This is a genomic window from Methylovorus sp. SPW-M1 (genome assembly GCF_053848825.1).
Window position 1 is genome coordinate 2700729 of record NZ_CM132626.1, and the last position, 226089, is coordinate 2926817.

Annotated in this window: 239 protein-coding genes, 6 tRNA genes and 4 riboswitches (2 of these 249 running past the window's edge); of the genes, 89 read left to right on the plus strand and 156 right to left on the minus strand. The window is 54.1% G+C overall.

Features of this window, described 5'->3' with window-relative positions; translation table 11 throughout:
* Window positions 1-755, minus strand: the 5' portion of a protein-coding gene (gene mgtE / locus ACWWD9_RS12690) for a magnesium transporter (protein WP_013441155.1). 682 nt of this gene lie to the left of the window's left edge; 755 of the gene's 1437 nt are visible here — the first part of the coding sequence; its start codon is at window positions 753-755; its stop codon lies beyond the left edge, outside the window.
* 94 nt (window positions 756-849) lie between these two features.
* On the opposite strand from mgtE, the gene ACWWD9_RS12695 reads away from it, so the two are divergent.
* Entirely contained in the window at window positions 850-1182 is a 333-nt protein-coding gene (locus ACWWD9_RS12695) for a glutaredoxin family protein (RefSeq protein ID WP_455867239.1), read from the plus strand.
* A 46-nt stretch (window positions 1183-1228) separates the two neighbouring features.
* Here ACWWD9_RS12695 and rplQ read toward each other — a convergent pair whose 3' ends face one another.
* The 53 genes from rplQ to ACWWD9_RS12960 form a co-directional block, all read right to left on the minus strand.
* Window positions 1229-1618 carry a 50S ribosomal protein L17 gene (gene rplQ / locus ACWWD9_RS12700; protein ID WP_015829266.1) on the minus strand — a complete coding sequence of 130 codons (390 nt, stop codon included), beginning with the start codon at window positions 1616-1618 and terminating at the stop codon, window positions 1229-1231.
* A gap of 24 nt (window positions 1619-1642) precedes the next feature.
* On the minus strand, window positions 1643-2626 hold the full coding sequence (locus ACWWD9_RS12705; protein WP_013441152.1) for a DNA-directed RNA polymerase subunit alpha: 984 nt from the start codon (window positions 2624-2626) through the stop codon (window positions 1643-1645).
* Between the two features lie 21 nt (window positions 2627-2647).
* Window positions 2648-3277, minus strand: coding sequence for a 30S ribosomal protein S4 (gene rpsD, locus ACWWD9_RS12710; protein ID WP_013441151.1), 630 nt, complete (start codon window positions 3275-3277; stop codon window positions 2648-2650).
* A gap of 29 nt (window positions 3278-3306) precedes the next feature.
* Window positions 3307-3696, minus strand: coding sequence for a 30S ribosomal protein S11 (gene rpsK / locus ACWWD9_RS12715; RefSeq protein ID WP_011478671.1), 390 nt, complete (start codon window positions 3694-3696; stop codon window positions 3307-3309).
* A gap of 13 nt (window positions 3697-3709) precedes the next feature.
* Window positions 3710-4072, minus strand: coding sequence for a 30S ribosomal protein S13 (gene rpsM / locus ACWWD9_RS12720; protein ID WP_015829265.1), 363 nt, complete (start codon window positions 4070-4072; stop codon window positions 3710-3712).
* 128 nt (window positions 4073-4200) lie between these two features.
* Window positions 4201-4314 carry a 50S ribosomal protein L36 gene (rpmJ, locus tag ACWWD9_RS12725; RefSeq protein ID WP_013147060.1) on the minus strand — a complete coding sequence of 38 codons (114 nt, stop codon included), beginning with the start codon at window positions 4312-4314 and terminating at the stop codon, window positions 4201-4203.
* A 22-nt stretch (window positions 4315-4336) separates the two neighbouring features.
* On the minus strand, window positions 4337-4555 hold the full coding sequence (gene infA, locus ACWWD9_RS12730; protein ID WP_011478668.1) for a translation initiation factor IF-1: 219 nt from the start codon (window positions 4553-4555) through the stop codon (window positions 4337-4339).
* Window positions 4556-4573: 18 nt separating this feature from the next.
* Window positions 4574-5896 (minus strand): preprotein translocase subunit SecY, encoded by a 1323-nt coding sequence (gene secY / locus ACWWD9_RS12735; protein ID WP_013441149.1) that lies wholly within the window; start codon window positions 5894-5896, stop codon window positions 4574-4576.
* A gap of 7 nt (window positions 5897-5903) precedes the next feature.
* Window positions 5904-6338 carry a 50S ribosomal protein L15 gene (rplO, locus tag ACWWD9_RS12740; RefSeq protein WP_013441148.1) on the minus strand — a complete coding sequence of 145 codons (435 nt, stop codon included), beginning with the start codon at window positions 6336-6338 and terminating at the stop codon, window positions 5904-5906.
* Window positions 6338-6535, minus strand: coding sequence for a 50S ribosomal protein L30 (gene rpmD, locus ACWWD9_RS12745; RefSeq protein ID WP_013441147.1), 198 nt, complete (start codon window positions 6533-6535; stop codon window positions 6338-6340). The genes rplO and rpmD overlap by 1 nt, the downstream gene beginning before the upstream one ends.
* Window positions 6536-6537: 2 nt before the next feature.
* Complete coding sequence (gene rpsE, locus ACWWD9_RS12750; RefSeq protein WP_013441146.1) at window positions 6538-7044, minus strand: 30S ribosomal protein S5; 507 nt, start codon at window positions 7042-7044, stop codon at window positions 6538-6540.
* 14 nt (window positions 7045-7058) lie between these two features.
* On the minus strand, window positions 7059-7412 hold the full coding sequence (rplR, locus tag ACWWD9_RS12755) for a 50S ribosomal protein L18 (RefSeq protein WP_013441145.1): 354 nt from the start codon (window positions 7410-7412) through the stop codon (window positions 7059-7061).
* Between the two features lie 10 nt (window positions 7413-7422).
* On the minus strand, window positions 7423-7956 hold the full coding sequence (gene rplF / locus ACWWD9_RS12760; RefSeq protein ID WP_013441144.1) for a 50S ribosomal protein L6: 534 nt from the start codon (window positions 7954-7956) through the stop codon (window positions 7423-7425).
* A gap of 10 nt (window positions 7957-7966) precedes the next feature.
* Window positions 7967-8362, minus strand: coding sequence for a 30S ribosomal protein S8 (gene rpsH / locus ACWWD9_RS12765; RefSeq protein WP_013441143.1), 396 nt, complete (start codon window positions 8360-8362; stop codon window positions 7967-7969).
* A gap of 15 nt (window positions 8363-8377) precedes the next feature.
* On the minus strand, window positions 8378-8683 hold the full coding sequence (gene rpsN, locus ACWWD9_RS12770) for a 30S ribosomal protein S14 (RefSeq protein WP_013441142.1): 306 nt from the start codon (window positions 8681-8683) through the stop codon (window positions 8378-8380).
* Window positions 8684-8691: 8 nt separating this feature from the next.
* Entirely contained in the window at window positions 8692-9231 is a 540-nt protein-coding gene (gene rplE, locus ACWWD9_RS12775) for a 50S ribosomal protein L5 (RefSeq protein WP_013441141.1), read from the minus strand.
* A 9-nt stretch (window positions 9232-9240) separates the two neighbouring features.
* Window positions 9241-9558 carry a 50S ribosomal protein L24 gene (rplX, locus tag ACWWD9_RS12780; RefSeq protein WP_013441140.1) on the minus strand — a complete coding sequence of 106 codons (318 nt, stop codon included), beginning with the start codon at window positions 9556-9558 and terminating at the stop codon, window positions 9241-9243.
* 10 nt (window positions 9559-9568) lie between these two features.
* On the minus strand, window positions 9569-9937 hold the full coding sequence (gene rplN / locus ACWWD9_RS12785) for a 50S ribosomal protein L14 (RefSeq protein ID WP_013441139.1): 369 nt from the start codon (window positions 9935-9937) through the stop codon (window positions 9569-9571).
* A gap of 149 nt (window positions 9938-10086) precedes the next feature.
* Window positions 10087-10362: a 30S ribosomal protein S17 gene (rpsQ, locus tag ACWWD9_RS12790; RefSeq protein ID WP_013441138.1), complete on the minus strand. Its 276-nt coding sequence runs from the start codon at window positions 10360-10362 to the stop codon at window positions 10087-10089.
* Between the two features lie 9 nt (window positions 10363-10371).
* The gene (gene rpmC, locus ACWWD9_RS12795; protein ID WP_013441137.1) at window positions 10372-10566 is read right to left on the minus strand and encodes a 50S ribosomal protein L29; all 195 of its coding nucleotides are present in this window, start codon (window positions 10564-10566) and stop codon (window positions 10372-10374) included.
* A gap of 2 nt (window positions 10567-10568) precedes the next feature.
* Entirely contained in the window at window positions 10569-10985 is a 417-nt protein-coding gene (rplP, locus tag ACWWD9_RS12800) for a 50S ribosomal protein L16 (RefSeq protein ID WP_013441136.1), read from the minus strand.
* Window positions 10969-11682, minus strand: coding sequence for a 30S ribosomal protein S3 (gene rpsC / locus ACWWD9_RS12805; protein WP_013441135.1), 714 nt, complete (start codon window positions 11680-11682; stop codon window positions 10969-10971). Before rpsC ends, rplP begins: the two co-directional genes overlap by 17 nt.
* Window positions 11683-11692: 10 nt before the next feature.
* Entirely contained in the window at window positions 11693-12022 is a 330-nt protein-coding gene (gene rplV / locus ACWWD9_RS12810) for a 50S ribosomal protein L22 (protein WP_015829262.1), read from the minus strand.
* A 9-nt stretch (window positions 12023-12031) separates the two neighbouring features.
* Complete coding sequence (gene rpsS, locus ACWWD9_RS12815) at window positions 12032-12307, minus strand: 30S ribosomal protein S19 (protein WP_013441133.1); 276 nt, start codon at window positions 12305-12307, stop codon at window positions 12032-12034.
* Window positions 12308-12312: 5 nt separating this feature from the next.
* Window positions 12313-13146, minus strand: coding sequence for a 50S ribosomal protein L2 (rplB, locus tag ACWWD9_RS12820; RefSeq protein WP_013441132.1), 834 nt, complete (start codon window positions 13144-13146; stop codon window positions 12313-12315).
* 8 nt (window positions 13147-13154) lie between these two features.
* Window positions 13155-13475 carry a 50S ribosomal protein L23 gene (rplW, locus tag ACWWD9_RS12825; RefSeq protein ID WP_015829261.1) on the minus strand — a complete coding sequence of 107 codons (321 nt, stop codon included), beginning with the start codon at window positions 13473-13475 and terminating at the stop codon, window positions 13155-13157.
* Window positions 13472-14098: a 50S ribosomal protein L4 gene (rplD, locus tag ACWWD9_RS12830; protein ID WP_455867240.1), complete on the minus strand. Its 627-nt coding sequence runs from the start codon at window positions 14096-14098 to the stop codon at window positions 13472-13474. The genes rplW and rplD overlap by 4 nt, the downstream gene beginning before the upstream one ends.
* A complete protein-coding gene (gene rplC, locus ACWWD9_RS12835) occupies window positions 14098-14742 on the minus strand; it encodes a 50S ribosomal protein L3 (protein WP_013441129.1) in 645 nt (214 codons plus the stop codon). Before rplC ends, rplD begins: the two co-directional genes overlap by 1 nt.
* A 111-nt stretch (window positions 14743-14853) precedes the next feature.
* Window positions 14854-15162, minus strand: a complete 309-nt coding sequence (gene rpsJ, locus ACWWD9_RS12840; RefSeq protein WP_013441128.1) for a 30S ribosomal protein S10 — start codon at window positions 15160-15162, stop codon at window positions 14854-14856.
* Between the two features lie 77 nt (window positions 15163-15239).
* Window positions 15240-16430, minus strand: a complete 1191-nt coding sequence (tuf, locus tag ACWWD9_RS12845; RefSeq protein ID WP_013441116.1) for an elongation factor Tu — start codon at window positions 16428-16430, stop codon at window positions 15240-15242.
* A 34-nt stretch (window positions 16431-16464) separates the two neighbouring features.
* Window positions 16465-18555, minus strand: coding sequence for an elongation factor G (gene fusA, locus ACWWD9_RS12850; protein ID WP_013441127.1), 2091 nt, complete (start codon window positions 18553-18555; stop codon window positions 16465-16467).
* 27 nt (window positions 18556-18582) lie between these two features.
* Window positions 18583-19053: a 30S ribosomal protein S7 gene (rpsG, locus tag ACWWD9_RS12855; RefSeq protein ID WP_013441126.1), complete on the minus strand. Its 471-nt coding sequence runs from the start codon at window positions 19051-19053 to the stop codon at window positions 18583-18585.
* Between the two features lie 39 nt (window positions 19054-19092).
* On the minus strand, window positions 19093-19470 hold the full coding sequence (gene rpsL, locus ACWWD9_RS12860; protein ID WP_015829259.1) for a 30S ribosomal protein S12: 378 nt from the start codon (window positions 19468-19470) through the stop codon (window positions 19093-19095).
* Window positions 19471-19579: 109 nt separating this feature from the next.
* Window positions 19580-23818, minus strand: a complete 4239-nt coding sequence (gene rpoC, locus ACWWD9_RS12865; RefSeq protein WP_455867241.1) for a DNA-directed RNA polymerase subunit beta' — start codon at window positions 23816-23818, stop codon at window positions 19580-19582.
* Between the two features lie 11 nt (window positions 23819-23829).
* Window positions 23830-28002, minus strand: a complete 4173-nt coding sequence (gene rpoB, locus ACWWD9_RS12870; protein WP_013441123.1) for a DNA-directed RNA polymerase subunit beta — start codon at window positions 28000-28002, stop codon at window positions 23830-23832.
* 125 nt (window positions 28003-28127) lie between these two features.
* Window positions 28128-28508, minus strand: coding sequence for a 50S ribosomal protein L7/L12 (gene rplL, locus ACWWD9_RS12875; protein WP_013441122.1), 381 nt, complete (start codon window positions 28506-28508; stop codon window positions 28128-28130).
* 29 nt (window positions 28509-28537) lie between these two features.
* Complete coding sequence (gene rplJ, locus ACWWD9_RS12880; protein WP_015829258.1) at window positions 28538-29062, minus strand: 50S ribosomal protein L10; 525 nt, start codon at window positions 29060-29062, stop codon at window positions 28538-28540.
* 258 nt (window positions 29063-29320) lie between these two features.
* Window positions 29321-30013 (minus strand): 50S ribosomal protein L1, encoded by a 693-nt coding sequence (rplA, locus tag ACWWD9_RS12885; protein WP_015829257.1) that lies wholly within the window; start codon window positions 30011-30013, stop codon window positions 29321-29323.
* Window positions 30014-30445, minus strand: coding sequence for a 50S ribosomal protein L11 (gene rplK / locus ACWWD9_RS12890; protein ID WP_013441119.1), 432 nt, complete (start codon window positions 30443-30445; stop codon window positions 30014-30016). It abuts the gene before it with no gap.
* Between the two features lie 127 nt (window positions 30446-30572).
* Window positions 30573-31109, minus strand: a complete 537-nt coding sequence (nusG, locus tag ACWWD9_RS12895; RefSeq protein WP_013441118.1) for a transcription termination/antitermination protein NusG — start codon at window positions 31107-31109, stop codon at window positions 30573-30575.
* Window position 31110: 1 nt separating this feature from the next.
* A complete protein-coding gene (gene secE, locus ACWWD9_RS12900) occupies window positions 31111-31476 on the minus strand; it encodes a preprotein translocase subunit SecE (RefSeq protein WP_255348597.1) in 366 nt (121 codons plus the stop codon).
* Between the two features lie 7 nt (window positions 31477-31483).
* Window positions 31484-31559 (minus strand) — tRNA-Trp (locus ACWWD9_RS12905).
* A gap of 68 nt (window positions 31560-31627) precedes the next feature.
* Complete coding sequence (gene tuf / locus ACWWD9_RS12910) at window positions 31628-32818, minus strand: elongation factor Tu (protein WP_013441116.1); 1191 nt, start codon at window positions 32816-32818, stop codon at window positions 31628-31630.
* 38 nt (window positions 32819-32856) lie between these two features.
* Window positions 32857-32931: transfer RNA gene (locus tag ACWWD9_RS12915), tRNA-Thr, on the minus strand.
* Window positions 32932-32955: 24 nt separating this feature from the next.
* A tRNA-Gly gene (locus tag ACWWD9_RS12920) sits at window positions 32956-33031 on the minus strand.
* A 40-nt stretch (window positions 33032-33071) separates the two neighbouring features.
* Window positions 33072-33156: transfer RNA gene (locus ACWWD9_RS12925), tRNA-Tyr, on the minus strand.
* Window positions 33157-33218: 62 nt separating this feature from the next.
* Window positions 33219-33294: transfer RNA gene (locus ACWWD9_RS12930), tRNA-Thr, on the minus strand.
* Between the two features lie 11 nt (window positions 33295-33305).
* The gene (locus ACWWD9_RS12935) at window positions 33306-33725 is read right to left on the minus strand and encodes a ClpXP protease specificity-enhancing factor (protein WP_013441115.1); all 420 of its coding nucleotides are present in this window, start codon (window positions 33723-33725) and stop codon (window positions 33306-33308) included.
* 4 nt (window positions 33726-33729) lie between these two features.
* Window positions 33730-34329 carry a glutathione S-transferase N-terminal domain-containing protein gene (locus tag ACWWD9_RS12940; RefSeq protein ID WP_013441114.1) on the minus strand — a complete coding sequence of 200 codons (600 nt, stop codon included), beginning with the start codon at window positions 34327-34329 and terminating at the stop codon, window positions 33730-33732.
* 68 nt (window positions 34330-34397) lie between these two features.
* Window positions 34398-35132: a cytochrome c1 gene (locus tag ACWWD9_RS12945; protein WP_455867242.1), complete on the minus strand. Its 735-nt coding sequence runs from the start codon at window positions 35130-35132 to the stop codon at window positions 34398-34400.
* On the minus strand, window positions 35132-36415 hold the full coding sequence (locus ACWWD9_RS12950) for a cytochrome b (protein ID WP_455867243.1): 1284 nt from the start codon (window positions 36413-36415) through the stop codon (window positions 35132-35134). Before ACWWD9_RS12950 ends, ACWWD9_RS12945 begins: the two co-directional genes overlap by 1 nt.
* Window positions 36416-36417: 2 nt before the next feature.
* A complete protein-coding gene (petA, locus tag ACWWD9_RS12955) occupies window positions 36418-37014 on the minus strand; it encodes a ubiquinol-cytochrome c reductase iron-sulfur subunit (protein WP_013441111.1) in 597 nt (198 codons plus the stop codon).
* A gap of 96 nt (window positions 37015-37110) precedes the next feature.
* Window positions 37111-37857 carry a Nif3-like dinuclear metal center hexameric protein gene (locus tag ACWWD9_RS12960; protein WP_455867244.1) on the minus strand — a complete coding sequence of 249 codons (747 nt, stop codon included), beginning with the start codon at window positions 37855-37857 and terminating at the stop codon, window positions 37111-37113.
* Between the two features lie 37 nt (window positions 37858-37894).
* On the opposite strand from ACWWD9_RS12960, the gene ACWWD9_RS12965 reads away from it, so the two are divergent.
* Window positions 37895-39049 carry a Do family serine endopeptidase gene (locus ACWWD9_RS12965; protein ID WP_455867245.1) on the plus strand — a complete coding sequence of 385 codons (1155 nt, stop codon included), beginning with the start codon at window positions 37895-37897 and terminating at the stop codon, window positions 39047-39049.
* Between the two features lie 33 nt (window positions 39050-39082).
* On the opposite strand, the gene ACWWD9_RS12970 is transcribed toward ACWWD9_RS12965, so the two are convergent.
* From ACWWD9_RS12970 to ACWWD9_RS13095, 26 genes are all read right to left on the minus strand, one after another.
* Window positions 39083-39205: a DUF3149 domain-containing protein gene (locus ACWWD9_RS12970; protein ID WP_013441107.1), complete on the minus strand. Its 123-nt coding sequence runs from the start codon at window positions 39203-39205 to the stop codon at window positions 39083-39085.
* A 145-nt stretch (window positions 39206-39350) separates the two neighbouring features.
* Window positions 39351-40079, minus strand: a complete 729-nt coding sequence (gene tatC / locus ACWWD9_RS12975) for a twin-arginine translocase subunit TatC (RefSeq protein WP_013441106.1) — start codon at window positions 40077-40079, stop codon at window positions 39351-39353.
* On the minus strand, window positions 40076-40432 hold the full coding sequence (gene tatB, locus ACWWD9_RS12980; RefSeq protein ID WP_455867246.1) for a Sec-independent protein translocase protein TatB: 357 nt from the start codon (window positions 40430-40432) through the stop codon (window positions 40076-40078). The genes tatC and tatB overlap by 4 nt, the downstream gene beginning before the upstream one ends.
* 15 nt (window positions 40433-40447) lie before the next feature.
* A complete protein-coding gene (tatA, locus tag ACWWD9_RS12985; protein WP_013441104.1) occupies window positions 40448-40666 on the minus strand; it encodes a Sec-independent protein translocase subunit TatA in 219 nt (72 codons plus the stop codon).
* Window positions 40667-40689: 23 nt separating this feature from the next.
* A complete protein-coding gene (locus tag ACWWD9_RS12990; RefSeq protein WP_455867247.1) occupies window positions 40690-41028 on the minus strand; it encodes a histidine triad nucleotide-binding protein in 339 nt (112 codons plus the stop codon).
* A 6-nt stretch (window positions 41029-41034) separates the two neighbouring features.
* Complete coding sequence (locus ACWWD9_RS12995; RefSeq protein WP_015829251.1) at window positions 41035-41352, minus strand: phosphoribosyl-ATP diphosphatase; 318 nt, start codon at window positions 41350-41352, stop codon at window positions 41035-41037.
* The gene (gene hisI / locus ACWWD9_RS13000) at window positions 41345-41737 is read right to left on the minus strand and encodes a phosphoribosyl-AMP cyclohydrolase (protein WP_013441101.1); all 393 of its coding nucleotides are present in this window, start codon (window positions 41735-41737) and stop codon (window positions 41345-41347) included. Before hisI ends, ACWWD9_RS12995 begins: the two co-directional genes overlap by 8 nt.
* Window positions 41734-42492, minus strand: a complete 759-nt coding sequence (hisF, locus tag ACWWD9_RS13005) for an imidazole glycerol phosphate synthase subunit HisF (RefSeq protein WP_013441100.1) — start codon at window positions 42490-42492, stop codon at window positions 41734-41736. The genes hisI and hisF overlap by 4 nt, the downstream gene beginning before the upstream one ends.
* Window positions 42489-43229: a 1-(5-phosphoribosyl)-5-[(5-phosphoribosylamino)methylideneamino]imidazole-4-carboxamide isomerase gene (gene hisA, locus ACWWD9_RS13010; protein ID WP_013441099.1), complete on the minus strand. Its 741-nt coding sequence runs from the start codon at window positions 43227-43229 to the stop codon at window positions 42489-42491. Before hisA ends, hisF begins: the two co-directional genes overlap by 4 nt.
* Before the next feature lie 20 nt (window positions 43230-43249).
* Complete coding sequence (hisH, locus tag ACWWD9_RS13015; RefSeq protein ID WP_455867248.1) at window positions 43250-43894, minus strand: imidazole glycerol phosphate synthase subunit HisH; 645 nt, start codon at window positions 43892-43894, stop codon at window positions 43250-43252.
* Window positions 43895-43938: 44 nt separating this feature from the next.
* On the minus strand, window positions 43939-44526 hold the full coding sequence (gene hisB / locus ACWWD9_RS13020; RefSeq protein ID WP_013441097.1) for an imidazoleglycerol-phosphate dehydratase HisB: 588 nt from the start codon (window positions 44524-44526) through the stop codon (window positions 43939-43941).
* A 98-nt stretch (window positions 44527-44624) separates the two neighbouring features.
* On the minus strand, window positions 44625-45290 hold the full coding sequence (gene hxlA, locus ACWWD9_RS13025) for a 3-hexulose-6-phosphate synthase (RefSeq protein ID WP_013441096.1): 666 nt from the start codon (window positions 45288-45290) through the stop codon (window positions 44625-44627).
* A 177-nt stretch (window positions 45291-45467) separates the two neighbouring features.
* Entirely contained in the window at window positions 45468-46535 is a 1068-nt protein-coding gene (hisC, locus tag ACWWD9_RS13030) for a histidinol-phosphate transaminase (RefSeq protein ID WP_455867249.1), read from the minus strand.
* Window positions 46532-47830, minus strand: coding sequence for a histidinol dehydrogenase (gene hisD / locus ACWWD9_RS13035; RefSeq protein WP_455867250.1), 1299 nt, complete (start codon window positions 47828-47830; stop codon window positions 46532-46534). The genes hisC and hisD overlap by 4 nt, the downstream gene beginning before the upstream one ends.
* A gap of 9 nt (window positions 47831-47839) precedes the next feature.
* Window positions 47840-48490: an ATP phosphoribosyltransferase gene (gene hisG / locus ACWWD9_RS13040; RefSeq protein ID WP_013441093.1), complete on the minus strand. Its 651-nt coding sequence runs from the start codon at window positions 48488-48490 to the stop codon at window positions 47840-47842.
* Between the two features lie 44 nt (window positions 48491-48534).
* A complete protein-coding gene (gene murA, locus ACWWD9_RS13045) occupies window positions 48535-49785 on the minus strand; it encodes a UDP-N-acetylglucosamine 1-carboxyvinyltransferase (protein WP_013441092.1) in 1251 nt (416 codons plus the stop codon).
* Window positions 49786-49827: 42 nt separating this feature from the next.
* Window positions 49828-50148, minus strand: coding sequence for a Grx4 family monothiol glutaredoxin (gene grxD, locus ACWWD9_RS13050; protein WP_013441091.1), 321 nt, complete (start codon window positions 50146-50148; stop codon window positions 49828-49830).
* An 18-nt stretch (window positions 50149-50166) separates the two neighbouring features.
* Window positions 50167-50415: a BolA family protein gene (locus tag ACWWD9_RS13055; protein WP_013441090.1), complete on the minus strand. Its 249-nt coding sequence runs from the start codon at window positions 50413-50415 to the stop codon at window positions 50167-50169.
* Between the two features lies 1 nt (window position 50416).
* Window positions 50417-51196 (minus strand): ABC transporter permease, encoded by a 780-nt coding sequence (locus ACWWD9_RS13060; protein WP_013441089.1) that lies wholly within the window; start codon window positions 51194-51196, stop codon window positions 50417-50419.
* A complete protein-coding gene (locus tag ACWWD9_RS13065) occupies window positions 51193-52104 on the minus strand; it encodes an ATP-binding cassette domain-containing protein (RefSeq protein ID WP_455867251.1) in 912 nt (303 codons plus the stop codon). Before ACWWD9_RS13065 ends, ACWWD9_RS13060 begins: the two co-directional genes overlap by 4 nt.
* 22 nt (window positions 52105-52126) lie before the next feature.
* The gene (locus tag ACWWD9_RS13070; RefSeq protein ID WP_013441087.1) at window positions 52127-52420 is read right to left on the minus strand and encodes an STAS domain-containing protein; all 294 of its coding nucleotides are present in this window, start codon (window positions 52418-52420) and stop codon (window positions 52127-52129) included.
* Between the two features lie 11 nt (window positions 52421-52431).
* Window positions 52432-53040, minus strand: a complete 609-nt coding sequence (locus ACWWD9_RS13075; RefSeq protein WP_013441086.1) for an MlaC/ttg2D family ABC transporter substrate-binding protein — start codon at window positions 53038-53040, stop codon at window positions 52432-52434.
* 2 nt (window positions 53041-53042) lie between these two features.
* The gene (gene mlaD / locus ACWWD9_RS13080) at window positions 53043-53522 is read right to left on the minus strand and encodes an outer membrane lipid asymmetry maintenance protein MlaD (RefSeq protein ID WP_015829244.1); all 480 of its coding nucleotides are present in this window, start codon (window positions 53520-53522) and stop codon (window positions 53043-53045) included.
* 77 nt (window positions 53523-53599) lie between these two features.
* Window positions 53600-54391, minus strand: coding sequence for a lipid asymmetry maintenance ABC transporter permease subunit MlaE (gene mlaE / locus ACWWD9_RS13085; RefSeq protein WP_159356325.1), 792 nt, complete (start codon window positions 54389-54391; stop codon window positions 53600-53602).
* Entirely contained in the window at window positions 54384-55190 is an 807-nt protein-coding gene (locus ACWWD9_RS13090) for an ABC transporter ATP-binding protein (protein WP_013441083.1), read from the minus strand. Before ACWWD9_RS13090 ends, mlaE begins: the two co-directional genes overlap by 8 nt.
* 111 nt (window positions 55191-55301) lie before the next feature.
* A complete protein-coding gene (locus ACWWD9_RS13095; protein WP_455867252.1) occupies window positions 55302-55946 on the minus strand; it encodes a prepilin-type N-terminal cleavage/methylation domain-containing protein in 645 nt (214 codons plus the stop codon).
* A 193-nt stretch (window positions 55947-56139) separates the two neighbouring features.
* Here ACWWD9_RS13095 and ACWWD9_RS13100 point away from each other — a divergent pair, with 193 nt between their 5' ends.
* Window positions 56140-57858 (plus strand): sensor histidine kinase, encoded by a 1719-nt coding sequence (locus tag ACWWD9_RS13100; protein ID WP_455867253.1) that lies wholly within the window; start codon window positions 56140-56142, stop codon window positions 57856-57858.
* A 9-nt stretch (window positions 57859-57867) separates the two neighbouring features.
* Here the strand turns inward: ACWWD9_RS13100 and ccsB are convergent, their stop codons facing one another.
* The 3 genes from ccsB to ACWWD9_RS13115 form a co-directional block, all read right to left on the minus strand.
* A complete protein-coding gene (ccsB, locus tag ACWWD9_RS13105; RefSeq protein ID WP_013441080.1) occupies window positions 57868-59013 on the minus strand; it encodes a c-type cytochrome biogenesis protein CcsB in 1146 nt (381 codons plus the stop codon).
* A 33-nt stretch (window positions 59014-59046) separates the two neighbouring features.
* Window positions 59047-60960 carry a cytochrome c biogenesis protein ResB gene (locus ACWWD9_RS13110; RefSeq protein ID WP_455868163.1) on the minus strand — a complete coding sequence of 638 codons (1914 nt, stop codon included), beginning with the start codon at window positions 60958-60960 and terminating at the stop codon, window positions 59047-59049.
* A gap of 182 nt (window positions 60961-61142) precedes the next feature.
* Window positions 61143-61751 (minus strand): c-type cytochrome, encoded by a 609-nt coding sequence (locus tag ACWWD9_RS13115; RefSeq protein ID WP_013441078.1) that lies wholly within the window; start codon window positions 61749-61751, stop codon window positions 61143-61145.
* A 124-nt stretch (window positions 61752-61875) separates the two neighbouring features.
* Between ACWWD9_RS13115 and yihA the strand changes: the two genes are divergently transcribed.
* A complete protein-coding gene (gene yihA / locus ACWWD9_RS13120; RefSeq protein ID WP_013441077.1) occupies window positions 61876-62514 on the plus strand; it encodes a ribosome biogenesis GTP-binding protein YihA/YsxC in 639 nt (212 codons plus the stop codon).
* Between the two features lie 4 nt (window positions 62515-62518).
* On the opposite strand, the gene trmB is transcribed toward yihA, so the two are convergent.
* Entirely contained in the window at window positions 62519-63235 is a 717-nt protein-coding gene (gene trmB, locus ACWWD9_RS13125; protein WP_455867254.1) for a tRNA (guanosine(46)-N7)-methyltransferase TrmB, read from the minus strand.
* Between the two features lie 74 nt (window positions 63236-63309).
* Window positions 63310-64467, minus strand: a complete 1158-nt coding sequence (locus ACWWD9_RS13130) for a class I SAM-dependent methyltransferase (protein WP_455867255.1) — start codon at window positions 64465-64467, stop codon at window positions 63310-63312.
* A 48-nt stretch (window positions 64468-64515) separates the two neighbouring features.
* Between ACWWD9_RS13130 and ACWWD9_RS13135 the strand changes: the two genes are divergently transcribed.
* The 3 genes from ACWWD9_RS13135 to topA all read left to right on the plus strand — a co-directional run bounded on the left by ACWWD9_RS13135 (window position 64516) and on the right by topA (window position 68972).
* On the plus strand, window positions 64516-65268 hold the full coding sequence (locus ACWWD9_RS13135; protein ID WP_013441074.1) for a pteridine reductase: 753 nt from the start codon (window positions 64516-64518) through the stop codon (window positions 65266-65268).
* Between the two features lie 40 nt (window positions 65269-65308).
* The gene (gene ttcA / locus ACWWD9_RS13140) at window positions 65309-66241 is read left to right on the plus strand and encodes a tRNA 2-thiocytidine(32) synthetase TtcA (RefSeq protein ID WP_041369889.1); all 933 of its coding nucleotides are present in this window, start codon (window positions 65309-65311) and stop codon (window positions 66239-66241) included.
* 154 nt (window positions 66242-66395) lie between these two features.
* The gene (topA, locus tag ACWWD9_RS13145) at window positions 66396-68972 is read left to right on the plus strand and encodes a type I DNA topoisomerase (protein ID WP_455867256.1); all 2577 of its coding nucleotides are present in this window, start codon (window positions 66396-66398) and stop codon (window positions 68970-68972) included.
* A gap of 232 nt (window positions 68973-69204) precedes the next feature.
* On the opposite strand, the gene pbpG is transcribed toward topA, so the two are convergent.
* On the minus strand, window positions 69205-70197 hold the full coding sequence (gene pbpG / locus ACWWD9_RS13150; protein WP_015829233.1) for a D-alanyl-D-alanine endopeptidase: 993 nt from the start codon (window positions 70195-70197) through the stop codon (window positions 69205-69207).
* 200 nt (window positions 70198-70397) lie between these two features.
* Between pbpG and gcvH the strand changes: the two genes are divergently transcribed.
* Window positions 70398-70781 carry a glycine cleavage system protein GcvH gene (gcvH, locus tag ACWWD9_RS13155; protein WP_455867257.1) on the plus strand — a complete coding sequence of 128 codons (384 nt, stop codon included), beginning with the start codon at window positions 70398-70400 and terminating at the stop codon, window positions 70779-70781.
* A 59-nt stretch (window positions 70782-70840) separates the two neighbouring features.
* Here gcvH and ACWWD9_RS13160 read toward each other — a convergent pair whose 3' ends face one another.
* From ACWWD9_RS13160 to ACWWD9_RS13170, 3 genes are read right to left on the minus strand one after another with little or no spacing between them, the layout of a single operon-like run.
* Entirely contained in the window at window positions 70841-71227 is a 387-nt protein-coding gene (locus ACWWD9_RS13160; protein WP_013441068.1) for a hypothetical protein, read from the minus strand.
* Complete coding sequence (locus ACWWD9_RS13165; RefSeq protein ID WP_455867258.1) at window positions 71227-71655, minus strand: DNA polymerase III subunit chi; 429 nt, start codon at window positions 71653-71655, stop codon at window positions 71227-71229. Before ACWWD9_RS13165 ends, ACWWD9_RS13160 begins: the two co-directional genes overlap by 1 nt.
* Window positions 71656-71660: 5 nt before the next feature.
* Complete coding sequence (locus tag ACWWD9_RS13170; protein WP_455867259.1) at window positions 71661-73166, minus strand: leucyl aminopeptidase; 1506 nt, start codon at window positions 73164-73166, stop codon at window positions 71661-71663.
* A gap of 93 nt (window positions 73167-73259) precedes the next feature.
* Here ACWWD9_RS13170 and lptF point away from each other — a divergent pair, with 93 nt between their 5' ends.
* Together lptF and lptG are read left to right on the plus strand one after the other, a co-directional pair.
* Entirely contained in the window at window positions 73260-74360 is a 1101-nt protein-coding gene (gene lptF, locus ACWWD9_RS13175) for an LPS export ABC transporter permease LptF (protein WP_015829230.1), read from the plus strand.
* A complete protein-coding gene (gene lptG / locus ACWWD9_RS13180; RefSeq protein ID WP_455867260.1) occupies window positions 74357-75427 on the plus strand; it encodes an LPS export ABC transporter permease LptG in 1071 nt (356 codons plus the stop codon). Before lptF ends, lptG begins: the two co-directional genes overlap by 4 nt.
* 5 nt (window positions 75428-75432) lie before the next feature.
* On the opposite strand, the gene ACWWD9_RS13185 is transcribed toward lptG, so the two are convergent.
* Genes ACWWD9_RS13185 through ACWWD9_RS13200 form a run of 4 tightly spaced genes read right to left on the minus strand, consistent with a single transcriptional unit; the run spans window position 75433 to window position 77281 of the window.
* Window positions 75433-75858, minus strand: coding sequence for an RDD family protein (locus ACWWD9_RS13185; protein WP_049821859.1), 426 nt, complete (start codon window positions 75856-75858; stop codon window positions 75433-75435).
* Between the two features lie 33 nt (window positions 75859-75891).
* Window positions 75892-76338, minus strand: a complete 447-nt coding sequence (locus ACWWD9_RS13190) for a DUF3106 domain-containing protein (RefSeq protein WP_013441062.1) — start codon at window positions 76336-76338, stop codon at window positions 75892-75894.
* Window positions 76314-76688 carry a DUF3619 family protein gene (locus ACWWD9_RS13195; RefSeq protein ID WP_455867261.1) on the minus strand — a complete coding sequence of 125 codons (375 nt, stop codon included), beginning with the start codon at window positions 76686-76688 and terminating at the stop codon, window positions 76314-76316. The genes ACWWD9_RS13190 and ACWWD9_RS13195 overlap by 25 nt, the downstream gene beginning before the upstream one ends.
* Window positions 76685-77281 (minus strand): RNA polymerase sigma factor, encoded by a 597-nt coding sequence (locus ACWWD9_RS13200; RefSeq protein ID WP_013441060.1) that lies wholly within the window; start codon window positions 77279-77281, stop codon window positions 76685-76687. Before ACWWD9_RS13200 ends, ACWWD9_RS13195 begins: the two co-directional genes overlap by 4 nt.
* A gap of 198 nt (window positions 77282-77479) precedes the next feature.
* Here ACWWD9_RS13200 and ACWWD9_RS13205 point away from each other — a divergent pair, with 198 nt between their 5' ends.
* Genes ACWWD9_RS13205 through ACWWD9_RS13215 form a run of 3 tightly spaced genes read left to right on the plus strand, consistent with a single transcriptional unit; the run spans window position 77480 to window position 80625 of the window.
* On the plus strand, window positions 77480-77722 hold the full coding sequence (locus ACWWD9_RS13205; RefSeq protein ID WP_013441059.1) for a PP0621 family protein: 243 nt from the start codon (window positions 77480-77482) through the stop codon (window positions 77720-77722).
* Window positions 77712-79301, plus strand: coding sequence for a two-component system sensor histidine kinase NtrB (locus ACWWD9_RS13210; protein ID WP_049821858.1), 1590 nt, complete (start codon window positions 77712-77714; stop codon window positions 79299-79301). The genes ACWWD9_RS13205 and ACWWD9_RS13210 overlap by 11 nt, the downstream gene beginning before the upstream one ends.
* A complete protein-coding gene (locus tag ACWWD9_RS13215; protein ID WP_041361924.1) occupies window positions 79294-80625 on the plus strand; it encodes a sigma-54-dependent transcriptional regulator in 1332 nt (443 codons plus the stop codon). The genes ACWWD9_RS13210 and ACWWD9_RS13215 overlap by 8 nt, the downstream gene beginning before the upstream one ends.
* Window positions 80626-80716: 91 nt before the next feature.
* Here the strand turns inward: ACWWD9_RS13215 and ACWWD9_RS13220 are convergent, their stop codons facing one another.
* A complete protein-coding gene (locus tag ACWWD9_RS13220; RefSeq protein ID WP_013441056.1) occupies window positions 80717-81718 on the minus strand; it encodes a sodium:calcium antiporter in 1002 nt (333 codons plus the stop codon).
* A gap of 95 nt (window positions 81719-81813) precedes the next feature.
* Here ACWWD9_RS13220 and ampD point away from each other — a divergent pair, with 95 nt between their 5' ends.
* Window positions 81814-82347 carry a 1,6-anhydro-N-acetylmuramyl-L-alanine amidase AmpD gene (ampD, locus tag ACWWD9_RS13225; RefSeq protein WP_455867262.1) on the plus strand — a complete coding sequence of 178 codons (534 nt, stop codon included), beginning with the start codon at window positions 81814-81816 and terminating at the stop codon, window positions 82345-82347.
* 25 nt (window positions 82348-82372) lie between these two features.
* Here ampD and ACWWD9_RS13230 read toward each other — a convergent pair whose 3' ends face one another.
* The 7 genes from ACWWD9_RS13230 to purM all read right to left on the minus strand — a co-directional run bounded on the left by ACWWD9_RS13230 (window position 82373) and on the right by purM (window position 89678).
* Window positions 82373-83302 (minus strand): DMT family transporter, encoded by a 930-nt coding sequence (locus tag ACWWD9_RS13230; RefSeq protein WP_455867263.1) that lies wholly within the window; start codon window positions 83300-83302, stop codon window positions 82373-82375.
* A 254-nt stretch (window positions 83303-83556) separates the two neighbouring features.
* Window positions 83557-84006, minus strand: coding sequence for an azurin (gene azu / locus ACWWD9_RS13235; RefSeq protein ID WP_455867264.1), 450 nt, complete (start codon window positions 84004-84006; stop codon window positions 83557-83559).
* Between the two features lie 193 nt (window positions 84007-84199).
* Window positions 84200-85429 (minus strand): dicarboxylate/amino acid:cation symporter, encoded by a 1230-nt coding sequence (locus ACWWD9_RS13240; RefSeq protein ID WP_455867265.1) that lies wholly within the window; start codon window positions 85427-85429, stop codon window positions 84200-84202.
* 143 nt (window positions 85430-85572) lie between these two features.
* Window positions 85573-86871 carry an RsmB/NOP family class I SAM-dependent RNA methyltransferase gene (locus ACWWD9_RS13245; protein WP_455867266.1) on the minus strand — a complete coding sequence of 433 codons (1299 nt, stop codon included), beginning with the start codon at window positions 86869-86871 and terminating at the stop codon, window positions 85573-85575.
* Window positions 86868-87902 carry a DUF3108 domain-containing protein gene (locus ACWWD9_RS13250; RefSeq protein WP_455867267.1) on the minus strand — a complete coding sequence of 345 codons (1035 nt, stop codon included), beginning with the start codon at window positions 87900-87902 and terminating at the stop codon, window positions 86868-86870. The genes ACWWD9_RS13245 and ACWWD9_RS13250 overlap by 4 nt, the downstream gene beginning before the upstream one ends.
* Complete coding sequence (locus tag ACWWD9_RS13255; RefSeq protein ID WP_455867268.1) at window positions 87892-88596, minus strand: DUF3108 domain-containing protein; 705 nt, start codon at window positions 88594-88596, stop codon at window positions 87892-87894. The genes ACWWD9_RS13250 and ACWWD9_RS13255 overlap by 11 nt, the downstream gene beginning before the upstream one ends.
* A 62-nt stretch (window positions 88597-88658) precedes the next feature.
* Window positions 88659-89678 (minus strand): phosphoribosylformylglycinamidine cyclo-ligase, encoded by a 1020-nt coding sequence (gene purM / locus ACWWD9_RS13260; RefSeq protein ID WP_041369886.1) that lies wholly within the window; start codon window positions 89676-89678, stop codon window positions 88659-88661.
* Between the two features lie 100 nt (window positions 89679-89778).
* Here purM and ACWWD9_RS13265 point away from each other — a divergent pair, with 100 nt between their 5' ends.
* The 3 genes from ACWWD9_RS13265 (at window position 89779) to ACWWD9_RS13275 (ending at window position 91958) form a co-directional block, all read left to right on the plus strand.
* A complete protein-coding gene (locus ACWWD9_RS13265) occupies window positions 89779-90858 on the plus strand; it encodes an AI-2E family transporter (protein WP_159356307.1) in 1080 nt (359 codons plus the stop codon).
* Between the two features lie 53 nt (window positions 90859-90911).
* Entirely contained in the window at window positions 90912-91526 is a 615-nt protein-coding gene (locus ACWWD9_RS13270; RefSeq protein WP_455867269.1) for an HdaA/DnaA family protein, read from the plus strand.
* Between the two features lie 150 nt (window positions 91527-91676).
* Window positions 91677-91958, plus strand: a complete 282-nt coding sequence (locus ACWWD9_RS13275) for a hypothetical protein (RefSeq protein ID WP_013441044.1) — start codon at window positions 91677-91679, stop codon at window positions 91956-91958.
* 140 nt (window positions 91959-92098) lie between these two features.
* Here the strand turns inward: ACWWD9_RS13275 and ahpF are convergent, their stop codons facing one another.
* Together ahpF and ahpC are read right to left on the minus strand one after the other, a co-directional pair.
* Window positions 92099-93643 carry an alkyl hydroperoxide reductase subunit F gene (gene ahpF / locus ACWWD9_RS13280; protein WP_015829214.1) on the minus strand — a complete coding sequence of 515 codons (1545 nt, stop codon included), beginning with the start codon at window positions 93641-93643 and terminating at the stop codon, window positions 92099-92101.
* A gap of 175 nt (window positions 93644-93818) precedes the next feature.
* The gene (gene ahpC / locus ACWWD9_RS13285; protein ID WP_013441042.1) at window positions 93819-94385 is read right to left on the minus strand and encodes an alkyl hydroperoxide reductase subunit C; all 567 of its coding nucleotides are present in this window, start codon (window positions 94383-94385) and stop codon (window positions 93819-93821) included.
* A 384-nt stretch (window positions 94386-94769) separates the two neighbouring features.
* Here ahpC and ACWWD9_RS13290 point away from each other — a divergent pair, with 384 nt between their 5' ends.
* Entirely contained in the window at window positions 94770-95519 is a 750-nt protein-coding gene (locus tag ACWWD9_RS13290) for a hypothetical protein (RefSeq protein WP_013441041.1), read from the plus strand.
* Between the two features lie 27 nt (window positions 95520-95546).
* Here ACWWD9_RS13290 and soxZ read toward each other — a convergent pair whose 3' ends face one another.
* From soxZ to ACWWD9_RS13305, 3 genes are read right to left on the minus strand one after another with little or no spacing between them, the layout of a single operon-like run.
* Window positions 95547-95864, minus strand: coding sequence for a thiosulfate oxidation carrier complex protein SoxZ (soxZ, locus tag ACWWD9_RS13295; RefSeq protein ID WP_015829212.1), 318 nt, complete (start codon window positions 95862-95864; stop codon window positions 95547-95549).
* An 8-nt stretch (window positions 95865-95872) separates the two neighbouring features.
* Window positions 95873-96316, minus strand: a complete 444-nt coding sequence (locus tag ACWWD9_RS13300; protein WP_455867270.1) for a thiosulfate oxidation carrier protein SoxY — start codon at window positions 96314-96316, stop codon at window positions 95873-95875.
* 16 nt (window positions 96317-96332) lie between these two features.
* Window positions 96333-97769 (minus strand): beta-barrel assembly-enhancing protease, encoded by a 1437-nt coding sequence (locus tag ACWWD9_RS13305; RefSeq protein ID WP_455867271.1) that lies wholly within the window; start codon window positions 97767-97769, stop codon window positions 96333-96335.
* 57 nt (window positions 97770-97826) lie between these two features.
* Between ACWWD9_RS13305 and moaC the strand changes: the two genes are divergently transcribed.
* Together moaC and ACWWD9_RS13315 are read left to right on the plus strand one after the other, a co-directional pair.
* A complete protein-coding gene (moaC, locus tag ACWWD9_RS13310; RefSeq protein ID WP_455867272.1) occupies window positions 97827-98312 on the plus strand; it encodes a cyclic pyranopterin monophosphate synthase MoaC in 486 nt (161 codons plus the stop codon).
* Between the two features lie 89 nt (window positions 98313-98401).
* Complete coding sequence (locus tag ACWWD9_RS13315) at window positions 98402-98893, plus strand: OmpH family outer membrane protein (RefSeq protein ID WP_013441036.1); 492 nt, start codon at window positions 98402-98404, stop codon at window positions 98891-98893.
* A gap of 30 nt (window positions 98894-98923) precedes the next feature.
* On the opposite strand, the gene thiO is transcribed toward ACWWD9_RS13315, so the two are convergent.
* Window positions 98924-100018, minus strand: coding sequence for a glycine oxidase ThiO (gene thiO, locus ACWWD9_RS13320; protein ID WP_455867273.1), 1095 nt, complete (start codon window positions 100016-100018; stop codon window positions 98924-98926).
* 39 nt (window positions 100019-100057) lie between these two features.
* Window positions 100058-102025, minus strand: a complete 1968-nt coding sequence (locus ACWWD9_RS13325) for a cation:proton antiporter (protein WP_041369883.1) — start codon at window positions 102023-102025, stop codon at window positions 100058-100060.
* Window positions 102026-102289: 264 nt separating this feature from the next.
* Here ACWWD9_RS13325 and ACWWD9_RS13330 point away from each other — a divergent pair, with 264 nt between their 5' ends.
* The 17 genes from ACWWD9_RS13330 to ACWWD9_RS13410 all read left to right on the plus strand — a co-directional run bounded on the left by ACWWD9_RS13330 (window position 102290) and on the right by ACWWD9_RS13410 (window position 116429).
* Complete coding sequence (locus ACWWD9_RS13330) at window positions 102290-103288, plus strand: KpsF/GutQ family sugar-phosphate isomerase (protein ID WP_455867274.1); 999 nt, start codon at window positions 102290-102292, stop codon at window positions 103286-103288.
* 1 nt (window position 103289) lies between these two features.
* Window positions 103290-103814 (plus strand): KdsC family phosphatase, encoded by a 525-nt coding sequence (locus ACWWD9_RS13335; protein ID WP_013441032.1) that lies wholly within the window; start codon window positions 103290-103292, stop codon window positions 103812-103814.
* A 9-nt stretch (window positions 103815-103823) separates the two neighbouring features.
* Window positions 103824-104579, plus strand: a complete 756-nt coding sequence (gene lptC, locus ACWWD9_RS13340) for an LPS export ABC transporter periplasmic protein LptC (protein WP_455867275.1) — start codon at window positions 103824-103826, stop codon at window positions 104577-104579.
* Entirely contained in the window at window positions 104560-105117 is a 558-nt protein-coding gene (lptA, locus tag ACWWD9_RS13345; RefSeq protein ID WP_013441030.1) for a lipopolysaccharide transport periplasmic protein LptA, read from the plus strand. Before lptC ends, lptA begins: the two co-directional genes overlap by 20 nt.
* Window positions 105118-105173: 56 nt before the next feature.
* Window positions 105174-105896: an LPS export ABC transporter ATP-binding protein gene (gene lptB / locus ACWWD9_RS13350; RefSeq protein ID WP_013441029.1), complete on the plus strand. Its 723-nt coding sequence runs from the start codon at window positions 105174-105176 to the stop codon at window positions 105894-105896.
* Window positions 105897-105920: 24 nt separating this feature from the next.
* Window positions 105921-107375, plus strand: a complete 1455-nt coding sequence (locus tag ACWWD9_RS13355) for an RNA polymerase factor sigma-54 (RefSeq protein ID WP_013441028.1) — start codon at window positions 105921-105923, stop codon at window positions 107373-107375.
* A gap of 27 nt (window positions 107376-107402) precedes the next feature.
* Window positions 107403-107732 (plus strand): ribosome hibernation-promoting factor, HPF/YfiA family, encoded by a 330-nt coding sequence (hpf, locus tag ACWWD9_RS13360; protein ID WP_013441027.1) that lies wholly within the window; start codon window positions 107403-107405, stop codon window positions 107730-107732.
* Window positions 107733-107814: 82 nt separating this feature from the next.
* Window positions 107815-108780 (plus strand): HPr(Ser) kinase/phosphatase, encoded by a 966-nt coding sequence (gene hprK, locus ACWWD9_RS13365; protein WP_013441026.1) that lies wholly within the window; start codon window positions 107815-107817, stop codon window positions 108778-108780.
* Window positions 108781-108797: 17 nt separating this feature from the next.
* The gene (gene rapZ / locus ACWWD9_RS13370; protein WP_041362502.1) at window positions 108798-109634 is read left to right on the plus strand and encodes an RNase adapter RapZ; all 837 of its coding nucleotides are present in this window, start codon (window positions 108798-108800) and stop codon (window positions 109632-109634) included.
* A gap of 50 nt (window positions 109635-109684) precedes the next feature.
* Window positions 109685-110092, plus strand: coding sequence for a PTS sugar transporter subunit IIA (locus tag ACWWD9_RS13375; protein WP_013441024.1), 408 nt, complete (start codon window positions 109685-109687; stop codon window positions 110090-110092).
* Window positions 110085-110354, plus strand: coding sequence for an HPr family phosphocarrier protein (locus tag ACWWD9_RS13380; RefSeq protein ID WP_013441023.1), 270 nt, complete (start codon window positions 110085-110087; stop codon window positions 110352-110354). Before ACWWD9_RS13375 ends, ACWWD9_RS13380 begins: the two co-directional genes overlap by 8 nt.
* Window positions 110355-110361: 7 nt before the next feature.
* The gene (gene ptsP / locus ACWWD9_RS13385) at window positions 110362-112116 is read left to right on the plus strand and encodes a phosphoenolpyruvate--protein phosphotransferase (protein ID WP_013441022.1); all 1755 of its coding nucleotides are present in this window, start codon (window positions 110362-110364) and stop codon (window positions 112114-112116) included.
* A gap of 13 nt (window positions 112117-112129) precedes the next feature.
* Window positions 112130-112486 carry a DUF4870 domain-containing protein gene (locus ACWWD9_RS13390; protein WP_013441021.1) on the plus strand — a complete coding sequence of 119 codons (357 nt, stop codon included), beginning with the start codon at window positions 112130-112132 and terminating at the stop codon, window positions 112484-112486.
* A 65-nt stretch (window positions 112487-112551) separates the two neighbouring features.
* A complete protein-coding gene (locus ACWWD9_RS13395; RefSeq protein ID WP_455867276.1) occupies window positions 112552-114609 on the plus strand; it encodes a M3 family metallopeptidase in 2058 nt (685 codons plus the stop codon).
* Between the two features lie 13 nt (window positions 114610-114622).
* Window positions 114623-115153 (plus strand): glutaredoxin family protein, encoded by a 531-nt coding sequence (locus tag ACWWD9_RS13400; protein WP_013441019.1) that lies wholly within the window; start codon window positions 114623-114625, stop codon window positions 115151-115153.
* Window positions 115154-115224: 71 nt separating this feature from the next.
* Window positions 115225-115992 carry an exodeoxyribonuclease III gene (gene xth / locus ACWWD9_RS13405; RefSeq protein ID WP_455867277.1) on the plus strand — a complete coding sequence of 256 codons (768 nt, stop codon included), beginning with the start codon at window positions 115225-115227 and terminating at the stop codon, window positions 115990-115992.
* 65 nt (window positions 115993-116057) lie between these two features.
* The gene (locus ACWWD9_RS13410; protein WP_455867278.1) at window positions 116058-116429 is read left to right on the plus strand and encodes a TfoX/Sxy family protein; all 372 of its coding nucleotides are present in this window, start codon (window positions 116058-116060) and stop codon (window positions 116427-116429) included.
* Window positions 116430-116456: 27 nt separating this feature from the next.
* Here ACWWD9_RS13410 and ACWWD9_RS13415 read toward each other — a convergent pair whose 3' ends face one another.
* The 7 genes from ACWWD9_RS13415 to def all read right to left on the minus strand — a co-directional run bounded on the left by ACWWD9_RS13415 (window position 116457) and on the right by def (window position 124173).
* Window positions 116457-117740 carry a sigma-54-dependent transcriptional regulator gene (locus ACWWD9_RS13415; protein WP_013441016.1) on the minus strand — a complete coding sequence of 428 codons (1284 nt, stop codon included), beginning with the start codon at window positions 117738-117740 and terminating at the stop codon, window positions 116457-116459.
* A gap of 5 nt (window positions 117741-117745) precedes the next feature.
* Window positions 117746-119872, minus strand: coding sequence for a sensor histidine kinase (locus ACWWD9_RS13420; protein ID WP_013441015.1), 2127 nt, complete (start codon window positions 119870-119872; stop codon window positions 117746-117748).
* Between the two features lie 15 nt (window positions 119873-119887).
* Complete coding sequence (locus ACWWD9_RS13425) at window positions 119888-120478, minus strand: DUF4390 domain-containing protein (protein WP_015829197.1); 591 nt, start codon at window positions 120476-120478, stop codon at window positions 119888-119890.
* The gene (rsmB, locus tag ACWWD9_RS13430; RefSeq protein WP_455867279.1) at window positions 120456-121739 is read right to left on the minus strand and encodes a 16S rRNA (cytosine(967)-C(5))-methyltransferase RsmB; all 1284 of its coding nucleotides are present in this window, start codon (window positions 121737-121739) and stop codon (window positions 120456-120458) included. Before rsmB ends, ACWWD9_RS13425 begins: the two co-directional genes overlap by 23 nt.
* Before the next feature lie 71 nt (window positions 121740-121810).
* Entirely contained in the window at window positions 121811-122653 is an 843-nt protein-coding gene (gene htpX / locus ACWWD9_RS13435) for a zinc metalloprotease HtpX (RefSeq protein ID WP_159356287.1), read from the minus strand.
* A 67-nt stretch (window positions 122654-122720) separates the two neighbouring features.
* Window positions 122721-123671 (minus strand): methionyl-tRNA formyltransferase, encoded by a 951-nt coding sequence (gene fmt / locus ACWWD9_RS13440; protein ID WP_015829195.1) that lies wholly within the window; start codon window positions 123669-123671, stop codon window positions 122721-122723.
* Window position 123672: 1 nt separating this feature from the next.
* Window positions 123673-124173, minus strand: a complete 501-nt coding sequence (gene def, locus ACWWD9_RS13445) for a peptide deformylase (protein WP_013441010.1) — start codon at window positions 124171-124173, stop codon at window positions 123673-123675.
* Window positions 124174-124259: 86 nt separating this feature from the next.
* On the opposite strand from def, the gene ACWWD9_RS13450 reads away from it, so the two are divergent.
* From ACWWD9_RS13450 to ACWWD9_RS13460, 3 genes are all read left to right on the plus strand, one after another.
* Window positions 124260-125411 carry a LysM peptidoglycan-binding domain-containing protein gene (locus ACWWD9_RS13450; protein ID WP_041361917.1) on the plus strand — a complete coding sequence of 384 codons (1152 nt, stop codon included), beginning with the start codon at window positions 124260-124262 and terminating at the stop codon, window positions 125409-125411.
* Window positions 125412-125417: 6 nt separating this feature from the next.
* Window positions 125418-126533 (plus strand): DNA-processing protein DprA, encoded by a 1116-nt coding sequence (dprA, locus tag ACWWD9_RS13455; protein ID WP_455867280.1) that lies wholly within the window; start codon window positions 125418-125420, stop codon window positions 126531-126533.
* Window positions 126534-126644: 111 nt separating this feature from the next.
* On the plus strand, window positions 126645-127103 hold the full coding sequence (locus ACWWD9_RS13460) for a DUF494 domain-containing protein (protein ID WP_013441007.1): 459 nt from the start codon (window positions 126645-126647) through the stop codon (window positions 127101-127103).
* A 31-nt stretch (window positions 127104-127134) separates the two neighbouring features.
* On the opposite strand, the gene metF is transcribed toward ACWWD9_RS13460, so the two are convergent.
* From metF to metK, 5 genes are all read right to left on the minus strand, one after another.
* Entirely contained in the window at window positions 127135-127980 is an 846-nt protein-coding gene (gene metF / locus ACWWD9_RS13465; protein ID WP_455867281.1) for a methylenetetrahydrofolate reductase [NAD(P)H], read from the minus strand.
* Between the two features lie 16 nt (window positions 127981-127996).
* Window positions 127997-128338 carry a phage holin family protein gene (locus ACWWD9_RS13470; protein ID WP_013441005.1) on the minus strand — a complete coding sequence of 114 codons (342 nt, stop codon included), beginning with the start codon at window positions 128336-128338 and terminating at the stop codon, window positions 127997-127999.
* Window positions 128339-128386: 48 nt separating this feature from the next.
* Entirely contained in the window at window positions 128387-129796 is a 1410-nt protein-coding gene (ahcY, locus tag ACWWD9_RS13475) for an adenosylhomocysteinase (RefSeq protein WP_455867282.1), read from the minus strand.
* An 89-nt stretch (window positions 129797-129885) separates the two neighbouring features.
* A riboswitch (S-adenosyl-L-homocysteine riboswitch) is annotated at window positions 129886-129969 on the minus strand.
* Window positions 129970-130004: 35 nt separating this feature from the next.
* Window positions 130005-131252 (minus strand): HD-GYP domain-containing protein, encoded by a 1248-nt coding sequence (locus ACWWD9_RS13480; RefSeq protein WP_015829191.1) that lies wholly within the window; start codon window positions 131250-131252, stop codon window positions 130005-130007.
* 61 nt (window positions 131253-131313) lie between these two features.
* On the minus strand, window positions 131314-132471 hold the full coding sequence (gene metK / locus ACWWD9_RS13485; protein WP_013441002.1) for a methionine adenosyltransferase: 1158 nt from the start codon (window positions 132469-132471) through the stop codon (window positions 131314-131316).
* Window positions 132472-132579: 108 nt separating this feature from the next.
* On the opposite strand from metK, the gene ACWWD9_RS13490 reads away from it, so the two are divergent.
* The 9 genes from ACWWD9_RS13490 to ppk1 all read left to right on the plus strand — a co-directional run bounded on the left by ACWWD9_RS13490 (window position 132580) and on the right by ppk1 (window position 141950).
* Window positions 132580-133443 (plus strand): lysophospholipid acyltransferase family protein, encoded by an 864-nt coding sequence (locus ACWWD9_RS13490; protein WP_013441001.1) that lies wholly within the window; start codon window positions 132580-132582, stop codon window positions 133441-133443.
* Window positions 133444-133515: 72 nt separating this feature from the next.
* Entirely contained in the window at window positions 133516-134346 is an 831-nt protein-coding gene (gene dapF, locus ACWWD9_RS13495; RefSeq protein ID WP_041361914.1) for a diaminopimelate epimerase, read from the plus strand.
* Between the two features lie 49 nt (window positions 134347-134395).
* A complete protein-coding gene (locus ACWWD9_RS13500; RefSeq protein ID WP_015829189.1) occupies window positions 134396-135073 on the plus strand; it encodes a DUF484 family protein in 678 nt (225 codons plus the stop codon).
* Window positions 135074-135092: 19 nt separating this feature from the next.
* Complete coding sequence (gene xerC, locus ACWWD9_RS13505; RefSeq protein ID WP_159356277.1) at window positions 135093-135971, plus strand: tyrosine recombinase XerC; 879 nt, start codon at window positions 135093-135095, stop codon at window positions 135969-135971.
* Window positions 135972-136209: 238 nt separating this feature from the next.
* Window positions 136210-136794, plus strand: coding sequence for a superoxide dismutase (locus ACWWD9_RS13510; protein ID WP_455867283.1), 585 nt, complete (start codon window positions 136210-136212; stop codon window positions 136792-136794).
* A 120-nt stretch (window positions 136795-136914) separates the two neighbouring features.
* Window positions 136915-137220, plus strand: coding sequence for a hypothetical protein (locus tag ACWWD9_RS13515; RefSeq protein WP_455867284.1), 306 nt, complete (start codon window positions 136915-136917; stop codon window positions 137218-137220).
* A 65-nt stretch (window positions 137221-137285) separates the two neighbouring features.
* Window positions 137286-139355: a TonB-dependent receptor gene (locus ACWWD9_RS13520; protein ID WP_455867285.1), complete on the plus strand. Its 2070-nt coding sequence runs from the start codon at window positions 137286-137288 to the stop codon at window positions 139353-139355.
* Between the two features lie 139 nt (window positions 139356-139494).
* Window positions 139495-139767 (plus strand): oxidative damage protection protein, encoded by a 273-nt coding sequence (locus ACWWD9_RS13525; RefSeq protein WP_015829185.1) that lies wholly within the window; start codon window positions 139495-139497, stop codon window positions 139765-139767.
* Window positions 139768-139865: 98 nt separating this feature from the next.
* On the plus strand, window positions 139866-141950 hold the full coding sequence (gene ppk1 / locus ACWWD9_RS13530) for a polyphosphate kinase 1 (protein WP_013440993.1): 2085 nt from the start codon (window positions 139866-139868) through the stop codon (window positions 141948-141950).
* Between the two features lie 149 nt (window positions 141951-142099).
* On the opposite strand, the gene ppx is transcribed toward ppk1, so the two are convergent.
* The 3 genes from ppx to rpiA all read right to left on the minus strand — a co-directional run bounded on the left by ppx (window position 142100) and on the right by rpiA (window position 145268).
* Window positions 142100-143590 (minus strand): exopolyphosphatase, encoded by a 1491-nt coding sequence (ppx, locus tag ACWWD9_RS13535; RefSeq protein WP_015829183.1) that lies wholly within the window; start codon window positions 143588-143590, stop codon window positions 142100-142102.
* 132 nt (window positions 143591-143722) lie between these two features.
* Window positions 143723-144430 carry a phosphate signaling complex protein PhoU gene (gene phoU / locus ACWWD9_RS13540; RefSeq protein WP_013440991.1) on the minus strand — a complete coding sequence of 236 codons (708 nt, stop codon included), beginning with the start codon at window positions 144428-144430 and terminating at the stop codon, window positions 143723-143725.
* Between the two features lie 181 nt (window positions 144431-144611).
* Window positions 144612-145268, minus strand: coding sequence for a ribose-5-phosphate isomerase RpiA (gene rpiA, locus ACWWD9_RS13545; protein ID WP_013440990.1), 657 nt, complete (start codon window positions 145266-145268; stop codon window positions 144612-144614).
* Window positions 145269-145336: 68 nt separating this feature from the next.
* Between rpiA and ilvA the strand changes: the two genes are divergently transcribed.
* Together ilvA and ACWWD9_RS13555 are read left to right on the plus strand one after the other, a co-directional pair.
* A complete protein-coding gene (ilvA, locus tag ACWWD9_RS13550; protein ID WP_455867286.1) occupies window positions 145337-146848 on the plus strand; it encodes a threonine ammonia-lyase, biosynthetic in 1512 nt (503 codons plus the stop codon).
* Window positions 146849-147085: 237 nt separating this feature from the next.
* On the plus strand, window positions 147086-148156 hold the full coding sequence (locus ACWWD9_RS13555; protein ID WP_455867287.1) for a cytochrome D1 domain-containing protein: 1071 nt from the start codon (window positions 147086-147088) through the stop codon (window positions 148154-148156).
* A gap of 92 nt (window positions 148157-148248) precedes the next feature.
* On the opposite strand, the gene ACWWD9_RS13560 is transcribed toward ACWWD9_RS13555, so the two are convergent.
* Complete coding sequence (locus tag ACWWD9_RS13560) at window positions 148249-148812, minus strand: pyridoxamine 5'-phosphate oxidase family protein (protein ID WP_455867288.1); 564 nt, start codon at window positions 148810-148812, stop codon at window positions 148249-148251.
* Window position 148813: 1 nt separating this feature from the next.
* Entirely contained in the window at window positions 148814-149275 is a 462-nt protein-coding gene (locus ACWWD9_RS13565) for an EVE domain-containing protein (RefSeq protein WP_015829179.1), read from the minus strand.
* 139 nt (window positions 149276-149414) lie between these two features.
* On the opposite strand from ACWWD9_RS13565, the gene ACWWD9_RS13570 reads away from it, so the two are divergent.
* Window positions 149415-149774 (plus strand): DUF2237 family protein, encoded by a 360-nt coding sequence (locus ACWWD9_RS13570; RefSeq protein ID WP_013440985.1) that lies wholly within the window; start codon window positions 149415-149417, stop codon window positions 149772-149774.
* Between the two features lie 292 nt (window positions 149775-150066).
* Here ACWWD9_RS13570 and ACWWD9_RS13575 read toward each other — a convergent pair whose 3' ends face one another.
* Both ACWWD9_RS13575 and ACWWD9_RS13580 read right to left on the minus strand, forming a co-directional pair.
* Window positions 150067-150372, minus strand: a complete 306-nt coding sequence (locus ACWWD9_RS13575) for a cell division protein ZapA (protein ID WP_013440984.1) — start codon at window positions 150370-150372, stop codon at window positions 150067-150069.
* Window positions 150369-150599, minus strand: coding sequence for a hypothetical protein (locus tag ACWWD9_RS13580; protein WP_013440983.1), 231 nt, complete (start codon window positions 150597-150599; stop codon window positions 150369-150371). The genes ACWWD9_RS13575 and ACWWD9_RS13580 overlap by 4 nt, the downstream gene beginning before the upstream one ends.
* A gap of 86 nt (window positions 150600-150685) precedes the next feature.
* Window positions 150686-150901: riboswitch (cobalamin riboswitch) on the plus strand.
* Window positions 150902-151051: 150 nt separating this feature from the next.
* Between ACWWD9_RS13580 and ACWWD9_RS13585 the strand changes: the two genes are divergently transcribed.
* The 10 genes from ACWWD9_RS13585 to bluB all read left to right on the plus strand — a co-directional run bounded on the left by ACWWD9_RS13585 (window position 151052) and on the right by bluB (window position 164557).
* Window positions 151052-152995: a TonB-dependent receptor gene (locus ACWWD9_RS13585; RefSeq protein ID WP_455867289.1), complete on the plus strand. Its 1944-nt coding sequence runs from the start codon at window positions 151052-151054 to the stop codon at window positions 152993-152995.
* A gap of 118 nt (window positions 152996-153113) precedes the next feature.
* The gene (locus tag ACWWD9_RS13590; RefSeq protein WP_013440981.1) at window positions 153114-153677 is read left to right on the plus strand and encodes a hypothetical protein; all 564 of its coding nucleotides are present in this window, start codon (window positions 153114-153116) and stop codon (window positions 153675-153677) included.
* Between the two features lie 173 nt (window positions 153678-153850).
* Window positions 153851-154057: riboswitch (cobalamin riboswitch) on the plus strand.
* Window positions 154058-154164: 107 nt separating this feature from the next.
* The gene (locus tag ACWWD9_RS13595) at window positions 154165-156039 is read left to right on the plus strand and encodes a TonB-dependent receptor domain-containing protein (RefSeq protein ID WP_455867290.1); all 1875 of its coding nucleotides are present in this window, start codon (window positions 154165-154167) and stop codon (window positions 156037-156039) included.
* Between the two features lie 120 nt (window positions 156040-156159).
* Complete coding sequence (locus ACWWD9_RS13600; RefSeq protein ID WP_013440979.1) at window positions 156160-156729, plus strand: hypothetical protein; 570 nt, start codon at window positions 156160-156162, stop codon at window positions 156727-156729.
* Window positions 156726-157337, plus strand: coding sequence for a cob(I)yrinic acid a,c-diamide adenosyltransferase (gene cobO / locus ACWWD9_RS13605; protein ID WP_013440978.1), 612 nt, complete (start codon window positions 156726-156728; stop codon window positions 157335-157337). Before ACWWD9_RS13600 ends, cobO begins: the two co-directional genes overlap by 4 nt.
* Window positions 157331-158620, plus strand: coding sequence for a cobyrinate a,c-diamide synthase (locus ACWWD9_RS13610; protein WP_455867291.1), 1290 nt, complete (start codon window positions 157331-157333; stop codon window positions 158618-158620). The genes cobO and ACWWD9_RS13610 overlap by 7 nt, the downstream gene beginning before the upstream one ends.
* Window positions 158617-162957 carry a cobaltochelatase subunit CobN gene (locus ACWWD9_RS13615; protein WP_455867292.1) on the plus strand — a complete coding sequence of 1447 codons (4341 nt, stop codon included), beginning with the start codon at window positions 158617-158619 and terminating at the stop codon, window positions 162955-162957. Before ACWWD9_RS13610 ends, ACWWD9_RS13615 begins: the two co-directional genes overlap by 4 nt.
* A gap of 101 nt (window positions 162958-163058) precedes the next feature.
* Window positions 163059-163487, plus strand: coding sequence for a MotA/TolQ/ExbB proton channel family protein (locus tag ACWWD9_RS13620; RefSeq protein ID WP_455867293.1), 429 nt, complete (start codon window positions 163059-163061; stop codon window positions 163485-163487).
* Between the two features lie 27 nt (window positions 163488-163514).
* Entirely contained in the window at window positions 163515-163910 is a 396-nt protein-coding gene (locus ACWWD9_RS13625; RefSeq protein WP_455867294.1) for a DUF2149 domain-containing protein, read from the plus strand.
* A complete protein-coding gene (gene bluB / locus ACWWD9_RS13630; RefSeq protein ID WP_455867295.1) occupies window positions 163907-164557 on the plus strand; it encodes a 5,6-dimethylbenzimidazole synthase in 651 nt (216 codons plus the stop codon). Before ACWWD9_RS13625 ends, bluB begins: the two co-directional genes overlap by 4 nt.
* A gap of 18 nt (window positions 164558-164575) precedes the next feature.
* Here bluB and ACWWD9_RS13635 read toward each other — a convergent pair whose 3' ends face one another.
* A complete protein-coding gene (locus ACWWD9_RS13635; protein WP_159356265.1) occupies window positions 164576-165112 on the minus strand; it encodes an RDD family protein in 537 nt (178 codons plus the stop codon).
* Window positions 165113-165375: 263 nt separating this feature from the next.
* On the opposite strand from ACWWD9_RS13635, the gene ACWWD9_RS13640 reads away from it, so the two are divergent.
* The 3 genes from ACWWD9_RS13640 to ACWWD9_RS13650 are packed head-to-tail and all read left to right on the plus strand — an operon-like array spanning window position 165376 to window position 166936.
* A complete protein-coding gene (locus ACWWD9_RS13640; protein ID WP_159356264.1) occupies window positions 165376-166185 on the plus strand; it encodes a cobalamin-binding protein in 810 nt (269 codons plus the stop codon).
* Window positions 166186-166187: 2 nt separating this feature from the next.
* On the plus strand, window positions 166188-166715 hold the full coding sequence (gene cobU, locus ACWWD9_RS13645; RefSeq protein ID WP_159356263.1) for a bifunctional adenosylcobinamide kinase/adenosylcobinamide-phosphate guanylyltransferase: 528 nt from the start codon (window positions 166188-166190) through the stop codon (window positions 166713-166715).
* Between the two features lie 2 nt (window positions 166716-166717).
* A complete protein-coding gene (locus ACWWD9_RS13650; protein ID WP_013440967.1) occupies window positions 166718-166936 on the plus strand; it encodes an RNA-binding S4 domain-containing protein in 219 nt (72 codons plus the stop codon).
* Window positions 166937-166968: 32 nt separating this feature from the next.
* Here the strand turns inward: ACWWD9_RS13650 and ACWWD9_RS13655 are convergent, their stop codons facing one another.
* The gene (locus tag ACWWD9_RS13655; RefSeq protein WP_455867296.1) at window positions 166969-168441 is read right to left on the minus strand and encodes a cobyric acid synthase; all 1473 of its coding nucleotides are present in this window, start codon (window positions 168439-168441) and stop codon (window positions 166969-166971) included.
* Between the two features lie 14 nt (window positions 168442-168455).
* Here ACWWD9_RS13655 and cbiB point away from each other — a divergent pair, with 14 nt between their 5' ends.
* Window positions 168456-169391, plus strand: coding sequence for an adenosylcobinamide-phosphate synthase CbiB (gene cbiB / locus ACWWD9_RS13660; RefSeq protein ID WP_455867297.1), 936 nt, complete (start codon window positions 168456-168458; stop codon window positions 169389-169391).
* Entirely contained in the window at window positions 169384-170391 is a 1008-nt protein-coding gene (gene cobD, locus ACWWD9_RS13665) for a threonine-phosphate decarboxylase CobD (protein ID WP_455867298.1), read from the plus strand. Before cbiB ends, cobD begins: the two co-directional genes overlap by 8 nt.
* Before the next feature lie 87 nt (window positions 170392-170478).
* On the opposite strand, the gene ACWWD9_RS13670 is transcribed toward cobD, so the two are convergent.
* The 5 genes from ACWWD9_RS13670 to cobT form a co-directional block, all read right to left on the minus strand.
* Entirely contained in the window at window positions 170479-172401 is a 1923-nt protein-coding gene (locus ACWWD9_RS13670) for a tetratricopeptide repeat protein (RefSeq protein ID WP_455867299.1), read from the minus strand.
* Window positions 172402-172468: 67 nt separating this feature from the next.
* On the minus strand, window positions 172469-173971 hold the full coding sequence (locus ACWWD9_RS13675; protein ID WP_455867300.1) for a tetratricopeptide repeat protein: 1503 nt from the start codon (window positions 173969-173971) through the stop codon (window positions 172469-172471).
* A gap of 18 nt (window positions 173972-173989) precedes the next feature.
* The gene (gene cobC, locus ACWWD9_RS13680) at window positions 173990-174586 is read right to left on the minus strand and encodes an alpha-ribazole phosphatase (RefSeq protein ID WP_455867301.1); all 597 of its coding nucleotides are present in this window, start codon (window positions 174584-174586) and stop codon (window positions 173990-173992) included.
* Complete coding sequence (gene cobS, locus ACWWD9_RS13685) at window positions 174571-175332, minus strand: adenosylcobinamide-GDP ribazoletransferase (RefSeq protein WP_455867302.1); 762 nt, start codon at window positions 175330-175332, stop codon at window positions 174571-174573. The genes cobC and cobS overlap by 16 nt, the downstream gene beginning before the upstream one ends.
* Before the next feature lie 6 nt (window positions 175333-175338).
* A complete protein-coding gene (gene cobT / locus ACWWD9_RS13690) occupies window positions 175339-176382 on the minus strand; it encodes a nicotinate-nucleotide--dimethylbenzimidazole phosphoribosyltransferase (protein WP_455867303.1) in 1044 nt (347 codons plus the stop codon).
* 151 nt (window positions 176383-176533) lie between these two features.
* Between cobT and ACWWD9_RS13695 the strand changes: the two genes are divergently transcribed.
* Window positions 176534-176609: transfer RNA gene (locus ACWWD9_RS13695), tRNA-Phe, on the plus strand.
* Window positions 176610-176746: 137 nt separating this feature from the next.
* Here ACWWD9_RS13695 and ACWWD9_RS13700 read toward each other — a convergent pair.
* From ACWWD9_RS13700 to ACWWD9_RS13720, 5 genes are all read right to left on the minus strand, one after another.
* On the minus strand, window positions 176747-178108 hold the full coding sequence (locus ACWWD9_RS13700; protein WP_455867304.1) for a diguanylate cyclase domain-containing protein: 1362 nt from the start codon (window positions 178106-178108) through the stop codon (window positions 176747-176749).
* Between the two features lie 396 nt (window positions 178109-178504).
* On the minus strand, window positions 178505-179677 hold the full coding sequence (locus ACWWD9_RS13705) for an LLM class flavin-dependent oxidoreductase (protein WP_013440957.1): 1173 nt from the start codon (window positions 179675-179677) through the stop codon (window positions 178505-178507).
* Window positions 179678-179687: 10 nt separating this feature from the next.
* Window positions 179688-180749: an LLM class flavin-dependent oxidoreductase gene (locus ACWWD9_RS13710; RefSeq protein ID WP_455867305.1), complete on the minus strand. Its 1062-nt coding sequence runs from the start codon at window positions 180747-180749 to the stop codon at window positions 179688-179690.
* Window positions 180750-180970: 221 nt separating this feature from the next.
* On the minus strand, window positions 180971-181570 hold the full coding sequence (locus ACWWD9_RS13715; RefSeq protein ID WP_455867306.1) for a nitroreductase family protein: 600 nt from the start codon (window positions 181568-181570) through the stop codon (window positions 180971-180973).
* A gap of 62 nt (window positions 181571-181632) precedes the next feature.
* Window positions 181633-182325, minus strand: a complete 693-nt coding sequence (locus tag ACWWD9_RS13720; RefSeq protein ID WP_455867307.1) for a class II aldolase/adducin family protein — start codon at window positions 182323-182325, stop codon at window positions 181633-181635.
* Window positions 182326-182390: 65 nt separating this feature from the next.
* On the opposite strand from ACWWD9_RS13720, the gene ACWWD9_RS13725 reads away from it, so the two are divergent.
* From ACWWD9_RS13725 to ACWWD9_RS13750, 6 genes are all read left to right on the plus strand, one after another.
* Window positions 182391-182786, plus strand: coding sequence for a hypothetical protein (locus ACWWD9_RS13725; RefSeq protein ID WP_455867308.1), 396 nt, complete (start codon window positions 182391-182393; stop codon window positions 182784-182786).
* A 42-nt stretch (window positions 182787-182828) separates the two neighbouring features.
* Window positions 182829-185279, plus strand: coding sequence for a TonB-dependent receptor (locus ACWWD9_RS13730; RefSeq protein WP_455867309.1), 2451 nt, complete (start codon window positions 182829-182831; stop codon window positions 185277-185279).
* 69 nt (window positions 185280-185348) lie between these two features.
* Window positions 185349-187133, plus strand: coding sequence for an ABC transporter ATP-binding protein (locus ACWWD9_RS13735; protein WP_455867310.1), 1785 nt, complete (start codon window positions 185349-185351; stop codon window positions 187131-187133).
* Window positions 187126-188985, plus strand: a complete 1860-nt coding sequence (locus tag ACWWD9_RS13740) for an ABC transporter ATP-binding protein (RefSeq protein ID WP_455867311.1) — start codon at window positions 187126-187128, stop codon at window positions 188983-188985. Before ACWWD9_RS13735 ends, ACWWD9_RS13740 begins: the two co-directional genes overlap by 8 nt.
* A gap of 198 nt (window positions 188986-189183) precedes the next feature.
* Entirely contained in the window at window positions 189184-190209 is a 1026-nt protein-coding gene (locus tag ACWWD9_RS13745; protein ID WP_455867312.1) for an ABC transporter substrate-binding protein, read from the plus strand.
* A gap of 114 nt (window positions 190210-190323) precedes the next feature.
* Window positions 190324-190965, plus strand: a complete 642-nt coding sequence (locus ACWWD9_RS13750) for a peroxiredoxin (RefSeq protein ID WP_013440949.1) — start codon at window positions 190324-190326, stop codon at window positions 190963-190965.
* A 68-nt stretch (window positions 190966-191033) separates the two neighbouring features.
* Here the strand turns inward: ACWWD9_RS13750 and ACWWD9_RS13755 are convergent, their stop codons facing one another.
* The 15 genes from ACWWD9_RS13755 to ACWWD9_RS13825 form a co-directional block, all read right to left on the minus strand.
* Window positions 191034-192227, minus strand: coding sequence for an MFS transporter (locus tag ACWWD9_RS13755; RefSeq protein ID WP_455867313.1), 1194 nt, complete (start codon window positions 192225-192227; stop codon window positions 191034-191036).
* 46 nt (window positions 192228-192273) lie between these two features.
* Complete coding sequence (locus ACWWD9_RS13760; RefSeq protein ID WP_455867314.1) at window positions 192274-193683, minus strand: aldehyde dehydrogenase family protein; 1410 nt, start codon at window positions 193681-193683, stop codon at window positions 192274-192276.
* A 12-nt stretch (window positions 193684-193695) separates the two neighbouring features.
* Complete coding sequence (locus ACWWD9_RS13765; RefSeq protein WP_455867315.1) at window positions 193696-195291, minus strand: 5-(hydroxymethyl)furfural oxidase; 1596 nt, start codon at window positions 195289-195291, stop codon at window positions 193696-193698.
* A 79-nt stretch (window positions 195292-195370) separates the two neighbouring features.
* Window positions 195371-197674 carry a TonB-dependent receptor family protein gene (locus ACWWD9_RS13770; protein ID WP_455867316.1) on the minus strand — a complete coding sequence of 768 codons (2304 nt, stop codon included), beginning with the start codon at window positions 197672-197674 and terminating at the stop codon, window positions 195371-195373.
* A 174-nt stretch (window positions 197675-197848) separates the two neighbouring features.
* Window positions 197849-198205 (minus strand): helix-turn-helix domain-containing protein, encoded by a 357-nt coding sequence (locus ACWWD9_RS13775; protein WP_013440944.1) that lies wholly within the window; start codon window positions 198203-198205, stop codon window positions 197849-197851.
* Window positions 198206-198553: 348 nt separating this feature from the next.
* Window positions 198554-199585, minus strand: coding sequence for an ABC transporter substrate-binding protein (locus tag ACWWD9_RS13780; RefSeq protein WP_013440943.1), 1032 nt, complete (start codon window positions 199583-199585; stop codon window positions 198554-198556).
* Window positions 199586-199630: 45 nt separating this feature from the next.
* Complete coding sequence (locus tag ACWWD9_RS13785; RefSeq protein WP_455867317.1) at window positions 199631-200425, minus strand: ABC transporter permease; 795 nt, start codon at window positions 200423-200425, stop codon at window positions 199631-199633.
* 13 nt (window positions 200426-200438) lie between these two features.
* Window positions 200439-201245, minus strand: coding sequence for an ABC transporter permease (locus ACWWD9_RS13790; RefSeq protein ID WP_455867318.1), 807 nt, complete (start codon window positions 201243-201245; stop codon window positions 200439-200441).
* A gap of 13 nt (window positions 201246-201258) precedes the next feature.
* Window positions 201259-201666, minus strand: coding sequence for an ExbD/TolR family protein (locus ACWWD9_RS13795; protein WP_455867319.1), 408 nt, complete (start codon window positions 201664-201666; stop codon window positions 201259-201261).
* Window positions 201666-202376, minus strand: coding sequence for a MotA/TolQ/ExbB proton channel family protein (locus tag ACWWD9_RS13800; protein WP_013440939.1), 711 nt, complete (start codon window positions 202374-202376; stop codon window positions 201666-201668). The genes ACWWD9_RS13795 and ACWWD9_RS13800 overlap by 1 nt, the downstream gene beginning before the upstream one ends.
* 68 nt (window positions 202377-202444) lie before the next feature.
* Complete coding sequence (locus ACWWD9_RS13805; protein ID WP_455867320.1) at window positions 202445-203293, minus strand: energy transducer TonB; 849 nt, start codon at window positions 203291-203293, stop codon at window positions 202445-202447.
* Window positions 203294-203332: 39 nt separating this feature from the next.
* The gene (locus ACWWD9_RS13810; RefSeq protein WP_015829132.1) at window positions 203333-204148 is read right to left on the minus strand and encodes an ABC transporter ATP-binding protein; all 816 of its coding nucleotides are present in this window, start codon (window positions 204146-204148) and stop codon (window positions 203333-203335) included.
* Between the two features lie 277 nt (window positions 204149-204425).
* On the minus strand, window positions 204426-205529 hold the full coding sequence (locus tag ACWWD9_RS13815) for an ABC transporter substrate-binding protein (RefSeq protein ID WP_455867321.1): 1104 nt from the start codon (window positions 205527-205529) through the stop codon (window positions 204426-204428).
* A gap of 46 nt (window positions 205530-205575) precedes the next feature.
* Window positions 205576-206619, minus strand: a complete 1044-nt coding sequence (locus tag ACWWD9_RS13820) for an ABC transporter substrate-binding protein (protein WP_455867322.1) — start codon at window positions 206617-206619, stop codon at window positions 205576-205578.
* A 10-nt stretch (window positions 206620-206629) separates the two neighbouring features.
* The gene (locus tag ACWWD9_RS13825; protein ID WP_455867323.1) at window positions 206630-207376 is read right to left on the minus strand and encodes a class II aldolase/adducin family protein; all 747 of its coding nucleotides are present in this window, start codon (window positions 207374-207376) and stop codon (window positions 206630-206632) included.
* Window positions 207377-207731: 355 nt separating this feature from the next.
* Here ACWWD9_RS13825 and ACWWD9_RS13830 point away from each other — a divergent pair, with 355 nt between their 5' ends.
* The 15 genes from ACWWD9_RS13830 to ACWWD9_RS13900 all read left to right on the plus strand — a co-directional run bounded on the left by ACWWD9_RS13830 (window position 207732) and on the right by ACWWD9_RS13900 (window position 222493).
* Window positions 207732-208880, plus strand: a complete 1149-nt coding sequence (locus ACWWD9_RS13830) for a sigma-54 interaction domain-containing protein (protein WP_013440933.1) — start codon at window positions 207732-207734, stop codon at window positions 208878-208880.
* Window positions 208881-209447: 567 nt separating this feature from the next.
* Window positions 209448-210533, plus strand: coding sequence for a GDP-mannose 4,6-dehydratase (gmd, locus tag ACWWD9_RS13835; protein WP_013440932.1), 1086 nt, complete (start codon window positions 209448-209450; stop codon window positions 210531-210533).
* A gap of 24 nt (window positions 210534-210557) precedes the next feature.
* Entirely contained in the window at window positions 210558-212054 is a 1497-nt protein-coding gene (locus ACWWD9_RS13840; protein ID WP_168088807.1) for an oligosaccharide flippase family protein, read from the plus strand.
* 1 nt (window position 212055) lies between these two features.
* Window positions 212056-212640 carry an acyltransferase gene (locus ACWWD9_RS13845; RefSeq protein ID WP_049821856.1) on the plus strand — a complete coding sequence of 195 codons (585 nt, stop codon included), beginning with the start codon at window positions 212056-212058 and terminating at the stop codon, window positions 212638-212640.
* A gap of 45 nt (window positions 212641-212685) precedes the next feature.
* Window positions 212686-213957 carry a glycosyltransferase gene (locus ACWWD9_RS13850; RefSeq protein WP_455867324.1) on the plus strand — a complete coding sequence of 424 codons (1272 nt, stop codon included), beginning with the start codon at window positions 212686-212688 and terminating at the stop codon, window positions 213955-213957.
* Window positions 213958-213962: 5 nt separating this feature from the next.
* Window positions 213963-214934: a GDP-mannose 4,6-dehydratase gene (locus ACWWD9_RS13855; protein WP_013440928.1), complete on the plus strand. Its 972-nt coding sequence runs from the start codon at window positions 213963-213965 to the stop codon at window positions 214932-214934.
* A gap of 14 nt (window positions 214935-214948) precedes the next feature.
* Window positions 214949-216202, plus strand: coding sequence for a class I SAM-dependent methyltransferase (locus ACWWD9_RS13860; RefSeq protein ID WP_013440927.1), 1254 nt, complete (start codon window positions 214949-214951; stop codon window positions 216200-216202).
* Window position 216203: 1 nt separating this feature from the next.
* Window positions 216204-217346, plus strand: coding sequence for a glycosyltransferase WbsX family protein (locus ACWWD9_RS13865; RefSeq protein ID WP_455867325.1), 1143 nt, complete (start codon window positions 216204-216206; stop codon window positions 217344-217346).
* A gap of 69 nt (window positions 217347-217415) precedes the next feature.
* Entirely contained in the window at window positions 217416-218258 is an 843-nt protein-coding gene (locus tag ACWWD9_RS13870; RefSeq protein WP_148225245.1) for a hypothetical protein, read from the plus strand.
* Between the two features lie 8 nt (window positions 218259-218266).
* Window positions 218267-219352, plus strand: a complete 1086-nt coding sequence (locus tag ACWWD9_RS13875) for a glycosyltransferase (protein ID WP_013440924.1) — start codon at window positions 218267-218269, stop codon at window positions 219350-219352.
* A gap of 7 nt (window positions 219353-219359) precedes the next feature.
* Window positions 219360-220112: a glycosyltransferase family 2 protein gene (locus ACWWD9_RS13880; protein WP_013440923.1), complete on the plus strand. Its 753-nt coding sequence runs from the start codon at window positions 219360-219362 to the stop codon at window positions 220110-220112.
* 33 nt (window positions 220113-220145) lie between these two features.
* Window positions 220146-221168, plus strand: a complete 1023-nt coding sequence (locus ACWWD9_RS13885) for a UDP-glucose 4-epimerase family protein (protein WP_013440922.1) — start codon at window positions 220146-220148, stop codon at window positions 221166-221168.
* The gene (locus tag ACWWD9_RS13890) at window positions 221152-221712 is read left to right on the plus strand and encodes a sugar transferase (protein WP_013440921.1); all 561 of its coding nucleotides are present in this window, start codon (window positions 221152-221154) and stop codon (window positions 221710-221712) included. Before ACWWD9_RS13885 ends, ACWWD9_RS13890 begins: the two co-directional genes overlap by 17 nt.
* Window positions 221713-221895: 183 nt before the next feature.
* The gene (locus ACWWD9_RS13895) at window positions 221896-222225 is read left to right on the plus strand and encodes a rhodanese-like domain-containing protein (RefSeq protein ID WP_041361900.1); all 330 of its coding nucleotides are present in this window, start codon (window positions 221896-221898) and stop codon (window positions 222223-222225) included.
* Between the two features lie 19 nt (window positions 222226-222244).
* Window positions 222245-222493 carry a sulfurtransferase TusA family protein gene (locus ACWWD9_RS13900; RefSeq protein ID WP_013440919.1) on the plus strand — a complete coding sequence of 83 codons (249 nt, stop codon included), beginning with the start codon at window positions 222245-222247 and terminating at the stop codon, window positions 222491-222493.
* A 9-nt stretch (window positions 222494-222502) separates the two neighbouring features.
* Here ACWWD9_RS13900 and ACWWD9_RS13905 read toward each other — a convergent pair whose 3' ends face one another.
* Complete coding sequence (locus tag ACWWD9_RS13905; RefSeq protein WP_148225244.1) at window positions 222503-223756, minus strand: DUF4124 domain-containing protein; 1254 nt, start codon at window positions 223754-223756, stop codon at window positions 222503-222505.
* A 100-nt stretch (window positions 223757-223856) separates the two neighbouring features.
* A riboswitch (cyclic di-GMP riboswitch) is annotated at window positions 223857-223941 on the minus strand.
* Between the two features lie 109 nt (window positions 223942-224050).
* Window positions 224051-226089: the 3' portion of a valine--tRNA ligase gene (locus ACWWD9_RS13910; RefSeq protein ID WP_013440917.1), read on the minus strand. It continues 808 nt past the right edge of the window; 2039 of the gene's 2847 nt are visible here — the last part of the coding sequence; the start codon falls outside the window, past its right edge; it ends in the stop codon at window positions 224051-224053.

Below are 226089 nucleotides of genomic sequence, written 5' to 3' on the forward strand. Positions count from 1 at the left end.
GCCTTCGCGGCTTCATCGGCTTCATCTTCCGGGTGAAACACCACTGCATCATCGGCCATGATGTCAGCCACTTCGGCATCAAGATCATTCACCACCATGCGCTTCAGCGGCAGGACCCCGCGCAAGATGTCATAGCGATCGACCACAAACAGTTTGTCGGTATGGTCTGGCAAACCACCAATACGGCGCAGATAGCGCAAGGCGACTTCCAGGGTGATGTCTTCACGGATAGTGACGATATCAAAGTCCATGAGCGCGCCTACTGTGTCATCCTCGTAACCCAGCGCGGACTGCAGGCGTTCACGATTGCGGATGTCCAGGCTATCCAGAAGCTCTTGCAGCACATCTTTCGGGAGATCAGGGGCCAGATCGGCCAGCTCGTCAGTATCCAGCTGCTCAGCCGCTGCGAGCAGTTCGTCGCTGTCCATGTCGGCAATGAGGGTTTGCCGGACAGCATCGGATACTTCAAGAAGGATTTCGCCATCACGCTCAGCCTTGACCAGCTCCCATACATCCAGACGCTGCTCAAGAGGCAGGGCTTCAAGGATGTATGCAACGTCAGCCGGGTGCAGGGCATCCAGTTTTTTCTGCAGCTCGGCCAGGTTCTGTTTATGAACCAGGGTCTCAACCAGCTGCTGCTTGGGCATATCCTGCTTATGGATCAGGTCTTCGACCAACCGATGTTTGCTCAGCAGGGTAATGACCTGCTGTAAACTTTCCTGCAAGCTTTCTTTTGATTCTTGAATATCAGCCATTCTTTAAAGCCCGCCAAGAAATACTTAATACATCAGGAAAATCCAGCCTGCACTATGCAGGTAACCTATGCGTCCATCATGCAACTTCGATATTATGGAGCTTTTTAAAGTTAACGAAAACCTTAAATTCATTACCCAAGGCAATCTGCCACCACTCCATCCCAATGACGAATACAAGCGCATGATTCAATTGAAACTCTACGGTACAGAAGGTTGCCATTTGTGCGATAAGGCACTTGAATTGATAACCGAGGCAACTTTGCCATATGCCAATATCACATTCCATTACATCGATATTATCGACGACGAAGAATTAATGAATGCTTACAGCCTCCAGATTCCCGTTCTTACCTTCGCCGATAAAACCAGCCTGTACTGGCCATTTTCTGCCAATGAGATCACACATCTCATTGAGAGCGCCCAATAAAAAAGGCCGGGGAAACCGGCCTTTTTTACAGCTATGTTGTCACTAATTACTCAGCAACAACAGCTTCAGTGCTCAGATCTGGACGGTCAACCAATTCAACCAGTGCCATAGGCGCATTGTCACCAACGCGGAAACCGCACTTCAGAATACGCAAATAACCACCATTGCGTGTCAGATAACGTGGGCCGAGTTCATTGAACAATTTACCAACGATATCACGGTCACGAAGGCGACTAAATGCCAGACGGCGGTTTGCCAGAGTAGCATTCTTGCCCAAAGTAATGAGTGGCTCAGCGACACGACGCAACTCCTTAGCCTTGGGTAAGGTTGTTTTAATAACTTCATGGCGCAGCAGTGAAGTGGCCATGTTCCGCAACATTGCCTGACGATGGCTGCTGGTGCGGTTTAATTTACGATTGCTGTTGCGATGACGCATAGTGATACCCTCACACCTTTGCTGTTATGCTTTTTCCAGGCCAACAGGTGGCCAGTTTTCAAGTTTCATGCCCAGTGTCAGCCCTTTGGAAGCCAACACGTCCTTAATCTCGTTCAGAGATTTGCGGCCCAGATTAGGTGCCTTCAACAGCTCGTTTTCACCGCGCTGAATCAAGTCACCAATGTAATAAATATTTTCTGCTTTCAAGCAGTTTGCCGAGCGAACAGTCAATTCCAGATCATCAACTGGACGCAACAGGATAGGATCAACCTGTGGCGTGTGCTTTACTTCAACTTCGGTTGGAGCACCTTCCAGATCAGCGAATACAGACAGCTGACCCATCAGAATACGCGCTGCATCACGAATAGCTTGCTCAGGCTCAACCACGCCGTTGGTTTCAACGTCCATGATCAGCTTGTCCAGATCCGTACGCTGTTCAACACGAGCGCTTTCAACATGGTAGCTTACCTTGTTGATTGGGCTGAACGAGGCATCCACCATGATAAAGCCCAGCACGCGGTCTTCATCTGTCTTCTGGCGAGCTGGAACTGGCTGATAGCCACGGCCCATTTCAACCTTGACTTCAAGATCGATCTTGCCACCCTTGGTCAGGTGCGCAATGACATGACCTGGATTAGCGATTTCAGCATCGTGACCGGTATCGAAATCACCGGCAGTAACAACACCTTCAACCGACTTTTTCAGGGTCAGAGTAGTTTCTGACTTGCTGTTCAACTTCAGGGCAACACCCTTCAGATTCAGCAGAATGTCCACTACATCTTCCTGCACGCCATCCAGTGTGGAATATTCGTGCACCACACCATCAATTTTGACTTCAGTAATAGCAAAGCCAGGAATGGAAGAAAGCAATACGCGGCGCAACGCATTACCCAGCGTATAACCAAAGCCACGCTCCATCGGCTCAAGCGTCACCCGTGCACGCACCGGCGAAATAACTTCAACGTCAACAACGCGAGGCTTCAAATATTCGGTAGGACTGTTTTGCATAATGTTCCTTACGGCCCTGGATTACTTAGAGTAAAGTTCAACCACGAGCGATTCGTTAATGGTAGCAGGCAGTTCATCACGCTGAGGCTTGGCTTTGAAGGTACCCTTCAGAGCCTTGACATCAACTTCGAGCCACTCGGGGAAACCACGCTGTTCAGCAGCTTCCAGAGCACCCTTGATACGCAGTTGCGACTTGGAAGCCTCTGCAACCTGCACCACATCACCAGGACGAACCTGATATGAAGGAATATTTACGCGCTTACCGTTAACCAGGATACTGTTGTGGCGAACGATTTGACGCGCTTCAGTACGGGAAGAACCGAGACCCATACGGTATGCAACGTTATCCAGACGGCATTCCAGCAATTGCAGCAGGTTTTCACCGGTGATGCCCTTCAGGCGATCAGCTTCAGCGTAGTAGCTGCGGAATTGGCCTTCGAGGATGCCATAGATACGACGTACTTTTTGCTTTTCACGCAATTGCACACCGTAGTCGGACAAGCGCTGATTACGGCGCTGACCATGCTGACCAGGTGGGAAGTTACGCTTTTCAATCGCGCATTTGTCAGTGAAGCACTTTTCACCTTTCAGGAAAAGCTTCTCGCCTTCGCGGCGGCACTGACGGCACTTTGGATCAAGATTTCTAGCCAAGGTATTCTCCTAGTTCTATCAGGCGCGGCTTAGATGCGGCGCTTTTTGGGTGGACGGCAGCCGTTATGTGGGACTGGCGTCACATCAGAAATGCTGGTGATTTTAAAGCCAACAGCGTTCAGTGCGCGAACAGCAGATTCGCGACCTGGACCTGGGCCCTTGATACGAACTTCAAGGTTCTTCACGCCGCATTCCTGAGCTGCCTTGCCGGCGGCTTCAGCTGCAACCTGTGCTGCAAAAGGAGTACTTTTACGTGAACCCTTAAAACCTGCACCACCAGAAGTCGCCCAAGACAAGGCATTACCCTGACGATCAGTAATCGTAATAATCGTGTTGTTAAAAGAAGCGTGCACGTGGGCAATGCCCTCGGCAATGTTCTTTTTGACTTTCTTGCGTACGCGTACGTTAGCTTTAGCCATGTTGCATTATTCCTTACTTGGATGCCTTAATAGGCTTAATAGGACCCTTGCGTGTGCGCGCATTGGTCTTGGTGCGCTGACCACGGACTGGCAGGCCACGGCGATGACGTACACCGCGATAGCAGCCCAAATCCATCAGACGCTTAATGTTCATGGTAACTTCACGACGCAAGTCACCTTCAACTTTGAGCTTAGCGACTTCGTCACGCAGCTTTTCAACTTCTGCATCATTCAGATCTTTAATCTTGGCAGTGCCAGCAACGCCAGCAGCCAAGCAAATCTGCTTCGCAGTGTTACGACCCACACCGTAAATCGAAGTTAATGCGATTTCAGTGTGCTTATGATTTGGGATGTTTACCCCTGCTATACGAGCCATGTACCTACTCCAAAATAATGGCGCATTTAATTTTTTTACAAATCGCCAAAAAAGCCCAAAATTTTAACAGCTTGTCCGAGTTTTAACAATCGTATTCGCTGATTTCACAACTAATTTGCGTTGCCTGATTAACCTTGGCGCTGCTTGTGACGTGGATCAGTACAAATAATACGTACCACACCACGGCGACGAACCACTTTACAATTACGGCATAACGCCTTGACTGAAGCACGAACTCTCATATTTCACCTCTTCGCAAAAACTTTATTTGGCGCGGAAAATAATCCGCGCACGCGATAAATCGTAGGGGGTCATTTCAACTGTTACTTTGTCCCCTGGAAGAATGCGGATGTAGTGCATACGCATTTTCCCAGAGATATAACCCAACACTACATGACCGTTTTCCAGCTTAACTCTAAACGTTGCATTCGGAAGGTTCTCAAGAACCTCGCCTTGCATCTCGATTCTGTCTTCTTTTGCCATGCTGCTACCTGCGCCTGTTTAGCGAGTAATACCCGCACCGCCTTTAAAATTGGCTTTCTTGAGTAAGCCTTCGTATTGATTGGACATCAAATGCGCTTGAACCTGAGTCATGAAATCCATCGTCACAACCACGATAATCAGCAGCGAAGTCCCACCAAAGTAAAACGGCACGTTCCATTTCAGTATCAGGAACTCAGGCAATAAACATACGGCAGTAATATAAAGAGCACCCACTAAAGTCAAACGACCCATGATGCGATCAATATATTTGGCGGTTTGGTCACCAGGACGAATACCTGGGACAAAAGCACCACTCTTCTTCAAGTTATCTGCTGTTTCTTTTGGATTGAATACCAATGCCGTATAGAAGAAGCAGAAAAACACAATCGCTGTAGCGAAGAAAATAATGTAAAGCGGCTGACCAGGCGATAAGGTAGTACCAATATCCTTAAGCCAGGAAAAATTCTCACTGCTTCCAAACCAACCAGCCATGGTGGCAGGGAACAAGATAATGCTTGAAGCAAAGATCGGAGGAATGACGCCCGCCATATTGAGCTTCAATGGCAAATGACTTGTCTGCCCACCAAACACTTTGCGGCCAACTTGACGCTTGGCATAGTTCACCGTGATCTTGCGTTGACCACGCTCTACAAACACTACAAATGCAGTTACCAGCACAGCAGCGGCAAACAGGAAGATCACCAGAGGTATGGAGAATGCACCTGTACGGGCCAATTCCAATGTTCCACCAATCGCATGCGGCAAGCCAGCGACGATACCTGCAAAAATGATAATTGAAATACCATTACCAATTCCGCGCTCGGTAATCTGCTCACCCAGCCACATCAGGAACATAGTGCCGCTTACCAAGGTAATCACGGCTGTGAATCGGAACATCAGGCCAGGATCCAATACCAACCCTGCTTGACCTTCAAGAGCAATCGCAATACCCAAAGCCTGGAAAGTAGCCAGGAACACAGTGCCGTAGCGTGTGTATTTGGTAATTTGGCGACGCCCAGCTTCACCTTCCTTCTTCAACTGTTCCATACGCGGGGAAACCACCGTCAGCAATTGCATGATGATGGATGCCGAGATGTAAGGCATGATACCCAGCGCGAATACAGTAAAGCGGGAAAGAGCGCCACCTGAGAACATGTTGAACATGCCCAGAATGCCACCGCTTTGCGATTCAAATAACTTGGCAAGCACATCCGGATCAATACCTGGAACCGGAATGTGCGCACCTAGGCGATAGACAACGAGGGCACCAAGCACAAACAGCAAGCGGCTTTTCAGCTCACTGGTCTTGCTTACCGCACCTAAAATATTATCTTTAGCCAACTTGCAATTACTCTACGATCTTGCCGCCAGCGGCTTCAACTGCAGCCTTGGCGCCTTTACTCAGCAATAAACCCTGCACAGTGATCGCACGGGAAAGATCGCCAGAAAGATAAACTTTTGCAGCACGAGCAGAACCAGGGATTACATTGGCTTGCTTCAATGCCAGCAGATCCACTACGTCAGCTTGAACCTTGTCCAGTTCGCTGGTACGCACGTGAGCAGTATCAGCCTTGGTCAGGGAATTGAAACCACGCTTTGGCAGACGGCGTTGAATAGGCATTTGACCGCCTTCAAAACCCACCTTGTGGAAACCACCAGTACGGGACTTTTGACCCTTGTGACCACGACCTGCAGTCTTACCCAGGCCAGAACCAATGCCGCGGCCAACACGACGCTTGGCGTGCTTGCTGCCTTCAGCGGGCTTGATGGAATTCAGTTTCATTATGCTTCAACCTTTAACAGATAGCCGACTGTATTGATCATGCCGCGATTTGCTGGGGTATCCAGCACTTCAACGGTTTGATGCAGACGACGAATACCCAAGCCGCGAACACATGCACGATGCGATTGAATACGGCCAATGGTACTTTTTACCAAAGTCACTTTTACTGTAGCTGCTGCTTTTTTTGCCTTAGCCATGATTAACCTCTGATTTCTTCGACGGTCTTGCCGCGTTTTGCAGCAACTTCAGCCGGGGTATTCATAGACTGCAAACCATTTAATGTAGCACGCACAACGTTGTAAGGATTGGTAGAACCAATGCACTTAGCCAACACGTTGGTAATGCCCATCACTTCAAAGATAGCGCGCATTGCGCCACCAGCAATAATGCCGGTACCTTCAGAAGCTGGCTGAATGAATACCTTGGCAGCACCGTGAACACCGGTAACTGCATGATGCAGCGTACCGTTATTCAAACTTACCTTAACCATACCGCGACGTGCTTCATCCATTGCCTTTTGCACAGCAACTGGAACTTCACGTGCCTTGCCCTTGCCCATGCCAACGGCACCGTCGCCATCACCAACCACTGTCAGTGCAGCGAAGGACATGATACGACCGCCCTTAACCACTTTAGTGACGCGGTTGACCGAGATCATTTTCTCGCGCAAACCATCGGTTTGCTGTTGTTCAATATCTTTAGCCATCATCAACCTCGTAATTAGAAGGACAGACCGTTTTCGCGCGCAGCATCAGCCAGCGCTTTGATACGGCCGTGGTATTTGTAACCCGAACGGTCAAAAGCCACAGAAGTAATGCCGGCAGCCTTCGCCTTTTCAGCAATACGCTTACCGATCACGGCAGCAGCAGCCACATTCCCACCATTCTTGATATCTTTGCGAACTTCCACCTCAACAGTAGAGGCACTTGCCAATACCTTGTCACCGGTTTCCGCAATGATTTGGGCATAAATATGGCCATTACTGCGATGAACGCTCAAACGCGTTACCTTTAATTCTGCGATTTTGGCACGGGTTTTACGTGCACGACGCAGGCGTGAATTTACGTTATTCATGGCTTAAACCTTACTTCTTCTTGGTTTCTTTGATAGTGACCACTTCATCGGAATAACGAACACCCTTGCCCTTATAAGGCTCTGGTGAACGATATGCACGAATCTGGGCAGCCACCTGACCAACAACCTGCTTGTCGACACCTGTCAACAAGATTTCGGTTTGAGTTGGCGTCTGCACGGTCACACCTTCTGGCATCTTGTGGTTAATCGGATGGGAAAAACCCAGATCCAGATTAAGAGTAGCGCCTTGCGCCTGGGCCTTATAGCCCACACCAACCAGATTAAGCTTGCGGGTAAACCCTTGCGACACACCTTGCACCATGTTGGCCACCAGGGCACGTACAGTGCCTGACATTGCACGTGAGTGCTGGCTGTCATTAGCTGCAGCGAATGTCAGATTGTCACCTTCGCGAACAATATTAACTGCACCAGTCAGTGCTTGATTCAGCTTACCCAGAGGGCCGCTGACCGCAATGTTGCTTGCAGTCAATGCAACTTCAACCTTGGCAGGAATAGCGACTGGGTTTTTAGCTACACGAGACATAGTATTCTCCTTAAGCTACTACGCAGAGCACTTCGCCGCCAACACCGGCAGCACGCGCTTTACGATCAGTCATCACACCCTTGGATGTAGACACGATAGTCACACCAAGACCATTCATTACCACAGGAATATCCTGGTTGCCACGGTAGATACGAAGACCAGGGCGGCTTACGCGCTCAATCTTCTCAATCACCGGGCGACCAGCATAGTACTTGAGGCTGATATTCAATTGTGGTTTGCCATCTACAGACTGCACCGCAAAATCATCGATATAACCTTCATCTTTCAGAACGCTAGCAATAGCGCCCTTCAATTTGGAAGAAGGCATAGAAACAGTTTGCTTGTTGGTGCTCTGCGCATTACGAATGCGCGTCAGCATATCGGCAATCGGATCACTCATACTCATCGTCTAATTCCTCCGTTACCAGCTGGCTTTTGTAACGCCTGGCACTTCGCCACGCATCATCAATTCGCGCAGCTTGCCGCGCGCAATACCAAACTTACTAAACACACCACGAGGACGACCAGTCAATGCACAGCGGTTACGCAGGCGAACTGGACTGGAGTTACGTGGCAGACTTTGCAGCTTAAGGCGTGCAGCACGACGCTCTTCAGGACTCGCTGCAGCATTATTCATAGCAGCAGTTAATTCAGCGCGCTTGGCGGCAAATTTTTCTACTGTATCGCGACGTTTTTGTTCGCGTTCAATCAAACAGGTTTTAGCCATTGTTAGCCTCAGTTCCTAAACGGGAAGTTGAACGCTGCAAGCAGTGCACGCGCTTCTTCATCGGTTTTTGCTGTTGTCGTGATGGTGATGTTCATACCACGCAAAGCATCAATCTTGTCGTACTCGATTTCAGGGAAAATAATCTGCTCGCGCACACCCATGTTGTAATTACCGCGACCGTCAAACGACTTTGCGGAAATACCACGGAAGTCACGAATACGTGGGATAGCCACTGTAATCAAACGATCCAGGAATTCATACATACGCTCACGACGCAAGGTGACTTTGCAGCCAACAGGATAATCATCACGAATCTTGAATGATGCAATGGACTTACGGGCTTTGGTGATGACCGCTTTTTGACCAGCAATCTTTTCCATGTCGCCAACGGCGTTTTCCATTACCTTCTTGTCAGCAACCGCTTCACCAACACCCATATTAAGAGTGATCTTCTCAATGCGTGGAACTTGCATTGGCGAGGTGTAGCCGAACTGCTCGGTCATAGACTTGACCACAGTATCTTTATAAAAATCTTTTAAACGAGCCATGATTAACCCTTACGCGTCCACAACTTCGCCGCTGGACTTGAAAACACGGACCTTGCGGCCATCATCCAGTGTCTTGAAACCCACGCGATCACCTTTTTGGGTGGCGCGGTTAAATAAAGCAACATTCGATACATCAACAGGCATTTCCTTGCTGATGATACCGCCAGCCACACCACGCATTGGGTTTGGCTTGGCATGCTTCTTAACCAAATTAACGCCTTCAACTACCACTTTGCCAGAATCCAGGATGCGCAGTACGGTACCGCGCTTGCCTGCATCCTTGCCAGTATTCAGAATTACTTCGTCACCTTTGCGAATCTTACTCATCTCAACGCTCCTACAAGACTTCTGGGGCTAGAGACACGATCTTCATGAAACGCTCACCACGAAGCTCACGGGTCACAGGCCCGAAAATACGCGTACCGATAGGCTCGAGCTTGTTGTTAAGCAATACCGCTGCATTGCCATCAAACTTCACCAGAGAACCATCTGGACGACGAACACCCTTAGTGGTACGAACCACTACGGCACTATATACCTCGCCTTTTTTAACACGACCGCGGGGCGCAGCATCCTTGATAGTGACCTTGATCACATCACCGATACCGGCGTAACGACGCTTGGAGCCACCCAACACCTTGATACACATTACGGAACGCGCACCAGTATTATCGGCAACATCCAGCCGAGATTGCATTTGAATCATGAGAATAATCTCCAACTTAATCCGTTAAACCAACACCGGCCGCGAGCATCACGGCCGACAGCACTACGGTCAGTATTGGGGCGCCAGCTTGCATGGGCGCCAAAAAGTCCGTCATTATATATTGCATCCCAGACGGGATGCAATATAAATTATATGTTGCGTGTTTTTTCTACAATCTTGCTGACTTTCCAGGTCTTGGTCTTGGAAAGCGGACGGCTTTCCTCAATCACTACCAGGTCGCCTTCCTTGCACTCGTTGTTTTCATCGTGCGCATGGAACTTGTTGGAACGGCGAACTACCTTACCGATCAGTGGGTGCTTAACCTTGCGCTCCACCAATACGGTTACGGTCTTGTCCATTTTGTCGCTGACTACGCGACCAGTCAGACTGCGTACAACTTTATCTGCTTGTGTATCGGTCATCATCTACTCACCTTAAGCTTGCTTAGCTTTTTCAGCCAGCACGGTACGTACACGAGCGATATCGCGACGAACCTTGCTTACCTGATCAACTTTGTTTAATTGCTGAGTAGACAATTGCATACGCAAGGAGAATTGAGCGCGACGCAGGTCGATCAACTCATTGTTCAACTCATCAACAGACTTGTTTCTTAAATCACTAGCTTTCATCTTTAACTCCCGATATGACGAGTTGTGAAAGTAGTTTCGATTGGCAACTTAGCTGCCGCCAAGCGGAACGCTTCGCGGGCCAACTGCTCACTCACACCATCCATCTCGTATAACATCTTGCCCGGTTGAATTTCAGCAACGAAGTACTCCGGACTACCTTTACCGTTACCCATACGAACTTCAGCAGGTTTGCTGGAGATTGGCTTGTCGGGGAAAATACGGATCCAGACACGACCACCACGCTTGATGTGACGTGTCATCACACGACGAGCAGCCTCAATTTGACGCGCAGTCAAACGGCCACGGCCAACAGCTTTCAGACCAAACTCACCAAAGCTCACCTTGTTACCGGTAGTAGCAATGCCTTTATTACGGCCCTTCTGCTGTTTACGGAATTTCTGTCTAGCTGGCTGCAGCATTTTTCGCCCCCGACTTTCTTACTTTCTTTTCTGGTTCAGCAGGTACTGCGGCTTGCTGTTCGGCATGAGTGCCAAACACTTCGCCCTTGAATACCCACACCTTGATGCCGATGATACCGTAGGTGGTTTTAGCCTCAGCTACGCCGTAATCGATATCAGCACGCAGAGTATGCAATGGCACACGGCCTTCGCGATACCACTCAGTACGCGCGATTTCGATACCGTTCAAACGACCCGAGCTCATGATCTTGATGCCTTGAGCACCCAGACGCATCGCGTTTTGCATTGCACGCTTCATTGCACGGCGGAACATCACACGCTTCTCAAGCTGTTGAGCAATGCTCTCAGCGATCAGTGTTGCGTCAATTTCAGGCTTGCGCACTTCTTCGATGTTCAAGTGAACTGGAACACCCATCAAACCTTGCAGGCTGGAGCGCAAGGATTCAATATCCTCACCCTTTTTACCAATCACCACACCTGGACGTGCACTGTAAATGGTGATCTTTGCGTTCTTTGCAGGACGCTCGATCACGATCTTGCTGACAGCAGCGTGCGAGAGCTTCTTCTTGAGGAAGTCACGCACCTTGATGTCGCTATTCAGCATAGCTGGGAAGTTCTTGCTGTTGGCGTACCAACGAGATGACCAGTTTTTCTGGACACTCAGACGGAAACCAAACGGATGAATTTTCTGACCCATAACGATTCCTTTAATTACCAACAGTCACTGTAATGTGACATGTAGGCTTAATAATCCGTCCAGCACGACCTTTGGCACGCGCACGAATACGTTTAAGAACGATGCCCTTGTCAACGTAGATTGAAGTGACCTTCAACTCATCGATATCGGCACCTTCGTTGTGTTCAGCGTTAGCGATAGCGGACTCAACAACCTTCTTGATGATCTCAGCACCCTTTTTAGGTGTGAAATTCAGAATATTGAGTGCGTAATCAACTTTCTTGCCGCGAATCAGGTCAGCAACCAAGCGAGCCTTTTGCGGGGACAGATGAACACCTTTTAATACTGCGGATACTTGCATCGTCATCTCCTACTTCTTGGCTTTTTTATCGGCAGCGTGACCCTTGAACGTACGGGTCAGCGCGAATTCGCCGAGCTTGTGGCCTACCATGTTTTCCGAGATCAGCACTGGCACGTGTTGGCGGCCATTGTGCACAGCGATCGTCAGACCAATAAAATCAGGAAGAATGGTGGAGCGACGAGACCAAGTCTTGATTGGCTTTCTATCGCGAGCAGCAACAGCCACTTCCACCTTCTTAGCCAAGTGCCCATCAATAAATGGGCCTTTTTTAATTGAACGTGCCATTTTCCTTACCTCTTATTAGCCGGACGACGGCTTACGCGCATGTTGTCGGTGCGCTTGTTGCTACGTGTACGATAACCCTTGGTAGGCGTACCCCATGGGCTTACTGGATTCATACCAGCAGCGGTCTTACCTTCACCACCACCGTGCGGGTGATCAACAGGGTTCATTACCACACCGCGAACGGTAGGACGAACACCGCGCCAACGCATCGCACCAGCTTTACCGATGGAACGCAATGAATGCTCTTCGTTACCCACTTCACCAATGGTCGCTTTGCAATCCACGTGAACGCGACGAACTTCGCCGGAACGGAGACGCAACTGAGCATAGCTACCTTCGCGAGCAAGAAGCTGCACCGAAGTACCTGCAGAGCGAGCAATTTGCGCGCCCTTACCAGGCATGATTTCTACGCAGTGAATCGTGCTACCAACGGGAATATTGCGCAGAGGCAATGCATTACCCACTTTGATCGGAGCATCAGAACCACTTACCAGTTGCGCACCAGCGGAAACGCCACGTGGAGCAATGATGTAACGACGCTCACCATCCGAATAAACCAGCAGAGCGATATGCGCGCTACGGTTTGGATCGTATTCCAGATGCTCAACCTTGGCGACAATGCCGTCCTTGTTGCGACGGAAGTCAATCACGCGGTAATGTTGCTTGTGACCGCCACCTTGGTGACGCGTCGTAATATGGCCGTTATTGTTACGACCAGCTTTTTTGCTTTGCTTCTCCAGCAGAGGCGCGTAAGGCTTACCCTTGTGCAACTCAGGTGTAACAACCTTAACGACTGCGCGACGGCCAGGGGAAGTCGGCTTGACTTTAATCAGTGCCATAATATCTCCTATTCGCCTGCTGCAAAGTTAATTTCTTGGCCTGGCTTCAGGCTTACATAAGCCTTTTTCCAGTCCTTACGACGACCCAGCACACGGCCTGCGCGCTTTACCTTGCCCTTAACATTGGCAACAGTAACAGCAGCAACCTCAACCTTGAAAACCAGTTCAACCGCAGCCTTGATTTCAGGCTTGGTTGCGTCAGTACGCACCTTGAATGCGATCTGTTGGTTTTTGTCGGCAACGTACGTTGCTTTTTCCGTGATTTGCGGAGCCAGGATGACTTGCAGCAAACGATCTTGAGTAGCGATCTGGTTCAGATTTGCGCTCATGCCAGCATCTCCTCTAATTTCTTGACTGCAGCCTTGGTAGCTACCACATTTGGGAAGCGAACCAGACTGACAGGATCAGCGTATTGAGCTTCAATAACCAGAACGTTAGGCAGGTTGCGTGCGGAGAGGTACAGGTTTTCATCAAAACCATCCACCAACACCAGAACACCCTCACCGTAACCCAGACCCTTGATCTTTTCGACCAGAGCTTTGGTTTTTGGAGTCTCAACCACAAACTCTTCAATCACGCTCAAACGATCCTGACGAACCAGTTCGGACAGGATGGAGCGCATACCAGCACGGTAAACCTTGCGGTTAACCTTGTGGCTGAAGTTTTCGTCAGGGCTATTTGGGAAAGCGCGACCGCCTCCACGCCAGATTGGGCTGGAGCTCATACCCGAACGTGCACGGCCAGTACCTTTTTGGTTCCATGGCTTATGGGTAGTGTGGCTAACTGTGCCACGACCCAATTGTGCACGCGTCGCAGTACGCGCATTTGCCTGATATGCAACAACTACTTGATGCACCAGGGCTTCGTTGAATTCGCGACCGAAAGTTACTTCGGAAACTTCAACGCCGCTTTTGGCCGGCTTACCATTTTTATCGATTAACTTGAGTTCCATTATGCACCTGCCTTAACAGCGGGACGAACCACTACGTCGCCACCCTTGGATCCTGGAACAGCACCCTTAATCAGCAACAGATTACGCTCAGCATCAACGCGAACGATTTGCAGATTTTGAACGGTAGTCTTCACAGCACCCAGATGACCAGGCATACGCTTACCAGGGAATACACGACCTGGATCCTGCGCCATACCGATAGAGCCGGGAACATTATGCGAACGGGAGTTACCGTGAGAGGCACGGTTAGAACTGAAGTTGTGGCGCTTGATTGCACCAGCAAAACCCTTACCAAGCGAAACGCCAGTAACGTCAACGTACTGACCAGCCTGGAAAAGCTCAACAGTGATCTGACCGCCAACGGCATAGTTGGCCAGAACATCTTCAGCAACAGCGAATTCTTTGATACCAGAACCGGCAGCAACGCCAGCCTTGGCATAGTGACCAGCCAGCGCCTTGGTTACACGGCTAGCACGACGCTCACCATGCGCAACCTGGAGACCAGCATAGCCGTCGCTAGACGGCGTCTTAACTTGTGTCACACGGTTTGGTACAACTTCCAGCACAGTTACCGGAATGCTTTCGCCTTCATCGGTAAATACGCGGGTCATACCCACCTTGCGACCAATAAGCCCTAAGCTCATGATCATTTCCTTATAATAATTAAAAGGCCGATTACAATTGATCGGCCGATTTTTAATGCAAGCCCGGGATTATATCCGAGCCTGCAACCAAACACAACTTACTGTTGTAAATTACAGCTTGATTTCTACATCAACACCTGCTGGCAGATCCAGCTTCATCAGTGCGTCCACTGTTTTATCCGTAGGATCAACAATGTCCATCAAGCGCTGATGGGTACGAATTTCGAATTGGTCACGCGAAGTCTTGTTGACGTGAGGAGAACGCAGCAAGTCAAAACGCTCAATACGGGTAGGCAAAGGAACTGGGCCCTTGACAACTGCGCCGGTGCGCTTTGCAGTTTCTACGATTTCAAGAGCGGACTGATCGATCAGACGATAGTCAAATGCTTTGAGGCGAATACGGATTTTTTGAGCAGCCATGTTACTTTCCTTAAAGAGCGATATTTCTAAAGAACAAAAAGGCCGCAAGCATAAGCTTGCGGCCTGACAAGTATTAATTACTCAATAATTTTCGCGACGACGCCGGCACCAACGGTACGGCCACCTTCACGAATAGCAAAGCGCAGACCGTCTTCCATCGCGATCGGGGCAATCAGTGCCACCGTGATGGATACGTTGTCGCCTGGCATTACCATTTCGGTACCAGCTGGCAGCTCTACTGCACCAGTTACGTCAGTGGTACGGAAGTAAAACTGTGGACGGTAGCCATTGAAGAATGGGGTGTGACGGCCGCCTTCATCCTTGCCCAGCACGTAGATTTCTGCGCTGAACTTGGTGTGTGGCTTGATCGAACCGGTCTTGGCCAATACTTGACCACGCTCAACTTCTTCACGCTTGGTACCACGCAGCAGTACGCCAACGTTGTCGCCTGCTTGACCTTGGTCCAGCAGCTTGCGGAACATTTCTACGCCGGTGCAGGTGGTCTTCAGGGTTGGCTTGATACCAACGATTTCGATTTCATCACCAACCTTCACAATACCACGCTCGATACGACCAGTTACCACAGTACCGCGACCAGAGATGGAGAATACGTCTTCCACTGGCATCAGGAAGGTGCCGTCAACAGCACGCTCTGGGGTTGGGATGTAGCTGTCCAGCGCATCTGCCAAACGGAAGATGGCAGGTTCGCCGATTTCGGATTGGTCGCCTTCCAGTGCCTTCAGGGCGGAACCCTTGATCACAGGGATGTCATCGCCTGGGAAGTCGTACTTGGAGAGCAGTTCGCGGATTTCCATTTCAACCAGCTCAAGCAGCTCAGCATCATCAACCATGTCAGCTTTGTTCATGAACACGACGATGTAAGGTACGCCAACCTGACGGGCCAGCAGGATGTGCTCACGCGTTTGTGGCATAGGGCCGTCAGCAGCGGAACAGACCAGAATCGCGCCGTCCATCTGCGCAGCACCGGTAATCATGTTCTTAACATAGTCGGCGTGGCCTGGGCAGTCTACGTGAGCGTAGTGGCGAGTTGCAGTTTCGTATTCAACGTGCGCTGTGTTGATGGTAATACCACGTGCCTTTTCTTCTGGCGCTGCATCGATCTGGTCGTATGCCTTGGCTTCACCACCAAACTTCTTCGACAGAATTGTCGTGATCGCCGCTGTCAGCGTCGTCTTACCATGGTCAACGTGACCAATCGTGCCTACGTTGACGTGCGGCTTCGTCCGCTCAAATTTACCTTTTGCCATTACCGTTTCCTTTATTAATCCAACTAATATTCAATTATTTCTTGTTGATAATCGCTTCTGCGACGTTTCTTGGAGCTTCCGAGTAGTGCTTGAACTCCATGCTGTAGCTGGCGCGACCTTGTGACAGAGAACGCACAACGGTCGAGTAACCAAACATCTCAGCAAGAGGAACTTCAGCGCGAATAATCTTGCCACTCGGGCTGTCTTCCATACCCTGAATCATGCCGCGACGTGAGGACAAGTCACCCATCACATCACCCATGTAGTCTTCAGGTGTTTCAACTTCCACCGCCATCATAGGCTCGAGCAGGATAGGATCTGCTTTACGCATACCATCCTTGAACGCGATCGAAGCAGCCATCTTAAAGGCGTTTTCGTTCGAGTCAACATCATGGTAAGAACCATCGAACAGGGTTACCTTGACATCAACAACAGGGAAGCCAGCCAAAATACCTGCAGGAATCGTCTCACGAAGACCCTTGTCAACTGCAGGAATGAATTCACGAGGAACGGTACCGCCCTTGATGGCATCCACGAACTCGTAACCCTTGCCAGCTTCGTTAGGCTCCATGGTGATCCATACGTGACCGTATTGACCCTTACCACCGGACTGCTTAACAAACTTGCCTTCCACTTCGACTTTCTTCTTGATCGCTTCGCGATACGCAACCTGAGGCGCACCAACGTTAGCTTCAACGTTGAATTCACGGCGCATACGATCCACCAGAATTTCCAGGTGCAACTCACCCATACCGGAAATAATGGTTTGATTGGTTTCTTCGTCAGTGCGCACACGGAAAGAAGGATCTTCCTGGGCCAAACGATTCAGGGCAATACCCATCTTCTCTTGGTCAGCCTTGGTCTTGGGCTCAACAGCCACGTGAATCACTGGCTCAGGGAATACCATGCGTTCCAGAATAATCACATTATCCGGATCACAGAGGGTATCACCGGTAGTAGCGTCCTTCAGACCCACTGCGGCCGCGATGTCACCAGCGCGAACTTCCTTGATTTCCTCACGCTGATTGGCATGCATCTGCAGAATACGGCCAAGACGTTCCTTCTTGCCCTTCACCGAGTTGTAAACAGTATCACCCGAATTCACCACGCCAGAGTAGACGCGGAAGAAAATCAGCTGACCTACAAACGGGTCTGTCATGATCTTGAATGCAAGCGCAGAGAACTTCTCAGCATCATCTGCCTTACGTTCAGCCTGGGTGCCATTTTCCAACTCACCGGTCACTGGAGGAATATCCACTGGCGATGGCAAGAAATCAATCACAGCATCCAGCATGCGCTGAACGCCCTTGTTCTTGAACGCAGTACCGCACAGCATAGGCTGGATTTCGTTGGCGATTGTACGGTCGCGCAAGCCCTTGACGATTTCCTCTTCGGACAACTCGCCAGATTCCAGATACTTGTTCATGAGATCTTCATTGGCTTCAGCAGCTGCTTCCACCATATTTTCACGCCACTTCTGGCATTCAGCCAGCAAGTCTGCGGGGATCTCTTCATACGTGAACTTGGTGCCCTGGCTAGCCTCATCCCAGATGATCGCTTTCATCTTGAGCAGGTCAACCACACCAGTGAATGTATCTTCTGCACCGATAGGCACGACAACAGGCACAGGATTCGCCTTCAGGCGAGTCTTCAGCTGATCGTACACCTTGAAGAAGTTGGCACCGGTACGGTCCATCTTGTTGATGAAGGCAAGGCGAGGCACACCGTACTTGTTCGCTTGACGCCATACAGTTTCAGACTGAGGCTGCACACCACCCACCGCACAGTAAACCATGCAGGCACCATCCAGAACACGCATGGAGCGCTCAACTTCAATCGTGAAGTCAACGTGCCCAGGGGTATCAATGATATTGATACGATGCTCAGGATAGTTACCACCCATCCCCTTCCAGAACGCGGTGGTCGCAGCAGAGGTGATGGTAATACCACGCTCTTGCTCTTGCTCCATCCAGTCCATGGTAGCAGCACCATCGTGAACTTCACCAATCTTGTGGTTCACACCGGTATAAAAAAGAATACGCTCGGTTGTCGTTGTCTTACCAGCATCAATGTGAGCACTGATACCAATGTTACGATAGCGATTAATGGGGGTTTTACGAGCCACAGCTATTACCTTTACTAATGAACTTGTTTAGAAGCGGAAATGCGAGAAGGCTTTGTTGGCTTCAGCCATACGGTGCACTTCTTCACGCTTCTTCATGGCAGAGCCGCGACCTTCGGATGCTTCAACCAGCTCAGCTGCCAGACGGAGACCCATGGACTTTTCACCACGCTTGCGAGCAGCATCACGCAGCCAACGCATCGCGAGGGCGCTACGACGTGCAGGACGCACCTCAACAGGCACTTGATAGTTTGCACCACCCACACGACGGCTCTTCACTTCAACAACCGGACGCAGGTTATTGATAGCTACTGTGAACACTTCAAGAGCATCCTTGCCGCTCTTTTGGGCGATTTGATCAAATGCGCCGTACAGGATACGCTCAGCAACAGACTTCTTGCCGCCAGTCATCAGCACGTTAATGAACTTGGATACTTCCTGGCTACCGAATTTCGGATCAGGCAGAATATCGCGCTTGGGAACTTCTCTACGTCTTGGCATGGTTTTTCCTTAAACTTGGTGACCGCTAAGCAAATCAGCTTATGCAGCCTTAGGGCGCTTCGCGCCGTATTTGGAGCGGGACTGCTTACGGTCTTTAACACCGGCAGTATCCAGGCTACCGCGCACCATGTGGTAACGCACACCTGGCAAGTCCTTCACACGACCACCGCGCAGCAGCACAACCGAGTGCTCCTGCAGGTTGTGGCCTTCACCGCCGATGTAGCTAATTACTTCATAGCCATTGGTCAGGCGAACCTTAGCCACTTTACGCAAAGCGGAGTTAGGCTTCTTAGGTGTTGTCGTATAAACACGTGTACAAACACCACGCTTTTGTGGGCAGCTTTCCAAAGCTGGAACTTTGCTCTTGGTCACTACTTTTTGGCGCGGCTTGCGCACTAATTGATTGATGGTTGGCATAACTCTTTAGCCTTTAAATTTGTTAGCTCGCTAAAAATTACGGGACGGCGACAAGCGCCATCCCGGAAAACATAGCATTTTATTTAGCGTTCAATAGGTTGTCAAGCAACTATATATTTCCAGCGGCTTCTTCTGCTGGTGTTTGCTGCGGTTCAACTTCAATAATCGCTTCCTCGATAACGGCTGGTGCTGCATCCACCCCGGCCGATTGACGCTTGCGTGTTTCGTGATATGCGAGCCCTGTACCTGCAGGAATCAGACGGCCAACAATCACATTTTCTTTCAGACCGCGCAGTTCGTCGCGCTTGCCAAGGATTGCAGCCTCGGTAAGTACGCGTGTCGTTTCCTGGAAGGAAGCGGCAGAAATGAACGAATCTGTCGACAGCGATGCCTTGGTAATACCCAGCAAGACAAACTCATAGCTGGCTGGACGCTTGTCTTCTGCAATGACGCGTTCGTTTTCCGACAACACATCCGCACGCTCAACCTGTTCACCCATGATGAAGTTGGTATCGCCAGCATCGGTGATACGTACACGACGCAACATCTGACGCACAATAACTTCGATGTGCTTGTCATTGATCTTAACGCCTTGCAGACGATACACATCCTGCACTTCATCGATGATGTAGCGGGCCAATGCCTCACGACCTTGCAGACGGAGGATATCCTGCGGATCTGCCGGACCGTCAACAATGCTTTCACCCTTAGTCACGACTTGACCGTCATGCGCCGTCACGTGCTTGTCCTTAGGAATCAGGAACTCATGGGATACACCATCCAGGTCGGTGAAGACCAGACGTTGCTTGCCCTTGGTGTCCTTACCGAAGGAAACAGTACCGGTAACTTCCGCCAGCATGCCAGCATCTTTAGGTGAACGTGCTTCAAACAGTTCGGCAACGCGTGGCAGACCCCCGGTAATATCACGAGTCTTGGAAGACTCTTGCGGGATACGCGCCAGTACTTCACCCACGCCTACTTCCTGGCCATCCTTCACGGTAATGATGCAACCCAGCTGGAATGTCACGTTAACAGAGGCATCGCCACCGGCAACCTTGACTTCAACACCATTGGCATCAAGCAACTTCACCTGCGGACGCAAGCCCTTGGATTGACCAGCACGCTGCTTAGGATCAATGACCACCAGGGAGGACAAACCAGTGACTTCATCTACCTGCTTGGCAACGGTCACACCTTCTTCGACGTTTTCAAACTTCACTCGACCAGCGTATTCCGTAATGATCGGGCGAGTATGCGGATCCCAGGTAGCCAGAGCCTGACCAGCCTTCACTTGCTTGCCATCTGTCACTTGCAGCGTCGCACCATAAGGCACTTTATGACGCTCGCGCTCACGACCATTTTCGTCGTGAATCACGGCTTCACCGTTACGCGAAATCACCACTTGCTCATTACGGGCATTGGTCACATAACGCATGGTTGAAGTGAAGCTGACAATACCGTTCGACTTGCTTTCTACCTGACTGATAGAAGCCGCACGCGATACCGCACCACCGATGTGGAAAGTACGCATGGTCAGCTGAGTACCAGGCTCACCAATAGATTGTGCCGCGATCACACCGACAGCTTCGCCGATATTGATCAGCTTGCCGCGACCCAAGTCACGACCGTAGCATTTAGCGCAAATACCATAGCGTGTATCGCAAGTCAGCGCAGTACGCACCTTGACTTCATCAATGCCCAGGGCATCGATATGCTCAACTTCATCTTCGGTCAGCAGTGTGCCAGCAGGGTAAACCACTTCCTGATTTTCAGGATTGATCACATCCAGTGCGGCTACGCGACCCAGAATACGGTCATGCAATGGCTCAACTACTTCACCACCCTTGACCAGCGCTTTGGTGACCAGGCCTTCCGTCGTGCCGCAATCCAGCTCAGTCACCACCAGATCCTGCGTAACGTCCACCAGACGACGCGTCAGGTAACCGGAGTTCGCTGTTTTCAGCGCGGTATCTGCCAGACCCTTACGGGCACCGTGGGTTGAAATAAAGTATTGCAACACGTTCAAGCCATCACGGAAGTTGGCGGTAATCGGTGTCTCAATGATGGAGCCATCCGGTTTCGCCATCAGACCGCGCATACCGGCCAGCTGACGCACCTGCGCTGCAGAGCCCCGGGCGCCGGAGTCAGCCATCATGTAAATCGCGTTAAACGACTCTTGCTTGATGACCTTGCCATTTTCATCCTTGGCAGCATCGCCATTGGCGTCCAGCACGGTTTCTTCGCGCAGTTGCTTCATCATGGCGTCAGCGACCTTATCGCCGGCACGACCCCAGATATCCACCACCTTGTTATAACGCTCACCCTGAGTCACCAGACCAGAAACATACTGGTCTTCGATTTCCTTGACTTCAGATTCGGCAGCCGCAATCAACTGTTCTTTCTCAGGCGGTACCAGCATGTCGTTGATGCTGATAGAAATACCAGCACGCGTCGCATAGCTGTAACCGGTGTACATCAGCTTGTCCGCAAAAATAACGGTTTCGCGGATGCCCACCTTACGGAAGCTGGCATTGATCAGCTTGGAAATTTCTTTTTTCTTCAGTGCCTTGTCAATCACGCTGAATGGCAGGCCAGCTGGCAGAATTTCGGACAGCAGGGCACGGCCAACCGTGGTTTCGTAACGGGTGATCTTTTCGCGCTTCTGACCATCGACTTCCATATCGAATTCGCGGATACGCACAGTGATACGTGCGTGCAAATCGATCAGACCGCCATCGTACACACGTTGAACTTCAGCAACGTTGGCGAAGCGCATGCCTTCGCCGCGTGCGGCTTTTTTCTCGCGGGTCATGTAGTACAGACCCAGCACGATATCCTGCGAAGGCACAATAATTGGTTCGCCGTTGGCTGGAGACAGCACGTTGTTGGATGCCAGCATCAGTGTGCGGGCTTCCATTTGCGCTTCCAGGCTCAAAGGCACGTGAACCGCCATTTGGTCACCGTCAAAGTCGGCGTTAAACGCGGCGCAGACCAGAGGGTGCAATTGAATGGCCTTGCCTTCAATCAGCACAGGTTCAAATGCCTGAATACCCAAACGGTGCAGCGTAGGTGCACGGTTCAGCAAGACCGGATGCTCGCGAATCACGTCTTCCAGGATATCCCAGACTTCTGGACCTTCCTCTTCAACCTTCTTCTTGGCGGCCTTGATAGTCGTGGCCAGACCCAATACTTCCAGCTTGTGGAAAATGAATGGCTTGAACAGTTCCAGCGCCATCTTCTTCGGCAGACCGCACTGATGCAGCTTGAGCTGTGGACCCACCACGATCACGGAACGACCGGAGTAGTCCACGCGCTTACCCAGCAAGTTCTGACGGAAACGACCGCCCTTACCCTTGATCATGTCGGCCAGTGACTTCAGAGGACGCTTGTTGGCGCCTGTCATGACCTTGCCGCGACGACCGTTGTCCAGCAACGAGTCAACCGCCTCCTGCAGCATGCGCTTTTCGTTACGCACGATGATTTCAGGGGCCTTCAGTTCCAGCAGGCGCTTCAGACGGTTATTACGGTTAATCACGCGACGATACAGATCGTTCAGATCGGAAGTAGCGAAACGGCCGCCATCCAAAGGAACCAGCGGACGCAGTTCTGGTGGCAGCACAGGCAGCACTTCCAGAATCATCCACTCAGGCTTAATGCCAGACTTCTGGAATGCTTCCAGAACCTTCAGACGCTTGGCGATTTTCTTGATCTTGGCTTCGGAACCGGTTTCGCCCAGTTCACGACGCAGCTTTTCAATTTCCGTGTGCACATCCATGGTACGCAAGAGTTCGCGCACAGCTTCAGCACCCATCACGGCATTGAATTCATCGCCGTGCTCTTCTACCTTGGCCAGGTAGTCGTCTTCCGTCAGCAATTGACCACGTGTCAGCGGGGTCATGCCTGGATCAATCACGATATATGCTTCGAAGTACAGCACGCGCTCGATATCGCGCAAGGCAATATCCAGCACCATGCCCAAACGGCTTGGCAAGGACTTCAGGAACCAGATATGGGCTACCGGTGAAGCCAGCTCGATGTGAGCCATGCGTTCACGACGCACCTTGGACAAGGTGACTTCAACGCCGCATTTTTCGCAGATAACACCGCGATGCTTCAGGCGTTTGTACTTGCCGCACAAGCATTCATAGTCCTTGATCGGGCCAAAAATCTTGGCGCAGAACAGACCATCACGCTCTGGCTTGAACGTACGATAGTTGATGGTTTCTGGCTTTTTAACTTCGCCATAGGACCAGGAGCGGATTTTTTCAGGAGAAGCCAGCGCGATCTTGATCGCATCAAATTCTTCTTCCTGTGTTACCTGCTTAAATAAGTCTAATAGAGCTTTCACGCGGATTCTCCTTAATTACGGTCCAGGTCAATATCGATAGCGAGCGAGCGAATTTCCTTCACCAGCACGTTGAACGACTCCGGCATGCCGGCATCGATCTTGTGCTCGCCCTTGACGATGTTCTCGTAGACCTTGGTACGGCCGGATACGTCATCCGACTTAACCGTGAGCATTTCCTGCAGGGTGTACGAAGCACCATAGGCTTCCAGTGCCCAAACTTCCATTTCACCGAAGCGCTGACCACCAAACTGCGCCTTACCGCCCAATGGCTGCTGAGTAACCAGCGAGTATGGACCAGTAGAACGTGCATGCATCTTGTCATCTACCAAGTGATGCAGCTTCAGTACGTGCATGTAGCCAACCGTCACTGGACGCTCGAATGGCTCACCGGAACGGCCGTCAATCAGCTTGACCTGGGTCTTGCCAGCCGCAAACTGCAGCTGCTGTGTGCGGGCATCATCATCTGGGAATGCCAGATCCAGCATGTCGCGGATGTCCTGCTCGGTTGCACCGTCAAACACTGGCGTTGCAAATGGCACACCGCGTTCCAGATTGCGGGCAAGTTCGAATACTTCTTCGTCGGTCAGCGACTTGATGTCTTCTTTCTTGCCGTTGCTGTTGTTGTAAATCTGGTCGATGAACTTACGGATTTCATTGGCCTTGGTTTCTGCCTGCAGCATTGCACCAATACGCATGCCCAAGCCTTTGGCAGCCCAACCCAGGTGAACTTCCAGAATCTGACCGATGTTCATCCGTGAAGGCACGCCCAGCGGGTTCAGCACGATATCCATAGGGGTACCGTCTGCCATGTGTGGCATATCTTCTACTGGCACAATCTTGGAAACCACACCCTTGTTACCGTGACGGCCGGCCATCTTGTCGCCAGGCTGAATACGACGCTTAACAGCCAGGTAAACCTTGACCATTTTCTGCACGCCTGGAGGCAACTCGTCGCCCTGAGTCAGCTTGCGCTTCTTCTCTTCGAACTTGCTGTCAAACTCAACGCGGGCTTGTGCCAGACTGTCCTTCAGCTGCTCAAGTTGGCGGGCAGCTTCTTCGTCAGACAGGCGAATATCAAACCAGTCATAACGACCAATGCTTTCCAAATACTCAGCGGTCAGGGTCTCACCCTTCTTCAGCTTGTTAGGACCACCTGTGGCTACCTTGCCTTCGATCAGACGACGGATACGACCGAATGCATCGTCTTCCACAATACGCATCTGGTCAGCCAGATCCTGCTTGTAGTGACCCAGCTGATCATCAATGATCTGCTGTGCACGCGTGTCGCGATCAATGCCTTCACGGGTGAAGACTTGTACGTCGATAACGGTACCTGACATGCCGGAAGGCACGCGCAGGGAAGTATCTTTAACATCAGAAGCCTTCTCACCGAAGATGGCGCGCAGCAGCTTTTCTTCTGGTGTCAGCTGGGTTTCACCCTTAGGTGTTACCTTGCCGACCAGCACGTCGCCTGCTTCCACTTCCGCACCGATGTAGATGATGCCGGACTCATCCAGACGACCAAGCATGCGCTCGGACAGGTTGGAGATGTCACGTGTAATTTCTTCTGCACCCAGCTTGGTATCACGGGCAACCACGGACAATTCTTCGATATGGATCGATGTATAACGGTCATCTGCCACAACGCGCTCGGAGATCAGAATCGAGTCTTCGAAGTTGTAACCATTCCATGGCATAAAGGCGACCAGCATGTTCTGGCCCAGTGCCAATTCACCCATGTCGGTAGATGCGCCGTCGGCAATCACGTCACCGCGAGCCAGCACGTCACCAATCTTGACCAGCGGTCGCTGGTTGATGTTGGTGTTCTGGTTGGAACGGGTGTACTTGATCAGGTTGTAAATGTCCACGCCGACTTCGCCAGCAGCCGCTTCGGCATCATGCACACGCACCACGATACGACCAGAGTCCACGTAATCCACGATACCACCGCGGCGGGCTTGTACAGTCGTGCCGGAGTCTACCGCTACGGTACGCTCAATGCCGGTACCCACGATCGCTTTTTCAGCACGCAGACATGGTACTGCCTGACGTTGCATGTTGGCGCCCATCAATGCGCGGTTGGCGTCATCGTGCTCCAGGAACGGAATCAGGGAAGCCGCTACCGAGACAATCTGACCAGGAGCCACGTCCATGTATTGCACGCGATCAGGCTGTGCCATGGTGAATTCATTGTGGTACCGGGCAGAGATCAGCTCTTCCTTGAACTGGCCATTCTTATCCAGCTCAGAGTTAGCCTGGGCGATCATGTATTGGCTTTCCTCAATCGCAGAGAGGAAGTCAATCTTGTCACTTACCTTGTTCCCATCAACACGACGGTAAGGCGTTTCCAGGAAACCATACTGATTGGTGCGTGAGTACAGCGCCAAGGAGTTGATCAGACCAATGTTTGGACCTTCAGGCGTTTCAATCGGACATACACGGCCGTAATGGGTCGAATGTACGTCACGCACTTCAAAGCCAGCACGTTCACGGGTCAAGCCGCCTGGGCCCAGAGCAGAAACACGACGCTTGTGGGTAATTTCCGACAGCGGGTTGGTTTGATCCATAAACTGGGAAAGCTGAGACGAACCGAAGAACTCACGGATCGCGCTCGACACCGGCTTGGCATTGATCAGATCGTGCGGCATCAGGTTGTCAGATTCAGCTTGTGACAAACGTTCCTTGACGGCGCGCTCAACGCGAACCAGCCCGGCACGGAATTGATTTTCGGCCAATTCACCAACGGAACGGATACGACGATTACCCAGATGGTCAATATCGTCGATTTCGCCACGGCCATTGCGCAATTCAACCAGAACTGCAATAACAGCCAGAATATCTTCGTTGGAGAGAACCGGAGCACCTTCAGCACCACGTGCACCTGATTTTTCATAGAAGCGACGCAACCAGGCAGCAGTGCGCTCTTCAATCTTTTCAGGGAATGCACGACGGTTGAATTTCATGCGACCAACGGTCGACAGGTCATAGCGCTCTTCATTGAAGAACAGGCCATCGAACAGGGCTTCTACAGCATCTTCAGTAGGTGGCTCACCAGGACGCATCATGCGATAGATCGCAACGCGTGCGCTGTATTGGTCAGGGATTTCATCAATGCGCAAGGTTTGCGAAATGTAATCACCATGATCGAGGTCATTGGCATACAGAGTATTAATCTTGCCAACCTTGGCTTCACGCAACTTTTCAAGCAAAGACTCGGTGATTTCGTCGTTGGCATTCGCCACAACTTCACCGGTTTCCTTGTCGATAATGCCGGAGCTTAATGCACGGCCGAGTACAAACTCTTCAGGCACATTGATCTTGCTGATGCCAGCTTTTTCCATGTCGCGGATATGCTTGACGGTAATGCGCTTATCCTTGGCGACAATGACATTGCCACTGCCGTCGATGATGTCGAACTTGGCGACTTCACCGCGCAGGCGCTCGGGCAACAGTTCAAACTGCACACCCTTGGCGCTGATATGGAACGTGTCCAGATCGTAGAACGTTTCCAGAATCTGCTCTGGCGTAAAGCCCAGGGCTTTCAGCAGAATGGTCACTGGCATCTTGCGACGACGGTCAACGCGGAAATACAGGTAGTCCTTTGGATCAAACTCAAAGTCGAGCCAGGAACCACGGTAAGGGATGATACGAGCCGAGAACAGCAGTTTGCCCGAGCTATGGGTTTTACCGCGATCATGCTCGAAGAATACGCCAGGGCTACGATGCAACTGGGACACGATAACGCGCTCAGTGCCGTTGATAACAAACGAGCCATTCTCCGTCATCAGGGGCAGTTCGCCCATGTAGACTTCCTGCTCCTTGACTTCCTTCACGGTAGGCTTGGAAGCTTCTTTATCCATGATTGTTAGGCGGACCTTTACGCGCAAAGGTGCGGCGTAGGTCAGGCCACGTTGCTGGCATTCCTTGACGTCAAAAGGCTCTTGACCCAAGGTATAGCTGACGTAATCCAGACGGGCATTGCCGGAATGGCTAACAATAGGGAAAACCGAGTTGAACGTGGCTTGCAATCCTGCATTTTCACGCTTGTCGACGGGCACATTAGCCTGCAGGAAAGCCGCATACGACTCCAATTGCATGGCGAGCAGGTAAGGTACTTCCTGCACGCTTTCACGCTTGGCAAAACTTTTACGTATACGTTTTTTCTCGGTAAAGGAATAGCTCATAGCATCTCCTGAGAGGGGGTAGAAGGTAGAAAACAGAGTGCTAAAAATAACCCTCTGTTTTATATCTTCTTAAAATGGTGAAGGCTGACGGTCTCCCGTCAGCCTGTGCACCACAGTATTGCTTATTACTTAACTTCGGCCTTAGCGCCAGCTTCTTCCAGCTTCTTGGCGGCAGCATCGGCATCAGCCTTGGATACGCCTTCCTTAACAGCCTTAGGAGCACCGTCAACCAGGTCCTTAGCTTCCTTCAGACCCAGGGAAGTCAGTTCGCGAACAGCCTTAATAACGTTCACTTTGTTGTCGCCAGCGGAAACCAGAATTACGTCGAATTCAGTTTTCTCTTCAGCGGCAGCAGCGCCGCCTGCAGCAGGAGCTGCAGCAACAGCTACAGCAGCAGCTGCAGCGGATACACCAAACTTCTCTTCCAGATCCTTGATCAGTTCGGACAGTTCCAGAACGGTCAACGACGCGATTGCGTCAAGAATTTCTGCTTTAGATAATGCCATTTGTAATACTCCTGATAATTTGATTTTGATTAAGCTGCTTGTTTCTGGTCACGTACTGCAGCCAGACCGCGCGCAAACTTCGTAGGTACTTCATTAAGCGTACGTACAAAAGTGGCGATCGGGGCTTGCATGGTGCCCAGCAACTTGGCCAGCAACTCTTCACGGCTAGGCAACGACGCCAGGGCTTGAACTGCTTTCGCATCCATGACCTGGTTAGGCATTGCACCTGCCTTGATAACGAACTTGTCGTTGGCTTTGGCGAAATCACTCAATACCTTTGCCGCGGCAACTGGATCGGTAGAAATACCGAATACCAGAGGGCCGACCATTGCGTCAGCAAGACCGGAAAACGGGGTGCCATCAACAGCACGACGCACCAGCGTATTCTTCAGAACACGCAGATACACACCGGATTTTCTGGCTTGTGCACGCAGTTGGGTCATATCCCCTACTTCAATGCCACGATACTCAGCAAGAATGATTGCCTGTGCCGTTGCGACTTGCTCGCTGACCTCAGCAACCACTGCCTTTTTCTGCTCAAGATTAAGACTCAAGGTCTTCTCCTTCCGTTAATTAAGCATTTGCAGTTGCCCGCAAACACCTTCCCACGGCGACCTTTCATCAGGAATACACATTGTGTTGATATCCTGTTTCGGGTAACGCCATCTGCGTAGGATAGACAAGCCACCAACTTAAGCCTGCCCCGATTAAATCTCTTGCGAGATTCCTACGGTCTTTGATAACCCTGTGACGAATGTTCCCGCCACAGGCCCAAAGTTCTTTTAATGCCAGCCAGGCTGGCAAGTTTTACATTAAGCGATGCTGGACTGATCAACACGCACACCAGCACCCATGGTGCTGGAAACCGAGACCTTCTTCAGGTAAACACCCTTGGAAGATGCTGGCTTGGCTTTGTTCAAAGCATCAACCAGTGCAGCCAAGTTGGCTTGCAGAGCGTCAACACCGAAAGAGGCACGACCGATAGTGCAATGCACGATACCGCCCTTGTCTGTACGATATTGGACTTGACCTGCCTTGGAATTCTTGACTGCAGTAGCCACGTCAGGAGTAACCGTACCAACCTTGGGGTTAGGCATCAGGCCACGTGGACCGAGCACTTGACCCAGAGCACCCACGATACGCATAGCATCAGGAGTCGCAATTGCAACGTCAAAGTCGAGCATGCCGCCCTTAACTTGTTCAGCCAGATCTTCAAAACCAACAATATCTGCACCTGCGGCTTTGGCTGCTTCAGCAGCGGCGCCTTGGGCAAATACAGCCACGCGCTTGGTCTTACCAGTGCCGTGTGGCAATACAAGAGCGCCACGAACCAGTTGGTCAGATTTACGTGCATCAATACCCAGATTGATAACAGCGTCTACCGACTCATCAAACTTGGCGGTTGCAGTTTCTTTTACCAGAGTCAGGGCTTCGGTGGCTGCGTAAACTTTATTACGGTCAACCTTGGCACGCAGAGCCTGCAAACGTTTAGAAATGTTAGCCATTTACACACCCTCCACTTCAATACCCATGCTGCGTGCGCTACCTGCAATGGTACGAACAGCCGCATCCAGATCACCTGCTGTCAAGTCAGGTGCTTTAGTCTTAGCAATCTCTTCGGCTTGAGCGCGAGTGATCTTGCCAACCTTATCGGTATGAGGACGGGGGGAACCCTTATCAATCTTCGCTGCCTTCTTGATCAGAATGGTAGCGGGAGGGGTCTTCATTACGAAGGTGAAGCTCTTGTCCGCGAATGCAGTGATGACCACTGGAATTGGCAGACCTGGCTCCAGACTCTGCGTAGCAGCATTGAATGCCTTGCAGAATTCCATGATATTCAAACCACGCTGACCCAGTGCTGGACCAACTGGTGGACTAGGATTGGCTTTGCCTGCAGGAATCTGCAGCTTGATATAGCCGACAACTTTCTTTGCCATTTTAAACTCCTCAATGGGTACAAGCGCTTTAGTTACAAAGCTCCCCGTCAATAAATGCAGCTCACGCTACAGCCACTGCGTCATTTTTAAAGACGCAAACAGGCCTGCCAAAGGCAAGCCTGAAATCTTAAACTTCTTTTTCTACCTGATCGAAATCAAGCTCTACTGGGGTGGCACGTCCGAAGATTACGACAGAGACACGCAACTTGCTCTTTTCGTAGTTAATGTCTTCAACATTGCCAGAAAAATCTTTAAAGGGTCCGTCAATAACTCGTACTGACTCACCTTTTTCGAAGGTAAGCTTCTGGGTGGGGTTACTCTTACTCTCATCCATACGCTGAAGGATAATCTCAACTTCCTTATCCTTGATCGGGGTAGGCTTGAGAGCTGTACCACCGATAAACGCTGTCACTCGCGGAGTGCTCTTAACCAAATGCCAGGTATCGTCGTTCATCTGCATTTGAACCAACACATACCCAGGGTAAAGCTTGCGCTCACTAATGGCCTTCTGGCCATTTTTCATCTCAATCACTTCTTCAACAGGGACGAGAATCTGACCAAACATATCCTGCAAATCTGAACGAGCAATACGCTCTTCCAGACCACGCTGAACGGATTTTTCAAAGCCAGAAAAGGCTTGCACTGCATACCATCGCATACTCATCTTAGGCGCCCCTTCCCATCAGCATTTTCACACCCCACAAAAAGCCAATGTCAACCAGCCATAGAAAGACCGCCATCACCATTACCAGCACAAAGACTGCAACGGTAGTCTGTATTGTCTCTTTACGCGTTGGCCAAACGACGCGACGTGCTTCAGCAGCTGAATCTTGCACAAACGCAAAAGCCTCACGCCCCAAAGGCGTGGACCAGAAAACAACGACAGCAGCAATAATCCCGGCCAATACAGCCAGGATTCGCACAACCAGCGCATGCTCAGACAGCAAATAAAAGCCTGCCACGCCTGCAGCGACAAGTATCAAAGCAAGCACAAGCTTAATTTTATCAATCATATATGTTGCGCACTTAATGTTGTAATGGCAGGCCAGGAGGGTCTCGAACCCCCAACCCTCGGTTTTGGAGACCGATACTCTGCCAATTGAGCTACTGGCCTAAAACTCTGGAGAACGCACAAGGGCTGCAACGATGGACATCGCGCAGCCCCAGTCAGATCAGAAACGATTACTCAATAATTTTCGCGACGACGCCGGCACCAACGGTACGGCCACCTTCACGAATAGCAAAGCGCAGACCGTCTTCCATCGCGATCGGGGCAATCAGTGCCACCGTGATGGATACGTTGTCGCCTGGCATTACCATTTCGGTACCAGCTGGCAGCTCTACTGCACCAGTTACGTCAGTGGTACGGAAGTAAAACTGTGGACGGTAGCCATTGAAGAATGGGGTGTGACGGCCGCCTTCATCCTTGCCCAGCACGTAGATTTCTGCGCTGAACTTGGTGTGTGGCTTGATCGAACCGGTCTTGGCCAATACTTGACCACGCTCAACTTCTTCACGCTTGGTACCACGCAGCAGTACGCCAACGTTGTCGCCTGCTTGACCTTGGTCCAGCAGCTTGCGGAACATTTCTACGCCGGTGCAGGTGGTCTTCAGGGTTGGCTTGATACCAACGATTTCGATTTCATCACCAACCTTCACAATACCACGCTCGATACGACCAGTTACCACAGTACCGCGACCAGAGATGGAGAATACGTCTTCCACTGGCATCAGGAAGGTGCCGTCAACAGCACGCTCTGGGGTTGGGATGTAGCTGTCCAGCGCATCTGCCAAACGGAAGATGGCAGGTTCGCCGATTTCGGATTGGTCGCCTTCCAGTGCCTTCAGGGCGGAACCCTTGATCACAGGGATGTCATCGCCTGGGAAGTCGTACTTGGAGAGCAGTTCGCGGATTTCCATTTCAACCAGCTCAAGCAGCTCAGCATCATCAACCATGTCAGCTTTGTTCATGAACACGACGATGTAAGGTACGCCAACCTGACGGGCCAGCAGGATGTGCTCACGCGTTTGTGGCATAGGGCCGTCAGCAGCGGAACAGACCAGAATCGCGCCGTCCATCTGCGCAGCACCGGTAATCATGTTCTTAACATAGTCGGCGTGGCCTGGGCAGTCTACGTGAGCGTAGTGGCGAGTTGCAGTTTCGTATTCAACGTGCGCTGTGTTGATGGTAATACCACGTGCCTTTTCTTCTGGCGCTGCATCGATCTGGTCGTATGCCTTGGCTTCACCACCAAACTTCTTCGACAGAATTGTCGTGATCGCCGCTGTCAGCGTCGTCTTACCATGGTCAACGTGACCAATCGTGCCTACGTTGACGTGCGGCTTCGTCCGCTCAAATTTACCTTTTGCCATTACCGTTTCCTTTAACCGACTTTATCAAGTTAATGAAGTGGTGCCCATGGCGGGAATCGGACCCGCGACCTCTCCCTTACCAAGGGAGTGCTCTACCACTGAGCCACATGGGCGCTTTACTAAATTCTTACTTAAACTGGAGCGGGCGACGAGGTTCGAACTCGCGACATCTTGCTTGGAAGGCAAGTGCTCTACCAACTGAGCTACACCCGCGCGCCTCGCCAGTTATCAACGCTGGCTCCAACTTTAAATTTGGTGGAGGGGGAAGGATTCGAACCTTCGTACTCTGAGAGAACGGATTTACAGTCCGTCGCCTTTAACCACTCGGCCACCCCTCCAAACCGAACCCGAGATTATGCTGACAATTTCACGTACTGTCAAACCCTAACTGGGCGGTAACTGGTGCCGGATGTCGGAATCGAACTGACGACCTTCGCATTACAAGTGCGCTGCTCTGCCAACTGAGCTAATCCGGCGTAAAACTTATTTAATCTTTTTTGACCAACGTCAGAGAAGGCTTTTTTACTTCTTTAGGCGCCTGAGGCTTTTCAACAGCTTCAGACTGACTTACCTGATCAGGTTTATCCTCAACAGGCTCAGCCTCAAAAAACATGCCCTGACTATTTTCGCGAGCGAAGATACCACGAACCGCGCCAATTGGCACGTAAATATTTTGCGAAGCACCAGAAAATCTTGCCGAAAAACTGATTGCAGTGTTATCAATCACCAAGTCCTTGGTGGCTGAATAATTGATATTTAACACTATTTCGCCATTCTTTACGTATGCCATTGGCACTCGGGTATTTTCATCCACCGCCACTAGCAAATGTGGCGTAAATCCATTGTCTACGCACCACTCATGCACGGCGCGTATCAGGTAGGGCTTAGTGGATGAAACATTTTCCATGACCTTACTTCCGCATTGCTTTTTCGGAAGGGGTCATCGCCTCGATGTAAGCCGGGCGAGAGAATATACGTTCTGCGTACTTAAGTAAAGGTGCAGCTTGCTTGGGCAGCTCAATTCCATAATGTCCAAGACGCCATAAGAGCGGTGCAATGGCCACATCCAGCATGGAAAATTCGTCGCCCAGAATATATTCCTGGCGGCTGAACAAAGGCACGATCTGCGTCAGATTGTCTCGAATAATCAAGCGCGCCTTATCAGCCAGCTTCTGATTGCCAGACTCAATATCTTTGATATGACTAAACAACTGCTCTTCAAAGTTGTGAAGAAACAATCTGGCACGTGCTCGCATGACAGGGTCAGCGGGCATAAGCTGAGGATGAGGAAAACGCTCGTCTATATATTCATTGATGATGTTTGCTTGCTGCAGCACCAAATCACGTTCAACGAGGACAGGGACTTCATTGTGCGGATTGATTACGGCCAGATCTTCTGGCTTGTTGGCAAGATCCACGTCGATCACTTGGAAATCCATGCCTTTTTCAAATAGCACAATGCGGCAGCGGTGGCTGTATGGATCAGTAGTTCCAGAATACAAAGTCATCATGATGTTGTTTCCTTACAAAACAAAAAAGCGGGATTGCCCGCAAAGGCAATCCCGCCTTGAATAGAACGTTAGTGTATATCTTTCCAGAATTCTTTTTTCAGATAGTACGCGACGATGAAAAGCAAACCCAGGAACAGGATCACGATTAATCCCAATTGCAGACGCAGACCTTTAGCAGGCTCGCTCATGAATACCAGGTAATTCACCAGGTCAGCGACCATCGCGTCATACTGAGCAGGCTCAAGCACGCCTGGCTTGGTCAGCACCAGCGCATGCTTCTCGACCTCGTGACCGTGCTCATCCACTGTTTTCTGAACCTTGAGGGTTTGCTCACCTTGCAACTGCCATAGCACGTGAGGCATAGCCACTTTGTCATAGACAGTATTATTCCAGCCTGTCGGACGAGTATCGTCACGATAGAAGCCTCTCAAGTAGCTGTACAGCCAGTCAGGTCCGTTTGCATATGCACGCGCCTGCACCGAGAGATCCGGAGGTGTTGCTCCAAACCAGGATTTGGCATCGCGCTTAGGCATGGTGACAGTCATCGTGTCGCCCACCTTCTCACCAGCAAACATCAGGTTTGATTTGATTTCAGCATCGCTCAAACCAATGTCTTTAAGCCGGTTGTACCGCATATAGGCAGCGCTGTGACAGCTCAGGCAGTAGTTTACAAATGTCCTGGCGCCACGCTGCAGCGAAGCCTGATTATTGGGATCGATAGGCGCATGATCAAGATGCACGCTCTCATTTGCCATCACCAAGGCAGGCAATAACAGGCCGACCAACAATAATACCTTTTTCATTATCCTGTTACCCTTTCTGGAACTGGCTTGGTCTTATCGATGCTGGTATACCAAGGCATCAAGATAAAGAACAGAAAGTAAACTGCAGTGAAAATTCTAGCTACAACCGTCGCACGGTCCGCACCGCCCACGATGAATGTTGAAGGATCAAACACGCCCCAGACATTCGAGGGCTCGGTACCCAGATAACCCAGAATCAAAAAGCTCACTACAAACAATGCCAGCCACACCTTGTAGATAGGACCGCGATAGCGTATCGACTTCACGGGACTACGATCCAGCCAAGGCAGCAAGGCGAAAATCACGACAGACAGACCCATAGCAGCAACGCCAGGGAACTGCGAATTCATGATGGGCGGCACCGCACGCAAAATAGAGTAGTAAGGCGTGAAATACCAAACAGGCGCAATATGCGCTGGTGTTTTTAATGGGTCGGCCGGAATGAAGTTATTTGCTTCCAGGAAGTAGCCGCCCATTTCCGGCGCAAAGAAGATAATGGCCGAAAACACGATCAGGAAAACTGACACGCCGACAATATCCTTCACCGTGTAATACGGATGGAAAGGAATACCGTCCAATGGGATACCGGTTTCAGGATCCTTTTGCTTCTTGATTTCAACACCGTCCGGGTTGTTAGAGCCCACCTCATGCAGAGCAATGATATGCGCAGCCACCAAACCAAGCAGCACCAACGGAAGAGCAATTACGTGGAACGCGAAGAACCGGTTAAGGGTCGCGTCAGACACCATGTAATCACCGCGCAGCCAAAGTGAAATATCTGGCCCAACAAACGGGATAGAGGTAAACAGATTGATAATCACCTGAGCACCCCAGTAGGACATCTGCCCCCATGGCAACAGATAGCCGAAGAATGCCTCACCCATCAGCGCAAGGAAAATACCTACACCGAACAGCCATATCAGCTCACGAGGATTCCGGTAAGACCCGTAGATCAGACCACGGAACATATGCAGGTAGACCACCACGAAGAACATGGAAGCCCCGGTTGAGTGCATGTAGCGAATCAACCAGCCCCAGGAAACGTCACGCATGATGTACTCCACCGAAGCAAAGGCGAGCTCTGCATCAGGCTTGTAATTCATCGTGAGGAAAATGCCAGTAACGATCTGCAACACCAGCACCAACAGTGCCAATGAACCGAAGAAATACCAGAAGTTGAAGTTCTTGGGAGCGTAATACTCTGAGAGGTGAGCTTTCCAGTTGGCCGTCAATGGAAAACGGTCATCTACCCACCCGAGCAAACCAGTTAAATATTTTTGCATGATTACGCGGCCCCCTTGTCGTCTTCACCAATCAACAGCAGATTGTCGTTGAGGTATTTGTGTGGAGGCACCACCAGATTGATAGGTGCGGGAGAGCCTTTGAATACACGACCCGCCAGATCAAAACGGGAACCATGGCAAGGACAGAAAAAACCGCCCGGCCAATCTGCGCCCATTTCGTTACCAGCTTGTAATTTGGGAGATGGTGAACAGCCCAGGTGAGTACATATACCCACCAGCACCATCAAATTCGACTTGATCGAACGTGAAGCATTCTGGCAATACGCAGGCTGCTGCGTGGTGACTTCCAGCTTGGGATCAGACAATTTGTCATCATGCTGGGTCAATGCGGCCATCATTTCCTGGCTACGATTGATCAGCCATACTGGCTTACCGCGCCACTCGACGGTGATCATGGCGCCCGACTCGATCTTGCTGATATCAGCCTCGACTGGAGCACCCGCTGCCTTTGCTCGCTCGCTTGGCAACATACTTGTAATAAAAGGAACTGCAACAGCCGCGGCCGCCACACCTCCCACTGCGGTAGTCGCTGCGATTAAAAAGCGCCGCTTCCCCTGATCCACTTGTTGATTCGCCATCACATTCCCTTAAATTTAATGCGACTTGCTCTAATACAGTTAATTAGCGCGCCATTTTACAGCGTTCAGAGAAAAACTTAAACCTAAAACCGCGGCTTATACAGGGTTATTGATTTCGATGTAGTGATGCTCCAGATTGAATCGATTTTGGAGATGTGCGCCCAAGGCCTGAATGCCATAACGCTCCGTCGCGTGATGTCCCGCCCCAATATAAACTACCCCGGCCTCATTAGCGAGATGCAAGTTTTGCTCCGACACCTCCCCACTGATATACGCGTCTACGCCTAATGCAATTGCTTGCTCCATATAACCTTGCGCACCGCCTGTACACCACGCCACCTTCTGAATCGGTTTCTCACCAGGCCCCAACAATATCGCCTCGCGGTCCAACATGCTGGATATATGCTGCCGCAACATGCTACCCGTCATCTCAACCGCAATTCTACCGTAGGCAATCAGGTCCTGCTCCCCGGTCCAACCATCGACAACAAATCCCAATCGTCTCGCCAGTTGTGCGTTGTTTCCCAATTCCTGATGGGCGTCCAGAGGAAGATGATAGGCTGCCAATGACATCCCGCTTTCCAACAGGAGCTTGATACGTTTTTGCTTTATTCCCACGATTCGCGCATCTTCGTTGCGCCAGAAATATCCGTGATGCACCATCACCAGATCGGCCCCCTGCTCTCTGGCCGCCTCCAGCAGCGAAAGCGATGCCGTTACACCTGTCACCACGCGCGCGACTTCAGAGCGCCCCTCCACTTGCAGCCCATTTGGGCAATAATCCTTGAACCGCGCTACCTGAAGAATTTGTCCGGTATAATCTAACAACTCATTCAATTTCATTTTTCTGCATCCATTTTCGGAAAAACTCATTTAGATCATGCGCAAACTTTGGCTCATTTTTGCACAGACTGTCACCATCAGTCTCGCTGTCATTTTTGTCGCTCAACAATTTTATCCAGATTTGTTCACTCCCAGCGCCAAACCGCTGGTCGTCAATGAGGCACCTGCCACCCCAGCCTCCTCCATACCGCCCGGGTCTTACAGTGTTGCCGCAAAGAAGGCCATGCCTTCCGTTGTTAACATTTTTACCAGCAAAAAAGCTGAGGCAAATCCATCTCAACCTTTCATGGATGATCCGCTTTTCCGTCATTTTTTTGGTGATCAGCAGGATGAGCAACCACAACGTGAGAACAGCCTGGGATCTGGTGTTATCGTCAGTACCCAAGGACTGATCCTGACCAATCACCACGTCATTGAATCTGCGGATGAAATCGAAGTCGCACTGGCTGATGGCAGAACAGTATCGGCACGCGTCGTTGGCACAGACCCCGAGACAGATTTGGCCGTGCTTAAAGTAGACGTAAAGAATCTGCCCGCGATTACGTTTGCCAAAGCGGATCAGATTAATGTTGGCGATGTGGTGCTGGCGATTGGCAATCCGTTTGGAGTCGGGCAAACCGTGACGCAAGGCATTATTAGCGCGGTTGGCCGCAGCCACCTGGGCATTAATACTTTTGAGAACTTCATTCAGACCGATGCGCCGATTAACCCGGGCAACTCCGGAGGGGCATTGATAGACACAGATGGCAATCTGGTTGGTGTCAACAGCGCCATCTACTCCCGCAGTGGCGGGTCAATGGGGATTGGTTTTGCCATTCCTGTCAGCCTCGCCAAACAGGTTATGGAACAGATCATTCGTCAAGGCAGTGTAACGCGTGGCTGGATTGGCATTGAGGCTCAAGACATCACACCAGAACTGGCGGAGTCTTTCCGCCTGAAAGAGGTGCGTGGCTCACTGATTGCCGGCATATTGCGCGACAGCCCTGCCGAGCGAGCCGGCTTGAGACCCGGAGATATTCTTCTGGAGATTGATGGGCGTCAGGTTCAAGACAGTTCCAGCATGCTGAACCTGATCTCCAGTTTGAAGCCCAACAAGAAAGCCATACTGAAAATCTCGCGCGACCAGAAAGAATTTTCAGTGCCTGTTCTTATTGGCAAGCGCCCGCGTCCAACTGTCGTTCCTTCCGAGTAAGTCCCGGGCAGCAAGCCCGGGAATATCCGCGCCTTATTTGGCGCGGTTCGCATTGACCACGCAATACCCTACCCAATAGCTGACTACCACGATCGTCAGCACTATCGTCATGATGGAAGCAATTCCAACCCAGGATCCAAACAGTACTTTAAGCATTTCAATCTCCTTTACCCTGTCATTGTTATAGGCAAATTGATCTTACGCCTGGCAAAAAACTTTTTAAAGACCTTTCTTTAAATATGGTTAAATAACCATGAATAAATTATGGTCGTATGCATTTTTGCAACGCTAAGGTAAAAAACTAATCAGCTTGAGTAGTACGAACGCGCAGAAATCCTGCGACAAGAATGCCGGCCTCGTATAGCAACCACAGAGGGACAGCCAGCATGACCTGGGATATGACATCAGGAGGGGTGAAAATGGCGCCAATGACAAAGGCTCCGACAATGACATAGGAACGTATATCTTTGAGCGTCTCAATATTGACCAGGCCAAAATATACCAATAACACGACAGCCACCGGCACTTCAAAGGCAATACCGAACGCCATGAAAAGCGTGATAACAAAGTCAAGATAGTTGCCGATATCGGTCATCACGGCGACACCCTCAGGCGCTGTGCCGGCAATAAAGCCAAACACGACCGGGAACACCAGAAAATAAGCAAAACACATCCCGGCGAAGAACAAGAGCGTGCTCGCCACGACCAGTGGCGCCATGAATCGCCGCTCATGGGTGTAAAGCCCAGGTGCAATAAATGACCAGACTTGATAAAGGGTGTGTGGCAGAGAGATAACAAATGCCGCCAGCATCGCCACTTTCATGGGCACAAAGAAAGGCGTGGTAACGGCTGTAGCAATCATTTGTCCGCCAGCCGGCAAATGACTCAATAATGGCTGAGCCAATAGCGTATAAATTTTATTGGCAAAAGGGAATAAGCCGATAAATACCAGCACCACTCCGATGACAATACGCAACAACCGGTTGCGCAACTCAATCAGATGCGAAATAAAGGTATCCGTCGTCGTCACTGTGGCTTGTGGGTGTCAGGTTGTACTGGGGGAGTAACGGCCTCGGGTGATGACTCAGGAGGAGGAATCATACTTTTTTCGACCTCCTTGAGCTGCTCATTGGCGCGAGACTGAAATTGATGCATATCTGCCTGAAGACGATCAGCCCCCTGCTTGATTTCCTGCTGCAACTTCTGCAAATCCTGAAATTGGAGCTCACGATCAATATCAGACTTTACATTGGCAACATAGCGTTGCAACCTGCCTGCGAGTAACCCCAATGTCCGTGCCACCTTGGGTAATTTTTCCGGGCCGATCACAATCAAGGCAACTACGCCAATTACTAGCAGTTCGGAAAAAGCAATATCGAACACGGGCAGATGGCCGCTTTACTGCTTGGATTTCTGGGTCACTTCGCCTTCGACCGTATTGCTGGTTCCGCGATCATCCAGACTGCCCGGCTTTTGCGCGCCTTCATTCATGGCATCCTTGAAGTTTTTCACGGCGCCACCGACATCACTGCCCATATTGCGTAGCTTCTTGGTACCAAAAATCAGTACCACGATAACCAGCACGATCAACCAATGCCAAATACTGAATGAACCCATTTCAACTCTCCTGAATTTTAGCGCTAAGTTTTTGGCAGGGTAGTGCCGCCGCCAAAAACATGAACATGAATATGGAATACCTCTTGGCCACCTTCTCGCCCGGTATTGATCATGGTACGAAAGCCAGCAAGACCTTGTTCTTTGGCCAGCTTGGGGGCCAACAGCAACATTTTTCCCAGCAATGCCTGATGAGATGCGTCGCAGCCGGCCAATGATTCTATGTGCGCGCGCGGAACAATAAGAAAATGAACGGGGGCCAGAGGATTAATATCCTTGAATACCACCACGTCGTCATCTGCATAAATCTGGGTGGACGGAATGGCACCCGCGACAATTTTGCAAAAAATACAATCAGCACTCATTCCATGCTACTCCTTGCGTTGGGCTTTTTCTACCAGCCCGGAGAGGCCTTCGCGGCGGGCAAGCTCATCCAGCACATCCTGAGGCTCAAGCCCGGCATGCGCCAGCATGATCAAGGTATGAAACCAGAGATCGGCGGTTTCATAAATGATTTCATCCTTGTTGCCACCCTTGCCGGCAATGATGGTCTCCGCGGCCTCTTCGCCTACTTTCTTCAGGATACTATCCATACCCTTGGCATACAGCTTGGCCACATAGGAGGCTGCCGGATCAGCTTGTTTACGCTGTTCCAGCAACTCGCCCAATCGGTTAAGTACATCACTCACGGTGGTAAATATCCCCAGGATTTTTGATAACGGGCTGGTCTATCACCCATTCAGTATCTGTCAGCTTCTGGAAAAAACAATTATGCCGCCCAGTATGGCAGGCAATGCCGCCCACCTGTTCGACACTGATGAGTACCACATCTTCATCGCAATCAAGGCGAATCTCATGCACTTTTTGCACATGACCGGATTCCTCACCCTTATGCCAGAGACGGTTGCGCGAACGTGACCAATAAACAGCCTGCCCGGTTTCGGCAGTCAGGCGCAAGGCTTCGCGATTCATCCATGCGAACATCAGCACTTTGTTACTACCGACCTCTTGGGCAATAACTGGCACCAAGCCATCCGCTGTCCATTGCACTTTATCCAGCCATGCTACGCTCACAATCGCACCTCTATGCCATGGTCACGCATGTATTCTTTTGCCTGGCGTACTGTAAATTCACCATAGTGGAAAATACTAGCTGCCAGCACAGCGTCAGCGCCGCCCTCTTGTACACCTTCAACAAGGTGCAATAGATTGCCCACACCTCCCGAAGCAATGATAGGGACACTGACCGCATCGCTGATCGCGCGATTCAAGGGCAGGTTAAAACCGATTTTGGTGCCATCGCGGTCCATACTGGTCACCAGCAATTCACCAGCACCAAGCGCAACCATTTTCTTTGCCCACTCAACAGCATCAAGTCCCGTGGCTTTTCTGCCACCGTGGGTAAACACTTCCCAATGATCGCCCACCTGCTTGGCATCAATCGCCACCACAATGCATTGCGAACCAAAGCGTCCTGCCGCGTCTGCCACCAATTGCGGATTGGTGACAGCGGAAGTGTTGATACTGACTTTATCGGCCCCGGCGTTCAACAAGCGGCGAACATCGTCGACTTCGCGCACTCCACCGCCCACCGTCAATGGAATGAAAACCTGGGAAGCGACTTGCTCGATAATATTGAGAATTAAGCCCCGGTTGTCCGAACTGGCCGTGATATCCAGGAAAGTAAGCTCATCTGCGCCCTGATCATCATAGCGTTTGGCAATCTCAACCGGATCACCCGCATCGCGCAGCTCCAGGAAATTCACGCCCTTGACCACACGACCATCGGTCACGTCCAGGCAGGGAATAATGCGCTTGGCCAGGCTCATCCGTTCAGCTCGTCTGCCAATGCTTGTGCGGCAGCAAAATCCAGCGTGCCTTCATAAATGGCGCGGCCGGTAATGGCTCCCATGATGCCTTCACTTTCCACGGCACACAGCTTGTGCACATCTTCAAGATTGGTAATGCCGCCACTGGCAATGACCGGAATGGTCAGCGCTCGCGCCAATGCCACGGTTGCTTCAATGTTCACCCCGCTCAGCATGCCATCGCGACCGATATCGGTATACACCACGGCTTCCACGCCATACCCTTCAAATTTCTGTGCCAGATCAATCACGTCATGCCCGGTGAGTTTGGACCAGCCATCTACCGCCACCTTGCCATCCTTGGCATCAAGACCAACCATGATCTGACCAGGGAAGGCATAGCATGCCTCATGTAAAAACCCCGGATTTTTAACAGCAGCTGTGCCAATGATGACGTAATCGATACCATCGTCCAAATAACGCTCAATGGTCTCAAGATCACGGATACCACCGCCGAGCTGAATAGGTATTTCTCCACCAACCGCATCCACAATGGCTTTGATCGCGCCTTCATTCACGGGCTTTCCTGCAAATGCCCCATTAAGGTCCACCAGATGCAGACGTTTGCCGCCCTTATCTACCCAATGGCGCGCCATGGCACCCGGATCCTCGGAAAACACGGTAGCGTCTTCCATAAGGCCTTGTTTGAGTCGTACACAGTGACCGTCTTTCAGGTCGATGGCAGGAATAATCAGCATATTTTTTTAATAGATAGAAATTAAGGACGTCCGTCCCACGCAACAAAATTGGATAACAACTTCAGGCCGGCGTGCTGGCTTTTTTCTGGGTGAAACTGCACCGCAAAAATATTATCGCGCGCAATACAGCTGGTAAAGCGCTTGGGGTAATTGCTATAGCCCACCTCAATCCCGGCGTCCTCGGGAACGACATAGTAACTATGCACGTAATAAAAACGCTCGCCATCGGCGATATCGCTCCATATGGGGTGAGGACGGCTCTGATAAACCTCGTTCCAGCCCATATGAGGGACTTTTAACCGTGCACCGTTTGCATCCACCATATCAGCATCAGCAAAGCGCTTAACATTCCCTGGCAAGATGCTCAGTCCAGCGGCATTGCCTTCTTCACTATGATCGAACAGGAGCTGCAGCCCGATACAGATGCCCAGAAAAGGCTTGTCGGCAGCCGCAGAAATCACCGCTTGGCGCAGGCCTCTGGCATCAAGCTCCCTGACACAGTCAGGCATGGCCCCCTGGCCAGGAAACACCACACGCTCAGCCGCCGCAATGTCGGCAGGATCACTGGTCACGACCACCCGTTTACCGGGCGCCACATGCTCCAGCGCCTTGGATACGGAGCGCAAATTGCCCATGCCATAATCCACAACAGCAATATCGATCATAGTCTGTGCTTAACAAAATCAGAAATATTGGGACTACCCAAAACTTATAAAGTGCCTTTAGTCGAAGGCATGATGCCGGTCATGCGGTCATCTGCTTCCACGGCCATACGCAAAGCGCGGCCAAAAGCCTTGAAAATCGTTTCTGCCTGATGGTGCGCATTGTCACCACGCAGATTATCGATATGCAGGGTCACCAGGGCGTGATTGACAAAGCCCTGGAAAAATTCGTGTATGAGGTCGACATCGAAGTCGCCTATGCGGGCGCGTGTAAACTCCACGCCGAATTCCATGCCGGGGCGGCCGGAAATATCCAGTACAACACGCGACAATGCTTCGTCCAACGGTACATAAGAGTGACCGTAACGACGTATGCCTTTTTTATCGCCTATTGCCTTGGCAAAAGCTTGACCCAGGGTAATGCCAATATCCTCGACAGTGTGATGCGCATCAATATGCAAATCGCCATTAGCAGACACTGTGATGTCCATCATGCCATGACGGGCAATCTGATCCAGCATGTGATCAAAAAAACCCAGACCGCTGGCGAGCTTGGATACGCCGGTACCATCCAGATTGATTGACACCGAGATTTGCGTTTCGAGGGTATTACGACTTACTTCGGCAATACGCATGGGAAGATCATTACTTTCTTGAGTTTCAAAAAACTAAAAACCGCCGCAGACCTTTGCAGCGACTGCGGCGGTTTGAGTTCCAGACGTGATATTTCGTCTTAGCTGAACAGCTTCTTCAGCCAGCCGAACACGCCGCCGCTGGAAGTCGAACCTTTAGCCAGGCCGCTGATTTCAGCAGCAGCAGCAGCAGGGTCAGCAGCACCGTAGATAGCAGCACCAGCAACAACGATGTTGGCACCAGCATCCACTACTTGCTTAACAGTAGCTGGCTTGATACCACCAGCAACAGAAACCTTAACACCCAGATTCAGACTGGATACCAGACCCAGGTCAGCAAATGGAGTTTGACCAGCAGCTTGTTGGTCCAGACCAGTGTGCACACCGATGATGTGCGCGCCCAGCTTTGCAACTTCCTTGGTACGAGCAGCTTTGTCTGCTACGTTGATCAGATCGATTTGAGCTTCTTTGCCATACTTGTTGGCAACATCAATTACACCCTTGATAGTACCGATATCGGCAGTACCCAGTACGGTGCAAATGTCAGCGCCAGCCTTGTAGAAAGGCTCAGCTTCGTAGTAGCCAGCATCCATGGTCTTCAGATCAACCAGAATCTTGTTGTTCGGGAATTTAGCGCGCAGTGTTTGCAGCAGCTTGATACCGTTGTACTTGATACAAGGGGTACCGATTTCAAGAATATCTACATGGGGGGCTACTTTGGTAGCCAGTGCTACGGTTGCATCGAAATCCAATGAATCCAATGCCATTTGTACTGATGGTTGTGCCACGATACTTCCTCCGCTTAAGTTACAGGGTTATGATTTACTCACTCCGTAATGATACATTTTTTCTTGTGAATAGGGTAAATCGGTTGAATTTTAGCAATATTTTGCCATGATGCACCTTAAATGCATCATCAGGCAGCATCATAATCGCTTTTAAGTTCAGGTGGCGGAGAGAATGTCCTTCAAAGCGGCAATCAGTGCCTCACATTCCTCATCAGTCCCCACGGTAATGCGCATGAACTGATCAATGCGGGCAGGCTTTTTAAAGTGGCGCACGATAATGCTGCGCTCACGCAATGCCGTCGTCAGACCTAAGGCGTCACGATGGGGGTGACGCGCAAAAATGAAATTGGCTCCGGAAGGCAATACTTCAAAACCCAAGGCCTGCATGGCATCCACAAGCTTTTCGCGGCTAGCCATCACGCGCTGGCGCGTCGCCTCGAAGTAGGCAACATCCTCCATCGCAGCCACTGCTCCGGCACTGGCAAACCTGTCGATGGGGTAGGAGTTGAAGCTATCTTTCACACGATGCAAGGCATCGATCAGCTCAGGATGACCCACCGCGTACCCGACACGCAAACCAGCAAGGGAACGTGATTTTGACAAGGTATGCGTCACCAGCAACTGCGGATACGCATTGACCAGCGTTACGGCTGATTCACCACCAAAATCAATATAGGCCTCATCAATGACAACCACCGATTCGGTATTGGCATCCAGCAACCGGCGTATCTCACTCAGCGCCAGCACACGCCCCGTGGGCGCATTGGGGTTGGGGAAAATAATCCCGCCATTCGCAACGCGATAATCATCCACGTTGATTTCAAAGGTTTGCGTCAATGGCACGGTCTGATAATCAATATCGTAGAGCCCGCAATACACCGGATAAAAGCTGTAGGTAATATCCGGAAATAACAAAGGAGCATCATGCTTGAGCAAAGCAAGAAACACATGTGCCAGCACCTCATCCGACCCATTGCCAACAAACACCTGTGCTGGCGTCAAGCCATGAAACTCAGCGATGGCCTGCTTCAGGCGATCTGAATTGGGGTCCGGGTAAAGGCGCAGACTATCCGCAGCTTCGCCGCGCAAAGCCTCCAGCACCTTAGGGCTGGGGCCATACGGATTTTCATTGGTATTGAGCTTGATGAGGTTGGCAATTTTAGGCTGCTCACCCGGTGTATAGGGGGTGAGGCCGTGTACTACCTGGCTCCAGTATTTACTCATTTTTTAAGCCGGTACTCCGCAGAACGGGCGTGTGCTTGCAGGCCTTCGCCATACGCGAGGGTAGCGGCCACTTTGCCCAGTTTTTGCGCACCTTCGGCCGATACCATGATCAGGCTGGAGCGCTTCTGGAAATCGTACACACCAAGCGGCGAAGAAAATCTTGCCGTACGTGAAGTAGGCAACACGTGATTAGGTCCCGCACAGTAATCCCCCAGTGCTTCGCAGGTATCACGTCCCATGAAGATAGCACCGGCATGCTTGATCTTCTTGCTGAAAGCCAAGGGGTCATCCAGCGAAAGCTCCAAGTGCTCCGGAGCGATGTAATTGCTGATGCGAGCGGCTTCTTCCAGATCCTTCACCTGAATCAGCGCGCCACGGCCTTGCAGCGATGTCTTGATGATGTCCTTGCGCGGCATCTCCTCAACCAGACGTGCTGCACTGGCGGCGACCTTGTCAAGAAACTCGGCATCGGGCGATAACAAAATGGCCTGGGCAAGCTCGTCGTGCTCGGCTTGCGAAAACAAATCCATCGCCACCCAGTCCGGATTGGTCTTGCCATCACAGATCACGAGAATTTCAGAAGGTCCGGCCACCATATCAATACCGACTACGCCAAATACGCGACGCTTGGCAGCGGCCACATAGGCATTGCCAGGCCCGACAATCTTGTCTACCTGCGGTACGGTCTCGGTGCCATATGCCAGAGCACCCACGGCTTGGGCGCCACCGATACAGAACACGCGATCCACGCCACATACCGCCGCAGCTGCCAGCACCAGCTGGTTACGCTCACCATTGGGTGTCGGCACTACCATGATCAGTTCTTCCACGCCTGCCACCTTGGCTGGAATGGCGTTCATCAGCACCGATGAGGGGTAAGCCGCCTTGCCGCCAGGTACATATAAGCCCACACGATCAAGCGGAGTCACTTGTTGGCCCAGCAAAGTGCCATCGTCCTCGGTATAACTCCAGGAAGACAACAACTGCTTCTCGTGGTAAAGACGCACGCGCTCAGCCGCTTGTTGCAATGCCTCGCGCTGGGCAGCCGGCAGTGCTTCCAGTGCGGCATGCAGTTCTACTTGGGAGATTTCCAGCGAGGAAAGACCTGCCACATCCAGATGATCAAAGCGCTTGGTGTATTCCAGCACAGCGGCATCGCCACGTTGTTTTACATTGCGCAAGATATCGGCAACCACCAGATCAATCTGGTCATCCTGAGCGGTCTCAAATGCCAGCAAGGCTTTGAGATCCGCATCAAAGCTCGCATCGCGAGTAGAAAAGCGTCGAATATTCATTGTATAGCCTTATTTCTTTCCATTTTCTGCCACTGCTTGGGCAAATGAATCCATGATTGGTTGCAGCTCGCCACGCTTCAGCTTGAGCGAAGCCTGATTCACCACCAGGCGAGAGCTGATATCGGCAATCTCTTCGACGGCCTTGAGCTGATTGGCGCGCAACGTGCCGCCGGTGCTCACCAGGTCGACAATCGCATCGGCCAGGCCGACCAATGGGCCCAGTTCCATCGAACCATACAACTTGATCAGGTCGACATGCATGCCTTTGTTGGCAAAATGCTCACGCGCCGTTTTCACATATTTCGTCACGACCTTGAGACGGGCACCGCGACGAATCGAACCGAAATAATCGAAATCCTCACGCACGGCGACCATCATCTTGCAACGGGCGATCTGCAGATCCAGCGGCTGATACAACCCTTCGCCACCATGTTCGGTGAGCACGTCCTTACCAGCAATGCCCAGATCAGCCGCGCCATATTGCACGTAAGTGGGGACATCGGTTGCCCGCACAATCAGCAAGCGGACGTCCGGACGGTTGGTCGGCAGAATCAGCTTGCGTGAAGCCTCTGGCGCTTCCAGGGCATGGATGCCCGCGGCCGCCAGCAGAGGGGTGGTCTCTTCAAAAATGCGGCCTTTGGATAGGGCAATGGTGATCATGAATTCAGTTCTCTGTTAATACGGTCATTCAATGGCAAAGCGCTTCAAGAAGTACGCTTGACCTTGGCACCCAGCGCCGTGAGCTTCTCTTCGAGATTTTCATAGCCACGATCCAGGTGATAAATACGCTCGATTATCGTCTCGCCACTGGCTACCAACGCCGCCAGCACCAGACTGGCGGAAGCACGTAGATCGGTCGCCATTACGGTAGCACCTTCCAGCTTGGGCACACCGCGCACAATCGCCGTATTGCCTTCCACTTCAATCTGGGCACCCAGGCGCTGCATTTCCTGCACATGCATGAAGCGATTTTCAAAAATAGTCTCTGTCACTTTTGCCACGCCATCCGCGATGGTATTCAAGGCCATCATTTGCGCCTGCATGTCCGTGGGAAAAGCGGGATGCGGCGCTGTGCGGATATTCACAGCCTTCAATTTTCCGTTACTTTTCACGGTGATGCTAGTTGCATCACTTTCCACTGTTACACCGGCATCGCGCAACTTCTCGATCACGGCATCCAGCAGGTCTGCCCGTGCATTGTTCAATTTGACGCAACCACCGGTCATGGCGGCAGCCACCATATAGGTTCCTGCCTCGATACGATCGCATACCACCTGATGGTCGCAGCCATGCAAACGCTCCACACCGTGTATGGTAATGATGTCAGTACCAGCACCTTCAATACGCGCGCCCATTTTGATCAGGCAATCAGCAAGATCGACCACTTCGGGTTCTTTGGCGGCGTTCTCAAGCACCGTGGTTCCCTCGGCCAAACACGCGGCCATCATGAGATTTTCGGTACCGGTGACCGTGACCATATCCATGAAATAGCGCGCTCCCTTGAGCTTGCTGGCGCGCGCCTCAATGTAGCCATGTTCAATATGGATCTCGGCGCCCATGGCTTGCAATCCCTTGATATGCAAATCAACAGGCCGCGAACCAATGGCACAGCCGCCTGGCAACGACACACGGGCATGACCAAACCGGGCCAATAAAGGCCCCAGCACGAGGATGGAAGCGCGCATGGTTTTCACCATTTCATAAGGCGCTTCCTGGGTATGGATATGCGAAGCATCGAGGACGACACGATCTTCGGATCGGCTGGCCTGAACACCCATGTGTTCCAGCAAGGTAATGGTAGTCCCCACATCCTTGAGTTTGGCCACCGCACTCAGTTTAAGCGGGGTTTCCGCCAGAAGCGAAGCGCAGAGAATCGGCAATGCCGCATTCTTGGCACCGGAAATGGTGATTTCCCCTTGTAGCGGAATGCCGCCTTCAATAACCAGCTTGTCCAAAATCCATCCCTAACTTTTATTGTCTAGCGACTGCCCGAAGATTCAGGCAGTAGCGGATTCCAGCATTTTTTGCAGCTCGCCCTGTTGAAACAGATCGCGCATGATATCAGCGCCACCCACGAACTCGCCCTTGATATAGAGCTGGGGAATGGTTGGCCAGTTAGCATAAACCTTGATGCCATCACGAATGGCAGGATCAGCCAGCACATCCACCGCCACGAAATCCTTTACCCCGCTCGCCTGCAGAATCTGCACGGCAAGACCGGAGAAACCGCATTGCGGAAACTTAGGCGTGCCCTTCATATAAAGCACCACGGGGTTTGCAGTGACCTGATTCTTGATTAATTCTTGAGTACTATCCATTTCAAACTCCTTAAAAGCTTAAGTCGAAGCACGTTGCGCCCAAGTTTCGGGCGTAAAAGTGCGCATCGATAAGGCATGAATTTCCTGGCGCATGCGATCGCCCAAAGCCTGATAAACCAACTGGTGCTGCTGCACCATATTCTTGCCTGTAAAGGCAGCGCTCACGATCACCGCCTCAAAATGCTGGCCATCATTGCCCAGCACTTGCACGTAATCACACGCCAGACCCTGCGTTATATAGGTTTTTACATCATCTGCGCTTAACATTTTAGCCCCTGAGCTTGTATCCGGATTTCAACATTCTGAGCGCAAGCCATGACAGCAGCAAGAAACTGACCCCGACCACCAGCAAACTGACGGCAGGAGAAATGTCGCCTTGCCCAAAAAACCCATACCGGAAGCCATCTATCATGTAGAAAAACGGATTGAAATGGGAGACCGTCTGCCATACCGGCGGTAAGGAATGGATCGAGTAAAACACGCCAGAAAGGAATGACAGAGGCATGATAATAAAATTCTGGAATGCCGCCATCTGGTCAAACTTGTCCGCCCATATGCCGGCGATAATGCCAAACGCGCCCAGCAATGCACTACCCAGAAACGCGAATGCCAGGATGAACCCCGGATGCGCAATCGGCAGATCAATGAAAATGATCGCTACCAGGTAAATACATAGCCCCACCACCAAGCCACGAATGATGGACGCCGCCAGGAATGCCAGGAAAAACTCCAGGTAAGACAGCGGAGTCAGCATCACAAAAATAATACTGCCCATCACCTTAGACTGGATAAGGCTGGATGAGCTATTGGCGAAGGCATTCTGCAATACCGACATCATGATCAGGCCCGGGATCAGGAAGGCGGTGTAACCCACGCCGTCGTACACCTGCACGTGCTTGTCCAATACATGCGAAAAAATCAGCAAATACAGCAGCGCCGTCATGACCGGGGCTGCGACGGTCTGAAAACTGACGCGCCAGAAGCGTAGCAGCTCCTTTTTGAACAACGTCCAGGGACCGCGCATGCGTGCTGAGATGAGACTGCTCATGCGCGCCCCACCATATCGACAAACACATCCTCGAGATCAGCTTCCAGCAGCTGCATATCCGTAACCGTCAATTGCGACTGGCGAAGCTCCGCCAATACGTCCGCTACTTGGGCGACATCATTCAATGTAAAAATGTAGACATCGCCATCACGATGACGCACCAGCGCAGCGATGCCAACAGGCAGCACACTGCCAGGCGCCATGGTAACGCGCAGCTGCTTGCCAGGAATCTGCTTGAGCAGATTCGCCGTGGTGTCCAGCGCCACAATCTGGCCCGACTTCATCATGGCAACGCGCGAACAGAGCACCTCGGCCTCTTCCAGATAGTGCGTAGTGAGAATGATGGTATGACCTTCGCGATTGAGGCGCTGAATGAACGCCCACATGGTCTGGCGCAATTCCACGTCGACGCCCGCGGTTGGTTCATCCAGCACGATAACGGGGGGCTTGTGGGCCAGCGCCTGTGCAATCAATGCACGGCGTTTCATGCCACCAGACAGGCGACGCATATTGACGTGGGCCTTGTCGGTCAGTCCCAGGGACTCAATCACTTCATCCACCCAGGCGTCATTTTCTGGCCCACGACCAAAATACCCCGCCTGAAAACGCAACATTTCGCGCACATTGAAAAATGGATCAAACACCAGTTCTTGCGGGACAACGCCCAGTAACTGCCTGGCCTGCGCATATTGGGATACTACGTCATGCCCCATCACTGACAATTTGCCGCTACTTGGACGCAGCAGGCCAGCCAGCAAGTTGATCAGGGTGGACTTGCCTGCCCCATTGGGGCCTAGCAAGGCAAAGAACTCCCCCTGCTCAATCGACAGATCAATCCCTTTCAGTGCTTTTAAAGCACCGAAATCCTTGGTTACCTGCTCAATCTTGATTGCGGGGGTCATGGTCATGAAACGGGCAAAGCCCGAATGCCTAAGCGGCGACGTGAGGGATCAGATCCAGCACGCCATAGAGCGTCGCCAGACTGGTCAGGTTCTTGGGAAAATGGATGAACTTCAATTCACACTTCTGATCCTGCGCACGGCGCAGCCATTCAAACAGCACGCTGATCGTCGCCGTATCCACATCAGACACGGCGGAAAGATCAACTTCAAGACGATCCGCCATAGGCAAGGCCTGACTTTGTGCCAGCAGCTTATTCACCTGTGGCATCGTCATATCGCCCTGCACCTGCCAGCGCTGCCCTTCAGAAATAATTTGCGTCATTCTGCTTGCCGTTATTTGGCAGAACCAGCGTTCTTGTCGGCCAGCTTTTGAATCAGGCCATCCATGCCGGACTGGCGGATTTCATTGCTGAACTGACCACGATAGTTGGTCACCAGGCTCACGCCTTCAATGACGATATCGTAGACCTTCCAGGCTTCGCCGGTTTTTTCCAGGCTGTAATCGACAGCGATAGGCTGACCACCTGGCTGCACGATTTCCGTCTTGACGGTCACTTCCTTATCGGAGGGCTCAGCGCGCAATGGCTTGTAGTTGATGGTCTGGTTACGATACTTACCCAGCGCCGTAGCATAGGTACGCAACATCAGGCTGCGGAATTCCTTCTGGAAGGCATCCTGCTGCTCTTTGCTGGCGCGGCTCCAGTTTTTACCCAGCACCATGCGTGACACACGATCAAAATCGAAATTGGGCAAAATCTTTTCTTCTGCCAGGGCAAAAATCTTCTTCTGATCGCCGGCCTGAATATCCTTGTCTTTCTTGACGATGGCCAGCACTTCATCAGCCGTCGACTTCACCAGCACATCAGGGGCGACATCGGCCACAGCCAACTGCATTGCGCCCATCAGGGCAATACTTGCTACGAATTTCATTACAGACTTCATGTTTATTCCGCCTTTTTACTATCGCCACTTTCGGAGGCTTTGTTATACAAGAACTGACTGATCATTTTTTCCAGGACAACTGCATCCTGGGTATGGGAAATCTTGTCGCCATCTTTCAATGACTGGTCATCGCCACCGGCTTCCAGACCCACATATTGCTCGCCCAGCAGGCCAGCCGTATAAATATTGGCAAACGTGTCTTTGGGGAATGGATAGCGCTTATCCAACTTCAGAGTCACATTTGCTTCAAAGGTTTTACTATCGAACTGAATATTGTCGACACGGCCGATCACCACACCCGCGCTTTTTACCGGAGCACGTGGCTTCAAACCGCCAATATTTTCAAAAGCAGCAGTTACCGTGTAAGTTTCGCCGATGCTACTGGAAGTCAGATTGCCCACTTTCAGCGCCAGTCCAAACAAAGCGGCAGCGCCAGCGACGGCAAAAATGCCGACCCATAAATCCATTGTTGTGCGTTCCATTCAATCTCCAGTCTTTGCGTTATCACGCATTTTATTTCGCGCCCTACACAAGGGCTTACTCAACCGCAATCAGCGAATCAAGTCACAATCATGAAAGAAGTCAGGATGAAGTCCAGGCCAAGCACAGCCAGGGACGAATTCACCACCGTACGTGTTGTTGCCCGGCTTACGCCCTCGGCAGTAGGCGGAGCATCAAACCCCTCAAACAGGGCAATCATGGTGCAAGCAACGCCAAACACCACACTCTTGATGACACCATTCACAATATCTGCCTGAAAATCAACGCTGGCCTGCATTTGCGACCAAAAAGCGCCGTTATCCACGCCGATGACCGGAACCGCCACCAGATAACCGCCCAATACCCCTACCATAGAGAACAGGGCTGCCAGCAAGGGCATGGAAACCACACCGGCCCAGAAGCGAGGAGCCACTACACGGGCAATCGGGCTGACCGCCATCATTTCCATCGCCGACAACTGCTCGGTCGTTTTCATCAGGCCGATTTCAGCGGTAATGGCCGTACCGGCCCGACCAGCAAATAACAGTGCCGTGACCACAGGACCCAACTCGCGCACCAGAGAGAGCGCCACCAGCACGCCAATCGCTTCTGACGAGCCATACTTCTGCAAGGTGTTATAACCCTGCAACGCCAGCACCATGCCGACAAAGAATGCAGACACTAGGATGATGAGCAAGGACATGACGCCGGTAAAGTAAATTTCCCGGATGGTCAGGTGGATACGCCTGAAACTCTCGCCAGAATAAATCAGCGTGTACAGAAAGAATCGCGCGCCTGAACCCAGACGCCAGACACGATCAATAATACGGTGGCCCATGCCACGCAACACTTCAGCCAAACGATTAAGCATCCTGCCCTCTCAGCATATCGCGCCGGTAATCAGGCGCGGAATAGTGGAAGGGCACTGGCCCATCAACTTCACCATGCACAAATTGATGTACAAACGGCAGCGTCGACTGCCGCAACTCGTCAGGAGCACCTTCCGCCTCAACCACCCCATTGGCCACGATGTAGACATAATCGGCAATCGAAAACGCTTCTTTCACATCATGGGTAACCAGTATGGAGGTCGCCCCCAGGGCATCATTCAGACTACGAATGAGGTTGCAGGTGACGCTCATGGAAATCGGGTCGAGACCAGTAAATGGCTCGTCATACATGATAATGGACGGGTCAAGCGCAATCGCTCGGGCCAAAGCCACGCGGCGCGCCATACCACCTGAAAGCTCCGTCGGCATCAAGTTACGAGCACCACGCAAGCCAACGGCATTCAGTTTCATCATCACCAGATCACGGACGATGGACTCAGGCAGGTCAGCATGCTCCCGAATGGGGAAAGCGACATTTTCGTAAACCGACAAATCGGTAAACAGGGCGCCGAACTGAAACAGCATGCCCATCTTGCGACGCAACTGAAACAGGCCGTGACGATCCTGCTTGTGGACCACCTGACCCTCGACACGCACTTCGCCTTGAGTGGGCACCAGCTGCCCGCCAATCAGGCGCAACAGGGTTGTCTTGCCACTTCCACTGCCACCCATGATGGCGATCACCTTGCCACGCGGAAAGGACATATTAATGCCCTTATGCAGCAGTCGCCCTTTGTAACCAAAGGATAGATTGTCGATTTCGACGATGTTGTCGGCCATAGCGGTCTTGGAATTTGGAATCCTGCCATTTTAAATCAATTCGTGTTGCGCACGTAATACAAAAACAAAAAAGCCCGCTTAAGCGGGCTTTTTTACAACAATTTAACTGCCTTAAAACGCCATGCACACCACGTATTTCTGCGAATCCACAATCGATGGACTACTCCCGGCAGACACAACCGCAGTTGCAGCTGCAGTCCCACTCACCGCTTCGGCAGCCATCATGGCTCCAGTCGCGGTATTGCCATCATCCATGGTGGCATCCAACTGTTTTACGAACTTGCCCAGAATGCCCGTCGAGCATATGGCATAGGATCCACTCAACCCCGAAATCGTCTTGTTTGGATTGGACTGCACCCCAATCACTCCACCCTCGGTGTTGGTCGGTTGGTAAGTCGCATCCCCCAGCGTGGTTGAGCCTGTTGCCAGTCCGGCCAGCCTTAAATGCTGCCAGAAAATGTAGGTTTCATCCGTCTGGGTTGTCGAGTTCCAGACGCCTTCAATCACGCCATCGCCGTCGCCATTGCTTGTTGCATTCACATGATTGATGGCGGCTTTGTCATCCCCTGGCAATGCCTTGAATTTATCCTGATAGGAATATACCTGAACCTGAATGTTTCTAAAGTCAGATGCCATGTTCTTTACCTTGGCACTGTTAATCAGCTCCTGCCCCTTCAGCACGCCGCCAAGCAGCAAGCCGATGATCACCAGCACAATTGCCAGCTCAATCAAGGTAAAACCAGATTGTTTGTTCATTAAGCTATCCTTATGACCCCTGTTATTTTTTACCTGCCAACATCAGAAATAACTGATTTTTGTTGCATTCTACATTGCAATTGGCGTGCCACAGGCGAAATTCTTGTTCCGAAATTAAATTGATTACGATTATGGGCTTATATGATTAAAATCATCTTCCCAGCGTCAAAATATCATCATCTCTGACAATAAAATGACACCTACCAGCCCCACATCGATTGCCATGCAAGCCTCGCGATTTGCCATGGCATCTCGCCAGCAATGGCAGCTGGCGCTGATGTTGTTTTCATTGCACGGGTTGCTGGTGTGGGGCATAGGGAGTGAGCTACAAACAGCTTGGGCACTTTTTCATTATGGTTGCTTTCTGCTTTGGCAGCCCGTGCTGCATGGCAGGGAGCCCCTCACCCTGCGAACCGCACTGATTCTGCTGGGCGGCGGGATTGTAATGACTATGTTCATGAGCTGGTGGCTCATGGCTTTCTGGCTTTGCCTGCTGTTTTCCTTGCTGGGCGGACGTATTTTTTCGCTGGCAAAAACATCTGCCCGCCCCGGCTTTCTGCTGGCCGCGACCTATTTGCTGGCCATGCTGACCATGCATGTCGTGCCGCGTTTGCTCGCCAGAAATATCGATACGGATGCCTTGATGGTGCTCGTTGAATATGGGCTGCTTTTGCTGCCCGTCGGCGTGCTGTTTACCAAGGCTGAGCATGGCGATGCAAGGCAAGCACTTGCCATGGACTTTTTCTATACGCTGATGCTGCTGATGATCACCATCACCCTGGTGCTCGGATGCTTCGCCATCGCCACGACCACACAGGCACGCTACACCGAAGTATTGCTGAAGATGATTTTTGCCTTGGCGGCAGGCTTGCTGGCCTTGAGCTGGTTCTGGAATCCCAGGGCAGGCTTCTCGGGGATTGGCCTGATACTCTCGCGCTATCTGCTCAGTGTGGGCTTGCCTTTTGAGCAGTGGATACAGAGTATCGCCGAGCTTGCCCAGCAGCAACGCACGCCAGCCAGCTTTCTTTCGCATGCCATTGCCGACATTGCGCAGTTGCCGTGGGTGGCGGGTGCAAAATGGCGCCTCGACCAAACTGAGCAGCAATTGGGGAAACCCAGCATGCATCTGCATGAGTTGCAGTTTCATGATGTGAATTTGACCTTGTACAGCCGCTGGCCGCTGACACCCGCCTTGACGATACACGTCAAACTGCTGACCCGCATTGTGGCCGAGTTTTATGAAGCAAAACGGCGCGAAGAAACCATGACACAGAATGCCTATATGCAGGCGGTATATGAGACCGGCGCCCGCCTGACGCATGACATCAAGAATCTGGTCCAGTCCATGGGTGCCCTGTGCAGCGCGGCCGAGCATACCGCAGCAAGCGATCAGGAGCGACTGCTTGCCTTGATCCGCAAGCAATTACCCTTGCTGAATGAGCGCATGGCAAAAACGCTGACCAAGCTGCAATCACCTGCCAGCGAAACGCGTAACACGCTGCCCATCTTGCAGTGGTGGGAAAGTTTTCAGGCGCATTACCCTCAACTTGGGATTATTTTCGAGACCAGCATCTCTGCCAATCCAGAAGTGGATGGCGATGTGCTGGATAGCGTGACGGACAATCTGATTCAGAACGCTCTGGCCAAACGCAGCAGTCAGCCAGGCCTGGCTATTTATGTCAGCCTGAGTGGGGATCATCACTATACGGTGGCGGTAAGAGATACCGGCAGCGCAATGCCCGCGACTATCGCCGAGAACCTGTTCAAAAAACAGGTAAGCTCGGGCAAAGGGCTGGGCATAGGCTTGTATCAGGCTGCCAAACAGGCAAACGCCAGCGGATTAACGCTGGCGTTGAAGGAAAATCGCGAAGGTGCAGTCTGGTTTACGCTAGGCCCGCAACAGCCGGCCTAGCACCAATCATCAAAGCGTTCCGTAAGAGTGCAGGCCGGAAAGGAACATATTGACGCCAAGGAAGGCAAAGGTCGTCACCAGCAAACCAACCAATGCCCACCAGGCCAGCATGCTGCCGCGCAAGCCCTTGACCAAGCGCAAGTGCAGCCAGGCCGCATAATTCAGCCACACGATCAGGGCCCAGGTTTCCTTCGGGTCCCATGACCAATAGCCGCCCCAGGCTTCCGCCGCCCACATGGCACCCAGAATGGTCGCAATGGTGAAGAAGGCAAAACCGACGGCAATCGCCTTGTACATCACGTCATCCAGCACTTCGAGTTTGGGCAGGCGCGATGCCAGAATGCCACGCTCGGCCAGCAAGTATGCGCTACCCACCATCGCTGCCAGCGAGAAGGCGCCATAACCAATAAAGTTGGCCGGCACATGGATTTTCATCCAGTAGGATTGCAAGGCAGGCACCAGCGGCTGAATGGCATTGGCCTGACGATCAAAGGTGTACCAGAGGATGAAGCCTACCGCCGCGTTAATGACCAGCAAGACAAAGCCACCCAGCTGGCGGGTTTCATAGCGGCGTTCATAGTAAAGATACAAAAGTGCCGTAATCAGGCAGAACAACACAAATACTTCATACAGATTGCTGATAGGAATATGGCCAACATCCGGGGCGATCAGATAGGACTCATACCAGCGCACCATCAGGCCGACAAAGCCCATCAGTACGGCGGACCAGGTCAGGCTGGTCGCCACTTTGCCCGAGAATTCGGAGCGACGGAACAGGGCAAACCAGTAGGTCAGCATGGCCAGCACAAACAGCACATTCATCCACATGATGGCGGACTGGCTGGAGATAAGGAATTTCAACAGGAAGGCATGCTCGGCGCGGGCCAGATCGGCCTGATAGAGCTGAATGGCAAACAGGCTGATGATGCCGATGCCGATAATCAGAAGACGCATGGGTTTCCACTGCCAGCCCAGATAACTGAAGCCGAGTGCAGCCCCAATCAGAAAGGTTTTTTCGTAGGCATCCATGTAAGCGCCATATTGCTGGTAGGCAAACAGGGCGCCCGCACAGAGGATGATGGCATACAGCCAATCCTGCCAGCGCAAACGCTTCAACAGCGGCTGAGGGTGATCTTCAAACAAAATGGTATTCATGGTTTTTCCTGATCCTTGGCTAGATAGCATGCGCTATTCGCTTTGCAACAATCGACGCAACTGTTCGCGGTACTGCTCGAACTCCATATCCAGATCGCGATTCTTGCGATTGGCGGACATGGTAAACAACACTTCATTCGTGGGTTTGATCAACATCCAGATACGGCGTTCCCGGATATAAATCATGGCAAAGATGCCCAGCACCAGCAACACGGACCCACCATACACCAGATTCTTGCCGGGGGAGCGCGTCAGTTGCAAACCACTGGCCTGACGTTGCTGGAATTCATCCAGCTGCAGATAAAACGGAGCGCCATAAAAGAACAGATCACTCATGGCATTCAGACTTTCCTGCAGAAATATCTGCGTATTGGAATCAGGCTCACCGGCCTTGAGTCCAGCACGCTCAAGCCCCAGCTTGTAGGCCTCAAGCGTCGCACCAGAGATAATTTTCAGATAGGTCTGCGCCGCCTTTTCGCGTTGCGGCTCTGGCACGGCATCTTCAATCATCTTGGCAATCCGCGTGTAGCCACCCGCATCAAAGCCTTGCAACAACTGCACTACACTTGCCTGGAATTTTTTGCGCATGTCAGGATCGGCTTTGTCGCCCATGGCATCCTGAGTAAAGCGACGCGCAATTTCCTCGTGCAGGGAGGGATCAAACATGGTGGCCCGTAGCCGCATGAATCCTTGCAAGCTGTAATCCTCATCCGCAGGAATACGCAGGTACTTCAATTCATCCTGTGGCGTTGCCCGCATGCCGGTGACGAAATAGCGACGGCCGTCCAGCTGCAAAGGCTGCATGTAGCTCACATACTCGCGTGCCTGACCTTGGGCATCGCGCACCTTGTACGTGATGTTGGGGCCAACGTTATGTGGCTTGCCCTTGCCATCTGGGGACAAGTTAAGAATGTTGAACAACCTGAAATCGTTGAATTCAACTTTCAGCGCCTGATCGCCCTCACCCAGGGTCACATTCTTGAAGATATTGCTTTGCACTTTGATCGGCTGATCTTTGGCGCCAAACAAACCATATGCATTGAAGTTGAGCTTGGTACCGCCATCCTGAAAATCGGACTGGTAAATGGCGATGCCTTTATAGATCAGCGGGTGATTGACACTGATGGTGTGCGCCAACGGCTCCTTGAGGTCAGGATCAATAATCAAGAGATCACTCTCGAAGGACTTGGGCTGGCCAGTGGCGTAATGCTCAATCCGGAACTGCTTCAGCTGAATGCGGAATGGCAGCTCCTGCACCAGATAGCCATCGCGAATGCGCATGAAAGACACATTGGAGCTGGCACCTTCCGGCAGGGTCATATTGGCCCGGAAAGACAAATTGCGCACGGACAAGCGGCTGATGGCCGGTACTTCATTCTCGGGAATATCCAGCGTTTCGACCTTTTTGTAGCCGAGCAGCTCTTGCACCTTGAAGGGCACGTTGCCATCAATCAGGCCGCCGACACAAATGACGACGATGGCCGTGTGCGTCAGGATATAGCCCAAGCGCTGATAGCTGCCTGCCTTGGCGGCAATCAGCTCGCTGCCATCGGCTTGCTGTACGGTTTTGAAGCGAAAACCACGCTGCCCTAAAAACTGCACGATACGCGCACGCGCCTCGGCAGTAGCGGCAACTGTGTAAAAAGCACGATGACTGAATGCCCGCAGGGATTTTTCTGTCGCGCCCTCACGATAAGCACGCAACTCCCGCAACATCAGCGGGCTATTACGATAAATACAAAGGCTGGTCGACAGCACCAGGAACACCAGTATCACCAGAAACCAGACGCTGTGGTACACGTCATACAAGCCCAGCTTTTCGAACAGATCAAACCAGAACTGGCCGAACTTGATCACGTAATTGGGATAAGGCTCGTTTTGCTTGAGGACCGTTCCGATGATAGACGCGATCCCCAATACGGTAAGCAAGCTCACGGCAAAACGCATGGAACTAAGGAGCTCGTATAGTCGACGGGAGTTGGAGAACTGAGGCTTCAAGGCGTAATCAATCTGAAAGAGTTCGTTTAGGACAAACAAGACTGGCAGGAGTTGCCAAAAAAGTTAAGGGTGGCTTGCAGCCACCCTTAACTTTTTAAAACAGCTATTGGACCAGCCCCGATGGGACTAGCTTAGTGCAGACCCTGAATATAGTCAGCAACCGCTGCCATATCGCTATCACTCAGCTTGGCGGCCACCATGCGCATCATCTTGGCAGCATCATTGGCACGTTCGCCAGCACGGAATGCCTTCAGCTGGGTCACGGTGTAATCCGCATGCTGACCAGCCAGACGTGGGAACTGCACGGGAATGCCAGCACCAGCAGGGCCGTGGCAGGAAGCACAGGCAGGAACACCTACGCCAGGAATACCACCCTTGAAGATTTTTTCGCCAACAGAACCAGCACCATTGCTCTTGGCCGTGCCTTGTTTAGGCGTTTGCGAACCGAAGTATGCACCCAGGTTGCTCATGTCTTCAGGGGTGAGGTTGGCCACCATACCAGCCATGATCGGGTTCTTGCGATCGCCAGCCTTGAAGTTGGTGAGTTGCTTGGTAATGTATTCCGGATGCTGACCTGCCAGCTTTGGGTACATAGGCACCATGCTATTGCCATCCGCACCGTGACAGGCCGCACAGACGGTGGTCGCTGTTGCAGCGCCCTTGCTGGCATCCCCTGCGGCAAAGGCAGAAATGGCGGTCATTGAGCCCAGGGCAAGCACCGCAATGTGACGGAAATTCATATCCAGCTCCTCAAACAATACTACTGATTTAAATATGGTTAAACATTAGCCACGCATTTTATCCAAATTTACGTTATCGTGGTAGCATTTTTGCCCCTTGCTGTCCTTGAATAAGCCTCTATCTATGCCATTGTTTCAAAACGCCACATTCCATATCTCTGCTCATCATCTGAGCGACTTGCCTCCGCCATTCGGAATCGAGGTCGCTTTTGCCGGCCGCTCAAATGCAGGGAAGTCAAGCGCGCTCAACACCATGGCGAATCATAATCGTCTGGCTTTTGTCAGTAAGCAGCCAGGCCGCACGCAGCTGATCAACTTCTTTAGTCTGGGCGGAGATCGTTTTCTGGTGGACTTGCCCGGATACGGCTATGCGAAAGTCCCGGAGAGCATGCGCAAGCACTGGCAGATGACGCTTTCCAATTACCTGAGCCACCGTTCATCCCTATACGGACTGGTGTTGGTAATGGATAGCCGCCACCCTTTAACTCCGCTGGACCGGCAAATGCTGGACTGGTTTGGCCCCAGCGGCAAGCCAATACATGTGTTGCTGACCAAGTCGGACAAGCTGTCCAGAAGTGCCGCCATGCTGACCCTGAATGCCGTGCGCAAAGAATTGAATACCACATGGGGCAACTGCTCGGTACAGCTGTTTTCCAGCCTGAAAAAGCAAGGCGTGGAAGAAGCCGAAGCCGTCATCGGCAAATGGCTGTTTCCACCACAGGATCACACCACAGAAGAACCCTCCGAGAGCCCTGCTGAGTAAGACTCTATTTTCGGGTGAAGATAATATCCCAGACGCCGTGGCCCAGCTTGATGCCACGGTTTTCAAACTTGGTTAAGGGTCGGTAATCCGGCTTCTCGGCATACGTATCCGCCGTATTGCGCAACTGCGGCTCCTCCTGCAACACTTCCAGCACCCACTCGGCATATTCCTGCCAATCTGTCGCCACATGCAGATAGGCGCCGGGTTTAAGCTTGCTGCACAGCAGCTGTACAAAAGCCGCCTGAATCAAGCGGCGCTTGTGATGGCGCTTTTTATGCCAGGGATCCGGGAAGAAAATATGCACGCCATCCAGGCTCGCATCCGGGATCATGTGCTGCAACACTTCGACGGCGTCATGCTGAATCACCCGGATATTCTCCAGATGCATTTCGCCTACCAGCTTGAGCAGGCTGCCGACGCCAGGGGTATGCACTTCCACGCCTATAAAGTCACGATCGGGTTGTAACTGGGCGATTTTTGCGGTGCTATCCCCCATGCCAAAGCCAATCTCGAGAATTTTTGGACTCTCCGCCCGGCCAAATACCTGATCAAGCGCGATGGGTTCCGGCTGATACGCGACGCCATAAACTGGCAGCCACTGCTCCAATGCCTTGCGCTGCCCTTCGGTCAGGCGCCCCTGCCGTAATACGAAGCTGCGAATGGGGCGATGCTTGGGATTGTCCTGCTCACCCGCGGGCAGCTCATGCTCTTTATGTTCCATACCGGTCACAATGCAAATTACGTTAAACCGCCATTATAACGGAGGGGGCATGGCGCCCCAGCGGGAATTTGGGTTTACAAGGTATGCCGCTTGTCACCGCGGCCAAAGCCACGCAAAGGCTCATCAATACCACGCCCGACAGCGATCACCTTGAATAGCTCGCCCATCTCCGCCGGGGATAGCAGTTTCTGGGCAGACGAAGCAAGCGGTGCATATGCAGCGACATCATGCGGTGACACCTCGACAAGACACTCCGTAATGCCGCAGTTGATAAGGAATTGCGCCTGACTGGCATAGCCCATGACAGACAGCCCCTGCTGCATGGCAGATTCGGCAATCCGGGTGAAATCCACGTGCGCCGTAATATCCTGCAAGCCGGGGTATAAAAACGGATCCGTATGCGCATGGTGGCGATAGTGGCACATCAGCGTGCCTTGCTGGCGTTGTGGGTGGTAATACTCATGGCGAGGAAACCCATAATCAATCAGCAGCACGACACCACGCTGCAACATGCTGGCAAGGCTGGCTATCAAGCCGCCAGCGGCCATACAGATTTCGGTGGTGTAAGACTCAGGCAATCGAGTCTCGCGGAATGCGGCCTGAATAAGCGGATCAGCTGGCTGATCAACCCACTGAAACTCACCATCTGGCGCAAGCCCAACGCCCCGTTGCAACAGCCCATCGGCCTGCTGATGGAGAATATGCACGGGCAAGGCATCCAGCACTTCATTCCCCAGCACCAGGCCGGAAAATACCTCGGGCAGGCGATCCAGCCATTCCACGCGTTGCATCAAATGCGGGGGCAAAACTTTCTGCAAGTAATCCTTCTGCACCTGCCGCAAGTAAGCGCTTATCTCCAGAATGCGGTATTGTGATGGCAGCTGCTGCAGGCGATCCAGCTCCAGCAGCAAATCGGCCGCCAACCGGCCACTGCCGGCACCCAGCTCAAGCACATCCCCAGCAGTTGCAGACAGTATGTCGGCAGCCTGCGTGCCAAGGGTGCGGGCGAATAGCGGAGAAAGCTCGGGAGCCGTGACAAAATCTCCTGCCGGACCGAACTTTTTGGCCCCGGCACTGTAATACCCAAGGCTTGGTGCATACAGCACCAAATCCATGTATTGTGCAAAGTCCAGCCAGCCGCCCGCCTCTGCAATATGCCTGCCAATATGCAGCTTCAATTGCTGACTGTGGGCAGCCGCGTCGGCATCTGGTTTTGGTAATGAATTGATCATGATAGCTCGGCATTATAAACAGCACTGGGCACTATTTCGGAAACTGGCGTGAATTCAAATCTTAATGACAAAGTAGTACTGATTACCGGGGGAGCCAAGCGCGTAGGCGCCTCCATCTGCCGCCTGCTGCATGCCGGCGGGGCAAAGCTGATGATCCATTACCGCAGCTCGGCGAGCGAAGCCCGCGCCCTGCAATCCGAACTCAACCTGCAACGGCCAAATTCAGTCGCGATTATCCAGGCGGATCTGTTGAATATCGCGGTACTGCCCAGTCTTATTCAGGAAACGATCAAGCAGTTCGGCAAACTGGACGTGCTGATCAACAATGCCTCCAGCTATTACGCCACCGAGCTCGGCCAGATCAGCGAAGACGCCTGGACAGACCTTGTCGGCTCCAACCTCAAAGCACCGTTGTTCCTGTCGCAAGCGGCAGCGCCCGAGCTGCGCAAAAATAGCGGCTGCATTATCAACATTACCGACATGCATGTAGAACGGCCTAAGAAAGGCTACATCGTCTACAGCGTGGCCAAGGCAGGGCTGGTCACACTGACAAAATCGCTCGCGCATGAGCTGGGACCAGAAGTCCGCGTTAACGCCGTGGCGCCCGGCCCCGTGCTATGGCCGGAAGACAACCCGCAATTTGACGAGGTGTATCGACAACGCGTTATTTCGCAAACCCTGCTGAAGCGCATAGGCGAGGGGGACGATGTGGCCAAAGCCGTTCGCTTCCTGATTCAGGATGCACCTTTTGTCACCGGGCACGTGATGGCCATTGATGGTGGTCGCTCACTTAACCTGTGAGCCATGCATCAAATCCGGATGCATACTTTATAATAGCCGCATGAAACATTATCCCGACAACGTCTCCGCCAACTTCCTGAAGTTGCGCAACAGCCTGATCAGTGCCACTGGCAAAGCCATTGGCGATTACAACATGATTGAAGACGGCGACACCGTGCTGGTCTGCATGAGCGGCGGCAAGGATTCGCATGCCATGCTGATGCTGTTGCTGGCCCTGCAGGAACGCGCGCCAGTGGATTTCAAGCTGATCGCCATGAATCTGGATCAGAAGCAGCCCAACTTCCCGGAAGATGTCCTGCCAGCCTATCTGGAAAAGCTGGGCGTGGAGTACCGCATTGTCGAAGCCGACACCTATTCCATCGTCAAGGAAAAAATCCCCGAAGGCAAAACCACCTGCTCACTGTGCTCGCGCCTGCGTCGCGGCATTATTTACAGCACGGCAAAAGCCCTGGGCGCCAATAAAATTGCCCTGGGCCATCATCGCGACGATATTGTGCAGACCCTGTTTCTGAATATGTTCTTTGGCTCCAAGCTCAAAGCCATGCCGCCCAAACTCAGTACCAATCGCGGCGAATTCATGGTGATCCGCCCGCTGGCCTATTGTGCTGAAAAAGACATTGCCGCCTACGCCAGGGGCATGGAATTCCCGATTATTCCTTGCGACCTGTGCGGCTCGCAGGAAAATCTGCAACGCCAAAAAATCAAGGACATGCTGAATGCGTGGGAACGCGAACAGCCCGGCCGCATCAATAATATTTTCCGCGCCATTACCAATGTTGAGCCTTCACACCTGGCCGATACTGATCTATACGACTTCAAAGGCCTGACCAGCGCATCGCTGGAGGATGAGGACCCCTTGTTTGGCGACATCGCCAAGGAAGAGCAGCCCGCGCTTGCCATGGCTAGCCAGGAAGGTACCCGCATTGAGTTTCGCCGTCCGGAAAATCGATTGAGTGCCGACATCGAAGCTTGATCAGGGGTAAACCCGCCATTTTGCGCACTTGCCGAGGGCTAGATAAAAGTTGCAAAATAGTGGCGAGACAAGCCCTTGACACGCGACTTTCCTTGTCTAGTCACGGATTTACTCTTATTATCTGCCACTCTTGCCATCGTCTGCGCCCACGTCAATGTCCAAACTGCTGATTGTTGAATCACCATCAAAAGCCAAAACCCTGAAAAAATATCTGGGTAGCGACTTTGAGGTCCTTGCCTCTTATGGGCACGTGCGTGACCTGATTCCCAAGAACGGCGCGGTGGATCCGGAAAATGACTATGCCATGAAATACGAAGTCATCGACCGCAACTCCAAGCATGTCGATGCCATCGCCAAGGCAGTACGGGCTTCTGATGCCATTTACCTCGCAACTGACCCGGACCGCGAAGGTGAAGCTATTTCCTGGCATATTGCCGAAATCCTGAAAGACAAAAAGCTGATCAAGGACAAACTGATCAAGCGCGTGGTCTTTCATGAAATTACCAAAACCGCCGTGCAGAATGCGATTGCCAGCCCGCGCGATATCTCCATGCCGCTGGTCAACGCACAGCAGGCACGCCGCGCACTGGATTACCTGGTGGGCTTCAATCTGTCGCCCCTGCTATGGAAAAAAATTCGCCGTGGCCTTTCTGCTGGCCGCGTACAGAGTCCGGCCTTGCGCCTGATTGTCGAGCGCGAGCTTGAGATTGAGGCATTCAAGAGCCAGGAATACTGGACCATCCATCTGGAATCCAAGAAACATCAGCATCTGTTTGACGCACGCCTGGTGCAGCTGGATGGCAGCAAGGTCGAACAGTTTACGGTGACCAATGAAACGCAGCAGGCCGAAATCGTAGGCAAGCTGTTGCTCGCCAGCGCGGGCAAAACCACGGTCAGCCGTGTAGAGAAGAAACAGAAAAACCGCAGTCCGGCGGCGCCTTTCACGACGTCCACCCTGCAACAGGAAGCCGTGCGCAAACTGGGGTTCACCACCAGCCGCGCCATGCGCATTGCGCAGCAGCTGTATGAAGGTATTGATGTTGGTAACGGTACCGTGGGTCTGATCACCTACATGCGTACGGACAGCTTCAGCATGGCCGCCGAGGCCGTTATGCAGATTCGTGACTACATCAAGCGCAACTTCGAGCCTGACTATTTGCCGAAGTCGCCCATCATGTACAAAACCAAGGCCAAGAACGCCCAGGAAGCACACGAAGCGATACGTCCAACCGATATCACGCGCACACCGCAAAGCCTGAAAAACTACCTGACACCCGAGCAGTTCCGCCTTTATGAAATGATCTGGAAGCGCGCCCTTGCCTGTCAGATGGCACCTGCCAAGTTTGATGCCGTCAGCGTCGATCTGGCAGTGGGTTCGGATGCCAACCTGTTCCGCGCCACCGGTCAAACCATGATTTTTCCCGGCTTTATTGCCGTGTACATGGAAGGTCAGGACGATGCTGAGGAAGAAGCCGAAGCCAAGCTGCCGCACCTGGAAACTGGCGAAGTGCTGGACGTGAACAAGATTTTCGGCGACCAGCATTTCACTGAACCACCTCCGCGCTACTCTGAAGCGAGCCTGGTGAAGGTGCTGGAAGAATATGGCATTGGCCGCCCCTCCACCTACGCCAGCATTATCTCCACCCTGCAGGATAGAGAGTATGTACTGCTGGACAAGAAGCGCTTTACACCAACCGACGTGGGCCGCGTAGTCAATAAATTCCTGACCGAGCATTTCACTCGCTATGTGGATTACGGCTTTACCGCCAACCTCGAAAACGAGCTGGATGATATCGCCGAAGGCGAACGCGAGTGGGTGCCCGTGCTGGATGATTTCTGGCAAGGCTTTAACAAGCAGTTGCTGGAAAAAGCCAATATCGACCGCGCGGAAATCACGCAGGAAGATATAGGCGAGGCCTGCCCCAAGTGCGGCAAGCCATTGCACTCCCGCCTTGGCCGTTTCGGCAAGTTTATCGGCTGCTCCGGCTATCCGGAATGTGACTACATCCGCAATACGGGCAGCAACGCCGCCGCCAGCAGCGAGCCTGTGGTCATGGGCCACGATCCGGCAAGCGACAAGGATATCCTGCTACTGAACGGCCCTTACGGTCCTTATCTGCAACTGGGGCTGCCAGAAGAAGGCAGCAAAAAGAAACCCAAGCGCGTCAGCATCCCCAAAGAAATTCCTCTGGCGAATGTAGACCTGGAAGTCGCCATGAAGCTGATTGCCTTGCCGCGCGACCTGGGCCAACACCCAGAAACCGGCAAGAAGATTGTGGCCAACATCGGCCGCTTTGGGCCGTACGTTAATCACGATGGCAAGTTCAAGTCCATTCCTCGCTCGGACAGCGTGTTCGATATCGATCTGCCGCGCGCGGTCGAACTGCTGGCCCAAGCCAAATCCGGCCCGGCGCCACTCAAGGACCTAGGCAAGCACCCCACGGAAGACGGCAATATCGAAGTTTATGCGGGCCGCTACGGCCCCTATGTGCAGCATGGAAAATTGCGCGCCACCCTGCCCAGCAGCGAGGCACCGGAAGAGCTGACCATGGAAGAGGCTCTGGCACTGCTGGCAGCCAAAGCCGCCAAGGAAGCCCCGGCCAAGAAACCAGCTGCCAAGAAAAAAACCACCGCTGCTAAAAAACCAGCTGCAAAAACGGCAGCCAAAAAAACCACGGCCACCAAGAAACCGGCCACGCGTGCCAAGAAAACGGCTGTGACAGAAAGCTAAGGCCGAATCAGCAGCTACTCTCCCCAAGCGTTGGCGGAGGTAGCTGCCATGTCACATATCAACCTCTGCCTTTGAAAAAGGGCACGTTGCTCTGCTTCACCCCTCTCCCCCTCAATGCGCTAATACCCCTACTAATTTTTAGCCGTCCAGCAGCTTTTACCCAATAAAAAACCCCATCTTTCGATGGGGTTAGCCGGCACTACACAGCGGCTTTACGCCGCTCTTATAAACACTAGCTCATATGGCGAGAGACGTTGCTGCTCTCTATCCATTTACGAATACGTTGGGCATCACCAATACGTGAGTACTTGCCATAGGAATCCAGCAACACGATGATCATGGGCTGGCCAGCAATTTCCGCCTGCATCACCAGGCAACGGCCTGCCTCGTTGATAAAGCCGGTCTTGGAAAGGCCAATCACCCAATCACTGTTACGAACCAGCACATTGGTATTTACAAAGTTGATCGGGTTGCGCAAGCCATATACCGGGACTTCCTGAGAGGCAGACGTGCTGACCTGGCGGATTTCAGGGTATTGATACGCTGCGCGTACCATCTTGACCAGGTCTTCCGCCGTCGAGATGTTCGCACTGTTCAGACCGGTTGGATCAACAAACTGGCTATGCGCCATGCCCAGCATGGACGCCTTTGCATTCATGGCGCGAATAAAGGCAGTCAAGCCACCAGGGTAGTTGCGGCCCAGGGCCGATGCAGCACGATTTTCGGATGACATCAGCGCCAGATGCAGCATTTCGGCGCGCGTCAGCGTGGTTCCCAGACGCAAGCGTGAGCTGGTGCCTTTCAGGGTGTCCACATCGGCCTCGTTGATGGTCAGCAGCTCATCCATCGGCAGATGCGCATCCAGCATCACCATCGCTGTCATCAGTTTGGTAACGGATGCAATGGGCGTCGCCTGGTCCACGCTCTTGGCATACAGCACTTCCCCCGTTTCCTGATTGACAATCAGCGCCTTGGAAGACGCGAGTTGCAGGTTGGAAGGATGATCTTCCTGGAAAACACCGGGGTGGTATGCGGCTTTCTGGACCTGATATTTGCGATCAGCACGAATGGTGCGAATGATTTTGCGACTGCTTACTTTGGTTTTGGCAGGCTTGGACTTTGCTACAACACGCTTGGTAGACTTTTGTGTCGTAGCGGCTTCAACCACGAGGGGAGGCATGGACAGGGTGAACGCCGTCACCATAATAAGAAAATTTCGTAACATTGCGGCCTGTCCTTCTAAAACGATTAGCTGGATATTATCCAAATAATCACAATTTGTCATCAAGATAGCGAAGATTCTTTACGCGCTGGTTTAGCTGTATGGCGAGTTTTTCCAGCCTTGCAAAAATCCGCACGGCGGACCTGCCAGAGCCGGTCAGCTTATGCGAAAATAAGCCATATCTCATCTAACGGCGCGATCTCATGAAAATTAAGGACAATCTGCATTATTCTGCCGAACATCTCTGGGTCTCCCCTACGGAGCAAGCCGGGATTTTTAATGCAGGCATCACGGATTATGCGCAGGATCTGCTGGGCGATATTGTCTATGTCGAGGCGCCCCAGCCCGGGACTGAGCTTAAAGCAGGTCAGGCATGCGGGCTGGTTGAGTCCGTCAAGACTGGCTCAGACCTGCATGCACCGCTGGATGGCGTCGTGACTGCGATCAATGCCGATCTGCAAGGCACTCCTGAACTCATCAATGACAAACCTTATGAAGCCTGGATATTCCAGTTCAAGGCCGATAACGCAACCGATGTGGAGAAATTGCTGGATGCCGCTGGCTACGAGGCACAGCTAGGGCAGTAAGGACTGCGGCGCTGGCTTTCGCCATGTGGACAAGAAAACGGCCCCGTATGGGGCCGTTTCTATTCAGACTTATTGACAGCGAGGCTGATGAGTTTCAGCCTCACCTGCTCTGCCAATTCTTGCGTGAGCTTGTTTTGCAAACCCGGGATCAGTTGATCCAGGCTTTCCGTAAGCACTTTGTTGATCGTGGACCGTATCAGCGGCAGCATGTCGTCCAGCACAGCTTCATACGATGCAGTGGTGCTGGCACCCGGGATGGACAATGCCTGTTGCTGCATACTCTCCGGTTTCATTTGCACGGTGGACCCCACGTAGACATCTGTCAGCATGGGAATATCGGCCGTCTCCACCGGATCCACAGCCGGCACACCAGCCTGCTGTGTCAACAAGCTGATACGACCAAGCACAGCCGCCAGATCATCCCCTGGGCGATTAACCGGTTCCATCACAATGCCGCTCCATTTTCATCAAAGGTTCTAATTTCATAGCCACGGTCACGATAAAAGCGATACCTGACGCGTGCTTGTGCCTTATCGGCCTCATCCTTGCCCACAATCTCGATCAATCGGCGAAACCGGCTGAAAAACGGCGGGTGCTGATGCTGCAGGTTGATCAGCACATCGTCGTGTATTAGTGGCTCACCCTTAAAGTCCAGCACGATAGGGGTTTCCGGCGCCAGCGGATGCTGGGCTCGGCAATGCGGCACAAAACTCAGGGCCGACCCGCTCCATAACACGCGCTCCAGTTCGGAAAGCACCGCTTCGTCGGGGCCGAACACCATCATGCGGCGCCCTTTGGACACCGCACGCTGGCTAAGCTCGGCCACCTTGTCGAGCTTGTTGCCTACGTTAAAGAAAAATTCAATACGCGTCATGCGGATTACTTGGCAGCGCGTTTCACCAGAAACTCGGTCAGCAAGGGCACGGGGCGACCTGTGCCGCCTTTGTCCTTGCCAGACTTCCAGGCCGTACCGGCGATATCCAGGTGCGCCCACTCGTACTTTTTGGTGAAACGCGACAGGAAGCAGGCCGCGGTAATGCTGCCGCCTGCACGGCCACCGATATTCGCCATATCGGCAAAGTTGCTGTCCAGCTGTGGCTGGTAATCTTCCCACAGCGGCATGTGCCAGGCACGGTCATGCGCCGTTTCACCAGCGGCTAGCAGCTCTTGTGCCAGCTTGTCATTGTTGCTGAACAAACCACTGGCATGGTGACCCAGCGCGATCACGCAAGCACCGGTCAGGGTAGCGATATCGACCACGGCAGCTGGCTCAAAGCGTTCAGCATAGGTCAGCGCATCACACAGAATCAGGCGGCCTTCGGCATCGGTGTTCAATACCTCAATGGTCTGGCCAGACATGCTGGTCAATACATCACCGGGCTTGATGGCGGTGCCGTCCGGCATGTTTTCGCAGGTCGGGATTACGCCCACGACGTTCAGCGGCAAATCCATTTCTGCAATCGCCTTGAACGTACCCAACACACTGGCTGCGCCACACATGTCGTACTTCATTTCATCCATTTCAGCGCCAGGCTTGATCGAAATACCGCCGGTATCAAACGTGATGCCCTTACCAACCAGTACCACTGGTTTCTGGCTCTTCTTGCCCTTTTTGTGCTGCAGCACGATCAGCTTGGGTGGCTGCGCACTGCCTTGCGCCACACCGAGGAAAGAACCCATGCCCAGCTTGGCGATCTGGTCGCGATCCAGCACTTCCACCTGCAAGCCATATTGCTTGCCCATGGCTTTGGCTTGATCGGCCAGGTAAGTTGGCGTACATACATTGGGCGGCAGGTTGCCCAGATCCTTGGTCAGGCTCACACCTGCGGCCAATGCCAGGCCTTGCTTGAGACCGCTCTCGGCCAGCTTGCCTTCTGATTTTTCGATAAAAGCCACGGCGACCTTGGCAACACGCTTGGCAGATTTTGCCTTTTCTTCCTGCGCGGCCTTGCCCTTCATGACATCAAACCGATAATCCACGTCTTGCCCGATCTCGGCGATCTGAGCTGCCTTCCATGCTGCATCCTGCTTCTTCACCGGCAGATCGGCCATGTAAGTGCTGGCGGCCTTGACGCTGGTACCACTCAGCGCCTTGAAAGAAGCACGCACTGCCTGGCGATATTCGCGTTCCTTGAATTCAGTAGCCTTGCCCAGACCAACCAGCAATACGCGATCACTGGCGATACCCGGCACGCTATGCAACATCAGGGAGGAACCCAGCTTACCGTCGAGATCGCCGCGCGCCAGTACCGTGGTCAGATAACCTTCGGCAGCACGATCCAGCGCCACCGCGGCTTCACTCAGTTTGCGCGTATCAAATACACCCACGACGATGCAATCACTACGTTGCTTTTCCGGATTGCCGGTTTTTATGCTAAATTCCATTCCAAGTTATCCTTTTTATTAAGCTTCTTTTGATTATCCTGCGTTTTCGCTGTAACTCAAAATCCTTGATCACAAGACCATTTAATTAAGCCTATGCTCTTCAAACGATCCCTGCTGCAAGAGCTTGTGGGCACCGCCATTGGCGCTTTCCTGGTGCTGTTTGGCATCGTGATTGCGCAACGCGTTGCCTACTATATTGGCGTGGCCGCCAAAGGCAGCCTGGCAAGCGATGCCATCAATACTTTGTTGGGCTTCAGCATGCTGAAGTTCCTGCCGATGATTCTTTCCCTCACCATATTCCTGGCGGTGTTGCTGACACTGACACGCTGGCACCGCGATAGTGAAATGGTGGTCTGGTTCAGCTCGGGCATGGGCCTGGCTGGCTGGATACGCCCTGTGCTGACATTCGCCATCCCGGTAGTAGCCGTGATTGCGGTGCTGAGCCTGTTCGTCACGCCATGGGCCACCAATAAAGGTTCGGAATTCCGCGATCAGCTCAAAAGCCGCGACGAGCTCGCTTCCATCAGCCCAGGCGTCTTCAAGGAATCGCGCAACGCCGATCGCGTATTCTTTGTTGAGAGCTTTGACGAGCTGGGCAATGTCGTCAAAAACATTTTCGTACAATCAGTGCAGCATCAGCGCCTGGGCGTGGTCGTCGCTAGTCAGGGGCATCGCACTGTGGCTGACAATGGCGATAACTTCCTGGTGATGGAACATGGCCGCCGCTACGAAGGCAAACCGAATACGGCGGAATTTTCCACCACCGAGTTTGAGCGTTATTCCATCCGCATTGAACCCAACGAAGTGAAAGAAGAGCCGCCCGGCACCGCCGCCCTCGGCAGCGTGGAATTGCTGAAGAACCATAACCCCGCCAACAATGCCGAACTGCAATGGCGTCTCGCCATCCCGATCTCCGCATTCCTGCTGGTCTTGCTGGCCATTCCCCTGAGCTTTGTGGATAACCGCTCCGGCCGCTCCGCCAACATGATGCTGGCATTGCTGATCTACATCATCTACAACAACATGCTCAGCATAGTGCAGGCCTGGCTCACGCAAGGCAAACTCAATCCCGTTGTCGGGCTGTGGCCTGTGCATGTGTTCTTCCTGCTGCTGACCATCTGGATGTTTTATCGTCGCCTGCTGCAACGTCCACTGATACCGGCATTCTGGAAATTAAGCTGGTTCAAGTCATGAAACTGCTTAACCGTTACCTGACGCAGGAAATCGTTTCCAGCATCATGCTGATCATGGTGGCTTTGCTCGCCATGTTCTCGTTTTTTGATCTGATCCAGGAACTGGAAAGCATAGGCAAAGGCACCTATGGCTTGAACAAGGTGCTAATGTTTGTGCTGCTGAGCGCCCCAGGCCACGTTTATGAGGTGGTGCCCGTCGCCGTGCTTGTCGGCACCATGTATGCGCTGGGCCAGCTATCGCGACACTCTGAACTGATCATCCTGCGTGTCAGTGGCATCTCGATTGCGACCATTGCCCGCTCACTGCTGAAAGTCGGCCTGATTTTCGCTGTCATCACCTTCTTTGTCGGCGAATTTGTCACACCATATAGTGAAAAAACCGCACAGCGCCTGCGTATTCAGGCCACGGACTCTGTGGTGGCCCAGGATTTTCGCTCTGGTCTTTGGGTAAAGGATGGCCGCAGCTTCGTCAATGTGGAAGAAGTGATGCCGGATTCAGGACTCATGAATATTCACATTTATGAGTTTGATGACTCCTTCCATCTGCGTACGATCAGCGATGCCAAAACCGGTCGCTTTGATGGAGAAAACTGGCATCTGAAGGATGTGCAGCAAACACATTTTCTGGATAAAACCGTCAAATCCGAGTTTTTCCCGCAGGCGCAATGGCAATCGCTCATCCGCCCGGAGCTGCTGAATGTACTGCTGGTGGTGCCGGAAAAAATGTCCGCCTGGAACCTGTATTTCTATATCCACCACTTGAGCGCCAACAAGCAGAAAACCTCGCGGCATGAAATCGCTCTCTGGTCAAAAATGGTGTATCCGCTGGCTTCGCTGGTCATGGTCGTACTGGCACTGCCATTCGGCTTTTTGCAACAGCGCTCGGGAGGCGCCAGTGCCAAGATTTTTGCCGGGATCATGCTGGGGATTGTGTATCAGGTATTGAACCGGGTGTTTGTTCACCTGGGGCTGCTCAACGACTGGTCGCCGCTCATGAGTGCGGTGGTACCGACATTGCTTTTCCTGCTGGCTGGCCTGACCATGCTGTTCATGGCGGAGCGCCGTTAGCGGTTCTACTTGGCAGGCCGCTTGGGTGGCTCCAGTTGCAAACGGCACCCGGTCAGTCGGTCATGCAGATACAGGCCTTCCCGATCAAACAAGGCCCATAAAAACCCCACCCCGAAAAACACACTGGCGATGACATAGCGCAAGCAAGCCTGCCGCCAGTCCAATGCCCCACCCTCGCGATTGGTCACGCGAATGCGCCAGGTCTGCATCGCCAGCGTCTGTCCGCCATGCCGCCACGACCACACCAGATACCCACCCGCCACCAGCCATAAATATCCCTGCAGAATGTAGCGTGCCGGCGGCTCAGTTGCGCTGCCCAGCAGAATGACAAACAGAAAGGTAGCAAAAAACAGGATGGCCACCAGCAGCAAGGCCTCATAAAGCATGGCGGCAAGGCGGCGTGGCCAGCGGGGGGAATCAGGTAGCGTCATGAGCAAAGTGGGCCCGGCCAGATTTGGCGCGAGCTAGTTATCAAGTTCGTTGGCGTCGTAAAGATCGGGCTGATCGCGGCGCAAGCCTTCACGCTGAGCTTCAGGCAGGCTCTGGTATTCGCGCCATTTCTTGCGCAATTCTTCCTGCTTTTCGGGCGGCAAGGACTGGAACTGCTGGTATTTCTTGCGGGCATTCTCGCGCTCAAAGGGCGTCATGCGGCTCCAGTCGTTCAGGCGCTGTTGAACACGCGCCTGTTGCTGGGCGTTCATCTTGGGGTAATCACGGGCAATATCCAGCATTTTCTCGCGTTGCCAAGGGCGCAGGGTATCCCACTCCTTGGAAAGCGGATTCAATACCTTGCGTTGATCTTCCGTGAGCTGCGACCACTTCAACATCACGCTCTTGCTATCCTCTGCCCAGGCCTGCCCACTCAGCAGGACCAGCAGCAGCAAGCCTAGCGCGCGTTTTGTTGCAGCCATGTATCAAACCCTTTATCCAGATATGCTTCAGGCGGCAACTCAGACCCTAGCAGAAATGCATCGCCCTGCTCCAGCTGATGTTGGCCGATCACATGCTGCGTGACGATAAAACCGAGCACCAGCGCTCCCAGCAACAATGCCGCCGATGTCATCAGGCGATGATGCACGACATAATTGCCCAGGTTGTGAAATACACCATTGTGACCCGCAGCCTGCCATTGCGGCTGAATGGCCGACACGGCGCGCTCGCGGGCAGCAGCCAGACGGCGAATGACGTCTTCATCCAGGTCTTCGACACTGGCGTCCAGGGCTTGGACGACGAGTTTGACGGTAGATTGTTGCTGGTTCATGATCCGGCTCCAGGTTTCTTGAGTCCCTGTTGATTAAATCCATAGTGTTGTAGTGTTGCTGCAAGCGCATGCACTGCTCTGGAGCAATGGGTCTTGACGCTTCCCTCTGAGCATCCCATCGCGGCGGCAGTTTCGGCGACATCCATATCCTCCCAGTAACGCATCAGGAAAGCTTCCCGTTGACGTGCCGGCAGTTTTTCTATCGCGCGTTCAATTATAGCAATCGTTTGACTGCGCTCAAGCTGGGCCTCGGGCTCATCCTCGCTGCGCTGGCCGGTTTCCATGGTCTCCAGGGGGTCATGCTCATCGTCGTCATCTGCCGCGTGGCCGCCAAAGGAGGAAAGCAAGGAGGTCCAGAGATTGCGCACTTTCTGACGGCGCCAGAAATCGCGCATGGTGTTCTGCAGTATGCGCTGAAACAGCATGGGGAATTCTTCCACTGGCCGCGCGCCATACTTTTCAGATAGCTTGAGCATAGCATCTTGCACGATGTCGAGTGCAGCGTGCTCGTCACGCACGGCATAAGCCGTTTGCCGATAGGCGCGCCGTTCGACCTCGGCTAGAAAGGTTGAAAGTTCCTGAGCTGTTGCCATTTTCTATGCGGTTGCAGACATAATGTAGTGGGTACAGACGGGCATGGTCTTGAGATATAAAACAGCGCTCGAATGGGCCTGGGCCGCATTCACGGTCGCTCTTGGCCAATGCAGTATAACAGTTGAGTTTCGATCCTTGCCGTCGAATTGTAAAAATCAATTAAGATATTAGTCACTCAATCAGGTAGCAAATTCGCAATGGCAAAACTATTACTGCTCGTCGTGGCCGCATGGCTGGTTTACAGCATACTCAAGCGCTACGCAAAAAACCTGGATACCCGCGATACGCGGCCTTCTGGCGAAGAAAAAATGGTGAAATGCGCGCACTGCGGCGTGCATCTGCCACAGAGTGAAAGTGTGCGCATGGCGCAAACGGATTACTGCAGCCTGGCGCATGCCCAGCTGCACAGTCCCGATCAAACGCGCAATCATGAGCAGTAGCCCGGAAGCGTCGCCCATCATCGAGAAGCGCGCCTTCTGGCGGCCGATGGGATTGTTCAATCTTTACCGCCTGGTCATTGCCCTCATCTTTGTCTTGTCGTTCCAGTTTCTGGATGACCTCCCCTTCTGGGAAAACTTCAATAAGGCCCTGTATTTTCAGATCGCGCTGGGCTATCTCGGCGTCAGCCTGGTGGCGATTGTATTCACCGGCCTGAAGAAACCCGGCTTCTCAACCCAGCTGACCACGCTGGTGGTGATGGATATCGGCTTCATCATCATGCTGATGTTTGCCTCGGGCGGCATACGCAATGGCCTGGGGCTGCTGCTGGTAGTAGCGATTGCCGCCGCCAGCCTGATCAGCCGGGGACGGCTGGCCCTGTTTTATGCCTCGCTCGCCACCATCGCCCTCTTGCTTGAGCAAACCTATCAGTTGCTGCACTGGCAGGAAAGCATCGTCGATTACTCGCATGCCGTCATGCTGAGCCTCAGCTGTTATGCAACGGCCTGGCTGGCGCACAGTCTGGCCAAGCGTGCCCGCGAAAGTGAAAAACTGGCATCGGAACGTGGCGTCGACCTGGCAAGCATGGCGCAGATCAATGCGCTGATCATTGAGGAAATGCACGATGGGGTTCTGGTCGTCGACCATACGATGCAATTACGCCACCACAACCAGCAAGCCCTGACCCTGCTGGGATTGGACGCGGAGGCATCTGCACCGACCACTCTGCATGCCTTGCCGGAGGTTGCCGCCTTGATGCAGGACTGGATACATGATCACACCGGGCAGGAGTCGGTGTTCAAACTGCAAAGTGCGCATCATGACCTTCGCCTGCGTTTCATGCCGCTCAACCATGCGCGTGACCAGGGCGCTGTCATCTTTATTGAGGACTGGAGCCAGATCCAGACCCAGGCACATCAGATCAAACTGGCCGCCCTGGGCAAACTGACCGCCAACATCGCCCATGAAATCCGCAATCCCCTGAGTTCGATCAGCCACGCCAATCAGCTGCTACAGGAAGACATTACCGATCCCGGCTCGCAAAAGTTATTGCGCATCGTGGCCGATAATGTGGAAAGGCTGGATCACATTGTCACCGATGTACTGGAGTTGAACCGGCGCGACCGCACGCAACAGCAACCGGTGGCGCTGGATAGTTTTGTGCAGGCGTTTCATGAACAGTTCTGTCAGGTCGAAAACATCCCGCCCAGCGGCTTTGTGCTGGATATCCAGCCCGGCGCCCACGTCGTGATGTTTGACCACAGGCACCTCAACCAGATATTGTGGAACATCTGTCGTAATGGATGGCGCCACGGGCGAAAGCAGGAGGGAAGCCTGCACATGGGAATTCGCCGTTCGTCGCGTTCGCGCGCGATACGCATCGCCATTCGGGACGATGGGCCAGGCATTGCGCCTGATGTGATGCCACACTTGTTTGAACCCTTTTACACTACCGAGGCAACCGGAACCGGTCTGGGCCTGTATATCGCCCGCGAATTGTGTCAGGCCAACAATACGCGGCTGGAATGCAGCTCCACCCCGCAAGGCAGCCTCTTTACGATGACTATAAAAAATGGCTAACCCACTCAACTGCCTCGTCGTGGATGATGAACACGACATCCGCGAATTGATCGTCATGACACTGACACGCATGGGCCTCAAGGCCGATAGTGCAGCCAACCTGGACGATGCCAAATTCATGCTGCGGCAAAAATCCTACGCCCTGTGCCTGACCGATATGCGACTGCCCGACGGCAATGGGCTGGACCTGGTGCGCTATATCAACCAGCACCATGCCGGGTTGCCAGTCGCAGTGATTACCGCTTACGGCAGCGCCGATAACGCAGTCTCCGCACTTAAGGCAGGCGCCTTTGATTACATTACCAAGCCCATTTCGCTGCAACAACTGCGACCATTGGTGCAATCCGCGCTCAACCTGCCGAATGCGGCCGGTAATGTCAGCGGCCCCAGTCTGGTGGGGGAGTCCACGGCGCTGCAACAGATACGCGCCACCATCACCAAGCTTTCACGCAATCAGGCGCCCGTCTTCATCAGCGGAGAGGCCGGAACCGGAAAATCGCTGGTTGCGCGTCTTATCCATCAGTCCAGCTCGCGCCAGAGCGGCGCATTCATTACCCTGGACTGCAGCGCCATCCCCGAGCAGCAGCTGGAAAAAGAAATCTTTGGTGACGAAGATGAACCTGGCGCACTGCAGAAAGCCTCCGGTGGCACGCTTTTCTTCAAGGAGATTGCCGCCCTGCCGCTGGCCAGCCAGGTGCGCCTGCTGCGTGCCATTCAGGATAAATCGATTTCCATCCCCGGTCAGCGCAAGGAAGAAACCATCGATGTCCGCATCATCAGTGCTTCGCAGCGTAATCTGACCGCCATGATGGAGCGTGGGCAGTTTCGCCAGGACCTCTATTACCGGCTCAACGTGATCGCGCTGGACCTGCCCGCCCTGCGCGACATTCCCGAAGATATTGCCGCTATCAGCCAATACCTGCTCAAACGCCTGTGCCAGAGCCAGAAGATAGATGTTCCGCTGATCGCACGCGAAACCCAGCAAATGCTGTTACAGCACTATTACCCGGGCAATGTGCGGGAGCTGGAAACCATACTGGAACGTGCACTCACCTTGCATGATGGGCGCAGCCTGCAGCCCACTGACCTGCGCCTGCAAACCGAAAGCAAGCGGGTTGCGCTGGAAATTGAAGCCAATGGCCTGCCCCTGCCAGACTATCTGGAAAGCATAGAAAAGCAGGCGATTCTGAACGCGCTGGAAAGAACCGGCCATAACAAGACGGCTGCCGCCAAGTTGCTCGGCGTCAGCTTTCGCACCCTGCGCTATCGCCTTTCCAAGCTGGGTTTGGGTAAAGACAGCGATGGGGATGATGACGAGGATTAATCTGATCATCGCGCCAGCCTGCATTATTACCGCAGGCTGGCCGATTAAAGTGAGATGCTGAGTCAGGCGTGAACTCAGCCAATGTTGAAACTTAGAGCAACACGATGCCGAGGTAGATCAGGTACATCAGGCCATTGACCCACAGATGCCAGATCTTGATGCCCCCCCGTGCCACCAACACGCGCAGCCAGACGGCAGCCACCAGCGTAATCACCAAGCCGGATAACACTTCCACCCGAGGTTCCCACGGCGTGAGCATGATGCCGATAGCGGGCAACAAGGTACCCTGAAACACCATGGCGCCGGTGATATTGCCAAAAGCCAGTGTATCCTTGCCTTTGCGCACCCACAGGATGCTGTTCACCTTTTCAGGCAACTCAGTGGCAATAGGAATAATCAGCAGGGACAGCAACAGAGTCGATACCCCGATGATTTGCGCCGCCTCTTCCACTCCATGAATAAACCCTTTCGCCCCAGCCACCAGCAGCCCCAGACCCAAGACCAGCTGCAGCACGATCACGACCGTGTTATTGGGCAAGCCGATGCGGCACAGGAACATGGGCTCTTCAGCTTCGGTTCCATGCCCGCTGCTCACCAGATCCTTGGAAGCGCGTATCGTCAGCAGGATGTAAATGAAATAGATCAGCACCATGCCAAAACCCAGCGCACCACGGATAGCCGCCTGTGTATGCGGAATGAACAGGGCCAGCGCGGCAAACGAGAAGGCCACGATGAAAAAGTCGAGATCGCGCCTCAAGCCGGTTTTTTCCGGATGGAAACGGCCAAAGGCCCCGCGCTTCTTGAGCACGGCAAATGCCATCAGCGAGATGGACAGGGTTGCCAGCATCAAGGGCGCACCGAGAATGGCGCCTACGCCAATTTCTTCGTTGGTTTGCAGGTTTTGCGTGCCTGCCAGCAAGGCCAGCAAAGGCACGGAGGTTTCGGGCAAGGCCGTGCCGACAGCGGCAAACAATGAGCCGGTCACCCCTTCCGAAATCCCCAGCTTTTCCCCCAGATGCTCCAGCGCATTGGTAAACACCTCGGCTGCGATTAGAATCACAATCAGCATGAGGAACAATTCAAAAAACACCATGGTTATGCATCCATTTCTTCAGTATCGGTCAAGGTGCGTGGCCCGTGTGGCACGCGACAAGTTTCAGGATTTTATCGGATAACATGAACGCCAACATGACAGCGCTCGAAATTAACGCAGACGGCGTGCTGAATCAGGGGACTTTTATCCCCTCGCCCAACCATGACGCCCGGCCGGATGAGGCGGAGGTGAAGCTGATTGTGATCCACAATATCAGCCTGCCGCCGGGACAATACGGTGGAAACGGCATTATCGAACTATTCACCAATCAGCTGGATCCGACGGCACATCCGTATTACGCCGAGATTTATACGCTCAAGGTTTCCTCGCACTTTCTCATTCGCCGCGATGGTAGCGTGCTGCAGTTTGTTCCGTGTGGACTTCGCGCCTGGCATGCCGGGGTGTCGCAGTGGCAGGGACAGGAGCGCTGCAATGATTTTTCCGTAGGCATCGAGCTGGAAGGGTGCGATACCGATACCTTTACCGAAGCCCAATACGCGCAATTGCAGCAATTGATCGCCGCCCTTAAAAAGCGCTACCCGATTGCAGGCATTGCCGGGCATTCGGATATCGCCCCCGGTCGCAAAACCGATCCCGGCCCCGGCTTTGACTGGTCTCGGATCGCCTAGTCTCCCCTTCCCACGATTCCATCTCTCACGCCGGTGTGCGGCCCAGACTCACAGCCAGCACGCCAGCCATGACCAGCGCTGTACCGCCCAGCTGCAACCAGGTGATGTGTTCGCCAAGAAACACCCAGGCCAGAAAAATGGTCGATACCGGGCCGATGGAGCTGATAAGCGACGCGCGGTTGCTGCCCAGCCGCTGGATACCGATATTGAGCAACACTGCCGGCAACACCGTCGCCACCACCGCCATCAGCAAACTCAGCAGATAGACCTCACCAGGCAACTGCGACCAGCTCACTACATGCTGACTGCCGGCGTAATGCATGCCACTGGTGAAGGTCGCCACCAGCATGGTGTAAGCGGTAAAGCGCGAGGCACCAACCTGCGGAATCAACTTGCCGCTCAACACCAGATAAGCGGCATACAACACCGCACTGGCGAACACCAGCGCAGCCCCCATAAGGGTGGCATCCGCAGTTCCATGCACAAACTCGATATCATGCCCCACCACCAAACCGACGCCGGCATAGCCCGTAATCAGGGCAAAAAGCTCACGCCGGCCGATCGCCTGCCGGAACAGCAAGGCAGAAAACATCAACACGATGGTGGGGTAAAGAAACAGGATGATGCGCTCCAGGCCAGCGCTAACATAGGCGAGACCGGCAAAGTCCAGCCACATGGGGCCATAGCCGCCAATGGCACCTAGCCCCAGCACCGCCATCCATTGACGTGATGAAAGTGTTGCCAGGCTATTCTGCCTGGCAGACCACCACGCCAGGGCTGCAAAGAAGGGAATCGAAAACGCCATGCGCAGGGCAATCAGCGTGGCCGGATCCACCGGATACACATAGGCCAGCTTGACGATAATGGCCTTGGAGGACACTGCCACCGAGGCGAGCAATACCATGGCAATACCCGCCATGGGAGAAGAAAAGCGTGAACTGATAAACGTAGACATCGTGGGCCCAGGTTATGGGCTCAACGAGAATAGACAGTAGTCAACCGCGGAGAGCCCGCGGTTGCAAAAATTCAGGACAAATAGCAACCGCAGCACTGGGTGGCACGCAGCCACAGCGCTTTGCGGTTAATGACGGAAATGATCGCTATTTGTTTTTTCATGGAGGCGGCACTATACGGCCGTCGCTATCGCCAGGTCAAGGCCGGTGTGCATGGGAATGCCCCGGCCCTGAATTCAGCTTGGTGAATGGCTGATTAATTTACGAGCTTGACGCTGCCCTTCATCATGAAGGCATGGCCGGGGAAAGAGCAGAAGAACACATAATCCTGCCCATCCGCGAGCTTGCTGGCAGCAAACTTGACGCTGTCTTTTTCGCCGCCGCCGATGAGTTTGGTATGCGCAATCACGCGGGCATCGCCCGCCTTGACGTAATCATTCGCCGAGCCGGCAGCCGCGCCATCGGCAAGCACGCCTTTTTCATCACTGGCTTTGGCGAGCACCCAGTTGTGCCCCATCATGGCTTTGGCCATGGTGCCGGTATGCTTGAGATTGACGGTGAATTCCTTGCAGCTTTTGCTGACTTCGATGGCTTTGGTATTGAACTGCATGGCATCGTTGGCTTCGATATCCACACTACAGGCAGCGGCCATGGCATGACTGGATGCAAAGCCGATAACAAGCGCGAGAGAATGATATAAACGCATGGGTAATGTCCTTTTTACTGAGCTAAAGTAGGGAAATGTTGGCTTACAGCCCTGCTTTCTCTGCGGGACATCGCTGGCTAATGAGAATTATTATCATATAAAGCCATAAAAAATGCCAGCCTGGGTGTGGCTGGCATTTTCTGGAGAAGACTTACGATGCTATGGCGGCGGCATGGAGGCCAAGCAACACTGACTAGCGCTGCACCAGTTTTTGCACAATCAGGCTGCCCACCATATCGCCTTCCACATTGACGGCGGTGCGCAATGTATCCAGCAAGCGGTCTATGGGAAGCAAAATCGCGATGGCTTCTGCGGGCAAGCCTACCGACTGCAGCACCATCACCATGGTCACCATGCCTGCACTGGGGATGCCTGGTGCCCCCATGGCGGCGATCATGGCAGTAAAAAAGACCACCAGTTGCTGGCCCGTGCCCAGCTCGATGCCCGCCAAATGCGCAATAAACAAAGCGGCTGCCGCTTCATACAAGGCAGTGCCGTCCATATTGATGGTGGCGCCTAATGGCACGACAAACCCGGCGATCTCCGGTTTTACATGCAGCTTGTTTTCCACGCAGCGCAAGGTCACCGGTAAGGTCGCCGAACTTGAGCTGGTGGCAAAGGCGGTAATCAGCGCTTCGCGCGCGCCACGCCAGAAGCGCAAGGGCGTCACCCCCGTCACCAGGTACAGCAATAGCGGCAGAATGATGACACCGTGGATAAGCGTCGTCGCCACAATAAGCGTGACAAATTTCCCCATGGTCTGCAGAAGGCTCAGATCCTGATTGGCCACCAGCTGGGCCAGCAAGGCCATGATGCCCAGCGGCGCCAGATGCATGATCCAGCCGACAATGCGCATGACCAGCTCCTGGGCTTCCTGCAGCAGCTTGTGTATGTTCTGGTAGCGCTCGCCGCCCACCACCAGTGCGATCCCCATGAACAGGGCGAAAATCACCACAGCCAGCACCTTGCCATTGGCGAGTGCGGCAAACGGATTCATGAACAGCTCATGCAGAAATTGCTTGAAAAACTCGGGCATGGTCAGCCGGTGAGCTTCGAAATTCTGCATGGCATCCTGGAACATCGCCAAGTACATGCCCTCCCCCGGCTTGAAGATATTGCTCGCAGCCAACGCCAGCGCGATGGCCAGCGCCATGGACAATATGAAAAATCCCAAGGTGCTGGTCCACACCCGGTGTACCTGTCGATGCGCTTGCAGATTGGCGACGCCGACCACAATCGAGGTGAATACCAGCGGGATCAACACCATCTTGAGCAGGTCAATGAATACACTGCCGATGAGCCCAAGCGCATACAGCGATTGCACACGCAGCTCGCTATCCTGCGCGAGCGGGCTGATGGCCATGCCGATAAGCACGCCGATGGCGGCGCCAGTAAAAATCTGGGTGTTAAGACTAAGCTTCATCGAGACCTCGGAGTCAGGCAGCTAAGGGGTTGATACAAAGACATGCGGCCAAAAGCCGCATGAAATTACTTTACCGTAGCTACCTGACTCTGCCTAGCGCTGATTCGATGCGCGATGCCACCCGAATCAGCACTTCAGCAAGGTCAGGCGGCGGCGGGTTCCGAGCTCGCCGCCGCTTTTTCGAACACGGCAGCAAAGAAGCCATCGGTCTGATGCAGATGAGGCAATAGTTTCAGGTACTCACCAGTGTCCACTGGAATCTGCTGCTGGGCCAGGACTTCATTAGCAGGAATCAGCTTGAAATCAGGGTGCGCACCCAGGAATGCATCGGCGATGGCTTCGTTTTCATCCGAGAGCAGGCTGCAGGTGGCGTAAATCAGGCGGCCGCCCGCTTTTACCAGCTTGGCAGCACGCGCCAGAATAGAGGTTTGCTTGCCGGTGAGTTCCAGCACGTCCTGCGGGGTTTGCCGCCATTTGAGGTCAGGGTTGCGACGCAGGGTACCGAGGCCGCTGCAAGGCGCATCCACCAGCACGCGGTTAAACTTGCCGTTCAGGCGCTTCAATTTGGCATCCTGCTCGCTGCTGATCAGCTGGCTATGCAGGTTGGACAAGCCCGAGCGCTTGAGGCGCTGGCCCAGATTGGTCAGGCGTTTTTCGGATATATCAAATGCATACAGGCGACCGGTATTGCGCATCAGTGCGCCCATGGCAAGCGTCTTGCCACCCGCGCCTGCGCAGAGATCGGCAATCATCTCGCCACGACGTGGCGCTACCAGATGTGCGAGCAGCTGACTGCCTTCATCCTGCACTTCCACCTTGCCTTCGGTAAACAGAATATGCCGGCTGATGTTCAGGCGCTGCGGCAGACGTATACCGGTCGGCGAAAGCGGAGTCGGGACGATGGTGTCTTGGTTCAGCTGGGTATTTTCGCTGATGAATTTGGCCAGCACGTCTTCGCGCGTGGCTTTGATGGTATTCACGCGCAAATCCATCATGGCTTGCTGCTGCATGCTACGAGCAATAGTGAGCGCCTGCTCATCGCCATATTGGGCGCTGAGTTTTTCCCATAACCAATCCGGCATATCGGCCTGAATCGCCAGACTGAGATTGTCGGTATTTTTAGCCTTGATCTCCTGTGCCCACTCTTTCTGCTGGGTGTTGAGCGTGTCTTCCAGATCGCGCAGGCTCATGCCTTGTACTCGCACCAGCCAGGCCACCAGCAGCTTGCGCGGATCATCGCCATCGGCAAGGTAGGATAGCAGGCGCTTGCGACGCAGGACGCCATACACGGACTCGGCGACAAAGGCTCTTTCCTTGGTACCCAACTCGCGGTTGTTACGGAAAAAAGAGCCCAGCACGGCATCGGCCGGACCGGTGCCCGCGAGGATGTCAGCGAGCGCAGTACCTGCAAAGCGAAGTAATTGGGGATGGATGTTTTTCATTTCATGATATCGGTATTCAGCCTGGTCATAATCTGCTCAAGCACTGTACCGTCCTCGTCTGTTTTACGTATTTTAATAGGCAGGTAACGATAATCGACCGCCAGCCACAACTCGGTCTTTTCGTTACCAGTGGATTTTGCAATATGGAGAGCACGTATCTCGCCCATGCGGGTCTGCACCTGCTCTTCCCCTTCAAAACTATAGCTGTATGTCCGCAGGCGCTTGCCATTGGTGACTGCCACCTGCATCTGGGCCAGCGGATCCTGATACATGTATTGGTACATGAAGCTCAACAAGTCCTGCGTACCCGCTGGCAGGGCCTGCGTCACCAGTCCCTTGCTGCTTTGCATGGCAATCGTATGGTTATCCCAGTCCAGTTCGGCACGTTGGGCCTTGGCGTCGTTGTTGCCATACTGATAAAAAAAATGCTGCGGCTGCAAGCCGTGTTCCGTCACCAGGCCTTCACTGCGCTGCACCAGCTTGCCTGAGATAAACAGCGATGCCAGGCCCTGCGCTTCGGTTTCGCTGGTCAGGGTGTAGCGATTTTCGTCATGCACCTTGAAAAGCACATGGGTACGGCCCAAGGTGCCAGCCTGGCCACCGCGCTTGACCTCGTAATCCATTTCCACGTAATTCACGGGATCAGTCTTGGAAGGCTCCGGCAGGGCCTCGGTCACTTCTTCCGGTGGTTCGTTTTCCTCGATTACGGGGGTAGCGGCATCACCAGCCTCCGCAAGTATTGATGAAGCAGTCTCTGCTGGCGCCTCCACAGTGGGCGCAGCATCCTGCGGGGTCGCCGGCACGGCTGCCGGAGCCGCTTTTTTGGGTTTGGGCTTGATAGCCGGGGGCAATGGTTTGGGCAACGGTGCAGGCATCATCTCAACCTGCATGGTGCTGGGGGCAGAAGGCAAATCTGGTAGCCTTAAATCCAGCCCTCCCAGCAACACCACATGCAACAGCAATGAAATCAGCAGGGCCAGGACATAGCGGAGGTAATACTTGCGCTGAGGCTCGTCTTGCTTATTCCGCATGCACGCTGGTCAGAATCTGCTCGATTTTGGCACCTTTGTCATCGCGCATTTCCAGACGGACCGGCAGGTGATGACGGTCCGTCGCCAACCAGAATTCCTTGCCGTCCTCGCCCTCCGGCGTGGCATCGACCAAGTGCAGTGTCTTGAAATGGCCGCCAGGCAGATCAAGCGGGACATCGCGCTCCGTCACCCGGTAGTGATAACTGCGCAGCTTTTTGCCTGTTGTCACCGGCATATTCACATCCTCACCCACTGGAGGACGGAACATGAACTGGTAAATGAAACTGGCCAGATCCTGGGCACCTGGCTCAAGCGGCGCGATAACGGTCTTGCCCTTCACCTGCATATTGAGCTGGTTCTGCGCCCAGTCGAAATCTGTCAGCAAGGATTTTTTATCGTTGTCACCTTGATGCAGCTCAAAATGGCTGGGCTTGAGCCCTTGCTCGGTAACTTCACCCTCACTCAACAGGCGGCGCTTGCCAAACAAGGCGTACACACCTATGCCCTGCGTTACGCTCTCAATGCGGTAGCGGCCATTTTCCTGACGAAAAGTCTCAGTCACCGTGGCGAATGGCTGGCCATTGCGGGTGGCTTCATACACCAGCTCCACCTGGCGCGGCGCGGCGTGCACAAGCGACGCGGCCAGCAGGCAACAAGCCGTGAGTATGGAATTGCGTAAGGAAAGATAGCGCATGATGTTCTACTTGAAGTAAACGATGTCCATGTGACGATAGTCGCTGGTTTTCGTTCCGGCGACTACACCACCACCGTAGGCGCTTCGTCAGGCTGCTGCGCACGAATCTGGCCAATCTGCCATACCTGCTCACCTGCATCTGCCAGCAGCTTGATTGCCTCTGGCGCCTGAGCGGCTGACACAATCACCACCATGCCAATGCCACAGTTGAAAGTACGGTACATCTCGTCATCAGCCACGTTGCCTTGTGCCTGCAGCCATTGGAACAAAGGCGGCAGAGTCCAGCTGTCGCGGCGGACTTCAGCGGTCAGGCCGGCAGGCAATACGCGCGGAATATTTTCCGTGATGCCGCCACCGGTAATGTGGGCCATGCCCTTCACCGGCATGGCAGCCAGCAACTTGAGCAGGGATTTGACGTAAATACGGGTAGGCGCCATCACCACATCGCGGAAAGGCTTGCCATGGAAATCGCTATCCATATCAATGCCGGATTTTTCGATCAGCTTGCGGATCAGCGAGTAACCGTTGGAATGCGCACCACTGGATGCCAGACCCAGCACAACATCACCCGCCGCAATGGTAGTACCGTCAATAATGGCTTCCTTGTCGACTGCACCGACGGCAAACCCGGCGAGGTCATATTCACCGGCGGGATACATGCCAGGCATTTCAGCGGTTTCGCCGCCCACCAGCGCACAGCCGGCCTGTTCACAGCCCAGCGCGATGCCCTTGATCACCTGGGCAGCCACACCGACTTCGAGCTTGCCACAGGCAAAGTAATCCAGGAAAAACAGGGGCTCAGCGCCTTGCACCAGAATATCGTTCACGCTCATGGCCACCAGATCGATACCCACAGTGTCGTGTTTGTTCAGCTGAAATGCCAGCTTGAGCTTGGTGCCTACGCCATCCGTACCGGAAACCAGCACGGGATTTTTGAATTTTTTCGGGACTTCGAACAGCGAGCCGAATCCGCCAATTCCGCCCAAAACCTCGGGGCGCATGGTACGCTTGGCAAACGGTTTGATCTCCTCGACCAGCGCATCGCCGGCTTCGATATCGACACCGGCGTCGCGATAGCTCATTGAAGTTGGTGCGGCACCGCCGTTGGTTTGATCAGAATTCAAGTTGAGTTCTCGCTTTCCACAAGATAAATTACAGTAATTAAATATAATTTTACCCGAAATGACCGCCAAACGAGAAAACCTGTTGCCTGATTACCGCGTGATTCTGCTCGGCGGCCTGTTCCTGCTAGTGGTATACCTGCTGCTGCCCATCATGGCACCGTTTCTGATTGCCGCCATTTTCGCCTATATCTGCAATCCGCTGGTCGACAGACTGGCGCAGGTGCGCCTCTGGCAGTTCACCTTGGGGCGGACCGTCGCCTCATTGCTGGTCATGCTGATGCTGATCGCCATTATCTGCATCCTGCTGCTGATCGTGATCCCCATGATGCAGAAAGAATTCATGCTGATCATGGAAAAACTGCCGACCTACATTACCGGCTTGCGTACGCGCATTGAGCCCTGGCTGTTGCAGCATTTCGGCGTGGCGATCGATATTGACGCCACTAAAGTGCAGCAGGTGATTACCAATAACTGGAAGTCGGCCAGTGATTTCGTTGGCAAGTTTTTGCTGGCACTGAGCGATCACGGGCTGGCGCTGTTCGCCTGGCTGGCGAATCTGGTGCTGATTCCGATTGTGCTGTTTTACCTGCTGCGCGACTGGCACGACATTCTCAATCGGTTTGACCAACTGCTGCCACGCCGGTGGTATGCCAAAACTGTGGAGATTGCCCGTGAAGTCGACATGATGCTGGCAGAATTTTTACGCGGGCAATTATCCGTCATGCTGTTGATGAGCGCATTTTACGCCACCGGCCTCTGGCTTTCCGGACTGGAGCTCGCGCTGCCCATCGGTTTGATTGCTGGCTTGCTTGGGTTTGTGCCTTACCTGGGCATCGGCACTGGCATGCTGCTCGCCGCGCTGGCATCGGTATTGCAGTTCACCACCTTTGCCCAATATGTTCCTGTCATCGCGGTATTTGGTATCGGCCAGATGCTGGAAAGCATGTGGCTCACGCCCTGGCTGGTCGGTGACCGTATCGGCCTGCACCCCGTCATGGTGATTTTTGCCTTGCTGGCTGGCGGCCAGCTGTTCGGCTTTACCGGTATTTTGCTGGCGCTGCCTGTCAGCGCCGCGATTGCCGTCGGCCTGCGCCATGCCAAACGCGCTTATCTCAATAGCGATATCTACCTGCATTAATCAGGTTCACATAAAATGCAGGCCCCACTCTTGCCGCTTTGCGGCTAAATGCCATGAAACAGTTACTGCTCGACATTCAACCATCAGCGTTGCCCAGCCTGGATAATTTTGTCCCAGGCCGCAATGCCGAGGCCCTGCATAGCCTGCGCGCCGCGCTGGAAGGGCAAAGTGCGCAACGCTTTATCTACCTGTGGGGTGAAACCGGCAGCGGCAAGAGTCATCTGCTACATGCCTGCAACCGTGCGGGCGAAGCCTTGGGCGTGCACGTGATCTGCGCCGATGATGTCCACCAGCTCAGCAATGAAGAGCAGATTGCCTTGTTTGACAGCTACAACCACCTGCGCGCTGGCGAAGGCGTGCTGGTAGCGGCCGGCATCGCCGCGCCAACCGCCATGCAACTGCGTGATGACCTGGCCACCCGGTTGGCATGGGGGCTCAGCTACCAGTTGCATCCGCTCAGCGATGAGGAAAAAGCCCTGGCCTTGCGCCAGCATGCAGCAGCCCGTGGCATGCGATTGCCGGATGAAGTGCTGGATTATTGCCTGCGCCACTTGCGTCGTGATCTGCCCACCCTGGTTTCCACGCTGGATGCTCTGGATGAATGGTCACTCAGCTACAAACGCCCGGTCACACTACCTTTGTTACGTCAGCTGCTAAGCCTGTCATGACGGCCTCGGCAGCAAAATCATAAAAATTTAAAGCTATATCCATCTTGCGAGTATTGATTTTCTTGTAGAGACCTGTAATGCTAGTTTCACGGTTTTTGATTTTTTAAGTACGGAAACTGTAGGTCTTTTATAAAAACGAGGAGATATAAAATGCACTCAGCACTATTGATCGTAGACCGGCCGAACCCCAATCATGAAAACAAGAATTGGGTAACCTTCATCACCAGCAGTCAAAACATCATTCAGCTGAACAAGGAGCAGCACAAGTCGGAGTCTACCCAGGCATTTGCCGACAATGTGTTCCTGATCCCGCTGAAGAATGAACTGCACATTTTCACGCTGCTCGCACAACGGGCCCGTGATCTGGGTTTCAACGTCAGAGTCACCTTCTTTGACCAATACCCATCGTTTGTGATCTCTCAAGCCATTTAAAATCCTCAAAAATGCTTGATCTGTAACAACGGCAAAACCAAAAAATTCAGGGCCAGTGTTCTCCCCTACCCGGGAAAGAACACTGGCCCTGGCCTTTTATGGCAACCGAGATTGTCATAAAAGGAACTACAACGTGAGGCTTACTGGCGTATCAGGTAATCAAATGCGCCCAGCGCAGCCTTGGAACCTTCACCCATGGCAATGATGATCTGCTTGTAAGGCACGGTCGTCACATCGCCCGCCGCAAACACACCTGCCATCGATGTCTGCCCATGCGCATCCACCTTGATCTCACCGAATTTGCTCAGCTCAACATCACTGCCCTTGAGCCAGTCGGTATTTGGCAACAAACCGATTTGTACAAAGACACCTTCCAGCTCCAGGTGATGATCCACGCTTGTGGCGCGGTCCTTGTACACCAAACCATTGACCTTTTGGGAATCGCCGGTTACTTCGGTCGTTTGCGCGTTAATGATCACAGTCACATTGGGCAAGCTGAACAACTTGTTCTGCAGCACCGCATCCGCACGCAACTTGGTGTCGTACTCGATCAGGGTGACATGGCCAACAAAGCCGGCCAGATCAATCGCTGCCTCTACGCCTGAATTGCCACCGCCAATCACGGCGACGCGCTTGCCCTTGAACAAAGGACCATCGCAGTGTGGGCAATACGCCACGCCCTTGCCGCGGTATTCCTTCTCGCCAGGCACATTCAGCTCGCGCCACCGGGCACCGGTCGCCGCAATCACCGCCTTGCTCTTGAGCGTTGCGCCACCTGCCAGCTTCACCTCCACCAGTTCGCCGCGCGTAATCGACTCGGCGCGTTGCAGATTGATGATGTCGACATCGTAGCTACGCACATGCTCTTCGAGTGCGGCCACCAGCTTTGGCCCTTCGGTTTCCTTCACCGAGATGAAGTTTTCAATGCCCAGGGTGTCCATCACCTGGCCGCCAAACCGCTCGGCCACGATACCGGTACGTATGCCTTTGCGAGCGGCATAGATAGCAGCCGAGGCACCCGCAGGTCCACCGCCTACGATCAGCACATCATAAGGTGCCTTCTGGTCCAGCTTGGCCGCTTCGCGTGCCTCAGCACCGGTATCCAGCTTGGTCAGCATTTCTTCAACCGTCATGCGGCCCGAGCCAAATGGCTCACCGTTCATGTAGGTGGTGGGCACGGCCATGATGTTGCGACCATTCACTTCATCCTGATACAAGGCACCATCAATCACGGTGGTTTGCACCTTGGGGTTGAGAATGGCCATCAATGCCGTTGCCTGCACCACGTCCGGGCAGTTATGGCAGGACAGGCTCATGTACACCTCAAAGCGGAAATCGCCATCCAGCGCCTTGATCTGTTCAATCACATCGGCTTCGACCTTGGGTGGGTGACCGCCGGTCCACAACAAGGCCAGCACCAGCGACGTAAACTCATGGCCCAGCGGAATGGCAGCAAAGCGCACGCCACTGGTCTCACCCTCACGTGCAATCACGAACGAAGGCTTGCGGGCATCACTGCCTGCCAGATCCAGGCTGACCTTGTCTGACAGCGCGGCAATGTCTTGCAGCAGCTCACGCATTTCAGCGGCTTTTTCACTCTCATCGAGTGAAGCAATCAGCCGGATAGGCTGGCGCAGCATGCCCAAATAGGTCTGAAGTTGAGTTTTGAGTGTATCGTCAAGCATGGTGTTCTCCAGTTGTTCGGGGTGAGTTCACCCCTGCCTTGCGCTTTTGGCGCTGGCTTGGTTACGTTTATTCCAGGGATCGCGTCGAGGGCAGGACACGGTTGGCGTTTGGCCTTCCATGCCCTGTGCTCAACGCCCTGCCGCAGCAGGGACGTTTAAAGGCGCTATTCCCGCCTTAGATCTTGCCTACCAGATCAAGAGAAGGCGTCAGGGTCTTTTCGCCTTCTTTCCACTTGGCCGGGCAAACCTGGCCTGGGTTGTTGGCCACGTATTGCGCTGCCTTCAGCTTGCGTACGGTTTCCTTCACATCACGCGCAATGGCGTTGTCGTGGATTTCAGCCGTCTTGATCACGCCTTCTGGGTTGATGATGAAGGTGCCGCGCAGTGCCAGACCTTCTTCTTCAATGTGCACTTCAAAAGCGCGTGTCAGTTGGTGAGTCGGGTCACCTACCAGCGGGAACTGTGCCTTGCCCACGGCTGGCGATGTTTCATGCCATACCTTGTGCGAGAAGTGCGTATCGGTAGTCACGATATACACCTCGGCGCCCGCCTTCTGGAATTCAGCGTAATTGTCAGCAGCATCTTCAATTTCTGTTGGGCAATTGAAGGTGAAAGCGGCTGGCATGAAAATCAGCACGGACCATTTGCCCTTCAGAGCTGCATCGGTCACTTCAATAAACTTGCCGTTATGAAATGCCTGGGCTTTGAATGGCTTAACTTCAGTGTTGATCAAGGTGCTCATGTAAATCTCCTTTTGGGTTGGTTTGGAAACGAAGCTCAGTATAGAGAAAGTCTTATAATAATGAAAATTGATTGTTTAAATACTTTTGATATATTTTGCATATCGATGTGGTAATAATGCCGCACTTGCAGCGGCATGTTGATTAAACCCTGTCTACCGCGATTTGTTCCATCATTTCCGAAAGATACCGATGCAAAAAAACCTGTCACCGGATAAAAATGCTGTTTATTTTGTAGCAGGGGCCAAAGTTTGAGGTATTCTTTCGTTGAAACTGCTGTGCCTGATACAGCTCTTTGCCGAGCAATGTAACGCCACGTTAATACGCAGCCGTCATCCCGCTTTTTCAACTTGCTTTATGAGAATCAAATGAAGTCAACATCACCAATGGACTGGTTCAACCTTCCCAACCTCCCTACCCCTGTCAAGGTTCTGTTTTCCGGCTATTTGCTGGTCATCGGTGTCGGCCTCTGTATGGCAGGTTTGCAGATCATGCTGACGCACGGCATGGCTGACGGCAAAATCGGCTTGTCAAAAGACGACATCGTCTACAGCTATTATGGCGATCGCAGCGGCAGCCGCCTCGAAGGCATGCTGAATGGCGCCATGAAAGACAAGGCACCGCCTGAAGTACGCCTGGACATCATCAAGTGGGCGCGCGAAGGTGCACCAGAGTCAGAGTGGGAACCCCACTTCAAGCAAGTGTTTGCCCAGCACTGTGTCATGTGCCACAGCAACGTGCCTGGCATCCCTAATTTCACCCATTTTGATGAAGTCAAAAAAGTGGCCAAGGTGAATGAAGGCGCCAGCATCGAGAGCCTGACGCGCGTTTCGCACATTCACCTGTTTGGTATCGCGTTCATCTTCTTCTTCATGTCGCTGATTTTCAGCTTTGCGGTCAATGTGCCGCGCAAGCTGAAGATTCTGGCCATCGCCTTCCCATTCGCCTTCCTGATTCTGGATGTGCTGTCATGGTGGCTGACCAAGCTGAATCCTGGCTTCGCCTGGCTCACCATCATCGGCGGTCTGGGTTACAGCATTGCCTCGACCTTCATGTGGTTTACCAGCATGTATCAGATGTGGATTTTGTCGCGGAATGGCAAAGTCTACGGCAATGCCTGGGAAGCTGATCTCTAAATCAGTTGATCTAAATCCATCCAGCCGCTAGCCCGCCGTGACAGCAATTTCATGGCGGGCGCTCTGGCCCCTGTTGTCATGCCAGACCACGGCAACCATGTCGCCGACCTTGGCACCGCGCAAGTGCAAGGTCAAATAGGGATTCTTGGAAATACCCGTCCCCCATTGCGCTTCCGTCACCACGTTGCCATTCAGACTGATCGTCACCAGCTGAATAAAATGCGCAGGCACCACCTCATCCAGATCGTTTTTACGTCGCCCTGTTTCCATCGGATGCGTCATTAGCACCTTCAGCTCGGTCACGTCACCCTTGAGTTGCGCCCGCATTTTGATGTTATCTGCCATGTTGCCTCCTAGCCGCAGCCGTTTTCCAGCACTTCAACCTGCTTGCCCGCGGTGAAATAGCGCGATCCCACTTTCACAATCGCCTTCACTTCAGCGGTTTCCGCCATTTTGATGCGGGTGACCAGATACGGATCCGCCCCTTTGGCAAACATGAAATTGGCAATCAAAGGTGTAGGGTTATGCTCCACCACAATGGCAATCGCTTCCGTACCGGGAATACGGCTGATAACTTCCACCTGCACGACAGCGCCGTTTTCCGCGCGGTCTGGCGCATTGACCGTGATGTCGGCGCTGGGCGTTTCCTTGTCGACCTGCAGGCCCTGGGTGGCGCCAGCCAGGGTCGTCGCTTCGAAAGCCGCTTTGTTCCATACCGCCGCCAGCGCCCGCAGTGGCAGTAGCAAACCACTGAGCAATGCTGCACCGGTCATCATCATAAATCCGCGTCTTTTCATGGCTGTCCTTTTATCTCTAGCCCCTGTCCTTGGGGTCGTTCAGCAGCAGGCGCAATTGCTTGAGGCGCGCTTCTACAATTGATTGCTGGTAAAAGTCGCCATCGCCCGCCTTGGCTGCCAGCTCCATCTGCTCAATAGCCCGCGGCAGGTTATAGCTCCGGACATAGGCTTCGCCTTGTGCCTGATGCCGCAATAAACGTTTGCCCTGCATGGTATACGCCTTTGAGCGCAACTCATAAAAATAGGGATCATCCGGATAGAGGTCGATGTTTTGCGCCACCAGATTAAGCGCTGCATCCGTCTGCCCCAGCCGCAGCAAGTGCTCGGCATAGCCAAAAATCAGGGCACGGGATCGAGGATAATGTTCCAAGCCTTGCTGAAACAGGCGTGTGGCTGCGGCCGTATTTTGTTTCGCCACTTCGATATTGGCTGCCAGGCTGGCAAACATGGCGTGCGGACTGGCATTCTGCTTGAGCCAGACTAGCTCGCTCGCTGCCGTCGCCAAGTCATTGGCCCGCAAACTGGCAATGGCCAGCCCGTAATGCTGGGCGGCTTCGTTGGTATAAGTGCGCTGGGCAAGGTTATTCCTGAACAGCTCCATGGCTTGCCGCGCAGGCCCCAGGTTGGCGAGCAGCTTGGCCCGCACATATTGAAATTCCGCACTATCCTGCACCTGCCGATAAGCCCCTTGCTCCACGCGGGAGCGCACATCGGCAATACGCTCCGTCGTCAGCGGGTGGGTACGCAGGAAGGAAGGTGCACTGCCATCAATAAACCGCGTGCCCCGCTGCAGAATCTCAAAAAATGCCGGCATGCCGCGCGTATCAAATCCCGCATCAGCCATGATCTGCAAACCCACGCGATCGGCTTCACGCTCGTGTTCGCGTGTGTAGTCCAGCTGCTTCTGCAAGGAGCCGGCACTGGCCGACATCATGGCACCGCTGGCAAGCTGGGGATTGGCGCGCGCCGCCAGCAGCGCAAGCCCAATGGTCGCCATGCTGATGATGGAGTCACGCTTCTGCTGCGCCATCATGCGCGCCAGATGGCGCTGCACCACATGGCCGATTTCGTGGCCCAGCACACCGGCCACCTCGGATTCGTTTTCAGCAGCAACGATGAGACCGGTATGCACGCCGACCACACCGCCGGGCATGGCAAAGGCATTGATGGAGTTATCTTTCACCACAAAAAACTGGAAGGGCAAGAGCTTGTCCGAACTGGCGGCGACGAGGCGCATACCGAGTTGCTGCACATAATCCTGTATTTCAGGGTCGCGCTCCACATCATCGCTGGCCATCACGCTGCGCATGATCTGATCGGCAATTTTCTTTTCATCCAGCGGGGAGAGCACGGTAGCGGAAACATCGCCCAGATCGGGCAAGCCATCCGCAGGAGATACGGGCACAAAAAACAGCGCCATGACGGCGACGACAGAGGTATAAACAAGCTTCATTGTTGCTATGATAACGGCATTCTCAAGCAAGTTCACCGTTTCGGAGCAGGCTTCACCATGACGCAATTTACCCATTTTGACACCAGCGGACAGGCCCATATGGTCGATGTCGGCGACAAAGCCGAGACCAGGCGCATTGCTGTGGCACGAGGCAGCATCCGCATGCTGCCTGCCACGCTGGCGCTGATTCAGGAGGGCAATAGCAAAAAAGGCGATGTGCTGGGCATTGCACGGATTGCGGCGATTCAAGGCAGCAAGCGTTGCGCTGACCTCATCCCGCTTTGCCATCCGATTGCCTTGACCAAGGTCGGGGTGGAGTTCGAGATTGAAAGTAGCCAGCCTGTCATCCATTGCACGGTCACTGCCGAAACCGTCGGCCGTACCGGGGTGGAAATGGAAGCGCTGACCGCGACCACGGTCGCCTTGCTGACGATTTACGATATGTGCAAGGCGGTCGATCGCGGCATGATCATAGACAATGTGCAACTGCTGGAAAAGCAGGGTGGAAAATCCGGGCACTGGCAGGCCGCAACCCCGGCATAAATCAGAGCGTGGCCAAGCGCCCATTTGGAGGTGACGGCATGAAGGGGTATCCTATTGCCAGCTCAAGAGCCACGTCACAAGGAGATCGTTTGAAAACATTAAAGCACATTGCCCTCGCCGCCACCCTGGCATTGGCCTCCATGCATGCCAGCGCCGAAATCAAGATCGGCTACGTCCATCTGCAAACTGTCATGCAGTCCCCACAATTTCTGGCCACGGGTCAAAAGCTGCAGGCTGAATTCAAGCCGCGCAATGCTGAGTTGCAGCAAGCCTACAAGCAACTGGAAGACCGCGAAACCGCTTTCAGCAAGGATTCGCTGACCATGACGGAGAGCGTGGCGAGAACCAAACGTCGCGATCTGAATAATCAGCGTGTCGACCTGGAGCGCCGTCAGCGTGCCTTGCAGGAAGAGTTCGAGCAGCGCAAGAAAGACGAGCTGGCCAGTCTGCAGGATCGCATCAATAAAGCCGTAACCTCCGTTGCGCAGAGTGAAGGCTACGACATTGTGTTTTACAACACCTCCGCTTATGTCGGCAAACGCGTCGACATTACCGACAAGATCATCAAGCAGCTCAAATAAGCGCGAGCCTGACCTCGCCTGCCCGCGCGCCTATTCGGCAGCGCGGTAGGCGTAAGCAGTTAGGTCACTTTCAGAAGCACTTCCTTGCACCAGGTCCGACAGCAGTTCGGCGCTCGCAGGTGCCATCGTCAGCCCGTACCGGAAATGACCGCTATTGATATAGAGGTTTTTATACTGCGGGTGCGCTGCAATGGTGGGCACATTATCCGGAGACCCCGGACGGAAACCGCTCCAATGTGCCAGCACAGGTGCATCGGCCAGCTCGGGTAACAGGGCTGCGGCTTTGGCAGCCAGCTGGCTGCCCATGTCATCGGTCACCGCATGATCAAACCCGACATCTTCCAGGCAACTGCCCGCCAGAATCAGGCCATCCCGCCGCGGCACCATATAAAACCCTTCACGGAAAACAATATGCGTGAGCTTTTGCTGATGAGGTTGCGCATACAGCAGCATCTGGCCGCGCATGGGCTTGATGGGCAGTGGCTGCTGATCGCCCAGTAACAAACCACTCCAGGCACCCGCCGTCAGCACAAACGCATCCGCTTCGAGTTCGCGGCCTGCCCGTGTCGGCCAGCGTGTCAGGTGATCCGTCCCTTCATTGGTAGCCAACGGCAACAGCTCCGTGTTATCAAAGATAGTGGCACCCTGTTGCAGCAGCCATTGCCGCAAGGCCGCCAGCAAGACGGGCGGCCGCACATGCGCCACTTCCGGCAGCCACATCGCATTTTGACGATCCGCTGCAAAACTATGGGCAGGTGCCTCCGCATGCTCGGCAAATCCATACTGACTTGCCCATGCCAAGGCCTGCTCGCGCTTGTAATCCGGCAACAGCAGCATGCCATCCTGCTGATACTCGGGGTCTATACCGGTATCTTCCAACAGGCGCTGGCACAGCTCGCCATAAGCGCGCATGCTCGCCACCGCCAGCCGGTTCACCGGCTCGACATAAGCCCACGGCAGCAACGGAAAAAGAATACCCGCCGCGGCCCAGGAAGCCTCGCCCTGCGCATGTCCGCCAATCTGGCCGCGCTCCACCAGGGTGACCTGATGGCCATGTTGAATCAGGGACATGGCGGTCATACAGCCGAGTATGCCGCCCCCAGCTACGATAATGTTACGGCTCATAAGATTTGAAATTGGATGTAAATCACAAAGTGTCGGACTTTAGCGGCCTTGCAGCAAGGCTTTTTCCGCCAGGACAAGATCTTTGGGCGTGCCCAGCAGGACGACCACATCGCCTTCGATAAAGACGGACTCCGAGGTGGGAGCCCATGGCTTCAGGTTGAGGCGACGGATAAACTTCACCTCCACATTGAGCCCGGAGAAATTGATATCACCCAGGCGCATGTTAAGCGCATAGGCGGACGATGTAATCAGTACCGAGTTCAGGCGTGGCGTTTCCTGCGCTTCTTCGTCCAGATCGGACATACCATGGAAAAAGCCGCGGAACATCTTGTAACGCTCTTCGCGGAACAATCGGATACGCTTCACCACCCGATTCAGCGGCACGCCGAGCAAGACCAGGGCATGCGAAGCCAGCATCAGGCTGCCTTCCAGCACTTCGGGCACCACTTCTGCCGCGCCCGCCTTGCGGAAGCCTTCCATATTGGCATCGTCCACCGTGCGTACAATAACCGGCAGCTTGGGGTAATTGTCCTCCACCACATGCAGAATCTTCATGGCAGATGGCGCATCGTCATAACTGATAATCAGCGCCTTGGCCTGCGCCGCGCCCGCCGCTGCCAGCACCACGCGTCGGCCTGCATCGCCATAGATCACGTTTTCACCCGCCGCGGCCGCTTCGCGCACCCGTGAAGGGTCAATATCCAGCGCAATGAACGGAATATTTTCCTCACTGAGAAAGCGCGCCAGATACTGCCCGCTGCGCCCGAAACCGCAAATGATCACGTGGTCGACCAGTTCCTTGCCTATGCTTTCGATATCCTGAATCTGCTTTTCGCGATTGCGAACATAGCTGCGCGACAGCAACTCGCCCAGCCGCTCGTTGTGCTGAATGATAAAGGGCGCCACTACCATGGAGATCAGCGAAGCAGCCAGTACCACCTGCAAGGCCTGCCCACCAATCAAGCCATGCCCCAGGCCCAGGGACAGCAAAACAAAACTGAATTCGCCCGCTTGCGCCAGCGTAATGCCGGTACGAATCGCGACACCCGGCTCGTGACCGAATGCCCGGCTCAGCACCGCCACCAGCACGCCCTTGAACAGGATGAATCCGGCCGTGACCAGCAACACCAGCCCCAGGTTGGCCGCCAGTTCATGCACATCCAGCAGCATGCCTACCGTAATGAAAAACAGGCCGAGCAGAATGTCGCGGAACGCCGCAATATCCGACTCCACCTGATAGCGATAACGGGTTTCAGAAATCAGCATGCCGGCGATAAAGGCGCCCAGCGCATAGGAAAGCCCGGCGAGCTTGGTGGCAAAGGCCAACATCAGCGTCACCATGAGTACATTCATCACAAACAGCTCACGCGAGCGCTGGCGTGCCACCAGACCAAACCAGGGGTTGATCAGCGACTTGCCAAACACAAACAGGATGATCAGCATAACCGCGGCTTTTAGCAGGGATATCAGCAATACCTGACCGAGATCACCGCCATGCGAGGCCAGCGCTGGAATCAGCACCAGCATGGGCACCACGGCAATATCCTGGAACAAGAGCACGCCGATGGAGAGGCGGCCATGGCGCGAATTCAGCTCCAGGCCTTCCACCAGCATTTTCGACACAATCGCGGTCGATGACATGGACAGGGCACCGGCGATGACAAATGCGGTTTCCCAGCTGAGGCCAAAGGCAATGCAGGCCATCATGACAGCGAGCATGGTCAGCAGCACCTGCATGCCGCCGAGGCCGAGCACGGTTTTGCGCATGGCATACAACTGGGCCAAGCTGAACTCCAGCCCGATACTGAACATCAGAAATACAATACCGAACTCGGCCAGCTCACGATTGGCTTCCGTATCCGGCAAAATACCGAAGGTATGCGGCCCCAGGGCCAGCCCAACCAGGAAGTAAGCCAACATGGCCGGCAGGCGCAAAGCACGAAACAGGGCAACAGCCAGCACCGAGCTGGTAAGCAGGATCAGAATAGCGGGTAAGGTATCGTGCATTAAAATAGCTTTGAAGGAACTCAACATTTAAAGAGGTCTGTCTGGAGTGGAAGACAAGAGAAAGCAGACAAGGCCGACCGTCATGCATAGACGGTCAATCGATATCTTCCGGCAGCTGGCTTGATCCTCAGACACAACCCTTTTCATGCACGCCTCCCCTTGAAAAAACCTACAGGCAAAATTTATGCCGACTTTATCAAAAGTCGGCACGGATTACGTATAAATCCTTTATTCGTCGGACATTCCCTTTTATACTTGCCGGGTATGGAACCATCAAAAATACGAAAAATCGGTGCAAGCAAAACGCCGATTGATCTGGCAAGGGAAGTCCTGTTAATTGAAGCACGCGAGGTGGAAGCACTAGCCCGCAGGCTGGATGACAGCTTCACGCGTGCCGTCGAACTCATTTTACAATGCCAGGGTCGCATTGTGGTGACCGGCATGGGCAAATCCGGTCATATCGGAAACAAAATCGCCGCCACGTTTGCCAGTACAGGTACACCTGCTTTTTTCGTCCATCCCGCTGAGGCGAGCCATGGCGACCTGGGCATGATTACCGGCAAGGATGTGGTCATTGCCCTGTCCAACTCCGGCGAGGCAGATGAGTTACGCGTGATACTGCCCACATTGAAGCGCATGGGCGCGCGGCTGATCAGCATCACCGGCCATCCGCAATCAACGCTGGCGAAAGCGGCAGATGTGAGCCTGGATGCCCACGTTACCGAAGAAGCATGCCCGCTGGCGCTGGCGCCTACCGCCAGCACCACCGCCTCGCTGGCACTGGGCGATGCACTGGCGATTGCCGTCATGGACCAGCGCGGATTTTCTGCCGAGGAATTCGCCTTGTCGCACCCCGGGGGTACGCTGGGCCGCAAATTGTTGCTGCATGTGCGCGACGTGATGCGCACAGGCGATGCCATCCCCAGCGTGGGAGTTGAAGCCAGCCTGAAAGAAGGCTTGCTGGAAATGTCACGCAAAGGCCTTGGCATGACAGCGATTGTTGATGCAGAGCAGCATGCCGTTGGGGTATTTACCGATGGCGATTTGCGCCGGGCGTTCGAGAATGCCGTGGACATAAACAGCACCTACATGCGCGATGTGATGCACACATCGCCGCAGCAAATCCGCCCTGAGCAACTGGCAGTCGATGCGGTTGCCATCATGGAGCAGAAAAAAATTACCAGCCTGTTGGTCACCGATCAGCAGGGAACCCTGATCGGGGCATTGAATATGCACGATCTTCTTATTGCAAAGGTGGTTTGAATTGTTGTCCGTAGAAGAACGCGCCAAGCGCATCAAACTCGTGGTATTCGATGTCGACGGCGTCATGACCGACGGCGGCCTTGGACTGGGCGACGACGGTCAGGAATACAAATTTTTCCATTCGCATGATGGCCTGGGCATGAAATTGCTGAAAGCCACCGGCGTGCATATGGCGATCGTTACTGGCCGCACATCCCAGGTCGTGGTCAAGCGCGCCGCCAATGTCGGCATTCTGCATTTTCATCAGGGGGTGGACGACAAGCTGGCCTCCTTTGATGAAGTCCGCGCGCAATTTGGATTCAGCCGCGAAGAATGCGCCTTCATGGGCGATGATGTCATTGATATCCCCCCGATTCGTTATGGTGGCCTCGGCATTACCGTGCCGCATGCCATGCCGCTGGTGAAAGAGTATGCGCATTACATCACCAGCCGCCCCGCGGGCCACGGTGCCGTGCGCGAAGTGTGCGAACTGCTGATGAAAGCACAAGGCACCTTTGACGCACAGATGGCCCGGTTCCTGAAGTAAGGATTGATATTGGGACGTCCAACCGTCGTGTTTCCGCTCGTGCTGCTCGCCCTGCTGGCGCTGCTCACGTTCTGGATAGATCGCAGTGTCCAGCCACCCGAGCGGCGGCCGGATGCCAATTTGCGCCATGACCCGGATTACATTCTGGACAACTTTGTCACGACACGGACCAATGTGAACGGTGCGCTGGCCTATGTGCTGGCAGCGGTAAAGATGAAGCATTACCCGGATGATGACACCACCGAACTTGAACGGCCCCGGTTTACGCAGTATGCCGTCAACAAGCCTTACACGCAGATTGAAGGCCAGCGCGGCAACGTCTCCAGCGATGGCGAGACCGTGGAATTCATGGATAATGTGATCGTCATTCGGCAGGCATCCAAGGATAAAGGGGAAATGATGGTACGTACCCAGTACCTCAAGATGTTCCCCAAGCAGGAAGTGGCCGTGACAGACAAACCTGTGGTGATCACTCAGGCACCGGAAACGGTGATTCATGCCAACGGTATGGTATTCAACAAGAAAAACCAGACCGTCAACCTGCGTGGCCGCGTGCGGGCGCATTACCTTTCGCCCAGCGTGACAAAAAAAGCCGCTGGCAAAGCCCCGGCCAGCACGCCAGCGAAAGCCAGCAAGGCGGCACCACAGAAAAATGCCAAGCCCAGCGCCAGCCCCGCTAAAAAACAGGCAGCACAGGCGAAACGAAGTACCAGTACCAATAACCAAGCCCGGATTCGGAGAAAATATGACAACCCTGCCCCGTAGCTTTTTGCCGCTACTTTTGATGATGGCCTGCCTGCCTGCACACGCCGAAAAGGCGGACAAGGACAAGCCCATCAATCTGGAAGCAGATGCCGTCACCGTGAATGATGCCAAAAAGACCAGCATCTACACCGGCAATGTAATCCTCACCCAGGGAACGCTGATCATCCGTGGCGACAAACTGGTGGTACGCGAAGACAAAGAAGGCTTTCAGCACAGCACCACCTACGGCAATCCGCAGACGCCTTCCACCTTCAAGCAAAAAATGGAAGGTAAAAACGAATATATGGAAGGCAGCGGTCAACGTATCGAGTACGATGGACGTATGGACAAGGTACAGCTCTACACCAAGGCCTGGGTTAAAAAAGGCGACGACATCGTGCATGGTGACTACATCATGTATGACGCCAATGCCGAATATGCCGAGGTGATTGGCGGTGGCAGCCAGGCAGCAACGCCTGCCACGCCGACCGGGCGTGTACGTGCCGTTATTCAGCCCAAGAAAAAACCGGCTGGCACCGATGGCGCGACGGCCAATTAACCTGCCATGCTGACAATCCGTCAGTCTGGCGTGCAACACGATATACCTGAGTAAACATGAGCCAATTAATCGTAGAAGGTCTGCGCAAGAAATATAAATCCCGCACGGTGGTGCAGGATATTTCGCTGCAACTCAATAGCGGCGAAGTGGTGGGCTTGCTGGGCCCTAACGGCGCAGGCAAGACCACCAGCTTTTACATGATGGTAGGTCTGGTGGCCCTGGATGATGGGCGCATTCTGCTGGATGGCAAGGATCTGAGCCGTCTGCCCATACACCGTCGTGCGCGCCTGGGTTTGGCTTATCTGCCGCAGGAGCCCTCGATTTTCCGCAAGATGACGGTGGCCGAAAACATCATGGCGATTCTGGAGTTGCAGAAACTGGCGCCAGAACAAATGGAGAACCAGCTGGAATCGCTGCTGCAGGAACTGCATATCACGCATATCCGCAACAGCATGGCGGTCAGCCTGTCCGGCGGTGAACGCCGCCGCGTTGAAATCGCCCGCTGCCTGGCCACCAACCCCAGCTTCATTCTGCTGGATGAGCCATTTGCCGGCATCGACCCCATCGCCGTGCTGGACATTCAGAAGATCATCCGCTTTTTGACCGAACGCAATATTGGCGTGCTGATCACCGACCACAACGTGCGGGAAACATTAGGTATTTGCGACCGCGCCTATATCGTCAATGAAGGACGCGTCTTCGCGGCAGGCAAGCCCAGCGAAATTATTCACAACGATAGCGTAAGAGAAGTGTATCTTGGTAAGGACTTCCGCCTCTAAGCACACATTTGGCGGCCCCCACGTATGAAGCAAAGCTTACAACTCAAATTTTCGCAACACCTGGCGCTGACTCCGCAACTGCAGCAGTCCATCCGTTTGTTGCAGCTATCCACGCAGGAGCTCAATCAGGAGCTGGAAACCCTGCTGCAGGCGAATCCATTGCTGGAACGCGCCGACAAGATCGAAGAACCGCTGGAAATCCCCGACAACTTCATTGCGGCGCCAGTAGCCCCTGAGCCCAGCGTGGCCGCTACACCGGAGGAAGCTCCCCGCCAGGATGAATTTGGTGGCGATGACTATTTTGAATTCGGCAGCAGCAGCGGCAGTAACCGCTGGGAAGACAGCAGCTCCGGCAATGACGATGACAATGATTTCAGCTACCAGGAAGCGGTCAGCCTCAGCCTGCGCGATCATCTGCTAGGTCAGCTCAAGCTGTTGCCACTGTCCGAGCGCGACCAGACCTTGTCCATGCTGCTGGTCGATACCATTACCGACGACGGTTATCTGGAGCAGTCGCTGGAAGAGCTGGCCGAGATGCTGCCGCCGGAACTCGAAATCGACATGCTGGAGTTGCAGACGGCGCTCAAGCATATCCAGAATCTGGACCCACCCGGCATAGGTGCGCGCAACCTGGCCGAGTGCCTGTCCTTGCAATTGCGCGCCTTGCCACCAGATACGCCTTATGTGGATCTCGCCATCAAGGTTGCCGAAACGCACTTGCCCCTGCTGGCAGCCCGCGATTACGCAAAACTGAAAAAATTGCTGGCCTGCGACGATGACGTATTGCGCGAAGTGCAACAGCTGGTGCTGCAACTCAATCCCCGCCCAGGTGGTGAATTCAGCAAAATCACGTCTGATCATTACATTCAGCATGAAATCGTGGTCAAGAAAATCAAAGGTGTCTGGCTGGCCCATCTGAACGACGAAGTCGTGCCCAAGCTGCGCATCAACCAGCTGTATGCCGGCATCCTCAAGCGCAACCGCGAAAGCTCGAGCCAATACCTGATGAGCCAGATGCAGGAAGCCAAGTGGATGATCAAGAACATCCAGCAGCGTTTCTCCACCATCCTGCGCGTTTCTCAGGCGATTGTGGATCGCCAGCGCAATTTCTTTGAGCACGGCGAGGTCGCCATGCGCCCCCTGGTGCTGCGCGAGATTGCCGATGAGCTGGGCCTGCACGAATCCACGGTTTCACGCGTCACCACGCGCAAGTACATGCTCACCCCACGCGGAGTTTACGAGCTTAAATATTTCTTTGGCAGCCATGTGGCTACCGAATCCGGGGGCGCTTGTTCCGCCACTGCCATACGCGCCCTGATCAAACAAATGGTCAGCGAAGAGAACCCGAAAAAGCCGCTGTCGGATAACCAGATCACGGATATCCTGGGTAAACAGGGCATCGTGGTTGCTCGTCGCACCATTGCCAAATACCGCGAGTCTTTGCAGATACCCGCGGCCAACCAGCGCAGATCGCTTTGATCTGCGTTTTACCTGAAGGAGTAAATCATGAACCTGCATCTCACCGGACACCATCTCGACGTTACCCCAGCCCTGCGCGAATATGTGCAGAGCAAGCTTGAGCGCGTGAGTAACCACTTCGACCATGTGATTGACGTCAAAGTCACCATGAGCGTAGAGAAGCTGGCGCAGAAAGTGGAAGCCACCATTCATGTGCCGGGTCACGATATCCATGCCGAAAGCAGCGGTGAAAACATGTACGGCGCGATTGACGCGCTGGCTGACAAGCTGGATCGCCAGGTTCTGAAGCACAAGGAAAAAGTAAGCGACCATCACAAGGCCAACGGTGCCCTCAAGCACCAGGCGGCTGCGGAATAAAGGTCTAACCGGGGACAAGGCAAAGGCGTGTTGTCTTACATACCGCCAGTTGCCTTGTCCCTGCCGAACATAAGGTAATCATATGGCTACCATCAGTGTTGCACAGCTTTACCGGGATATGCGCCGCAATCTCAAGCTCACCTGGGTTTCCGGGCTGAATGGCGGCGAAAACCTGCTCACCAGTGAAACGGTGACCAAGCCCTCTCTGGCACTGATCGGGCACCTGAATTTTGTACACCCCAACCGCGTGCAGGTGTTGGGCTGTGCCGAGATGGATTACTTGCGCAGCCTGCCCAAGCCAGAGCTCAAGAAAGCCATCCACAATCTGTTTTCCACCGACCTGGCCGCCGTTGTTGTCGCCAATGGTGAAAAACCACCCGCCGAGCTGAATGCAGCCTCGGATGATTTTCAAACCCCCTTGTTCACTTCCCCCATGCGCAGCCCGGGACTGATGGATGTCTTGAGCCATTATCTGGCGCAAGCCGTCGCCGAATCAGAGAGCTCCCATGGTGTTTTCATTGAAGTACAAGGCTTTGGCATCCTGATCAAGGGCAACCCGGCCATTGGTAAAAGCGAGCTCGCGCTGGAACTGATTTCGCGCGGACATCGTCTGGTGGCGGATGATATTGTCGATTTCTACCGCATTGCGCCGGACCGGCTTGAAGGGCGCTGCCCCCCTATCCTGCAGGACTTCCTTGAAGTGCGTGGCCTCGGCATCCTCAACATCCGTGCCCTGTTTGGTGACAACGCCGTCAAGCCTACCAAACCGCTCGACCTCATCATTCAGCTTGAGATGGCCGATACCCTGGCGCCGCAACTGCTGGACAGGCTCAAGATCAAATCGCATCACGAAAAAATACTGGGCGTGAAAATCCCCAAAGTCATGATTCCCGTGGCCGCCGGCCGCAATATTGCGGTGCTGGTCGAAGTCGCCGTGCGCAACCACATGCTGTTACTGCGCGGCATTAACGGCACCAAGCAGTTCATGCAGCGCCAGCATCGCGAGATGAGCAAAGCCATGAAGCGCCAGCAGCAAGTGGAGAGCTAAGCGTGGCCACCAGCAACATGCGGCTCATCATCGTCACTGGCCTTTCCGGCTCGGGCAAAAGCATTGTGCTGCGCGCCCTGGAAGACGCCGGTTTTTATTGCATAGACAATCTGCCCGCCACCCTGCTGCCGCAGATATCCGAACATCTGGCACCTGCCACCCAGCAACGCGTGGCGATCAGCATAGACACCCGCAGCGCAGCGCTGGAAACCTTGCCGGAAAACATCCAGGCACTGCGCGACAAAGGCATCTCGGTGCAGGTGCTTTACCTGGAGTCCAACGCCGAAACCCTGGTCAAGCGCTTCAGCGAAACGCGGCGCCGTCACCCGCTCAGCGATGAAAAAACCACGCTGGCCGAAAGCATAGAATACGAACGGCAGCTACTGAACCGGCTAGTAAATCTGGATCATCGCATCGACACCAGCAACCTCAGCGCCAACACCCTGCGCAACTGGGTGCGCGATTTTGTCGTGCAGCAAAGCACCGGCATGACGCTGTTGTTTGTCTCCTTCGGCTTCAAGCATGGCATACCGCTGGATGCCGACTTTGTGTTTGACGTGCGCTGCCTGCCCAACCCCCATTACGACCCGGTATTGCGCCCGCTCACAGGCAAGGATGCCCCGGTACAGGACTTTTTGCGGCAACAGCCCATGGCGCTTGAGATGCTGCAGGATATACGCGGCTATGTAGAGCGCTGGCTGCCCTGCTTTGATGGCGATCATCGCAGCTACCTGACCGTCGCTATCGGCTGCACTGGCGGTCAGCATCGCTCGGTGTTTTTCGTCGAGCAGCTGAGCCAGTATTTCAAGGACAAACAACAAAAAGTGCTGATCAGGCACCGCGAGCTAGAGTAGACAGGCTTGTTTAAATTCACGATGCCGGGCCCCGGCAACAGGACGCTTTCATGATAGGTATACTGATTATTGCGCACGGCACATTGGGTGAGAGCCTGATACATTGCGCCAGCCATGTGATGGGCACACGCCCGCCACTGCTCAAGCAACTGGGCATAGGCACCCACGATGATCCGGCCGCCATGCTGCCACAGGCGCAGCAACTGGTGGATGAACTGGATGAAGGCAATGGCGTGCTCATCCTCTCGGACATTTACGGCGCAACCCCATGTAATATGGTGGGCAAATTGCTGAAGCCGGGACGGGTGGAAGGTGTCGCCGGGGTGAACCTGCCCATGCTGGTGCGCACACTGACGTACCGCAACGGGGATATTCAGCTATTGGTACAAAAAGCATTGAGCGGGGGTAGCGAAGGCGTTATCCATTTTACTGAGGAAGCATGCAAGCATCATGACTAAACAAGAAATAGAAATCATCAACAAGCTCGGCCTGCACGCACGCGCATCTACCAAGCTGACGCAAACCGCCAGCCAGTTTGGCAGTGAAATCTGGATCGAGCGCAACGGTAGAAGAGTCAATGCCAAGAGCATCATGGGTGTGATGATGCTGGCCGCCAGCAAAGGCAGCAAGATCGTGTTGGAAACCAATGGTGCCGATGAAGAGGCCGCCATGCAGGCGCTGGTGACCCTGATCTCGGGCAAGTTTGGCGAACCGGAATAAATTCATCGTGGCCGCCCCCAGCCCCGCTTCCAAAGTCAGTTTTTCCATCCACGGCGTTGGCGTGTCCAGCGGCATTGCCATCGGCCATGCCCATCTCGTCTCACATGCCTTGCTTGAAGTGGTGCATTTTCAGGTGCCCAAGGCCCTGATTGCCGACGAGATCACCCGTTTTGACAAAGCAGTAAAAACCGTTAAGCACGACCTGGAAACCGTGCGCCGCCTGCTGCCGGAAAAAGCACCGCCTGAGCTTAGCGCCTTTATCAGCACGCATCTGATGATCCTGCAGGATCACGCGCTGTCTGAAACGCCCAAGCAGATGATTAAGGCGGAAGGCTGCAATGCCGAATGGGCGCTGAAGCAGCAGATGGAAGACCTGGTTGCCCAGTTCGAGAAATTTGAAGACGAATACCTGCGCGAGCGCAAACAGGATGTGATTCAGGTCGTCGAGCGGATTATCAAGGTGCTGCTCGGGCACCCAAGTCAGGTGCCGCTACGCTCGCAGGAGAGCGCCATCATTCTGGTGGCGCATGATCTTTCCCCGGCCGATGCCATTCAGTTCAAGCAGCACCAGTTTGCTGCCTTCATCACCGATGTCGGCGGTGCTACGTCGCATACGGCGATTCTGGCGCGCAGCCTCAATATTCCCTCCATCGTTGCCTTGCAACGGGCACGCACGCTAGTACGCGATGGCGAGCTGATCATCGTCGATGGCAACCAGGGCGTGGTCATTGTCAATCCGGACAAGGACACCCTGGCCGAATACAAGCTGCGGCAGGAACAATGGGAAATCGAGCAGCAAAAGCTGAAACGCCTCAAGCTCACCAAGGCGGTGACGCTGGATGGCACCAGCATTGAACTGCATGCCAACATTGAAGTGCCGGAAGACGTCAGCCATGCCAGGGCAGCGGGAGCGACCGGCATCGGCCTCTACCGTACCGAGTTTCTGTTCATGAACCGGCGCGAGATGCCGGGCGAAGAAGAACAGTTTTCTGCCTATCGCAGTGTGGCCGAGGCCATGAAGGACCTGCCGGTCACCATCCGTACGCTGGACCTGGGCGCGGACAAGGAAATGAATCCGGATACCGCCCGCACATGCACCAACCCGGCGCTGGGACTGCGCGCCATTCGTTTGTGCCTGTCAGAACCGGCGATCTTCCTGACGCAGCTGCGCGCCATCCTGCGCGCCTCGCATTACGGCAAGATCAAGATTCTGATCCCCATGCTGTCCTCGATTACCGAGCTGCGGCAAACGCTCGCGCTGATTGAGCGCGCCAAGCAAAGTCTGGATGCGGAAAAAGCGCATTACGACAAAGACATCCAGGTCGGCGGCATGATTGAGATCCCGGCAGCGGCCTTGTGCGCCGAGGCCTTTGCCCGCGAGCTGGATTTCCTGTCCATCGGCACCAACGACTTGATCCAGTATTCGCTGGCGATTGACCGCACGGACGATACCGTTTCGCATCTCTATAACCCCTTGCATCCTGCCGTGCTGCAACTGGTGGAGATGACCATACGCGCGGGCAACAAGCTGGGCAAGCCGGTATCCGTCTGCGGCGAAATGGCGGGCGAAGCCAAGCTTGCCCGGTTGCTGCTGGGCTTTGGCTTGCGTCAATTCTCCATGCATCCATCGCAGATCCTGACCGTCAAACGCCAAATCCTGCAGAGCGATTTACCCTTGATTACCCCGGTAGCGCGCAAGATTCTGGGCACCCAGGATATTGATCGGGTTGAACCTTTGCTGCAAAAACTGAATCTCCAGTAAAGGAGATAACCATATGACAGACCTAGAACACGAGCGTGAACCCCAAGAGATCCCGTCAGACGATTTGAATATCATGGTGCTGACACACCTGGGCGGTATTCTGTTTTCCGTCTTTCCCAGCCTGATCGTCTGGCTGCTGAAGCGCAACGATAGTCCCTACATCAGCCAGCAATCGCGTGAAGCATTGAATTTTCAGATCACGGTGCTGATTGCCCAGGCCATCAGCTCGGCGCTGATTTTCATCCTGGTAGGGTTTTTGCTCATGGGCATCGTCTGGCTGCTGAATATTGTGTTCAGCTTTCTGGCTGCCGTGGCGGCCAGCCGCGGAGAGACTTACCGTTACCCATTTACGCTCCGCCTGATTAACTGAAACTTGAATTTTGATACTTGAATTTTAATACCGGAATTTTTGATTAACCCGCATTACCCAGAAGGATGGCTCACGTGAACGACAAGGCTTTGCAAGATAACCCGCTGCTGGATTTTTCCGGCCTGCCCCGCTTTGATGAGGTCAAAGCTGCCCATGTCACTCCGGCCATAGACCGCTTGCTGGATCAGGGTCGCGCCATACTGGAGCAACTGGCGAGCGCCACTGAAACGCCCACCTGGGAAAATTTCGTGCGGCCGATGGAAGACATGGAAGAGCAGATTTCACGTGCATGGTCCCAGGTATCGCACATGAATGCCGTGGTCAACAGCCCGGAACTGCGCGAGGCCTACAACGACAATCTGCCCAAGCTGACCGCGTTTTATGCGGATCTCTCACAGGATGAGCGCTTGTATGCGCGCTTCCGCGCCTTGCGCGAGAGTGCAGGCTACACAAACTTAAGCCCGGCACAACGCAAGATTGTCGACAATGAGCTGCGCGACTTCCGCCTGGGCGGCGCCGAATTGCCAGAGGCGCAAAAAGCCCGTTTCAAGGCCATACAGGAAGAGCTATCCACGCTGTCTGCCAAGTTCGAGGAAAACCTGCTCGATACCACCAACGACTTCAGCCTGTATATCGACCAGGCCGATACCCTGCGCGGCATTCCGCAAGATGCCTTGCAGGCCGCTCAGGATGCGGCGCGTGAAGACGGCAAAAGTGGCTGGAAATTTACCCTGCATTTCCCTTCCTACATGCCTGTGCTGCAATATGCCGACGACCGCGCCTTGCGTGAACAGCTGTATCGCGCCTATGCCACGCGCGCATCGGAGTTTGGCAAGCCAGAGTGGGACAACACTGCACTGATCTCCAGCATACTCAAGCTGCGGCACGAGGCTGCTGTGATGCTGGGCTATCGCAATTACGCTGAAGAATCGCTGGCCACCAAGATGGCCGAAAGCCCGGCACAGGTCGAAGAGTTTCTGCAGACCCTGGCCAAGCGCGCCAAACCATTTGCCGAGCGCGACATGCAGGAGCTGCGCGAATACGCCGCCAGCAAACTCGGCCTCACCGATCTGCAGGCATGGGATATTGCGTATGCGTCGGAAAAACTGCGCGAAGAAAAATATGCCTTCTCCGATCAGGAAGTGAAACAGTACTTCCCGGAAGAGCAAGTGCTGCATGGCCTGTTCAAGGTCACGGAGACCATTTTTGGTGTGCATGTGCGCAAGTCAAAGGCGCCGGTATGGCATGACAATGCCGAGTTTTACGAAATCACCGACCACCAGGGCAAACTGGTCGGCCAGTTCTACCTTGATCTCTACGCCCGCAACAACAAGCGTGGCGGCGCCTGGATGGACGAAGCGATTACCCGTCGCAAAAAATCGCATGGTGTAGAAACGCCCGTGGCTTTCCTCACCTGCAATTTCTCGGCACCGGTAGGCGACAAACCGGCGCTGTTCACGCATGACGAAGTCATCACCATGTTCCACGAGTTCGGCCATGGCCTGCACCACATGCTGACGCAGGTAGATGATTACGGCGTTTCCGGCATCAAGGGCGTGGAGTGGGATGCGGTGGAACTGCCCAGCCAGTTCATGGAAAACTTCTGCTGGGAGTGGGATGTGTTGCGTCACATGACCAAGCATGTGGAAACCGGCGCGCAATTGCCGCGCGAGCTGTTCGACAAGATGATCGCCGCCAAAAATTTCCAGGCGGGCATGCAGACCGTGCGCCAGATCGAGTTTTCTCTGTTCGACATGCGCCTGCATGGCGACTTTGACCCGAATGGCAGCAAGACCTCGCTGGACCTGATCGAGGAAGTCCGCGACGAAGTGGCTGTGGTGCGCCCACCAAAATGGAATCGCTTCCCGAATAACTTCTCGCATATCTTCGCGGGCGGCTATGGCGCTGGCTATTACAGCTACAAGTGGGCGGAAGTGCTGTCTGCCGACGCCTACAGCCTGTTTGAAGAAAACGGGGTATTATCCGAAGAAACGGGCCGCCGTTTCTGGAATGAGATTCTGGCCCAGGGCGGCTCACGCCCGGCACTGGAATCCTTTATCGCATTCCGTGGCCGTGCACCGGATATTGATGCGCTATTGCGCCACAATGGCATGACGACCTAAAGGGAACACCACCATGATGCGCTTTCGTGCATTGCTCCTGATCGCCCTATGCAGCGCCACCAGCTGTCTGGCGGATGTATACAAATGGACCGATGCCGAAAGCGTGAATTATGGCGATACGCCCCCCGCGAAAAACCGCTCGGTAGAAAAACTGAAGCAAAGCCTGAATGTGGTGGAAACCGACAAAGAGCCTTATGAAATCAAGGTAGCTGTCGAAAAAAATCCCCTCACCCTGTATGTCTTCAAGGAATGCGGAAATCCATGTGATCAGGCCAAGGCCCTGCTGGACAAGCGCGGCGCGCCCTATACCCTGAAGAATAAGGACGAGGACAAGCTGGAATTGCAAAAGCTGACTGGTCGCTTGCAAGTGCCCTTCCTGATGGTAGGCAAGAACCCGCATCTGGGGTTTGAAGAGTCCGCCTGGAACAGCGCGCTGGATCAGGCCGGCTATCCGCGCAGCAACCCCATGGCAGACTTCAAGAAACCGTCCAAGGCGGCCAAGGTCGCCGACAAGCAACCGGCTGCCGAAGCCAAATCCCCTTAACTTAACCACGCCACGACCACGGTCAACGGCACCCACCAAGAGATGCGTCCACGCATCCACAGGAGCTTTACGTGAAACTCGCCACCTGGAATGTCAACTCGCTCAATGTACGCCTGCCGCATGTGCTGGACTGGTGCACGGCCAATCAGCCCGATGTGCTGTGCCTGCAGGAGACCAAGCAGGAGGACAGCAAATTCCCCTATGAAGCACTGACCGCGATTGGCTACAACGCCATCCATAGCGGCCAGAAAACCTATAACGGAGTGGCGATTCTCAGTCGCCATGTGCTGGAACATCCGAGCTACGGCATTCCGGACTTTGCCGATGAACAAAAGAGGCTGATTGCCGCGACAGTCAAGGGCATACGCATCGTCTGTGCCTATATTCCAAATGGCCAGAGCGTGGATTCAGACAAGTATCAATACAAGCTGAACTGGCTGGCCTCGCTCACCACGCACCTGCAGGCAGAGCTGGCAGCGCATCCCAAGCTGGCCTTGCTGGGTGATTACAATATTGCCCCCGAGGACCGCGATGTACACGACCCCGCAGCCTGGTTAGGCCAGGTGCTGGTCAGCGAACCCGAGCGCACCGCGTTTCAGGGGCTGGTCGATTTGGGCCTGCACGATACGTTCCGTTTATTCGAGCAACCAGAAGCCAGCTTTAGCTGGTGGGATTACCGCATGGCGGGGTTCCGCCGCAACCTTGGCCTGCGCATTGATCACATACTGGTCAGCACACCATTGCTGGCCGCCTGCAAGGCCAGCTGGATAGACAAGGCTCCACGCAAGCTGGAACGGCCATCGGATCATACGCCGGTGGTACTGGAGCTATCCGAATAGCATTGAACAGCTTGGCCAAACTAACCGCATGGTATGACTTCAGATCTGAATGGCATGTGTGAACGATGAGTGAATTCACCGACTATCTGCCCGATATATTTGCGCTGTTAGGCCCCATCAGCATACGGCGAATGTTTGGCGGCCATGCGCTCTATCATCAGGGGCTGACCTTTGGACTGGTATTTGACGAGACCTTGTATCTCAAGGCCGATGCGGAAAATGCGGGGGACTTTCAAGCGCTGGCCTTGCCCCGTTTTGGCTATGAAAAGCAGGGCCGCTGGATAGACTTGCCCTACTATCAAGCCCCAGACTTTATCCTGGAAGATCGGGACATGGCAGCCAGCTGGGCGCGCAAGGCTTATGCGGCCGCCTTGCGTACCAAACCTTTGAAACCACGACGCAACAGCAAACGGGCAAGCAAAGTCAGCCCTGGCTGATTGATTGCCTCGTTTATTTCGCCTCGCTTACTTCGCCTTGATACCCAGCTGCTTCAGCTTGCGGTAGAGATGGGTGCGCTCCAGCTGCACCGCTTCGGCCACCCGGCTCATGTTGTGCCCGGCCTTGACCAGATGGTGCTCGAAATACAGACGCTCAAAATCATCGCGGGCTTCGCGCAAAGGCTTGTCGATATTCAAGGCCGCCAGGCCTGCACTGGCCGAAGAAGTCTCGACGATAGGCAAAGCCGCCTGAAATGCCGCAAACTGCTCCAGCACGCGATTCACATCCGCCAGGGTGATTTTCTCGCCCAGGCTGGTCTGCATGAGATTACGTATCACGCTATCCAGCTGGGTAATATTGCCTGGCCATTCCGCATTGCGCAGCGCATTCAGCGCCGCGACGTCAAACTCCCGATATAGCACCTCGCCACTATCGACCAGCAGCGCGGCCATGGCACGGGCCAGGTCGGGGATGTCTTCACGGTGATCAGACAAGTTGGGGATACGCAGGCTGGTAGCGGAGATAGACTGCAGTAACAGGTTATCAAACCGCCCGGCAACCACCAGCTGTGGCAGGCTTTTGGCCGTGACACAGACGACGCGGGCGCCGTACTTGTCGGCACGCGCCAATAAGAGCTGCAGGCCTTTCTGCTGGTTTTTACTGAGATCGGCTACCTCAGGAATAAACAGCATGCCCTCCTGCACCTGCTCCAGAATATCCAGCGGTGCTGTCGCCAGCTGTTCATAATCGGTAAGGCTCAGCCACGGAGTATCCGGATTATGCAAAAATTTGGCGCACAGCTCGGCACCACTGCCTTGCTCGCCGATCAGCAGGAGCGGACTCTTGACGCCTGCAATCTGTTCCAGGCGCTGACGCAGTTCGCTGATCACCGGGCTTTTGCCCAGGTTGAGCAGCGTCATGTCAGAGCGTGGCAATTGCTCACCATGCTTGAGCGCTGCGCTGACGGTCTTCAGCAGTTTTTGCAGGGCGATAGGCTTTTCAAGGAAATCAAACGCCCCGATGCGGGTTGCCTCGACTGCGGTATCAATCGTGCCGTGGCCGGACATCATGACCACCGGCATCGTCAGCAGGCCACTATTCCCCCACTCTTTCAGCAGGCTGATGCCATCACAATCCGGCATCCAGATATCCAGCAGCACCAGATCAGGACGCATCTGCTCACGATAAACACGCGCCTCCGCCGCATTCTCGGCCAGTTTCACCTGGTAGCCTTCATCCTGCAGAATGTCATACAGTAGCTCACGTATGCCGATTTCATCATCGACAACTAGCACATGTCTTGCGGTCATTACGATTACTCCACCCTTTTCGTTTTTGCTGGCAAAGTCACAGTGATGCTTGCGCCCCCCTCTGCCAGGTTTTCAATATGAATGTGGCCTTTATGCTCTTCTATGATTTTCTTGACGATCGCCAGGCCAAGACCGGTGCCATGGCGCTTGCTGGTCATGTAGGGCTCGAACGCACGGCTGAGAATTTCCAGCGGGAAACCGGTGCCATTGTCTCGTACCTCCAGTTTGACCATTTCCGTTTCAGCCGTCGTGATGATGTGAATCACGCCATCCGCCCTGCCTTCCAGCGCATCCTGGGCGTTTTGCAGCAGATTGTGCAGCACTTGCCGCAACATGGTGGCGTCGCCCATGACGGAGGGCAACCCTTCCGTCAGGCTGACTTCCAGCTGAATATCCGCTGGCTCATACAGGGCCAGCACATCATTGATCAGTCCATTCAGCGCCAGCTCACTCAGATTAAGCGCGGGTGCCCGGGCATATTCGCTGAACTCATTCACCATGGTTTTCATGGCAGCCACCTGCGTCACGATGGTATTGGTGGCGCGCCGTAGCATATCGGCATCGTCGGTTTCGAGCTTGGCCGCCAGCTTGTGCTCCAGACGCTCGGCCGAGAGCTGAATCGGCGTGAGCGGATTCTTGATCTCATGTGCCAGTCGTCGTGCGACTTCACCCCAGGCCGCATCGCGCTGCGCTTGCACCATGGCCGTTACATCGTCAAACACGATGAGGAAACCGCTATCCGCCGTTTGCGGCAAACGCGTGCCTCGCACCAGTAGAATGCGCTTGCCCTGGGCGGTCACCAGCTCCAGTTCCTCTTGCCACTCGCCCGTGTCGTCGTCGCCACAATGCGCAAGAATCAGCTCTACCCACGCCTCCAACGCCACATGGGTCTGCCCCAGCTGCTGGAAAGGCTGCTCAAGAAAATTGCTCAGGTTGACGCCAAGAATATTGGAAGCCGCCATATTGCAGGTACGCAATTGCGCACGATCATCCAGCGCCAGCACGCCGGACGACAAGTGCGCCAGAATGGTTGCCAGATAACCCCGCGCCGCTTCCACGCGCGCGCGGTTGCGCTCGGCCGCCAGCGTGGCATCGCCCAGCTGTCTCGTCATGCTGTTAAACGATTGCACCAGTATGCCCAGCTCATCCTTGCCATGCACCGGCAACATGGTGCCGTAATCGCCGCGGGCAATGGCGCGCGTGCCTTCCGCCAGCACGCCCAGCGGCGCAGAAAGGCGGCGGCTCAACACAAAGGCAATCGATACCGCCGACAACATGGCAAGCATCAGCACCAGCGTCAGTGTCAGCGCAAATACTTCTTTCAGTGATTCACGGCTGAGCGACAGCTCCTGATAATCCTGATACACATCCTGCACGGATTCCGCGGTGGTGGACAAGCTTTTGGGCACCGGCTGCAACAGCTGCAAAATACGCGTTTCCCCGGCCAGATCCGGCATCACGATCGGTGCCAGTACCCGCAGATAGAGGCCTTTATCCGGAATAGGTTCTATGGTGCCGTACACATGTTGCCGTGCCTGGCGCAGTTGGGGAATGCTGGGCAGCTCAGGCAGAAATGTCGCCGGGTTATTGCTGGAAAACGCCAGAATGCGCCCCTGCAAGGTCAACAGCACAGCATCTTCCACCCCGCTTTTTTCGCGCAGGTCATTCAACACGCTCAGGTGTGAATTCGATGGCTGAAACGCCAGAGACACCGCCATGCTTTCGGCTTTTTCCTCAATATCGGACAGCATGATGTCGAGGGCACTTTGCCCCAGACGCAAACCGCCTTCCAGCGCGGCTTCCACTTTCACGTTAAACCACGACTCAATCGAGCGCGTCAGGAAATTGACCGATACCGCATACACAATCACACCAGGAATAATCGCCATGAGCGCAAAGGCCCCCAGCAAGCGCAGGGTAAGCCGACTGCCCATGACATGGGCGCGCATCTGGCGAAACAGGCGCCAGAGCTGCATGCTGATCATGACGATCAAGGCCACCGCCAGGGCGCCATTCAACACCAGCAGCAAGGTGTAATAATTACCTGAGGCGGCGGTATTGGTGCTGGCATGCGACAGCAGGTACAGCAAAACTGCACCTAGCAGGGCACTGATAAAAACGATGTATTTCATTGATGCAAAGGCATGCTAAAACAGCGTGGGTACCCAACGATACCGTTGGGAGACCATATTCCAGTCCTCGGAGCCGCCAATCACATCGACCTGCAAGGCCTTGGGCAGCTTGGTTTGATCCAGACGCACGCGCAAGGCGGCCTTGTAGGCTTCGCCTTTTTTCAGCAGGGCTTTCTCAAATACTGGCCATTGCTCCAGCCGTGAAAGCTCCTGCTTGGCATCCTGCAAGGACGCAAAGGAGCGCTGGTGGTGATTATTCAGATTGACCAGATATTGCCGTGACAAGGCATGGTAGCTCAGGGTGACATAGGTACTGACCGTGGCAATTTCATCGTCAAACCAGTAGCGGCGTGGCGAGGTCAGCTGGAATTCAATCAGGAAGGTGAGCGGAATGCCTTTGTTCAGGGCTTCTTCTACCGTGGGGCTCAGCGTGACGTCAAAATCGGCATTCAGCAGATAGCTATCTTCGGTTGGCACCAGCTCGGCATTGCGGATGTGAAGATTGCTAACGGCAGCGTATGCCATCGTCAGCATGAAAAGAGCTAAAGTGCCGGTCAACAGCGTGGCAAATAAACGACGAAAATCAGTTTTTTTGTAGAAGTGCATAAAAGAAGCCGTCATGTGCTGCACAAGGATAAAGTTGTCCATGCCGAGCATGAGGCGAAGCATCCTGACTCAGCGGCAACTGCTTCGCATCGGCGTGCTGTTGCAGAAACCGGTCAATCTGCTGTTGGTTTTCCTCATGAAAAACCGAGCACGTTGCGTAAAGCAATTTACCACCCTTTGCCAGGCACTGCCACAGTTGCGGCAGAATGAGTGCCTGCTGGCGAACGAAGGACGCCACATCCGCCTCGCGGCGCAGCCATTTGATATCCACATGCCGCCGGACTATGCCAGACGCGGTACATGGCACATCGGCCAGAATGCGATCAAACGGCCGGCCATCCCACCATCCGGAAGCATCCGCCGCATCGCCCGTTACCAGTTGGGCTTTCAGTTTCAAGCGTTGCAGGTTTTCTTCCGTACGGCGCAATCGGCCAGCGTCACTATCCATGGCCACCAGGTCCACCTCAGCCAGCTCAAGAATATGGCCGGTCTTGCCACCCGGCGCGCAGCAGGCATCCAGCACACGCATGCCGGGGGCGAGATCAAGCAGGGGAGCCGCCCATTGCGCACCTGCATCCTGCACTGAAACATCGCCCTCAAGAAAACCGGGGATACGCTCGACGGGGATAGGCTGGGTCAAGGTCACCGCGCTGCCGCCCAGAAGACTCGCGGCTATCCCGGCATCTGCCAGTTGCTGGCTGTAGGCTTCGACGCTAAGGTGGCGGCGATTGACACGCAAGGTCATGGGCGGATGCTGGTTGCCTGCCAGCAGCATGGCCTCCCAGTCTTGCGGATATTGATGCCGCAGCTTGTTCACCCACCACTGGGGATAGGAGTAACGGGCGACATCGTCAGTGGGGTCAATGTTTTTTACCAGCGCATCCTGCTGGCGCAGAAAATTACGCAAGACGGCATTGGTCAAGCCTTTGACCCATGGCTTCTTGAATTGCGCCGAAGCCTGCACGGCCTGATCCACAATGGTGTGGCTGGCGGCACGTGCCTGCTGCAACTGATAGATCGCTACCAGCAGCAGGCAGCGCAAGCGCTCATCCTGCAGTGGTTTTTGCAAAAGCTGATTCAGCAGCGCTTGCAGTTGCCCATACTGGCGCAGGCAGCCGTAGCTGAGGTCCTGCGTCATGCCACGCTGTTGCGGGGTCAGACTGCGTTGCCGGCTGAACATGACATCCAGAGTGACGCCAAGATTACGGCCCGTCAGCACCTGATGCACGGCTTCGGCGGCGAGTTGTTGAGCTATTTGCAAAACGGCCTTTCGGGGATTCTAAAAAAACAAAGCCGCAGAGCTTAAGGTCTGCGGCCGCTTGTAACGGAGGATCAGGCCATAGCCATCAGGCGCGCAATCCGCTCCTGCGTTTGCGGGTGTGTACTGAACAGCCCCTTGATCCCTTCGCCAGACAATGGATTGATGATCATCATCTGGGCAGTTTCGGGATGCTGCTCCGCCGTTTCCAGCGGAATCTGATGGGCGTAATCGTGGATTTTTTTCAGCGCGGCAGCCAGCGCGGTAGGGTCACCGCTGATTTCTGCGCCGCCGCGGTCCGCTTCAAACTCGCGTGCACGTGAAATCGCCATCTGGATCAGCATGGCAGCAATCGGTGCCAAAATCATGATCAGGATCGCCACGGCAGGATGCACACTGCGTTCGCGATCATGACCACCGGCAAACAGCATGCCGAACTGGGCAATCGAGGAGATAGCCCCGGCAATCGTGGCCGAGATGGTGGAGATCAGTGTGTCACGGTGTTTGACGTGTGCCAGCTCATGCGCCATCACGCCACGCAATTCGCGCTCGGTCAGGATACGCATGATGCCCGTGGTCGCGGCGACCGCTGCATGCTCCGGGTCGCGCCCGGTGGCAAATGCGTTGGGCTGGTCTTCGTCAATGATGTAGACCTTGGGCATGGGCAACTGGGCATTCTGCGCCAGCTCTTTCACCATGTTGTAGAACTGCGGAGCGGAGGCGGCATCCACCTCGCGGGCGTTGTACATCTTGAGTACGGCCTTGTCAGAAAACCAGTAGGCGTAAACATTCATGGCCGCGGCGAGCAACAGCGCGATCATCATGCCACCGGCACCACCCAGCGCAGCGCCCACGGTACCAAACAGCACCACAATGCCCGCCATCAGAATGGAGGTTTTCAACCAGTTACCTAACATGTGTATTCCTCAAGTCTTTCATTAATAAGGGAAGGATGCCCCTTAGATGCGGCTGATCGGCAAAAATTCAAGCCTGGGGCAATACCGAGTGAAAGCGGTCACCCGGCTTGAGTGCATGGCCTGCCATAAACTGCGCCGCCTGCAAGCGCTTGCCGCCTGGCATCTGCAATTCTTCAATGCGCAGCAGACCCTGACCACAGCCCACCACAATGGCATCCCCCACCGAAACCACCACACCGGGCTCTGCGTTACCGTCCATGGCCGTCGCCATCCAGATACGGCAGATATCCTCGTTGAGTTTTGCCTGCGCGACAGGGAAAGGGTTGAACGCGCGCACCTGGCGCGAAATCGCCTCGGCGCTCTGCGTCCAGTCTATGCCGGCTTCGGCCTTTTGCAGCTTGGCGGCATACGTCACCAAGGCTTCGTCCTGCGGCTCGGCAGGCAGACTGCGCTGCGTTGCCAGGGTGTCCATGGCCTTCACCATCAGTTGAGCGCCCATGGCAGACAAGCCATCATGCAGCGATTGTGCGGTATCGCGCTCAGTAATAGGCAGCACGCCTTTCTCAACCATGGCACCGGCATCCAGCGCGGGCACCACCTCCATAATCGTCACACCCGTTTCGGCATCCCCGGCCAGCAATGCGCGCTGTATGGGCGCAGCCCCGCGCCAGCGCGGCAATAATGAGGCATGAATGTTGTAGCAACCGAGTGCAGGCATGTTCAGCACGGAGGTCGGAATGATCAGGCCATAGGCCGCCACGATCATGACATCGGCTTCCACCGCAGCAATCTGCGCCTGTATGTCGGCATCCTTCAGAGTCTCGGGCTGCAACACCGGAATCTGGTGCTGCAAGGCCAGCTCCTTGACCGGACTGGCTTTGAGCTTCATGCCCCGCCCCGCCGGGCGATCCGGCTGAGTCAACACCATTACAACCTCGTGCTGCGATGCCACAAGGGCGGCCAGTGCTGGCACGGCAAAGTCTGGCGTGCCAGCGAAAATAATCTTGAGTGCGGGCATGTTAGCGATCCCGCTGACGTTTCTTGAGTTTGGTCTTGATGCGGTTTTGCTTGAGTGGCGACAGGTAATCAACAAATACCTTGCCCAGCAAATGGTCCATTTCATGCTGGATGCAAACAGCCAGCAGACCTTGTGCTTCCAGCACAAAGGGCTCGCCATTGCGATCCAGTGCCTCCACGGTAACCTCGGCGGCACGCGTCACATTTTCATAAATGCCCGGCACCGACAGGCAACCTTCCTCGTAATCCTGGGCGCCACATTTCGCGGTAATTTTAGGATTGATGAACACCCGCAGCTCGTTCTTGGCTTCGGACAGATCCATGACAATAATCTGCTGATGCACATCCACCTGTGTAGCAGCCAAGCCTATGCCCGGCGCAGCGTACATGGTCTCTGCCATGTCATCGATCAGACGACGAATGTTGGCGTTCACTTCCTTTACCGGCTTGGCAACCGTATAAAGCCGTGGATCGGGGTAGTTTAATATGTCTAAAATTGCCATAAATCTTGATTGTTGAATGAATTACATGCAGAATTTAATGCAAGTTCGCGGATATTTCATGCCGCATCATTGCCGAGGTCTTGAATATGTTGAGATACATTATAACGCCGCTCGTATTGGCTTGTCTGGCTTTACCTGCCGCGGCGGATGATGTGCAGCTGCAGCCTGACCGACCCGAACGCTACGTTGTGGTGAAAGGCGATACGCTGTGGGCTATTTCCGGCAAATTCCTCAAAGATCCCTGGAAGTGGCCCAGGGTGTGGAACATGAACCGCGCGGAAATCAAGAATCCACATCTGATCTATCCCGGCGATGTCGTCGTGCTGGATACCAGCAGTGGCGAACCTCAGCTGCGTCTGTTGCGCGAAACCGTTACCCTGCAACCCGGCATACGCGAAGAGCCGCTGGATAGGGAAGCTGTTCCCAGCATCTCGCCCAGCACCATTGCGCCTTTCCTCAGTCGCCCGCTGATCGTCGAGGCTGACTCGCTGAAAGACTCGCCCACCATTATCGCCGGCCCGCAAAACCGCGTGGCCTATGCCCCGGGCAACAAGGTCTATATCGACAAGTTGCCGGAAGACCAAGGCAATGTCTGGCATATCTACCGTCCCGGTAAAATCATGGTAGACCCCGAAACCAAAGAACCACTGGGCCTGGAAGCCCTTTACCTGGGTGATCTCAAGGTGCTCAAGTTTGGCGACCCTGCCACCGGTGAAATTACCCGCGCCAAAGAAGAGATTTTCAGCGATGACCGGCTGGTAAAGGTTGAGGACAAACTGCAATTCAACTATATCCCGCATGCACCGGAAAGCGATATCAAAGGCCGCATCATGGCGATTTATGGCGGCGTGGCTGAAGCAGGTGCCAACACCATTATCTCGATCAACAAGGGCAAGCTGGATGGCCTGGAAGAAGGCCATGTATTGAGCATCAATCGCGCCGGCACGTATGTCAGCCGTAAACCCACCGAAAAGAAGGCAGAAGAAAAATTCAAGCTGCCTGAGTTCCGCTTCAAGGATGTAGACCCTAACGAAGAGAAAAACAAGAAGCCACAGGCAAAAACCGACGAAAAGTATGATCCGAAGAAAGACCCAGCCAATGACAAATCGCTGGTCAAACTACCGGATGAGCGCATTGGCTTGCTGATGGTATTCCGCACGTTTGATCGCGTGTCCTACGGCTTGATCATGCAGGCAGCAGAGCCCGTCAATCTGCTGGATACCGTCAATACACCCTGAAGCTGAATGACCCTTAGTGCGTCAGATTTAGAGGAAGCCCGCCTCTGGATAGCCCTGAGCTTGGTTCCAGGCCTGGGCGGTCAGCGGATCTGCCAGCTACTCAAAGCATTCGGCAGTCCGGAACAGATTTTTGCAGCACCTTGTGATGCCCTGCGGCAAGTTGTCCCGGAACCTGTTGCTGAAGCCATTACCGCTGGCCCTGATCTGGCAGCCACCGACTTCGCTGCCAATTGGCTCATGCAGGAAAACAATCATCTGCTGACATTGGCAGATAGCCGCTACCCACCCGCCCTGCTGGAAATTGCCGACCCACCTCCCTTGCTTTACGCTAAAGGCCAATTGGCAGCGTTTGATTTGCCAGGCATGGCGATTGTCGGTAGTCGTAATGCAACGCCCCAAGGTGAAAAAAATGCGGCAGATTTTGCACAGGCTCTGTGTGAGCAAGGCTATTGCGTCATCAGTGGCCTGGCGCTCGGGATTGATGGTGCCGCGCATCAAGGCGCCCTGCGAGCCCAAGGCATCACGATCGCCGTGGTCGGCACCGGTCTTGATATTGTTTATCCGTCCAAACACCGCGCACTGGCCCATCAGATAGTGGAGCAGGGCCTGATCATTTCCGAGTTTGCATTGGGCACGCCCTCCCGTCCGCAGAATTTCCCGCGGCGCAATCGCCTTATCAGCGGACTAAGCCAGGGCTGCCTGGTGGTGGAAGCCAACGCCAAAAGCGGCTCGCTCATCACAGCAAGGCTGGCAGCAGAACAAGGGCGCGAGGTGTTTGCCATTCCTGGCTCCATCCATTCTCCTGTTTCAAAAGGTTGCCACGAGTTGATCAAACAAGGGGCAAAACTGGTCGATTGCATACAGGATATCGTGCAGGAGATGGCACCGCTGCATTCCCAACAGCAACAAGCCTCTCTGGAAGAGGCTTTTGCGGGACACGATCCTGAGGAAACTTCCCATACCCAACTGCTCGCATGCATGGGTTACGACCCCATCAGTATCGATGCATTACAGCAATCAAGTGGCTTGACGAGTGATAGCCTTTCGGCCATGCTGTTAGTACTGGAGCTGGAAAATAAAGTGGCGGCACTTCCCGGTGGCCGCTACCAGCGCATGAGCTGATTGCAGCGCTTGCGGGATTGCTTCTAAGAATTAAAGCTTGGCCTGATTCTGGCGTTAAAAGATAAAGATGTCAGGCTTAATTCTTAGAAGAATCCACATAGGGGAATATATATGTTCGAAGTGCTGGTATATATGTTTGAGAATTACTTTGAAGCAGATATCCGTCCCGACCAATCTACTCTCGCCAAAGAATTATTCGCCGCAGGTTTCGATAGTGATGACATTAATCACGCCTTTGACTGGTTCAGTGCCCTTGAGGCCATGACCGCCAAAGAACTGGCTGGCACCGAACTCAACACCTCGGGTTTCCGTATTTTCAGCGAACCTGAAACCACCAAGATCAGTAGTGAAAGCCTGAGCTTCATCATGTTCCTTGAACAGGCAAAAGTGCTGACTGCCACCGAGCGCGAACTGATCGTGGACCGTGCGCTGGCCTTGCCACAGCCGGTCATAGGCCTCGATGAAACACGCTGGATCGTGCTGATGGCCTTGTGGAAACAGGGTAAAACCAAGGATTACCTGTTTGTGGAAGACGCCGTCTTCGGCGACGCCCACCCTACGCTGCATTGAACAACGCAAGGTGGCTTGCACAGGCTGAGCGTCAGGCCGTCTTAAGGCCAAGACGCTCGGCCAGAGTAGTGATAATCCCGCTTTGATTCAATGTATAAAAATGTAGGCCGGGGGCTCCTCCGGCCAGCAGTTTCTCGCACACTCCCGTTACCACATCCAGCCCCAGCGCCCGCAGGGACGCCAGATCATCGCCGTAATCCTGCAAGCGCAAGCGTAGCCAGCGCGGAATTTCTGCGCCACACACACTGGAAAAACGCGCCAGCTGGGTAATGTTATAGATAGGCATGATGCCCGGCACAATCGGCAGATCCATACCCAGGCGTGTACATTCATCCCGGAAATAGAAATACGCGTCCGGATTGTAAAAATACTGGGTGATGGCGGAATTGGCGCCGGCATCCACCTTGCGCTTGAAGTTGGCGAGATCCGCTGCAGGCGATGCCGCTTCCGGATGAAATTCAGGGTAAGCAGCCACCTCAATATGGAAGTGATCGCCGGTCTCCTGGCGAATAAACTCCACCAGCTCATTGGCATAGCGAAAATCGCCAGCACTGACTTCGCCAGAAGGGATATCCCCACGCAATGCCACCAGCCGCTTGATGTCGTGATGCTGGTAGAGCTGCAGCAGATCACGGATTTCCTGCTTGCTGGACGAGATGCACGAGATATGCGGTGCCGCCTCAAATCCGGCCGCCTGAATATCCAGCACCGTATCCAGGGTGCGGTCGCGAGTAGAGCCCCCGGCACCAAAGGTCACCGAAAAAAACTTGGGATTGAGCCTGGCCAGTTGTGTACGCGCTTCGCGCAGCTTGGCCATGCCCTCCTCGGTTTTTGGAGGGAAAAATTCAACACTGATCATGAGTTCTTGCTTATCCATCACAGTCTGCGCTTTCTCAATCGCGCAGCACAATTGCGCTTAATAACCATGAAATCACGCTGTAGAGGAATGCCCCGACAATGCCTGCCCACAGGCCATGCACCTCAAAGCCTTGCAATACATGCCCCACCAGCAAGAACAACAGACCGTTGATCACGAGAATGAACAGGCCCAGCGTCACGATGGTGACCGGCAAGGTCAGCAATACCAGTATCGGCCGTATTAGCATATTGACCAGCCCGATGACCGCCGCCGCGATAAGGGCCGCGACAAAGCCAGACACATGAATGGATGGCATCAGGTAAGTAACCGCCAGCAAAGCCAGCGCGTTCAGTATCCAGACCAGCAATAATTTCATGGCATATTTCCTTTAAACAGGCCCGCGAAACGCGGGCCTTACGTTTTTTTAGTAGCGGTAGTGCTCAGGCTTGTATGGGCCTTCCACCGATACTCCGATATAAGCTGCTTGCTGATCGGTAAGGCGGGTCAGCTGGGCATTCAGCTTCTTCAACTGCAATACGGCCACCTTCTCGTCCAGATGCTTGGGCAAGGTGTACACGCCGACCGGGTATTGCTCGGTACGGGTGAACAGCTCAATCTGGGCAATGGTCTGGTTGGCAAATGACGAGCTCATGACATAGCTCGGATGGCCAGTACCACAGCCCAGATTCACCAGGCGCCCCTTGGCGAGCAGGATGATTTTCTTGCCGTCCGGGAAAATCACGTGATCCACTTGCGGCTTGATTTCATCCCACTGATATTTTTCCAGCGAGGCGACGTCGATCTCGTTATCGAAGTGACCGATATTGCAGACGATGGCCTGATCCTTCATCTTTTGCATGTGCTCATGCGTGATCACATGGTAGTTACCGGTCGCCGTCACAAATATATCGCCATGCTCGGCAGCATAATCCATGGTGACCACACGATAACCTTCCATCGCCGCTTGCAAGGCGCAGATAGGGTCGATTTCGGTTACCCATACCTGGGCAGAAAGGGCGCGCAGTGCCTGCGCAGAGCCTTTACCTACATCACCATACCCAGCAACCACCGCAATTTTGCCAGCGATCATGACATCGGTAGCGCGCTTGATGCCATCCACCAGCGATTCACGGCAACCATAAAGATTGTCGAATTTTGACTTGGTGACAGAGTCGTTCACGTTAATGGCAGGGAATGCCAGACGGCCTTCCTTGTGCATTTGATACAGACGATGCACACCTGTGGTGGTTTCTTCGGTCACGCCCTTGATGTGTTTGAGCCGTGTGGAATACCAAGTAGGGTCAACGGCCAGCTTGGCCTTGATGGCATTGAACAGGCAGATTTCTTCTTCACTGCCTGGGCTGCTCAATACAGAAGGATCGGTTTCTGCCTTGGTCCCAAGATGCAGCAGCAAAGTGGCATCGCCACCATCATCCAGAATCATGTTGGAATAGCCACCATCAGTCCATTCGAAAATGCGATGGGTGTAATCCCAGTATTCATCCAGTGTTTCGCCTTTGACCGCAAACACAGGAGTGCCCGTCGCAGCAATGGCCGCCGCAGCATGATCCTGCGTAGAGTAAATATTGCAGGAAGCCCAGCGTACCTCAGCACCCAGATCCTTCAGAGTCTCGATCAGCACGGCGGTCTGGATGGTCATGTGCAGGGAGCCGGTAATACGGGCGCCGCGCAAAGGCTTGGTTAACGCGTACTCTTCGCGGATTGCCATCAGACCAGGCATTTCGGTCTCGGCGATGGCAATTTCCTTGCGGCCCCAGGCGGCAAGGTTCATATCGGCAATTACATAATCTTTGATATCAGCCACAGAATTCATTTTCTATTCCTTTGAATTGTGGCCGGAGGGAAGGGGGTTGGGAGGTCTGTTGACGCTGCTCACCCTCATCCCGTGTCCGGCACGGGTTGGTAAGGTGAGCGCCGTTTACTGCATTTTTCCGAGCCTGGGAGGGCTTCGCCTGGCGAAGCGGACTTGCAGCGCTCCTCGGAATTCTCGCGATTATACGCGGTATTCAGTAGTTAACAAGTTACTGGCTCCATAGCTCGTGGATATCCTCGATGCCCCACAGTATCGGGTCTTCGTGCCCCATGATCTTGTCTTGCACCGCTGGTTTGGATAAGTCCAATACTTCTACAGGAATGCGGGTGCGAGATTTGGTGGAAAAAAACACCTTCACCAGTGGCTTCAGCAGTGAGACCGGATTCTGATCCACCACCACGCCCAGGCGCCCGGATTGCAGCATCACCATGGAGCCGATGGGGTAAATGCCCACACTTTTCACAAAGGCCTTGAATACCCGGTCATCAAAATGCGTTTTGCTCCACTGCGCCATGCGTTGCAGCGACACACCCGGCTCCCAACCCTCTTTATAGGGGCGATTGGAAGTGACGGCATCGTAGACATCACATACGGCGCCCATTTTGGCAAAGATGCTGATTTCATCGTTTGGCAGTTTGTGGGGATATCCCGTGCCATCGACTTTTTCATGGTGATGCAGGCAGACATCCAGCGCGACCTCATCTACCCCATTGGAGGCCAGCAGAATCTCATGACCCGCCTTGGGATGACCGCGCACAATATCAAACTCTTCATCGGTCAGTTTGCCTGGCTTGTTCAGTATGTCCAGCGGGATGGCAGACTTGCCGATATCGTGTAGCAAGCCGGCAAGGCCCGCCTGCTTGGTTTGCTTGTCATCCATGCCAAGTTGCCTGGACAAGGCCACCATCAATGCACAGACGGCCACCGAGTGCATGTAGGTGTAATCATCCTTATGCTTGAGCCGCACCAGACTGATGAGCGCCCCTTCATTTCGCGAGACAGACGCGGTGATCTCCTCGACCAGCGGCATGGCATCGGCCGCATTAACGGCTTGCCCCATGCGCACTTCATTAAACATGGAGGTAATGGCCTGCTTGGAGGCCTTCAGGAGCTTTTTCGCCCTTGCCCTTTCCTGCTCCGCGCTAATGCGTTTGATCGCAGGCGCAGGCGAAGCGTCTGCCCCGGGGGGCGGGCTTTCAGCTTCTGCTGATGGCGCAAGCGGCGCTGCCTCTTCCGCCTCATGGGCTTCAGCATTTCCCGACTCATTCAACACATCCAGGCCCTTGCTGACATCAATGACAAGGTCCTTGATCGGACTTGTCTGCAAGGCCTTCAGCATGGCGGGGTCTTCCAGTTTGAAAGACTTGCGCCAGAATGGATGGTCTATCCAGGAGCCTCCCAGCTCCTGGATGTACATACCCAGGCGCACCTGGGTAACAGCAATACGCTTTAACATAATGGCTTTCGACGAGATGGCTAGATGTTGAGCGCGGTTTATTCTTATACAGTTAAGGACATTACACAGCAGCTCGCAGGGCAGCAGCCTTGTCTACCGATTCCCAGCTGAACTCTGGTTCATCGCGACCAAAATGACCATAGGCAGCCGTTTTGGCATAAATCGGCCGCAACAGATCCAGCATCTTCACTATGCCCTTGGGACGCAGATCGAAATGATCCAGCACCAGTTGTGTCAGCACTTCATTCGGCACCTTGCCTGTGCCGTAGGTTTCCACCATGACACTGGTCGGACGTGCCACGCCAATTGCGTACGAAACCTGCACCAGGCAACGCGAGGCAAGCCCCGCCGCTACGATATTCTTGGCCACATAGCGCCCGGCATAGGCTGCTGAACGGTCTACCTTGGAAGGATCCTTGCCGGAGAAAGCACCGCCACCATGCGGCGCAGCGCCACCATAGGTATCCACGATGATCTTGCGCCCAGTCAGACCGCAATCGCCCTGAGGTCCGCCAATCACAAAGCGGCCGGTCGGATTTACCAGAAACTTGATTTCGCCTTTGATCAGTTCCGCAGGCAAGGTCGGCTTGATGATTTCTTCAATCACTGCTTCACGAATTTCGTCCAGCGACTTTTCTGGCGCGTGCTGCGTCGAGATCAACACGGTATCAATCTTGTGCGGCTTGCCATCCACATATTGCACCGTGACCTGGCTCTTGGCATCAGGACGCAACCAGGGCAGGCGGCCATCCTTGCGCAGTTGCGACTGGCGCTCCATGAGACGGTGAGACAGCCAGATAGGCAAAGGCATCAATTGCGGGGTTTCGTCGCAGGCATAGCCGAACATCAGCCCCTGGTCGCCAGCACCCTGATCCAGCGGATCATCATTGGCATTGTCGACACCTTGGGCAATATCAGGGGACTGCTTATCGTAAGCCACCAGTACGGCACAACCTTTGTAGTCGATGCCGTAGTCAGTATTGTCGTAACCTATGCGCTTGATGGTTTCACGCGCTACCTTGATGTAATCCACATTGGCAGACGTGGTGATTTCACCGGCCAATACCACCAGGCCAGTGTTGGTGAGCGTTTCTGCCGCGACACGTGCCGTAGGGTCTTGCTCGAGAATAGCATCCAGAATGCTGTCTGAAATCTGGTCAGCCACCTTGTCTGGGTGACCTTCAGATACGGATTCGGAGGTAAAAAGATATTCGCTCATCGCTTCTCAGTTTTATGTAGTGGATATTTTTAAAGATTAAAGTCGTCACGGGCCGGACGGCAAAAGATTGCTAGAATAGCAAAATCCCCTTGGTTCAAAAAGAAATACATGCTCAACGTACTACTCCGTTTCCTCGCTGCATGGCCCTTGCCACTGCTGCATCTTGTCGGTGTTGTGGCAGGCTGGATCACCTTCTGGACGGACAAGAAATTCTCTCGTCGCACCCGCAAAAATCTCAACATGGTCGGGTTAACCAACACCACTTATCATTTTCGTCGCCTGTTACGCCGCAATGTGGCCGAGACCGGTAAGTCCATCCTTGAGACCCTCTCACTCTGGGGTCGTTCACGGCCCGCCATGCTGCGCTGGGTCAAACGCCGGCACGGCTGGGAACACGTCGACCAGGCGCTTGCCAGCGGCAAAGGCATCATTTTTCTCACGCCGCATCTGGGCTGTTATGAGATCACCGCCCGCTTTTACGCCACCTTGCATCCCATTACCATCCTGTTTCGCCCAGCCCGCAAGTCCTGGCTGTCTGGCGTTCTGGAGCAAGGTCGCCTGCATGACCAGATGAAGTTGGCGCCCACCACCCTGAGCGGGGTTCGCAGCCTGCTGAAAGCCCTTAAAAAAGGCGAAGCCGTGGGCATACTTCCCGACCAGGTGCCCGAGCATGGTGAAGGCGTCTGGGCACAGTTTTTCAATCATCCGGCCTACACCATGACGCTCGTCAGCAAGCTGCAAGAGGCCACGGGCGCCGTGGTACTCATGGCCTTTGGCGAGCGCTTGTCATGGGGCCGTGGATTCGCCATTCATATTACGCCCTTGCAAGGCGAGGCATCACCCCAAAATATTAACGATGCAATTGAACAACTTGTTCGGCAGTATCCTGCACAATATTTATGGAGCTATCGGCGTTTCAAGCAACCGCAGTCCCGTAAAGCAGAGCCGGCCACCGCAACACCGACTGCATAATTAGGGGCAAACAGCGACTCTACTTATAATGCAGGGTATTCCTCTGCTTAGACTTAGCAACGGCAACCCATGATGAAACTTGAATTTACCAAGATGCAGGGCATCGGCAACGACTTTGTCGTCATTGACGCTTACTCCCAGCCCGTCTCCCTGACGCCGGATCAAATCCGCGCGATCTCCGACCGCCACTTTGGCGTGGGCTGCGACCAGCTATTGATTGTTGAGCATGCCACCACGCCAGAAGCCGCCTTTCGCTACCGGATATTCAATGCCGATGGCGGCGAAGTCGAGCAATGTGGCAATGGTGCACGCTGTTTCGTCAAGTTCGTGCATGACCAGGGCCTGACACAGCAACGCGAGATTTGCGTCGAAACAGCGCGTGGTCTGATTTACCCTCGCCTGGAAGACAATGGGGAAGTGACGGTCAACATGGGGCCGCCCAGCTTCCTGCCCGCCGATCTGCCCTTTGAAGCTGAAACGATCCAATCGCTATATCCCCTGCAACTGGCTCATGAAACCGTTGAAGTGGCGATCGCGTCCATGGGGAATCCCCATGCCGTTCAGCTTGTCGATAATGTCGACACGGCCCCCGTTGCCGAACAAGGCCCACAAATTGAATCGCACCCGCGTTTCCCCAAGCGGGTAAATGCAGGCTTCATGCAGATCGTCGACCCGCATCACATCCGCTTGCGCGTATTTGAGCGTGGCAGCGGTGAAACCCTGGCCTGCGGGACCGGGGCTTGCGCGGCTGTCGTATCCGGTATACGGTTAGGTCATCTTGTATCCCCGGTCCGGGTCAGCACCCGCGGCGGGGAATTAAACATTGCCTGGACTGGTGGCGATAGCCCGGTCTGGATGACGGGGCCTGCTGCCACCGTATTTACCGGCGCCATTCATCTATAAATCCGGGGCGGATATCATCTGCCCTCTCCATCAAGAACAAGGAATTTACATGGAAGTCACACTGCAAGTTTCAGACGATCAGGTCGCTGAATATCTGCAAAAAAACCCGCAGTTTTTTGAACGCCATCCCATGTTGCTGGCCGATATGTATCTGCCCAGCCCGCATGGTATCGGGACCGTATCCCTGGCCGAGCGGCAGCAACTTGCCCAACGCGACAAGATCCGCGTGCTTGAGTCACGCATGGCGGAGCTTCTCAGCTACGGCAAGGAAAACGACACCATCAGTGAGAAAGTGCATCGCCTGAGCTTGGGCCTGCTCGCCGCGCAGGAGTTTGATATTCTGCTGCAACTGCTGATTCACAGCCTGCGTGAAGATTTTCAGGTGCCGCACGTGGCGGTTCGCCTGTGGGCAACGCCTCAGGAACTCACCCACGCAGCACATGACGCCTATCAGCAAGTGGATGCCGAGCTCAGCCAATGGACCCAAAATCTGCTCACGCCTTATTGCGGCAAGCAGCCCGGACTCGATCTTGCCACATGGTTTGGCACTGATGCGACACCGCAGTCTTATGCCCTCATCGCCCTGCGTAGCGAGCATGCCTTTGGCCTGCTGGCATTAGCCTCCGACGATGCCAATCGCTTTTATCCGGAAATGGGCACCCTCTTCCTGAAGCGTATTGGCGAGTTGGTCAGCGCCGCACTGTTACGCCATGTCACGCTCAGCTAGCTTGTACAGCTAAAGCCAGATGGTCGATTATCTTGTCCAATATCTCGACCATCTGAGCCATGAGCGGCGCTTAAGTCCGCTGACGCGCGAGAATTACCAGCGCGACCTGAAGGTGCTGCTGGAGTTGAATGGTGAGGTGCCGCTGCAGAATATGACAGGCACCCATATTCGTCGCCACGTAGCCACCCTGCATGGCCGCAATCTGGGTGGCAGATCCATCGCCCGCATGCTTTCCGCATGGCGCGGATTTTTCGAGTTTCTTATTCAGCGCCATGGTTTTTCAGCCAATCCATGCCAAGGTATACGCGCGCCAAAATCGCCAAAATCATTACCGCACGCCTTGTCGCCAGATCAGGCCGTACAACTGGTTTCCATAGACGATGAAGATACCCTGGCCCAGCGCGACCATGCCATGCTGGAGCTGTTTTACTCCTCCGGTCTGCGCCTGGCCGAACTGGTTAACCTGAATCTGGATGCCTTGAATCTGGGCGAAGGCACTATTACCGTCACCGGCAAAGGCAACAAGACGCGCATCGTTCCCGTCGGGCAACACGCCATGAATGCCTTGCAAGCCTGGCTCGCCATACGATCTGGCTTGCCCATTCAGGATACCTCGGCGCTTTTCCTGTCGCGCCTCGGCAAACGCCTGAGTCGCCGCGCCGTGCAATATCGCCTGCAGCAATGGGCGATCCGGCAAGGCATCAATATCCGCGTGCATCCTCACATGCTCAGACACAGCTTTGCCAGTCATGTGCTGCAATCCAGTGGCGATCTGCGTGCCGTGCAAGAGATGCTGGGGCATGCCAACATCAGTACTACGCAGGTGTATACGCATCTGGATTTTCACCATCTCGCCAAAGTTTATGATTCGGCTCATCCACGCGCCCGCAAAAAGTAACACTCTGGATTTTGGCTACGACATCACGCCAGCCTTGCTTACATGAATCTCCAAAACAGGTTTCGACAAGCTGTTTTTCAGAATGACACACCCGGATTACACATCATTGCTCAGCTCGCGCTTGGCGGTTTCTCTATTTTTTGAGAATCATTCTCAGCACGAGAATTCTCGAATTCTTATGGCAGAATAAAACTCTAAGCTTCGTCACACCTCCCTCATTTATTCAAAGGAAATCTCAATGGAACATCAATTACCTGTTTTACCTTATGCCAAAAACGCGCTTGCTCCATACATTTCTGAAGAAACACTTGAGTTTCACTACGGCAAGCATCACCAAGCCTATGTCACCAATCTGAACAACCTGATCAAAGGTACTGAATTCGAAAACAGCAGCCTGGAAGACATCATCAAGAATTCCAAAGCCGGCATTTATAACAATTCCGCGCAAATCTGGAATCACACTTTCTTCTGGAGCAGCATGAAGCCAAATGGTGGCGGCGCTCCTACTGGCCCACTGGCCGATGCCATCAATGCAAAATGGGGCTCTTTCGATGAGTTCAAAAAGGCATTCCAGGCTTCTGCTGTTGGCAACTTCGGTTCCGGCTGGACCTGGCTGGTCAAGAAGGCTGACGGTACCGTGGATATCGTCAACATGGGCGCCGCTGGCACCCCTCTGACCACCGGTGACAAGGCGCTGCTGACCATCGACGTATGGGAGCACGCTTACTACATCGACTACCGCAATGCACGTCCCAAGTTCGTTGAGACTTTCCTGGCTTCTCTGGCCAACTGGGATTTTGCTTCGGCAAACTTCGCTGCTTAAGCAATTAAGCTAGCAGACACAAAGGCCGCCTTCGCGGCCTTTTGTTTTTTTTAGTGTCACAAATGTATGCGATGCTTGGCCCCTGTCCGTCTTGTGTAAATTTCTGCTAAACTTGCAACTATGTTGCGTCGCATATTTCTCACCGTATCGCTCTTGTTCCTGTTTGCCTTTGGCCAACAGAGCGCCGCCGTGCATGAAATATCGCACTACACGGATATTCTTTCGCAAAAGCAGGATGCTTCGCCTCATGGTGGTTTCTGTGACAAATGCCTGAGCTTTGGCGAGTTGGCAGCAGGCCTGCAGCCTGCCATCCACGCTATCCCCGTAGTACCGTTTTCGGAGCTGGCCTGGCACGACCAGAGCATCCCGTACAATCCTGCATTTTCCAGCCACTTTTCAGCGCGCGCTCCTCCCTCTGCTGCATAACCATTGTTCGCTGTGCCGGTTAGTCGCCGACACTCCACTCATGTTTATGCAATTGAGGTTTACCAATGCTGCCGATCTCCCCTGCCGCGCGCCCTGGCGCACGCAAAAAATTATTCATGGCTATCGCTTTGGCGTTCAGTCCAGCCCTGTCTGCAAGCCACGCTTATGCTGCAGATGACACCACAAAATCTTCCACCACGCTGCAATTAGCGCCCGTGGCCGTGACTGCCAACCCGTTGGGTGTAGATTCCGATGCGCTGGTAACACCAGTCTCCGTACTAAGCGGCCGCGAATTGTCCCTGCAACGGGAAAGCACACTGGGCGAAACCCTGAAATCCATCCCCGGCGTCAGTTCCAGTTATTTTGGGCCGAATGCTTCGCGTCCCGTGATACGCGGACTGGATAATGACCGCGTTCGCATCATGCAAAACGGGGTCGGCATTCTGGATGCCTCTGCATTAAGCCCGGACCATGCCGTGGCATTGGATCCCTTAGTCATTGAGCAGATTGATGTAGTACGCGGCCCGGCGGCATTGCTGTATGGCGGTAGCGCCGTTGGTGGCGTAGTCAACGCGATTGATCATCGTATTCCCAAAGAAGCGATTGACGGTGTGACAGGGCGCGGCGAAGTCCGCCTGGGTGGCGCCGATAACCAGAAGAGCGGCGCTGCGGTCATTGATGCTGGCAATGGGGTTCTGATATTGCACGCGGATGCCTACGAACGCAAAACGGATGATCTGGATATTCCTGGCTATGCGGTTTCCCGTCGTAAAAGTGAAGCAGATGGCACAGCGCGTGAAGACAGCGGCCGCCTGGTTAATAGTGCTTCACGCTCCGATGGCGGTGCATTGGGCGCGTCGGTGAATTTCGGTAATGGCTATGCCGGGCTTTCGTTCTCTGACTACAACAGCAATTACGGCACGGTGGCAGAAAAAGATGTGCGTATCGACATGGACAGCCAGCGCTGGGATTTCGCCTCCGAATTCCGCGATCTCGGCAATATCGTGCAGGCAGTCAAGGTCAAGATGGCGCATACCGATTACCAGCATCAGGAAATCGAAGATGGCGCGGTAGGCACGACATTCCGTAACCGCGGCCTGGAAACTGCGATTGAAGCGCGTCACGGCAACATCGGTCTGCTGTCTGGCGTGGTGGGGCTGCAATTGCAAAACTCCCGCTTCCAGGCCTTGGGCGAAGAAGCCTTCATTCCCAAAAACAGCACCGACAGCAAAGCCCTGTATGTATACGAAGAGCTGCCGCTGGATGCATTGAAATTAAGCCTGGGCGGCCGCGCTGAGCAAGTAGATGTAGATTCGAATGGCGGCGGAAAATTTGGCCCGGCAGTTTCGCGTGATTTTGCACCGCGTAGCGCTGCATTTGGCGCCTTGTATACACTGACACCCACCTGGTCGCTGGTAGGCAATCTCTCGCATAACGAACGCGCACCCAGCTACAACGAGCTGTATGCCAATGGCGCTCACGTTGCCACCGCCCAATACGAAATTGGTAACAGCAATCTGGATGTGGAGCGCTCGAATGGCGTAGATACGCAATTGCGCTGGAAAGAGGGCAAAAACAGTTTCAGCGTAGGTGCGTTCTACACCCGCTTCAGCAATTTCATCACGCTCAACAATACCGGGCGGCAAGTGGATGAAGATGGCGTGGTGGGGGGTGATCTCACCGAGGCACAAATTCTGCAGGTGCCTGCCATTTTCAAAGGCCTGGAAGGCGAAGGCAAATTCCGCGTATACGAAGGCACAGGAGACCTTGACCTGACCCTGCGCGGCGATTATGTGCGCGCCACCAACCGTGATACCGGCGAACCACTGCCACGCATTGCGCCACTCAAGCTGGGCTTCGGCTTTTTGTACCAGCTGGATCGCTTTGGCTCCAAGCTGGATGTGGTGCACGCCTTCAAGCAAGACCGCACGGCAGATGCAGAACTGGCCACCAATGGTTACACCCAGGTCAACCTGACGGCGACTTATCGCATTCCCTCACAGTTTTATCTGGAGGCTTTTGCCAAGGCCTACAATCTGTTGAACGAAGAGATTCGTGACCACACTTCCTACCTGAAGGACATTGCCCCCATGGGTGGCCGTTCCATCATGGTCGGCTTGCGCGGCGCGTTCTAGTCGTATCGGGCGTGGGGCAGCACCTGCCTCACGCCCTCTCTTTCCATCCCGCCCGCGCCTTTCCAGGCCCAAGCAGAGCTACCCCCGGCATACCCCATGCGTTATCATGTCGTTTTGGCATTTGCGAGATAGAACACTTATGGCACGGACTGTACATTGCGTTAAATTGGGACATGACGCGGAAGGCTTGGATTTCCCCCCTTACCCTGGCGAGCTCGGTAAACGTATTTATGAAAACGTTTCCAAAGAAGCCTGGGCTGGCTGGCTCAAGCAACAAACCATGCTGGTGAATGAAAACCGGCTGAGCCTGGCGGACCCGCAAGCACGCAAATATCTCTCCCAGCAAACCGAAGCCTACTTTTTTGGCAGCGGGGCAGATACCGCTTCTGGCTATGTTCCACCTAAAGATTAATTAAAAAACGCCATCATGAGCGATGACCCATGTGTTTACAAAACCTTCACATGAGTCATCGTTTTGTCATATTGCATCAGTAGAGTGAGGTTTTAATTTTGTTCCCACTCAAATTGAGCCCAGAATACTTTGTAAATCGCGAACTCGGCATTCTTGCCTTCAACCGCCGCGTGCTGGCCCAAGCCGAAGACGAACGTGTCCCGCTGCTTGAGCGCCTCAAATTCCTCTGTATTTTCAGCAGCAATATGGACGAATTTTTTGAAGTTCGCGTAGCCGGACTCAAAGAGCAAATCAAATACAACTCGCTGCATGTAGGCCCGGATGGCCTGATGCCCAAGCAGGCATTTGAAAAAATCAGCAGCGAATCCCACGAGCTGGTTGATCACCAGTACAACATCCTCAATAACATCGTGCTGCCACAATTAGCCCAGCTCGATATCCGCTTCCTGCGTCGTGGACACTGGAACGATACCCAGCGCGAATGGATACGCAATTATTTCTTCCGCGAGCTGATGCCCATCCTCACGCCTATCGGGCTGGATCCATCGCATCCGTTTCCTCGCGTACTGAACAAGAGCCTTAATTTTGCGGTAGAGCTCGAAGGCAAGGATGCCTTTGGCCGCAACTCCGGCGTTGCCGTGGTACAAGCGCCGCGCGCGTTGCCCCGAGTTATTCGCTTGCCCAGCGATATCGCAGGTTGCGAATATGGCTTTGTCTTCCTGTCATCCATCCTGCATGCGCATGTGGATGAGCTGTTCTCCGGCATGCAGGTCAAAGGCTGCTACCAGTTCCGCGTGACACGCGACAGCGACCTCAATCTGGACGATGAAGAAACCAAAGACTTGCGCATCGCCCTGCAGGGCGAGCTTTCGCACCGCCAGTATGGCGACGCTGTGCGGCTGGAAGTCGCCGACAGTTGCCCACCGGCCATGTCGTCCTTCCTGCTTGGCCAGTTTGGCCTGGGGCCAGAAGACCTCTATCAGGTGAATGGCATCGTCAATCTGGTGCGGCTGATGCAAGTACCAGACTGGGTGGATCGCCCAGAGCTGAAGTTTGCCCGCTATACCCCCAGCGCACCCAAGGAATTCGCCAAGGAAGCTGACATATTCAAGGTAATCCGCAAGGGCGATGTGCTCTTGCATCATCCTTACCAATCGTTCAACCCGGTCATCGAGTTCATCAAGCAGGCGTCGGAAGACCCTACGGTGCTGGCGATCAAGCAGACCTTTTATCGCACCAGCGCTGACTCCACCCTGATGCAATCGCTGATTGAGGCGGCGCGCCGCGGCAAGGAAGTCACGGTCGTGGTGGAACTGCTGGCGCGTTTCGATGAAGAAGCCAACATCAACTGGGCCGCCAAACTGGAAAATGCCGGTGCGCATGTGATCTATGGCGTAGTGGGCCACAAGACGCACGCCAAGATGGCCATGGTAGTTAGGCGTGAAGATGACAAGCTGCGCCGCTACGTGCACTTGTCGACTGGCAATTACCACCAGCGTACCGCCCGTCTGTATACCGATTTTGGCTTGCTGACCTGCCAGGAAGAAATCTGCGAAGACGTGAATGATGTGTTTGCCCAACTGACCGGTCTGGGCAAAGCGAGCAAGTTGCGCCATCTGTGGCAATCGCCATTCACCCTGCACCAACGCCTGATCAAGGCCATCCAGAACGAGATGGAGATCGCCAAGTCCGGCAAAAAAGCGCGCATCATCGCCAAGATGAATGCCCTGCTGGATTCCGATATCATCCGCGCGCTGTATGACGCGTCAGCGGCAGGCGTGGAAATTGATCTGATCGTGCGCGGCGTCTGCGCGCTGAAACCCGGCATTCCCGGCATATCTGACAATATCCGCGTGCGATCGATTGTGGGGCGCTTCCTGGAACATACCCGCATTTTCTACTTCTACAACAACCGGGCTGAGGATGTGTACCTCGCCAGTGCCGACTGGATGTACCGCAACTTCTTCCGCCGGATTGAAGTATGCCTGCCGATACTGGATGCCAAGGTGAAAAAGCGTGTAATCCGCGAGGGCCTGGAGCCTTACCTCAAGGACAATACGAACGCCTGGGAAATGTTGCCTGATGGCACCTACAAACTGCGTCCGGCACGTCGCGGCACCGCCTTCAGCGCGCAGAACTTCCTGATTCAGGAACTCGGGCAGGATCTGCCACCGGAGATCTAAGCAAATGCGCCCGCCAAGGAAGTCTCCTTTGGCGGGCGCATTTGATTTACCTGATTTATCTGATTTACCTTGGACTTAAACCAGTCAATGTTGGGCATTGCCTCAACGCGCAACGCCCATTCCTGATCTCTCCCCTCAAATCCTGACCATCAAGCAAGGGTGAGGCTGATGCCAATCTCGCGCCAGTAATCCACTTCATTACGCAATTCGGCATCGGTGAGCGGATTTTCACTCAGCCAGCCTGGCTCCACTGATAACTCAAAGCGCTGACCATGCCCTTTCAGGCCAAGTTTGGGCTGCCTGTCACTCAGGCGACTGCGATGGAACAGCACCGCCAGACGCAAAATCAGCACCAGCAGGCAATGGTCGTCCGACAACATGGGCACCGCCAGCTTGGCGAGTGAGCGGCGTTGCGCCCGCACCAGAAAGCCCAGGGTCTCCTGATCCATTTTTGAAAAGCCGGGCATATCCGCATTCTCAATCACATAGGCCGAATGCTTGTGATAGCCACTATGGGCGATGGAAATGCCAATTTCGTGCAATTTGGCCGCCCAGGTCAGGTAATTTTCTGCCTTGCTCACGTCCATGCGCAACTGGTCACTCACCTGCGCCAGCAAATCCAGCGCCAGCCTGTGTACGCGCTTGGCCTGGGCCGCATCCACATGGTAACGCCGCATGAAGCTGCTCACCGTCGCTTCGCGGGTGTCATGATGATGAATGCGGCCCAGCAGCTCATACAGCACGCCTTCACGCAGCGCGGTGTCGGCAGTTGTCATCTTGTCTATGTTGAGCGCCTCAAATGCCGCCAGCATGATGGAAAGGCCGCCCGGCAATACCGCCGCGCGATCTGCGCTGACACCGGCCAGCTCGATTTTCTTGATATCGCGCGCCTTGATCAATTGCTGCCGGATAAAACGCAATCCTTCATAGGTGATGCTGCCATCGCTCAGGCCATTTAGACGAATGATTTCTCCCAGGGAACGCGCGGTGCCGGAGGAGCCCACCGCCTCCTGCCAGTTGGATGACGAGAAATTTTTGCGGATTGCCTGAATTTCAGTCGCGGCTGCAATGCGAGCCTGCTCAAAGTTGTCTTCCGTCAGGCGGCCTTCCGGGAAAAACCGCAGGCTGTAACTGACACAACCCATATAGAGGCTTTCCATCTGGATAGGCTCAACACCCTCGCCCACAATAAACTCGGTGGAGCCGCCGCCAATATCAATCACCAGCCGCTTGTGTTCGCATAGCGGCAGGCAATGACTGACGCCCACAAAAATCATGCGGGCTTCTTCACGCCCGGCGATGATTTCGATCGGAAAGCCCAAGGCAGCTTCGGCCTCTTTCAGCAGTTGTGGTGCATTTTTGGCAACACGAAAGGTATTGGTTGCCACGGCTCGGACGGCATGCGGCGGCAAACCGCGCAGGCGTTCGCCAAAACGCTTCAGGCACTCGATGGCGCGACGCTGCGCGTCTTCATCCAGGCGTTTGTCTTTGCCCAGGCCAGCACCCAACCGCACCGCTTCGCGCAGGGAGTCATGAAAAATAAGATGACCATCGACCACTTTGGCCAATTGCAGACGGAAACTGTTGGAGCCTAGATCTACTGCGGCAATTTCAGTAGGTGCCGGTATTTGTGTAGCCAAAACAACCTTTGGAGATATGAGGTGATGAATTCTTAGTATAAATCCTGAAATGCCCGATTGGCGGACCTCAAGACAAAAACCCCGTCTTCCGGTGATCTGGAGAGACGGGGTTTGCTGTGCAGGCTCTCGGAATCAGGACTGCAGCGTTTCGCGTTCCATTTCTTCCATGCTGGTATGGCGCACATCCTTGCCCTTTACCATGTACACCACGTATTCGGCGATGTTTTTGGCATGGTCACCGATACGCTCCACCGCCTTGGCCACGAACAGCACTTCCAGTGACATGGAGATGGTACGGGGATCTTCCAGCATGAAGGTGATCAGTTGACGCATGGCGGCACGGAATTGCTCATCCACTTGCTCATCCTGACGGGCAACATCCACAGTCTTGCTGACGTCCAGGCGGGCAAAGGCATCCAGCGAAGTACGCAGCATTTCGCGCACCAGGCCCACCATGGTTTTGATTTCAGCAAACCGTGGGGTGTACATGCGGTCGGATTCGTAGATTTTCTGGGCAACGCGGGCAATCTTGGTTGCCTCGTCACCAATACGCTCCAGATCGGTAATGGTCTTGACCATCATCATGATCATGCGCAAATCGCCGGCAGCGGGCTGGCGACGGGCAATGATATGACTGCAGTCTTCATCCACCTGCACTTCGAGACCATTCACGCGGTGATCGTTGGCAATGACGCTTTCGGCCAGACTGGCGTTGGCATTCACCAATGCATCCAGCGCATTGACGATCTGCTGCTCCACCAGGCCACCCATCTGGAGCACTTTGGCGCGGACGGCTTCCAGTTCGGCATCGTATTGCTTGAAAGTATGTTCAAATTGCATAGCGCAGATCCTTTATTCAGTATGTAGAGCGCAGGTCAGTCATCAAGTGAGCGCTGTAGTGTAATCAGCGAATGTGACAGTTTGATGTCTGCCCGCACAACCCCCAACCGCTTCATCTTCCCGAATTATCGGACTGAGTGGCCTGGCGCAAGCACCAGACCCTCTCAGCAGCGGCGCGTCATTAGCGCTTGTATGTCTTCACACCTTCCGGCGTGGCCAACAGCAGAACATCTGCAGGACGCGCGGCGAACAAACCGTTGGTGACAACACCCACGATCTGGTTGATCTTGGCTTCCATCTCAACCGGGTTGAGGATTTCCAGGCCATGCACGTCCAGAATGATGTTGCCGTTATCGGTGGTAAAGTCGCGCAGCTTGGGTTGACCGCCCAGCTTGGTCAGCTCGCGTGCCACGTGGCTGCGGGCCATGGGCAATACTTCTACTGGCAGCGGGAATTTGCCCAGCACAGGCACATACTTGCTGGCATCACAGATACAGATAAATGTCTTGGCACAGGCTGCGACGATTTTTTCGCGGGTCAAAGCACCGCCACCGCCTTTCAGCATGTGCATGTGCTCGGTGATTTCATCGGCGCCATCGACATAGATTTCCATGCCATCCACGCTATTGAGGTCAAATACTTCAATGCCGTGGGCGCGCAAACGCTGTGCAGTGGCTTCCGAGCTTGCTACCGCGCCATCAATCTTGCTTTTGACCTTGGCCAGTTCGTCGATAAAAAAGTTGGCAGTAGAGCCGGTGCCTACCCCAATAATGCCGCCCTTAACGTATTCAACCGCGGCCTTCGCTACTTGTTGTTTCAATTCGTCTTGTGTTGCCATTTTACTTTTACCTACCTGTTTTCTTTATAATCACGTCCAAACTTGAATCATACACGCCCGGCCCCCTAATGAAAAACGACTACCTGGAAAAAATTCGCTCTGCGCGCGTCTACGACGTCGCCAGCAAAACCGCACTGGAGTTTCAGCCCAATCTCTCTGCCAGAATTGGCAACCGGGTTTTGCTCAAGCGCGAGGACATGCAGCCGGTTTTTTCCTTCAAGCTCCGCGGCGCCTACAACAAAATGGCGCATCTCAGCGCCGATGCATTGCAACGTGGCGTGATCACTGCCTCAGCCGGCAACCATGCCCAAGGTGTCGCCCTCGCCGCGCAAAAGCTCAATTGCCGTGCCGTGATCGTGATGCCGACCACCACGCCCATGATCAAGATCAATGCAGTTAAAAATCGCGGCGCCGAAGTCGTGCTGCAAGGCGACTCCTACTCAGACGCCTATGCCTATGCGCTCAAGCTGGAGCAGGAACAAGGCCTGACCTTTGTACACCCCTTTGATGACCCTTATGTGATTGCAGGCCAGGGCACCATTGCCATGGAAATCCTGGATGCGCATCCAGAGCCCATCGAAGCTATCTTCTGCTGCGTAGGTGGCGGCGGCCTGATTGCCGGCATTGCCGCTTATGTCAAACAGGTGCGCCCGGAGATCAAGATCATCGGCGTAGAGGCAAACGACGCCAATGCCATGCAGCTTTCGCTGGATCAAGGCCAGCGTGTGATGCTGGATCAGGTCGGACTTTTTGCCGATGGCGCCGCCGTCAAGCAGGTCGGTGAAGAAACCTTCCGCCTGGCACGTGAGTATGTGGATGAAATGATACTGGTCGATAACGACGCCATATGCGCCGCCATCAAGGATGTGTTTGAAGACACGCGTTCGATTCTGGAACCTGCAGGTGCGCTTGCCACCGCCGGACTTAAGGAATACGCCAAGCGTCACCAGCTGCAGGGCAAAACGCTGATTGGCATTGCCTCTGGCGCCAATATCAATTTTGACCGCCTGCGCTTTGTCGCTGAGCGCGCCGAAATCGGCGAAAAGCGCGAGGCCGTGCTGGCCGTCACCATTCCGGAAAAACCGGGTTCGTTCAAAACCTTCTGCCGCCTGCTGGGTGGCCGCAGCATTACCGAATTCAATTATCGCTACTCCGATCCACAGGCCGCCCACATCTATGTCGGCATTGCCATTCAGGATCCAGCGGAGTCGCGGGCACTGGTCGAGATGCTGCAGGCGCATGGCCTGGCCACGCTGGACCTGACCGACAACGAAGTGGCCAAGCTGCATCTGCGCCATCTGGTCGGCGGTCATGCCCCGCAAGCCAAGCATGAATGCGTATACCGTTTCGAATTCCCCGAAAAACCCGGCGCGTTGATGAATTTCCTCGACACCATGGGGCATAACTGGAACATCAGCCTGTTTCATTATCGCAACCACGGCGCAGACTTCGGCCGCGTGCTGGTCGGCATGCAGGTTCCGCCTGAAGACCAGCAGGCATTTGCCGACTTCCTGCAGAACCTGGGTTACCCCTACTGGAATGAAAGCCACAACCCCGCCTATGAATTATTTTTAGGCTAGGCCATTGGCTGTAAGCAACCAAAGTGGTGGTTGCTTACAGCCAGTTTCTTTGGGGGATTTCTTCAAGTAGCTGAAATAATTCGAATTAATTTTCCAGCATGATTTTTGCATGGATGTCAGCGGCCCCGTGCAATGCCTCCAGGCATGCTGCACGGCAATGAACCTATGCATTTTGACGTTGCCTACAACAGATCATAAAAAGCACGTCAACCACCACGTAAGAAGGAGAGAGTCAGCATGAAATCTACCCCCCTCGTCATGAGGTTTAGCGCCACCTTGATCCTGGCAGCCAGCGGACTATTGGCAAGCCATACGGCAATGGCCGACAAAGGTATCGCGTATGTGACCAATCAGGATGCCGGTGTCAGCGTCATCAATCTGGATACGCTGGAAACCAGCAGAACCATCGACATTCAGGGCAAGGCACCACGTGGCCTGGGCGTCACGGCGGATGGCAAGTTGCTCATCACCGCCAACAAGGAAAATGGCAATATCTCGGTGATCGATACCGCCACTGGCAAGCTGGTGCAGCATATCGACATCGGCAAAAACCCCGAATTTGTGCGCATCAAGGGCGACCTCGCCTTTGTATCGTTTGAGCCCAGCTCCAAAGGCGGCCCACCACCAAAACCAGGTGAACCCTCAGCCAAGGAAGATGACGATGATGACGACGAGCCAGCCCGCATCGCCATTGTGGATCTGAAAAAAGGCAAGAAAATCCGTGAGATTGTCGGCGGCCCGGAAACCGAAGGCATTGAATTCTCCAAGGACGGCAAAAAGCTGATTATCACCAATGAGGCTGACAACACCATCACCGTCCACAACATTGCCACAGGCAAGTTGCTGAAAACCGTCAAGACCAAGGAATACGGCGAACGCCCACGTGGCATCAAGGTTTCCCCTGATGGCAAAACCTATGTCGCCACCTTGGAGTTCGGCAACAAGTTTGTCGTGCTGGATGACAAGTTCAAGGTGTTAAAGACTGTAGATACCGGCAAGGGCCCATACGGCATCGCCTATGACCGCGATGGCAAGCACATCTATGTCGCCACCTCCAAGGAAAAAGCCCTGGAAGTCTACGATGCCAAGACCTACAGCAAGGTGAAGTCTGTTACCACCGGTGATCGTTGCTGGCACTTCAGCTTCACACCTGATGACAAGCAGATTCTGCTGGCATGCGGCAAATCCAACGAAGTGGTGGTATTTGATGCGACGACGCTGGATGTCGTAAAACGCGTGACCGACAAGGATATGCCTTGGGGCCTGGTTACTTATCCCAAATCCATGGGTAGCCTGGATCAGCCATAAATCACTGACTGGTAGTTTCGATCAGTACAAAAAAGCCCGCAATTGCGGGCTTTTTTGCTTTTCAAGTTTGCACGCGAAGTATGAAAAAACAGTTAAATGGGATCAAACAGATCCGGACCAAAAATCCCGGTTGGTTTGCCATCCAGACTGCGCTGGTTTTTGTCCTGCCAGTAACGCCGCATGCCCGCTTCGCCCTGTTTTTCTGCCCATTGCGTCAACTGGGTTCGCTGGCCCTGGTAACTGAACAAGGGCACGGACATGCCGCACGAAGTCTGCACCAGATCAACTTTTAATATAAAAATCTGGCGTGTTCCCGGCAGCTGCTCAAAGCGGGCGGCCCAGTCATTCCAGGCCCGATCATGCGGATGCACCACTTGCGCTTGCCCATACAGACGCAAAATCAGCGGCTTGCCCTGAAACGCACAAAACATCAGTGTCATGCGCGGGTTTTCGAGCAGATGCGCAGCCGTTTCATTGCCGCTGCCCGTCACATTCAGCCAGGCCACGGTGTTGGCATCCAGCACGCGCAATGAATCCAAACCTTTGGGCGAGAGATTGACCCGGCCTTCCGGCGCAGCAGTAGCCACAAAGAACATGGGTTGCTGCCAGATGAACTCCATGTGCTCCTGGCCAAGCGCGTCAAACTGCTTGCTCATGCTAGGCTTCCAGCAGTTTCATGATGAAATTCCATTCGCGCGGATCTACCGGGGTGATGGAAAGACGATTACCACGCTGCAGAATGCGCAGACTTTCCAGCTCCGGTGTTTCGCGCATTTCCTTCAAGCTCAAGAGACGGGTTTTACGCACCAGCTTGACGTCCACATTGAACCAGCGGGGATTTTCTGGCGTTGCCTTGGGGTCATAATATTTATGCCCCTCAACAAACTGCAACCGGTCAGGATAGGCCAGCCGGCTCACTTCGGCGATGCCGACAATGCCAGGCTCGGCACAGTTGGAATGGTAAAACAGCACGCCATCGCCGACCTTCATCTGGTCACGCATGAAATTGCGTGCCTGATAATTGCGGACACCATACCAGTCCACCGTTTGATTGGGAAAACCGGCAAGATCATCAATCGACACATCGCCGGGCTCAGACTTCATTAACCAATATCGCATTTTTCTTCTCTATGACGTTCAGTTTTACGTATGATAATCCAACTCAATGGCGTAACGTCAAAGCCCAACCAGCTTCTCGGTTCTGCATTTCAAGATCGAGGAGTATACCCACACCAAGCACTGATACAGGAACTGCACCATGGCAAAAAACGTGTTAGGTACCCCGCTGCAATCCTGCAGCACTCAACCATTGACCGGCTTCACCCGTAACGGCTGCTGCGAAACCGGCCCCGAAGACACAGGCAGTCACACCGTCTGCGCGCAAGTCACTGAAGAGTTTCTGGCATTTTCCCAATCCCGGGGAAATGACCTTAGTACGCCACGACCTGAATATGGATTTGAAGGCTTGAAACCCGGTGACCGCTGGTGTTTGTGCGCCGCCCGCTGGCATGAAGCTGCAGAGGCAGGGTTTGCGCCGCCGGTGATCCTGGAAGCCACGCACGAGCGTGCGCTGGAGATTGTGAGTCTGGGAGATTTGAAATACCACGAACTGCGATAACCCAAATCATCAGGACATCGCCATAAAAAAAGCACGGGGTTCCATTGGAATCACGTGCTTTTTGCAATGTGGGAGTTCCCCGCAAGCATCACCCAGGCCAGCATCCTGAACCAAAAGGTTCAAGTGGTAACAGCGTGGAACACATCAGGTACACCCACATTAGGAGCGCGCTCAACAGTGAATCAACACACCGAAACCGATGCCAAAGACTAGTTCAAGGAATTTATGACCTAAACAATACCGCAGGGAACAAACTGGCGCCATGACAGACATGGCAAAAGAAAATTTTTGATCAGAACAACTTGTTTTGCTCGGCAATCGCCTCGTCAATCTGTTCCTGCATGGACATCATTCTACGCTTCAAATCCCCGATGTCAAAGCCGCCGCTACGGGTAGTCAAAAGCTCATGCGCCATGTTGAGGGCAGCCATCACCGCAATACGTTCAATGCCAATCACCTTGCCGGTATCGCGAATTTCACGCATCTTGCGATCAAGATACGTGACGGCTGAAATCAATCCTTCACGCTCATCATCCGTACAGGAAACCTTGAACTCCCGCCCCATGATGTTGACATCAACTGCACGCACTTCGCTCATAGGCTACCTTCTGGCAATTGGCTTAACAGAGCCTCGATCCGGCTGCCGGCCTTGGACATTTGCTCTTTCAAAAGGCGAGATTCATCACGGCTTTGGGCAAGCTCCTGACGCAATTGCAGATTCTCCGAACGCACGGCATGGTAAAGCTGCACCAGCTCACCTACCTTGTCTTCGAGGGCTTTCAGATCGGATTCCATATCGGCACTATAATTGTAAAAAGCTTGCATGGTCAACTGCTAACGAGCATTTTTGAAAGTATTACAACACGTTAAGTTTTAATCTCACTTTGGTGAAATTTTTTGCATCACGTATAATCCTATGCACGTTATCTGGTGCCCGATTTGCTGCTCTGCAAACCGGGTGAAACTGGGAAACAGGTGCGTTGACGATTAATCGAGCAACTATTCCTGTGCTGCCCCCGCAACGGTAATTACGTGCGGTTCATTCAACAAGCCACTGTGCATATGCATGGGAAGGCGAATGAACAAAACGTATAAGCCCGGAGACCGGCCCGATAGCTCACAAGCAGGCAATACCGCGGGGTGACGGTTTTCGCAGCGAATCGCACGTAACTTAATTTCATATTGCGCCTTCGTTCCGGATAGATTCAACAGCTTCCCTCACGGTATTCCCTTTTTATTTCTCGCATGCGGGGTCGCATGCACACAAAGGGGTATTCATGAACAAAACCATACTGGCAAGTACGATAGGCTTGCTGTTTACGACGGGCGTCCATGCGGAAGCTCAAGACAGTCTTGAATTCGGAACCGTACTGGTGACCGCAAACAAACTGGAACGTAAAGATACTGAAACCACCTATTCATCAGAGATCCATACGCAGCAGATGATTTCAAACTCTGGGGCTACAAGCTTGTATGATTATCTGGCTCAACACACCTCGGTGACCACGCTCTCTAACTTTGGCAACAAAATAACGCCTGCCATTGATATGCGCGGATACGGCAGTGAAAATGGATATCAAAATATTGTCGTCACTGTTGATGGGCAACGCCTGAATGGCATAGACATGAACCCCGCGATGTTGGGTGCCATACCGTTAAGCAATATTGATCGTATTGAAATTACCAAAGGTAGCGGCTCGGTTATTTACGGTGATGGCGCCATGGCAGGGACTATCCAGATTTATACAAAAAACCGTACTGGAGTGTCAGCAACCGTATCTGCCGGAAATTTTGGAAGCAAAACTGGCACGGTCGCAGCAGGCATTTCCGAGCAATATTTTGATCTGTCTGCAACAGCTACTGATGACAGCAATGATGGCTTCAGCAAAAAAGATATCAATGGCAATAAAGATAAATTCTCGGGTACCTCACAAAACATCAAGCTTGCGATTAAACCCATTGATGGCCTTCGTCTGAATTTTGAAGGTACCAGTTCGCGCAACGATATTCGCTATAACAACTCTCTTACACGTGAACAGTTCAATGCTGATCCGCGCCAAAGCGGCGGCAGCAGACCCTACACCCATCAAGCACTGGACTCCGATACTTGGCGTATCGGCATTGATTACCAACTTACAGAGAATTGGAAATTCACCGCAAACCATATACAGGAAGACAAACTCTCTGACTTCTTTAGCTTCTCAGGCAATTATGACTATCGCTCGAATGACATGGCAATCACTTACCAAACTCCCTTATTCAGCATAGTGAGTGGGTTACAACAATTTCAAGGCAACAGAATTACAAAATCTACCTTTGGAAACAATTCAACTGACAAAGACAACTTAGCTGCGTTTTTACAGACTGAATGGCGAATCAATGACTGGACTTTTTCAGCAGGCGCCCGCCGTGAACAAGTAAAATACGAATATAAAGAACCGGGAACCAAGCTGGAGGACAGCCAGCTTTTGAACGCTTGGGATGTCGGTTTGAATTACAAAATAAGCCCACAAGCGAGCATTTTTTCAAATTACAACAGTGCCTTCCAGGCACCTGGTGTTGACCGTTTTTTCATTGGTGGCACTTTTAATGGCTTTATCAATCCAGCAAAAGCAAAAACCCTGAACATTGGATTCAATCATGTTGTATCTCAAAATCGTCTCAAACTAACAGTATTCAAATCGTGGTTACATGATGAAATTTACTATTTCAATACTGGGGATTTCAATACAAGCTTCAATACGAATATTGATAAATCCCACAAATACGGCGTGGAATTGCAAGACCAATACAAAATCACTGAAAACGCCACTACCTCGATTATTTACACATATACCCGAGCCGTCATTGACCGGGAAAATGAGGGCGATGGAGCATTTAATGGCAATGATTTACCTGGCGTTGCCAAGCACAGCATTGTCGGAAATATCGGATATCGCTTTTGGGACAATGCTTATGTAAACCTTAGCCAGGTATGGAGAGCTCCTTCCTACGCTCTCAATGACTTCAGAAATAATTTTATACATAAGCAAACTAGTTACCAATCAACCAATCTTGCCGCGTCTTATGCATTTTCAAAATTTCAGGTATTTACTTCTATCAATAATATTTTTGAACATAAAAATGCGATACAAGTAGGCGATGATAGTCCGACCATCGGTAGCATTTACCCTGTTGACTTTTCAAGGACCTGGCGCATCGGCATGAAAATAGACCTCTAGCCTAATACACTATAAAGCCGCAATCTCACAAAGGGATAGCGGCTTTTTTACGTTTGGAAAATTTATTTAAACGGTTACAATCCAAGACACTAAGCAAGCACAACGGAGTTTTGACGAAATGCCGCAGCACAACAAGCAGTCTTTCTGGGTGGGCGCTATCCTGATTCTCTTGATCATCGCCACTCGCACCCAGCATTTCGGCAATGATGTTTACCTGCCGGACGCCACGCTGGCGGTGCTGTTCATGGGCGGCTTGCTGATTACGAACACCAGCTGGCTGGGGCTGGCGCTGATTGCGGCATTTGGCATGGATGGGTATGCCATGGGCTGGCAAGGCGTGTCGGATTACTGCATGTCGCCTGGTTACTGGGGCCTGATTCCCACCTATGGCTTGGTATGGGGCGCGGGACGGTTACTGGCGGATAGTGACAAGCCATTTTCCATCTTGCCATTTGCCTTGTTTGCCTGGGGCTCTACCAGCATTGCTTTTGTGGTATCCAATGCCTTCTGGTTTGCGTTTTCAGACAAAGTGGATAGCCTGACCATTACCGAATTTAGCGTCCGCGTAGCCAAGTATTACATGCCCTATGTAGGCTACGCGTTGATGTATGTGGCGATTGGTTGGCTGGCAGCCCGTTTATTCAAATTGCGTATCGCCGCTCCCAGCCGCATATCGCTTTAATCTTTGTCGGGTAGCGTGGTAGCCCACGTCAGCCGCATCAACATTCTCAGCCCGGCAATCTGCTGGGCTGCATGCAAGCTTGCAAAAATTGTATCTCCAGGCGCCTAACATTCGTTCCTCGCTTTTCCTCAACCACATTTCCCCGCCTGTTTATTTTCGGCGACATCGCATATAATCCACGCAGTTGTTCAGGTGCCGAAGTCGCTATTCTGCGATGAGGTGAAACTGGGAAACAGGTGCGTTTTCACAAACAAACCCTGTGCTGCCCCCGCAACGGTAATTACGTGTGGTTGATCCTACACGCCACTGTGGCATAGCCATGGGAAGGCGGATTAACAAAACGTATGAGCCCGGAGACCGGCCTGATGATTCAAGGGATTGCTGCGGGGTTGCAGCGTCACCAGACTCTCTTCAGCTGTTCTCCACTCTGTCTTGATTACCACGCCACAGGCGCAAGCGTTGCCGGGAACAGCATAAGGAAAATTCCATGCTTCACCGTTCTGCACTCGCCATCGCGCTTGCGCCTTTGTTTGCGCATTCATTCAATTCACTGGCGGCCGATACCACGCTGTCAGACATCGTCGTCACCGCCGCCCGCACCGAACAAAAAGTCAGCGATGCGCTGGGCGATATTTCCGTCATTACCCAGGATCAGATTCAGAAAGCCGGTCAGACGACGCTGGTGCAACTGCTCGCCATGCAACCCGGCGTGCAGATCGTACAGAATGGCGGCACTGGCAAATCTGCTGATATCTTTATCCGTGGTGCCAACGCCACACATACGCTAGTGTTGATAGACGGCCTGCGCGTCAGCTCCGCCACCACTGGCACCACAGCGCTTGAAAATATTCCGCTCGACCAGATTGAGCGCGTGGAAATCCTGCGCGGCCCCGCGAGCAGTTTATATGGCGCTGATGCAATTGGCGGCGTTATCCAGATTTTTACCAAGAGCGGCAAAGGCAAACCGCGCCTGAATGCGAGCGTGGGCCTGGGCACCTATGGCAGCAGCAGCGCCTCGGCAGGCGTCGCCGGGCGTGTAGAAAACACCAGTTTCAGCGTGCAGGCGGGAACCAGTTCCACCAATGGCGTCTCTGCCATTGCCAATAAAACATTAAGAAATTACAACCCGGATGACGATGGCTATAACAACAGAAATGTGTCATTGAAGCTGGCTCAGCATTTCACCGAGAACCATGAGCTCGGCATCCAGGGCTGGCTGAATGAGGGCACCAACCATTACGATGGTGGCAATACTAGTCCAGCAGCAAACCCAACAAACCGCTTTGATTATTATGGCAACCGCCGCCAGACTCTGATCTCGGTTTACAGCAAAAATCAGTTCACAGAAAACTGGATGAGCAATTTCAGCGTCGGCCAGAGTGAGGACAATCTGGAGTCATTCAGCCCCAACACGGCCAATACCCTGAAAGTCCGCTCACTGATCAAGACCACGCAAACCCAATACAGCTGGCAAAACGACATCACGACAGATTTGGGCTTGTTTACGCTGGGCTCTGAGCGGCGCGAACAGAAGGTTGATGGAACGACCAAATTTGCCAAGGATGAACGCAACATTCAATCCTATCTGCTGGGCTGGCAATACAAGCTCGGGAGCCACCAGTTCCAGGCCAACAGTCGCCTCGACCAGAACTCGCAGTTTGGCGACAAAACCACCGGCAGCCTTGGGTATGCTTACCAGATTAATCCGCAATGGCGCGCCCATGCGCTATACGGGACGGCATTTAATGCACCAACCTTTAATCAGCTTTATAGCCCCTTGCAAGGTAGATACATAGGTAATCCCAACCTCAAACCGGAAGAAGCCGAAAATGGCGAGATTGGCCTGCAATTTAGCCAGGGTGGCCAGCGTATCAGCGCCATCTATTACAAAAATAAGGTGGATAACCTGATCATCACGCCATCGGTGGGCACAACTACTCCACCCATCAACGTCAATAAAGCCGATCTCAAAGGCCTGACGCTGAGCTACAACGGCAGCTGGGATCGCACTCAGGTATACGGCAACGCCGACTTTTTGCGGGCAGAAGATGCCGACACAGGAAACTGGCTGCCGCGTCGCGCCCGTGAGCATGGCGCGCTGGGCTTAACCCAAACGTGGGGCGACTGGCAATTTGGCAGTGAAATCGAAAGCTCCGGCCATCGTTTTGATGACACGGCCAACGCTCTCCGCCTGAGCGGTTACACCCAGGTGAATGTGTTTACCAATTACCGCATCAACCAGGACTGGTCAGTGAATGCGCGCGTCAACAATCTGTTTGATCGCGAGTATGAGTTGGCACAGAACTACGGAACCTTTGGTACTAATCTGTTTGTCACCCTGCGTTATTCGCCTGCGCTTTAAGGCGAGCAAAGAGCAGCGGCAAAACGATAGGCCATGCAAGAGGCAATGTTAAGGGAACATTTCATTTAAAATATTGAAATGTTCCGTTTCTTAAATACTTTAACCAGAAGGCAATCTCTCATGCTTAACCTCACCAAACAGCAACAGCTTATCGTCGGCTTACTGCTCGCAGCACTCATGATCATGACGCGTGGCAACCACTTTGCCAGCGTCAACCATCTGCCCAGCGCATCCTGGGCCGTCTTTTTCATGCTGGGTGTTTATCTGCGCCCAATGTGGGTGTTTCCCGTCTTCATGGGCCTCGCAGCCGGTCTGGACTTTGCCTCAGTCAGCGCCAGTGGCGGCAGCGATTTCTGCACCAGCCCGGCCTATGGCTTCCTGGTACCGGCTTACGGTACCCTGTGGCTGGGCGGTCGCTGGTTTGCCAAGCACTACAGCTTTGCCATCAAATCCCTGTTCACATTGAGCGGCGCTGTACTGGTCAGTAGCTTTATCTGCCACCTGTTCTCCAGCGGCGGCTTCTACTTCTTCTCCGGTCGCTACGCCGATCCATCACTGATGGAATTCCTGCCACGCCTGACCAAGTACTATCCATCCTCCCTGCAAACCCTGGCGTTTTACATCGCCACCGCCGCCATCATTCATATCGTGATCAAGCTGGTGCGCGCTGATGCCAAGCAAGCCGCATGAGTGAGCAAGACCAGGGGCTGAACCAGCGCCATGCCGATCGCATGGCACGCAAAAAAGCAGTGGTCGATGCCAAGATTGAGGCCGCCCGGGTAGAGCGCGGCCTGTTGCTGGTGAATACCGGCAATGGCAAAGGCAAATCCACCGCAGCGTTTGGCCTGCTGGCGCGTGCGCTGGGGCATGGTCAGCGTGCGGTGGTGGTGCAGTTTGTCAAAGGCCGCTCTGACACCGGCGAAGAGGCCTTTTACCGCAACCAGCCAAATGTTACCTGGCATGTCATGGGCGAAGGCTTTACCTGGGAAACGCAAAATCGCGATCGCGATATTGCCGCTGCCAAACAAGGCTGGGCCCAGGCGCAGCAGGCCATGCAAGATAGCAGTGTCGGCGTGGTGATTCTGGACGAGCTCAATATCGTGCTCAAATACCATTACCTGGAGCTGGCCGATGTGCTGGCGGACATTGCCGCGCGCCCTGCTATGCAGCACGTGGTCGTCACCGGCCGGGCGGCACCGCCGGAGCTGATAGAGCAGGCCGACACCGTCACCGAAATGAATATGGTGAAGCATGCCTTTAAAAATGGCGTGCAAGCCATGCCGGGGGTGGAGTGGTAGCGGCGGCCTGCCCGGCCCTGCTGGTTTCCGCCCCGGCATCCAATCAGGGTAAAACACTGGTCACCGCGGCCCTGGCCCGCGCCTGGCGCGATAGTGGCTTGCGGGTACGCGGCTTCAAATGCGGCCCAGACTTTCTTGACCCCATGATCCTGGCGACCGCCACCGGTCATCCCGTTTACAACCTCGACCTGGCCATGAATGGCGAGGCCGATATCCAGGCCAGGCTGCATCAGGCCGCGCTCGACGCCGATGTGATCATCATTGAAGGCGTGATGGGGCTTTACGATGGTGCGCCATCCAGCGCTGATATCGCCGAACGCTTTCGTATCCCTGTCGCCCTGACGGTAGATGCTGCTGGCATGGCGCAGACTTTTGGCGCACTGGCAGCCGGGCTTTATCGCTATCGCCCGGCGCTGATTCCGGCAGGTGTCATCGGCAACCGCACCGGTAGCAGCCACCATGCGGATTTATTGCGTCAGAGCCTGCCAGCCGATATTCCATGGCTGGGCGCCTTGCCAAAATCCGACAACTTTTCATTGCCAGAACGCCACCTCGGTCTGCACCGTGCCGACGAGATTGACGATCTGGAACAACGCATCAGCGCTGCAGCCCAGGCCCTGCTGGCCTCGCAGCCCGATGGCATCTTGCCGCTGCCCCCGGCTACCGACTTCGCTGCACTAGCCCACACCCCAGCCGATAGCTTCCGTCCGCTGGCGGGCAAAACCATCGCCATCGCCCGCGACGCGGCTTTCTGTTTTATTTACCCGGCCAATCTGGATTGCCTGCGCGAGTTGGGCGCCAGCCTCGAATTTTTCTCACCGCTATATGATCAGGCGCTGCCTGCCGCCGATGCCCTGTGGTTTCCCGGCGGCTACCCGGAGATCCATGCAGCGACGCTTGGCGCCAATGCCGCCATGCGCGAGGCATTGCAACTAGCCTGGCAAGCGGGCATGCCCATGCTGGCCGAGTGTGGCGGCATGATGGCACTCAGTGAGGCGATTGATAGCACACCGATGTTTGGCCTGCTGCCTGGCAGCACCAGCATGCAGCCGCGCTTTCAGGGGCTGGGCGTGCAGTTTGCCGACTTTGCCGATGGACGCCTCAACGCCCATACATTTCATTACTCCCGCATGGAAACCACCTTGCCGCCTATGCACAGCGCCATCACCCAGCGCGGAAAACCCGGCGAAGCCATCTACCGCCATGGCAGCCTCACCGCGAGCTATCTGCATTTTTACTTCCCCTCCAACCCGCAAGCGGCCGCCGCCCTCTTCACCGCATGATGGCCCGGCTGCCTGCTTATACCCTTGGCGGCCTGCTACTTGCCGCATTCACCCTTTCCAGCCCGCCTGCTTCCGCTGCCACGCTGTTCGGCATCGTCTCCGATCGCACCGCCCCGGCAGTGGCCAATGCGGCGCACGTGATACTCGCCAATAACGGCAAGGATAAAATCCTGCTGCGCACGCAATCGCAAGTACTGGCGGCGGACGACAAAACGCTGGATCGCTGGCTGAAAAATGCCGATGCCGTGATGGCCATCGCCGTATATGGCGAAGCCGCGCAACGGCTGCAAGTCCGGCTGGATCGCGCGGGCAGTGGCGATATCCGCAACTTCATCGCACTCAATGGCGAAAGCGGGCTTTCCATGCGCAGCCGCTTTGCTGGTGAGCCGGTCAGCCGCTTCAAGGATGCGGCAGCGCTGACTCTCACCCAGAACAATCTCGCCCCGGAGATTGCCAGCGCCGCGCGCAACCATCCGGCAGCCGCGCAATGGCTGGCCCTGCATGATCTGTGGCAAGCCGGTGGCAGTGAAAACCAGGCCGCCTTCATCCGCTACTGGCTGCACCCGCGTGGCACAGCGCCGTTACCCAAGCCGCAGCCTGCCATGGTTTACCGCATGCAGGGCAAGGAAATTGCGCCAACGGCCCTGCGTCTGAATGCCGCACCGGTACTGGTGGTGCTCGACCTCAATACCAGCGACCCGCAACCCGCCGATGCCATCTGCCAGGACAGCGCACGCCGCAAACTGCAATGCCTGGTGCTGATGGCGCGCTGGGGCGAAAGCTCGCGCGATGCCATCGCCCAGCTGAAAACCCTGGTAGCCCCAGCCAAGCCCGCCGGGCTGGTAGTGTTGCAGGATTTTGTGGTCGGCGCCGCCGAAGGGCGTGAGGCCGTCACCAGCCTGCTGTCGCAGCTCGATGTCCCGGTCTACAAGGCCATACGCCTCACCGACCGCACCGCCTCGGCCTGGCAGCTTTCGGAGGATGGCCTGCCGATCAACTCGGTGCAATACCGCGTGGCCATGCCGGAGATTCAGGGCAGCTCGCAACCTATCGTGGTCGCGGCCGCTGGCCCCGCCACGCTGGACAAACAAACCGGCGTGGAACTCAAGCTGCCGCAGATGCTGCCTGCCGAAATCGGCTCGCTGGTGACGCGGGCTATACGCTGGCAAGCCCTGCGCGACAAACCGAATGCCGACAAGAAAGTCGCGCTGATTTACTACAACCACCCGCCAGGTCGCCAGAATATCGGGGCCGATAATCTTGATGTGCCCGCCAGCCTGTTCGACATGCTGCACGCGCTGCAACAGGCGGGCTATACCACCGGCGAACTGCCAGCCTCGCCCGAGGCGCTGCTCGATATCATGCAGCAACGCGGCGTTAACCTGCCGGAAGACAACGGCGCCTTGGCCGAGATGCAGCAGCACGTCACCAATATGGATGCGGCAAGTTACCAGCGCTGGTTTGCCACCCTGCCCGCCGCCGTGCGTGGCGAGATGACGGAAGGCCCGCTCGGAAGATTGCACGCAGATATCGTCGCCGCGCAACAAGCCGGAGAAATCGCCATTGGCCGCACGCGCCTCGATAAAGCCATGCATGAGCTGCGCCACCTGCTGGAAGGCGCGGACCACCCCAAGCGCAATGAAGCCTTGCGCCAGCTTGCCGCCCTGCAAACCGGCTACGAGCAATGCCTGGATCAACACACCGATTGCAACAAGCTCACTCAGGATAAATCCCGCCTCGCCGCGCTGGGTATTGAAGGCCTGCGCGGCTGGGGCCAGCCACCGGGCAAGGTCATGGTGCATAACGGCAACATGCTGATTCCCGGCATCCGCTTCGGCAATATTTTCATCGGCCCGCAACCGCCACGCGGCTGGGAGGTAGACGAAGAATTGCTGCATGCCAACACCACCATTCCGCCGCCGCATCAGTACCTGGGTTTTTACCACTGGCTGCAAGCCGATTTCGGCGCTGATGCGCTGGTACACATCGGCCGCCATTCCACCTATGAATTCCTGCCCGGCAAGGCCGTGGGCCTCTCGGCTAATGACTACTCGCGCCTGATCGCGGGCGATCTTCCCGGCATTTATCCGTATATTGTCGATGGCGTGGGCGAAGGCACGCAATCCAAGCGGCGCGGGCTGGCGGTGATGATAGACCACCTGACGCCACCGCTCACCGCCACGCCGCTGTATGACCGCTTGCTGGAACTGCGGCAGGTAGTGGAAACCTACGAATCCTCCAGCTCGGACACCATGAAACTGGAAGCCGCCCGTGAAATGCGGCGGCTGGTAGAAGCCCTGCAACTGCGCTCGGAGCTGGAAGCCAGCATGGCCGATGTGCTGCAGGTGCGCGGCATCGGCTTTGAACAGACGGACGATGATTTGCTGGCACATGAAGTCGGCCATTACCTGACCAAGCTGCAGGAGAAGTTCATGCCGCACGGCCTGCATATCTTCGGCCGCCCCTGGTCGGAGGCGTCCTTGCAACTGATGCTGGACTCCATGGGCCGCGGGCAGGAGCACAAGGTAAGTGAGGCCACGCGCGATGCACTTGCCGCCTCGCCGGGGCTGGAGATGCATGCCTTTTTGCATGCCTTGGATGGCGGGTTTATTGCGCCGGGCAAGGGCAACGACCCGCTGCGCTCGCCAGAATCATTGCCCACGGGCCGCAATTTTCATGCGCTGGATGGCGATGTCTTGCCCACGCGCCTGGGCTTTCAGATGGGCGCCGCCATGGCGGACAAGGTCAAACAGCGCGACAGCATCCAGGATAGTGAAGGCGTGATTCTCTGGGCCTCCGATGCGGTGCGCGATGAAGGCGTGATCGTGAGCTTTATCTTGCGACTGATGGGCACCGAGCCAGAGTGGAATGCGCGCGGCATTGTGCAAAAAATGCAGCTCACCCCCGGCGTGGCGCGGCACGATGTCATCGTCACCACCTCGGGGCTGTTTCGTGACCTTTACCCCAACCTGATGCAGTGGATAGACACCGCAGGCCGCATGGCGCTCGCGGCCTCGGCCACGCGCATACGCCAGCAGCACCCGGAGCTCAATGATGCGCTGGACGCCGCGCTGAATCCGCTGGGCGAAGCCCGGCAAGAAGCCGATGAATCGCTGGAGACCAATGGCGTGGCGCTGCACTGGCTGCGCCGCACGCAGGCACTGGCAACGCAGGGCATGCCGCTGGCGCAAGCCGGACGTGAAGCCGCCTGGCGTATCTTTGGCGATGCCCCGGGCGCCTATGGCACCGGCATCAACCGCCTCACCGAGCGCTCCGGCAGCTGGAAAGACCGCAGCGAACTGGGCAATGCCTACCTCACCCGCATGGGCCACGCTTATGGGCTGGATGCGCAGGGCCAGCCCGCGCACGCTGTGTTTTCCACCGCGCTGGGCAGCATCGCCAACACCTACCATGGCCGCGCATCCAACCTGTATGGCCTGATGGATAACAACGACGCGTTTGATTATCTGGGCGGCCTCTCGCTGGCTACTGAGCAGGTCACCGGCCAGCGTCCGGCGGCGCGCATTCTCAATCACAGCGACCCCAATAACGTCAGCGACGATCCGCTGGAAACCGCCCTGCTGATGGAAATGCGCGGCCGTTACCTGAACCCCAACTGGATACGCCCGCTGATGGATCATGGCTATGCTGGTGCGCGCACCATGGGCACCGAGTTCATGGAAAACCTGTGGGGCTGGCAAGTCACGCGGCCCGACATCATAAAGGACTGGGCCTGGGACGAAGTGAAGCGCGTGTATGTGGACGATGGCCTCGGGCTGGGGCTGGATAAATTCCTGGAAGACAAGCACAACGCCCATGTAAAGGCGCAGATGCTGGCGATCATGCTGGTTGCCGCGCAAAAAGGTTACTGGCATGCCGATGACGCCACCGTGCGTCAGCTCGGCAGCCAGCTCACACAACTGGTCAGCAAAAATGGCCTGCCCGGCAGCGGCCATACCGCGCCCAACCACCCCATGTGGTCGTGGCTCGCCGGCCACCTCAGCAGCCAGGATAAGCAAGCCTTGCAGCAGGTATTATCCAAAGCCCGTGGGGATGGCCTGAATACCTATGGCCCCACTGCACAGGCTGAGGCCAACGCTCCGCGTCTGCCGGATGCGACACCAGAACCCGAGCCAGTGAACGCTAACAAGCCCGCAAACAAGGCGGCGCAAAAACCGGCGCCCGCTGCCAAAACACCTCCGACACCTGTGCAACCTACCATGTATGAAGTCGCGGTGAAATCCGTGCAATTACATCTGGGTTGGTGGTTGCTGGCCCTGCTGCCTGCGCTGGGTCTGGGTATCTGGCTGGGCATGCGCAAGCAACCGCAGGCTTGATCGGTGGCATGTACAACGCCGCCGATGAGCCGAAGCTGCATTGCAGGACGCGTAATACCGTGACAGCCCATCCCGGCATCACATTGTAAAAAGGACGATTTATGCTGTTTGACATGAACAATCTGCACGCGGCCATTACCAGCCTGCTCACGCCGGTGATCGCCATTCTGATCGCCTCGGTCGCCTTCGCTGTGCTGGAATCCGGCATTGCCATCGGCGAGCGGCTGTTTGGCCTGCGCCAGATGCGCAAGTCGGCCAGCGATGCCGTGATCAAAACCGCCCGCCACCGGCTGGAACGCGCCGATCTGCTGGCGCGCATTCCGCCCATGCTGGGGCTGATGGCCACCATTATCCCCCTTGGGCCTGGCCTCGCCGCTCTAGGGCAGGGCAACCCGGCGCAACTGGCGCAAGCTGTTACCACCGCATTTGATGCCACCGTGCTGGGCCTGATCGCCGGTATTGCCGGCCTCGTCATCGGCAAGCTGCGCCGCCGCTGGTATGAAGATGTGCTGGAATCGCTGGAAAGCTGAAGGCCATGTCATGAAAAAAGCTCACCCATGAAAACAAGCCATAACATGAATACGGAAGCGGCCGTCGCCCCCCGCCCGGCCAAACGCCGCCTGCACAGCCGCTTTGACCACGACGATGAAGACCCGCGCGCCAGCCTGGTCAATCTGGTCGACGTCATGCTGGTATTCGCCTGCGGTCTGCTCGCCGCGCTCAGCGCCGGTGGCCAGGCCATGATAAAACCCGCCAAGGAACTGGAGCGCGGCCGCGAGATCGCCGCGCCACCCAGTGTGTCTGGCAACCCCGGCAGCGGCTATCAATCCGTCGGCCAGGTCTATCGCGATGAAAAAACCGGCAAACTGCTGTTGATCGAGCAGGCCAGCCCATCCGCCCAAACAAAGCAGCCCGCTCAACCCTCAGACTCACCGCAAGGAACCGCAAAATGAGCGACTTTCGTTACAGCGATGAAGAGCGCGCCGCCATCTACCGCGTCATCGCCGAACGGCGCGACATGCGCCATTTTTTGCCAGACCCGGTAGACCCCGCCACCCTGCAACGCCTGCTCAACGCCGCGCACCACGCCCCCAGCGTCGGTCTCATGCAACCCTGGCGCTTCATCCGCATTACTCAGTCCGCCTTACGCCAGCAGATACACGCCCTGGTCGAGCAGGAGCGCCAGCAAACCGCCCATGCCCTGGGCGAACGCGAGGCCGAATTTTTACGCCTGAAAGTAGAAGGCATCCTGCAATGCGGCGAAGTCATCGTCGCCGCCCTGTGCGATGGCCGCGAACGCTACGTCTTCGGCCGCCGCACCCTGCCCGAGATGGACCTCGCCTCCGTCTCCTGCGCCATCCAGAACATCTGGCTCGCCGCCCGCGCCGAAGGCCTGGGCATGGGCTGGGTCTCCATCTTCGACCCCGAACAACTCGCCAGACTGCTCAACATGCCAGAAGGCGCGAAGCCGGTCGCCGTGCTATGCCTGGGCCATGTGCCCATGTTTTACGCGCAGCCCATGCTGATTGAGGAGGGATGGGCAGAGGCGAAGCCCTTGAGTGAGATGCTGATGCAAAACCAATGGGATGAAAAAGCATAATGGCGCGAACGGGAGGCCTCAGGCACTCTCCGTCTTCAACACATAAGTACGTGCGATCAGGTCATGCAAGCCCTGTTTTTTGCTGGTGAAGGCAACCATGAGAAATCCAATACCAAGCAACAGGCAGGAAAGCAATTTGGCCCAATAGCGGGCATTAGCACGGCCCATTCCGAGGCGTTTGCCGCTGGCATCCGTCACTCTTAGCCCCAACATCCGTTTGCCCGGTGTTGCCTGCCATGCTGATGCTTCAAAGACGGTGAAGTAAAGCCAGGTCACCAGAATATTCAGAAGATAGGCCATGACTTCGTATAAAAATACGTTTTCCTCCTCGGAGGCTGAACTACCGATGAATAAACCATAGAACATGCCGACCAGCAGAACAACACTTCCTAAACCGATCACAATATTGTCGATCAAAAACGCAATAGTCCGGTACCAAAATCCTCCATAACTCTGGGATTGAGGATCCTGAAACGTCGAATTCAGCTGGGTACCACACGCAGAACAAAAGCTGGCAAATTCCTGGTTTTTCTCTCCACATTTAGAACAAAACATTTACGCTCCCTGAGTAAAATTAATTGAAGGCCGGCCCTGAATACGTTTTAAAATGGTCCAGCAAAGGCATGAAACACTGGCAGCTACCGCCAATATCCCGCAGGGATTATGTTCCAGGCCATCTGCCGGCGCGGTGCGGTGAGTCACGAAAGAGGGGATTAAGTAGCCCCCGGGACCGCACTGTGTGGCATACCCTCCGGTATCTGGAGACCTTAACCACGCAGCATCCCCGACAAACTACAATCTTCACGCACAGGCTTTTTATGTACCACCGCATCGTCTGCCTCACTACCGAAACCGTTGAAACGCTTTATCTTCTGGGCGCGCAGGATCGTATTGTCGGGATTTCCGGCTTTACCACACGGCCAGCGGCGGCGCGGCGCGAGAAACCCAAGGTTTCAGCGTTTACCAGTGCCAAGCTGGACAAGATATTGGCGCTGGAGCCGGATCTGGTGATTGGCTTTTCCAACCTGCAGGCGGATATTGCGGCGGCGCTGATACGGGCGGGGGTGGAGGTACATGTGTATAACCAGCGCTCGCTGGCGCAGGTGTTGCAGATGATCTTGAGCCTGGGTGTGTTGGTGGATAAGGCCGCCGAGGCACAGGCGCTGGTGGCGCGCTTGCAGCAGGAGATGGATGCGGTGCGTGAGACGGCGGATTATCTGCCGCGCAAGCCGCGGGTGTATTTTGAGGAATGGGATGCGCCCATGATGAGCGGCATACGCTGGGTGGGCGAGCTGATTGCATTGGCGGGGGGCGAGGATGCCTTTGCCGAGCTGGCGCAGTTTCCCTCCGCCAAGGACCGGATTATTGCGGACCCGCAGCAGGTGGTGGAGCGGCAGCCGGATATCATCATCGGCTCGTGGTGCGGTAAAAAATTTCAGCCGGAACAAGTGATGGCGCGGCCGGGGTGGGATACTATCCCCGCCGTGCAGCAGGGCTGGCTGCGTGAGATAAAATCAGCGGATATTCTGCAGCCCGGCCCCAGCCTGATTCAACATGGCTTGCGGCAGTTGCAGGAGATCATTCAGCAATGGGGCGCGCGGCAGGCCCATCAAAAGCATTGGAGTTAAGCATGTCTACCCATCTGATCCTCGGCGGTGCCCGCTCTGGCAAGAGTCTGTATGCCGAAAAGCTGGCGGAGCAAAGCGGCAAGACGGTAATTTATATCGCTACCGCGCAGGTATATGACAGCGAATTTGGCGAGCGCGTCGCGCATCATCGCAAACAGCGTCCGGCCCACTGGCCAACGGTGGAAAAGCCGTTTGGCCTGGCGGCTACCTTGCGCGAACATGCGGCGGCCGACCGCTGCTTGATGGTGGATTGCCTGACCTTGTGGCTGGCGCAATGCATATGCCCGGACTGTGCGCCGCCGGAAGGCGTAGACTGGCAGCAGGAGAAACGAGAATTGCTGGAAACCCTGCCGACATTGCCCGGCGAAATCTTGCTGGTGAGCAATGAAGTGGGCATGGGCATCGTGCCGCTGGGCGAGATCAACCGCCAGTTTCAGGATGAACAAGGCAGGCTGAACCAGGCGATTGCCGCCATTGCGCCGCGGGTGACTTTTGTCGCCGCCGGGCTGCCACTTACATTAAAAGGATAATCATGGAATTTACACTCAAAGGCGAGTTCATTGAGCTTTGCAACCTGCTGAAACTGACCGGCATTGCCGACTCTGGCGGCCAGGGCAAGGCCATGGTAGCCGATGGTCTGGTAACGGTGGATGGCAAGCCGGAAAGCCGCAAGACCGCCAAGATACGCGCGGGCCAAGTAGTGGAATGCATGGAACAGACCATACAGGTGCTGGCAGCAGACCCGGCTTGATGTAATTACCCGCCGCGCAGGCTGAGCGGGTGCTACAAATAGGGCGCGAGCCGCGCCCAATCCAGATGTTGTTCCAGCGCATCGGCCAGGCGATTCAGGCCATCTTCCCGCAGTTGCATGTAGTCATATTCCAGCACGGTTTTCTGCGCTTCCAGATCGGGTAGCCCTGCCCATTGCAACAGGGCGCTGGTCGCCGAGGCCTGGTCAAACAGGCCATGCAGGTAAGTGCCTGCTATCTGGCCATCCACTGAAATGGCGCCTTCCGGCGCGTCGCCGATATACAACATGGGCTGTTGCATGGCGGGGCCTTCGCTGACGCCCATATGGATTTCATAGCCCGTCACTTCCGCCTGATTCCCAAAGCTGAAGCGCCCGGCCACCTGCGCCAGTTTTTTATGCGTATGCAGCGTGGTTTGCATGTCAAACCAGCCAAAACCGGGGTCTGAGCCGGCATCGCCTTCCAGCCCGTGCGGGTCGTGAATGTGCTGCCCCAGCATCTGGAAGCCGCCGCAAATGCCCAGCACTTTGCCGCCGTAGCGCAAATGGCGCGCCAGGGCAGTCTCCCAACCATGCGCTTTCAGCGTCTGCAGATCGCCGCGCACGTTTTTACTGCCGGGGAGAATAATCAGGTCCGCCGGCGGCACGGGTTCGCCCATGCTGATGAATTCGAAATGCACATGCGGATGCAGGCGCAGGGCATCCATATCCGTGTGGTTACTCACATGCGGCAGCACGGGCGCGATCACACGCAGGCGGATGTCCTCCTTGAGCGCGACGTCGCGCGGCACGGCGTCCTCTGCTTCGATATGCAGGTGATGCAGATACGGCAGCACGCCCAGTACCGGCTTGCCGGTCTCCTGCTCCAGCCAATCCAGGCCGGGTTGCAGCAAGGCAATATCGCCACGAAAGCGGTTGATGACAAAGCCGATGACGCGCTGGCGTTCGGATTCGCTGAGCAAGGCCAGTGTGCCGACAATGTGGGCAAATACGCCACCGCGATCAATATCCGCCACCAGCAGCACCGGACAATCCGCCGCCTCGGCAAAGCCCATGTTGGCAATATCGTTCTGACGCAGATTGATCTCAGCCGGGCTGCCTGCGCCTTCCACCACTACACGTTCATATTGCTGGCACAGGCGTTGCCATGAGGCCATCACGGCTTTCATGGCCGTGGGTTTGTAATCGTGATAGCGCGTAGCTTCCTGATTACCGACCACGCGGCCGTGAATGATTACCTGGCAGCCCGTATCGCTATTGGGTTTGAGCAGCACGGGGTTCATATCGGTATGCGGCGGCAGGCCACAGGCCTGGGCCTGCACGGCTTGCGCCCGGCCTATCTCGCCGCCATCCACCGTCACCGCCGAATTGAGCGCCATGTTTTGCGGCTTGAACGGCGCGACACGCACGCCCCTGCGATACAATACCCGGCACAATCCCGCGACCAGCGTGCTTTTGCCCGCATCGGAAGTCGTACCCTGAACCATGAATGTTTGAACGGATGCCATTGGTCCATTATTCCATGAGTTGGCTGCCAACCCCAGCCCTATTGATTATCGCCGCCTGTCTGCTGGACTGGCGTCTGGGCGAGCCCACCCGCTGGCATCCCCTGGTGGGCTTTGGCACGCTGGCAACGCGGCTTGAGCGCGCCATGAATCATCTGCAGGGTGCGTTTACCGGTCGCATCGCAGGTTTGCTGGCCTGGCTGATACTGCTGGTGCCTGCGGTGCTGGTCGCCATGCTCATCACTTGGCATCCGCTGGGCTGGGTCATCGACGTTATCCTGCTTTACCTCGCCATTGGCGCCCGTAGCCTGCACCTGCACGCCATGCGGGTTTTTGAGGCGCTGCAGGCACGCGACCTGGTACGCGCACGTGAAGCGGTTGGCATGATGGTCAGCCGCGATAGCAAAAAACTGAGCCGTGGGCAGATTGCCTCCGCTACCGTCGAATCCGCCCTTGAAAATGGCAATGACGCGATATTTGCCGCCATTTTCTGGTTTGCACTGCTGGGCGGGCCAGGGGTGGTGGCTTACCGGCTGGCCAATACCCTGGATGCCATGTGGGGCTACCGTACGCCACGCTATCGCTATTTTGGCTGGGCTGCCGCCCGCCTTGATGATGTCTTCAACCTGATTCCAGCACGGCTGACAGCGCTGGCCTATGCGCTTTGTGGCCACACCTGGTCAGGGCTCAAATGCTGGTTCACCCAGGCACGCACCTGGTACAGCCCCAACGCCGGGCCCGTGATGGCGGCTGGCGCTGGCGCACTGCAAGTCAAATTGGGTGGCCGCGCGCCCTACCATGGCGTGTGGAAAGATCGCCCACCGCTAGGACTGGGGGCAACGGCCGAGCCAGCGCATATTCCGGCTGCGCTCGCCTTGATCAAGCGCAGCATGATGCTGTGGTGCGCGGGCGTTTTAGTGATCTGGCTGATGTGGAAACTGCTGCATGCTTGAGCATGGCGGCAACCTGCAGCAAGCCTGCATAGACTACGATCGCCCGCTGGAAGCCTGGCTGGACCTCTCCACCGGTATCAGCCCACACGCCTTCCCGATTCCCCCTATCAGCCCTGCGCTCTGGCAACGATTGCCAATAGAAAACGATGCGCTTCTGGACACCGCACGCCGCTATTACCAGCAAGAGCATCTCTTGGCGGTGGCAGGCTCGCAAGCCGCCATTCAGGCACTGCCGCATTTGCGCCCACGCAGCCGTGTATGGGTACTCACTCCTGCTTATGCCGAGCATGCCCACGCCTGGCGCCAACACGGCCATACCGTCACCGAGCGCGATCACTTGCCCGAGATAAACGAGCTGCAAAATGTGGACGTGCTGGTGGTGTGCAACCCCAACAACCCGACTGGCCGCCTGTGCCCACCTGCGCAACTACATGCATGGCAACAGGCACTGGCGCCGGGCGGCTGGCTTATCGTGGATGAAGCTTTCATGGACGCAACGCCGGAGAACAGCATCAGCGCGCAAGCCGCAAAACCTGGTTTGATAGTGCTGCGCTCTCTGGGGAAGTTTTTTGGCTTGGCTGGGGCACGCGTGGGCATGGTGCTAGCCGCGCCGGACTTACTGGATCAACTACGGGAATGGTTGGGGCCGTGGACGCTCAGCGGCCCGGCGCGCCTGATCGCCACAGCTGCCATGGCCGACCATGACTGGCAACATGCGCAACGCCATCGCCTGCAGCAAGACATGGCAAAAATGTATAGCCTGCTGAATGCCGCGAGGATTTCGCCCACTGGCAGCACCGCGCTCTTCAGCTACTGGCAAGACCCGCGTGCTATCGAGCTGCATGCCCATCTGGCACGGCATGGTATCTGGACGCGGCTATTTGCCCAACCATCGGCCATCCGGCTTGGACTGCCACCCCCTGAACGCTGGGACATGCTGCAACGCGCACTGAGCGATTGGACAAGCAAGCAATCACCATGTAATAACAACAGGGTTTAGCGCAGACTTACTTCCATACCCACGCTAAGCCATGGCACGCGCTGGGATACCCATCCTGAAAGCACAAAATCTCCTGCCGGATTTCAATCAGCGCAGGTCCAGCAAGGCCTGTAAGCCCTGACCCACGCGAGCGACGACTGCCGACCAATCTCCCCGCTGGGCCTGACGGAACAATCTGGCGGTGGGGTACCAGGGGCTATCCTCACGCGTCAGCAACCAGCGGTAATCCGGCACAAAGGGCAGCAGCACCCATACCGGTTTGCCCATGGCCCCCGCTACGTGCGCCACGGAGGTATCGACAGTAATCACCACATCCATGGCATCAATCAGGGCGGCCGTATCGGCAAACTGCTGCAGCGCAGCCCGGTGGTCTTGTATGGGCAAGCTCGCCATGACAGCTTCATCCGCTGGACGCAGCTCTTTTTGCAGACAATGGAATTCCACCGGTAGCGTCATCAGTGGCACCAGGCTTTGCAGCGGGATGCTGCGCTTGGCATCGCGCATGTGAGTGGCTGAGCCGGACCAGACCAGACCCACCTTCAAGCGCTGCGGTTGGCCTGCAAGGGTGGGGAATTCAAATCGATGCGCGGTTTCTGGCACGCCCAGGTATGGAATATGGGCAGGAATGGTAGCCAGTGTGGTTTCAAACGCCAGCGGCAAGCTCATGTAGGGGCAATAAAGGTCATACGCCTCAAAGCCCGTGCCACGTTCTACCACGGTAAACTCCCGCCCCATGGTCTTGAGCAGATCGACCAAAGCTGGCGGTGCCTCAAGAATGACCTGCGCTCCGGCGTTTGCCGCCAACCTGGCATAGCGCACAAATTGCACGGTATCGCCCAGACCCTGCTCGGCAGTCAGTAGCAGGCGCTTACCTGCGATGGGGGCATCGCCCAGCCACAGCGGTTGTGAGCATACACGGCGGTAGCCGCGCGGCGGGCCTTCCGCCTCCCAGCCGTGTTCGAACAAATGCCAACCCTGTTCAAAATCGCCATGCACGAGGCAGATCAGGGCCTTGTTCCACAGCACGGTGGCGTTGTCCGGCTCCAGCTGCAGGGCCTGATCGTAATCCTGCAGGGCGGCATCGTATTGCCCCAGATCCAGATAGGCATTGCCGCGGTTGGAATAGACCTGCGGGTTATGCGGGGTCAAGGCAAGCGCAGCACCGTAGGCCTCCAGCGCTTCCTCATGCCTGTCGAGTGCCAGCAATGCATTGGCGCGATTCAATGTGGCTTCGGCAAACCCGGGGCGCGCCGCCAGGGCAGCGTCAAAACTCGCCAGTGCAAGCGCATGCTGACGCAGGTGCTTGAGGGCAACGCCACGCCCATTCAAGGCCAGCGGATTTTGCGCTTGCACTTGCAGTACATGATCAAAATGCGCGATGGCAAAATCGTGCTTACCGAGCTCAATCAAGGCGTTGCCGCAGCTGGTATAGGCTTCCAGGTAGTCTGGCTTCAGATCAATCGCTTTATTGAAAAAGCTGAGTGCATCCTGCCATTGCCGCCGCTGGTTCAGAATAATGCCCAGATTATGGTAGGCCTCGGCGTAGTCGGGGCGGTATTGCAGGGCACGCTGGTAATAAGCCTGGGCGGATTCTGCATGGCCCAGCATCATGCAGGCATTGCCTGCCAGGAAAGCACTGGCAGCATCGGTCTCACGCAGTTGCAATACGCTTTCCAGCGCAGTGAGCGCTTCTTCATAGCGTCCCAGCGCATAACATGCCTCGCCTATCATGGCCCAGATATCGGCTTGCTCCGGGTTGGCGCTCAAGAGACGCATGCAGAACTCAATGCATGGTTCATGACGCTGAGTCTGCAAATAAAGGCTGGCCAACAAGGTAAGCAAACGGCTGTCTTCCGGAAAACGGGTGAGCAGTTGCTGATACACCGCTTCGGCAGCCTGCCAGTCATGCGCGGTTTGCAGCTGCATGCCGCGGCGCAAGCCAACCTCCAGCGGCTCAACACCGGCAGGCGGCTGTTTTTGCGGGGGCGCAGCGGGCCGTTTATTTTTCATGCAGTTGACTCCCTGTTTTCAGCAAGCCGTTTTTCGGCCGCATCCTTCTTCATTTTTATGTGAACGCTTATGACGGACTGCCCAAGGCTAGCAGATCCATCCTCACCTGCTCCACCACACTCGCCCAATCTCCGGCTACCGGTTGCCGGTAAAGCCGTGCCGTGGGGTACCAGGGACTATGTGGGCTATCCAGCAGCCAGCGAAAATCCGGTATCCATGGCAAGAGCACCCACACGGGTTTGCCCAGGGCTCCTGCCAGATGCGCGACGGCGGTATCGACCGAAATCACCACGTCCAGCGTGCTGATCAAGGCAGCTGTATCGCTAAAATCCTTGAGGCGGCTGGTATAGAGATGCATCCCGGGCCATTCGGCCAAGGCAGGCAGGTCTGCCTCACGCAGGTCCAGCTGCAAGCAATGCAGCTCTATCGGCAAATCGCGCCAGGATTGCAGGCTCTGCAACAGCAGGCTACGCCGGTGGTCATTGCTATGCGTGGTAGAACCAGACCACACCAGACCTACGCGTGGTTTATTACCAGAGGCATGCGAAAAGCCCGCCTTCAGCCTTTCATCGGCATGCAAATAGGCGGGGTAAGCGGGCACACCGGCTTGCCCGGCATTGGCCCATGCCAGCGGCATGCTGAGTAAGGGGCTGTGCAGGTCAAACGCCGGCAAGGCTTGCCCGGCGGCAACAACCTGCAGCTGCGGATGCATAGACTGAATAAGCGCCTGCAAGGGCGGCTGCACTTCAAGAATCACTTGCGCACCCTGCTCCATGGCCTGCAGCGCATAGCGGCTAAACTGGATGGTATCGCCATAGCCCTGCTCTGCCCACAGCAGCAAGCGCTTGCCCGCCAATGGAGTATCGCCGAGCCAGCGCGGCTGATCAAACCTGCGCATCAAGCCACGTGCTTCGCCTTCGGTGTGAAATCCATATTCATAGAGTTTCCAGCCCGCCTCGTACTCCCCCAGCAACAAATGCAGCAGGGCTTTGTTCCAGAAGAACCGGGGCTGATCAGGCTGTCGGGCAATGGCCTCGTTAAAATCCTGCATGGCCAGGGCAAAGCGCCCCTGATCCAGATGCAGGTTGCCACGATTATTAAATGCTAGCGCCGAGGGATATTGCGCAATGATCTGGTCATAAAACGCCAGGGCCAGCTCGGCATCTCCCGCGTCTGCCAGGGTATTGGCAAGATTGAGGTACAGCGCAGGCTGATCAGGCTCAAGCTCGATGGCCGTCTGCAAGGCGGTGATAGCCTCATTAAAGCGACGCGCCTTTTGCAGGGCGAGCCCACGATAATGATGGATAGCGGCGTCTTGCGGCGCGGCAGCCAGCGCATAATCCAGATGCGCGATGGCAAATTCGTATTGTTTAAGAGAAGTTAGCGCCCGCCCACACCCCACCAGGGCGGCCAGATAATCTGCCTGTAGCATCAGCATCTGGTTGTACTGTTCCAGCGCAAGTTTGTAATTCCCCTGCGCCAGGGCCTGGTCGGCGCGTTTTGCCAGGGTCGCCAGTTCGCCCGCCCCGGCGTTTTTTTTCTGACTGGATGGGGTGGACGATGTAGACATAAGGTTAGGTTACGGGGCTCAGCGGTTAACAAAGCCGACGCGCATCAGCGGCCGGTCACGGTCAAGATCAATTATCAGTTTCGTGACACTAGCATAGTCGATGTGCAGTCTAAACACGTTACTGAGGGGTAAACCCAGCGCAAATCCGGTGAGGGCGCGTATGACCCCGGCATGCGTGAAGGCAACATGCACGCCCGCGCCTTGGTTCGCCAGCTGCTCGACGAAGGCCTGCGCACGTTGCGAGAGATCATGGAAAGATTCGCCATTGGGCGGCGCCAGTTTGACATGTTCGTCCGCCCACTCATCCAGCAGGCCACGGGGAATGTCGTCCCAGGATTGCAGTTCCCAATCGCCAAAGTTGAGTTCCTTGAGACGGGCATCCTGCTGAATTTCGTGCTTGGTCCCAGCCACAGCTTGCGCCAGCAAGAGGCAGCGCTGCAATGGACTGCTATGGAAGGAAGCGGCTTCAATATGGGCGATTTTAGGCCGTAGTGCCGTCACCTCTTCTTCAAAGGTATGCTTGACGCCGATATCCGACTGCCCGTAGCAGATCCCGGGCGCGATATCCGGCGTGGTATGCCGCACCAGATACAATTCCATCACTGGCTTAGACATGCCAACACTCCCAGATAAAACATGATTTCAGTCAACTGCTGCATGGCGCCTACGCAATCTCCGGTGTAGCCGCCAAGGCGACGCTGCAGCACGGCGCGAAACCACCACCACACCAGGGCCACTGCCAGCAGCACCAGTGGCAAATTCCATAGTGGAATACACCAGGCGGCGCCCAGCAAAGGCAGCAAGCCTGTCAGCATGGCAAAGGCAAGCGATTGCTTGCCGAGTGGCTGGGTCATGCCCCCGCCTTTGCCCTGCGGACGCACGTATTCCAATGTTTGCATCAGCCATACGCCCGCCAGGCGGCTCACGCTATGCCCGGCCAATACGGCCCATAACATCACCCCGGAAGACATGGCGGACAAGGTACTGAATTTCAGTAACAGCATCACGCCCAAAGCCAGTACGCCATAACTTCCCACTCGCGAATCATGCATGATGGTGAGCACACGCTCTCGATCCATGCCTCCACCCAGGCCGTCCACTGTATCGGCCAAGCCATCTTCATGCAGGGCTCCTGTGAGCCATATACCGGCTGCCAGCATGCAAATTATGCTGACCCCATGCGGTAGCAGCTGATGCACAACGATATACACAGCGGCCATGCCAGCACCGATGATCCAGCCCACTAAAGGGAAAAACGCGGAAATCCCGGCCATGTCAGCAGGCTTGAAATCCGGCTTGGATGGCACGGGAATGCGGCTGAAAAACCCGAGTGCCAGCAAAAATGGATGGATGAACTTCACGGCGATTTAAGCGCTCTTGCCATCCACACCGGCGGATTCGAACGAGGCCATTTCATTCATGAAATTGGCCGCGGCCTGCAACAGTGGATATGCCAGCGCGGCGCCGGTGCCTTCACCCAGCCGCAAACCGATGTCGAGCAAAGGTTCCGCCTGCAGGGCCTGTAGCAGACGCCGATGCCCTTGCTCGCCAGAGCAATGGGTAAACACCGCGTAATCCAGCACAGCCGGGGCGATGCGACTTGCCACCAGCATGGCGGCGGTACAGATAAAGCCATCGACCAGTATCACGGCCTGCTTTTCTGCCGCGCCCAGCATGGCGCCTGCCATCATGGCGATCTCCAACCCACCCACATGCTGCAAGGCGGATAAAGGACTGTGTAGGTGCGAAGCGTGATGTTGCAGCACCTGTTCCACCACATCCACTTTGCGCTGCAGGCCGGCATCGTCCAGCCCTGTGCCCCTGCCAACACATGCCTGGGCAGGCAGCTGGCACAGCGCCGCCATCAGGGCCGCTGCTGCCGTAGTATTGCCTATGCCCATTTCGCCAAACGCCAGCACGTTGCTGCCTTTCGCAATCTCGGCATGCGCCAGTTGTCTGCCAATATTGATGGCTTTTTCACATTCGGCTTCCGACATCGCAGGTGCTTGCAGCATGTTCTGCGTACCCATCGCCACCTTGTGCGAGAGCAGCATGGGGTGCGGCGCAAAATCATGATTCACACCGGCATCCACCACACGGATATCCATGCCCACCTGGCGGGCAAACACATTGATTGCGGCCCCACCCTGCAGAAAATTCAGCACCATCTGCATGGTCACCGCCTGCGGATAAGGACTGACGCCCGCGGCGACAATGCCATGATCCGCGGCAAATACCATCATCACCGGCTGGCGCAACACCGGATCCAGGCGCTGCTGTATCAACCCCAGCTGCAGGGCGAGCCCTTCCAGACGGCCCAGGGCACCCAGTGGTTTGGTTTTCTGGTCAATTTTGTGCTGCAAGGCCGCAGAAAGGCCGCGGTCCAGCGTTTGAATATCAGGAATTTGCATGAGGACGGCTAACAATGAGTTGGCACCATTTTAATGGCAGGGCGGCAAAATATCTTAAATTCTTTGCGTGAGCGCAGATTGGCAATGACACAGCTGAAATAAGTTTGCTATAATGCGCGTCTTGTTTGCGAGCCAAGTGCTCAAAAACGCCGGCCGGGTAGCTCAGTTGGTAGAGCAGCGGATTGAAAATCCGCGTGTCGGCAGTTCGATTCTGCCCCCGGCCACCAATATCAAACGCCCAGCTTTTAGTTGGGCGTTTTCATTTCTGCTCCCACCCGCTTTTATTTTTTTAGGTATTTTTTGAGAGGCTACCGCCTCGTTCACAGGCGAGTGCCTGATAGCTCGCATCAGGGGTTAAGCATCGTCATGCCGTTTGAGGTTTCGCTGCTGCATTCCGCTCGCCATGCTTTTCCTGATACATGGCTTTGTCGGCGTGCTTGAGCAAGGCATGCCTGTCCTGCCCGTGATCAGGATAAAGAGCGATGCCAATGCTGGGGCGAATGGCGAGGCGATGCCCATCAATCTCAAATGGCTGGGCCAGCACTCCGCGTAGTTTTTCCACCACCATCGCCGCCTGATCCGGCGAAGAAATATCCTGCAGCAACACCACAAACTCATCCCCGCCCAGGCGCGCCACCATGTCAGTTTCGCGCATGCTGAGCTTGAGACGAGCCGCCACTTCCTGCAGCAGCGTATCGCCAGCGTCATGTCCCAGGCTGTCATTGACCTGCTTGAACTTGTCCAGATCCAGGTACAACAGGGCCAAATGGCGTTGCTCGCGCTCGGCAGAGCTCAGTGCTGCCTCCAGTTTATGGGTGAGAAACTCGCGATTGGGCAAGGTAGTGAGGGCGTCATACTGGGCCAATTGCTGCAACCTGGCCTGCATCTTCTGGCGCTCAATGGCGGTAGCAATCTGCGTGGATACAAATTGCAGCAGCTCCTGATCTTTCAGCTGATAGCTGATGCCACCCAGGTAGCGCTTTATCGTGAGCACCCCTATCATGCCTTTCTGCGATTTGAGGGGGACACCGAGCCAACTCAGCACATGCGGCTCAAGCGCGTTTTTCACCAGAGAGCTACCCGCAGCAATGTCTTCTGCCGTCAGCAGCAAAGGCTGGCCACTCCGTATAATCTCGGCGCACAAGGTACCGGCGGCAGGTTTGGAGGGCTGCTCGGTCCATTCCAGCTTATCCACCAGATACGGGAACGTTAACTGATCCTTGTCCTGGTCGTAGAGCGTCACCGAAAAGCAGTCCGCAGGGAGCAAGCTGCCGACAATATGGTGAATGCGCTGAAACAGCGAGATGAGGTCTTCCGCCGCATACGCCGCCTCTGAAATGGCATAGAGCGCGGCCTGCAACGCCTCGGCGCGCTTGCGCTCGGTAATGTCGCGTGCGACGCCGATGCGCAGCTGGTCTTCAGGCGACCAGCGCGCCGTCCACATGATGTCGACAATCTGCCCATCCTTGCGGATATAGCGATTTTCAAAATACAACAAGGGATTGCCGGACATGACTTCACGCGCAGTCTCTGTGGTACGGTCAAGGTCTTCCGGGACCACCATGGCAAAGATATTCCTGCCCACCATTTCCTGCGGGGTGTAACCAAACACACGTTCGCAGGCCGCGCTTGCCACGACGATCTTGCCATCGACATCCACCGCCAGGACGGCATCCATCAGGAGGTCCATAAAGCTGGCCAGGAGATCGTGGGATTTTATTTCCATAGAGACTTCATCATGCACTAAAAGCAGACTTAAGAAAGACTAATAAAGCGTTGTGGCACAACGCCAGAAGACGGATGCACAGATAGCGACCAAAAAAACATGATGTGTCACTCCACATGCTCACCGGGGAATGGCGAGGGCTGATCTAACTTTGCTGATTTTGCCTTCGCTTATTTACTATGATCAGACCCCGGAATACTGATCTCGTTACGCATAAAACAGAAAAATATCCCAAGCACTCAGCGAACACCACAGGTGATGGCGAGATTTCATATTGCACAAGGTAAAAGTTCTGCAACTTTGGCCCGAGCACTCTTTAACTATAACGGCTGCACCCAGCAAAAAGCCCAGTCAGGACTGGGCTTTTTGCTGGGGCAACTTGCCTGCTTGAGACGTTTACCCTACCGCGCGCAGTATCGAATTTCTGGCACCATGGCCTTGCACCAGTGGCAGGACTTCTTCGCCAACGCGGTAAGCCTCTTCCAGATGTGGCGTGCTGGCGAGGATAAAGGCATCCGCCCCCAGTTTGACCAGATCATCAAGACGCTCTGCCACCTGCTCGTAGCTCCCCACGATGCCGTTGGTCTGACCACCCCGCAGCAGGCTGAAGCCGGACCAGATATTGGGATGCAGGATGAAATCACGGTAATTATCCAGCGTCTTCGGCGTGTTGTTGCGTTGGCGGTTGGCGCCAACCGAATCGCCGGTCTGCTGGGCAAAACGGGCATAGCGCTCCTTATCAGCCTCGCTCAGGTTTTCAAAGCCGCGCCGCACTTCGCGCCAGGCTTCTTCTTCCGTCGCCCGAGCCACAATATCCACCCGCACGGCGCATTTCACCTTGCGCCCCAGCTTGTCGGTTTTTTCTTTTACCTTGTCGAATTTCTCCTTGAGCTGGTCAAAAGGCTCCAGCCAGGAAAGATAAAAGTCAGCGTGCTGGGAAGCCGAGACCAAGGCCGCATCCGATGAACCGGAGAAGTAAATCTCAGGAAAATCCTGCCCGAGCAGCTGTTCCGGCAATGCCGCATTTTCCAGCTGATAGAACTTGCCGTGATGAGAGTAACTGCCGCCCTTCCACAAGCCACGCAGCACATCCAGAAACTCGGTCGTGCGCGCATAGCGGTCATCATGCGGCGCCACATCGCCCCACCAAAGCTGGGCGGGACCACCGCCGCCAGTGATGATATTGAACAATGCTCGCCCATTGCTGGCGCGCTGCAGACTGGCCGTCATGCGCGCCGCCGTCACCGGGTTGAGGAAGCCCGGCTGAAACGCGATCATGAAGCGGAAGGTGCTGGTTTCGCGTGCCAGGAAAGACGAAATCGCCCACGGCTCATCGGTCATGGGAAAGGATGGGATCAAGCCACCATGGAAGCCGGAAATTTCGGCAGCGCGCGCCACCTCGGCAATATAGTCCAGGCTGTTGAAGCCATCGCTACCGCCGCCGGCAAGGCCGCGATGCACAATGTGATCCCCCTCCTGCTGCGACCAGTCACCGCGATGGTGAAGTTTGTTGCGCAGGGAGCTGGGCTCGCCATGCGTAGGAATACGCCAGAAAATATCAATCGCCATTATCGTCTCCTTAGGCGGCCTGTTGTTGAGTTAAACCAAGGCGTGCACGCAGGGCGGGCAGCACCTGTTCGCCTATGCGGTAAGCTTCTTCCAGCGCGGGCACAGCGCCCAGCTGGAACACGTTAATACCAGCAGCGGCATAGTCCGCCAAGGTAGCAATGACCTGATCGGCATCGCCCACCAGCGTGGCGCGTGCCGCACCGGCGCCTGGCGTTTGCAAAGCCCACAGACCGGCTTGGTCTGGCAGGGCCGTTTGCCCTTGCTGCCGCGCCTGACGGGCAGCATCGTGCACGGCTTCTGCAGCGGTTTCACGCACCAGCAAATCAATGCGTAACGCTGCCTGCACCGGACGACCGGCTTTGGCGGAGAGTTCTTGCAAGCGCTCCAGATGTGGTTTCAACTCCGCCAGTGGCAGCGCTTCAAATACATGCACATCCGCCAGTTTGGCCGATACCGCAAGATCCGCCTCGGTCTGCCCGGTCAGGAATACCTGTGGTACCGCCTGGCCGGAAAGAGGCCCTTTAAAGCCACCTTCCAGCACTTCAAAGAAACGCCCCTTGAAGCTGTAGCCGGTCTCGGTGATCACATGCCGCGCCACCGTCACGAACTCTTCCGTACGTTGTGGAATATCCGCATCATCAATAAAGTCGCCATTGGCACGCCGCTCGGCCGCATCCGCGGGCGTCGCAATCTGCCAGGCAAACCGGCTGTTGCTAAAGCGCTGGTAACTCACGGCATTCTTGGCGGCATACACGGCAGACCCGCGGGCCGAATCAAAAGCCGCCAATACCTTCACGCGGCGTGTATTGCGCGTCAGATAACCAGCCACGATCCAGGATTCTTCGCCTTGCGGATCGTTGGGCACCAACAGGCCATCAAAGCCGGCCAGCTCCGCCGCCTTGCCAATCTGATGCAGATGATCGTAATAATTGAATTGGCGGCCGCGCGGATCCGTCACGCCTGCCGTGAAATAAGGTTGGTCATCGCTACGCTCGCCGCGCAGCTTGACAGCAGCATCCGCCAAACGCCCATCTCCGCGCGTAGGCACCTGCCAGTAAAACTGGATAGTCATGTCGGTTTCCTTGTTGAAAGTTGACACTGTGGTCGACAACTGGATATTGCAGGATGCGTGCCCACCCTCACCCGCCAATAAAAACACATAAAAACCATTAACTTAGTACTGTTTTAAATTCAGCAGTGTGTGGGCAGCTGGTGCTGTGGCAACACGCCAGCTGCTGCTACAGCAACGGACTGTTGCCTGACCAACTGTCGCGTTGGCCAGGCTTCGTCACGCTAGGTAGTGGGAAAGCTGAAGCGATCTTTGGCCACGATCTCCGTCAGTGGACGACGGGGCGTGGGTTGCTCCCGGCTGCGCAAATCGTCTGGCAACCCCTCGGCGGGTCCCCTTTTTCCTACCGCGACCAGCGTTTCCAGACGATAGCCCTCCGGCACCCCCAGCAATACCTGCAGGGCAGCCCTATCGTAGCCGCCGATAGGATGAGTGCTCCAGCCGCTGGCCTCAGCCTGCAGAGCCAGATAAGCCCAGGCGGCACCCGCATCCAGTGAATGGCTATACAGAGGAGCAGGTTCACTGGCGCCAGGGCGTATATGTGTCGTCTTGGAAAGCAGGACCAGAAATGCCGAAGCCTGCGGCGCCCAGCGCCGGTTGTTCTCATTCAGGGTGTTCAGCAGCCCCTGCCAATCTGGCGAATCCGGCAGCAGATAGATAAAACGCCATGGCTGGGCATTATTGGCCGAGGGTGCCCAGCGCGCCGCCTCAAGCAGGGCCAACAAGGCCTCTTCGGAGATAGCCTCGCCGGTGAATGCGCGCGGCGACCAGCGCTGTAGAAAAACCGGCTCAATCGGATAAGTCGAACTACGGGAAATACTCATGTGCTTGCTTTCATGCTTATCAAGTGGATGGCGGGCCGGAGCGCGTACCCCCGGCCCCGTGCTTAGCCAGTGATATCGGCCAGATAGCGCCCGGTGTAAGACTTGGCTTTATCCAGCAGGCCAGTACGCTGCCACTGCAACTCCAGCGCCCCCGGGGTATACAGCTGTGCGCCGCCGATCTGCTCGGCAATCGCCTGATAGCGCGCAGCCTCCTCAATAAACAGGATCAACTCCGAGGTTTTGATGATTCCCTTGCCCCAGAAATTGGCGCCGCCATTCGACTCCAGCAATGCAGGTGGTGGTGCGAGCTCAGGGTGCTGATCGAGCCGCTCCTTGATAACGTCGTAAACACTGCGCGTGCGGTCCAGATGATTGGGAATCTCGCGGGCGGCCAGATGGCGGGCCGCGGCCACATACAAAATCGGGAATGGCTTGTGCGCCAGCGACCACGCCGACAGGAAATTGGTATGGGCATGGATAACGGTATCGGCATCCAGTCGGGATTCACGCAGGATATGGTCGGGATGCTGGGCGAACTCGGTAATGGCAATGCTGGGCGACTGATCACGCGCCAGGCCGCCTGGGAAGCGGATATGCAGCAATTTATCGTGCCCTGGCACCAGGTGGGTGACATGGTAAGTGAGGCTGGCAGACAGGATTCCGTTGCGACTCAGCACACCAAAGGCATGAATGGCATCGGCTTTGGCATCTTCCACGTATGAAATCAGGTCAATCTCGGACAGCGGGTTAGACATGGGGTCTCCTTTACATTAAGAGGTTTTATTAATGGCGTGATAGCCAGACCCCCGATGCATTGGCAATGCTTGTGCCAGCCCATGGCATTTATATTGGGGCCATACGTCTATCTCTTATTTTTCAATCGACTAGCCTCTCAGCGTGGTCTTTTTTTCTCCATTTTCATCGATATTCACTAGCGCCCTCTTCATGCGTTTGTGCAGCACGCAACACTTTCTCCACCACTGCTGATGCTGGAGCAACAGTCGCGATTTTTTCGTGTCCGGAGATTCCTGCAGGCAAATGGAGGTCCGTTGTTGCCCTGCCAACAGTAAACGCAACAGACCCACCAGAAATTGTTGCTGCAAAAACAGCAGCAGGTGAAAAGCTGCGACACGCCTGTGCATTTAAATCTTTTTACAACAATCAGTTAGCGTTAATTCCAAACCGCCATCCGCCGCTGGCACAGATTCTGCGCTAGCCCATGTCGTCGTTTATTTATTTGCACTTAACAGGAAACAACATGACCATAACAACGAGCAGCCCATCAGATCAGCCGGCGCAAACGCGCTTTATCGTTAAACCTCTATTGCGCGCCTTAAGCAGCGTCTTTATCGGCAGCCTGGTCATCAGCCAGGCCTATGCTGCTGATGCCACGCCAGCCAATGACGCCTCTACGGCACAGACCAAATCCGCCGAAGATGGCAAAAGCGACACCGGCACTACCGCAGCAGCCCAGCCAGCCACCGTGAATAGCCAGGGCGAAAGTGAAGCTTCCCTGGGCAGCGTGGTGGTCACCGCCAACAAGCGTGAAGAAACCGCACAGAAGGTGCCAACCGCCATCACCGTATTAAGCGGCAAGGAGTTGCAGGACAAAGGGATAGGCAAGTCAGCTGGCGAAATTCTCAACTATGTGCCGAACGCCTCGGCCAATACGCAGTTTAATGGCCGCCCACGCTGGTGGATTCGTGGCGTGGGTTCCGGTCAGCAACAGATCGACATGGCCAGCCCGGTAGGTATCTACCTGGATGATGTCTATATCAGCAATGCCACCGCTAGCGGCTTCCCGCTGTTTGACCTGGACCGGGTTGAAGTCCTGCGCGGCCCGCAAGGCACGCTGTGGGGCAAGAACACCACAGGCGGCGCTGTCAACATCATCAGCAAAAAGCCTTCGTTCAATACGGGTGAAAATTATGTGAAAGCCGATATCGGCAATTATGGCTCGCGCATTTTTGAAGGGGCCGTCGGCGGCGAAATCGTCAGCGAGCGCGTGGCTGGGCGTTTGTCTTTCTATGATCAAAGCAGCGATGGATTCTTCCGCAACCAATTCACTGGCCAACGCGATGGCGCGATCAAAGACACCGCCGTGCGCGGGCAACTGCTATTCCAGCTGACCGACAATCTGGAAGCCCTGCTCAATGTGCACCGTCGCGACTACACAACCGATGGCAGCATTCAGACCGTGATTGGTGCTGGCCCGGGCGGTGCTTTCCGCTTTGGTTATGTCCCCAGCACCAGCCGCAAGGATGTGAGCTCGAATGCCGAAAACAGCGGCGACTCGACCCAGAATGGCGCATCGCTGACCTTGAAATGGGATCTGGGCAAGTACTCGCTCACGTCCATTTCGGCATACGAAGATTGGGATCAGACCGTGCTGAATGATGCTGACAACAGCGCGCTGGAACTCTCCCGTGGCTATACCAAAGCAGACAGCAAGCAGTATTCACAGGAATTCCGCTTCGCATCACCACGTGAAGACCGCTGGAACTGGCTCTCGGGTGTACATTTTTTCAAGGAAGACATCAATTCCTACAGCGCTGCCGCCCGCTTGCCTAATGGCAGCGTGCCAGCCTACATCGGCACCAGCACCAACACCCTGAACAACTTCAGCTACACCGATTACGATCACAAGGCTTCCAGCTTCGCGCTGTTTGGCAGCACTACATATAACTGGACCGACGCCTTTAAGACCACCGTGGGAGCGCGCTGGTCGACAGAAAAGAAAGAAGTCGACATCAGCCGCCGCTCGGCCTCTGGTGCTGGCATTACAGCTGCCAGCTGGGACAACCTGGGTCAATGGTGGAATAGCTACATCGGCAGCTACAACAATCCGACTGGCCTCGTAACCAACTTCGATGCACATCAGGAAAAACGCTGGGATTCGTTCACTTACGATTTCACGCCGGAATACAAGATCAGCGACACCAGCCGCACCTTCTTCAAGTTTGCGCACGGCGAAAAGTCTGGCGGCTTTAATACGGCCGCGACAGCGACCGCTGCCCTGAACACAGTAAAACCGGAAAAGCTGAATGCCTATGAAATCGGCTACAAATCCGAATGGCTGAACGGTCGTCTGAATTTCAACACGACCTTGTTCTACTACGATTACAAGGATGTTCAGGTGAACGTGGTGGGCTTGCCTGCGGGTGCCACTACCACCGTGTCGTATCTGCAGAATGCGGATAGCGCGACGGTAAAAGGCGCGGAGTTTGAAGTGGAGGCACTGCCGACCAGCAATCTGCGCCTGATCGGTAATATCGGCTTGCAATCCGGGGAGTTCGACAAACTGCAGGTACAGAACAGCACCACCAACTACGACGGCAACGATCTGGTACGTACCCCCAACCTGAATACCTTGCTGTCAGCCAACTATCGCATTCCATTGGCGAACGACAACAAGATCGTGACCAGTCTGGATTGGCGTTATACCGGTCAGCAATATTATTTTGTAAATGCACAGAACACCGCGCAGAACACCTATTACAAACTGCTGAGCCAGGAAGGCTACTCCATCGTCAATGCGCGCGTCACCTGGAGCACCAAAGGTGATCGTCTGGCCATTACCGGGTACGTGAACAACCTGTTTGACAAGGAGTATCTGGCACATGCGCTGCCAGCCACGCCTGCAACCGGTTCCACCGCTATTTATGGCGCACCCCGTACTGCTGGTGTATCGCTGACACTGCGTTTCTAAACAGAGCCCCTGTAGCGGATATCCGGCCACGTGCCGGGTATCCGCTTTTTACGTTTTATGCGAGGCACTATGTCCATCTCCCCCACCCATCCGCTACTCCGCTGCCTGTGGCTATATCGCACCATGCCATGGCGCTTCAGCCTGACGGCCCTTCTGTTTTTACTGGTGAATGCTGCCATGGCATGGCAGCTCTGGCTGATCGGCCATGCCGTGCAAGCCGTGCATGACGGGACAGCCATCAAGCTCCTGCCCGATGGCCACTATGATCTTGCCGTGGCCTGGTACTGGATCGCCATTATTCTTGCTGTCGCTGCCGGCCGTGGCATCCTGCAATACTTTGCCGGCGTGCTGTCGCTGATCATTGGTCAGGATCTCCTTTCCCTGCTGCGCGAGCGCATTCTGGTGCAGGTGCAGCGCCTGGACCTCGCCTACCACCTGCAGCACGGGGTAGGCGAAATGGTCACCCGCACCACGCGCGATGCCGACAAGGTGCGCGATGCGCTGATCAACTTCTGGCGCCAGGTGTTTGAAGCCAGTGTGTGGATACTGGTTTCCATTGGCCTGCTCTGCCTTTACAACGTGTGGCTGGGCCTGGGCACACTGGCTTTCGTGCTGGCAGGTATTGCCATTTTCATTCGCCAGACCGATCAACTGGTCACGCTGGATCGCGCCGTGGGCCAGGCGTATGACCAGGTGAATCAGGAACTGAGTGAAGGCATTAACGGCGTGCGCGTGATCAAGGCGTTTGCCCTGGAATCCTCGCGCATTGGCGCTTTTGAAGGCTTTGTGCAGACCTTTGTGCGCCATGCACACACGGCACTGGCCTACGCGGCGGTTCATACGCCACTGCCGCAAACGCTGGTTGCGCTTTCGCAGGTCTGGATTCTGGGTTTTGGTGCCTGGCTGATCCAGCAAGGCCAGCTGGAAGTCGGTGCGCTCATTGCCTCCCTGCTGGTCGCCAATACGCTGATCTTCCGTATTGAGCCTATCGGCCGCGTGATGCAGGTATTTGCCGATGCCCGCTCTTCCGCTGGCCGCATCTGGGAGCTGCTGGATGAATCACCGACCATCGTGGGCGGTAATGACAGCATCCCCAAAGCAGCGCTCGGTTTCCGTTTGCACGATGTCACCGTACAAGCCGCCGGTGGCAATGCCATTTTGCAGCATTGCCATTTAAGCGCAGCCCCTGGGGAAATCCTGGCGCTGGTCGGCATTACCGGTTCAGGCAAAAGCACCCTGGCCGCCCTGCTGCCAAGGCTGCTGGATGCGAGCCATGGCAGTGTGGATATCGGTTCTGCATCGTCCGGGTGGCAAAACGTCCACCAGTTCCGCTTGGATGAGTTGCGGCGACGTATCCATGTCGTGCCGCAAGAAAGCTTTCTGTTTTCCGATACGCTGGAAGCCAATCTGCGCCTGGCAAGACCGCAGGCCAGCGAAGCCGAGCTGCTGGAAGCGCTGGAGCTGGCGGCGGCACGCGATGTGCTGGACTCGCTATCGGATAGCTTGCAGACCCGCATCGGCGATCGCGGCATCACGCTATCTGGCGGGCAGCGCCAGCGCATCAGCCTGGCCCGCGCCTTTCTGGCGCACCCCAGCATCCTCATTCTGGACGATGCCACCAGCGCACTGGATGCGCTGACCGAGCGCCGCGTGCTGGATAACATTCGCCGCCTGCGCGATGCCAGCGGCCAGGCGGTGACCGTGCTGCTGATAGCCAGCAAGCTGTCCACCATTCTGCTGGCAGACCGTGTCGCCGTGCTGGACAAAGGCCGTATCGTGGCCGAAGGCCAGCATGCCTATTTGCTTGAACATCATGCGGAATATCGCGAACTGGTAGGAGTCCATCATGGCTGAGTCCCTGCGCCAAGAGCGCGCCCTGAATGACATTGAGCTGGAACAAAAGCTCGCCAAAAAGAGCCTGGACCGCAATATGTTCTGGCGTTTGTTACCGCTGCTGGCGCCGTATAAAGGCCGTATTGCCGCCATTATCGGCATTGAGGTGATACTGGTCGGCATCATCTTTTTGCGGCCATGGTTTGTTGGCCAAGTCATCGATCACGGCTTTATCCAGACTGCAAAAGGGCTGGTACTCAATACACCGCTGCTGGTATGGATGGCGCTGGGCATGGGCCTGACCTGGGCGCTGCGCTTTGCCTTCGCCGCAGTCTCGCAATACCTGGCGGGCTCGACGGCCATTCACATCCTGAACGCCCTGCGCGTGCGGGTATTCCGTCATATTCAGGCGCTCAGCATCCGCTACTTTGATAGCACCAAGGCCGGTCGCATCATCTCTCGCGCCGACCGCGATGTGGATGCGCTGGAACCCTTGCTGATCCAGGGGCCGCCCGAGCTGTTGTCTGCGGTGCTGCGCCTGGTGGGCGCGGCGTTTGCCCTGTGGTGGATTTCGCCCAAGCTGCTGCTGGCCCTCGCCAGTATCACGCCATTGCTGATCCTGGGCACCTGGCTGTTCAAGCGCATATCGGAACACAACTGGGCGCGAGTGGCGGAAGCCCGCGCCCGGTTTACCGCGCACCTGGTAGAGACCGTTTCCGGCGTGCGCATCATCAAGCAAACCGTACAGGAAGACGCCAACGAAGCCCGCTACAGCGCGCTGGTGGATGACTTCAACCAGACGCTGGTCAAGGGCAATATCCGCACGGGCTGGTTCCTGCCGACCACCCAGCTACTCAGCACCGTGGGGCAGGCGGCCCTGCTGCTCGCCGGTGGCCTGGGCATTGCCCAACACGAAATGACAGTAGGCCAGCTCGCCCAGAGTCTGTTCTATGTGCATCTTTTCCTGGGGCCGCTGCAGGAGCTGAATGAGCTCCTGGAACGCTACACTTCGGGCGCCTCGTCTGCCCAGCGGATTTTTCTCATGCTGGATACCGAGCCCGAAATCAATGATCCGTTCACCCCCCGCAACCCTTTGCTGCCACGCGGCAGCGTGGAATTTCGCGATGTGGTGTTTGGCTACCAGCAGGACGGCAGCCGCCCGGTGATTCGTCACCTCAACCTGCAGGTGGCGGCAGGCGAAGTGCTGGCCATCGTCGGCCCGACCGGCCATGGCAAGAGCACGCTGGTGCAGTTGCTGACGCGCTTTTACGAAGTGCAGGGCGGCGCCGTGCTGCTGGATGATGTGGATGTGCGGGAGTATCCGCAACAAGTGCTGCGCCGCAAAGTCGGGGTCGTGCTGCAGGATAACGTGCTGTTTTCCGGCAGCGTATTGCACAACCTGCGGCTGGCGGCGCCTGATTTCAGCGATGAAGAGCTGATTCGCGCCGCACGCGATCTCGGTGCCGACGAGGTACTGGAACGGCTGCCACAGGGTTACCAGACCGAAGTCGGGCCGCTCGGGACCTTCCTCAGCCACGGTCAGCGTCAGCTGGTGTGCCTGGTACGTGCTTATCTCGGCAACCCGTCGGTATTGGTGCTGGATGAAGCCACTTCGGCCGTGGATATTCATACCGAACGCCGCGTGCAGGTGGCTTTCCGTCGCCTGTGCGAAGGCCGCACCGCTATCGTCATTGCCCATCGGCTCGCCACGATTCGCGATGCCGACCGCATTGCCGTGATCTGGCATGGCGAAGTGAAGGAGATCGGCAACCACACCACCCTCATCGCCAAGGGTGGCGCCTATAGCCAGTTGTACAAGGCGTATGAAGAAGCCTCCGTGCCCGAGCCTGACAGCTTGCGCTCTGTTGCCTAGGAAGCAGAACTGCCATGCCGCCTGTTGACTGCGAGTCACTGCAACAGCGGCATGCGCTGACCATTCAAACCAAGCCATTGATTTAAATAACCAATATTTTTGCGGCAGGCCTGTCACGTGCTGGTATGGATACTGCAAATACCTGTCACGCATTTAAATTGATCTTTTAACTACGCATCTTTATCACGAGGAGCTTTCATGTCTGTTACCGCTATCGATAGCATCTGGTACACACGCTGCCCAGTGCCTACCCCTTTGGGTTTGGCCGCACGTGAAAACTGGTTTGCCCAGGAATTCGCCCCCGACCACATCACCATCAAAACCCTGCAGGAAGTGACAGACGCCGATTTGCGCGAGTCTCACTACGACCATCGCCTGCCGCACTCCTTCCGCCAGGGCGGCAGCGTGCCTGCCATCTGGGCACGTGCCAATGGCACCGACACCCGCGTCATCGGCCTTAACTGGGTGGATGAAGCGCAACTGGTAGTCACCCTGCCCGATTCCGGCATCACCAGCGTGGCCGAGCTGAAAGGCAAGCGCATTGCACTGCCACGCAACGACATCAGCATCGACCACCAACGCGCCAGCGCGCTGCGCGGCATTGTCGTCTCGCTTGAAGCTGCAGGCCTCAGCGCCGACGATATCCAGTTTGTAGACCTGCCTGTGCCACAGGGCGGCGCCGGCGTGGGCTGGACCTCCAGCCACACGCCCTATGCCACCGAGTTTGAAGCCCTGAAAGCTGGCAAGGTCGATGCCATTTACGTCAAAGGCGCGCGCGGCGTGGAAGAAGCCCACAAGCATGGCGTCACCACACTCTATGATGTGCGCAACCATCCTGATCCTATCGCCCGTGCCAACAACAGCGCGCCGCGTCCGATTACCGTCGACAACGCCCTGTTGCAAGAGCGCCCCGACCTGGTAGTGCGTTTCCTGAGCAAGATTCTGGATGTGGCCGACTGGGCAGCCGCACATGAAGCCGACACCGTGAGCTACATTGCCAAGGAATCGCACTCCACGGACGAGTGGGTACGCAAAGCCTATGGCAACGACATCCATCTCAAGCAAGGTACTTCGCTGGACGATCTCTCCATTGCCGGCCTCAGTGCCTACAAGGATTTCCTGTTCAAATGGGGCTACCTCAAGGCCGACTTTGACGTGGCAGACTGGATCGCGCCTGGTCCGCTGGATGAGCTGTTGCGCACCCGCAAGCAGAAAGCCGCATGATCACGGCTCAGCTTGATCGCGGTTCCAGATCGAATTACTGTCATTAATTCGTTCCATTCACTAGCCCGCGCTGGCCTGATGGCCGGTGTGGGCTATTCTCGTCAAGGAGGTAACATGGCTTCTCTCAAACTGGGCGACACCGCCCCCGACTTTACCCAGGATTCCAGCATCGGCCCCATCTCATTCCACGAATGGCTGGGCGACAGCTGGGGTATTCTCTTTTCGCACCCGGCCGATTACACGCCAGTGTGCACCACCGAACTCGGTGCCACCGCCAAGCTCGCCGATGAATTCAAGAAGCGCAATGTCAAAGTGCTCGCGCTTTCCGTTGACCCGGTAGCGTCTCACCATGGCTGGATCAAGGACATCAACGAAACCCAGGGCACCACGGTCAACTTCCCTATCCTGGCCGACGCCGATCGCAAGGTCTCTACCCTGTACGACCTGATCCACCCGAATGCCAGCGCCACCGCCACCGTGCGCTCAGTATTCGTTATCGACCCGCACAAAAAGGTCCGCCTCACCATCACCTACCCCGCCAGCACGGGCCGCAACTTTGATGAAATCCTGCGCGTGATCGATTCGCTGCAACTGACCGAATACCACAGCGTGGCAACCCCCGCTAACTGGAAAGACGGCGAAGACGTCGTGATCGTGCCTTCACTCACCGATCCGGATATCCTCAAAGCCAAGTTCCCCAAAGGCTTCAAAACCGTCAGACCTTATCTGCGCCTGACACCACAGCCCAACAAATAAACAGCACATCCATCCGGTAATAAAAAAGCCTGCATATGCAGGCTTTTTTATTGGGGCAATACGGTCTTCTATGCCTGTACAGCTTGTTTCTTCAGGCGAGATGCGCGCGTAAACGGCAGATCCAGTGGCAGCAGGAACAACGGCAGCAGGTGTGCAATCGTCACCGCAATGAAGAACGGGATGAGCGTTGGCAAGGCAAACAAGGGGAACAGCACGACGGGACCCAGGAACATCGAAATGTAGAGGAACTGTTCGGCTACACCCCCGGCGCCCATGACATCGCCACGCTTGGACATCTTGGGAATGCTGGTGAAAATCCAGGCGATCACAAAGCTGCCAAAAAAGCCTTGCAGCACCTTGGCCACAATCGCCACATCGGCACTGATGCCCGGCCAGAACACCACAAACTCCAGGGCCAGACCGCTGGTGGCGCTAAACAGCACCACCCAGGGACCGACATTGCGCAGGTTAAGGATAAACCCGGCAAAAATGCCGGCGAGCACGCTGGAGAGAATACCGACGGTGGAAATGACGCCTATAGTGGTCGGCGCCACATGCAAGGTGCTGATAAAGTACACCGGCACAATCGCCACCAGGCCCAGCGCCAGCGTCAATGGCGCACCCACGGCCGCAGCGAGTCTGAGCAGCGATGGGTCGGAGTAGATGTTGAACACTTTAGCCAGCGGTTTGCGCTCAGATTTATGCACATGACTACCGCCAGGCAACAACGGCGTCAGCAGTAGCAAGATCAGCAGAATAAGCGCATGGCCGCTGAAGGCCGTTTGCCAGTGTCCGCCCACAAATGGCGATACCGAAAAAATCGCGATCGCGCCACCCAGCGGCGAAGCCACAGACCAGAAGGCCAGCGCGCTGGTGCGTTTCTTTCCCTCGGTGGTATGCAGAATAAGGGCCAGAGCAGCCAATACCACCAGAATATAGCCCGCGCCTTCGAGCACGCGCAGTGCCAACAGGCTATAGAACGATGTGGCCAGACTGCCGAAATAGCTGAAAGTCGCCGCGATGATCAAACCCGCCACCACAGAGCGTCGCTCCCCGATGTGGGCAATGGCCCAGTTGACCAGGGGCGATGCGACCGCCGCCACCAGCGCCACGGCGGAAACCACCCAGCTGGCGTGGGCAGGGCTGACGCCGAATGTTCTGGCAATGTCGCCCACCAGCACAATGGTTTTGCCGTGGCACGCCGCGATGATCACGGCGAATGCCAGCGTAAGAATAATAGAAGGCCAGGTACCTGAACGCATGATATTTCCTAAGCTAATGAAAGATGAAATGGATTAAGCAAATGGATTAAACCAGCGCCGCATTGACGACTTGCAGCTCGCTGAACTCGTCATAGCCGCGCAGCCCGCCTTCGTAGCCAAGGCCACTGGATTTGTAGCCGCCCTTGGGCGCACCGGGATGGATATCGCCATGCTGGTTGACCCAGGCGAGCCCGGCCTGGAGCTGGCGTACCAGCGCCAGGCCGCGTTCGGGATTGGCGGTCCAGACCGAAGCGCCCAGACCAAACGGACTGTCGTTGGCCTGACGCACCGCCTCTTGCTCTTCGCGGAAAGGAATCAGCGGCAATACTGGTCCGAACTGCTCTTCATCCACCAGCGCGACACCTGCGCCTATGCCGGTGACCAGGGTTGGCGGATAGAAATAGCCGGGGCCAGGCAATGCAGCACCGCCTGAATGAATGGTGGCACCATGGCGTCTGGCGTCTTCCACCAGCGATATCACGCGCTCAAACTGGGCTTTGTTGGTAAGCGGTCCCAGCTCGGTACCCGGCAGTTGGCCATCGCCCACGCGGGTTTTTTGCGCGCGTTTCACCAGGGCATCGAGCAAGGGCTGAAAAACAGCCTCGTGCACATAGAGGCGCTTGATGGCAAAGCACACCTGACCGCTATTCCAGAAGGCGCCCCAGAAAATCTTCTCGGCAATGGCATCGACATTGGCATCCTCCAGCACGATGGCCGCATCGTTACCACCCAGTTCCAGCGTCAGGCGTTTTACATCCTGCGCGGCGCTGGCATAGAGTTTTTTGCCGGTTGCCACGCTGCCGGTGAACGTCACCTTCTGCACCAGCGGATGCGATGCCAGGCGGGCCCCCACCTGACCGTCACCGGCTATCACGTTCAGCACGCCGGGCGGAAATACATCTTTCAGAATTTCGCCCAGGTACAAGGTAGAAAGCGGGGTGTATTCCGATGGCTTGGCGACCACGGTATTGCCGGCCTTCAAGGCCGGGGCGATTTTCAGCACCAGCAGGATGATGGGCACATTCCAGGGCGTAATGGCAGCCACTACGCCAAACGGCCTGCGCTCAATGCTGACCCGCTTTTGCTCGTCCTGCTGCAGCACCACATCGGATGGCGCGGCAAACCCGGCATAGTGTTCAAAGGTAGCAGCAGCCCCGGCCAACTCGCCCTGGGTAAAGTGCAATGGCCGCCCCTGCTCTTGCGTGATCAGGCGTGCCAGGGCATCAGCATGCTGGCGAATGGCGGCGGCCGCGCCCCGCAATGCCTGCTGGCGCACCTCAGGCTCTGATGCCCAGCGATGGAATGCCTGATGTGCGGCTTCCACTGCCTGGTCGACCTGGGTGGCGCTGGCACGTGGGGCACGCCCGACTTCGAGCTCGGTCGCGGGGTTGATCACCACATCCGATTGGTCACTGGCTTGCAGATGGCCATCAATAAGTAAATGAAATGTCGACATGAAAAGCGCTCCTTAAGCCTGCGTCAAAATCGCATCGGCGATTTTTTCGGCCAGCATGAGTGTAGGAAGATTGGTATTGGCTGTCGGCACGGTCGGCATGATGGAGGCGTCGGCCACGCGCAGGCCGGTCACGCCATATACGCGCCCGGCCTTGTCTACCACGGCCTGAGAATCATCAGCCCGGCCTATGCGCGCGGTACCGCTGGCATGCCATACCCCACCCACATGGGTTCGCAGATAGCGTTCCAGTGCAGCTTCGTCCTGCAGCAGATCGTTTAGCAGCGGGCCGCCGGGTTGCGGCGCGGCAAAGCGTGAAAGTGCGAGAGCCAAGCCATATTTGGCGAGAGATGGCGCCGCAAAATAGTGGGTAATGAGCCGCAAGCCTGCCTTGAGACGGGCCAGATCGCGCGGGTCAGACAGCAGGTTGAAATCCACGTCCGGATACGAAAACGGGTCGGCGTCTTTCAGCTTCAGCCAGCCGGTAGAGCTGGGCTTGTTGACCCAGAAGACGGCGCTGGCAAGGCCAGAAACGGGATCTGCCCCGATATGCAGAAACAGGTCGGAAGGCGTGGCCGGATCCACCCCGGAGGAGGCGCGTATGCCCAGCTGATGACGTGAACCTGCCTTGCCGGTACTGGCATCGGCCCGCGCCTGCTCGGTCAGGGGCGCCACCACGCCAATGGACGAGTGCTCCCACAGATTGCGCCCCACGCCGGGCCGGTCTGCCAGCACGGGAATCCCCAGGGCATGGAGATCGGCCGCCGGGCCTATGCCGGTGCGCAACAATATGGCGGGCGACTGCAAGGCCCCTGCTGTCAGAATCACCTCGCGCGCCTGTACTTGCAACGTTTCCCGGCCGCGCAGCACCGACACACCGGTGATGGCATTACCGGTGGTCAGCAGCTTGAGTACACGCGACTCTGTCCATAAGCTCAGGTTGGGGCGGGCCCGCACGCTGGCATCCAGATACCCGCGCGCGGCAGAGAAGCGCTCCTCGCCTTTCAAGGTAAACGCGGGAGGGAAATAACCATCATCAAAGCGAGCATTTTGATCGTGGATATTGGGCAGGCCTGCCGCTTCCAGCGCCTGGGTGGCGGCCACGGTAAAGTCGCTCCAGTGGCGGCTATCCACCCGGCCAATCGGAATGGGGCCAGCGTTACCATGCAAGGGGTCATCCCCGTAATCGGCATCGCGTTCGGTCTTGATGAAATACGGCAACACGCCTTGCCAGTCCCAGCCATCGGCGCCCAGCGCCTGCCATTCGTCATAATCCCGGGGCAAGCCGCGGTTGGACACCACCATATTCACACTGGAGCCACCGCCCAGCAGGCGGCCCTGTTCATAAAACTGCGGCTCGCGCGTGATGCCCGGGTGCTCAGTGGCACGATGGATAGTCAGGTTGGGCCAGAAAAACCTGTCGCCAGACAGGCGTGGTAGCCAGGGGCGCAAGCCATCATGGATTTCGGGAGGGATGTTGTTTTCGGGGGTATCAATACCCGCTTCAATCAATAAAACCCGGTTTTCGGGTCGGGCCGAAAGCCGGTTGGCAAGCACGCTGCCCGCCGTGCCGCCCCCGACGATCACATAGTCAAAAATCGTATCTGTCATGTTACTTTTCCTAGAAGTGCTGAGGGAAAACAGGCTTTGCTGCTCAGCCTGTTTTCCTCATGTCAGCAGACGGCTTCGCCTAGAACTCGAGCGTCAGGTTGGCGAAGGCGCTACGTGGCTGCAGCCGGTTGTAAGTCGGCGCAGCGTACAGGGCGCTGGAGGCATCGGCCGTCACCGTGCCGGCGTATGTCCCGGACAGGGCTTCCTTATCAAACAGGTTGTTGATGTTGAAGCTGATCAGGCTCTTCTTGATCAGCTTGCTGCCGATATCGAAGTAATAGCCCAGGTTCAGGTCCACCACGGTATAGCCACCGATTTTCTGGGTGTTTTCCAGATCGCCGTAGAAGCTGCCGGTGTAACGGGCCAGCAGGTTGCTGTAGAAGCGACCATCGTCATAGCCAATGCCTGCCGATGCCAGATTCTTGGGGGTGTTGAAAAGCTGCTTGCCCTTGGTATCTGCCACCACGCCGTTCTGGGTGTAATCCTCATCCTGCTCGGCCTTCACATAGGTCCAGGCACCGCGGTAATTGAAGTTGTTTGGCAGCTTGCCGTTGGCAGACAATTCCAGCCCCTGGGTCGCCACTTTTCCGGCGTTCAGGTAAGAGGTGGTACCCAGCGAGGTAAACGACACCTGGCGATTCTTGAACTGGTCGTAGAACACGGCCGCGCTCAGCAGAAGCTCAGGCGTGGTATAGCGCCAGCCGATTTCCTGGTTGAGCGTGGTTTCCGGATTTTGCTGGCCCAGCGACTGGTTGCCATAGATAGAAGCCACGGCAGGCACCCGGATATTGGAGGTCACGTTGTAATACACCTGATTCTGCTGGTCATACTGGTAGTCCAGGCTGAAGCTGGGCAAAAAGCGGTAGTAATCAGCGGAATTGGTAAATGCCGCACCGCTCAGTACACCCGCAACGTTCTCGCCTTCCAGCTCGGTGTGTTGCCAGGCCAGCGCTCCCTTCAGATTCCATTGCTGGGCAAAATTCCAGCTGTCCTGCACCCAGACTTTTTGCGTGGTGATCTTGCTGCGCTGATTGGTGAAATAGATGCCATTGCCATTCACATCGCGGATCACATTGCTACCGTCTATGCTGACCGACTTGCCATTGCCGTTAAGGCGTATCGCCGCCATCTGGTTGGTCGCGTGGGTGTAGTCAAACCAGGCGCCCACTTGCAGCACATTGCTTGAGCTGAGGTCAAAGTCGATTTTCTGCGACGAACCTATGCGGTACTGTGTGGGATATACCGCGCCAGCAAAGGGCTTGATATCCAGCAGATCGCCATCGCCGTTCACATCGGCATTCAGCACAGATTCCGGAACTGCCGATGCAAATACCGCCGCAGTACCCTCAGCCACACGCACGAAATAAGGGTCTACTTTCAGGTGTATGGTATCGGTCAGGTTGAATACACCATTCAAGCCATAGGTCTGGATCTTGAAGTCGGCACGCTGCAGATTGGCACTGTTGGAGTTCGCGCTTGAGATATCGGCTACGCTATTGGTACCGCCAAACGAGGAGTTAATGGCCGAGGAGTAATTCTGGCGATAATCCTGGCTTTGGTATTGGGCCAGGGTCGGGTGCGAGTAGCTATTGGTACGCATCAGGAACACAGAGAAGATGGCGTTGATGCTGTTGTTATTGCCCCACTCGTATTGCAGGTTACCTTCGTAACGGTTGGATTCCACTGCACCAGAGCCCTTGGTCCAGAGATCCCCCGTGGTACGCGACGCCGATACCCAGGCGGAAAGACCATTCTTCTCACCCAGATTGGCGCGCACAAAAGTACGACGCGTGTTGTTGCTGCCAAAGCCCTGCTTCACCAGCAGACCCGCTTCCTTGGTGGGCTTGACGGTCTGGATTTCGACGCTGCCGCCACTGGCGGTCAGGGTAGGCGCATTGATGGAGGCGCCGCCGTAGATCACGCTGATGGATTCGTAATTTTCCGGATCGCCGAAAAAGTCGTTGTGCGGTGTCAGGTAGAGCGGGTCATTCAATGGAATGCCATTGCGGGTGATGCCGATCTGATCCTGGGAGAAGCCACGAATCGAGATATTGCCTTCGCTGATACCAGTGGCATCGCCACCGCTGAAATGCACGCCCGGGACATATTTCAACGCACCGGTGACGGCCGAGTCCAGGCCGACGAATTTTTCCAGCTGCGCTTTGGTCAGAGTGGCGCGCGACTCAGGCACGGTCTCGCTCTTGGCATCGGCGACGGTTTCCTGCACCTTGCCTTTGACGACAATCGCACCCAGGTCGGCCGACTTCTCAGTGGCGGCCTCGCCCTCCTCTGCGGCGACGGCCGGACCACTCAGGAACAGCGCGCCATATACCGCCAGCGACAGTGCTTTCATCTTGGGTTTATTGATGGAACTTCGCGACATTACTTTTTTCCCCTTGGTAAATAATCAAAACAACTAAAACAGCCATGCCGCTGCTGCGGCCTTGCATGCCTTAGGGGTTGGCAACATGCGTGCCGGGGAAATGGGTCAAACGGGTTTCCAATTCAAAAATGTTACTCAGCCGTAGAGGCATGACGGGCGGGGAGGCCGATGAATTTACTCCCGGGCGTTGCGTATCAGTCCGTGGCGTTTCAGCAGGTTGTATACCGAGGACAAGGGGACAGCCCGCCCCAGATAGGCATCCAGCCGCCGTTTGATATCCAGCGCCGTCGGCAGGCAATCGGCGCTGCGCTGAATATAGGGCGCAAGAAAAATGGCCTCTTCTTCAGGCGTCATGTTCTGCCTTTTTCGGCCGCCTCGAACCGGAGCGCGCTCTTCGCCATCCTTGAGTGGCATGCGGCGCAACTGCGTAACGCGGCTTAGCGAAACCCCGAGCAGACCCGCGGTCTGCAAGAGGGTCATGCCGTATTTTTCTGGCAGCAATATGGCTTGCGCCTGTTTCAGCTGCTTCATGCATTTGGTGCGGCGAAGAATGCGCTCCGCCTGTCGCCAACGTTCTGTGTTGGATTGAATTCGTCTCACAAATGACATCCCCGACATAAGCTTTGAATTGGAAAGTGGCCGTTGGCCCGCCTACCTGCCTCGCGAAAACTGGTGGTATGGCAACAAGACAAGTTGCGCTAGCAACAGCACGGCAAACAGCTGGCAGGCGCAATCAGGTGAAATAAGGGGACAAGGAGAAGCCGGCGGGAGAATGCCGGCAGCATGTGATCATGCCGCGCCACAGGATGGGCAGCAGCTGGCACGCGCGAACGCGCCATCGGTGTTGGAGCGGCCCACCATAGACCGGCCAGGGCGCTGTCAGGCAATCCTTCGTACATTGTCATGCGCCCGCTCCAGCGGCAGGGGGTCAATCCAGGCCGCGATGTCGATATCCTGTTCGATGAAGTGATGCTCCAGCAGGAACTGCTTGGCGATGGTGAGGCCGTCGATGGCTTGCTGGTTCAGCGTGATCACCAGATTCTGGTGAAAGTCAGGCCCCAGTACTTTATCAAGCCAGGCCTCCGACCAGCCGGTTTCATGGCCGATCAGGCGCAGGCTTTCTTCGCGGTTCTTTTTTGCCCACAGGCCGGCAGTCACGACTTGCCGTAAAAAACGCTCCACCACATCCGGATGCTGGGCAATGGTGTCGGCGTTGACGGTAAGGGGCCGCGGCGCACAGTTGCTGATGCGAATATACGGGTCAGGATGAAAGCCCAAGTCGAACACAATATGCGCGCCCAGCAGATGGGTGATTTCGGCGCCGCGCACGTCCTTGACATAAATCGCATCCACTTCGCCGCGCACCAGGGCATACACCTCGTTGACATAGCCGTGTCGCGCATGGCCCCAGCCACCGGGCCGATCAATATCATTCACGGTAATATAAGCCGAATCCGGCAGCTCAACCACTTCAATATCGCGCAGACCTAGACCCGCCTGTTCCAGCGCCACATAAAAAGCCCGCAGCGCGGCCGCGCGGTTGTAGTCGCTGGCGATCTGGTGGATGGGAATACCAACCTTGCGGTCCTTGAGATCGTGCGCTGTGCGTATGCCGGAACCGGGCAGCGTGATGATGGCCTGGTATTCATCAGTCCAGCTGATGCCGATCACCCGCGTATCGCTGCCATTGGCCTTGGCCCAGATGGCAGGTGTATTGCCGCCCTGCCGAAAGAGATTGGGCAACCGGTGATCAAAGTGCGAGACCAGGTCGGACGGTTTGTCCGACTCGATCAGCGAGCGTAGCGGGATATCCCCGGCAAACTCCCGCTCCAGCAGTCCCAGTTGTATCGCCAACCCCAATGGCGTGGGAACAGGAGAGCGGGTGTAGGTAAACTCGGTGGTGTAGGTCATGGTGAATTATTGTTGTTATGAAATGGATGTTGTTATGCAGGCTGTTTACTCGCTGGCGACTTTGCGCCAGCGGAAAAGATAAGCCGTGATGCGATACAGCACAAAGGTCAGCAGATACCCGACGACACCGATCAATATGGTCACCACTACCAGGATATCCATGCGGGAGGCCATTTCGGCATTCATCATCAGATTACCCAGGCCAGCCCCGGCATTGAACAGAATCTCGCTGCCTATGGTAGACAGCCAGGCCATGGCCAGCGCGAATGACACGCCGGTAAAGATATTGGGCAAGGCAGCGGGTAGCAGGATATGCCGGAACTGCTGGGCACGGCTCAGTTTGAGCACGTTGCCCACTTCGAGAAATTTGCCATCGACCTGACGCAGGCTTTCATAGGTGGCCAACACCAGTGGGAAAAACGCCGACAGGCACACGATAAACAGCTTGGCGGTATCTCCATTGCCCAGCCACAGGCTGAACACCGGCACCAGACCCATGAGTGGCACCTGACGCAGGATATGGTACAGCGGCCCCACCGAAGTATCGATGAATCTGGAACTGGCCATGGAAACGCCCAGCACCAGGCCAAACGAACCACCGATGGCGAGCCCGGTCAGCGCCCGCTGCAAACTCGCCGCCAGATTGACCTGCAGGTCTCCACTGGCGATCAGCTCGCGCAGGGCTTCCTGCATTTGCGACAGCGAGGAAAAAGCATAGGCAAACGAGGCGCCGCGAGTGGACATATATTGCCAGCCCAGGAGCAGGAGTATTGGCAGGATAAGACCGACCGCGCGACGGCCCAGGCCTATCCGGGAAAACAAAGAAGAAATTGAACGCATGACTACCTACTCCTCAGGCGACGCGCCAGCGCACCAGATGGGCTTCGCCCCATTTAAAACTGCGATCTATGCAAAAACCGATCACGCCTGTCAGCACGACGCCGACCAGCACAATATCCAGGCGGAATATATCGCGCCCCATCTGCATCATCTGCCCAAGGCCACTATCCGCCACCAGCAACTCGGCCGCCACCAGCACGGTCCATGAGCGTGCAAACGCAATGCGCAACCCCGTCAGCACCGGCGGGAAAATCGCCGGGATAATGACTTTGCCATAGAGTGTGGTCCAGGGCAGCTTGTACACCCGCGCCACTTCCAGGTAGTTCACAGAGACACCGCGAGTAGCTTCATAGGCAGCCAGTGCCACCGTGAAGAACGAGGCCTTGATGACAATGGCAATCTTGAAGCTTTCATCCACCCCCAGCAGCAGGATGAAAATCGGGATCAGCGCGATGGTGGGAATCTGGCGTATGCCATGAAACAGCGGAGCGCACAGCGCCTCCACGTTTTTGGACAGGGCCATCAGGATGCCAAACAGCAGCCCGGCCGATGCCCCCAGGCTGTAACCAAACGCCAGCCGCGACAGGCTTTTGCTGAGATGCTCCTGCAACTCACCCGATGCCAGCAGCTCCTGAAAGGTACTGGCAACTTCCAGCGGTGATGCCAGCAGCTGCGGGGAAATGAGCTGCAGGTGACTGACCCAGCCCCATAGCAGCACCAGCAGCACGGGCGATACAAACGCTGCCAGCTTGAGCTTGCGATAATGCACGCGCCCGGCCACACGATTAAGGCCAATGGCGGCCCGAATACCGATACTCATCTGCCTGCGCCCGCTATTCTGCGTTGGTTAATACAGCAAGCCGGGTAATGCCTGCCCGCTCAATCGCGGCCATGACCTTGGCCACCGTGCCGTAATTCACCGACTCGTCCGAGCTCAGGTGCAAGCTCAGGTCAGGGTCGGCAGCGTGCAATGCTTTCAGCTCGCGCTCGACATCGGCCACCGCCAGCTCGCGCTTGTCGATAAACAGCTTGCCCTGGGCATCCACACTCAGGCTCACGGCTTTTTTCTGCTCGGCAGGCTGGGTCGGCGCGGTTTTCGGCAGATTGACCGTAATCGCGTTATTCAGCACGGGAATGGTGACGATAAAAGCCACCAGCAACACCAGCATCACATCCACCAGCGGTGTGATGTTGATTTCGCTCAATACCTCATCGGCGTCGTTACTTGTAGAGAATGCCATTATGCGAATGCCTCTTTCTTGATATTGACCACAGACGATGCCACGTCGGGCTTGTTGCTGTTGCGGAACGATACCTTGCGTGACAGGTTGATGAGGTCAGCGGCGAAATCATCCAGATCGCCACTTGCCAGCTTCAGGCGGCGGGTAAAGAAGTTATAGGCCAGCACGGCAGGCACCGCGACCGCAATACCCAGGCCCGTAGCAACCAGTGCTTCACCGATAGGGCCGGCCACCACTTCCAGGCTGGCAGTGCCAAGACGACCGATATCGGTCAGCGCGTGCATGATGCCCCACACCGTGCCAAACAGGCCGACGAAGGGTGAGGTGCTGCCAATGCTGGCGAGGATGGCCAGACCGCTTTCCAGGCTGCGACGCTCTTTCAGGATCTGCTGGCGCAAGGACCGCTCCAGCAAGTCCTGACGCTCGCCGCTGTGCTCCAGGTCATGCTGGCCTGGGGTATCGGCATCGCGCAGGGCATTGAAACCTGCCTGTGCCACGCGGGCGGCTGGGCCATTGAAGTCGTTGATTTCCGCCGCGGAGAGTAAATCCGGCGCCGCCCAGAATGCCTTCTTGTAACGTTTGTTCTGATAGCCGGCGCGGAAATTCTGCACGCCTTTCACCGCCAGCAGCGTCCAGGTGACCACGGAAAATGCGACCAGTGTCCAAAGCACACTATCGACGATGAGGGAGGTTGATGAACTGATTGCCATAATGATTTCCTTAACTTAACAATATTTAATTTAGCGATATTTAATAAATGCGTAACCTGGCGACCAACTTACTTGGCCAGCCGGAATTCGATAGGCACAGTGGCCCAGCCATCCACCGGGGTGCTACCGCGCTTGGCGGGGGCAAATACCCAGTTTTTGACGACTTCGAGGGCGGCTTCATCCAGTGTCTTGCGGCCGCTGGATTGCTTCACCTCCACAGCACCTGGTTTGCCGCTTGCCAATACGCGCACACGCAGAATGACCTTGCCCTCCCAGCCTTGACGCTGGGCAAACGCGGGATACTCGGGTGGCGGATTGTTCAGATAACCGGCATAGCCCACGGCCTCGGTCAGTGGTTCTTCCTTGGGCGCGGGTGGTGCAGGCGGTGGGGTAGGCACGGCCTGCACAGGCTCAGGTGTATGCTGCGCCGTGGTGTTTTCCTGCACGGTCATGTCGCTGGGTTTGATATCCGGCTCGGCAGGCGCCGTTTTCAAGGCCTGCACTGGCTTGGCCGGCTGCGGCTTACGCTCAACCTTGGGTGGCGGGGGTGGAGGTGGTGGCTCAATCTTCTTTTCTGGTTCGATCTTGGGGGCTGGCTTGATGAACTCAACCACCACCTCTTTGCGCACAGGCTTGGGCGGCACGCGCTGCGATTCCAGATAAGCGGAAATACCGACAATATGGGCAATGACCACCAGGGCAACGATGCCGCTGTTGCGTTGTGTCAGCCACTTGCCGGAACTTTCCAGCTGCTCCAGGGCACGATTGCGGTAGAGCCCGAAACGCTCGCCGCCATCCGAGACGGCACGCGCCACAGCGTCTTTAAGAACCGATAAATTTTCTTCAATATCCGGCAACGCGCCGAGCTTTGTGTAACCTGACGGGTAACTCGGCTGAGAATTCGAAAGACTAGACATGACCTTTCTCCTTTCGATAAGTAATGGGTGGATTGCGCATCAAATAAAATCGCTCAATACATCATCGCGTATGCGTTGAAACTCGCTCGCCGAGCGTATGCGCGGACGTGGCAGCTTCACCGGGACAATGCGTTTTATACGGCCAGGATGTGATGTCATCACCACAATGCGGTCGCCCAGGAACACGGCTTCTTCCACATCATGGGTGACAAGCACCGTGGTTAATCCTTCTTGCTCCCACAGGCGCTGCAATTCGTGTTGCAGCTTCATGCGGGTCAGCACGTCCAGCGCGCCAAATGGCTCATCCAGCAACAGGAGCTGGGGCCGCAACACCAACGCGCGGGCGATGGCAACACGTTGTGACATGCCGCCTGAAATCTGGTGGGGATAGGCTTTCTCGAAGCCGGTCAGCCCCACGGTGGCAATCTGCGCCTTGACGCGGGCATGGCGCTCTTCCTGCGAAACATTGGTCGCCGAAAACGCCAGCAGAATGTTTTCTTCCACGGTCAGCCAGGGGAACAGGCGGTGCTCCTGAAACACAATGCTGCGATCGAGCGACGTACCGGAGATACGCTGGCCCTGATACACGATATTGCCTTGGTACTGCGCATCCAGGCCGGTAATCAGGCGCAGCAGCGTGGATTTGCCGCAACCACTGGCGCCGACGATGGAGACAAACTCGCCGGAACGGATATCCAGCTGGATATCATCCAGCACCTTGAGCGGCTCGCCATGCAGGAGGTAGCTTTTGGATACATGATCCAGCTGTAGCGCATACGAAGCAGGCTGCTGCTCTGCCTCATCTTTTGGCTCTTCACTCCGCCTGAAATCGATTACTGCCCTTGTCACTGCCATGCCTGCCAACCTCTTTTTCAATGCCGCATCGTATTGCGACCTAATGTCTGTTTACCCATGACTGTTTATTCCAAAACAGCATGAGCATGAATGTCTATATGACTATGCAAGGCATATGCCAGCCATGGATATGTATTTTTTATTGTTTAATTTCAGCTATTTACAAAAAACATCCATCCCATAAAAAAATCAACTGTTGCTCAGGCAACAGCAAATACGGCGGCTTTTGTTTCCCCTGCAACAGCCATGAAAAAAGCCGTCTTGCGACGGCTTCTTGCTAGTTCCTGGCTTGAGCCACATTCACCGGAGGCGGCGCAGAGCGCGCCACCCAATAGTGCTCGATCCCCAGATCCTTGAGTGCCTGATTCACAAAGCGCGGGTTCAGCAGTTGCTGGACACTCACCTCATTGCGGATCAAGCCCGAGCTTTTGGCGTAGGCAGCCAGGCGTTGATAATGGGCAGTGAGTACGCCGTCATACACGGGCGACCAGCGATCTTTCCATGGCACGGCATCGCTTTCGTAATCACGGCGAACCACCGACTCCGGCTGCACCTGACTCAGGTAGTCCTTGATGTATTTATCGCGATTGGCTTCCTGCGATGCCCAATAGCTGGTTTTGACATAAGCATTCACCACCAGCTGGGTAATTTCCGGGTGTTTGTTCACAAAGTCGTTGGTCGCCCAGATACCGCCACGCAGCTTCTGATCCGTGAGCGAGGTCTTGGTGGACCAGATAATGCGACCGACGCCCTTATCCTGCAGGTTGTAGGCATCATTCAGGCTGAAAAAGCCATCTACCGTACCGCTGGCAAGCGCAGCGGCGCCAACTTGCGGATTGACGTTCACAATCTTGAAATCCTTGAGGGTCAGCCCTTGTGAAGCGGCGAGGCTGGCAAAGGTGGCTTCCCATGGGCGGCCACGATGCAAGGCAATGCGTTTGCCCTTGAGATCAAGAATGCTCTTGGCCGTGGAGTTGGCAGGGACCACCAGATAGGAATTGCCATTGCTGCCCCAAGGCGCCACCAGTTGAACAACCGGCTTGGCCGCATTGAGGATAATCGGTGGCAAATCGCCATAGGCAGCAAAATCAATGGTGCCGTTGGCAAAGGCTTCATTGATGATAGGACCGACCCCGGAGTGCGAGGCTGGCACCCATTCCAGTTTGATGCCTTTTTTGGCCAGGCTTTGTTCAAGGCCGCCTTCATTGTTGACGGCATCCACGCCCATGTAGGACGTCTTGCCTGCCAGGTTATAAGCCACCACGGCAATGCGCACCACCTTCGGTGCTTCTTCTGCCACGGCCTGCTGGGCGACAAATGCCCAGAATGCCGCCACACTTGCTGCCAGTATCGCCAGGCGATACACCACATTCACTTTCATTACCTGCTCCTTAATTCATTCATTTGGGACAATGCGCCCACTACGCTCAGGCTGCTTTTCGCTCGGCTTGCAGCCAACCGATGGCGGTCTCCAGCGGGCCTCGGTCTATCCAGGCATCGAGATCAAAGTCGCGATCCAGCAGCCCATGGATCAACATGAAGTTCTTTTGCTGCTGGAAGAGATGCACCCGCTGCTCGGACAAATCGGGGGCCAGACTCAGATGGAATTGATCCCCGTAGGCTTGCTGAACGCCGATACCGCCAGAGCGCGTCTCCCCTTCCAGCACCTTGCGCACCCCTTCCAGATTGGTTTTTGCCCACTCGGATGCGCGCAAGGATTGATACAGAAAGCGCGCGACCAGCTCTGGATGCTCCTGCAGCAGTTGCTCATGGACAGTGATCGGGCGCGGCGTGCCGTTATTCACGCGGTACTGCAGGTCCGGGTAGGTATCCAGATTGATACCAACGACCACACCCTGCCGCTGTGCGGCCTCTACTGCAGAGGCTCCTTTCACATACACGGCATCCACCTTGCCCGCCGCCAGTTGCTCGATACCGGCCCACAAGCCGCCCAGATCTTCACGGCCACCTTGTCCGGAGCCCACTTCCACCAGCTGCACATCATCCAGCGTCAGTCCGGCGATTTTCAGCGCGCCCTTGTACCCATGCAGGCTCATGCCGCGCGCAATGCTGCTGCCGCGAATGTGGTCGTGCAGGGGGTGCTCAATGAAGGCGGGCAATGCCAGACGCAGCCCCTTGAGATGAGCGGGTTCGCTAATGCCAGAGTCGGGCCGTACCAGGATGGTTTGCCATTCATCAATCCAGGTGAGGCCGATCAGCCGTGTAGGCGCTCCTTGTGCCCGCGCTGCGATGGCCAGCAGATTGCCGCCCTCGCGAATCAGCGTGGGCAGCTGGTGATCGTAATGATGACGCGCCAGCTCACGATGATCCTGCAAGGTGGAAAGGGCAATGCCATCCGCGGCGAACTCGGATTCCAGCCAGCCCAGCTTGTGGGCGAGTCCGGTGGCAGTGGGCACCGGGCAACGGGTGAACCAGAGCCGGTCTATGGCTTGTGCAGTGGTTGAGCTCACGGATATCCCCTTAGCCTGCTGCCTGCAAGTTGGCAGGGGCGCTATCGTTTGCTGGCACCAGGCCCAATGATTTGGCTTGGTCATAAATCTTGGCCATCTTCCACTGCTGGGTCAGTACGCCAGGACCATAATCACGCGAGCCGCCGAGGGAATCCGCCAGGCTTTGGATCAATGCACCCTCTTCCAGCAGCAGAATGAATTCGGCCAGCTTGCGCAGGCCTTGCTTGCCCCAGACGGTTGAACCGCCATTGGCTTCCAGAATCGCGGTGTTGTGTGGGTTCAGGCGAATCTGATCCAGAATGAAATCGACTTCCTGCTGACGACGGTCGATATAGATCGGGATTTCACGAATCAGGTTAAAACGCTGCACCGGCACGTAACGGATAGGCAAAGGCCGGTGTGCCTGTGCCCATGCGCCCAGATAAGGGGAATGCACGTGGGAAATCGAGGTGACATCCGCATGCTGCTTGAACAGCTTGTTGTAACGGGTATTGCCCAGGCCGCTTTTGCCGATGACGACATTGCCATCAAAATCCACCACCAGCGCTTCAAGCTTTTTGCCTTTGTTGAAAGGCCCACCGTAATTGACGATCACCAGTTGTTCCTGGCCTGGAACACGCTCGACAAAACCTACCGTGCCATTGGCCGTGATGGTTCCGGTCTCGCGGAACACATCAAATGCCAATTGCGACTCTTCCAGCACGCTTTGTACAAAATCGTCCAGCTCTCTTTTTGCTTCAACAGCGATCACGCTCATTTTTTTGCCCTCTACGTTGGTATATGTATTGCATCCAATGATGCATAAACAAGCAGGGGCAAGAGCTATGCCAAAAAGAACCAGCACAGCATGATTAATTTTAATTGTTTAAATTCATTGACCTATGAAATGCACACTGCCTTTACCCAGGTGGATATGATCAAGCAAGTGTTGGCAGGCAAACATCTGCAAACACAAGACTGTTGCCTGACCACCACTTTTTACATGCCTTAATTTGCATGAGCCTGAATAATATATAACCATATCTTATATTGGTATAATGTGATATTAGTGGAAATGTTAATAACATTTAGCTATATTGCGCACTGCAATTTACCAAAGAGAGCGTCACACAATGCGAACTCAATTATGGGACTATGACCTGGAAGACGACGAGCCCACTCAGCCACCAAAAGGGGCCGAGCACGTCATCACGCACCCAAATCCATCCTCTGTCAGCTTGTCCATCCGGGCCAGCGCCCTGGTATTCAGCGACCCCAAATCGCAACAGCTGCTGAGAATGATAGAGCGCGTAGCCAAGAGCGATGCCACCGCATTGATTATTGGCGAAACCGGCACCGGCAAGGAACTGATTGCGCGCCAGATGCACGCGCTCAGCGAGCGCAAACACGCGCCTTTTCAGGCTGTTAATTGCGGCGCATTCTCTGAAACGCTGGTAGAAAGCGAATTATTCGGCTACGAACGCGGCGCCTTTACTGGCGCATCGCAGTCCAAAATCGGCTGGTTTGAATCCGCCAATGGCGGCACACTGTTTCTGGATGAAATCGGCGACTTGCCACAATCCACCCAGGTAAAACTGCTGCGCGTATTGCAAGAGCGTGAAGTGGTGCGGGTAGGCGCGCGCAAGGCCATCCCGATTAATGTACGGCTGATTGCCGCCACCAATGTGGATTTGGAAGAAGCCGTGCGTGCCGGCCGCTTCCGCGAAGATCTTTACTATCGCATCAAGGTCGTGCCCATCAACCTGCCGCCATTGCGCGAGCGCCGTGGCGACATCCTGCCGCTGGTGGAACACTTCCTGAATGTATACAAGGAAAGACTCCAGACTGCTGCGCCCCAACTGGCCCCGGAAACCATCCGCGTGATGCTCGAATACCCCTGGCCAGGCAATATCCGCGAGCTGGAAAACGTGATTCACCGTGCATTGCTGGTCTCGAACACCAACACCCTGCAACCGCACGACCTCAACCTGCCGCACTCCCTGCTGCAACGCGAGGAACACGCGGCCCGGCCGCATCATCCCGCCAAACCTGCCAAGCCCTCCGCTGGTCAGAGCAGCGAGGTTTCCACCTACCCACTGGAAACGGTGTTTTATGAGTTATTTCAGGAATCACCGGACAAGCTGTTCGACATCGTCAACAACCTGCTGGTGAGCAAAGCCTATGATTTTTGCCATCATAATCAGGTACATACCGCGAGATTGCTTGGTATCAGCCGGAATATTCTGAGGGCGAGACTCAAGGAATTGGGGTTGATTGAGTAGTAATCGACCCCACCACCAAGAAAGATATACTCTCATTCTAAATACACTTTCTCGTTTTCTAGTGAAAACGAGAAAGTGATTCTATTTTTCATAATGTTATCAACAGCACCCTCTTGGTACACGCTAGTAGGATTGCTCCAAGGTCAACGGTAAGTTACATGAAAATTCAAAAAAATGAATTTTTCAGCTAACTAGCGGAAACCCCGAGTAACTCATCTCCTCGGGATACCAATACGTCATGAATACCTCCTGAATCAACGAAAAAATTCTCAAACCTACGTCAATGTGGCAAAATTTGACGCTTCGTCAATCAGCACCCAGCACCTCTCTTTTGCCCCGTATCCACCGCGCTTGCATAAGATTTCACGCACGGTGCGGTCAGCCAACAAAAATTACGCGAGTATGGTGAACAAGGACCCTAGACTTCTCAAAGAAATAACGCAGAGCAATATGAAACTGCACTAAAACGGTTTAACGAAAAATCTTCGCGTGTTTTTTAGTGCTTTTTGAGGTGCGCGTGTAATTGACTATACCGATATAGCTTGACGTTTTTATGGAAAGAAAATAATGAACAGGGTTGCATTAATCACAGGCGTAACCGGGCAAGACGGGGCGTATCTGGCAGAGTTACTGCTCAACAAAGGCTACATCGTGCATGGCATTAAACGTCGTGCTTCGTCATTTAATACAGCTCGCATCGACCACTTGTACAGAGACCCTCATGAAGAGGGCGTCCGCTTCTTTCTTCACCATGGTGACCTGACAGACTCAAGTTGTTTGATCCGTATTATTCAGCAGGTACAACCTGATGAAATTTATAATCTTGCCGCACAGAGCCATGTCGCCGTGTCTTTCGAAGAGCCGGAATACACAGCAAACTCAGATGCTCTAGGCGCTCTAAGAATATTAGAGGCTATACGTATTCTGAAGTTGGAAAATAAAACGCGTTTCTATCAAGCATCCACTTCTGAACTTTATGGGCTAGTACAGGAAACACCCCAAAAAGAGACCACCCCTTTTTACCCACGATCGCCTTATGCAGTTGCCAAGCTATATGCTTATTGGATCACGGTTAACTACCGCGAGGCATATGGCATATTCGCTTGCAATGGCATCCTCTTCAATCATGAGTCGCCTGTACGCGGCGAGAATTTTGTAACTCGCAAGATTACTCGCGCATTATCACGCATCAAACTCGGCCTGCAAAAACAACTGTATCTTGGCAACCTAGATGCCAAACGAGATTGGGGACATGCTCGGGATTATGTAGAAGCGCAGTGGTTAATATTACAACAGGAACTTCCTGAAGACTTTGTAATTGCTACAGGTGTTCAATACAGCGTTCGCGACTTTGTAAACATTGCCGCGACAGAATTAGGAATGCAGCTCCAATGGGAGGGTAACGGCGTTGATGAAAAGGGATATGACATTAATGGCAATTGTATAGTATCTGTTGATCCACGCTATTTTCGTCCAACAGAAGTAGAAACACTACTGGGTGATGCATCAAAGGCTAGAAACAAACTGGGCTGGCAGCCTAAAACTTCATTCCAGGAATTGGTTAAAGAGATGGTCAAAGAAGATCTGGAAACAGCTAAACGTGATGAGCTAGTAAAAAGTCACGGATACCATACCAATATTTTTCACGAGTAAAACTACGTGACCCTAGGAAGGAATTTGATTGCCGGATTGGCCAACTCAAGTTGGTCGGCCCTAATAGCTTTGGCATCAATACCGTTCTATCTCAAATATTTAGGAGTAGAAGCTTACGGAATCATCGGATTTTTTGCGACCATGCAAGCGCTCCTTCAATTGCTTGACATGGGAATGGCGCCAACGATAAACCGTGAAGTCGCTCGCTGCACAGCCGCTGGAAAACTCAAGGAAGCCACCAATCTACTACATTCTCTTGCAATCATTTATTGGTTAATAGCTGGAGCAATAGCATTATCGTTTGTGGCATTTGCTCCATTAATCGCAAAATTTTGGCTGAAATCACAGACTTATTCGGTCGAAACAGTTTCCAATGCGATTATGTATATGGGATTGGTTGCGGCTTGTCGTTGGCCCATAGGGCTATATCAAGGTGCATTAATGGGCTCACAGCGCATCGTCCTCTCAAGCTCAATCAATATGACGATGATAACTATAGGCAATGTTGGTGCTATTGTGGTCATCGCATTTATATCCCCCACCCTCACAGCGTTCTTCACCTGGCAAGCCATCACCAGCATATCTCATGCTTTTATAATACGATATGCCGCATGGAAAATCATAGGATCAACCCAAAGAAAAAAATTTGATTATTCTTCATTAAAAAATATATGGAAATTCACAGCTGGAATGAGTGCAATTTCTTTAATGGGGATGATATATACACAACTCGACAAAATAATATTGAGCAAATTTCTAGATTTAGAACAATTTGCCCACTACATGCTTGCTTCGACTGTAGTTAATGGATTATATCTTCTAATAACCCCTGTCTATAATGCAGCTTATCCACAATTCTCAAGCATGGTAGTTTCCGGAGATCGAGATTTAATATTACAGAAATTCAGGCTATATACTCGAATAGTATTAGTTTTTCTAATCCCCGCAGCCGTGTTACTAATCGCATATCCGGAAAATATTATTGAAATCTGGACTGGAAACTTAAAAATTGCGAATTCCGTAGCCCCAATAATTTCCCTACTTGCAGCAGGAGTAACCTTGAATGGGATAATGATGATTCCACATGCACTACAACTAGCATACGGAATGACTCGCCTTCCCATTATTATTAATGGCGTACTTATGATTTTTATATTGCCACTTATAATATATCTATCCCTGTCTAGAGGTGCTATTGGTGGAGCACTAGCATGGTTAGTAATGAATATATCTTATGTGATTTTCAGCACTTGGCTGACCAATAAAAAGGTTCTGCACGGCAAAGCGGTTGCGTGGGTAACTAAAGACGTAGCTTTACCAATACTCATAGTAGCGTTGATCACAGTTTTAATTAAGATCACAGTAATCAACTTAAACCTTTCGACATATGGAAGTTTAGCAACCGGCATTATTTCTTCAATATGTTTTTTTATAGTAGCGCTCCACCTAACACCTGAGCTTAGCATTCCTATTAAAAAAACCTTTCATCGATATATATTAAATGTGAATGAAGGCAAATGAAATGGATTCTGAAAAACATAGAGAATTTAAGTCAATAGGAATTAGAAAATACATTTTGTGTATTAAGCTGATAACTAAAGCGTTCCTCCTATATATATATAATCACTGGCTTACGTTTTTCCCTATTTATTTTGTGAGAAAGCAATATTTAATACACGCCATAGGAGTAAAGGTAGGAAAAAAAAGCTTCATCCATATGGGATGCTTTTTCTATCCAAATAAAATTGAAATTGGAGACAATTCTGTAATAGGGAGATATTGTCATCTACTTGGCGATATCACTATCAAAAACAATGTTTCCATAACTGCACAGACTTATATTTTTAGCCTAACACATCAGAAAGACTCAAGATCTTTTGAAACTGTTAACTCGCCAGTCTTAATAAATGATTATGTATGGACAGGAGCAAGGGCAATGATATTGCCGGGGGTAACTCTAGGGAGAGGTGCGATCATTGGTGCTTGTTCAGTAGTAACAAAAGACATCCCAGACTGGGATATTGCAGTTGGGTCTCCTGCAAGAACCATAGGGAAAAGAAATAACAATGTCGATTACACTTTAGAATATATTCCTTATTTTGAATAAATTATCTACACATCAATCAATAACTGCGAGATAAAATCTTCAGTCATGAAAAAAAATATTTCAATTCTTGTTTTATTACCTGTTATCCCATTCCCCCCGGATGACGGTGGGAAAATAGCGAGCTATACGTTTATCGAGCAGCTTAGAAATAAATACGACTTTACAGTTCTCATGCCATCAAACAACCGTAATGATGTGCAAAATTTAAGCGCTCTCAAAGAGCATTGGAAAAATGTAAACATCCTTTCTACTGAGGCTCCTCATAGAAATATAACCTGGTTCTTTTCTCGTCTTGTTAAAAAACTGTTTTACATATTGAATCGAGTTATATTCAAAAGATCAATTTTTGATGACCCGCATTTACTTTATCCCTTTCTTGATTGCAATCCGGGATACTTTCATGCACTTAAGAAAATTGTAGATGCAAATCATTTTGACTTGATACAGGTTGAATATGCTCAGAATCTTTCATTAGTCAACTGCCTGCCATCTACTATAAAAAAAGTTTATGTTGAAGTAGAGTCCCGATATTCTTTACTTGCAGATCATACTTTAATTGGTAACTCAGATAAATCTGACTACTATAACTTTATTATTGAGAATGTTAAAGCGACAGAAATAGCTCTGCTAGCTAAATATGATGCAATAATTAGTTACAGCAATGACGATCAAGAAAGATTAAAAAAATTACTCCCAGAAAAGCCTATATACGTATCACCCCTCAATTTAATAAACGATCCAGTCATGATAGATTATGGCCGTGAAGATTTCTCCGTGGATAAATTGGTCTTTATTGGTCACGAGAGCCACCTGCCTAACAAGGATGCAGTAGAGTGGTTTATTGAAGAAATACTTCCTAAACTTTCGAAATTTGATATAAAGTTTTTTGTATTGGGAAGATGGTCTAAATCTTTTGTTTCAAAATTTAAACATGATAACCGCGTTGTATTTACGGGATATGTAGACGACATAAATAGTTATATAAAAAACAGTATTAATGTCGTCCCCATTCGACTTGGAGGGGGTGGTTTACGATTAAAAGTTCTGCTTTCTATCGGCAATGGCATCCCAGTAGTGACTACAGACAAAGCTGCTTTTGGATTTGGATTTTCTCATGGCGTGAATGGCATGATAGCTAATAATCCTACGGAATTCTCTAATGCTATAGCAAGTTTGCTAGAAGATCCCAAATTAGCTAGTACTCTCTCAAAAAATGCTTACAATTTATATATTGAGAACTTCAGCGTTCAATCAACAACTCATATACGCGATGAAATTTATCAAAACATAGCTCGTAGCCCTTCCGAGGTAGGGTAAGGCATATGAAATCTGCTTTAATTACAGGCGTCACCGGTCAGGATGGAAGTTATTTGGCTGAACTTCTGATAAGCAAGGGATACCGAGTGATTGGTGGCGTCAGAGATATAGCTAAAGCTGAGCGCGCAATTAATGAGACTATTCGCAGAAATGTTGAATTAGTCGAGTGGGATGTTTTTGATCAGGAAAAAATCGCGCATGTCTTGAGGAAGTACAAGCCCAGAGAAATTTACAACCTTACCGCCATGTCTTCTGGCTCCGGGATGTATGACGATCCTGTATTGATTAGTGAGGTAAACGGTATAGCGGTAACGCGACTATTGGAAGCTATCAAACGTGTAGACCCTACCATGCGTCTATGCCAAGCCTCTAGTAGAGAAATTTTTGGCGACCCAATTGAGAGCCCTCAATCTGAGTCAACAGCGACAATACCTCGAAGCCCATATGGTGCAGCGAAACTGTATGCTGACTCGATGATCAAGATTTATCGCAAGCACTATTCTATCTTTGCGTGCTCGGCCATCTTGTTTAACCACGAAAGCCCTAGACGTGGACTAGGATTTGTAACTCGCAAGATTTCGCATGAGGCTGTAAAAATCAAGTTAGGCTTGGCAAAAGAACTACATCTGGGCAACCTGGATGCAAAACGCGACTGGGGTTTTGCCAACGACTTCGTGCGAGGCATGTGGTTAATGCTTCAGCAGGAAACCGCAGATGATTTTGTGCTTGCGACTGGAGAAATCCATACTGTGAGAGAGTTTTGCGAGCTTGCTTTTAGTCATTTGGGGCTGGCTTATCAAGAATATGTTCGTGAAGATATTGCAGCATTTCGTCCGAATGAACAAAGCCCTTTAGTTGGATCAGCAGCAAAAGCGCGCAAAGTCCTTGGCTGGGTGCCAGAAACAGGGTTCAAGGAATTGGTTCACAAAATGGTGGACGCTGACTTGCACCATCTAACGCATTGTATTAACGAATAATTAAGGCTTAGCGAATGTATAAGAAAATAGAAAAGTGCAGGATTTGTGGGAATTCACATCTTGAACAGGTATTAGATCTTGGAGATCAGATGCTTACTGGTGTATTCCCAAAGCAAATTCACGCCCAGATCACTTCGGGCCCTCTGAGATTGGTAAAATGTACTGGTACCGAGGATGTTTGTGGGCTACTACAAATGGAGCACTCATATGACCTGGGTGAAATGTATGGAGAAAACTACGGATATCGATCGGGCCTGAATGCAAGTATGGTAACTCACCTGAATAATAAGGTGAAACGCATCCTTGATCTTGTGTCCTTAGGTGAAGGGGACTTGGTTATTGATATTGGTAGTAATGACAGCACCACATTACAAGCTTATCCTTCCAATGGCCCTTTATTGGTTGGTATTGATCCAACCGGGATCAAATTTCACACCTTTTACCCCCCCCATATACAACTAATTCCAGATTTCTTTTCATCAAAACTTATTACTACTAGGTTTCAAGATAAAAAAGCAAAAGTAATCACCTCTTTTTCCATGTTTTATGACTTAGAGGACCCAATGGGGTTCATGCAACAGGTCTATGACGTGCTAGCCGACGACGGAATCTGGGTTTTTGAACAAAGCTACATGCCAACCATGCTAGAAACAAACTCGTATGACACGGTTTGCCATGAACACCTTGAGTTTTATGCTTTACGACAAATCAAATGGATGACTGATCGGGTTGGATTCCGAATTGTCGATGTTGAGTTCAATGATATTAATGGCGGCAGTTTTTCCGTGACCGTACAAAAGTCTCTTGGCAATCAGTCCATAGCGCCTCATGTACAAAATATTTTGGATAGTGAACGTACTAAAGGATTAGATACCCTTGAGCCTTACCGTGCTTTCTCAACACGGGTTGCTCAGACAAAACATGATTTACTGGCTTTCATATCCCAAGCCCGATCTGAAGGTAAATCACTAGCGTTACTTGGTGCATCTACCAAAGGCAACGTGCTGTTGCAATACTGTGGCCTTACAAGTAAAGAGGTTAACTTCGTTGGCGAAGTAAATTCAGAAAAGTTTGACTCCTATACTCCAGGTACTTGGATTCCGATAATTCCCGAAGATGACTTAATTGCTAAAAAACCAGACTATCTCATAGTCTTACCTTGGCATTTCAGAGATTTCTTTATATCTAATAAAAAGTTTTTCGGTATAAATTTAGTATTTCCCTTACCTAATATTGAAGTCGTAGATATTAATATAATCTCAAGCTGAGATGATGAATAATAAAGATAAAGAATCTCGTGTAATCGCATTTTATTTACCACAATTTCATCCAATTCCAGAAAACAATAAGTGGTGGGGTAATGGATTTACAGAATGGACAAATGTAGCAAAGGCTCGGCCTAAATTTTGGGGTCATTACCAGCCTCATATTCCGGCAGATTTAGGGTTTTATGATCTACGAATGGCAGAAACAAGAATTGCTCAGGCTGAACTCGCCCGAGAATACGGGGTGAACGGCTTTTGCTATTATCATTACTGGTTTAATGGAAAAATGCTTCTTGAAACTCCAATAGAAGCAATGATTAAAGAAGGTCAGCCTGATTTTCCATTTTGTATCTGTTGGGCTAACGAATCTTGGAGTCGACGCTGGGATGGTAGGGAAAACGAGCTCTTAATACGACAAGATTTAGAGGCGTATAATCCCGAAGAACATTTGGATTACCTAAAGCATTTTTTTGCCGATATTAGATACATGCGAATTAATGATAAACCTTTGATTCTAATATATAGAATCGATCAGTTCCCAGATATTAAAAATATTCTGGATCGATGGAGAAAAAAATCGGTTTTGCTGGGTCTCTCTGGGTTGTACATTTGTGCTGTTCGCAGTCATATGCATAGATTAGCCGATGATGAAACTATAAAACTCGGGTTTGATGCGATTGTCGATTTTGAGCCACACTCTAGTACAATGCAGAAACCAAATGCTTGGCACTACCTTCGTTATTTCCCAGCAAGAGTCATTAATTATTTGAGTAAAAGCATAGGCCTAGCTGGATTCATACCTCAATTGCCAGTTTTAAATGTTTTTGATTATAAAAAATTATTGCTTAATGCTATTAACTCACCTACCTCAACGGAACGTAAATTCCCTTGTGTAGTGCCAAGTTGGGACAATTCAGCTAGGCGACGCGCAGGAGCAACAGTAATTCAGAACCATGATCCAAAACTGTTTGAGTTATGGCTGCGAAATGCTTCATCAAGAGTAAGCAAATACCCGAAAGATGAGCGAATTATATTTATCAATGCTTGGAATGAATGGGCCGAGGGATGCCACCTCGAGCCTGATTTGCGTCACGGCCACCAATTTCTTGAAGCAGTAAGAAATGTCTTTGGATCAAAAAAGCATTAAGTTGAACTTAATATGTTCCATTACCATTTTCGGTATTCGGCCATGCCGCTAGCTTACTAGGTGGTATTTATGTCTTATCCATATAACTCACAATTGGTAATAGCTTGTGCATACTCTCTACATGTAGCAGACCTACGCAACAAACTTGATGCTCTATCAAAGCGATTAGGGCTGAAACTGCATGGCATTATAGTCAGTAATCACAAGGAGGCCTTACCATCCAACGATTCTGATTGGAATTATATTCATGGATCAAACTCTGACCATGATTTCTCAGCCTATATTGAAGGTCTTAAACACTGTCTGGCATTAAACGAACAGCCACCGTCTTCCATTTTATTCATTAATGATAGTTTGTTTTCTATCCACAGCGCATATGCCAATGCGCAAGAGACACTGAAATACCGTGATTTGGTAGAAAAACTTCAAGTGCCCGCTATTTGTGGCAAGGCTGATAAATATCTCACCTTATGCCATCAGAATCCATGGAGCAGGTTGAATCTTTACATTTCGACCTATTGTTTCCTTTTAAATAGCATAGGGATGAATATTCTTCTTAACTTACCATCGCTGGCAGATGCAGATGGCATTGACCGCAACCTTGCTATTTCTGATGAAGCATGGGGTGTTAACCTACCAGCCGCTTTTAGAGAGTTCATCCGGGCATTTTTGCTTTATGGGCATCCTTCATTTGTTTGGCCTGGATTAGGTCGCTACTCCACAGATGCCAAGCTCATATCGACCAAAGCGCGCTGTATATATCTTGAGCACAGGCTATCGGGTGAAATTGGCAAGCATGGTTGCGTGATACCCAACAATGTCCATATCAGAGCTAACTACAGGCTGTATCTCAGCGAAAAACTAGCCAGTTTACGTTGTTCAATCCTCAACCTAAGAAAACGCTGGATTTAGCAGACAGCATGAGTCGCATTCTTTTCGTAACGTCGTCGCATCCGGGGGGAGAGGGATTCATTGGCGCAGGTGAAGGTGTCTGCGAGAGTAATCTAAGAAACCTTATCCAACAGGGTCACGAAGTGCATGTGGTATGTTTTTCATTCCCATCCCAACACGAGAATGCGGAGGTAGTGAAGCTCTGTAAATCTTATACGGTGATCGAGCAGAGCCGCTGGACTTCCGTGCTTGGTATTCTGTGCAACTGGAGCTATGGCAGCTTAATTGCGCCATGGTTTTTCACTCGATGCAGCCCTGGCAATCGGCTGCATTTAAAACAAAAACTGGAAACATCTCTTTTCGACTCTATCTGGATAGAGTTTCCCTCATCGCTAGGTTTCGTATCTGAACTAAAAAAACGTTCGATAGACTACTTCGTGCATGACATCGTCTTTCAGAAAGTTTCCCGGCGCCCCTTGCTGTCTTTACTAAAAAATCAGATTGGTGCAATAGAGAATCGCCTTAGCTCCCATGCAGAGCGCTGCCATGTGATGGCAGAAAAAGATGCTGTGTTATTACGCAATATTGGCTATGCAGGTGAGATTTCTGTGGCACCTCTACATCATGTTAAAGCTGGGGTTGTGCCAGAAGGTAAGCCAGCTTGGGAGCTTATTAAATCATTTGCTGGCAGGCGCAACCTGGTCTTTTTTGGCAATATGCAGCGCGCTGAAAACCACTGGTCCATAGTCCATTTCATTCTTTTTCACTTTCCGAAAATAAAAGCAAAACACCCCGATGCATGTTTGTGGGTTGTGGGTATACGGCCTCGTTTTCTGCTTAGAGTGTTGGCAAAATTTATTGCAGGCATCGAAATCACCGGAGCAGTGGATGACCCCTCGCCTCTACTTGCCGCAGCCACATTATGCATTGCACCCTTGCGTTATGGTGCAGGCGTAAAAATCAAGGTTCTTCAGATGGTAGACTCTGGGGCCACTGTCATTGCAACCACTATTGCTGCTGAGGGTGTTGCGCCCGATAAACGTTTAATTATTGCAGATGGTAAAAAGTTCGATATGACCGTTTGTGAGTGGCTAGACAACCCTGATCACCCTTAAAAACGACATGAAAAATACCATTACCGTTTCCGTTGTCAGTCATGGCCATGGCGCGTTGCTTAACGAATGCTTGAGAGCTCTAACTCAATGCCCCGATATTGCGAAGGTTGTGCTCACGCTTAATATTGCGGAGCCTTTGCTTGAGATACCAGAGGCATTGGTTGATCGTATCTATAAAATTGAGAATATGAACCCCAAGGGATTTGGGGAAAACCATAATCAGGCATTCCGTTTTTGTAACACCCCTTTATTCTGTGTGCTCAACCCTGACATTACATTCAACGGTGACCCTTTTTCGCATTTGAAAATGGCAATAGCAGAAACAGATGTGGGGGTAATTGCACCTGTCGTGAGGGCGCCCGATGGGGCCATTGAAGACAATGTTCGTCAGTTTCCAACATTGTCTGGTCTTATTTCAAAAGTCATTTTTGGGAAATCTGGCGCAATAACGGTTCCTGCAGATAGCACCGCTATCTCGGTTGATTGGGTAGCGGGTATGTTCATGCTGTTCCGTAGCGAGTGGTTTTCGATGGTAGGGGGCTTTGACACCCATTTTTTCCTTTATTATGAAGATGCGGATATTTGTACCCGCCTATGGAAATCCAGAGCAAAGATTAAGGCTATTCAGCCGATGGTGCATGTCACTCATGCCGCGCAGCGAGCCAGCCATGTAAGGCTGCGTTTTTTGACTTGGCATCTTCAGAGTATGGCGCGTTATTTCATGAAGCATGCCGCTCGTCTACCTCGCCGGGGAGAGTGATTTGATAATGCGTCAAAACATATGCACGTTTGAATGGCGTTACCCCATAGCATTCTCATTTTCGCGAACGCTGATAACACTGGACCTCTAACGATGAGAACGCTGGTGACTGGTTCCAATGGTTTCGTCGGTAGGCGACTATGCAACACATTGGCAACAAAGGGATATCTTGTGCGAGGCGCAATACGTTCCCGTTCAGAGTCGGTCGACGAGATTGAGTTAACTACGATTGGTGATATCTCCAAAAACACCGACTGGACATTAGCCTTAAGTAATGTCAGCAATGTCATTCATCTTGCGGCACGTGTGCATGTGATGTCTGAACAAAGCACCGACCCTTTGCAAGCATTTCGTTATGTGAATGTTGACGCAACCCTGAATCTGGCTCACCAAGCAGCGGCAATGGGGGTGAAACGTTTTATTTTTGTCAGCTCCATCAAAGTAAATGGGGAATCAACTCTTCCTGGACAGACTTTTTCAGCGGATCGCCAGCCCGTGCCAGAAGATGCTTATGGGGTTTCCAAATATGAAGCAGAACAAGCATTGCTCTCCATAGGAAGAAAAACAGGCATGGAGGTCGTCATTATCCGACCACCTCTGGTATACGGTCCCGGCGTAAAAGCCAATTTTGCCTCTATGATGCAGTGGCTGGCCCGCGGATGGCCATTACCTCTGGGGGCTGTAAATCAAAACCGCCGCAGCTTGGTAGCCTTGGATAACCTGGTAGATCTTATTATTACCTGCATCGACCATCCTGCCGCCGCCAACCAAATATTTTTGGTCAGTGATGGGGAGGATTTGTCATCTGCCGAGCTCTTGACTCGCATGGCAAAAGCGCTTGGTAAACCAGCCCGCCTCTTTTTTGTACCCATTCCGATCCTAAAGCTGGGGGCTATCTTGCTGAACAAGCGCAGCATTTTCCAGCGGCTATGTGGCTCTTTACAGGTGGATATTGAAAAGACGCGACAGTTATTAGGTTGGAACCCACCAATCACCATTGATGAAGGATTGCGGCGCGCCGCCCAGTCCGAGGATAAGCATGAAACGCGCGTTTGACTTGATACTGGCTTTAATCGCTGCTCTGTTGCTGATACTGCCCATTCTGATTGTGGCCATGCTTGTTAGGCTGACATCCCCAGGGCCCATCGTCTACTGGAGTGATCGTGTTGGACGGCGCAACCGGATTTTCAAAATGCCTAAATTCCGCAGTATGCGCATCGACACTCCCGCCGTTGCAACGCACTTGCTGGAAAACCCTTCGCAATGGCTGACACCGATCGGGGCATTTTTGCGCAAATCCAGTCTGGATGAGCTACCTCAGCTCTGGAGCATACTCAAAGGCGACATGAGCTTTGTCGGGCCTCGGCCAGCCCTGTACAACCAGGATGATCTGATTGCATTGCGTACAGCGCAGGGAGTGGATGCACTGGTACCTGGTTTAACAGGGTGGGCCCAAGTCAATGGACGAGATGAGCTGCCCATCCCGCAGAAAGTGGCACTGGATGCAGAGTATCTGCACAGGCAATCGCTGATGTTTGACTTGAAAATACTCTGGATGACAGCACTTAAGGTGTTAACAAGAGACGGCGTGTCACATTAGCGATAAAATCACCCCCTTCATTGCAGGAACTTACATCGCCATCGGCATGTACGAATCATCACTCGCTAAAACAAAAGCACTGCTCCAGATTTAGCCGGGCGTGTCATTAGAAACATCGACGCCTTGTGTTCTCTCCGACTGCAGTGAATGATTGCCCTCTCACTTCAATATTTAGGCTCCACCATGACAACCCATAAAGACATAGACGCAGCAGACCTGTTTGCCCTCATTGAGAAAGGGACGTTGCGTCTCATCGATGTGCGCAACGCCGATGAAGTGGCTCGGGGGATTATCGCTGGCGCAAGTCATATTCCACTCTCCCTCATACCGGCCAGCGTTGATGACTTGACGGCAGGAAGCGAAACCCTGGTTTTTTATTGCCATAGCGGCATACGGTCAGGGCAAGCTGCATCGTTTATTGCAAGTCATGGCCGTGAGAATGTGTACAACCTGCAAGGCGGTGTATTGGCTTGGGGAAGGGCTGGATTTCCTTTTGCCCCGCTTCAAGCGTGATCTTGAAAGAGAATAAGAAATGGAATTTACGAAAGAACTGGATGCGCGCGGTCTTAAATGTCCGCTGCCGATTTTGCGCTGTAAAAAAGGCTTGGCCGAGCTAGAGTCCGGCCAAGTATTGAAAGTGCTGGCAACCGACCCGGGGTCGGTAAAAGATTTTCAGGCGTTCTGCAAACAGACGGGGCATGAAATGCTTGCCCTGCAGGAGCCGGATGAGGCCATGCAGGACAAGGTGTTTACATTCCACATTCGCAAGCGTACGAGCTAAAACCTGAGATTACTTAGTGGTAGTAGTTTCGGGCTTACCATAATTGATGGGCATGAACTGCAAGCTTTCCCATGGAAAACCATCCAGAACAGCATAGCTTGGCTTGTTTTCAAACAGTGTAGGATAAGGGTCAGGCATGCCTAATTTTGTATACGAGTAGATGTTCTGAGCCCGGATAGACACTGCTCCCGCTTTATCCCATACAACGAACCCATATGTCTGCGCTGCTTTGGCTATGATTTTGCCGGCCTTGGTCATCCGCAGCGCATTTACATCTATGTTGGGATCCAACCGGAAACGTTGGCCTTCCATAATACGGTTAGGGGCTTTGTTAGGATTCCAACCATCAGAGCGATTGGCAGGCCACGAGAATATATTCCAGTGCTCAAGATCGACCATGGAAATGCCGATAGCATGTCGAATTTCTCCTCGTTTGAGCTCTTCAGCCGTAATCTGGCCACCAAGGAATGGCAGGCTGGTCGCCGTTGTCCCATAATACTTGAAGAATACCCCATTGCTCTTGGATGCATTATCAAGCCGGCCTCCCCAGCATGCATACCAAACCCCATTTTCTTTTTTCGCCTGCCAGAATTCCCAGACAGTATCGGTCGAAGGCTGATAAACCGTCATTTCTTTATCATTTCCCTCCGAAGCTACTGCATAACTTGGCATGGGAACATTAGCCCATTGCGTCATTAGCCCAGAATCCTTATAGCCTTTTTTCTGGCAATCCCACTCGTTTACGCGAATAACCGGAGTTTTTGCATCAGCAATATATATCGGGCTGGAATACTGTCCGGTATTGATATTTACAGTGTTGTAGTAGGACTTCTTTTGGCGGACGAATTCCTCTACCAATTTAGCCGAGTTTTCGTGCAGTACAGCATCTTTGGGGATGGGGGTATACCAAAAACTGGTGGGTGCAAAGACGGCATCTGTGGTCAATTTATTAGCAGCCGCGGCGGCAGCAGCGGCGGCGGCGGCTTTTTCTGCTGCCAGTTTATCAGCAGCTGCTTTTTCGGCGGCGGCCTTTTCGGCGGCCGCTTTGGCAGCCGCGTCTTTGGCCGCCTGCGCAGCGAGTGCCGCTTTCGTTGCTTCTTGCGCCTGCTTGGCAGCGTCTACGCACATAAAAGGCAGGTTGGTATAAATCGTCTTGCCCGATGTGCCAGTGCACTTAATGTATTCCGCAGCCTGAGCGGTCATTGCAGCGGTGCTGGCCATGATAGTAATCGCGGCCAATATTGCGTTTCTGGGGTTCATCATGTTGTCCTCTCGTCTTGCATCCATAGTGTTCTTTAACGGTGTTAAGAACAAAAAATTGAATTTATCCGAAAAGGCAGCCAGCCGGTTGGCTTACTGGAGGATTGGCGGCCCCGCTGTCATAGATTGCTCCTTAGACCGGTAGCTTTGCGTCTCCGTTCTTTCAAACGGGTTTGCCTTTTCATGCATCTATTAACGCGCCGCGCTCCAGCAAAGTCAATTTACTATCTGCTTGTTTCTAAAGGACTGACATTTTTGGTCAGTAAACGACAACCGCGTCACGCGGCCGTCATTTCCCTAAACTAAACGCGCCAATTGGGATTGCAGCTTGTCCAGCGTTGCCTTGAAGCCCGCCAGACGTTCCCGCTCCTGTGCCACCACGGCGGCAGGCGCACGATCGACAAAACTCGCATTGCCCAGTTTGGCTTCCGCTTTGCTGACTTCGGTTTGCAAGCGGGTAATTTCCTTGCTCAGGCGTTCCTTTTCTGCAGCAACATCCACTTCAATCTTCAGCATCAGGCGGAATTCACCTGCCAGCGCCACCGGGGCATCGGCTTGCGGCAACTCGGCAACAATCTCAACCTCGGCAAGCTTGGCCAGGGCTTTGAGATGCGGAGCGTAGGCTTGCAATGCGGAGGCATCTCCCGCCGCAATCAAGGGTACGCGCGTCGCGGGCGAAATACCCATTTCCCCGCGCAAACTGCGGCAGGCATCAACGGCTTCTTTCAGCAGACCAACCCAAGCTTCCGCCTGTTCATCAATTTTGCCTGGCTGCGATTTTGGATACACCTGCAGCATGATGCTGGGGCCAGGCTGATGCATGTCACGGCCAGACAAGGGGCCCACGGTTTGCCAGATTTCTTCGGTAATGAAAGGCATGATGGGGTGCGCCAGACGCAGGACGGTCTCCAGAACGCGTAGCAAAGTGCGGCGCGTAGCGCGCTGCTCGGCCTCGGTACCGGTCTGCAACTGGGTCTTGGCAATTTCCAGATACCAGTCGCAATACTCGTCCCACACAAACTTGTAGATACTTTGCGCGATCAAGTCAAAACGGTAATCGGCAAAACCACGCTCGATATCCGCCTCCACTTTTTGCAACAGGCTGACAATCCAGCGATCAGCCTGGGAAAAGCTGAGATAGCCTTCAGGCTTGGTTTTGCAATCTTCCAGGCCGCAATCCTGCCCCTCGGTGTTCATCAGCACAAAGCGCGTGGCATTCCACAGCTTGTTGCAGAAATTGCGGTAGCCCTCGCAGCGCTGCAGGTCAAACTTGATATCGCGCCCTGGCGAAGCCAGGCTGGCAAAGGTAAAGCGCAGCGCATCCGTGCCATACGCAGATATGCCCTCGGGGAATTCCTTGCGGGTACGCTTCTCGATCTTTTCCGCGTCCTTGGGATTCATGAGCCCAGTCGTGCGCTTCTTGATCAGCGCATCCAGATCAATGCCGTCGATCAGGTCGATAGGATCCAGCACATTGCCCTTGGATTTGGACATCTTCTGCCCTTCCGCATCGCGGATCAGCCCGTGCACATACACATGCTTGAACGGAATCTTGCCGGTGAGGTGCGTGGTCATCATGACCATGCGCGCTACCCAGAAGAAAATGATGTCAAAGCCGGTGACCAGCACGCTGGATGGCAGATATTGCTGCAGTGCCTGATTCGCCGCATCCACGGCCTCATCCCCTGTCCAGTCCAGGGTAGAGAACGGCCACAAAGCGGAGGAATACCAGGTATCCAGCACGTCATCATCGCGCTTCAGCTTGCCGGTATAGCCATCCTTTGCCGCCAGGGCTTGCGCTTCGTCCGCATCATGCGCGACGTACACCTTGCCACTGTCGGTATACCAGGCAGGGATCTGATGCCCCCACCACAGCTGGCGCGAAATACACCAATCCTGAATATTGTTCAGCCACTGGTTGTAGGTGTTTACCCAGTTTTCCGGGTAGAACTTGATCTGACCGTCGGCCACCACCTCCAGCGCTTTTTGTGTGATGCTCTTGCCATCGGCAGCCGGCTTGCTCATGGCGACAAACCATTGGTCGGTCAGCATGGGCTCAATCACCACGCCGGTGCGGTCACCACGTGGCACCTTCAGTTTGTGCTTGTCGACCTTGCCCAGAAAGCCCTGGGCTTCCAGATCAGCCACAACCTGCTTGCGGGCAGCAAAGCGCTCCAGACCGCGATAGCCTTCAGGCGCATTCTCGTTGACGAAGCCCTTGAGGTCGAGGATGCCGATCATGGGCAAACCATGACGCTGACCTACCGCATAGTCATTGAAGTCATGCGCCGGTGTTACCTTGACCACACCGGTACCGAACTCGCGATCCACATAGT

Excerpts from the sequence above, each read along its gene's own strand:
- rpsQ (WP_013441138.1), bottom strand. The coding sequence starts at position 10,362 with ATGATGACCGATACACAAGCAGATAAAGTTGTACGCAGTCTGACTGGT.
- ACWWD9_RS13600 (WP_013440979.1), top strand. The coding sequence starts at position 156,160 with ATGCTTAACCTCACCAAACAGCAACAGCTTATCGTCGGCTTACTGCTC.
- ACWWD9_RS13065 (WP_455867251.1), bottom strand. The coding sequence starts at position 52,104 with ATGACCATGACCCCCGCAATCAAGATTGAGCAGGTAACCAAGGATTTC.
- ACWWD9_RS13220 (WP_013441056.1), bottom strand. The coding sequence starts at position 81,718 with ATGGTGTTTTTTGAATTGTTCCTCATGCTGATTGTGATTCTAATCGCA.
- ACWWD9_RS13395 (WP_455867276.1), top strand. The coding sequence starts at position 112,552 with ATGGCTCACGTGAACGACAAGGCTTTGCAAGATAACCCGCTGCTGGAT.
- ACWWD9_RS13860 (WP_013440927.1), top strand. The coding sequence starts at position 214,949 with ATGTATAAGAAAATAGAAAAGTGCAGGATTTGTGGGAATTCACATCTT.
- hprK (WP_013441026.1), top strand. The coding sequence starts at position 107,815 with ATGGCTACCATCAGTGTTGCACAGCTTTACCGGGATATGCGCCGCAAT.
- ACWWD9_RS13300 (WP_455867270.1), bottom strand. The coding sequence starts at position 96,316 with ATGAAAAGACGCGGATTTATGATGATGACCGGTGCAGCATTGCTCAGT.
- ACWWD9_RS13390 (WP_013441021.1), top strand. The coding sequence starts at position 112,130 with ATGACAGACCTAGAACACGAGCGTGAACCCCAAGAGATCCCGTCAGAC.
- ACWWD9_RS13410 (WP_455867278.1), top strand. The coding sequence starts at position 116,058 with ATGAGTGAATTCACCGACTATCTGCCCGATATATTTGCGCTGTTAGGC.
- hisC (WP_455867249.1), bottom strand. The coding sequence starts at position 46,535 with ATGAGTAAATACTGGAGCCAGGTAGTACACGGCCTCACCCCCTATACA.
- ACWWD9_RS13670 (WP_455867299.1), bottom strand. The coding sequence starts at position 172,401 with ATGAAAAATAAACGGCCCGCTGCGCCCCCGCAAAAACAGCCGCCTGCC.
- ACWWD9_RS13755 (WP_455867313.1), bottom strand. The coding sequence starts at position 192,227 with ATGCGTTCAGGTACCTGGCCTTCTATTATTCTTACGCTGGCATTCGCC.
- rpoB (WP_013441123.1), bottom strand. The coding sequence starts at position 28,002 with ATGAGCTATTCCTTTACCGAGAAAAAACGTATACGTAAAAGTTTTGCC.
- ACWWD9_RS13760 (WP_455867314.1), bottom strand. The coding sequence starts at position 193,683 with ATGTCGACATTTCATTTACTTATTGATGGCCATCTGCAAGCCAGTGAC.
- ACWWD9_RS13655 (WP_455867296.1), bottom strand. The coding sequence starts at position 168,441 with ATGGCATCCGTTCAAACATTCATGGTTCAGGGTACGACTTCCGATGCG.
- topA (WP_455867256.1), top strand. The coding sequence starts at position 66,396 with ATGTCCAAACTGCTGATTGTTGAATCACCATCAAAAGCCAAAACCCTG.
- ACWWD9_RS12705 (WP_013441152.1), bottom strand. The coding sequence starts at position 2,626 with ATGCAAAACAGTCCTACCGAATATTTGAAGCCTCGCGTTGTTGACGTT.
- ACWWD9_RS13715 (WP_455867306.1), bottom strand. The coding sequence starts at position 181,570 with ATGAGTATTTCCCGTAGTTCGACTTATCCGATTGAGCCGGTTTTTCTA.
- ACWWD9_RS13830 (WP_013440933.1), top strand. The coding sequence starts at position 207,732 with ATGCGAACTCAATTATGGGACTATGACCTGGAAGACGACGAGCCCACT.
- ACWWD9_RS13110 (WP_455868163.1), bottom strand. The coding sequence starts at position 60,960 with ATGCGTTTTGCCGTGAGCTTGCTTACCGTATTGGGGATCGCGTCTATC.
- rpsG (WP_013441126.1), bottom strand. The coding sequence starts at position 19,053 with ATGCCAAGACGTAGAGAAGTTCCCAAGCGCGATATTCTGCCTGATCCG.
- ACWWD9_RS13400 (WP_013441019.1), top strand. The coding sequence starts at position 114,623 with ATGATGCGCTTTCGTGCATTGCTCCTGATCGCCCTATGCAGCGCCACC.
- ACWWD9_RS13735 (WP_455867310.1), top strand. The coding sequence starts at position 185,349 with ATGTCCATCTCCCCCACCCATCCGCTACTCCGCTGCCTGTGGCTATAT.
- ACWWD9_RS13255 (WP_455867268.1), bottom strand. The coding sequence starts at position 88,596 with ATGCGCTATCTTTCCTTACGCAATTCCATACTCACGGCTTGTTGCCTG.
- lptB (WP_013441029.1), top strand. The coding sequence starts at position 105,174 with ATGAGCCAATTAATCGTAGAAGGTCTGCGCAAGAAATATAAATCCCGC.
- ACWWD9_RS13900 (WP_013440919.1), top strand. The coding sequence starts at position 222,245 with ATGGAATTTACGAAAGAACTGGATGCGCGCGGTCTTAAATGTCCGCTG.
- ACWWD9_RS13470 (WP_013441005.1), bottom strand. The coding sequence starts at position 128,338 with ATGAAATTATTGCTGGTCTGGATACTGAACGCGCTGGCTTTGCTGGCG.
- ACWWD9_RS13200 (WP_013441060.1), bottom strand. The coding sequence starts at position 77,281 with ATGGCAACAGCTCAGGAACTTTCAACCTTTCTAGCCGAGGTCGAACGG.
- ACWWD9_RS13620 (WP_455867293.1), top strand. The coding sequence starts at position 163,059 with ATGCTGTTTGACATGAACAATCTGCACGCGGCCATTACCAGCCTGCTC.
- ACWWD9_RS13800 (WP_013440939.1), bottom strand. The coding sequence starts at position 202,376 with ATGGCAATCAGTTCATCAACCTCCCTCATCGTCGATAGTGTGCTTTGG.
- ilvA (WP_455867286.1), top strand. The coding sequence starts at position 145,337 with ATGAAAAACGACTACCTGGAAAAAATTCGCTCTGCGCGCGTCTACGAC.
- ACWWD9_RS13700 (WP_455867304.1), bottom strand. The coding sequence starts at position 178,108 with ATGGAAATAAAATCCCACGATCTCCTGGCCAGCTTTATGGACCTCCTG.
- ACWWD9_RS13570 (WP_013440985.1), top strand. The coding sequence starts at position 149,415 with ATGGCAAAAAACGTGTTAGGTACCCCGCTGCAATCCTGCAGCACTCAA.
- ACWWD9_RS13515 (WP_455867284.1), top strand. The coding sequence starts at position 136,915 with ATGTTGCGTCGCATATTTCTCACCGTATCGCTCTTGTTCCTGTTTGCC.
- ACWWD9_RS13710 (WP_455867305.1), bottom strand. The coding sequence starts at position 180,749 with ATGACTATCCAGTTTTACTGGCAGGTGCCTACGCGCGGAGATGGGCGT.
- ACWWD9_RS13895 (WP_041361900.1), top strand. The coding sequence starts at position 221,896 with ATGACAACCCATAAAGACATAGACGCAGCAGACCTGTTTGCCCTCATT.
- ACWWD9_RS12935 (WP_013441115.1), bottom strand. The coding sequence starts at position 33,725 with ATGGAAAATGTTTCATCCACTAAGCCCTACCTGATACGCGCCGTGCAT.
- rpsJ (WP_013441128.1), bottom strand. The coding sequence starts at position 15,162 with ATGGCTGCTCAAAAAATCCGTATTCGCCTCAAAGCATTTGACTATCGT.
- rpmC (WP_013441137.1), bottom strand. The coding sequence starts at position 10,566 with ATGAAAGCTAGTGATTTAAGAAACAAGTCTGTTGATGAGTTGAACAAT.
- phoU (WP_013440991.1), bottom strand. The coding sequence starts at position 144,430 with ATGCAATTTGAACATACTTTCAAGCAATACGATGCCGAACTGGAAGCC.
- ACWWD9_RS13275 (WP_013441044.1), top strand. The coding sequence starts at position 91,677 with ATGCACTCAGCACTATTGATCGTAGACCGGCCGAACCCCAATCATGAA.
- ACWWD9_RS13705 (WP_013440957.1), bottom strand. The coding sequence starts at position 179,677 with ATGGCGATTGATATTTTCTGGCGTATTCCTACGCATGGCGAGCCCAGC.
- xerC (WP_159356277.1), top strand. The coding sequence starts at position 135,093 with ATGGTCGATTATCTTGTCCAATATCTCGACCATCTGAGCCATGAGCGG.
- rplO (WP_013441148.1), bottom strand. The coding sequence starts at position 6,338 with ATGAAACTGAATTCCATCAAGCCCGCTGAAGGCAGCAAGCACGCCAAG.
- ACWWD9_RS13745 (WP_455867312.1), top strand. The coding sequence starts at position 189,184 with ATGTCTGTTACCGCTATCGATAGCATCTGGTACACACGCTGCCCAGTG.
- htpX (WP_159356287.1), bottom strand. The coding sequence starts at position 122,653 with ATGTTAGGTAACTGGTTGAAAACCTCCATTCTGATGGCGGGCATTGTG.
- ACWWD9_RS13725 (WP_455867308.1), top strand. The coding sequence starts at position 182,391 with ATGCTTGTGCCAGCCCATGGCATTTATATTGGGGCCATACGTCTATCT.
- azu (WP_455867264.1), bottom strand. The coding sequence starts at position 84,006 with ATGCGTTTATATCATTCTCTCGCGCTTGTTATCGGCTTTGCATCCAGT.
- ACWWD9_RS13415 (WP_013441016.1), bottom strand. The coding sequence starts at position 117,740 with ATGACCGCAAGACATGTGCTAGTTGTCGATGATGAAATCGGCATACGT.
- ACWWD9_RS13640 (WP_159356264.1), top strand. The coding sequence starts at position 165,376 with ATGTACCACCGCATCGTCTGCCTCACTACCGAAACCGTTGAAACGCTT.
- ahpC (WP_013441042.1), bottom strand. The coding sequence starts at position 94,385 with ATGAGCACCTTGATCAACACTGAAGTTAAGCCATTCAAAGCCCAGGCA.
- ACWWD9_RS13805 (WP_455867320.1), bottom strand. The coding sequence starts at position 203,293 with ATGTCTAGTCTTTCGAATTCTCAGCCGAGTTACCCGTCAGGTTACACA.
- ACWWD9_RS13170 (WP_455867259.1), bottom strand. The coding sequence starts at position 73,166 with ATGGAATTTAGCATAAAAACCGGCAATCCGGAAAAGCAACGTAGTGAT.
- ACWWD9_RS12960 (WP_455867244.1), bottom strand. The coding sequence starts at position 37,857 with ATGAAATTGAATGAGTTGTTAGATTATACCGGACAAATTCTTCAGGTA.
- tatA (WP_013441104.1), bottom strand. The coding sequence starts at position 40,666 with ATGGGTTCATTCAGTATTTGGCATTGGTTGATCGTGCTGGTTATCGTG.
- ACWWD9_RS13185 (WP_049821859.1), bottom strand. The coding sequence starts at position 75,858 with ATGACGCTACCTGATTCCCCCCGCTGGCCACGCCGCCTTGCCGCCATG.
- ampD (WP_455867262.1), top strand. The coding sequence starts at position 81,814 with ATGACAGCGCTCGAAATTAACGCAGACGGCGTGCTGAATCAGGGGACT.
- rpmJ (WP_013147060.1), bottom strand. The coding sequence starts at position 4,314 with ATGAGAGTTCGTGCTTCAGTCAAGGCGTTATGCCGTAATTGTAAAGTG.
- ACWWD9_RS13070 (WP_013441087.1), bottom strand. The coding sequence starts at position 52,420 with ATGACGCAAATTATTTCTGAAGGGCAGCGCTGGCAGGTGCAGGGCGAT.
- ACWWD9_RS13250 (WP_455867267.1), bottom strand. The coding sequence starts at position 87,902 with ATGCGGAATAAGCAAGACGAGCCTCAGCGCAAGTATTACCTCCGCTAT.
- rplK (WP_013441119.1), bottom strand. The coding sequence starts at position 30,445 with ATGGCAAAGAAAGTTGTCGGCTATATCAAGCTGCAGATTCCTGCAGGC.
- rplC (WP_013441129.1), bottom strand. The coding sequence starts at position 14,742 with ATGAGCTTAGGGCTTATTGGTCGCAAGGTGGGTATGACCCGCGTATTT.
- ACWWD9_RS12940 (WP_013441114.1), bottom strand. The coding sequence starts at position 34,329 with ATGATGACTTTGTATTCTGGAACTACTGATCCATACAGCCACCGCTGC.
- ACWWD9_RS13425 (WP_015829197.1), bottom strand. The coding sequence starts at position 120,478 with ATGCACTTCTACAAAAAAACTGATTTTCGTCGTTTATTTGCCACGCTG.
- ACWWD9_RS13870 (WP_148225245.1), top strand. The coding sequence starts at position 217,416 with ATGTCTTATCCATATAACTCACAATTGGTAATAGCTTGTGCATACTCT.
- ACWWD9_RS13100 (WP_455867253.1), top strand. The coding sequence starts at position 56,140 with ATGACACCTACCAGCCCCACATCGATTGCCATGCAAGCCTCGCGATTT.
- cobC (WP_455867301.1), bottom strand. The coding sequence starts at position 174,586 with ATGTCTAAGCCAGTGATGGAATTGTATCTGGTGCGGCATACCACGCCG.
- cobO (WP_013440978.1), top strand. The coding sequence starts at position 156,726 with ATGAGTGAGCAAGACCAGGGGCTGAACCAGCGCCATGCCGATCGCATG.
- rpsH (WP_013441143.1), bottom strand. The coding sequence starts at position 8,362 with ATGAGTATGAGTGATCCGATTGCCGATATGCTGACGCGCATTCGTAAT.
- ACWWD9_RS13780 (WP_013440943.1), bottom strand. The coding sequence starts at position 199,585 with ATGACCTACACCACCGAGTTTACCTACACCCGCTCTCCTGTTCCCACG.
- ACWWD9_RS13775 (WP_013440944.1), bottom strand. The coding sequence starts at position 198,205 with ATGAAGCAGCTGAAACAGGCGCAAGCCATATTGCTGCCAGAAAAATAC.
- ACWWD9_RS13380 (WP_013441023.1), top strand. The coding sequence starts at position 110,085 with ATGACTAAACAAGAAATAGAAATCATCAACAAGCTCGGCCTGCACGCA.
- ACWWD9_RS13215 (WP_041361924.1), top strand. The coding sequence starts at position 79,294 with ATGGCTAACCCACTCAACTGCCTCGTCGTGGATGATGAACACGACATC.
- fmt (WP_015829195.1), bottom strand. The coding sequence starts at position 123,671 with ATGCCCGCACTCAAGATTATTTTCGCTGGCACGCCAGACTTTGCCGTG.
- ACWWD9_RS13450 (WP_041361917.1), top strand. The coding sequence starts at position 124,260 with ATGTTGAGATACATTATAACGCCGCTCGTATTGGCTTGTCTGGCTTTA.
- dprA (WP_455867280.1), top strand. The coding sequence starts at position 125,418 with ATGACCCTTAGTGCGTCAGATTTAGAGGAAGCCCGCCTCTGGATAGCC.
- hisH (WP_455867248.1), bottom strand. The coding sequence starts at position 43,894 with ATGATCGATATTGCTGTTGTGGATTATGGCATGGGCAATTTGCGCTCC.
- ACWWD9_RS13420 (WP_013441015.1), bottom strand. The coding sequence starts at position 119,872 with ATGAAATACATCGTTTTTATCAGTGCCCTGCTAGGTGCAGTTTTGCTG.
- pbpG (WP_015829233.1), bottom strand. The coding sequence starts at position 70,197 with ATGTTACGAAATTTTCTTATTATGGTGACGGCGTTCACCCTGTCCATG.
- hisD (WP_455867250.1), bottom strand. The coding sequence starts at position 47,830 with ATGAATATTCGACGCTTTTCTACTCGCGATGCGAGCTTTGATGCGGAT.
- cobD (WP_455867298.1), top strand. The coding sequence starts at position 169,384 with ATGCTTGAGCATGGCGGCAACCTGCAGCAAGCCTGCATAGACTACGAT.
- ACWWD9_RS13205 (WP_013441059.1), top strand. The coding sequence starts at position 77,480 with ATGGCAAAACTATTACTGCTCGTCGTGGCCGCATGGCTGGTTTACAGC.
- ACWWD9_RS13565 (WP_015829179.1), bottom strand. The coding sequence starts at position 149,275 with ATGCGATATTGGTTAATGAAGTCTGAGCCCGGCGATGTGTCGATTGAT.
- purM (WP_041369886.1), bottom strand. The coding sequence starts at position 89,678 with ATGAGCTATCGCGACGCCGGTGTCGATATCGAAGCCGGCGATGCGCTG.
- ACWWD9_RS12990 (WP_455867247.1), bottom strand. The coding sequence starts at position 41,028 with ATGAGTGCTGATTGTATTTTTTGCAAAATTGTCGCGGGTGCCATTCCG.
- ACWWD9_RS13560 (WP_455867288.1), bottom strand. The coding sequence starts at position 148,812 with ATGAGCAAGCAGTTTGACGCGCTTGGCCAGGAGCACATGGAGTTCATC.
- rapZ (WP_041362502.1), top strand. The coding sequence starts at position 108,798 with ATGCGGCTCATCATCGTCACTGGCCTTTCCGGCTCGGGCAAAAGCATT.
- rplB (WP_013441132.1), bottom strand. The coding sequence starts at position 13,146 with ATGGCACTGATTAAAGTCAAGCCGACTTCCCCTGGCCGTCGCGCAGTC.
- ACWWD9_RS13510 (WP_455867283.1), top strand. The coding sequence starts at position 136,210 with ATGGAACATCAATTACCTGTTTTACCTTATGCCAAAAACGCGCTTGCT.
- ACWWD9_RS13265 (WP_159356307.1), top strand. The coding sequence starts at position 89,779 with ATGACCGCCAAACGAGAAAACCTGTTGCCTGATTACCGCGTGATTCTG.
- rplP (WP_013441136.1), bottom strand. The coding sequence starts at position 10,985 with ATGCTGCAGCCAGCTAGACAGAAATTCCGTAAACAGCAGAAGGGCCGT.
- ACWWD9_RS13880 (WP_013440923.1), top strand. The coding sequence starts at position 219,360 with ATGAAAAATACCATTACCGTTTCCGTTGTCAGTCATGGCCATGGCGCG.
- ACWWD9_RS13305 (WP_455867271.1), bottom strand. The coding sequence starts at position 97,769 with ATGAAGCTTGTTTATACCTCTGTCGTCGCCGTCATGGCGCTGTTTTTT.
- rpsM (WP_015829265.1), bottom strand. The coding sequence starts at position 4,072 with ATGGCTCGTATAGCAGGGGTAAACATCCCAAATCATAAGCACACTGAA.
- rpsC (WP_013441135.1), bottom strand. The coding sequence starts at position 11,682 with ATGGGTCAGAAAATTCATCCGTTTGGTTTCCGTCTGAGTGTCCAGAAA.
- ACWWD9_RS13165 (WP_455867258.1), bottom strand. The coding sequence starts at position 71,655 with ATGACGCGTATTGAATTTTTCTTTAACGTAGGCAACAAGCTCGACAAG.
- rplD (WP_455867240.1), bottom strand. The coding sequence starts at position 14,098 with ATGGAACTCAAGTTAATCGATAAAAATGGTAAGCCGGCCAAAAGCGGC.
- ACWWD9_RS13615 (WP_455867292.1), top strand. The coding sequence starts at position 158,617 with ATGATGGCCCGGCTGCCTGCTTATACCCTTGGCGGCCTGCTACTTGCC.
- ACWWD9_RS13130 (WP_455867255.1), bottom strand. The coding sequence starts at position 64,467 with ATGATCAATTCATTACCAAAACCAGATGCCGACGCGGCTGCCCACAGT.
- mlaD (WP_015829244.1), bottom strand. The coding sequence starts at position 53,522 with ATGGAACGCACAACAATGGATTTATGGGTCGGCATTTTTGCCGTCGCT.
- ACWWD9_RS13330 (WP_455867274.1), top strand. The coding sequence starts at position 102,290 with ATGGAACCATCAAAAATACGAAAAATCGGTGCAAGCAAAACGCCGATT.
- infA (WP_011478668.1), bottom strand. The coding sequence starts at position 4,555 with ATGGCAAAAGAAGACAGAATCGAGATGCAAGGCGAGGTTCTTGAGAAC.
- rplL (WP_013441122.1), bottom strand. The coding sequence starts at position 28,508 with ATGGCATTATCTAAAGCAGAAATTCTTGACGCAATCGCGTCGTTGACC.
- ACWWD9_RS13595 (WP_455867290.1), top strand. The coding sequence starts at position 154,165 with ATGCTTCACCGTTCTGCACTCGCCATCGCGCTTGCGCCTTTGTTTGCG.
- soxZ (WP_015829212.1), bottom strand. The coding sequence starts at position 95,864 with ATGGCAGATAACATCAAAATGCGGGCGCAACTCAAGGGTGACGTGACC.
- rplN (WP_013441139.1), bottom strand. The coding sequence starts at position 9,937 with ATGATTCAAATGCAATCTCGGCTGGATGTTGCCGATAATACTGGTGCG.
- ccsB (WP_013441080.1), bottom strand. The coding sequence starts at position 59,013 with ATGAATACCATTTTGTTTGAAGATCACCCTCAGCCGCTGTTGAAGCGT.
- ACWWD9_RS13055 (WP_013441090.1), bottom strand. The coding sequence starts at position 50,415 with ATGTTAAGCGCAGATGATGTAAAAACCTATATAACGCAGGGTCTGGCG.
- ACWWD9_RS12950 (WP_455867243.1), bottom strand. The coding sequence starts at position 36,415 with ATGCAAAAATATTTAACTGGTTTGCTCGGGTGGGTAGATGACCGTTTT.
- ACWWD9_RS13290 (WP_013441041.1), top strand. The coding sequence starts at position 94,770 with ATGGACTGGTTCAACCTTCCCAACCTCCCTACCCCTGTCAAGGTTCTG.
- ACWWD9_RS12695 (WP_455867239.1), top strand. The coding sequence starts at position 850 with ATGGAGCTTTTTAAAGTTAACGAAAACCTTAAATTCATTACCCAAGGC.
- mlaE (WP_159356325.1), bottom strand. The coding sequence starts at position 54,391 with ATGCTTAATCGTTTGGCTGAAGTGTTGCGTGGCATGGGCCACCGTATT.
- rpmD (WP_013441147.1), bottom strand. The coding sequence starts at position 6,535 with ATGGCTAAGGCAAAAAAAGCAGCAGCTACAGTAAAAGTGACTTTGGTA.
- ACWWD9_RS12945 (WP_455867242.1), bottom strand. The coding sequence starts at position 35,132 with ATGAAAAAGGTATTATTGTTGGTCGGCCTGTTATTGCCTGCCTTGGTG.
- ACWWD9_RS13195 (WP_455867261.1), bottom strand. The coding sequence starts at position 76,688 with ATGAACCAGCAACAATCTACCGTCAAACTCGTCGTCCAAGCCCTGGAC.
- ACWWD9_RS13650 (WP_013440967.1), top strand. The coding sequence starts at position 166,718 with ATGGAATTTACACTCAAAGGCGAGTTCATTGAGCTTTGCAACCTGCTG.
- ACWWD9_RS13675 (WP_455867300.1), bottom strand. The coding sequence starts at position 173,971 with ATGTCTACATCGTCCACCCCATCCAGTCAGAAAAAAAACGCCGGGGCG.
- ACWWD9_RS13815 (WP_455867321.1), bottom strand. The coding sequence starts at position 205,529 with ATGAAAGTGAATGTGGTGTATCGCCTGGCGATACTGGCAGCAAGTGTG.
- ACWWD9_RS13625 (WP_455867294.1), top strand. The coding sequence starts at position 163,515 with ATGAAAACAAGCCATAACATGAATACGGAAGCGGCCGTCGCCCCCCGC.
- hisA (WP_013441099.1), bottom strand. The coding sequence starts at position 43,229 with ATGCTGATTATTCCTGCCATCGACCTGAAAGACGGTCACTGTGTACGA.
- rpsK (WP_011478671.1), bottom strand. The coding sequence starts at position 3,696 with ATGGCTAAAGCTAACGTACGCGTACGCAAGAAAGTCAAAAAGAACATT.
- ACWWD9_RS13230 (WP_455867263.1), bottom strand. The coding sequence starts at position 83,302 with ATGTCTACGTTTATCAGTTCACGCTTTTCTTCTCCCATGGCGGGTATT.
- ACWWD9_RS13875 (WP_013440924.1), top strand. The coding sequence starts at position 218,267 with ATGAGTCGCATTCTTTTCGTAACGTCGTCGCATCCGGGGGGAGAGGGA.
- hpf (WP_013441027.1), top strand. The coding sequence starts at position 107,403 with ATGAACCTGCATCTCACCGGACACCATCTCGACGTTACCCCAGCCCTG.
- ACWWD9_RS13240 (WP_455867265.1), bottom strand. The coding sequence starts at position 85,429 with ATGAAGCTTAGTCTTAACACCCAGATTTTTACTGGCGCCGCCATCGGC.
- ACWWD9_RS13500 (WP_015829189.1), top strand. The coding sequence starts at position 134,396 with ATGGAAGTCACACTGCAAGTTTCAGACGATCAGGTCGCTGAATATCTG.
- rplQ (WP_015829266.1), bottom strand. The coding sequence starts at position 1,618 with ATGCGTCATCGCAACAGCAATCGTAAATTAAACCGCACCAGCAGCCAT.
- rplA (WP_015829257.1), bottom strand. The coding sequence starts at position 30,013 with ATGGCTAACATTTCTAAACGTTTGCAGGCTCTGCGTGCCAAGGTTGAC.
- rpsS (WP_013441133.1), bottom strand. The coding sequence starts at position 12,307 with ATGGCACGTTCAATTAAAAAAGGCCCATTTATTGATGGGCACTTGGCT.
- ACWWD9_RS13890 (WP_013440921.1), top strand. The coding sequence starts at position 221,152 with ATGAAACGCGCGTTTGACTTGATACTGGCTTTAATCGCTGCTCTGTTG.
- trmB (WP_455867254.1), bottom strand. The coding sequence starts at position 63,235 with ATGGAACATAAAGAGCATGAGCTGCCCGCGGGTGAGCAGGACAATCCC.
- ACWWD9_RS13525 (WP_015829185.1), top strand. The coding sequence starts at position 139,495 with ATGGCACGGACTGTACATTGCGTTAAATTGGGACATGACGCGGAAGGC.
- ACWWD9_RS13095 (WP_455867252.1), bottom strand. The coding sequence starts at position 55,946 with ATGAACAAACAATCTGGTTTTACCTTGATTGAGCTGGCAATTGTGCTG.
- hisG (WP_013441093.1), bottom strand. The coding sequence starts at position 48,490 with ATGATCACCATTGCCCTATCCAAAGGCCGCATTTTTGAAGAGACCACC.
- ttcA (WP_041369889.1), top strand. The coding sequence starts at position 65,309 with ATGAAACATTATCCCGACAACGTCTCCGCCAACTTCCTGAAGTTGCGC.
- cobT (WP_455867303.1), bottom strand. The coding sequence starts at position 176,382 with ATGCAAATTCCTGATATTCAAACGCTGGACCGCGGCCTTTCTGCGGCC.
- ACWWD9_RS13795 (WP_455867319.1), bottom strand. The coding sequence starts at position 201,666 with ATGGCATTCTCTACAAGTAACGACGCCGATGAGGTATTGAGCGAAATC.
- cobU (WP_159356263.1), top strand. The coding sequence starts at position 166,188 with ATGTCTACCCATCTGATCCTCGGCGGTGCCCGCTCTGGCAAGAGTCTG.
- petA (WP_013441111.1), bottom strand. The coding sequence starts at position 37,014 with ATGGCGAATCAACAAGTGGATCAGGGGAAGCGGCGCTTTTTAATCGCA.
- moaC (WP_455867272.1), top strand. The coding sequence starts at position 97,827 with ATGACGCAATTTACCCATTTTGACACCAGCGGACAGGCCCATATGGTC.
- ACWWD9_RS13325 (WP_041369883.1), bottom strand. The coding sequence starts at position 102,025 with ATGCACGATACCTTACCCGCTATTCTGATCCTGCTTACCAGCTCGGTG.
- ACWWD9_RS13590 (WP_013440981.1), top strand. The coding sequence starts at position 153,114 with ATGCCGCAGCACAACAAGCAGTCTTTCTGGGTGGGCGCTATCCTGATT.
- yihA (WP_013441077.1), top strand. The coding sequence starts at position 61,876 with ATGCCATTGTTTCAAAACGCCACATTCCATATCTCTGCTCATCATCTG.
- ACWWD9_RS13520 (WP_455867285.1), top strand. The coding sequence starts at position 137,286 with ATGCTGCCGATCTCCCCTGCCGCGCGCCCTGGCGCACGCAAAAAATTA.
- bluB (WP_455867295.1), top strand. The coding sequence starts at position 163,907 with ATGAGCGACTTTCGTTACAGCGATGAAGAGCGCGCCGCCATCTACCGC.
- ACWWD9_RS13730 (WP_455867309.1), top strand. The coding sequence starts at position 182,829 with ATGACCATAACAACGAGCAGCCCATCAGATCAGCCGGCGCAAACGCGC.
- tuf (WP_013441116.1), bottom strand. The coding sequence starts at position 16,430 with ATGGCAAAAGGTAAATTTGAGCGGACGAAGCCGCACGTCAACGTAGGC.
- ACWWD9_RS13765 (WP_455867315.1), bottom strand. The coding sequence starts at position 195,291 with ATGACAGATACGATTTTTGACTATGTGATCGTCGGGGGCGGCACGGCG.
- ACWWD9_RS13785 (WP_455867317.1), bottom strand. The coding sequence starts at position 200,425 with ATGCGTTCAATTTCTTCTTTGTTTTCCCGGATAGGCCTGGGCCGTCGC.
- ACWWD9_RS13585 (WP_455867289.1), top strand. The coding sequence starts at position 151,052 with ATGAACAAAACCATACTGGCAAGTACGATAGGCTTGCTGTTTACGACG.
- ACWWD9_RS13825 (WP_455867323.1), bottom strand. The coding sequence starts at position 207,376 with ATGAGCGTGATCGCTGTTGAAGCAAAAAGAGAGCTGGACGATTTTGTA.
- rplR (WP_013441145.1), bottom strand. The coding sequence starts at position 7,412 with ATGAATAACGTAAATTCACGCCTGCGTCGTGCACGTAAAACCCGTGCC.
- metK (WP_013441002.1), bottom strand. The coding sequence starts at position 132,471 with ATGAGCGAATATCTTTTTACCTCCGAATCCGTATCTGAAGGTCACCCA.
- ACWWD9_RS13885 (WP_013440922.1), top strand. The coding sequence starts at position 220,146 with ATGGCGTTACCCCATAGCATTCTCATTTTCGCGAACGCTGATAACACT.
- metF (WP_455867281.1), bottom strand. The coding sequence starts at position 127,980 with ATGGATAAGCAAGAACTCATGATCAGTGTTGAATTTTTCCCTCCAAAA.
- grxD (WP_013441091.1), bottom strand. The coding sequence starts at position 50,148 with ATGGATAGTACTCAAGAATTAATCAAGAATCAGGTCACTGCAAACCCC.
- ACWWD9_RS13460 (WP_013441007.1), top strand. The coding sequence starts at position 126,645 with ATGTTCGAAGTGCTGGTATATATGTTTGAGAATTACTTTGAAGCAGAT.
- rpsE (WP_013441146.1), bottom strand. The coding sequence starts at position 7,044 with ATGGCTAAAGATATTGAACAACAGCAAACCGATGGTTTGCGCGAGAAA.
- ACWWD9_RS13090 (WP_013441083.1), bottom strand. The coding sequence starts at position 55,190 with ATGGCCGACAACATCGTCGAAATCGACAATCTATCCTTTGGTTACAAA.
- ACWWD9_RS13190 (WP_013441062.1), bottom strand. The coding sequence starts at position 76,338 with ATGGCTGCAACAAAACGCGCGCTAGGCTTGCTGCTGCTGGTCCTGCTG.
- rpsN (WP_013441142.1), bottom strand. The coding sequence starts at position 8,683 with ATGGCTAAAACCTGTTTGATTGAACGCGAACAAAAACGTCGCGATACA.
- ACWWD9_RS13060 (WP_013441089.1), bottom strand. The coding sequence starts at position 51,196 with ATGAGCAGTCTCATCTCAGCACGCATGCGCGGTCCCTGGACGTTGTTC.
- hisF (WP_013441100.1), bottom strand. The coding sequence starts at position 42,492 with ATGAGCCTGGCCAAGCGCATTATTCCCTGCCTGGACGTGACCGATGGT.
- hxlA (WP_013441096.1), bottom strand. The coding sequence starts at position 45,290 with ATGGCATTGGATTCATTGGATTTCGATGCAACCGTAGCACTGGCTACC.
- ACWWD9_RS13905 (WP_148225244.1), bottom strand. The coding sequence starts at position 223,756 with ATGATGAACCCCAGAAACGCAATATTGGCCGCGATTACTATCATGGCC.
- ACWWD9_RS13720 (WP_455867307.1), bottom strand. The coding sequence starts at position 182,325 with ATGTCTAACCCGCTGTCCGAGATTGACCTGATTTCATACGTGGAAGAT.
- thiO (WP_455867273.1), bottom strand. The coding sequence starts at position 100,018 with ATGAGCCGTAACATTATCGTAGCTGGGGGCGGCATACTCGGCTGTATG.
- lptG (WP_455867260.1), top strand. The coding sequence starts at position 74,357 with ATGAAACTGCTTAACCGTTACCTGACGCAGGAAATCGTTTCCAGCATC.
- ACWWD9_RS13580 (WP_013440983.1), bottom strand. The coding sequence starts at position 150,599 with ATGCAAGCTTTTTACAATTATAGTGCCGATATGGAATCCGATCTGAAA.
- ACWWD9_RS13375 (WP_013441024.1), top strand. The coding sequence starts at position 109,685 with ATGATAGGTATACTGATTATTGCGCACGGCACATTGGGTGAGAGCCTG.
- cbiB (WP_455867297.1), top strand. The coding sequence starts at position 168,456 with ATGAGTTGGCTGCCAACCCCAGCCCTATTGATTATCGCCGCCTGTCTG.
- def (WP_013441010.1), bottom strand. The coding sequence starts at position 124,173 with ATGGCAATTTTAGACATATTAAACTACCCCGATCCACGGCTTTATACG.
- ACWWD9_RS13160 (WP_013441068.1), bottom strand. The coding sequence starts at position 71,227 with ATGGAACCGGTTAATCGCCCAGGGGATGATCTGGCGGCTGTGCTTGGT.
- gcvH (WP_455867257.1), top strand. The coding sequence starts at position 70,398 with ATGAAAATTAAGGACAATCTGCATTATTCTGCCGAACATCTCTGGGTC.
- ACWWD9_RS13355 (WP_013441028.1), top strand. The coding sequence starts at position 105,921 with ATGAAGCAAAGCTTACAACTCAAATTTTCGCAACACCTGGCGCTGACT.
- rplW (WP_015829261.1), bottom strand. The coding sequence starts at position 13,475 with ATGAGCGCAAATCTGAACCAGATCGCTACTCAAGATCGTTTGCTGCAA.
- rplV (WP_015829262.1), bottom strand. The coding sequence starts at position 12,022 with ATGCAAGTATCCGCAGTATTAAAAGGTGTTCATCTGTCCCCGCAAAAG.
- ahpF (WP_015829214.1), bottom strand. The coding sequence starts at position 93,643 with ATGCTTGACGATACACTCAAAACTCAACTTCAGACCTATTTGGGCATG.
- ahcY (WP_455867282.1), bottom strand. The coding sequence starts at position 129,796 with ATGAATTCTGTGGCTGATATCAAAGATTATGTAATTGCCGATATGAAC.
- rplF (WP_013441144.1), bottom strand. The coding sequence starts at position 7,956 with ATGTCTCGTGTAGCTAAAAACCCAGTCGCTATTCCTGCCAAGGTTGAA.
- rpiA (WP_013440990.1), bottom strand. The coding sequence starts at position 145,268 with ATGGCAACACAAGACGAATTGAAACAACAAGTAGCGAAGGCCGCGGTT.
- lptF (WP_015829230.1), top strand. The coding sequence starts at position 73,260 with ATGCTCTTCAAACGATCCCTGCTGCAAGAGCTTGTGGGCACCGCCATT.
- ACWWD9_RS12965 (WP_455867245.1), top strand. The coding sequence starts at position 37,895 with ATGCGCAAACTTTGGCTCATTTTTGCACAGACTGTCACCATCAGTCTC.
- rpsL (WP_015829259.1), bottom strand. The coding sequence starts at position 19,470 with ATGCCAACCATCAATCAATTAGTGCGCAAGCCGCGCCAAAAAGTAGTG.
- ACWWD9_RS13490 (WP_013441001.1), top strand. The coding sequence starts at position 132,580 with ATGCTCAACGTACTACTCCGTTTCCTCGCTGCATGGCCCTTGCCACTG.
- ACWWD9_RS13575 (WP_013440984.1), bottom strand. The coding sequence starts at position 150,372 with ATGAGCGAAGTGCGTGCAGTTGATGTCAACATCATGGGGCGGGAGTTC.
- ACWWD9_RS13210 (WP_049821858.1), top strand. The coding sequence starts at position 77,712 with ATGAGCAGTAGCCCGGAAGCGTCGCCCATCATCGAGAAGCGCGCCTTC.
- ACWWD9_RS13075 (WP_013441086.1), bottom strand. The coding sequence starts at position 53,040 with ATGAAGTCTGTAATGAAATTCGTAGCAAGTATTGCCCTGATGGGCGCA.
- nusG (WP_013441118.1), bottom strand. The coding sequence starts at position 31,109 with ATGAGTATGCGATGGTATGCAGTGCAAGCCTTTTCTGGCTTTGAAAAA.
- ACWWD9_RS13555 (WP_455867287.1), top strand. The coding sequence starts at position 147,086 with ATGAAATCTACCCCCCTCGTCATGAGGTTTAGCGCCACCTTGATCCTG.
- dapF (WP_041361914.1), top strand. The coding sequence starts at position 133,516 with ATGAAACTTGAATTTACCAAGATGCAGGGCATCGGCAACGACTTTGTC.
- ACWWD9_RS13845 (WP_049821856.1), top strand. The coding sequence starts at position 212,056 with ATGGATTCTGAAAAACATAGAGAATTTAAGTCAATAGGAATTAGAAAA.
- ACWWD9_RS12970 (WP_013441107.1), bottom strand. The coding sequence starts at position 39,205 with ATGCTTAAAGTACTGTTTGGATCCTGGGTTGGAATTGCTTCCATCATG.
- tuf (WP_013441116.1), bottom strand. The coding sequence starts at position 32,818 with ATGGCAAAAGGTAAATTTGAGCGGACGAAGCCGCACGTCAACGTAGGC.
- rplE (WP_013441141.1), bottom strand. The coding sequence starts at position 9,231 with ATGGCTCGTTTAAAAGATTTTTATAAAGATACTGTGGTCAAGTCTATG.
- ACWWD9_RS13790 (WP_455867318.1), bottom strand. The coding sequence starts at position 201,245 with ATGAGTATCGGTATTCGGGCCGCCATTGGCCTTAATCGTGTGGCCGGG.
- ACWWD9_RS13115 (WP_013441078.1), bottom strand. The coding sequence starts at position 61,751 with ATGAATTTCCGTCACATTGCGGTGCTTGCCCTGGGCTCAATGACCGCC.
- ACWWD9_RS13270 (WP_455867269.1), top strand. The coding sequence starts at position 90,912 with ATGAAACAGTTACTGCTCGACATTCAACCATCAGCGTTGCCCAGCCTG.
- ACWWD9_RS13740 (WP_455867311.1), top strand. The coding sequence starts at position 187,126 with ATGGCTGAGTCCCTGCGCCAAGAGCGCGCCCTGAATGACATTGAGCTG.
- ACWWD9_RS13850 (WP_455867324.1), top strand. The coding sequence starts at position 212,686 with ATGAAAAAAAATATTTCAATTCTTGTTTTATTACCTGTTATCCCATTC.
- ACWWD9_RS13245 (WP_455867266.1), bottom strand. The coding sequence starts at position 86,871 with ATGAAAAACATCCATCCCCAATTACTTCGCTTTGCAGGTACTGCGCTC.
- ACWWD9_RS13810 (WP_015829132.1), bottom strand. The coding sequence starts at position 204,148 with ATGGCAGTGACAAGGGCAGTAATCGATTTCAGGCGGAGTGAAGAGCCA.
- lptA (WP_013441030.1), top strand. The coding sequence starts at position 104,560 with ATGACAACCCTGCCCCGTAGCTTTTTGCCGCTACTTTTGATGATGGCC.
- hisB (WP_013441097.1), bottom strand. The coding sequence starts at position 44,526 with ATGCGTATTGCCGAAGTAAGTCGTAATACCCTCGAAACGCAAATCTCG.
- ACWWD9_RS13635 (WP_159356265.1), bottom strand. The coding sequence starts at position 165,112 with ATGTTTTGTTCTAAATGTGGAGAGAAAAACCAGGAATTTGCCAGCTTT.
- gmd (WP_013440932.1), top strand. The coding sequence starts at position 209,448 with ATGAACAGGGTTGCATTAATCACAGGCGTAACCGGGCAAGACGGGGCG.
- ACWWD9_RS13480 (WP_015829191.1), bottom strand. The coding sequence starts at position 131,252 with ATGTTAAAGCGTATTGCTGTTACCCAGGTGCGCCTGGGTATGTACATC.
- ACWWD9_RS13770 (WP_455867316.1), bottom strand. The coding sequence starts at position 197,674 with ATGTCGCGAAGTTCCATCAATAAACCCAAGATGAAAGCACTGTCGCTG.
- rplX (WP_013441140.1), bottom strand. The coding sequence starts at position 9,558 with ATGAGTAAGATTCGCAAAGGTGACGAAGTAATTCTGAATACTGGCAAG.
- ACWWD9_RS13865 (WP_455867325.1), top strand. The coding sequence starts at position 216,204 with ATGATGAATAATAAAGATAAAGAATCTCGTGTAATCGCATTTTATTTA.
- ACWWD9_RS13750 (WP_013440949.1), top strand. The coding sequence starts at position 190,324 with ATGGCTTCTCTCAAACTGGGCGACACCGCCCCCGACTTTACCCAGGAT.
- ACWWD9_RS13855 (WP_013440928.1), top strand. The coding sequence starts at position 213,963 with ATGAAATCTGCTTTAATTACAGGCGTCACCGGTCAGGATGGAAGTTAT.